Origin of the sequence: Actinosynnema sp. NPDC023587, from assembly GCF_040640215.1 — a bacterium.
Classification (GTDB): domain Bacteria; phylum Actinomycetota; class Actinomycetes; order Mycobacteriales; family Pseudonocardiaceae; genus Actinosynnema.
In genome coordinates this window covers 1,305-227,793 of record NZ_JBFABG010000012.1, presented here as the reverse complement: position 1 = coordinate 227,793, position 226,489 = coordinate 1,305, and the positions used below count along the sequence as shown (strand labels likewise).

The 226,489-nt window shown below is 73.3% G+C and carries 216 protein-coding genes, 6 pseudogenes and 1 riboswitch; of the genes and pseudogenes, 92 read left to right on the top strand and 130 right to left on the bottom strand.

Annotated features, from left to right (window positions below; translation table 11 throughout):
• Window positions 1-241: 241 nt before the first annotated feature.
• The gene (locus tag AB0G01_RS27800; RefSeq protein WP_360951048.1) at window positions 242-2,155 is read right to left on the bottom strand and encodes a gamma-glutamyltransferase family protein; all 1,914 of its coding nucleotides are present in this window, start codon (window positions 2,153-2,155) and stop codon (window positions 242-244) included.
• A 300-nt stretch (window positions 2,156-2,455) separates the two neighbouring features.
• Between AB0G01_RS27800 and AB0G01_RS27795 the strand changes: the two genes are divergently transcribed.
• Window positions 2,456-4,447 (top strand): primosomal protein N', encoded by a 1,992-nt coding sequence (locus AB0G01_RS27795; protein ID WP_360951045.1) that lies wholly within the window; start codon window positions 2,456-2,458, stop codon window positions 4,445-4,447.
• 246 nt (window positions 4,448-4,693) lie between these two features.
• Here the strand turns inward: AB0G01_RS27795 and metK are convergent, their stop codons facing one another.
• The 12 genes from metK to pyrR all read right to left on the bottom strand — a co-directional run bounded on the left by metK (window position 4,694) and on the right by pyrR (window position 17,328).
• Window positions 4,694-5,908 (bottom strand): methionine adenosyltransferase, encoded by a 1,215-nt coding sequence (metK, locus tag AB0G01_RS27790; protein WP_360951042.1) that lies wholly within the window; start codon window positions 5,906-5,908, stop codon window positions 4,694-4,696.
• 57 nt (window positions 5,909-5,965) lie between these two features.
• Window positions 5,966-7,198: a bifunctional phosphopantothenoylcysteine decarboxylase/phosphopantothenate--cysteine ligase CoaBC gene (coaBC, locus tag AB0G01_RS27785; protein ID WP_360951039.1), complete on the bottom strand. Its 1,233-nt coding sequence runs from the start codon at window positions 7,196-7,198 to the stop codon at window positions 5,966-5,968.
• On the bottom strand, window positions 7,195-7,473 hold the full coding sequence (gene rpoZ, locus AB0G01_RS27780; protein ID WP_015103666.1) for a DNA-directed RNA polymerase subunit omega: 279 nt from the start codon (window positions 7,471-7,473) through the stop codon (window positions 7,195-7,197). The genes coaBC and rpoZ overlap by 4 nt, the downstream gene beginning before the upstream one ends.
• Before the next feature lie 58 nt (window positions 7,474-7,531).
• Window positions 7,532-8,134, bottom strand: a complete 603-nt coding sequence (gene gmk / locus AB0G01_RS27775; RefSeq protein ID WP_360951036.1) for a guanylate kinase — start codon at window positions 8,132-8,134, stop codon at window positions 7,532-7,534.
• Window positions 8,131-8,448 carry an integration host factor, actinobacterial type gene (gene mihF / locus AB0G01_RS27770; protein ID WP_033427832.1) on the bottom strand — a complete coding sequence of 106 codons (318 nt, stop codon included), beginning with the start codon at window positions 8,446-8,448 and terminating at the stop codon, window positions 8,131-8,133. The genes gmk and mihF overlap by 4 nt, the downstream gene beginning before the upstream one ends.
• Before the next feature lie 300 nt (window positions 8,449-8,748).
• Entirely contained in the window at window positions 8,749-9,567 is an 819-nt protein-coding gene (pyrF, locus tag AB0G01_RS27765; RefSeq protein ID WP_360951033.1) for an orotidine-5'-phosphate decarboxylase, read from the bottom strand.
• Window positions 9,564-12,866: a carbamoyl-phosphate synthase large subunit gene (carB, locus tag AB0G01_RS27760; protein WP_360951030.1), complete on the bottom strand. Its 3,303-nt coding sequence runs from the start codon at window positions 12,864-12,866 to the stop codon at window positions 9,564-9,566. The genes pyrF and carB overlap by 4 nt, the downstream gene beginning before the upstream one ends.
• Window positions 12,866-14,035 (bottom strand): glutamine-hydrolyzing carbamoyl-phosphate synthase small subunit, encoded by a 1,170-nt coding sequence (carA, locus tag AB0G01_RS27755; protein ID WP_360951026.1) that lies wholly within the window; start codon window positions 14,033-14,035, stop codon window positions 12,866-12,868. Before carA ends, carB begins: the two co-directional genes overlap by 1 nt.
• Window positions 14,032-14,517 carry a transporter gene (locus AB0G01_RS27750; RefSeq protein WP_360951023.1) on the bottom strand — a complete coding sequence of 162 codons (486 nt, stop codon included), beginning with the start codon at window positions 14,515-14,517 and terminating at the stop codon, window positions 14,032-14,034. The genes carA and AB0G01_RS27750 overlap by 4 nt, the downstream gene beginning before the upstream one ends.
• A complete protein-coding gene (locus AB0G01_RS27745; RefSeq protein ID WP_360951020.1) occupies window positions 14,514-15,803 on the bottom strand; it encodes a dihydroorotase in 1,290 nt (429 codons plus the stop codon). Before AB0G01_RS27745 ends, AB0G01_RS27750 begins: the two co-directional genes overlap by 4 nt.
• Window positions 15,800-16,759, bottom strand: a complete 960-nt coding sequence (locus AB0G01_RS27740; protein WP_360951017.1) for an aspartate carbamoyltransferase catalytic subunit — start codon at window positions 16,757-16,759, stop codon at window positions 15,800-15,802. Before AB0G01_RS27740 ends, AB0G01_RS27745 begins: the two co-directional genes overlap by 4 nt.
• The gene (gene pyrR / locus AB0G01_RS27735; RefSeq protein ID WP_360951014.1) at window positions 16,756-17,328 is read right to left on the bottom strand and encodes a bifunctional pyr operon transcriptional regulator/uracil phosphoribosyltransferase PyrR; all 573 of its coding nucleotides are present in this window, start codon (window positions 17,326-17,328) and stop codon (window positions 16,756-16,758) included. The genes AB0G01_RS27740 and pyrR overlap by 4 nt, the downstream gene beginning before the upstream one ends.
• 258 nt (window positions 17,329-17,586) lie before the next feature.
• Here pyrR and AB0G01_RS27730 point away from each other — a divergent pair, with 258 nt between their 5' ends.
• On the top strand, window positions 17,587-18,075 hold the full coding sequence (locus tag AB0G01_RS27730) for a transcriptional regulator (RefSeq protein ID WP_015103676.1): 489 nt from the start codon (window positions 17,587-17,589) through the stop codon (window positions 18,073-18,075).
• A 124-nt stretch (window positions 18,076-18,199) separates the two neighbouring features.
• Here the strand turns inward: AB0G01_RS27730 and nusB are convergent, their stop codons facing one another.
• The 11 genes from nusB to AB0G01_RS27675 form a co-directional block, all read right to left on the bottom strand.
• Entirely contained in the window at window positions 18,200-18,619 is a 420-nt protein-coding gene (nusB, locus tag AB0G01_RS27725; protein ID WP_360951011.1) for a transcription antitermination factor NusB, read from the bottom strand.
• A 1-nt stretch (window position 18,620) separates the two neighbouring features.
• Complete coding sequence (gene efp / locus AB0G01_RS27720) at window positions 18,621-19,184, bottom strand: elongation factor P (RefSeq protein WP_360951008.1); 564 nt, start codon at window positions 19,182-19,184, stop codon at window positions 18,621-18,623.
• A gap of 33 nt (window positions 19,185-19,217) precedes the next feature.
• Window positions 19,218-20,303, bottom strand: coding sequence for a Xaa-Pro peptidase family protein (locus AB0G01_RS27715; RefSeq protein WP_360951005.1), 1,086 nt, complete (start codon window positions 20,301-20,303; stop codon window positions 19,218-19,220).
• A gap of 139 nt (window positions 20,304-20,442) precedes the next feature.
• Window positions 20,443-21,927, bottom strand: a complete 1,485-nt coding sequence (locus AB0G01_RS27710; protein ID WP_360951002.1) for a beta-xylosidase — start codon at window positions 21,925-21,927, stop codon at window positions 20,443-20,445.
• A 222-nt stretch (window positions 21,928-22,149) separates the two neighbouring features.
• Window positions 22,150-22,578, bottom strand: a complete 429-nt coding sequence (gene aroQ / locus AB0G01_RS27705; protein ID WP_360950999.1) for a type II 3-dehydroquinate dehydratase — start codon at window positions 22,576-22,578, stop codon at window positions 22,150-22,152.
• On the bottom strand, window positions 22,575-23,681 hold the full coding sequence (gene aroB / locus AB0G01_RS27700) for a 3-dehydroquinate synthase (protein WP_360950996.1): 1,107 nt from the start codon (window positions 23,679-23,681) through the stop codon (window positions 22,575-22,577). Before aroB ends, aroQ begins: the two co-directional genes overlap by 4 nt.
• Before the next feature lie 469 nt (window positions 23,682-24,150).
• Complete coding sequence (locus AB0G01_RS27695) at window positions 24,151-24,663, bottom strand: shikimate kinase (RefSeq protein WP_360950993.1); 513 nt, start codon at window positions 24,661-24,663, stop codon at window positions 24,151-24,153.
• Window positions 24,660-25,859 (bottom strand): chorismate synthase, encoded by a 1,200-nt coding sequence (gene aroC / locus AB0G01_RS27690; RefSeq protein ID WP_360950990.1) that lies wholly within the window; start codon window positions 25,857-25,859, stop codon window positions 24,660-24,662. Before aroC ends, AB0G01_RS27695 begins: the two co-directional genes overlap by 4 nt.
• Window positions 25,860-25,880: 21 nt before the next feature.
• Entirely contained in the window at window positions 25,881-26,453 is a 573-nt protein-coding gene (locus tag AB0G01_RS27685; protein ID WP_360950987.1) for an A24 family peptidase, read from the bottom strand.
• Between the two features lie 113 nt (window positions 26,454-26,566).
• Window positions 26,567-27,022 (bottom strand): PTS glucose transporter subunit IIA, encoded by a 456-nt coding sequence (locus tag AB0G01_RS27680; RefSeq protein WP_360950984.1) that lies wholly within the window; start codon window positions 27,020-27,022, stop codon window positions 26,567-26,569.
• Window positions 27,019-27,255, bottom strand: coding sequence for a PTS glucose/sucrose transporter subunit IIB (locus AB0G01_RS27675; protein WP_360950981.1), 237 nt, complete (start codon window positions 27,253-27,255; stop codon window positions 27,019-27,021). Before AB0G01_RS27675 ends, AB0G01_RS27680 begins: the two co-directional genes overlap by 4 nt.
• A 164-nt stretch (window positions 27,256-27,419) precedes the next feature.
• On the opposite strand from AB0G01_RS27675, the gene AB0G01_RS27670 reads away from it, so the two are divergent.
• Genes AB0G01_RS27670 through AB0G01_RS27660 form a run of 3 tightly spaced genes read left to right on the top strand, consistent with a single transcriptional unit; the run spans window position 27,420 to window position 29,788 of the window.
• Entirely contained in the window at window positions 27,420-28,187 is a 768-nt protein-coding gene (locus AB0G01_RS27670) for a GntR family transcriptional regulator (protein ID WP_360950978.1), read from the top strand.
• Complete coding sequence (locus tag AB0G01_RS27665) at window positions 28,184-29,488, top strand: PTS transporter subunit EIIC (protein ID WP_360950975.1); 1,305 nt, start codon at window positions 28,184-28,186, stop codon at window positions 29,486-29,488. Before AB0G01_RS27670 ends, AB0G01_RS27665 begins: the two co-directional genes overlap by 4 nt.
• A gap of 30 nt (window positions 29,489-29,518) precedes the next feature.
• On the top strand, window positions 29,519-29,788 hold the full coding sequence (locus AB0G01_RS27660) for an HPr family phosphocarrier protein (protein WP_360950972.1): 270 nt from the start codon (window positions 29,519-29,521) through the stop codon (window positions 29,786-29,788).
• 142 nt (window positions 29,789-29,930) lie between these two features.
• Here the strand turns inward: AB0G01_RS27660 and AB0G01_RS27655 are convergent, their stop codons facing one another.
• Genes AB0G01_RS27655 through AB0G01_RS27630 form a run of 6 tightly spaced genes read right to left on the bottom strand, consistent with a single transcriptional unit; the run spans window position 29,931 to window position 35,975 of the window.
• On the bottom strand, window positions 29,931-30,875 hold the full coding sequence (locus AB0G01_RS27655; protein ID WP_360950969.1) for a shikimate dehydrogenase: 945 nt from the start codon (window positions 30,873-30,875) through the stop codon (window positions 29,931-29,933).
• A gap of 2 nt (window positions 30,876-30,877) precedes the next feature.
• Entirely contained in the window at window positions 30,878-32,092 is a 1,215-nt protein-coding gene (mltG, locus tag AB0G01_RS27650; RefSeq protein WP_360950966.1) for an endolytic transglycosylase MltG, read from the bottom strand.
• Complete coding sequence (gene ruvX, locus AB0G01_RS27645; protein ID WP_360950963.1) at window positions 32,089-32,604, bottom strand: Holliday junction resolvase RuvX; 516 nt, start codon at window positions 32,602-32,604, stop codon at window positions 32,089-32,091. The genes mltG and ruvX overlap by 4 nt, the downstream gene beginning before the upstream one ends.
• Window positions 32,591-35,263, bottom strand: a complete 2,673-nt coding sequence (gene alaS / locus AB0G01_RS27640; protein ID WP_360950960.1) for an alanine--tRNA ligase — start codon at window positions 35,261-35,263, stop codon at window positions 32,591-32,593. The genes ruvX and alaS overlap by 14 nt, the downstream gene beginning before the upstream one ends.
• Before the next feature lie 56 nt (window positions 35,264-35,319).
• Complete coding sequence (locus tag AB0G01_RS27635) at window positions 35,320-35,586, bottom strand: hypothetical protein (protein WP_360950957.1); 267 nt, start codon at window positions 35,584-35,586, stop codon at window positions 35,320-35,322.
• Window positions 35,583-35,975, bottom strand: coding sequence for a DUF948 domain-containing protein (locus AB0G01_RS27630; RefSeq protein ID WP_360950954.1), 393 nt, complete (start codon window positions 35,973-35,975; stop codon window positions 35,583-35,585). The genes AB0G01_RS27635 and AB0G01_RS27630 overlap by 4 nt, the downstream gene beginning before the upstream one ends.
• Window positions 35,976-36,175: 200 nt before the next feature.
• Here AB0G01_RS27630 and AB0G01_RS27625 point away from each other — a divergent pair, with 200 nt between their 5' ends.
• The 3 genes from AB0G01_RS27625 to AB0G01_RS27615 are packed head-to-tail and all read left to right on the top strand — an operon-like array spanning window position 36,176 to window position 38,437.
• On the top strand, window positions 36,176-36,310 hold the full coding sequence (locus AB0G01_RS27625; RefSeq protein WP_360950951.1) for a hypothetical protein: 135 nt from the start codon (window positions 36,176-36,178) through the stop codon (window positions 36,308-36,310).
• On the top strand, window positions 36,307-37,488 hold the full coding sequence (locus tag AB0G01_RS27620) for a cupin domain-containing protein (RefSeq protein WP_360950948.1): 1,182 nt from the start codon (window positions 36,307-36,309) through the stop codon (window positions 37,486-37,488). Before AB0G01_RS27625 ends, AB0G01_RS27620 begins: the two co-directional genes overlap by 4 nt.
• Before the next feature lie 16 nt (window positions 37,489-37,504).
• A complete protein-coding gene (locus tag AB0G01_RS27615; RefSeq protein WP_360950945.1) occupies window positions 37,505-38,437 on the top strand; it encodes a sucrase ferredoxin in 933 nt (310 codons plus the stop codon).
• A 63-nt stretch (window positions 38,438-38,500) separates the two neighbouring features.
• Here AB0G01_RS27615 and AB0G01_RS27610 read toward each other — a convergent pair whose 3' ends face one another.
• Both AB0G01_RS27610 and AB0G01_RS27605 read right to left on the bottom strand, forming a co-directional pair.
• Window positions 38,501-39,229 carry a methyltransferase domain-containing protein gene (locus tag AB0G01_RS27610; protein WP_360950942.1) on the bottom strand — a complete coding sequence of 243 codons (729 nt, stop codon included), beginning with the start codon at window positions 39,227-39,229 and terminating at the stop codon, window positions 38,501-38,503.
• Between the two features lie 44 nt (window positions 39,230-39,273).
• Window positions 39,274-40,620 (bottom strand): replication-associated recombination protein A, encoded by a 1,347-nt coding sequence (locus AB0G01_RS27605; RefSeq protein WP_360950939.1) that lies wholly within the window; start codon window positions 40,618-40,620, stop codon window positions 39,274-39,276.
• A gap of 89 nt (window positions 40,621-40,709) precedes the next feature.
• Between AB0G01_RS27605 and AB0G01_RS27600 the strand changes: the two genes are divergently transcribed.
• The 4 genes from AB0G01_RS27600 to AB0G01_RS27585 are packed head-to-tail and all read left to right on the top strand — an operon-like array spanning window position 40,710 to window position 43,003.
• Window positions 40,710-41,456: a type VII secretion target gene (locus tag AB0G01_RS27600; protein ID WP_360950936.1), complete on the top strand. Its 747-nt coding sequence runs from the start codon at window positions 40,710-40,712 to the stop codon at window positions 41,454-41,456.
• A gap of 10 nt (window positions 41,457-41,466) precedes the next feature.
• Window positions 41,467-42,471, top strand: a complete 1,005-nt coding sequence (locus tag AB0G01_RS27595; RefSeq protein ID WP_360950933.1) for a CHAP domain-containing protein — start codon at window positions 41,467-41,469, stop codon at window positions 42,469-42,471.
• Window positions 42,468-42,740, top strand: coding sequence for a YbaB/EbfC family DNA-binding protein (locus AB0G01_RS27590; RefSeq protein ID WP_360950930.1), 273 nt, complete (start codon window positions 42,468-42,470; stop codon window positions 42,738-42,740). The genes AB0G01_RS27595 and AB0G01_RS27590 overlap by 4 nt, the downstream gene beginning before the upstream one ends.
• Complete coding sequence (locus tag AB0G01_RS27585) at window positions 42,728-43,003, top strand: hypothetical protein (RefSeq protein WP_360950927.1); 276 nt, start codon at window positions 42,728-42,730, stop codon at window positions 43,001-43,003. Before AB0G01_RS27590 ends, AB0G01_RS27585 begins: the two co-directional genes overlap by 13 nt.
• Window positions 43,004-43,043: 40 nt before the next feature.
• On the opposite strand, the gene AB0G01_RS27580 is transcribed toward AB0G01_RS27585, so the two are convergent.
• Window positions 43,044-43,802, bottom strand: a complete 759-nt coding sequence (locus AB0G01_RS27580) for an ESX secretion-associated protein EspG (RefSeq protein WP_360950925.1) — start codon at window positions 43,800-43,802, stop codon at window positions 43,044-43,046.
• A 63-nt stretch (window positions 43,803-43,865) separates the two neighbouring features.
• Here AB0G01_RS27580 and AB0G01_RS27575 point away from each other — a divergent pair, with 63 nt between their 5' ends.
• The gene (locus AB0G01_RS27575) at window positions 43,866-44,615 is read left to right on the top strand and encodes an AraC family transcriptional regulator (protein WP_360950922.1); all 750 of its coding nucleotides are present in this window, start codon (window positions 43,866-43,868) and stop codon (window positions 44,613-44,615) included.
• On the opposite strand, the gene AB0G01_RS27570 is transcribed toward AB0G01_RS27575, so the two are convergent.
• The 5 genes from AB0G01_RS27570 to AB0G01_RS27550 are packed head-to-tail and all read right to left on the bottom strand — an operon-like array spanning window position 44,542 to window position 47,683.
• Window positions 44,542-45,075, bottom strand: coding sequence for a hypothetical protein (locus tag AB0G01_RS27570; RefSeq protein WP_360950919.1), 534 nt, complete (start codon window positions 45,073-45,075; stop codon window positions 44,542-44,544). The two genes, AB0G01_RS27575 and AB0G01_RS27570, sit on opposite strands and share 74 nt — an antisense overlap.
• 29 nt (window positions 45,076-45,104) lie before the next feature.
• Window positions 45,105-45,740, bottom strand: coding sequence for a hypothetical protein (locus AB0G01_RS27565; protein WP_360950916.1), 636 nt, complete (start codon window positions 45,738-45,740; stop codon window positions 45,105-45,107).
• Window positions 45,733-45,996: a hypothetical protein gene (locus AB0G01_RS27560; protein WP_360950913.1), complete on the bottom strand. Its 264-nt coding sequence runs from the start codon at window positions 45,994-45,996 to the stop codon at window positions 45,733-45,735. The genes AB0G01_RS27565 and AB0G01_RS27560 overlap by 8 nt, the downstream gene beginning before the upstream one ends.
• A complete protein-coding gene (locus AB0G01_RS27555) occupies window positions 45,993-47,234 on the bottom strand; it encodes a PPE domain-containing protein (RefSeq protein WP_360950910.1) in 1,242 nt (413 codons plus the stop codon). Before AB0G01_RS27555 ends, AB0G01_RS27560 begins: the two co-directional genes overlap by 4 nt.
• Window positions 47,231-47,683 carry a hypothetical protein gene (locus tag AB0G01_RS27550; RefSeq protein ID WP_360950907.1) on the bottom strand — a complete coding sequence of 151 codons (453 nt, stop codon included), beginning with the start codon at window positions 47,681-47,683 and terminating at the stop codon, window positions 47,231-47,233. The genes AB0G01_RS27555 and AB0G01_RS27550 overlap by 4 nt, the downstream gene beginning before the upstream one ends.
• Window positions 47,684-47,809: 126 nt before the next feature.
• Here AB0G01_RS27550 and AB0G01_RS27545 point away from each other — a divergent pair, with 126 nt between their 5' ends.
• Window positions 47,810-48,427, top strand: a complete 618-nt coding sequence (locus tag AB0G01_RS27545) for a uridine kinase (protein WP_360950904.1) — start codon at window positions 47,810-47,812, stop codon at window positions 48,425-48,427.
• Between the two features lie 92 nt (window positions 48,428-48,519).
• Here AB0G01_RS27545 and AB0G01_RS27540 read toward each other — a convergent pair whose 3' ends face one another.
• The 4 genes and pseudogenes from AB0G01_RS27540 to AB0G01_RS27525 all read right to left on the bottom strand — a co-directional run bounded on the left by AB0G01_RS27540 (window position 48,520) and on the right by AB0G01_RS27525 (window position 50,923).
• Window positions 48,520-49,302: an ABC transporter ATP-binding protein gene (locus tag AB0G01_RS27540; RefSeq protein ID WP_360951075.1), complete on the bottom strand. Its 783-nt coding sequence runs from the start codon at window positions 49,300-49,302 to the stop codon at window positions 48,520-48,522.
• A 45-nt stretch (window positions 49,303-49,347) separates the two neighbouring features.
• Window positions 49,348-49,980, bottom strand: a pseudogene (gene cbiQ, locus AB0G01_RS27535) (cobalt ECF transporter T component CbiQ); the annotation flags it as partial.
• On the bottom strand, window positions 49,977-50,261 hold the full coding sequence (locus tag AB0G01_RS27530) for a PDGLE domain-containing protein (RefSeq protein WP_360950901.1): 285 nt from the start codon (window positions 50,259-50,261) through the stop codon (window positions 49,977-49,979). The pseudogene cbiQ and the gene AB0G01_RS27530, both read right to left, overlap by 4 nt.
• Window positions 50,258-50,923, bottom strand: coding sequence for an energy-coupling factor ABC transporter permease (locus tag AB0G01_RS27525; RefSeq protein ID WP_360950898.1), 666 nt, complete (start codon window positions 50,921-50,923; stop codon window positions 50,258-50,260). The genes AB0G01_RS27530 and AB0G01_RS27525 overlap by 4 nt, the downstream gene beginning before the upstream one ends.
• Before the next feature lie 913 nt (window positions 50,924-51,836).
• Here AB0G01_RS27525 and AB0G01_RS27520 point away from each other — a divergent pair.
• From AB0G01_RS27520 to AB0G01_RS27495, 6 genes are all read left to right on the top strand, one after another.
• Window positions 51,837-54,311: a DUF3516 domain-containing protein gene (locus tag AB0G01_RS27520; protein ID WP_360950895.1), complete on the top strand. Its 2,475-nt coding sequence runs from the start codon at window positions 51,837-51,839 to the stop codon at window positions 54,309-54,311.
• A gap of 76 nt (window positions 54,312-54,387) precedes the next feature.
• Window positions 54,388-57,354: a BTAD domain-containing putative transcriptional regulator gene (locus AB0G01_RS27515; RefSeq protein WP_360950892.1), complete on the top strand. Its 2,967-nt coding sequence runs from the start codon at window positions 54,388-54,390 to the stop codon at window positions 57,352-57,354.
• 207 nt (window positions 57,355-57,561) lie between these two features.
• Window positions 57,562-58,401 (top strand): LytTR family DNA-binding domain-containing protein, encoded by an 840-nt coding sequence (locus AB0G01_RS27510; protein WP_360950889.1) that lies wholly within the window; start codon window positions 57,562-57,564, stop codon window positions 58,399-58,401.
• A gap of 35 nt (window positions 58,402-58,436) precedes the next feature.
• On the top strand, window positions 58,437-58,784 hold the full coding sequence (locus AB0G01_RS27505) for a DUF485 domain-containing protein (RefSeq protein ID WP_360950886.1): 348 nt from the start codon (window positions 58,437-58,439) through the stop codon (window positions 58,782-58,784).
• A complete protein-coding gene (locus AB0G01_RS27500) occupies window positions 58,781-60,490 on the top strand; it encodes a cation acetate symporter (RefSeq protein ID WP_360950883.1) in 1,710 nt (569 codons plus the stop codon). Before AB0G01_RS27505 ends, AB0G01_RS27500 begins: the two co-directional genes overlap by 4 nt.
• A 5-nt stretch (window positions 60,491-60,495) precedes the next feature.
• Window positions 60,496-61,659, top strand: coding sequence for a histidine kinase (locus AB0G01_RS27495; protein ID WP_360951072.1), 1,164 nt, complete (start codon window positions 60,496-60,498; stop codon window positions 61,657-61,659).
• A gap of 133 nt (window positions 61,660-61,792) precedes the next feature.
• On the opposite strand, the pseudogene AB0G01_RS27490 reads toward AB0G01_RS27495, so the two are convergent.
• Window positions 61,793-62,056: pseudogene (locus AB0G01_RS27490) on the bottom strand (transposase); the annotation flags it as partial.
• 425 nt (window positions 62,057-62,481) lie between these two features.
• On the opposite strand from AB0G01_RS27490, the gene AB0G01_RS27485 reads away from it, so the two are divergent.
• Genes AB0G01_RS27485 through AB0G01_RS27475 form a run of 3 tightly spaced genes read left to right on the top strand, consistent with a single transcriptional unit; the run spans window position 62,482 to window position 65,469 of the window.
• A complete protein-coding gene (locus AB0G01_RS27485; protein WP_360950880.1) occupies window positions 62,482-63,321 on the top strand; it encodes a metallophosphoesterase in 840 nt (279 codons plus the stop codon).
• Window positions 63,318-63,980, top strand: a complete 663-nt coding sequence (locus tag AB0G01_RS27480) for a 4'-phosphopantetheinyl transferase superfamily protein (protein WP_360950877.1) — start codon at window positions 63,318-63,320, stop codon at window positions 63,978-63,980. Before AB0G01_RS27485 ends, AB0G01_RS27480 begins: the two co-directional genes overlap by 4 nt.
• A 10-nt stretch (window positions 63,981-63,990) precedes the next feature.
• The gene (locus AB0G01_RS27475; RefSeq protein WP_360950874.1) at window positions 63,991-65,469 is read left to right on the top strand and encodes a glutamate--cysteine ligase; all 1,479 of its coding nucleotides are present in this window, start codon (window positions 63,991-63,993) and stop codon (window positions 65,467-65,469) included.
• 65 nt (window positions 65,470-65,534) lie between these two features.
• On the opposite strand, the gene AB0G01_RS27470 is transcribed toward AB0G01_RS27475, so the two are convergent.
• Window positions 65,535-65,885, bottom strand: a complete 351-nt coding sequence (locus AB0G01_RS27470; protein WP_360950871.1) for a hypothetical protein — start codon at window positions 65,883-65,885, stop codon at window positions 65,535-65,537.
• Window positions 65,886-66,046: 161 nt separating this feature from the next.
• Here AB0G01_RS27470 and AB0G01_RS27465 point away from each other — a divergent pair, with 161 nt between their 5' ends.
• The gene (locus AB0G01_RS27465) at window positions 66,047-66,754 is read left to right on the top strand and encodes a DUF998 domain-containing protein (RefSeq protein ID WP_360950868.1); all 708 of its coding nucleotides are present in this window, start codon (window positions 66,047-66,049) and stop codon (window positions 66,752-66,754) included.
• 163 nt (window positions 66,755-66,917) lie between these two features.
• The gene (locus AB0G01_RS27460; protein ID WP_360950865.1) at window positions 66,918-67,325 is read left to right on the top strand and encodes a hypothetical protein; all 408 of its coding nucleotides are present in this window, start codon (window positions 66,918-66,920) and stop codon (window positions 67,323-67,325) included.
• Window positions 67,326-67,344: 19 nt separating this feature from the next.
• Here the strand turns inward: AB0G01_RS27460 and idi are convergent, their stop codons facing one another.
• Genes idi through AB0G01_RS27440 form a run of 4 tightly spaced genes read right to left on the bottom strand, consistent with a single transcriptional unit; the run spans window position 67,345 to window position 71,195 of the window.
• Complete coding sequence (idi, locus tag AB0G01_RS27455) at window positions 67,345-67,920, bottom strand: isopentenyl-diphosphate Delta-isomerase (protein WP_360950863.1); 576 nt, start codon at window positions 67,918-67,920, stop codon at window positions 67,345-67,347.
• A 28-nt stretch (window positions 67,921-67,948) separates the two neighbouring features.
• Complete coding sequence (locus AB0G01_RS27450; protein WP_360950860.1) at window positions 67,949-69,301, bottom strand: fatty acid--CoA ligase family protein; 1,353 nt, start codon at window positions 69,299-69,301, stop codon at window positions 67,949-67,951.
• A 3-nt stretch (window positions 69,302-69,304) separates the two neighbouring features.
• Complete coding sequence (locus AB0G01_RS27445; protein WP_360950857.1) at window positions 69,305-70,378, bottom strand: 3-dehydroquinate synthase II; 1,074 nt, start codon at window positions 70,376-70,378, stop codon at window positions 69,305-69,307.
• A 25-nt stretch (window positions 70,379-70,403) separates the two neighbouring features.
• Window positions 70,404-71,195, bottom strand: a complete 792-nt coding sequence (locus AB0G01_RS27440) for a 2-amino-3,7-dideoxy-D-threo-hept-6-ulosonate synthase (RefSeq protein ID WP_360950854.1) — start codon at window positions 71,193-71,195, stop codon at window positions 70,404-70,406.
• A 230-nt stretch (window positions 71,196-71,425) separates the two neighbouring features.
• Here AB0G01_RS27440 and AB0G01_RS27435 point away from each other — a divergent pair, with 230 nt between their 5' ends.
• The gene (locus tag AB0G01_RS27435) at window positions 71,426-72,373 is read left to right on the top strand and encodes a LysR family transcriptional regulator (protein ID WP_360950851.1); all 948 of its coding nucleotides are present in this window, start codon (window positions 71,426-71,428) and stop codon (window positions 72,371-72,373) included.
• Between the two features lie 89 nt (window positions 72,374-72,462).
• On the top strand, window positions 72,463-72,957 hold the full coding sequence (locus AB0G01_RS27430) for an AAA family ATPase (protein WP_360950848.1): 495 nt from the start codon (window positions 72,463-72,465) through the stop codon (window positions 72,955-72,957).
• Window positions 72,958-72,974: 17 nt separating this feature from the next.
• Here the strand turns inward: AB0G01_RS27430 and AB0G01_RS27425 are convergent, their stop codons facing one another.
• The 4 genes from AB0G01_RS27425 to AB0G01_RS27410 form a co-directional block, all read right to left on the bottom strand.
• Window positions 72,975-73,340: a cupin domain-containing protein gene (locus AB0G01_RS27425; protein ID WP_360950845.1), complete on the bottom strand. Its 366-nt coding sequence runs from the start codon at window positions 73,338-73,340 to the stop codon at window positions 72,975-72,977.
• Between the two features lie 154 nt (window positions 73,341-73,494).
• Window positions 73,495-75,558: a tetratricopeptide repeat protein gene (locus tag AB0G01_RS27420; RefSeq protein ID WP_360950842.1), complete on the bottom strand. Its 2,064-nt coding sequence runs from the start codon at window positions 75,556-75,558 to the stop codon at window positions 73,495-73,497.
• A gap of 211 nt (window positions 75,559-75,769) precedes the next feature.
• Window positions 75,770-76,267 carry a hypothetical protein gene (locus AB0G01_RS27415; RefSeq protein ID WP_360950839.1) on the bottom strand — a complete coding sequence of 166 codons (498 nt, stop codon included), beginning with the start codon at window positions 76,265-76,267 and terminating at the stop codon, window positions 75,770-75,772.
• Window positions 76,264-77,478: a hypothetical protein gene (locus AB0G01_RS27410; protein ID WP_360950836.1), complete on the bottom strand. Its 1,215-nt coding sequence runs from the start codon at window positions 77,476-77,478 to the stop codon at window positions 76,264-76,266. The genes AB0G01_RS27415 and AB0G01_RS27410 overlap by 4 nt, the downstream gene beginning before the upstream one ends.
• Window positions 77,479-77,553: 75 nt before the next feature.
• On the opposite strand from AB0G01_RS27410, the gene AB0G01_RS27405 reads away from it, so the two are divergent.
• The 3 genes from AB0G01_RS27405 to AB0G01_RS27395 all read left to right on the top strand — a co-directional run bounded on the left by AB0G01_RS27405 (window position 77,554) and on the right by AB0G01_RS27395 (window position 82,523).
• Window positions 77,554-78,960, top strand: coding sequence for an SDR family NAD(P)-dependent oxidoreductase (locus tag AB0G01_RS27405; RefSeq protein WP_360950833.1), 1,407 nt, complete (start codon window positions 77,554-77,556; stop codon window positions 78,958-78,960).
• A gap of 333 nt (window positions 78,961-79,293) precedes the next feature.
• The gene (locus AB0G01_RS27400) at window positions 79,294-80,232 is read left to right on the top strand and encodes a hypothetical protein (protein WP_360950830.1); all 939 of its coding nucleotides are present in this window, start codon (window positions 79,294-79,296) and stop codon (window positions 80,230-80,232) included.
• Window positions 80,229-82,523, top strand: coding sequence for a hypothetical protein (locus tag AB0G01_RS27395; protein ID WP_360950827.1), 2,295 nt, complete (start codon window positions 80,229-80,231; stop codon window positions 82,521-82,523). Before AB0G01_RS27400 ends, AB0G01_RS27395 begins: the two co-directional genes overlap by 4 nt.
• A 399-nt stretch (window positions 82,524-82,922) precedes the next feature.
• Here the strand turns inward: AB0G01_RS27395 and AB0G01_RS27390 are convergent, their stop codons facing one another.
• Genes AB0G01_RS27390 through fxsA form a run of 4 tightly spaced genes read right to left on the bottom strand, consistent with a single transcriptional unit; the run spans window position 82,923 to window position 89,147 of the window.
• Window positions 82,923-84,212: a hypothetical protein gene (locus AB0G01_RS27390; protein ID WP_360950824.1), complete on the bottom strand. Its 1,290-nt coding sequence runs from the start codon at window positions 84,210-84,212 to the stop codon at window positions 82,923-82,925.
• Between the two features lie 31 nt (window positions 84,213-84,243).
• On the bottom strand, window positions 84,244-85,206 hold the full coding sequence (locus AB0G01_RS27385) for a hypothetical protein (protein ID WP_360950821.1): 963 nt from the start codon (window positions 85,204-85,206) through the stop codon (window positions 84,244-84,246).
• A gap of 19 nt (window positions 85,207-85,225) precedes the next feature.
• On the bottom strand, window positions 85,226-88,921 hold the full coding sequence (gene fxsT / locus AB0G01_RS27380) for an FxSxx-COOH system tetratricopeptide repeat protein (protein WP_360950818.1): 3,696 nt from the start codon (window positions 88,919-88,921) through the stop codon (window positions 85,226-85,228).
• Between the two features lie 58 nt (window positions 88,922-88,979).
• Window positions 88,980-89,147: an FxSxx-COOH cyclophane-containing RiPP peptide gene (fxsA, locus tag AB0G01_RS27375; protein ID WP_184695825.1), complete on the bottom strand. Its 168-nt coding sequence runs from the start codon at window positions 89,145-89,147 to the stop codon at window positions 88,980-88,982.
• Window positions 89,148-89,308: 161 nt separating this feature from the next.
• On the opposite strand from fxsA, the gene AB0G01_RS27370 reads away from it, so the two are divergent.
• The 5 genes from AB0G01_RS27370 to AB0G01_RS27350 all read left to right on the top strand — a co-directional run bounded on the left by AB0G01_RS27370 (window position 89,309) and on the right by AB0G01_RS27350 (window position 97,261).
• Window positions 89,309-90,430, top strand: coding sequence for an FxsB family cyclophane-forming radical SAM/SPASM peptide maturase (locus AB0G01_RS27370; RefSeq protein WP_360950813.1), 1,122 nt, complete (start codon window positions 89,309-89,311; stop codon window positions 90,428-90,430).
• A complete protein-coding gene (locus AB0G01_RS27365) occupies window positions 90,427-91,563 on the top strand; it encodes an HEXXH motif-containing putative peptide modification protein (RefSeq protein ID WP_360950810.1) in 1,137 nt (378 codons plus the stop codon). Before AB0G01_RS27370 ends, AB0G01_RS27365 begins: the two co-directional genes overlap by 4 nt.
• A gap of 100 nt (window positions 91,564-91,663) precedes the next feature.
• Window positions 91,664-95,188 (top strand): TM0106 family RecB-like putative nuclease, encoded by a 3,525-nt coding sequence (locus AB0G01_RS27360; protein WP_360950808.1) that lies wholly within the window; start codon window positions 91,664-91,666, stop codon window positions 95,186-95,188.
• A gap of 54 nt (window positions 95,189-95,242) precedes the next feature.
• Window positions 95,243-95,788 carry a snapalysin family zinc-dependent metalloprotease gene (locus AB0G01_RS27355; RefSeq protein ID WP_360950805.1) on the top strand — a complete coding sequence of 182 codons (546 nt, stop codon included), beginning with the start codon at window positions 95,243-95,245 and terminating at the stop codon, window positions 95,786-95,788.
• A gap of 825 nt (window positions 95,789-96,613) precedes the next feature.
• The gene (locus tag AB0G01_RS27350) at window positions 96,614-97,261 is read left to right on the top strand and encodes a hypothetical protein (protein WP_360950802.1); all 648 of its coding nucleotides are present in this window, start codon (window positions 96,614-96,616) and stop codon (window positions 97,259-97,261) included.
• 73 nt (window positions 97,262-97,334) lie between these two features.
• Here AB0G01_RS27350 and AB0G01_RS27345 read toward each other — a convergent pair whose 3' ends face one another.
• Window positions 97,335-98,399 carry an alkene reductase gene (locus tag AB0G01_RS27345; RefSeq protein ID WP_360950799.1) on the bottom strand — a complete coding sequence of 355 codons (1,065 nt, stop codon included), beginning with the start codon at window positions 98,397-98,399 and terminating at the stop codon, window positions 97,335-97,337.
• Between the two features lie 106 nt (window positions 98,400-98,505).
• On the opposite strand from AB0G01_RS27345, the gene AB0G01_RS27340 reads away from it, so the two are divergent.
• Entirely contained in the window at window positions 98,506-98,778 is a 273-nt protein-coding gene (locus tag AB0G01_RS27340) for a hypothetical protein (RefSeq protein WP_360950796.1), read from the top strand.
• On the opposite strand, the gene AB0G01_RS27335 is transcribed toward AB0G01_RS27340, so the two are convergent.
• Entirely contained in the window at window positions 98,779-99,291 is a 513-nt protein-coding gene (locus AB0G01_RS27335; protein ID WP_360950793.1) for an enoyl-CoA hydratase/isomerase family protein, read from the bottom strand.
• 76 nt (window positions 99,292-99,367) lie between these two features.
• On the opposite strand from AB0G01_RS27335, the gene AB0G01_RS27330 reads away from it, so the two are divergent.
• The 5 genes from AB0G01_RS27330 (at window position 99,368) to AB0G01_RS27310 (ending at window position 107,108) form a co-directional block, all read left to right on the top strand.
• Window positions 99,368-99,928 carry a hypothetical protein gene (locus AB0G01_RS27330; RefSeq protein WP_360950790.1) on the top strand — a complete coding sequence of 187 codons (561 nt, stop codon included), beginning with the start codon at window positions 99,368-99,370 and terminating at the stop codon, window positions 99,926-99,928.
• A gap of 299 nt (window positions 99,929-100,227) precedes the next feature.
• Window positions 100,228-103,113 carry a type 2 lanthipeptide synthetase LanM family protein gene (locus AB0G01_RS27325; RefSeq protein WP_360950787.1) on the top strand — a complete coding sequence of 962 codons (2,886 nt, stop codon included), beginning with the start codon at window positions 100,228-100,230 and terminating at the stop codon, window positions 103,111-103,113.
• Window positions 103,110-103,319 (top strand): hypothetical protein, encoded by a 210-nt coding sequence (locus tag AB0G01_RS27320; protein WP_360950784.1) that lies wholly within the window; start codon window positions 103,110-103,112, stop codon window positions 103,317-103,319. The genes AB0G01_RS27325 and AB0G01_RS27320 overlap by 4 nt, the downstream gene beginning before the upstream one ends.
• A 104-nt stretch (window positions 103,320-103,423) precedes the next feature.
• Complete coding sequence (locus AB0G01_RS27315; RefSeq protein WP_360950781.1) at window positions 103,424-106,345, top strand: AAA family ATPase; 2,922 nt, start codon at window positions 103,424-103,426, stop codon at window positions 106,343-106,345.
• A 61-nt stretch (window positions 106,346-106,406) separates the two neighbouring features.
• Window positions 106,407-107,108, top strand: a complete 702-nt coding sequence (locus AB0G01_RS27310) for a peptidylprolyl isomerase (protein ID WP_360951069.1) — start codon at window positions 106,407-106,409, stop codon at window positions 107,106-107,108.
• A gap of 99 nt (window positions 107,109-107,207) precedes the next feature.
• Here the strand turns inward: AB0G01_RS27310 and AB0G01_RS27305 are convergent, their stop codons facing one another.
• The gene (locus AB0G01_RS27305; protein WP_360950778.1) at window positions 107,208-107,930 is read right to left on the bottom strand and encodes a hypothetical protein; all 723 of its coding nucleotides are present in this window, start codon (window positions 107,928-107,930) and stop codon (window positions 107,208-107,210) included.
• Window positions 107,931-108,027: 97 nt separating this feature from the next.
• Here AB0G01_RS27305 and AB0G01_RS27300 point away from each other — a divergent pair, with 97 nt between their 5' ends.
• Entirely contained in the window at window positions 108,028-108,681 is a 654-nt protein-coding gene (locus tag AB0G01_RS27300) for an MOSC domain-containing protein (RefSeq protein WP_360950775.1), read from the top strand.
• Window positions 108,682-108,731: 50 nt separating this feature from the next.
• On the opposite strand, the gene AB0G01_RS27295 is transcribed toward AB0G01_RS27300, so the two are convergent.
• Together AB0G01_RS27295 and paaZ are read right to left on the bottom strand one after the other, a co-directional pair.
• Complete coding sequence (locus AB0G01_RS27295) at window positions 108,732-109,571, bottom strand: aldo/keto reductase (protein ID WP_360950773.1); 840 nt, start codon at window positions 109,569-109,571, stop codon at window positions 108,732-108,734.
• Window positions 109,572-109,672: 101 nt separating this feature from the next.
• Window positions 109,673-111,700, bottom strand: a complete 2,028-nt coding sequence (gene paaZ / locus AB0G01_RS27290; protein WP_360950770.1) for a phenylacetic acid degradation bifunctional protein PaaZ — start codon at window positions 111,698-111,700, stop codon at window positions 109,673-109,675.
• A 254-nt stretch (window positions 111,701-111,954) separates the two neighbouring features.
• On the opposite strand from paaZ, the gene AB0G01_RS27285 reads away from it, so the two are divergent.
• Window positions 111,955-112,947 (top strand): LLM class flavin-dependent oxidoreductase, encoded by a 993-nt coding sequence (locus tag AB0G01_RS27285; RefSeq protein ID WP_360950767.1) that lies wholly within the window; start codon window positions 111,955-111,957, stop codon window positions 112,945-112,947.
• Window positions 112,948-112,992: 45 nt separating this feature from the next.
• On the opposite strand, the gene AB0G01_RS27280 is transcribed toward AB0G01_RS27285, so the two are convergent.
• Window positions 112,993-113,892 carry a PAC2 family protein gene (locus tag AB0G01_RS27280; protein ID WP_360950764.1) on the bottom strand — a complete coding sequence of 300 codons (900 nt, stop codon included), beginning with the start codon at window positions 113,890-113,892 and terminating at the stop codon, window positions 112,993-112,995.
• Between the two features lie 289 nt (window positions 113,893-114,181).
• Between AB0G01_RS27280 and AB0G01_RS27275 the strand changes: the two genes are divergently transcribed.
• Window positions 114,182-116,113 (top strand): ABC transporter ATP-binding protein, encoded by a 1,932-nt coding sequence (locus tag AB0G01_RS27275; RefSeq protein WP_360951066.1) that lies wholly within the window; start codon window positions 114,182-114,184, stop codon window positions 116,111-116,113.
• 43 nt (window positions 116,114-116,156) lie between these two features.
• Here the strand turns inward: AB0G01_RS27275 and AB0G01_RS27270 are convergent, their stop codons facing one another.
• The 7 genes from AB0G01_RS27270 to AB0G01_RS27240 form a co-directional block, all read right to left on the bottom strand.
• The gene (locus AB0G01_RS27270) at window positions 116,157-116,828 is read right to left on the bottom strand and encodes a hypothetical protein (RefSeq protein WP_360950761.1); all 672 of its coding nucleotides are present in this window, start codon (window positions 116,826-116,828) and stop codon (window positions 116,157-116,159) included.
• A gap of 260 nt (window positions 116,829-117,088) precedes the next feature.
• Complete coding sequence (locus AB0G01_RS27265; RefSeq protein ID WP_360950758.1) at window positions 117,089-117,559, bottom strand: hemerythrin domain-containing protein; 471 nt, start codon at window positions 117,557-117,559, stop codon at window positions 117,089-117,091.
• An 8-nt stretch (window positions 117,560-117,567) separates the two neighbouring features.
• Window positions 117,568-118,062, bottom strand: a complete 495-nt coding sequence (locus AB0G01_RS27260; protein ID WP_360950755.1) for an SRPBCC family protein — start codon at window positions 118,060-118,062, stop codon at window positions 117,568-117,570.
• Window positions 118,059-118,409, bottom strand: coding sequence for a metalloregulator ArsR/SmtB family transcription factor (locus tag AB0G01_RS27255; protein WP_360950752.1), 351 nt, complete (start codon window positions 118,407-118,409; stop codon window positions 118,059-118,061). Before AB0G01_RS27255 ends, AB0G01_RS27260 begins: the two co-directional genes overlap by 4 nt.
• Window positions 118,410-118,431: 22 nt before the next feature.
• Entirely contained in the window at window positions 118,432-119,520 is a 1,089-nt protein-coding gene (locus AB0G01_RS27250) for a M20 family metallopeptidase (protein ID WP_360950749.1), read from the bottom strand.
• 78 nt (window positions 119,521-119,598) lie between these two features.
• Complete coding sequence (locus AB0G01_RS27245; protein WP_360950746.1) at window positions 119,599-120,069, bottom strand: NUDIX domain-containing protein; 471 nt, start codon at window positions 120,067-120,069, stop codon at window positions 119,599-119,601.
• A gap of 51 nt (window positions 120,070-120,120) precedes the next feature.
• Window positions 120,121-120,789, bottom strand: a complete 669-nt coding sequence (locus AB0G01_RS27240) for a fibronectin type III domain-containing protein (protein WP_360950743.1) — start codon at window positions 120,787-120,789, stop codon at window positions 120,121-120,123.
• A 134-nt stretch (window positions 120,790-120,923) separates the two neighbouring features.
• On the opposite strand from AB0G01_RS27240, the gene AB0G01_RS27235 reads away from it, so the two are divergent.
• The 3 genes from AB0G01_RS27235 (at window position 120,924) to AB0G01_RS27225 (ending at window position 123,179) form a co-directional block, all read left to right on the top strand.
• Window positions 120,924-121,466: a hypothetical protein gene (locus AB0G01_RS27235; protein WP_360950740.1), complete on the top strand. Its 543-nt coding sequence runs from the start codon at window positions 120,924-120,926 to the stop codon at window positions 121,464-121,466.
• 180 nt (window positions 121,467-121,646) lie between these two features.
• On the top strand, window positions 121,647-122,249 hold the full coding sequence (locus AB0G01_RS27230) for a DUF4230 domain-containing protein (RefSeq protein WP_360950737.1): 603 nt from the start codon (window positions 121,647-121,649) through the stop codon (window positions 122,247-122,249).
• A 27-nt stretch (window positions 122,250-122,276) separates the two neighbouring features.
• Window positions 122,277-123,179, top strand: coding sequence for an RluA family pseudouridine synthase (locus AB0G01_RS27225; RefSeq protein WP_360950734.1), 903 nt, complete (start codon window positions 122,277-122,279; stop codon window positions 123,177-123,179).
• 96 nt (window positions 123,180-123,275) lie between these two features.
• Here the strand turns inward: AB0G01_RS27225 and AB0G01_RS27220 are convergent, their stop codons facing one another.
• The 7 genes from AB0G01_RS27220 to AB0G01_RS27190 form a co-directional block, all read right to left on the bottom strand.
• Window positions 123,276-123,854: a DUF305 domain-containing protein gene (locus tag AB0G01_RS27220; RefSeq protein WP_360950731.1), complete on the bottom strand. Its 579-nt coding sequence runs from the start codon at window positions 123,852-123,854 to the stop codon at window positions 123,276-123,278.
• Between the two features lie 133 nt (window positions 123,855-123,987).
• Window positions 123,988-124,767 (bottom strand): lytic polysaccharide monooxygenase, encoded by a 780-nt coding sequence (locus AB0G01_RS27215; RefSeq protein ID WP_360950728.1) that lies wholly within the window; start codon window positions 124,765-124,767, stop codon window positions 123,988-123,990.
• Window positions 124,768-125,322: 555 nt separating this feature from the next.
• Window positions 125,323-126,414: a glycoside hydrolase family 19 protein gene (locus AB0G01_RS27210; protein WP_360950725.1), complete on the bottom strand. Its 1,092-nt coding sequence runs from the start codon at window positions 126,412-126,414 to the stop codon at window positions 125,323-125,325.
• Between the two features lie 348 nt (window positions 126,415-126,762).
• Complete coding sequence (locus AB0G01_RS27205; protein WP_360950722.1) at window positions 126,763-127,608, bottom strand: alpha/beta hydrolase; 846 nt, start codon at window positions 127,606-127,608, stop codon at window positions 126,763-126,765.
• Window positions 127,605-128,474 (bottom strand): LLM class flavin-dependent oxidoreductase, encoded by an 870-nt coding sequence (locus AB0G01_RS27200; RefSeq protein ID WP_360950719.1) that lies wholly within the window; start codon window positions 128,472-128,474, stop codon window positions 127,605-127,607. The genes AB0G01_RS27205 and AB0G01_RS27200 overlap by 4 nt, the downstream gene beginning before the upstream one ends.
• Window positions 128,471-129,418 (bottom strand): zinc-binding dehydrogenase, encoded by a 948-nt coding sequence (locus AB0G01_RS27195; RefSeq protein ID WP_360951063.1) that lies wholly within the window; start codon window positions 129,416-129,418, stop codon window positions 128,471-128,473. The genes AB0G01_RS27200 and AB0G01_RS27195 overlap by 4 nt, the downstream gene beginning before the upstream one ends.
• A gap of 142 nt (window positions 129,419-129,560) precedes the next feature.
• Entirely contained in the window at window positions 129,561-130,268 is a 708-nt protein-coding gene (locus AB0G01_RS27190) for an SDR family oxidoreductase (protein WP_360950716.1), read from the bottom strand.
• Between the two features lie 126 nt (window positions 130,269-130,394).
• Here AB0G01_RS27190 and AB0G01_RS27185 point away from each other — a divergent pair, with 126 nt between their 5' ends.
• On the top strand, window positions 130,395-131,372 hold the full coding sequence (locus AB0G01_RS27185) for a serine hydrolase (RefSeq protein ID WP_360950713.1): 978 nt from the start codon (window positions 130,395-130,397) through the stop codon (window positions 131,370-131,372).
• A 268-nt stretch (window positions 131,373-131,640) separates the two neighbouring features.
• Entirely contained in the window at window positions 131,641-133,062 is a 1,422-nt protein-coding gene (locus AB0G01_RS27180; protein WP_360950710.1) for a Dyp-type peroxidase, read from the top strand.
• A 139-nt stretch (window positions 133,063-133,201) separates the two neighbouring features.
• Here AB0G01_RS27180 and AB0G01_RS27175 read toward each other — a convergent pair whose 3' ends face one another.
• Window positions 133,202-135,820, bottom strand: coding sequence for a hypothetical protein (locus tag AB0G01_RS27175; protein WP_360950707.1), 2,619 nt, complete (start codon window positions 135,818-135,820; stop codon window positions 133,202-133,204).
• Window positions 135,821-136,147: 327 nt separating this feature from the next.
• Between AB0G01_RS27175 and AB0G01_RS27170 the strand changes: the two genes are divergently transcribed.
• The 9 genes from AB0G01_RS27170 to AB0G01_RS27130 all read left to right on the top strand — a co-directional run bounded on the left by AB0G01_RS27170 (window position 136,148) and on the right by AB0G01_RS27130 (window position 144,921).
• Window positions 136,148-137,206: a LacI family DNA-binding transcriptional regulator gene (locus AB0G01_RS27170; protein ID WP_360950704.1), complete on the top strand. Its 1,059-nt coding sequence runs from the start codon at window positions 136,148-136,150 to the stop codon at window positions 137,204-137,206.
• Between the two features lie 135 nt (window positions 137,207-137,341).
• Window positions 137,342-138,670 carry a hemolysin family protein gene (locus AB0G01_RS27165; protein WP_360950701.1) on the top strand — a complete coding sequence of 443 codons (1,329 nt, stop codon included), beginning with the start codon at window positions 137,342-137,344 and terminating at the stop codon, window positions 138,668-138,670.
• On the top strand, window positions 138,667-139,701 hold the full coding sequence (locus tag AB0G01_RS27160; RefSeq protein WP_360950698.1) for a hemolysin family protein: 1,035 nt from the start codon (window positions 138,667-138,669) through the stop codon (window positions 139,699-139,701). Before AB0G01_RS27165 ends, AB0G01_RS27160 begins: the two co-directional genes overlap by 4 nt.
• Before the next feature lie 113 nt (window positions 139,702-139,814).
• The gene (locus AB0G01_RS27155) at window positions 139,815-140,312 is read left to right on the top strand and encodes a hypothetical protein (RefSeq protein ID WP_360950695.1); all 498 of its coding nucleotides are present in this window, start codon (window positions 139,815-139,817) and stop codon (window positions 140,310-140,312) included.
• Between the two features lie 49 nt (window positions 140,313-140,361).
• Window positions 140,362-141,225: a DUF4097 family beta strand repeat-containing protein gene (locus AB0G01_RS27150; protein ID WP_360950692.1), complete on the top strand. Its 864-nt coding sequence runs from the start codon at window positions 140,362-140,364 to the stop codon at window positions 141,223-141,225.
• Window positions 141,222-142,415 (top strand): cytochrome P450, encoded by a 1,194-nt coding sequence (locus tag AB0G01_RS27145; RefSeq protein WP_360950689.1) that lies wholly within the window; start codon window positions 141,222-141,224, stop codon window positions 142,413-142,415. The genes AB0G01_RS27150 and AB0G01_RS27145 overlap by 4 nt, the downstream gene beginning before the upstream one ends.
• Window positions 142,416-142,547: 132 nt before the next feature.
• Entirely contained in the window at window positions 142,548-143,486 is a 939-nt protein-coding gene (locus tag AB0G01_RS27140) for an ATP-binding cassette domain-containing protein (protein WP_360950686.1), read from the top strand.
• Window positions 143,483-144,253, top strand: a complete 771-nt coding sequence (locus AB0G01_RS27135) for an ABC transporter permease (protein WP_360950683.1) — start codon at window positions 143,483-143,485, stop codon at window positions 144,251-144,253. Before AB0G01_RS27140 ends, AB0G01_RS27135 begins: the two co-directional genes overlap by 4 nt.
• 407 nt (window positions 144,254-144,660) lie before the next feature.
• On the top strand, window positions 144,661-144,921 hold the full coding sequence (locus tag AB0G01_RS27130) for a hypothetical protein (protein ID WP_360950680.1): 261 nt from the start codon (window positions 144,661-144,663) through the stop codon (window positions 144,919-144,921).
• 57 nt (window positions 144,922-144,978) lie between these two features.
• Here the strand turns inward: AB0G01_RS27130 and AB0G01_RS27125 are convergent, their stop codons facing one another.
• On the bottom strand, window positions 144,979-146,235 hold the full coding sequence (locus AB0G01_RS27125) for an MFS transporter (protein ID WP_360950677.1): 1,257 nt from the start codon (window positions 146,233-146,235) through the stop codon (window positions 144,979-144,981).
• A 108-nt stretch (window positions 146,236-146,343) separates the two neighbouring features.
• Here AB0G01_RS27125 and AB0G01_RS27120 point away from each other — a divergent pair, with 108 nt between their 5' ends.
• From AB0G01_RS27120 to AB0G01_RS27110, 3 genes are all read left to right on the top strand, one after another.
• Window positions 146,344-147,258: a DUF5937 family protein gene (locus AB0G01_RS27120; RefSeq protein WP_360950674.1), complete on the top strand. Its 915-nt coding sequence runs from the start codon at window positions 146,344-146,346 to the stop codon at window positions 147,256-147,258.
• Window positions 147,259-147,264: 6 nt separating this feature from the next.
• Window positions 147,265-148,137, top strand: coding sequence for a 3-methyladenine DNA glycosylase (locus AB0G01_RS27115; protein WP_360950671.1), 873 nt, complete (start codon window positions 147,265-147,267; stop codon window positions 148,135-148,137).
• 94 nt (window positions 148,138-148,231) lie between these two features.
• Window positions 148,232-150,010: a substrate-binding domain-containing protein gene (locus tag AB0G01_RS27110; protein ID WP_360950668.1), complete on the top strand. Its 1,779-nt coding sequence runs from the start codon at window positions 148,232-148,234 to the stop codon at window positions 150,008-150,010.
• Between the two features lie 82 nt (window positions 150,011-150,092).
• Here the strand turns inward: AB0G01_RS27110 and AB0G01_RS27105 are convergent, their stop codons facing one another.
• The gene (locus tag AB0G01_RS27105) at window positions 150,093-151,058 is read right to left on the bottom strand and encodes a WYL domain-containing protein (protein WP_360950665.1); all 966 of its coding nucleotides are present in this window, start codon (window positions 151,056-151,058) and stop codon (window positions 150,093-150,095) included.
• Window positions 151,059-151,120: 62 nt separating this feature from the next.
• On the opposite strand from AB0G01_RS27105, the gene AB0G01_RS27100 reads away from it, so the two are divergent.
• On the top strand, window positions 151,121-151,525 hold the full coding sequence (locus AB0G01_RS27100) for a DUF3224 domain-containing protein (protein WP_360950662.1): 405 nt from the start codon (window positions 151,121-151,123) through the stop codon (window positions 151,523-151,525).
• 764 nt (window positions 151,526-152,289) lie between these two features.
• On the opposite strand, the gene gcvP is transcribed toward AB0G01_RS27100, so the two are convergent.
• The 8 genes from gcvP to AB0G01_RS27060 form a co-directional block, all read right to left on the bottom strand.
• On the bottom strand, window positions 152,290-155,178 hold the full coding sequence (gene gcvP / locus AB0G01_RS27095; protein WP_360950659.1) for an aminomethyl-transferring glycine dehydrogenase: 2,889 nt from the start codon (window positions 155,176-155,178) through the stop codon (window positions 152,290-152,292).
• Between the two features lie 154 nt (window positions 155,179-155,332).
• Window positions 155,333-155,423, bottom strand: a riboswitch (glycine riboswitch).
• 63 nt (window positions 155,424-155,486) lie between these two features.
• Window positions 155,487-156,053: a MerR family transcriptional regulator gene (locus tag AB0G01_RS27090; RefSeq protein WP_360950656.1), complete on the bottom strand. Its 567-nt coding sequence runs from the start codon at window positions 156,051-156,053 to the stop codon at window positions 155,487-155,489.
• A 603-nt stretch (window positions 156,054-156,656) separates the two neighbouring features.
• Window positions 156,657-157,130: a bifunctional nuclease family protein gene (locus AB0G01_RS27085; RefSeq protein WP_033427967.1), complete on the bottom strand. Its 474-nt coding sequence runs from the start codon at window positions 157,128-157,130 to the stop codon at window positions 156,657-156,659.
• A 143-nt stretch (window positions 157,131-157,273) separates the two neighbouring features.
• Window positions 157,274-157,999: a MerR family transcriptional regulator gene (locus tag AB0G01_RS27080; RefSeq protein ID WP_360950652.1), complete on the bottom strand. Its 726-nt coding sequence runs from the start codon at window positions 157,997-157,999 to the stop codon at window positions 157,274-157,276.
• Window positions 157,996-158,460, bottom strand: coding sequence for a glycogen accumulation regulator GarA (garA, locus tag AB0G01_RS27075; RefSeq protein ID WP_360950649.1), 465 nt, complete (start codon window positions 158,458-158,460; stop codon window positions 157,996-157,998). The genes AB0G01_RS27080 and garA overlap by 4 nt, the downstream gene beginning before the upstream one ends.
• A 113-nt stretch (window positions 158,461-158,573) precedes the next feature.
• Window positions 158,574-158,975 carry a glycine cleavage system protein GcvH gene (gene gcvH / locus AB0G01_RS27070; protein WP_360950646.1) on the bottom strand — a complete coding sequence of 134 codons (402 nt, stop codon included), beginning with the start codon at window positions 158,973-158,975 and terminating at the stop codon, window positions 158,574-158,576.
• A complete protein-coding gene (locus AB0G01_RS27065; RefSeq protein ID WP_360950643.1) occupies window positions 158,972-159,601 on the bottom strand; it encodes a CDP-alcohol phosphatidyltransferase family protein in 630 nt (209 codons plus the stop codon). The genes gcvH and AB0G01_RS27065 overlap by 4 nt, the downstream gene beginning before the upstream one ends.
• A 179-nt stretch (window positions 159,602-159,780) precedes the next feature.
• Window positions 159,781-160,017, bottom strand: a complete 237-nt coding sequence (locus AB0G01_RS27060; protein WP_360950640.1) for a hypothetical protein — start codon at window positions 160,015-160,017, stop codon at window positions 159,781-159,783.
• A gap of 435 nt (window positions 160,018-160,452) precedes the next feature.
• On the opposite strand from AB0G01_RS27060, the gene AB0G01_RS27055 reads away from it, so the two are divergent.
• Entirely contained in the window at window positions 160,453-160,884 is a 432-nt protein-coding gene (locus AB0G01_RS27055) for an STAS domain-containing protein (RefSeq protein WP_360950637.1), read from the top strand.
• Here the strand turns inward: AB0G01_RS27055 and AB0G01_RS27050 are convergent.
• Window positions 160,817-161,629: an ATP-binding protein gene (locus AB0G01_RS27050; protein ID WP_360950634.1), complete on the bottom strand. Its 813-nt coding sequence runs from the start codon at window positions 161,627-161,629 to the stop codon at window positions 160,817-160,819. The genes AB0G01_RS27055 and AB0G01_RS27050 overlap by 68 nt on opposite strands.
• Before the next feature lie 125 nt (window positions 161,630-161,754).
• Between AB0G01_RS27050 and AB0G01_RS27045 the strand changes: the two genes are divergently transcribed.
• Both AB0G01_RS27045 and AB0G01_RS27040 read left to right on the top strand, forming a co-directional pair.
• A complete protein-coding gene (locus AB0G01_RS27045) occupies window positions 161,755-162,180 on the top strand; it encodes an ATP-binding protein (protein ID WP_360950631.1) in 426 nt (141 codons plus the stop codon).
• Window positions 162,177-162,965 (top strand): SigB/SigF/SigG family RNA polymerase sigma factor, encoded by a 789-nt coding sequence (locus AB0G01_RS27040; protein WP_360950628.1) that lies wholly within the window; start codon window positions 162,177-162,179, stop codon window positions 162,963-162,965. Before AB0G01_RS27045 ends, AB0G01_RS27040 begins: the two co-directional genes overlap by 4 nt.
• A 191-nt stretch (window positions 162,966-163,156) precedes the next feature.
• On the opposite strand, the gene AB0G01_RS27035 is transcribed toward AB0G01_RS27040, so the two are convergent.
• From AB0G01_RS27035 to AB0G01_RS27015, 5 genes and pseudogenes are all read right to left on the bottom strand, one after another.
• Window positions 163,157-163,468: a WhiB family transcriptional regulator gene (locus AB0G01_RS27035; RefSeq protein WP_360950625.1), complete on the bottom strand. Its 312-nt coding sequence runs from the start codon at window positions 163,466-163,468 to the stop codon at window positions 163,157-163,159.
• Between the two features lie 139 nt (window positions 163,469-163,607).
• Window positions 163,608-163,853, bottom strand: a pseudogene (locus tag AB0G01_RS27030) (thiamine pyrophosphate-binding protein); the annotation flags it as partial.
• Window positions 163,854-163,868: 15 nt separating this feature from the next.
• The gene (locus AB0G01_RS27025; RefSeq protein ID WP_360950622.1) at window positions 163,869-164,525 is read right to left on the bottom strand and encodes a M50 family metallopeptidase; all 657 of its coding nucleotides are present in this window, start codon (window positions 164,523-164,525) and stop codon (window positions 163,869-163,871) included.
• 145 nt (window positions 164,526-164,670) lie between these two features.
• A complete protein-coding gene (locus AB0G01_RS27020; RefSeq protein ID WP_360950619.1) occupies window positions 164,671-165,369 on the bottom strand; it encodes a DUF4383 domain-containing protein in 699 nt (232 codons plus the stop codon).
• A 439-nt stretch (window positions 165,370-165,808) separates the two neighbouring features.
• Window positions 165,809-166,369 (bottom strand): class I SAM-dependent methyltransferase, encoded by a 561-nt coding sequence (locus AB0G01_RS27015; RefSeq protein ID WP_360950616.1) that lies wholly within the window; start codon window positions 166,367-166,369, stop codon window positions 165,809-165,811.
• A 210-nt stretch (window positions 166,370-166,579) separates the two neighbouring features.
• On the opposite strand from AB0G01_RS27015, the gene AB0G01_RS27010 reads away from it, so the two are divergent.
• The 5 genes from AB0G01_RS27010 (at window position 166,580) to AB0G01_RS26990 (ending at window position 170,212) form a co-directional block, all read left to right on the top strand.
• The gene (locus AB0G01_RS27010) at window positions 166,580-167,548 is read left to right on the top strand and encodes a zinc-binding dehydrogenase (RefSeq protein WP_360950613.1); all 969 of its coding nucleotides are present in this window, start codon (window positions 166,580-166,582) and stop codon (window positions 167,546-167,548) included.
• Window positions 167,549-167,720: 172 nt separating this feature from the next.
• The gene (locus tag AB0G01_RS27005; RefSeq protein ID WP_360950610.1) at window positions 167,721-168,722 is read left to right on the top strand and encodes a LacI family DNA-binding transcriptional regulator; all 1,002 of its coding nucleotides are present in this window, start codon (window positions 167,721-167,723) and stop codon (window positions 168,720-168,722) included.
• A 124-nt stretch (window positions 168,723-168,846) separates the two neighbouring features.
• Entirely contained in the window at window positions 168,847-169,161 is a 315-nt protein-coding gene (locus tag AB0G01_RS27000; protein WP_360950607.1) for a helix-turn-helix transcriptional regulator, read from the top strand.
• On the top strand, window positions 169,158-169,622 hold the full coding sequence (locus tag AB0G01_RS26995; protein ID WP_360950604.1) for a hypothetical protein: 465 nt from the start codon (window positions 169,158-169,160) through the stop codon (window positions 169,620-169,622). Before AB0G01_RS27000 ends, AB0G01_RS26995 begins: the two co-directional genes overlap by 4 nt.
• On the top strand, window positions 169,619-170,212 hold the full coding sequence (locus AB0G01_RS26990; protein ID WP_360950601.1) for a hypothetical protein: 594 nt from the start codon (window positions 169,619-169,621) through the stop codon (window positions 170,210-170,212). The genes AB0G01_RS26995 and AB0G01_RS26990 overlap by 4 nt, the downstream gene beginning before the upstream one ends.
• 51 nt (window positions 170,213-170,263) lie before the next feature.
• Here the strand turns inward: AB0G01_RS26990 and AB0G01_RS26985 are convergent, their stop codons facing one another.
• Window positions 170,264-170,902, bottom strand: a complete 639-nt coding sequence (locus AB0G01_RS26985) for a TetR/AcrR family transcriptional regulator (protein WP_360950599.1) — start codon at window positions 170,900-170,902, stop codon at window positions 170,264-170,266.
• 165 nt (window positions 170,903-171,067) lie between these two features.
• On the opposite strand from AB0G01_RS26985, the gene AB0G01_RS26980 reads away from it, so the two are divergent.
• On the top strand, window positions 171,068-172,057 hold the full coding sequence (locus AB0G01_RS26980; protein ID WP_360950596.1) for a PHP domain-containing protein: 990 nt from the start codon (window positions 171,068-171,070) through the stop codon (window positions 172,055-172,057).
• Here the strand turns inward: AB0G01_RS26980 and AB0G01_RS26975 are convergent.
• On the bottom strand, window positions 172,041-173,045 hold the full coding sequence (locus tag AB0G01_RS26975; protein ID WP_360950593.1) for a radical SAM protein: 1,005 nt from the start codon (window positions 173,043-173,045) through the stop codon (window positions 172,041-172,043). The two genes, AB0G01_RS26980 and AB0G01_RS26975, sit on opposite strands and share 17 nt — an antisense overlap.
• 368 nt (window positions 173,046-173,413) lie before the next feature.
• Here AB0G01_RS26975 and AB0G01_RS26970 point away from each other — a divergent pair.
• Window positions 173,414-173,825: pseudogene (locus AB0G01_RS26970) on the top strand (response regulator transcription factor); the annotation flags it as partial.
• A gap of 1 nt (window position 173,826) precedes the next feature.
• On the top strand, window positions 173,827-174,450 hold the full coding sequence (locus AB0G01_RS26965; protein WP_360950590.1) for a response regulator transcription factor: 624 nt from the start codon (window positions 173,827-173,829) through the stop codon (window positions 174,448-174,450).
• A 143-nt stretch (window positions 174,451-174,593) separates the two neighbouring features.
• Here the strand turns inward: AB0G01_RS26965 and AB0G01_RS26960 are convergent.
• Both AB0G01_RS26960 and AB0G01_RS26955 read right to left on the bottom strand, forming a co-directional pair.
• Window positions 174,594-174,866, bottom strand: a pseudogene (locus AB0G01_RS26960) (phage tail sheath family protein); the annotation flags it as partial.
• Between the two features lie 252 nt (window positions 174,867-175,118).
• Window positions 175,119-175,220: pseudogene (locus AB0G01_RS26955) on the bottom strand (DUF4255 domain-containing protein); the annotation flags it as partial.
• Window positions 175,221-175,498: 278 nt separating this feature from the next.
• On the opposite strand from AB0G01_RS26955, the gene AB0G01_RS26950 reads away from it, so the two are divergent.
• The 4 genes from AB0G01_RS26950 to AB0G01_RS26935 all read left to right on the top strand — a co-directional run bounded on the left by AB0G01_RS26950 (window position 175,499) and on the right by AB0G01_RS26935 (window position 178,170).
• The gene (locus AB0G01_RS26950) at window positions 175,499-176,341 is read left to right on the top strand and encodes an NPCBM/NEW2 domain-containing protein (RefSeq protein WP_360950587.1); all 843 of its coding nucleotides are present in this window, start codon (window positions 175,499-175,501) and stop codon (window positions 176,339-176,341) included.
• Window positions 176,342-176,510: 169 nt separating this feature from the next.
• Window positions 176,511-177,044, top strand: a complete 534-nt coding sequence (locus AB0G01_RS26945; RefSeq protein ID WP_360950584.1) for a hypothetical protein — start codon at window positions 176,511-176,513, stop codon at window positions 177,042-177,044.
• A 44-nt stretch (window positions 177,045-177,088) separates the two neighbouring features.
• Window positions 177,089-177,433, top strand: a complete 345-nt coding sequence (locus AB0G01_RS26940) for an ATP-binding protein (RefSeq protein WP_360950581.1) — start codon at window positions 177,089-177,091, stop codon at window positions 177,431-177,433.
• The gene (locus AB0G01_RS26935; RefSeq protein WP_360950578.1) at window positions 177,430-178,170 is read left to right on the top strand and encodes a SigB/SigF/SigG family RNA polymerase sigma factor; all 741 of its coding nucleotides are present in this window, start codon (window positions 177,430-177,432) and stop codon (window positions 178,168-178,170) included. The genes AB0G01_RS26940 and AB0G01_RS26935 overlap by 4 nt, the downstream gene beginning before the upstream one ends.
• 87 nt (window positions 178,171-178,257) lie before the next feature.
• Here the strand turns inward: AB0G01_RS26935 and AB0G01_RS26930 are convergent, their stop codons facing one another.
• Window positions 178,258-179,121: a LysR family transcriptional regulator gene (locus AB0G01_RS26930; RefSeq protein ID WP_360950575.1), complete on the bottom strand. Its 864-nt coding sequence runs from the start codon at window positions 179,119-179,121 to the stop codon at window positions 178,258-178,260.
• Between the two features lie 69 nt (window positions 179,122-179,190).
• Between AB0G01_RS26930 and AB0G01_RS26925 the strand changes: the two genes are divergently transcribed.
• The 4 genes from AB0G01_RS26925 (at window position 179,191) to AB0G01_RS26910 (ending at window position 182,235) form a co-directional block, all read left to right on the top strand.
• Entirely contained in the window at window positions 179,191-179,979 is a 789-nt protein-coding gene (locus tag AB0G01_RS26925) for an SDR family NAD(P)-dependent oxidoreductase (RefSeq protein WP_360950572.1), read from the top strand.
• Window positions 179,980-180,226: 247 nt separating this feature from the next.
• Window positions 180,227-180,595 carry a hypothetical protein gene (locus AB0G01_RS26920; RefSeq protein ID WP_360950569.1) on the top strand — a complete coding sequence of 123 codons (369 nt, stop codon included), beginning with the start codon at window positions 180,227-180,229 and terminating at the stop codon, window positions 180,593-180,595.
• Between the two features lie 67 nt (window positions 180,596-180,662).
• Window positions 180,663-181,580 carry a hypothetical protein gene (locus tag AB0G01_RS26915; protein ID WP_360950566.1) on the top strand — a complete coding sequence of 306 codons (918 nt, stop codon included), beginning with the start codon at window positions 180,663-180,665 and terminating at the stop codon, window positions 181,578-181,580.
• A gap of 298 nt (window positions 181,581-181,878) precedes the next feature.
• Window positions 181,879-182,235: an STAS domain-containing protein gene (locus AB0G01_RS26910; RefSeq protein ID WP_360950563.1), complete on the top strand. Its 357-nt coding sequence runs from the start codon at window positions 181,879-181,881 to the stop codon at window positions 182,233-182,235.
• 126 nt (window positions 182,236-182,361) lie between these two features.
• On the opposite strand, the gene AB0G01_RS26905 is transcribed toward AB0G01_RS26910, so the two are convergent.
• From AB0G01_RS26905 to AB0G01_RS26895, 3 genes are all read right to left on the bottom strand, one after another.
• Entirely contained in the window at window positions 182,362-182,790 is a 429-nt protein-coding gene (locus AB0G01_RS26905; protein ID WP_360951060.1) for a nucleoside deaminase, read from the bottom strand.
• Window positions 182,791-182,843: 53 nt separating this feature from the next.
• The gene (locus tag AB0G01_RS26900) at window positions 182,844-183,623 is read right to left on the bottom strand and encodes a GNAT family N-acetyltransferase (protein ID WP_360950560.1); all 780 of its coding nucleotides are present in this window, start codon (window positions 183,621-183,623) and stop codon (window positions 182,844-182,846) included.
• A gap of 174 nt (window positions 183,624-183,797) precedes the next feature.
• Complete coding sequence (locus AB0G01_RS26895; protein WP_360950557.1) at window positions 183,798-186,410, bottom strand: CHAT domain-containing protein; 2,613 nt, start codon at window positions 186,408-186,410, stop codon at window positions 183,798-183,800.
• 77 nt (window positions 186,411-186,487) lie between these two features.
• Between AB0G01_RS26895 and AB0G01_RS26890 the strand changes: the two genes are divergently transcribed.
• The 5 genes from AB0G01_RS26890 to AB0G01_RS26870 all read left to right on the top strand — a co-directional run bounded on the left by AB0G01_RS26890 (window position 186,488) and on the right by AB0G01_RS26870 (window position 191,873).
• The gene (locus AB0G01_RS26890) at window positions 186,488-187,690 is read left to right on the top strand and encodes a S8 family serine peptidase (protein WP_360950554.1); all 1,203 of its coding nucleotides are present in this window, start codon (window positions 186,488-186,490) and stop codon (window positions 187,688-187,690) included.
• A gap of 72 nt (window positions 187,691-187,762) precedes the next feature.
• Window positions 187,763-188,398 (top strand): sigma-70 family RNA polymerase sigma factor, encoded by a 636-nt coding sequence (locus AB0G01_RS26885; RefSeq protein WP_360950551.1) that lies wholly within the window; start codon window positions 187,763-187,765, stop codon window positions 188,396-188,398.
• A complete protein-coding gene (locus tag AB0G01_RS26880) occupies window positions 188,370-188,828 on the top strand; it encodes a hypothetical protein (RefSeq protein WP_360950548.1) in 459 nt (152 codons plus the stop codon). Before AB0G01_RS26885 ends, AB0G01_RS26880 begins: the two co-directional genes overlap by 29 nt.
• Window positions 188,829-189,020: 192 nt before the next feature.
• A complete protein-coding gene (locus AB0G01_RS26875) occupies window positions 189,021-189,824 on the top strand; it encodes an SAM-dependent methyltransferase (protein ID WP_360950545.1) in 804 nt (267 codons plus the stop codon).
• A 42-nt stretch (window positions 189,825-189,866) separates the two neighbouring features.
• A complete protein-coding gene (locus AB0G01_RS26870; protein ID WP_360950542.1) occupies window positions 189,867-191,873 on the top strand; it encodes a diguanylate cyclase in 2,007 nt (668 codons plus the stop codon).
• A gap of 215 nt (window positions 191,874-192,088) precedes the next feature.
• Here AB0G01_RS26870 and AB0G01_RS26865 read toward each other — a convergent pair whose 3' ends face one another.
• The 4 genes from AB0G01_RS26865 to AB0G01_RS26850 all read right to left on the bottom strand — a co-directional run bounded on the left by AB0G01_RS26865 (window position 192,089) and on the right by AB0G01_RS26850 (window position 197,530).
• Window positions 192,089-192,679, bottom strand: coding sequence for an ATP/GTP-binding protein (locus AB0G01_RS26865; protein WP_360950539.1), 591 nt, complete (start codon window positions 192,677-192,679; stop codon window positions 192,089-192,091).
• Window positions 192,680-192,707: 28 nt separating this feature from the next.
• Window positions 192,708-193,130 (bottom strand): roadblock/LC7 domain-containing protein, encoded by a 423-nt coding sequence (locus AB0G01_RS26860; protein WP_360950536.1) that lies wholly within the window; start codon window positions 193,128-193,130, stop codon window positions 192,708-192,710.
• Window positions 193,127-196,183 (bottom strand): nitrate- and nitrite sensing domain-containing protein, encoded by a 3,057-nt coding sequence (locus AB0G01_RS26855; protein ID WP_360950533.1) that lies wholly within the window; start codon window positions 196,181-196,183, stop codon window positions 193,127-193,129. The genes AB0G01_RS26860 and AB0G01_RS26855 overlap by 4 nt, the downstream gene beginning before the upstream one ends.
• A 321-nt stretch (window positions 196,184-196,504) precedes the next feature.
• Window positions 196,505-197,530, bottom strand: a complete 1,026-nt coding sequence (locus AB0G01_RS26850; RefSeq protein ID WP_360950529.1) for an ABC transporter substrate-binding protein — start codon at window positions 197,528-197,530, stop codon at window positions 196,505-196,507.
• A 187-nt stretch (window positions 197,531-197,717) separates the two neighbouring features.
• Here AB0G01_RS26850 and AB0G01_RS26845 point away from each other — a divergent pair, with 187 nt between their 5' ends.
• Window positions 197,718-198,920: a 4-hydroxybenzoate 3-monooxygenase gene (locus AB0G01_RS26845; RefSeq protein WP_360950523.1), complete on the top strand. Its 1,203-nt coding sequence runs from the start codon at window positions 197,718-197,720 to the stop codon at window positions 198,918-198,920.
• An 85-nt stretch (window positions 198,921-199,005) separates the two neighbouring features.
• Here the strand turns inward: AB0G01_RS26845 and AB0G01_RS26840 are convergent, their stop codons facing one another.
• The 11 genes from AB0G01_RS26840 to ald all read right to left on the bottom strand — a co-directional run bounded on the left by AB0G01_RS26840 (window position 199,006) and on the right by ald (window position 207,872).
• Complete coding sequence (locus AB0G01_RS26840) at window positions 199,006-199,890, bottom strand: ABC transporter ATP-binding protein (RefSeq protein ID WP_360950520.1); 885 nt, start codon at window positions 199,888-199,890, stop codon at window positions 199,006-199,008.
• 1 nt (window position 199,891) lies between these two features.
• Window positions 199,892-200,689, bottom strand: coding sequence for an ABC transporter permease (locus AB0G01_RS26835; protein ID WP_360950517.1), 798 nt, complete (start codon window positions 200,687-200,689; stop codon window positions 199,892-199,894).
• Window positions 200,686-201,456 carry an ABC transporter permease subunit gene (locus AB0G01_RS26830; protein WP_360950514.1) on the bottom strand — a complete coding sequence of 257 codons (771 nt, stop codon included), beginning with the start codon at window positions 201,454-201,456 and terminating at the stop codon, window positions 200,686-200,688. Before AB0G01_RS26830 ends, AB0G01_RS26835 begins: the two co-directional genes overlap by 4 nt.
• 402 nt (window positions 201,457-201,858) lie before the next feature.
• Window positions 201,859-202,599 carry a pseudouridine synthase gene (locus tag AB0G01_RS26825; RefSeq protein ID WP_360950511.1) on the bottom strand — a complete coding sequence of 247 codons (741 nt, stop codon included), beginning with the start codon at window positions 202,597-202,599 and terminating at the stop codon, window positions 201,859-201,861.
• On the bottom strand, window positions 202,592-203,350 hold the full coding sequence (gene scpB, locus AB0G01_RS26820) for an SMC-Scp complex subunit ScpB (protein ID WP_360950508.1): 759 nt from the start codon (window positions 203,348-203,350) through the stop codon (window positions 202,592-202,594). The genes AB0G01_RS26825 and scpB overlap by 8 nt, the downstream gene beginning before the upstream one ends.
• Window positions 203,347-204,111, bottom strand: coding sequence for a segregation/condensation protein A (locus AB0G01_RS26815; protein WP_360951057.1), 765 nt, complete (start codon window positions 204,109-204,111; stop codon window positions 203,347-203,349). The genes scpB and AB0G01_RS26815 overlap by 4 nt, the downstream gene beginning before the upstream one ends.
• An 80-nt stretch (window positions 204,112-204,191) precedes the next feature.
• Window positions 204,192-204,350, bottom strand: a complete 159-nt coding sequence (locus AB0G01_RS26810) for a hypothetical protein (RefSeq protein WP_360950505.1) — start codon at window positions 204,348-204,350, stop codon at window positions 204,192-204,194.
• Entirely contained in the window at window positions 204,347-205,171 is an 825-nt protein-coding gene (locus tag AB0G01_RS26805; RefSeq protein WP_360951054.1) for an AAA family ATPase, read from the bottom strand. The genes AB0G01_RS26810 and AB0G01_RS26805 overlap by 4 nt, the downstream gene beginning before the upstream one ends.
• A gap of 241 nt (window positions 205,172-205,412) precedes the next feature.
• Window positions 205,413-205,733, bottom strand: a complete 321-nt coding sequence (locus AB0G01_RS26800) for a metalloregulator ArsR/SmtB family transcription factor (RefSeq protein ID WP_360950502.1) — start codon at window positions 205,731-205,733, stop codon at window positions 205,413-205,415.
• Between the two features lie 136 nt (window positions 205,734-205,869).
• The gene (gene xerD, locus AB0G01_RS26795) at window positions 205,870-206,766 is read right to left on the bottom strand and encodes a site-specific tyrosine recombinase XerD (RefSeq protein ID WP_360950499.1); all 897 of its coding nucleotides are present in this window, start codon (window positions 206,764-206,766) and stop codon (window positions 205,870-205,872) included.
• A complete protein-coding gene (ald, locus tag AB0G01_RS26790) occupies window positions 206,763-207,872 on the bottom strand; it encodes an alanine dehydrogenase (protein WP_360950496.1) in 1,110 nt (369 codons plus the stop codon). The genes xerD and ald overlap by 4 nt, the downstream gene beginning before the upstream one ends.
• A gap of 68 nt (window positions 207,873-207,940) precedes the next feature.
• Here ald and AB0G01_RS26785 point away from each other — a divergent pair, with 68 nt between their 5' ends.
• On the top strand, window positions 207,941-208,531 hold the full coding sequence (locus AB0G01_RS26785) for a DUF1707 domain-containing protein (RefSeq protein WP_360950493.1): 591 nt from the start codon (window positions 207,941-207,943) through the stop codon (window positions 208,529-208,531).
• A 37-nt stretch (window positions 208,532-208,568) separates the two neighbouring features.
• Here the strand turns inward: AB0G01_RS26785 and AB0G01_RS26780 are convergent, their stop codons facing one another.
• The 3 genes from AB0G01_RS26780 to AB0G01_RS26770 form a co-directional block, all read right to left on the bottom strand.
• Window positions 208,569-208,940 carry a DUF2752 domain-containing protein gene (locus AB0G01_RS26780; protein ID WP_360950490.1) on the bottom strand — a complete coding sequence of 124 codons (372 nt, stop codon included), beginning with the start codon at window positions 208,938-208,940 and terminating at the stop codon, window positions 208,569-208,571.
• A gap of 400 nt (window positions 208,941-209,340) precedes the next feature.
• Window positions 209,341-209,955: an NUDIX hydrolase gene (locus tag AB0G01_RS26775; protein WP_360950487.1), complete on the bottom strand. Its 615-nt coding sequence runs from the start codon at window positions 209,953-209,955 to the stop codon at window positions 209,341-209,343.
• Window positions 209,952-211,643 (bottom strand): CTP synthase, encoded by a 1,692-nt coding sequence (locus tag AB0G01_RS26770; RefSeq protein WP_360950484.1) that lies wholly within the window; start codon window positions 211,641-211,643, stop codon window positions 209,952-209,954. The genes AB0G01_RS26775 and AB0G01_RS26770 overlap by 4 nt, the downstream gene beginning before the upstream one ends.
• Window positions 211,644-211,928: 285 nt before the next feature.
• Between AB0G01_RS26770 and AB0G01_RS26765 the strand changes: the two genes are divergently transcribed.
• The 3 genes from AB0G01_RS26765 (at window position 211,929) to AB0G01_RS26755 (ending at window position 215,298) form a co-directional block, all read left to right on the top strand.
• Entirely contained in the window at window positions 211,929-212,369 is a 441-nt protein-coding gene (locus AB0G01_RS26765) for a helix-turn-helix transcriptional regulator (RefSeq protein WP_360950481.1), read from the top strand.
• A gap of 10 nt (window positions 212,370-212,379) precedes the next feature.
• Entirely contained in the window at window positions 212,380-212,790 is a 411-nt protein-coding gene (locus tag AB0G01_RS26760) for a VOC family protein (protein WP_360950478.1), read from the top strand.
• Window positions 212,791-212,910: 120 nt separating this feature from the next.
• Window positions 212,911-215,298 carry an excinuclease ABC subunit UvrA gene (locus tag AB0G01_RS26755; RefSeq protein WP_360950475.1) on the top strand — a complete coding sequence of 796 codons (2,388 nt, stop codon included), beginning with the start codon at window positions 212,911-212,913 and terminating at the stop codon, window positions 215,296-215,298.
• Window positions 215,299-215,980: 682 nt separating this feature from the next.
• Here AB0G01_RS26755 and AB0G01_RS26750 read toward each other — a convergent pair.
• From AB0G01_RS26750 to AB0G01_RS26700, 11 genes are all read right to left on the bottom strand, one after another.
• On the bottom strand, window positions 215,981-216,919 hold the full coding sequence (locus AB0G01_RS26750) for a copper transporter (RefSeq protein ID WP_360950472.1): 939 nt from the start codon (window positions 216,917-216,919) through the stop codon (window positions 215,981-215,983).
• Window positions 216,916-218,100 (bottom strand): putative cytokinetic ring protein SteA, encoded by a 1,185-nt coding sequence (steA, locus tag AB0G01_RS26745; protein WP_360950469.1) that lies wholly within the window; start codon window positions 218,098-218,100, stop codon window positions 216,916-216,918. Before steA ends, AB0G01_RS26750 begins: the two co-directional genes overlap by 4 nt.
• A gap of 198 nt (window positions 218,101-218,298) precedes the next feature.
• Window positions 218,299-218,829, bottom strand: coding sequence for a hypothetical protein (locus tag AB0G01_RS26740; protein WP_360950466.1), 531 nt, complete (start codon window positions 218,827-218,829; stop codon window positions 218,299-218,301).
• A complete protein-coding gene (locus AB0G01_RS26735; RefSeq protein WP_360950464.1) occupies window positions 218,826-219,503 on the bottom strand; it encodes a hypothetical protein in 678 nt (225 codons plus the stop codon). Before AB0G01_RS26735 ends, AB0G01_RS26740 begins: the two co-directional genes overlap by 4 nt.
• A complete protein-coding gene (locus AB0G01_RS26730; RefSeq protein WP_360950461.1) occupies window positions 219,500-220,153 on the bottom strand; it encodes a hypothetical protein in 654 nt (217 codons plus the stop codon). The genes AB0G01_RS26735 and AB0G01_RS26730 overlap by 4 nt, the downstream gene beginning before the upstream one ends.
• Window positions 220,150-221,928 carry a DNA repair protein RecN gene (recN, locus tag AB0G01_RS26725; protein ID WP_360950458.1) on the bottom strand — a complete coding sequence of 593 codons (1,779 nt, stop codon included), beginning with the start codon at window positions 221,926-221,928 and terminating at the stop codon, window positions 220,150-220,152. Before recN ends, AB0G01_RS26730 begins: the two co-directional genes overlap by 4 nt.
• Window positions 221,929-221,997: 69 nt before the next feature.
• Complete coding sequence (locus tag AB0G01_RS26720) at window positions 221,998-222,879, bottom strand: NAD kinase (RefSeq protein WP_360951051.1); 882 nt, start codon at window positions 222,877-222,879, stop codon at window positions 221,998-222,000.
• Between the two features lie 89 nt (window positions 222,880-222,968).
• Window positions 222,969-223,775, bottom strand: a complete 807-nt coding sequence (locus tag AB0G01_RS26715; protein WP_360950455.1) for a TlyA family RNA methyltransferase — start codon at window positions 223,773-223,775, stop codon at window positions 222,969-222,971.
• 4 nt (window positions 223,776-223,779) lie between these two features.
• Window positions 223,780-223,953, bottom strand: a complete 174-nt coding sequence (locus tag AB0G01_RS26710) for a hypothetical protein (protein WP_360950452.1) — start codon at window positions 223,951-223,953, stop codon at window positions 223,780-223,782.
• Between the two features lie 4 nt (window positions 223,954-223,957).
• Window positions 223,958-224,743 carry an HAD-IIA family hydrolase gene (locus AB0G01_RS26705; RefSeq protein WP_360950449.1) on the bottom strand — a complete coding sequence of 262 codons (786 nt, stop codon included), beginning with the start codon at window positions 224,741-224,743 and terminating at the stop codon, window positions 223,958-223,960.
• Between the two features lie 126 nt (window positions 224,744-224,869).
• Window positions 224,870-225,487: a hypothetical protein gene (locus AB0G01_RS26700; RefSeq protein ID WP_360950446.1), complete on the bottom strand. Its 618-nt coding sequence runs from the start codon at window positions 225,485-225,487 to the stop codon at window positions 224,870-224,872.
• Between AB0G01_RS26700 and AB0G01_RS26695 the strand changes: the two genes are divergently transcribed.
• On the top strand, window positions 225,431-226,489 hold a 1,059-nt coding region (locus AB0G01_RS26695), incomplete at its 3' end, for a hypothetical protein (RefSeq protein WP_360950443.1). The two genes, AB0G01_RS26700 and AB0G01_RS26695, sit on opposite strands and share 57 nt — an antisense overlap.

The following is a 226,489-nucleotide window of genomic DNA, read 5'->3' as shown; positions in this document are numbered from 1 at the left end:
ACTACAACACCCGACGAGCCCACAGCGCCCTCGGCGGCCAGCCACCCATCACCCGACTGACCACCTAAGTGTCAACAACGTCACGAGTCAGTACAGCTAGCGCCTGTTCCAGGTGTGGCCAGGTGTTGATGACGGCGGCCGTCCGCCGTGGGAGCCGGTGGCCTCACCTCTGGCACCCGCACCTCCGGCACCCGCACCTCCGGCACCCGCACCTCTGGCACCCGCACCTCTGGCACCCGCGCTAGCCCGGCCGGACGGCACGGGCCGCGCCGCCACCCCTGCGGGTGGTCTCGGCGGCGGCCCGCCACCGGCCGTCCGGGAGGCGTTCGACGGCGGTCACCGCGCCGATCTCGGCGGTGGAGGTGAAGCGGTGGCCCAGCGCGCGCAGGTCGGCGGCCTCGGGCGCGGCCAGGAACGCCGCCTCGGCCTGGGTGTCCGCCGCGTTGCGCTGGGACGCGCGCGGCGCGGCGATCGCCCGGACGAGCGGCAGGCCGCGGTCCAACCGCCGGGTGAGCACCTGGAGGACCGTGGTGATGATGCTCGCGCCGCCCGGCGAGCCCAGGGCCAGCACGGGCGTGCCGTGGTGCAGCACGATCGTGGGCGACATCGACGAGCGCGGGCGCTTGCCGGGACCGGGCAGGTTGGGGTCCGGGACGCCGGGCGTGACCGGGGCGAAGGAGAAGTCGGTCAACTCGTTGTTGAGCAGGAACCCCCGACCGGGCACGACGATGCCGCTGCCGCCCTCCTGCTCGATGGTCAGCGTGTGCGCGACGACGTTGCCCCACTTGTCGGCGACGGTGAGGTGGGTGGTGTCGGTGCCCTCGTACGGGGTGGCGGCCGGATCGCCGGTGGTGCGGCACGGGCCCGGGTGGCGCGGGTCGCCCGGCGCGACCGGGCCGGGCAGGGCGCGGGTCGGGGAGATCAGGCAGGCGCGGGAGTCGGCGAACTCCTGGGACAGCAGCGCGCGGGTCGGCACGTCGGCGAAGGCCGGGTCGCCCACCCAGCGGTCGCGGTCGGCGAACGACAGCCTGGACGCCTCCAGGAACCGGTGCAGGTACTGGACCTCCGACTCGTCGGCTAGCTCGGCAGGACCGGTTGGGTCGGCCGGGTTCGCGGGGTCGGCCGGGTTCGCGGGGTCGGCCGGGTTCGCGGGGTCGGCCGGGTTGGCGGGGTCGGCGGTGCCTGCGGGGGCGGCGGATTCCAGGATGTTCAGCGCCTCGCCCACGGCGATGCCGCCGGCGGACGGCGGGGCCATGCCGTGGACGTCGAGGTCGCGGTAGCGGGCGCGGCTCGGTTCGCGTTGCGGGACCCGGTAGTCGTCCAGGTCGGCCAAGGTGAGATCACCCGGGCGGACCTGGCGGGTCGCGGCCGGGTCCACGGGCGGGTGGGCGACGGCGTCGACCACGTCGCGGGCGATCGCGCCCCGGTAGAGCGCGGCGACGCCGTCGCGGCGCAGCTCCCGGTAGGTGTCGGCGAGGTCGGGGTTGCGGAACGTGCTGCCGATCGCGGGGACCGGGAGGTAGAGCTCCCGGGTGGAGGTGATGTCGGCGAACCGGTCGGCGTTCTCGGTGACCTGGCGGTGGAAGGTGGCGTCCACCGGGAAGCCGCGCCGGGCCAGGTCCTCGGCCGGTTTCAGCGCGTCGCCCAGGGAGAGCGTGCCCCAGCGCTGGAGGGCGCGCTGCCAGGTGCGCGGGGTGCCGGGGACGCCGACGGACAGGCCGCTGGTCACCGCCTCGGCGAACGGGATCGGCCGGCCGTCCTCCAGGAACAGGTCGGGGCCGGCCGAGGCGGGGGCCGTCTCGCGGCCGTCGAGGGTGGACACGCGGCGGGTCCGGGCGTCGTAGAAGACCAGGAAACCGCCGCCGCCGATGCTCGCCGAGAACGGGTCGGTGACGCCGAGCGCCGCCGCGACCGCGACCGCCGCGTCCACCGCGTTGCCGCCGCGCCGCAGGACGTCGACGCCGATCTGCGAGGCGTCCGGGTCGACGCTCGACACGACGCCACCGGAGCCCACCGCCTCGGGGACGCGCGGCGGTGCCGCGTGCCGGTCGGGAGCCCGCTGGTCCGCCCGGTGCGCCGGGCGCGCCTGGGCGGGGACGAGCGGGGCGACGAGCAGGAGCGATGCCAGGGCGCTGACGACCGTCGAGCGGAGCATCGTTCCCTTCTACTCCTGACCGGGCGTGCCGGTGAACCCCGCGAGGGCGAATCCCACCCGGTAGACGGGGTCGGTGACCCGCCGGCCGACACCGGACGACGCCCGACGACACCGACGACACCGACGACACCGGCCGATCACCATCACCCGAAAGTGATCTTGCGCAACTAGAACACCTGTTCGAAGATAGAGCCATGCCGCCACCACCGCCACCGCCCCGATCGCGCCCCGCCCTCCGCTCGCCCGCTCGGCCCCACCACCCCGACACCCCCCGGGAGGCACTCTGGTAGACCTCAGCCCATGGCAGGCAGGACGAGCACCAGGCGCGGGGAACGCGTACCCGCCGCCGAGCTGCCCGTCGCCCGGATCTGCGTCGACGTGCCGCTCCCGCACCTCGACCGGCTGTTCGACTACCAGGTCTCGACCGAACAGGACGCGGACGCGGTGCCCGGCTGCCGGGTCCGCGTGCGGTTCGCCGGTCAACTGGTCGACGGCTACCTGATCGAACGGGCCGAGGAGTCCGGCTACGGCAGCAAGCTGAGCTTCCTCGACCGGGTGATCTCGCCGGAGCCGGTGCTGGCCCCGGAGGTCGCGGAGCTGGCGCGCGCGGTGGCCGACCGGTACGCGGGTTCGCTGATCGACGTGCTGCGGATGGCGATCCCACCCCGGCACGCGCGAGTCGAGGCGAAGCCGTCCCCGGAGCCGGTGCCGCTCCCGGCCGCGCCGACGGTCGAGGGCTGGTCGCGGTACCCGTTCGGGCCGAACCTGCTGGACGCGCTGCTGGCGGGGCGGCCGGCGCGGGCGGTGTGGCAGGCGCTGCCGGCCGAGGACTGGCCCGCGCGGCTGGCCGAGGTGGCGACGGCCGTGGTGAGCACCGGGCGGGGTGCGCTGGTCGTGGTGCCGGACCACCGCGACCTGGCGCGGCTGCACGCGGCGTGCGCGGCGTTGGCGGGGCCGGACGCGGTGGTGACGCTGTCGTCCGACCTGGGGCCGTCCGAGCGGTACAAGCGGTGGCTGGCGGTGCGGCGGGGTGCGGTGCGGCTGGTCCTGGGCACGCGCGGGGCGGCGCTCGCGCCCGTGCACGACCTGGGGCTGGTGGCGGTGTGGGACGACGGCGACGACCTGCACGCCGAGCCCCGGATGCCGTACCCGAACGTGCGGGACGTGCTGGTGCAGCGCTCGCACCTGACCGGGGCGTCGCTGCTGGTCGGCGGCTTCGCGCGGACGGCGGAAGCCCAACTGCTGGTGGACAGCGGGTGGGCGCACGAGGTGGTGGCGAGCCGGGACACGCTGCGGGCCGTCGCGCCCCGGGTCGCGGCGGTGGGCGACAACGCGTGGCAGGACGTGAAGGACCCGGCGGCGCGGTCGGCGCGGTTGCCGTCCATCGCGTTCGACGCGGCGCGGTCGGCGTTCGCCGAGGACGCCCCGGTGCTGATCCAGGTGCCGCGCCGGGGGTACGTGCCGTCGCTGGCGTGCGGCACGTGCCGTGCGCCGGCCCGGTGCCGGCGGTGCGCGGGGCCGCTGGCCCTGCCCGGCGGGGCGGACGAGGGGATGCCCAAACCCGCGTACTGCCGGTGGTGCGGGGCGACGGAGGCGGCTTTCCGCTGCCCGGCGTGCGGTTCGCGGAGGTTGCGCGGCCAGGTCATCGGCGCTCGTCGGACCGCCGAGGAGCTGGGTCGGGCGTTCAGCGACATCCCGGTGCGCACGTCGGGGGCGGACGAGGTGCTGTCGACCGTGCCGGCCGGGCGCGCGCTGGTGGTCGCGACCCCGGGAGCCGAGCCGACCGCCGAGGGCGGTTACGGCGCGGTCCTGCTGCTCGACGGCTGGGCCCTGCTGGGCCGGGCCGACCTGCGGGCGACCGAGGAGACCCTCCGGCGCTGGATGACCGCCGCCGCCCTGACCCGACCGGCGGGCAAGGTGGTGGTGGTCGCCGATTCCAGCCTTCCGCCCGTCCAGGCGCTGGTGCGCTGGGACCCGGTGTGGCACGCGAGGCAGGAACTGGCGGGCCGCACGGAGCTGGGCTTCCCCCCGGCCGTCCGGATGGCCACCGTCGACGGAACCCCGGACGCCGTGGCCGGCGCTCTGCGAGACCTGGTCCTGCCCCCGTCCGGCGAGATCCTCGGGCCGGTCCCGCTCTCCGACGACGGACAACGGGAACGGGCCCTGATCCGCGTTCCCCGGACCGACGGCAAACCCCTGGCCGAGGCCCTGACCGCCCTCCAGGCCACGCGCAGCGCGCGCAAGGACCCGGACCCGATCAAGGTCAAGCTCGACCCGCTCGAAGTCCTCTGACCAAGTCCGTCCCGGCGAGCTCCGCAACCCTCGAACCAACGGCTCCGCAGCTCGCCGGACCGGCAGACTCCTCCGAACCGGCGGAACTCGCCGGACCGGCGCGGGCAGAGGCGCGAGAGGGTGGGGGTGCCAGAGGGTCGAGGCGCGGCGTCACCGCGTCGGGTCGGGCTGCGCGGACGGCAGTGCGTCACGCGTCGCTGTCGGCCCGGTCCACGGGGTCGCGCGGGCCGGGCGTCCGGTCAGTTCTCAGGCACCGGCGGCGGCGCGCAGGGCGTCCGCGCGGTCGGTGTTCTCCCACGGCAGCTCGACGTCGGTGCGACCGAAGTGGCCGTACGCGGCGGTCGGGGCGTAGATCGGGCGGAGCAGGTCGAGGTCGCGGATGATCGCGGCGGGTCGGAGGTCGAAGACTTCGCCGATGGCGAGCTGGATCTTGCTCGGGTCGACCGTCTCGGTGCCGAAGGTCTCCACGAACAGGCCCACCGGGGCGGCCTTGCCGATCGCGTAGGCCACCTGCACCTCGATGCGCGTGGCCAGACCCGCCGCCACCGCGTTCTTCGCCACCCAGCGCATCGCGTACGCCGCGGACCGGTCCACCTTCGACGGGTCCTTGCCGGAGAACGCGCCGCCGCCGTGCCGGGCCATGCCGCCGTAGGTGTCGACGATGATCTTGCGGCCGGTCAGGCCCGCGTCGCCCATCGGGCCGCCGATGACGAACCGGCCGGTCGGGTTGACCAGGAGGCGCACGTTCGCGGTGTCCAGGCCGAGCCCGTCGATCTCGGGCGCGACCACGTGCTCGCGGATGTCGACGCCGAGCAGCTTCTCCAGGTCGATGCCGTCCGCGTGCTGCGTGGACACCACCACGGTGTCCAGCCGCACCGGCTGGTCGCCCGCGTACTCGATGGTGACCTGGGTCTTGCCGTCCGGGCGCAGGTAGGGGACGGTGCCGTCCTTGCGCACGCCGGTCAGCCGCCGGGACAGCCGGTGGGCGAGCGCGATCGGCAGCGGCATCAGCTCCGGCGTGTCGGTGCACGCGTAGCCGAACATCAAGCCCTGGTCGCCCGCGCCCTGCTTGTCGATGTCGTCGTCGGCACCGTCGACCCGCTGTTCGTAGGCGGTGTCGACGCCCTGCGCGATGTCGGCGGACTGCGCGCCGATCGCCACGTTCACGCCGCAGGAGCGACCGTCGAAGCCCTTGGCCGACGAGTCGTAGCCGATCTCCAGGATCTTCTCGCGGACGATGGACGGGATGTCCGCGTAGGTCTCGGTGGTGACCTCGCCCGCCACGTGCACCTGACCCGTGGTGATCAAGGTCTCCACGGCCACGCGCGAACGGGGGTCCTTGGCCAGCAACGCGTCCAGGATGGAGTCGCTGATCGCGTCGCAGATCTTGTCCGGGTGCCCCTCCGTCACCGACTCACTGGTGAACAGCCTGCTGCTGTGCTGGCTCACGGCACTCCCCATTCGACGTGTTCCCCCTGCGATCGGTCCCCAGCTTACTGAGGGTCCCCACCCGGATGGTCATACCCGGGCGGACGGGACAACCGCATCCCACACTGCGGACGCCAGGCGCGCCTTCGACCCGTGCGGCAGGGTCGTCTCGGCACCGGACGCGGACAGCAGCCAACCTGCGTTGTCCTCGACCTCGAAGGCCTTGCCGTCGCCGACCGCGTTCACCACGAGCCAGTCGCAGCCCTTGCGACGGAGCTTCGCCCGTCCGTAGTCGAGCACGTCACCCCCGCCGTCCCCGGTCTCGGCGGCGAAGCCGACGACGACCTGCCCGTCCCGACGCGCGGCGACCAGTTCGACCAGGATGTCCGGGTTGCGCGTGAGCCGCACCGGGTCCGGGTCGCGGTCGGACTTCTTGATCTTGTGCTCGGCCAGGTCGACCGGCCGGAAGTCGGCCACGGCGGCGGCCATCACCACGACGTCGGCGTCCTTGGCCACCCAGTGCACCGCATCGCGCAGCTCGGCGGTGCTGCCCACCCGCTCGACCTCGACGCCCGCGGGCGGGGCCAGGTCGGCGGTGTGCGCGGCGACCAGGGTGACCCGCGCGCCGCGCTGGGCGGCCACCCGGGCGAGGGCGAAGCCCTGCCGGCCGGAGGAGCGGTTGCCCAGGAAGCGCACCGGGTCGAGGGCCTCGCGGGTGCCGCCGGCGGAGATGGCGACGTGCAGGCCCTCCATGTCGCGGGGCAGCGCGTCCGGGCGCTCCAGCAGCAGCCGGGACAGCTCGACGATCTCGGCCGGGTCGGGCAGCCGGCCCTTGCCGGTGTCCTTGCCGGTCAGCCGGCCGCTGGCGGGCTCGGCCACGACCACGCCGCGCGAGCGCAGCAGCGCCACGTTGGCCCGCGTCGCCGGGTGCTCCCACATCTCGGTGTGCATGGCCGGGACGAGCAGGACCGGGCAGCGCGCGGTCAGCAGGGCGTTGGTGAGCAGGTCGTCGGCGAGCCCGTGCGCGGCCTTGGCCAGCAGGTTCGCCGTGGCGGGCGCGACCACGACCAGGTCGGCCTCCTGTCCGAGCCGCACGTGCTGCACGGACGGGACGTCCGAGAACACGCCGGTGTGCACCGGCTGCCCGGACAGGGCCTCGAAGGTGGCCGCGCCGACGAAGTTCAGTGCGCTCTCGGTGGGGACGACCCGCACCGCGTGGCCGGACTCGGTGAGCCGGCGGAGCACCTCGCACGCCTTGTAGGCGGCGATACCGCCGCCCACCCCCAGCAGGACGCGGGGGCGGGCGTCGACCGCCTCGGTCACTCGCCCTCGGTGTGCTCAAGGAGACCCGCGTGGATCTCCCGGAGCGCGATGGACAGCGGCTTCTCGCGCGGGCCCGGCTCGACCAGCGGGCCGACGTACTCCAGCAGGCCCTCGCCGAGCTGGGCGTAGTAGTCGTTGATCTGCCGCGCCCGCTTGGCCGCGTAGATCACCAGCGCGTACTTCGAGCTGACCTGCTCCAGCAGGTCGTCGATCGGCGGGTTGGTGATGCCCTCCGGAGAACCCGACAGGGGGCCCAGCTCGGTGTGCGTGGTCACTCGTCAACGCTCCTGCGGTTTGGTGTGTCCAGGGGTCGTCCTGCGCCGGCGGGGCGCGCTAGCGCGCGACGGGCGGCGGGCCGACCACCAAGTCTAGCAAGCGGGTGGCGGCCGACCGAACGTCGGCGTTCACCACGACCTCGTCGAACTCGGGTTCGGCCGCGAGCTCCTCGCGGGCGATCTCCAGCCGGCGGGCCACGACGGCGGGGTCCTCGGTGCCCCGGCCGGTCAACCGGCCGACCAGGTCCTCCCAGGACGGCGGCGCGAGCATCACCAGCCGCGCCTCCGGCATCGACGCCCGGACCTGCCGGGCCCCCTGGAGCTCGATCTCCAGCAGGGCCGGCCGGCCGGCCGCGAGCGCCCGTTCCACGGGCTCCCGGGGGGTGCCGTAGCAGTTGCCGGCGAACTCGGCGTGCTCCAGGAGCTCGCCGTTGTCGACCATCTTGCGGAATTCCGGCGGGTCCACGAAGTGGTAGTGCACCCCGTCGACCTCGCCCGGCCTCGGCTTCCTGGTGGTCACCGAGACGCTGAAGTGCAGGTCGGGCCCCATCCGGCGGAGCTCGGCCAGCACGCTGGACTTGCCCACGCCCGAGGGCCCGGAAAGTACGGTGAGGCGGGACCGGGCGCACGCGCCCGGTCCCGCCCCGGTGCCATCACTCACTCGCCGCTGAACTCGGTGAGCAGCGCCTTGCGCTGCCGCTCACCCAGGCCGCGCAGCCGACGGCTCGGAGCGATCTCAAGGCGCTCCATGATCTGCTGCGCGCGAACCTTGCCGACGCCCGGAAGCGCCTCAAGCAGCGCGGACACCTTCATCTTGCCAAGGACCTCGTCGCTCTCAGCGGCCTTCAGCACGTCCGTCAAGGTCGTGCCGCCACGCTTGAGGCGCTCCTTGAGCTCAGCCCGAGCGCGACGAGCGGCAGCAGCCTTCTCCAGCGCTGCGGCCCGCTGCTCCTCGGTAAGCTGGGGAAGGGCCACGATTTCCTCCGTGGTGTGGGAATTTCAATTCTGGATCGGTGCCGCGACCGTACCGAGCGCAATTGCCTGGGTACAACGTGGGTCCCAGTCAGGTGAAACTTTCAGCGCCTGGTGGTTGCGGCGGGTGGTAGTAGTACCAACACCCGCCGGCCGTCCCGTCACCGCCACCGGTAACGCCTTGCGCACGACCCGTGTGGTATGCGCTCGATGGGGTTTGGTCCCGCCGGTCGCCAGGACCGTACCAGGCACCGTTTACGCAGGTGAGCGGACCACGTAAAGCGTGTCGTGATTTGTCCGCGATCACCGTCTCAGGGAGTCCCCCACCGCCCTTGCCGCAGACCGCAAAGTTGCGGCTCCGGGGCCGTGCCGGAGCACGTCCCGGGAGCTCGCCGGGAGCACCCCGGGCAGCTCCTCGCCGAACACCCGGCGCAGGTCCGCGACGGTCGCGCCCTGGGCCCCGAAACCGGGGGCCAGGACCGGTCCGCGCAGGTCGGAGAGGTCGACGCCGAGTTCGCCCACGGTCGCGCCGACGACCAGCCCGACGTCCCCGAGGGGGTCCGCACCGGCGTTGCGGCGGGCCGCGGCGTCGATGACGGACTGGGCCACGGACCGACCTCCCGGACCGGTCGCGCGCTGCACCGCGGGACCCTCGGGATTGGAGGTCAGAGCCAGCACGAACACGCCGCGCCCGCTCGCGCGCGCCGCGTCGAACGCCGGGTCGAGCGACCCGAAGCCCAGGTACGGCGACACCGTCACCGCGTCGCCGGCCAGCGGCGAGCCATCGGTCAGGTACGCCTGGGCGTAGGCGGCCATGGTGGACCCGATGTCGCCGCGCTTGGCGTCCACCAGTACCAGCGTGCCGGTGCCCCGCAGGTCCGCCACGACCCGCTCCAGCACCGCGACACCCCGCGACCCATACGCCTCGAAGAAGGCCGCCTGGGGCTTCACCAGGGCCACGTGGCCCCCGAACGCCTCCACGCAGGTCAGCGCGAACCGCTCCAGGCCCGACGCGTCGCGCGGCAGGCCCCAGGCGTCCAGCAGGCCCGGGTGGGGGTCGATGCCGACGCACAGGGGGCCGTGCTCGGCGACGGCCCCGGCCAGCCGCTCCCCGAACCTCACGCCTCACCCCGCAGGGCCGCCTGGAGCGCCTGGAGGGGCCGTACGCCGATGTCACCGCGGATGGCGGCCTCGATGCCGTGCACCGCCGCCGCCGCGCCCTGGATGGTCGTGACGCACGGGATGTCCTTCGCCACGGCCGCCGTGCGGATCTCGTAGCCGTCCACGCGGGGCCCGTGGTTGCCGTAGGGCGTGTTGATGATCATGTCGACGTTCCCGGCCAGGATGGCGTCCACGATGTTGTCGTCGCCCTCGAAGTGCTTGCGGACCACCGTGCAGGGGACGCCGTTGCGGCGCAGCACCTCGGCGGTGCCGGCCGTGGCGAGCACCTCGAAGCCCAGGTCGGCGAGCCGCTTGATCGGGAAGATCATGGCCCGCTTGTCCCGGTTGGCGACCGACACGAAGACCCGGCCCGAGGTGGGCAGCGAGCCGTAGGAGGCGGTCTGGGATTTGGCGTAGGCCATGCCGAACGACACGTCGATGCCCATCACCTCGCCGGTCGACTTCATCTCCGGCCCGAGCAGCGAGTCCACGCCCTTGCCCTCCGGCGTGCGGAACCGGTGGAACGGCAGCACGGCTTCCTTGACCGCGACCGGGGCGTGCGGCGGCAGCTTCGCGCCGTCGCCGGTGGCCGGGAGGATGCCCTCCGCGCGCAGCTCGGCGATGCTCGTGCCGAGCATGACCCGCGCGGCGGCCTTGGCGAGCGGCACGGCGGTCGCCTTGGACACGAACGGCACGGTCCGCGACGCGCGCGGGTTGGCCTCCAGCACGTACAGGACGTCGTCCTTGAGCGCGTACTGGACGTTGAGCAGGCCGCGCACGCCGATGCCCTCGGCGATGGCCCGGGTGGAGCGCCGCACGTTGTCCACGTCGGTCTCGCCCAGGGTGATCGGGGGCAGCGCGCACGCCGAGTCGCCGGAGTGCACGCCGGCCTCCTCGATGTGCTCCATCACGCCGCCGATGAACACCTCCTCGCCGTCGAACAGGGCGTCGACGTCGATCTCGATGGCGTCGTCGAGGAACCGGTCGACCAGCACCGGGTGCTCCGGGCTGACCTCGGTGGCGCGGGCGATGTACCCGGCCAGCGTCTCCTCGTCGTAGACGATCTCCATGCCGCGCCCGCCCAGCACGTAGGAGGGGCGCACCAGCACCGGGTAGCCGATCTCGTCGGCGATCGCCTTGGCCTGCGCGAACGACGTGGCGGTGCCGTACTTGGGCGCGGGCAGGCCCGCGTCGGTGAGCACCTGGCCGAACGCGCCGCGGTCCTCGGCGAGGTGGATGGCGTGCGGCGGGGTGCCCACGACCGGGACGCCCGCGTCCGAGAGCCGCTGCGCCAGGCCCAGCGGCGTCTGCCCGCCGAGTTGCACGATCACGCCCACGACCGTGCCGGAGCGCTGCTCGGAGTGGAACACCTCCAGCACGTCCTCGAACGTCAGCGGCTCGAAGTACAGGCGGTCGGAGGTGTCGTAGTCGGTGGACACGGTCTCCGGGTTGCAGTTGACCATCACCGTCTCGTACCCGGCCGCGCGCAGCGCCATGGCCGCGTGCACGCACGAGTAGTCGAACTCGATGCCCTGCCCGATCCGGTTCGGGCCGGAGCCCAGGATCAGCACCTTGGGCTTCTCGCGCTGCTCGGCGACCTCGGTCTCCGCGTCGGGGTCGAGCTCGTAGGCCGAGTAGTGGTAGGGCGTCTTGGCCGCGAACTCGGCGGCGCAGGTGTCGACGGTCTTGAACACCGGCCGCACGCCCAGCCGGTGCCGCAGCCTCCGCACGCCGTCCTCGCCGGCGAGCTCGGAGCGCAGCGCGGCGACCTGCCGGTCGGACAGCCCGGCCCGCTTGGCCTTGCGCAGCAGGCGTTCGTCCAGCACCGGGGCGTCCTCGATCTCCCGGCCCAGGTCGACCAGCCAGGAGATCTGCTCGACGAACCACGGGTCGATGCCCGACGCCTCGTGCACCTGCTCGATCGTCGCGCCCAGGCGCAGCGCCCGGTCCACGGTGTACAGCCGCCCGTCGTGACCCGCGCGCAGGGCGTCCAGAGTGGACTCCAGCGTCGTGTCGTCGGGGTCGGGGGTGGTCCAGAAGCCGGCGGCCTTGGTCTCCATCGAGCGCAGCGCCTTGCCCAGCGCCTCCACGAAGCTGCGGCCGATCGACATCGCCTCGCCGACCGACTTCATGGTCGTGGTCAGCGTCCGGTCCGCGCCGGGGAACTTCTCGAACGCGAACCGGGGCACCTTCACCACGACGTAGTCCAGCGCCGGTTCGAAACTGGCCGGGGTCTCGCCGGTGATGTCGTTGCGGATTTCGTCCAGGGTGTAGCCGATGGCGAGTTTCGCGGCGATCTTGGCGATCGGGAAGCCGGTCGCTTTCGACGCCAGCGCGGAGGAGCGGGAAACGCGCGGGTTCATCTCGATCACGACCATCCGCCCGGTTTCCGGGTCGATCGCGAACTGGATGTTGCACCCGCCGGTGTCCACGCCGACCTCGCGGATGACCGCGATGCCGACGTCGCGCATGTGCTGGTACTCGCGGTCGGTCAGCGTCATCGCGGGCGCGACGGTCACCGAGTCGCCGGTGTGCACGCCCATCGGGTCGATGTTCTCGATGGAGCACACCACGACCACGTTGTCGTTGCGGTCGCGCATGAGCTCCAGCTCGTACTCCTTCCAGCCGAGCACGCTCTCCTCGATCAGCACCTCGGTGACCGGGGACTCGGCGAGCCCGGAGGCGGCCAGCCGCTCCAGCTCCGCCGGGGTGTGCGCCATGCCGGAACCCAGGCCGCCCATGGTGAACGACGGCCGGATCACCACCGGCAGGCCCAGGTCGGCGACCGTGGCGCGGACGTCGTCCATGGTGCGGCACACGGCGCTGCGCGGGACCTCGGCACCGATCTTGCGCACCAGGTCCTTGAAGATCTGCCGGTCCTCGCCGCGCTGGATGGCGTCGATGTCCGCGCCGATCAGCTCGACGTCGTACTTCTCCAGCACGCCCCGCTCGTGCAGCGCGATGGCGGTGTTCAGGGCGGTCTGCCCGCCCAGGGTGGCCAGGATCGCGTCCGGGCGCTCGGCGGCGATCACCTTCTCCACGAACTCCGGCGTGATCGGCTCGACGTAGGTGGCGTCGGCGAACTCCGGGTCGGTCATGATGGTGGCCGGGTTGGAGTTGACCAGGCTGACCCGCAGGCCCTCGTCGCGCAGCACGCGGCACGCCTGGGTGCCCGAGTAGTCGAACTCGCAGGCCTGGCCGATGACGATCGGCCCGGAGCCGATCACCAGCACGTGCTTGAGATCAGTCCTCTTCGGCATCAGCGGCCCTCGCCCATCGTCTGTCCCCCGGCGGAGCCGGACATGAGATTGCAGAATTCGTCGAACAGCGGGGCGGCGTCGTGCGGTCCGGCCGCCGCCTCCGGGTGGTACTGCACGCTGAACGCGGGCACCTCCAGGGCGCGCACGCCCTCCACGGTGCCGTCGTTCGGGCAGTAGTGGCTCAACTGCACGCGGCCGAAGTCGGAGCCGAACTCCTGGCCGGGCTCCCCCTCCAGCGCGAAGCCGTGGTTCTGCGAGGTGATGGCCACCCGCCCGGTCGCGACGTCGATGACCGGGATGTTGATGCCCCGGTGGCCGTAGCGCATCTTGTAGGTCTCGCGGCCCAGCGCGCGGCCCAGGATCTGGTTGCCGAAGCAGATGCCGAACAGCGGGATGCGCTTCGACAGGACCTCGCGGGTCAGCCCCACGGCGTGCGCCTGGGTGGCCGGGTCGCCGGGTCCGTTGGACAGGAAGACGCCGTCCGGCGCGATCGCCTCGATGTCGGCGAAGGTCGAGTGCAGCGGCAGGACGTGCACCTCGACGCCGCGCGCGGCCATCATCCGCGGGGTGTTGGACTTGATGCCCAGGTCCAGCGCGGCGACCCGGAACCGGCGCTCGCCGATCGCGTCGACCACGTACTTCCGCGCCGTGGTCACGTCGCCGGCCAGGTCCGCGCCGGTCATGCCGGGCGCGGTGCGCACCCGCTCCAGCATCTCCCCGTCGTCGCCCAGGTCGTCGCCGGAGAACACGCCGGCGCGCATCGCGCCCCGCTCGCGCAGGTGGCGGGTGAGCATCCGGGTGTCGATGCCGGCGATGCCGACCACGCCCTGGCGGACCAGCTCCTCGTCCAGTCCCCGGGTGGAGCGCCAGTTGGACGGCACCCGCGCCGGGTCGCGGACGACGTAGCCCGCCACCCAGATCCGGGACGACTCGTCGTCCTCGTCGTTCCAGCCGGTGTTGCCGATCTGCGGCGCGGTCTGCACCACGATCTGGCGGTGGTAGGACGGGTCGGTGAGGGTCTCCTGGTACCCGGTCATGCCGGTGGCGAAGACCGCCTCGCCGAGGCTCGCGCCGACCGCGCCGTAGGACTCGCCGCGGAAGACGCGGCCGTCCTCCAGCACGAGGGCCGCACCGGTCGTCGTGGAGTTGTTCTTGGCGGAGTTGTTCACGCACGGCCTCCCAGCGCCTGCACCCACTGCTCGTACACGTCCTTGTCGTCGCCCCGGAACCCGGTGTCGAAGGTCTGGCCCGCGAGCTGCCAGCGCACCACCAGCAGGCCGTCGGCGGTCATCACCTTGCCCGCCAGGCCGCGCGCGGTGCGGGCGTCCACCACGTCGGCCAGCGGAATCCACATGGCGGTCGCGCCGGTCCGCTCGACCAGCACGCCGGTGTCGGTCAGCTTGAGGACCGCCTCGGCGCGGTGGCCGATGTCGCCGACCGCGACCCGGTCCTGCCAGTCGTCGCCGATCGTGGTGCCGATGTAGACACCGGTGGTCTCCAGCTTCGCGGCACCGGTCTCGGCGGGCGGCTGCGGGAACTCCGGCAGCGCCTCGGTCTGCCGCCGGGCGCGGGCCCGCCAGCCGTGCCACATGCCGTACACGGCGAGGGCGAAGACGGCGAACACCGCCAGGGACAGCAGCACGCGGGTCATGCGGGAATCCTTCCGCTGGTCGCGGTCACGCGCCCGCGCAGCAGCGTGGCGACGACCCGGCCGGGCAGCTCCATGCCCTCGAACGGGGTGTTGGCCGCGATGCTCGCGAAATCCGCGCCGCGCACCGTCCAGGTGGCGTCCGGGTCGACCAGGACGAGGTTCGCGGGCTCGCCCACCTCGACCGGGCGGCCGTGGTCGGGCAGGCCGGCGATCTCCGCGGGGCGCTCGCTCATCACCCGGGCGACCCCGCGCCAGGTCAGCAAGCCGGTCTCGACCATCGTCGCGACCACGACGGACAACGCGGTCTGGAGGCCCAGCATGCCGGGCCGGGCCGCCGCCCACTCGCAGTCCTTGTCCTGCACGGCGTGCGGGGCGTGGTCGGTGGCGACGCAGTCGATGACGCCGTCCGCGAGCGCCCGGCGCAGCTTCTCGACGTCGGCGGCGGTGCGCAGCGGCGGGTTGACCTTGTTGACCGGGTCGTAGGTCTCCAGCCGGTCGTCGGTCAGCAGCAGGTGGTGCGGCGTGACCTCGGCGGTGACGTCCGTGCCCCGGGCCTTGGCCCAGGCCAGCACGTCGGCGGTGCCGGCGGTGGAGACGTGGCAGACGTGCAGCCGGGCGTCCACCTGCCGGGCGAGCAGGCAGTCGCGGGCGACGATCGCCTCCTCGGCGGCGGCGGGCCAGCCCTGGAGGCCCAGCCGCGCGGCGTGCGCGCCCTCGTGGGCCTGCGCGCCGGCGGTCAGCCGGGGCTCCTCGGCGTGCTGCGCGACCACCACGTCCAGCGCCTTGGAGTACTCCAGGGCGCGGCGCATGATCAGCGGGTCGTGCACGCAGTGGCCGTCGTCGGAGAACACCCGGACACCGGCCTTGGCCATGGTGCCGAGCTCGGCGAGCTGCTCGCCCCGGAGGCCGACGGTGACCGCGCCCACCGGGTGCACGTCGACCAGGCCGACCTCGCGACCGCGCCGGGCCACGTGCTCGACCACGACGGCGTTGTCCGCGACCGGGTCGGTGTTGGCCATGGCGAAGACCGCGGTGTAGCCGCCGAGCGCGGCGGCGGCGGAGCCGGTCTCGATGGTCTCGGTGTCCTCGCGGCCGGGCTCGCGCAGGTGGGTGTGCAGGTCCACGAAACCGGGCAGCAGGACCGCGCCACCGCCCTCCACGACCTCGGTGTCGTCGTCGGGTCCGGGGACGACACCGATGGCGGCGATCACGCCGTCGCGGACCAGCACGTCGACCGGGTCGCCTTCGCCGTAGGGCCGCACTCCCCTGATGATCAAGGGGTTCACGCGTTCTCCTCCTCGTGGGCAAGCAGGTGGTAGAGGACGGCCATGCGCACGTGCACGCCGTTGCGCACCTGGTCGGTGATGGCGGCGCGGGGCGAGTCGGCGACCGCGCTCGCGATCTCCATGCCGCGCAGCATCGGACCGGGGTGCAGCACCACGGCGTGCTCGGGGAGCAGGGCCAGACGTCGTTCGTTGAGCCCGTAGGCGATCGAGTACTCGCGGGCGGACGGGAAGAAGTGCCCGTTGCCCCCGGTGCCGGCGGTCCCGCTGTACATGCGTTCGGCCTGGACGCGCAGCAGCATCACCGCGTCCTGGCCGGGCAGCTCGGCGTCCAGCTCGTGCGAGACGGTGACCGGCCAGCCCGCCACGCCGGCGGGCAGCAGCGTCGGCGGGGCCACCAGGGTGACCTCCGCGCCGAGCGCGGTCAGCAGGTGCACGTTCGACCTGGCCACGCGGCTGTGCAGCACGTCGCCGACGATCGCGATCCGGCGGTCCCGCAGGTCGCCGAGGCGCTCCCGCAGGGTGGCCGCGTCCAGCAGGGCCTGGGTGGGGTGCTCGTGCATCCCGTCGCCCGCGTTCACCACGGACGTGCCGGTGTGCCTGAGCCAGCCGGCCAACTGGTGGGCCGCGCCGGAGGCGGGGTGCCGGATGACGACGCAGTCCGCGCCGGCGGCGGCCAGGGTGAGCGCGGTGTCGCGCAGGGACTCGCCCTTGCCCACGCTGGAACCGGACGACGAGACGTTCACCACGTCCGCGCTCATCCACTTGCCCGCGATCTCGAAGCTGACCCGGGTCCGGGTGGAGTTCTCGTAGAACACCGTGATCACCGTGCGACCGCGCAGGGTGGGCAGCTTGCGCACCTCGCGGCCCTCCAGCGACTGCTTGAGGCCCGCCGCCGTGTCCAGGATCGCGGTGGCGTCCGCCGGGTCGATGCCCTCGGTGGACAGCAGGTGCTTCACCGCAGCACCACCCCGTCCCGCTGGTCGAACTCCTCCAGCAGCACGTGGACCTCCTCGGAGCGGGCGGTGGGGACGTTCTTGCCGACGTAGTCCGCGCGGATCGGCAGCTCGCGGTGGCCCCGGTCGACCAGCACGGCGAGCTGCACGGCGCGCGGGCGGCCGTGGTCGCGCAGCGCGTCCAGGGCGGCCCGGATCGTGCGGCCGGAGAACAGGACGTCGTCCACCAGCACGACCAGCCGGTCGTCGATGCCGCCATCCGGGAGCGCGGTCGTCTCCAACGGACGGGTGGGGCCACGCCGCAGGTCGTCCCGGTAGAGCGTCACGTCCAGGGTGCCTGTGGGTACCGCCACACCGCTGAATTCCCGGATCTTGACCGCGAGCCTGCGGGAGAGGGGCGCACCCCGGCTCGGAATCCCCATCAGGACTACCGCGGGTGCGCTGGGTGCATCGAGGGCTGTCTTCTCGATGATCTGATGGGCCATTCGGGCGACGGTACGCGCGACGTCGCCGGCCGACAGGAGCTCTCGCTCCCCGGCCGGGTCCGTCGCGCCACGTTGACGTGGCGCCACGGTTGGACCTCCTTCCCCGCCTCGCTGGACGGGTCCTTAAAGGACGTCGGACACCCGGTTCGGACCGGGCTGACCAGCACGGTATCAGGCTTTCAGGGTCAATCTTCCGGGTGGTCCGCGTGGTCTCGGCCACCTGGACCGGCGAGATCGGCTTGACCTGGTGACCACGGAGAGCAATCATTACTCTGCGTATTGATCGAAGCCTCCCCGCGGCAGTCCCCTACCGGCTGACGGGGCGAATGAACGGAGAACCGCCACATGGGCGACTACGCCAAGGCGCTGGGGGCCAAGCTCCGCGCGATCCGCCAGCAGCAGGGCCTGTCTCTGCACGGCGTCGAGCAGAAGTCCGGCGGTCGTTGGAAGGCCGTGGTCGTCGGCTCGTACGAGCGCGGCGACCGCGCCGTGACCGTGCAGAAGCTCGCCGAGCTGGCCGACTTCTACGGTGTGCCGGTCGCGGAACTGCTGCCGGAGGGCCGCGTGCCCTCCGGAGCCGAGCCCGCGACGAAGATCGTCATCAACCTGGAGCGGCTACAGCAGTTGCCGGCGGAGAAGGTCGGGCCGCTCGCGCGGTACGCGGCCACCATCCAGAGCCAGCGCGGTGACTACAACGGCAAGGTCCTGTCCATCCGGACGGAGGACCTGCGCTCCCTGGCGATCATCTACGACATGACGCCGGGCGAGCTGACCGAGCAGCTCATCGACTGGGGTGTGCTGCCCCCCGAGGCCCGACCGGCCAAGGAGGACTGAGCACGACGCGAGAGAGGGCCGCACGGCACGCCTGGGCGGCCCCTCTTCCGTTCGTCCCGGTCGGGTCGGGGCGCGCGGAAGGGCCCCGCGCCGACGACGCGAGGCCCTGCCGGCAGGACGACGCCTAGAGGACGGCGCGCAACTGGTCCGCGATCACCGCGATCCGGCCCAGCACGCCGTTGACGAAGCGCGGCGAGTCGTCCGTGGAGAGCTGCTTGGCCAGCTCCACGGCCTCGTCGATGGCGACCGCGTCCGGGACGTCGGACGCCCACAGCAGCTCGTAGAGGCCCAACCGCAGCACCGCGCGGTCCACGCCCGGCATCCGCTGGAGCGTCCAGCCCTCGGCGTGCTCCGAGATCAGGTCGTCGATCCGGGGGCGGTGGCCGGTGACGCCCTCCACCAGGCTGATCGTGTAGTCGTTGATCGGCGGCACGTCCGGCGAGCCCACCCGCTCCGCGAGCAGGGTGACCGCGTCCACACCGCGCAGGTCGGCCTCGTAGAGGACGTCGACCGCCCGTTTCCGGGCCTTGCTGCGTGCGCCCACGTCAGCCGCTGACCCGGCCGAGGTACCGGCCGTCGCGGGTGTCGACCTTGATCTTCTCGCCGGTCGTGACGAACAGCGGGACCTGGATCTCCGCGCCGGTCTCCAGCGTGGCGGGCTTGGTGCCGCCGGTGCTGCGGTCGCCCTGGAGGCCCGGGTCGGTGTGCCGGATGACCAGCTCGACGCTGGTCGGCAGCTCCACGTAGAGCGCGACGCCCTCGTGCACCGCGACGACCGCCTCCTGGTTCTCCAGCAGGTAGTCCGCCGCGTCGGCCACGGTCTCGGCCGGCACGTTGAGCTGGTCGAAGGTGTCGCCGTCCATGAAGACGAAGTCGGCACCGTCCTTGTAGAGGTAGGTCATGCCGCGCTTGTCCACGGTGGCCGTCTCGACCTTGGTCCCCGCGTTGAAGGTCTTGTCCACGACCTTGCCGGACAGGACGTGCTTCAACGTGGTGCGCACGAACGCGCCACCCTTGCCCGGCTTGACGTGCTGGAACGCGGTGACGGTCCACAGTTGGCCGTCGAGGTTCAGCACCAGGCCGTTCTTCAGGTCGTTGGTGGTGGCCACGGGGTGGGCTCTCCTGTTATCTGGGTTCGGGCGTCAGAGGACCACAAGCTCTTTCGTGGTCAGGGTGAGGAGCTCCGGGGCACCTTGGCGCACCACCAGCGTGTCCTCGATGCGGACGCCGCCCTGCCCGGCCAGGTACACACCGGGCTCGACGGTGACCGCCATACCGGGCAGAAGTGTACCGGCCCCGACCTTGGACAGCGCCGGAGCCTCGTGGATCTGCAGTCCGACGCCGTGGCCGAGACCGTGCGGGAACCGGTCCCCGTAGCCCGCCTCCTCGATCACGCCGCGAGCCGCCGCGTCCACCGCGCCGGTTCCGGTGCCCGGCGCGAGCGCCCGCCGGCCGGCCGCCTGCGACGCGGCGACCAGCTCGTACAGCTCCCGCTGCCAGTCCGCGGCCCGGCCGACCACCAGGGTGCGGGTCATGTCCGAGTGGTAGCCGTCGACCAGCGCGCCGAAGTCCAGCTTCACGAAGTCGCCCGGCTGCACCACGGCGTCGGTGGGGCGGTGGTGCGGCACGGCGGAGTTCGCGCCGGCCGCCACGATGCTCTCGAAGCTCGGGCCGTCCGCGCCGTGGTCGAGCATCCGGTTCTCCAGCTCGCGGGCGATCTCCCGCTCGGTGCGCCCCGCGCGCAGGCCGCCGTGCTCGATCAGCCCGGCCAGCGCCCGGTCGGCCGCCGCGCACGCCATCCGCAGCGCCTCGACCTCCGCGTCGTCCTTGACCAGCCGCAGCTCCTCGACCAGGCCGGGCGCGCGGACCAGCTCGACCCGGCCGGCGGCCTCGGTGAGCAGGTCCAGCGCCTCGATGGTCACGTGCCCGCTCTCGTAGCCCGTGCGGCGCAGCCCCGCCTCGGCCGCCCGGGTCGTCAGCGCCACGTCGCACGGCCGGTCGACGACCCGTTCCAGGTCCGGCACCTGCCGCTCGGCCTGGATCAGGTACCGGCCGTCGGTGCAGAAGGCGGTGGCCTCGTCGGAGTCGGCGGACACCAGCAGCGCGGCGTTGGACCCGGTGAACCCGGTGAGGTAGCGGATGTTCAGCAGGTTGGTCACCAGCAGCGCGTCCAGCTCCCGGTCCCGGAGCGTGGCGCGCAGGGTGGCGCGGCGAGTCGAGTGGGACATACCCGCAGCCTAGAGGCTCGCCGACGGCCGCACAGCGGTCCCGAGGTCGGCACCGGGGCGGGCGGCGGTGCCCGGCGGGACGGACCCGACCCGGCCGGCGGACGCTGCGCGGGCCGGCGGGTGGTGCGTGGTCGACGCGCTACCGGCGCAGGTCGCCGGCCTGCTCGTAGCCGTCCCAGGTCCGCTGGTCGACGGCGGTGACCGGCGACGAGTTGAGCCTCGCCACCTCCTCGTCCGCGACCAGCCAGAGCTCGTCCTCCAGCAGCAGCGCCGTCCGGCCGTCCGGGGCGCGCAGCGCCTTCGCACCGGCCGGGACGCGGGCCGCGAGGGGCAGCTCGTCGACGATCGGCGGGCGGCGCTCCAGGACCCGGGTGGCCAGCCGGTCGGCGACCGAGCGGCGCTCGACGCGGACCACCTCGCCGCCGACGACCAGGTCCACGGTGTTCTCCGGGGACGGCACGGCGAAGCCGTCGAGCACGCGGGCCGTCGCGGCGGTCCGGCAACCGGGCGCGTGGGCCAGGTCCAGCCCGAAGTGCCCCAGGTCGGTGGGTGCGGCGGCGGCCCCGTCGACGGTCGCGCGCACCACGTCCAGCGGAATCCGGCCGCACGGGTCCTCGGGCGAGAGCGGGGCGTGGCCCTCCGGGGTGCGGACCAGGCCGGGCCCCTCGCGCCAGCGGCCCGGGATGGTGACCGGCGGGACCGGGTTGCCGGTGAAGTCGTGGTCCCAGAAGGTGATCGTGGTGCCGTGCTCGGTCTCGTGCGCGATGGCGAACGCCTTGAGGGCGTCCACGTACATCCAGTCCGCGCTGAACGCGTCCACCACCGAGCGGGTGCGCGGCCTGCGGGTGTCCGCGACCGGCTCGAACCCGCGCTCGCCGAGCGCCTCCACGTGGTTGAGGAACGTGGGGTCGCGGGCGCGCAGCACGAACTGGCCCGCGCCGTTCCAGCCGGCCGCGCGGCCGGTGGTGTCGGTGAACAGCAGGTAGAACCAGCCGTCGACGAACAGCACGGACGGCTGGCCCGCGCCGTAGGTGTTGTCCCGGGTGGTGTCGTAGGACGGGCTGACGATCGGCAGGCCGCCCGCGTCGCGGGTCCAGTGCACGCCGTCCGGGCTGGTGGCGACGCCGACCGCGTTGCCGTGGGCGTGCTCGCCGGCCGCGCCGGTGTAGTACAGGTAGTAGGTGCCGCCGACCTTGAGCACGGACGGGTCGCACACGTGCTTGCCGTCGAACCCGGTCACGCTGCCGCTGAGCACCGACTGGCCGGAACTGCCGTCCGGCGCGGTGAACGGGCCGGACGGGCTCGCGCTCTCCGCGTGCAGCAGGTCGTCCCCGGGCGGGTCGGCGTGCCGGACCTGGCTGCACCACCACATCCGGATCCGACCGCCCTCGGCCAGCACCGCCGGGCCGTAGTTGTACGGGGCCTCCGGGCCGGCCGCGACGACGCCGGGGCCCTGCCGGTTCCGGTCGGCGACCGGTCGCGGCGCGGGCGGGGCCGGCCGGTCGGGCCGGGTGCTCGTCGTGGTCGGCGGCGGGGGCGCGGCGGGCTCCGCGACGCCCGGCGCGCACGCCGTGGCGGTGGCGAGGGCGAGGAGGGTTCCGAGGAGCCTCGTCGGGCCGGCCATGGTCTCCACTTCCGGACGTCGGGTGCCTCACCGGGGAACGCACCGCGCCCGGTCCCGCTCCAGTGTAGAGATCAACTCACCCGGCCGGGTGAGATCCGGCCGAGGCACGAGCGCCTCTTCGACGCCCTCGGTGTCCTGGAGTACCCGGTGTGGTGATCCGCCCCACCCAGGCGGGGGTACTCGTCCGCGAAGAGTGCCGCCCGGTCAGGTCTTGTCGGCCGGTCAGGTCTTGTCGGCCAGCCAGCGGATCGCGAGCTGGTAGCCCCGCACGCCCAGGCCGACGATCACGCCCTCCGCGATCGCCGAGAGCAGGCTGTGGGCGCGGAACTCCTCGCGCTTGTGGACGTTCGAGATGTGCACCTCGACCAGCGGCGCGGTCAACTGCGAGCACGCGTCCCGGACCGCGATCGAGTAGTGCGTCCAGGCCGCCGCGTTGAGCACGACCGGCGTCCCGTCGTCGGCGGCCCGGTGCAGCCAGCCGAGCATCTCGCCCTCGACGTCGGTCTGCCGGACCTCGACCTCCACACCCACCTCGCGGCCGGTCGCCGCGCACAGCTCGACCAGCCCGGCGTAGGTGGTGGCCCCGTAGACGTCCGGCTCCCGGGTGCCCAGCCGACCCAGGTTGGGCCCGTTCAGGACGAGGACCTTCACAGCAGCACGCTCCCGCCGGAGGTCGGCTCGGCGGCCACCGCCGAGTACGCGGCGGCGATCAGCGACGGGTCCGGGCCCTCCAGCCGGCCGGGCTTGGCCAGGCCGTCCAGCACCACGAACCGCAGCACGCCGGAGCGGTTCTTCTTGTCCACCCGCATGCCGGCCATCAGCTCGGGCAGCGCGTCCGGGTCGTAGCGGGTCGGCAGGCCCAGCGAGTCCAGCACCCGGCGGTGGCGGTCGGCGGTCGCGTCGTCCAGCCGGCCCGCCAGCCGGGCGAGCTCGGCGGCGAACACCAGGCCCACGCTGACCGCCGCGCCGTGCCGCCAGCGGTACCGCTCGCGGCGCTCGATGGCGTGGCCGAGGGTGTGGCCGTAGTTGAGGATCTCGCGCAGGTCGGATTCGCGCAGGTCCGCCGACACCACGTCGGCCTTGACCTGGATCTTGCGCCGCACCAGCTCTTCGAGCACGTCGCCGGTCGGGTCCAGGGCGCGCTCCGGGTCGGCCTCGATCAGGTCGAGGATCACCGGGTCGGCGATGAAACCGCCCTTGACGACCTCGGCCATGCCGGCGACGAGTTCGTTGCGCGGCAAGGTCTCCAGGGTGGCCAGGTCGACCAGCACGGCGTGCGGCTCGGAGAACGTGCCGACCAGGTTCTTGCCCGCGTCGGTGTTGATCCCGGTCTTGCCGCCGACGGCGGCGTCCACCATGCCGAGCAGCGTGGTCGGCACGTGCACCAGCTTCACGCCGCGCATCCAGGTGGACGCGACGAACCCGGCGAGGTCGGTCACCGCACCGCCGCCGAGGCCGATCACCGCGTCCGAGCGGCCCAGCCCCATCTGGCCGAACACGTTCCAGCAGTACTCGGCGACCCGCAGCTCCTTGCCGTCCTCGGCGTCGGGCACCTCGACCCGGTGCGCGTCGACCCCCGCCGCCGCCAACTCCTCGCGGACCGCCTCGGCGGTCTCGCCGAGGGTGGGCGTGTGGACGATCGCCACCTTGGCCGTGCCGCGCAGCGCCTCGACCAGCTCACCGAGCAGCCCGCGTCCCACCACCACGTCGTACGGTCGCTCCGCGGCCACGCGAATCCGCACCGGCTCGCCCATCACCACTCCCCTTCGTAGGTCACCATTCGACCACGTCCGCTCCCGGCGCGGTCGGGCACCGGACACCCGCCGGCACGTCGGCCCGGTCCCCGGCCGCGCGGCACCCCCGACCGCCGGCCACCGCCCGCGTCCGGACCGGCGGGGGTGTTCGCGCCGGGTCGGGGGTGCCGGCGGCGGGGTCCGGACCGGCAGAACCGGCAGAACTCGGGAACAACACGCGGAAAGACCGCCGCGCACCCCTCGGCACCCGTTCGCGGCCCGCGCGGGTGCCCGGGAGGAAGGGCTCGACGACGTGGCCGCTCCCCCACGGCGGCACTGCGGCCGTGGGGTGCGGGTGCGGGCCGGGCGTCCGGACCGGCGGTCCGCGAGCTGCCCACCCCGGGCGCGCGCACGCCCGGGTCACCGCCGACCGGTCCCCCCACCGCGACGTGGCGGGCGAGGACGTGGGCGGCGGTCGGGTCCACCGGGGTCACCCGGCCGTCGTGCCGTGCGCGAGCACGGCGGTGACCACCTGCTCCGGGTCCAGCTCGTCGGTCGACACCTCGATCGCCGCGACCTCCCGGTACAGCGGCAGCCGGGCGTCGAGCAGCGCCTTGAACGTCGAGCGCGGGTTCACCCCGGCCAGCAGGGGCCGCGCGACGGACAGCCCGGTCCGCCGGACGCCTTCCGCCGTGCCCACGTTGAGGAACACCACGGTGTGGCCGGCGAGCCGTTCCCGCGTCACCGCGGAAAGCACCGCGCCGCCGCCCAGCGCCAGCACGCCGTCGTGCTCGGCCAGGCCGACCGCGACCGCCGCCTCCTCCAGCGCCCGGAACGCCGGCTCGCCGTCGGTGGTGAAGATGTCCGAAATGGACTTCCCGGCGGTGGCGACGACGTCCTCGTCGGTGTCCCGGAAGGTCACCCCGAGCCGCTCGGCGAGCCGCTGCCCGACCGTCGTCTTGCCCGCTCCGGGCGGGCCGAGGACGACGTAGCGCGGGCTCACCGCCCGTCCCAGCGGGCTTCCAGCGCCGCCAGGTAGGACGCGACGTTGCGCCGGGTCTCCGCGATCGAGTCGCCGCCGAACTTCTCCAGCGCCGTCTCGGCGAGCACCAGGGCCACCACGGACTCCAGCACGACACCGGCGCGCGGCACCGCGCACACGTCCGAGCGCTGGTGGATCGCCACGGCCGGCTCGCCGGTCCGCACGTCCACAGTGGACAGGGCGCGCGGCACGGTCGAGATGGGCTTCATGGCCACCCGCACGCGCACCGGCTCGCCGTTGGTGATGCCGCCCTCCAGGCCGCCGGCCCGGTTGGAGCGGCGCGTCACGCCCTTGGGCCCGGGGCCCCGGTCGATCTCGTCGTGCGCCTGGCTGCCCCACCGCTCGGCGGTGGTGAAGCCGTCGCCGACCTCCACGCCCTTCATCGCCTGCACGCCCATCAGCGCGCCCGCGAGCCGCGCGTCCAGCCGGCGGTCCCAGTGCACGTGGGACCCGATACCGGGCGGCAGGCCGTAGACGATGACCTCGATCACGCCGCCGACCGTGTCGCCGGCCTCCTTCACCGCCTCCACCTCGGCCACCATCGCCTCGGTGCCGCGCGGGTCGAAGGCGCGCACCGGGCTGGCGTCGACCGCGGCCAGGTCGCCCGGACCGGGGACCGCCGCGTCGGCGGGCGTCCGCGCCCCGCCGATCGACACCACGTGGCTGACCACGTCGGCGTCGAAGACCTGCTTGAGGAAGTGCCGCGCCACGGTGCCCAGCGCGGTGCGGGCGGCGGTCTCCCGCGCACTGGCCCGCTCCAGCACCGGGCGCGCCTCGTCGAACCCGAACTTCTGCATCCCGGGCAGGTCGGCGTGACCGGGCCGGGGCCGGGTCAGCGCCTCGTTGCGGCCGGTCGGCTTGAGCTCGGAGGGGTCGACGGGATCGGCGGACATCACCTTCTCCCACTTGGGCCACTCGGTGTTGCCGATCCGGACGGCGATCGGGCCGCCCTGGGTGAGCCCGTGGCGCACGCCGCCGAGGATCTCGACCTCGTCGGCCTCGAAGCCCATCCGGGGACTACGCCCGAACCCGAGCCGTCGGCGTTCCAATTGGACGGTCAGGTCGGCAGTGGTGACCTCCACCCCGGCGACCATGCCTTCCAGCACGGCAACCAGGGCCGGTCCGTGGGACTCCCCAGCGGTGATCCAGCGCAGCACGCGCCGAATCCTTCCACAGGCTCACCAGGGCCCCCACACGGACGTGAGCCAGGTCGCCCCCGTCAGGCCCGGTCCGTGCGGCAACCCGCAACGCGATCGGCGCAGCGCGCCGACCAGCGTGATCGCGCTCGCCACCCCGGCCGCCACCGGCAGGGCGAGCCACGACACCGCGCCGAGCACCGCGCCCAGCGCCCCGGCCAGCTTCACGTCACCGCCGCCGAGCGCCGACGGCCGCCACCGGTGCACCGCCCAGTGGACGCCGAAGAACAGCAGACATCCGATGACCGATCGACCCAGGTCCGCCCCCGCGAACCACAGCACCAGCGCGAGCACCGGGTAGGCGGGCAGCGTCAGCGCATCGGGCAGCCGCCGGTGGCGGTAGTCCGTCACGGCGAAGAGCACCACCAGCCACGAAAGGAGCAGCGGGACGGGCAGCCAGCGGCCGGGCACGTCCGCCGCCGCCACCGTCGTCGCCCACAGCGCGGCGGTGGGCAAGGCGCACCACAGCCATCCGACGTCCGCACCACGGGGGAGAACGCGCAGCAGCCGGGCACCCAGGGTTCCGGCGACGAGACCGGACAGCGGGAGGAGCACGGACCCACCGTGGCCGGTGGGCCGCCGGGAACGCAAGAACGGGCCCGACCGGGAGGTCCTCCCGGTCGGACCCGTTCGCGGGCGGCGCTGCCCGGCGGGTCGGGGACCGGTGCTCAGCGCTGCCAGGAGAACAGCGCGTCGCCGGCCGCCACCGGACCGGGCCCGGCCAGGTCCAGCAGCGCCTCGGCCGCCGCGTCGAGCGCGACGACCGGGCAGATCGGGGCGAACCCGGCAGCCTCCACCTCGGCCGGGTCCCAGGTCACGACCGGCTGCCCGGCCCGCACCACCTCGTCCTTGACCACGTGCAGGGTGAAGCCCTCGCCCTTGCGCTTCACGGTGTCGATGCCGAGGTGCACCAGCACCGCGGCACCGTCCTCGGTGGCGACCACGAACGCGTGCGGGTGCAGCGTCACCACCCTGCCGTCCACCGGCGACACCACCTCGGCCGTCACCCGGTCGGGTTCCACGGCGATGCCGGGTCCCACCATGGCCTGCGCGAAGACCGGGTCGGGCACCTCGGACAGCGCCACCACCCGGCCGCTGACCGGGCTCGTCACGCGCAACGTCACAGCAGGTCCTCGATGTCGCTCGCGATGGTGTCGGCCTCCGGGCCGACCACGACCTGGATGACGTTGCCCGACCGCATCACGCCGTGCGCACCGGCGGACTTGAGCAGTTTCTCGTCCACCAGGGTGCCATCGGTCAGCTCGCAGCGCAGGCGTGTGATGCAGGGCTCGATCTCCACGATGTTGTCCGCTCCACCGAGCCCGGCAAGGATCTTCTCCGCCTTGTCGTCAGCCACTTCAAGTCCTCTCTCGACACCTGGGGTGAGGGTGCCACCGCTCGGGCACGGTCCCGTAACGGCGGTTGACACCCGCTTGCGGCGCGGAGCATCCTCCCCGCACCAACTGGTCTAGACCGGAAAGTACCAATCACCCTTGGCCGGCGCGAGTACGGGGAGGTGTCATGAACCGCAACGAGATCGTGGACGGGCCCAAGCCCAAGCACGCCCAGCTCAGGGACATCCTGCGGCGCATGGCGGAGCAGGAACTCCCCCCGGGTTCGCCCATCCCGTCCGAGCGCGACCTGGCGCGGCAGTACCGGGTGTCCCGCATCACGGTGCGCGCGGCCGTCGGGCAGCTCGTCGCCGAGGGCCTGTTGACCAGGGCCAAGGGAAGGGGCACCTTCACCGCGCGCCGTCGGATGGAGGTCCAGCTCTACCTGGAGTCCTTCACCGACGACATGCGGCGGCGCGGCCTCACCCCCACGACCGAGGTGCACCGGTGCGCCGACGAGGTGCCGCCGACGGGCGCGGCGACCGCGCTCGGCCTGCCACCGCACGAACCGGCGTGCCACCTCGTCCGCCTGCGCCTGGCGGACGGCGTGCCGCTGGCCGTGGAGCGCGGTTGGTACCACCCCAGGATCGTGCCCGGACTGCACCGGCACGAGCTGACCGGCTCGCTCTACTCGATCCTGGCCGACGCGTACGGCGTCCAGCTCGACCACGCGCGGCAGACCGCCTGGGCCGAAGGCGCGGACCCGGAAACCGCGCGGCTGCTGGGCATCAGGACCGGCAGCCCGCTCCTCGTCTTCCGACGGGTCACCAGCTCCGCTGGGCGACCCGTGGAGGACATGACGTCCTGGTACCGGGGCGATCTCTACCAGGTGACCATGCAATTGGACCGGACCGTCCCGGATTCCGGCCATTTCTCCGCCAAGGGAGGTAACCCATGAGCGCCAGCGCCCCACAGGCGGTCGGCGGTCGTGACATCAAGGGACTCGCCACGTTGCAGCGGTTCGGTCGCAGCCTCATGCTGCCGATCGCCGCTCTTCCGGTGGCCGGTCTCCTGGCCCGGTTGGGCCAGCCCGACCTGCTCGGCAAGGACGGCTTGGGTTGGGACAAGGTCGCGGCGGTCATCGGCAACGCCGGCGACTCGATCCTGAGCAACCTGCCGCTGCTGTTCGCGGTCGGCATCGCGATCGGCTTCGCCCGCCGGGGTGACGGTTCGACCGCCCTCGCGGCGGTCGTCGGCTACGTCGTGATGCAGGGCGTGTTCAAGGCGATGTCGCCGCTGGTCCTCGACCAGCCGACCGACCCCGCCGCGAAGGCCGTGCTGATCGACTACCGGGTCCTCGGCGGTATCGTCGTCGGCCTGGTCACCGCCGTGCTCTGGCAGAAGTACCACCGCATCAAGCTGCCGCCGTACCTGGCGTTCTTCGGCGGTCGCCGGTTCGTGCCGATCCTGGTCGCGACCGTCATGCTCGTGATCGCGGTCCTGCTCGGCCTGATCTACCCGTGGTTCAACAGCGGCATCACCGCCCTCGGCGAGGCCGTGACCGGCAGCACGGTGATCGGCGCGGGCCTGTTCGGCCTCATCAACCGCCTGCTCATCCCGCTCGGCCTGCACCACATCATCAACAACGTGGTGTGGTTCCAGTTCGGCGAGTACACCGACGCCGCCGGCAAGGTCGTGCACGGCGACATCCCGCGCTTCCTGGCCCAGGACCCGAGCGCCGGCACGTTCCAGACCGGCTTCTTCCCGATCATGATGTTCGCGCTGCCCGCCGCCGCCCTGGCGATCGTGCACACCGCGCGCCCGGCGCAGAAGAAGATCATCGCCGGCATCATGGGTTCCGCCGCGCTGACCGCGTTCATCACCGGTGTCACCGAGCCGCTCGAATTCGCGTTCATGTTCGTCGCGTGGCCGCTGTACATCATCCACGCGATCCTCACCGGCACCTCGCTGGCGATCACCAACGCGCTGGGCATCCACGACGGCTTCTCGTTCTCCGCCGGTGCCATCGACCTGGCGCTCAACTGGGGCATCGCGACCAAGCCGTGGCTGCTGGTCATCATCGGCCTGGTGTACGCGGTGATCTACTACTTCGTGTTCCGCTTCGTCATCGCCAAGTGGAACCTGCGGACGCCGGGTCGCGACGACGACGAGGACCCCGAGGCGGACGCCAGCGTCGTCGAGACCGGCGGCGCGGACACCACCAGGGAAGGCCGGGGCCGGGGCGCTTCGACGTCCTGACACCCGACAGCACACACGAGAGGACGGATCATGCCTGAGCGACGGGTCACCGTGGCGAGCAAGGTCGGACTGCACGCGCGCCCTGCCGCACTGCTGGCGAAGGCGGCTGCCGGTCAACCGGTCAAGGTCACCATCCGCAAGGGGGACGGCGAACCGGTGGAGGCGGGCAGCGTGCTGGGGCTGATGACCCTCGGCGCGATGCACGGGGACGAGGTCGTGCTGGCGGCGGAGGGCGACGGCGCGGACGACGCGCTGGAGGCCATCGCGTCCCTGATCGCCACGGACCTCGACGAAGGCTGATCCGACCGACGACGGGAGGCCCTGCGCGCACCTCGGTGCGCGCAGGGCCTCCCGCGTTTTTCACCCGAACGTGTGCATTTCGCGCGGCGGACGCGCGACACCACCGCGAACCCGCCGAGATCGGCGCGGCGCGTCCGGCAGTTCAGTCGCCCAGGGGTAGCGGCAGGACGTGGTCGGTCGCGGCGCGCAGCGCGGTCCGCATCGCCGCGCGCGGCGCGGGCTGCCCGGTGAACTGCTCGCTCTGGCCGAAAGCCTGGTGCAGCAACATGTCCAGCCCGGTCGCCAACGCCCGGCCGCGCTTCTCCACCGCGTGCGCCAGCGGCGTGGGCCACGGGTGGTAGATGACGTCCAGCACGCACGGCGACTCGGCCAGCGCGTGCGCGACCGGCTCGGTCGCGGCCGGCGGCACGGTGCTCACCAGCACGTCCGAGGACGCCGCCAGCGCGGCGAAATCGGTGCTGTCCCAGGACGACACGGACAACGACACCCCGGCGCGCGCCGCGCACGCCCGAGCCTCCACGGCCCGTGCGGGCGACCGCACCACCAGCGAAACCTCGGTCACGCCGACCGAGGCCAGCGCGACCAGCGCCGCCGTGGCGGTGCCGCCCGCGCCCAGCAGGACCGCGCGCGACCCGCCGGTGAACCCGCAGGCCGCGCGCAACGCGCCCAGCACGCCGTCCACGTCGGTGCAGTCCGCGCGCCAGCCGCCGGCCTCCGGGACCAGCGTGTTCGCCGCGCCGACCAGGGTCGCGCGGGGCGTCGCGGACGACGCCGCGGCCAGCGCCGCGCGCTTGCCCGGCATGGTCACCGACAACCCGGCCCACGAGGCGTCCAGACCGCGCACCAACGCCGGCACGCCGGCCTCGTCGCACTCCACGCGGGTGTAGGACCAGTCCAGCCCCAGCGCCCGGAACGCCGCGTCGTGCAGCACCGGGGACAGCGAGTGGGCCACCGGCGAGCCGATCACCGCGGCCCGGCGGTGCGCGCCGCCCGTCGTGTCCTGACCCGTCGTGCCCCGACCCGTCGTGCCCTGACCCGTCGTGCCCCGACCCGTCGTGCCCTGACCCGTCGTGCCCTGACCGGTCATGATCAGAAGACGCCTTCCGCCCGCGCCTTGGCCGCGAGCCGGTCGTGCTCGTCCAGGTTGTCCGAGAAGCACGTCGTGCCGTCCTTCTGGCACTTCACGAAGTACTGCCACGGCCCCTGCTCGGGGTTGATCGCGGCGGCGATGGCCTCGCGGCTGGGCGAGCCGATCGGCGTCGGCGTCAGGCCGTTGACCTGGTAGGTGTTGTACGGGCCGGAGCGGTCGCGGTCCTCGTCGCTGGTGGTCACGATCGGCCGCTCCAGCTTGTAGTTGACCGTCGAGTCGAACTGGAGCGGCTGGTCGACCGACAGGCGCTTGTAGATGACCCGGGAGATCTTCCCGAAGTCCTTCTCCAGCCCCTCCTTCTCGATCAGCGACGCGACGACCAGCACCTCGTAGGGCCGGAAACCGGTGGTCCGGGTGCCGCCGGGGATGCCGTAGCCCTGGAGCCGGGCGTTCGAGGTCTCGATCACGCTCTTGAGCAGCTCCGGGGCCGACGCACCGGGCTTGAGGTGGTACAGGCCCCGGGTGATCAGGCCCTCCAGCCGGTTCTCCTTGGGCACGCGGGCGACGTCCGCCAGCGCCCAGTCGGGGATGCCCAGGGCGGCGGGGTCCGCGTTGTCCGCGGCCTCGCGCAGCTCCTGCGCGGTGACGCACTTCTTCACGCCGCCCAGCTCCGCGCACGAGGCGTCGGCCAGCATGGACAGGATGCCCTTGGTGACCGACTTGCCGTCCGGCGTGGTGATGTCGTGCAGGACGTTGCCGCCCTTGACCTCCAGCGGCACGACCTTGGCCTTCGGGTCGGTCATCCGCTCGACCGCGGACCTGCCCGACATCTTGGTCTTCATCAGGTAGAAGCCGGGCTGGATGGCGGTGACCCGGGCGTCCTCGCGGCCCGCCTCGGTGAACGCCCGGGGGCTGGCCACGACGCCCTGCGCCTTCAGCGTGGTGGCGATCGCGGAGACCAGGTCGCCGTCCTTGACCTCGACCACGACGTCGGTCTCCCCCGTGCCGGGGAAGTCGTCGAAGGACCCGATGCCGCTGAGCACCTGGTAGCCGTAGTACGCGCCGAAACCGCCGCCGGCCAGCACCAGCGCCACCACGACCCACAGGATCGTCCGCTTGCGCTTGTGCTTCGTCCGCGCCGCGGCCTTCGCGCCGCGAGGGCGTTCGTCGCGCTGCACGTCCGGCTCGCTGAACAACCCGAGGTCGTCGCTCACGTGCGGTCCTTAGCTCCGGGGGCCTGCTCCTCGTCGGCGGAACGGGCCACGTTTCGCGCCCGTGCGTCCAGCCAGGACTGAAGGATCTCGACCGCGGCAGCCTGGTCCACGACAGCACGTTGCTTCTTGCCTCGCACCCCCCGTTCGGCCAGCACGCGACTCGCCGTGACGGTGGTCAGCCGCTCGTCCTGCAAGCGCACCGGCACCGGCGCGACGCGCTCGGCCAACGCCGCAGCGTACGCGGTCGCCGTCTCCGCTGCCGGCCCGTGTCGCCCGGCCAGGGTGCGGGGCAGGCCGACCACGACCTCCACGACGTCGTGCTCGGCGACGAGTCCGGCCAGTTCCGCGAGGTCCCGCCCGGTCTTCCCGTCGCGGGCCAGGGTAACCAGCGGGGTCGCCAGGAAGGCACCGGGGTCGCTCAGGGCGACGCCGACCCGCACCGCTCCGACGTCGACGCCCAGCCTCCGACCGAGGCCGGGATCGTCGACGCCGGGACGGTCAGTGCTGCTCAACGGCGCGGTCCACCTCGGCGCGCACGGCGGCCAGGGCCTGCGCGACCCCGGCGGGGTCGGTGCCGCCGCCCTGGGCCAGGTCCGGCTTGCCGCCGCCCCGACCGCCCACGGCGGGAGCGAACGCGGGCACCAGCTTGCCGGCGGCCAGCCCCAGCGCGCGGGCGGCGCTCGTGGTGGCCACGACGAAGCTCACCTTGTCGCCGTCCGGGGCGAACAGCGCGACCACACCGGGCTTCTCGCCCAGCCGGTTGCGCACCTCGCCGGCCAGCGCGCGCACGTCGCCGGCGGCGATCCCGCCGGGCAGCTCCACCGCGACCACGGCCACGCCCCGCACGTCCAGCGCCTGCTCGGCCAGCGACCCGGCGGAGGACAGGAGCTGGGCGGAACGGACCCGCTCCAGCTCCTTCTCGGCCACCCGCAGCCGCTCGACCAGGGCTTCCACCCGGGCCGGCACCTCGGCGTCGGGCACCTTCAGCAGCGCGGCCACGTTCTGCACCAGGGCCCGCTCCCGGGCCAGGTACTGGAACGCCTCGATGCCGACGAAGGCCTCCAGCCGGCGCACGCCCGAGCCCACCGACGACTCGCCGATGACGGTGATCGGGCCGATCTGGGACGAGTGCTCGACGTGCGTGCCACCGCACAGCTCGCGCGACCACTCGCCGCCGATCTCGACCACCCGGACGGTGTCGTCGTAGGTCTCGCCGAACAGGGCGACCGCGCCCATCTCCTGGGCACCGCCCATGTCGGTGTAGACCACGCTCACCGGCAGGTCGCGGCGCACGGCCAGGTTGGAGACCTCTTCGATCTCGCTGCGCGTGACGTCGGACAGGCCGCCGGTCCAGGCGAAGTCCAGCCGCAGGTAGCCGGGCTTGTTGTAGGAGCCGCTCTGGAGCGCCGACGGGCCGAGCACCTGGCGCAGGGCGGCGTGCACGACGTGCGTACCCGAATGGCCCTGCCGCGCGCCGACCCGCCACTCCGGGTCGACCCGGGCTTCGACCCGCTCGCCCTCGGCGATCTCGCCGGAGAGCACGCGCACCTGGTGCACCCAGAGCTTGCGGGCCACCTTCTGGACGTCCACGACCTCCAGTTCGGCGCTGCCGGACACGATGGTGCCGGCGTCGCTCTCCTGGCCGCCGGACTCGGCGTAGAGCGGCGTGCGGTCGAGGACGACCTCGACGATCTCGCCCTCGCGGGCCGAGCGCACCCGCTTGCCCTCGCGCACGATGCCGCGCACCGCGGCCTCGGAGGCGAGCTCCTGGTAGCCGGTGAACTCGGTGGCCCCGAGCTCCAGCAGCTCCCGGTACGCGGTCTGGTCGCCGTGGCCGGTCTTCTTGCCGGCGGCGTCGGCCTTGGCGCGGGCGCGCTGCTCGGCCATCAGCTTGCGGAAGCCGTCCTCGTCCACGGTCAGGCCCGCCTCGGCGGCCATCTCCAGGGTGAGGTCGATCGGGAAGCCGTAGGTGTCGTGGAGCTGGAACGCCCGGTCGCCGGGCAGCGTGGCGCGGCCGGCGGACCTGACCTCCTCGGCGGCGGTGTCGAAGATCCGCGACCCGGCCTCCAGGGTGCGCAGGAAGGTCTCCTCCTCCGCCTTGAGCACCTGGGCGATCCGCGGGAAACCGCTGACCAGCTCCGGGTAGGTCGGGCCCATGGTGTCCCGGACCAGCTCGGCGAACTGCACCAGCACCGGCTCGTCGATGCCGAGCAGGCGGGCCGAGCGGACGATCCGGCGCAGCAGGCGGCGCAGCACGTAGCCGCGGGCCTCGTTGCCGGGCGTGACGCCGTCGCCGACGATCAGCACGCCGCTGCGGGCGTGGTCGGCGATGACCCGGAAGCGGACGTCGTCCACCGGGTCGGTGCCGTACGTGCGGCCCGACAGCTTCTCGGCCCGGCGGACCACGGGCAGCACCAGGTCGGTCTCGTAGACGTTGTCCACGCCCTGGAGCAGGAACGCGACCCGCTCGACGCCCATGCCGGTGTCGATGTTGCGGCTGGGCAGCGAGCCGATCGGCGGGTGGCCCTGCTTGGGGCTGAGCTCGCCGCGCTCGTCCTGCATGAAGACCAGGTTCCAGATCTCCAGGTACCGGTCCTCGTCGACGACCGGCCCGCCCTCCGCGCCGAAGGCCGGGCCCCGGTCGTAGTAGATCTCGGAGCACGGGCCGCCGGGACCGGGCACGCCCATGTCCCAGTAGTTGTCCAGGCCGTCCCGGCGCTGGATGCGCTCGTCGGGCAGGCCGGCGACCTTCCGCCAGAGCTCGATGGCCTCGTCGTCGTCCAGGTAGACGGTCACCCAGATGCGCTCCGGGTCGAAGCCGTAGCCGCCGTCGTCCTGGGACTTGGTGATCAGCTCCCAGGCGAGCCGGATGGCCTCTTCCTTGAAGTAGTCGCCGAACGAGAAGTTGCCCGCCATCTGGAAGAACGTGTTGTGCCGGGTCGTCTTGCCGACCTCGTCGATGTCCGGCGTGCGCACGCACTTCTGGATGCTGGTGGCGCGCCGGTACGGCGGCGGGGCCTCACCCAGGAAGTAGGGCTTGAACGGCACCATGCCGGCGTTGACGAACAGCAGGTTCGGGTCGTCCAGGATGAGCGAGGCGCTCGGCACGTAGGTGTGGCCGGCGTTCTCGAAGTGCTCGCGGAAGCGCTTGATGATCTCGTGGGTCTGCACGGGTTGTTCCTCGGGTGCGAAGGGGGTGTCCGGGCGCGATGAGGCGAACGACGCCGCTAGCGGTCGTTCGCCCCGCGCGCTCGCCGACCCGGCGTCTGGCCCGTCTGACGCTCCACGGTGTCGTGCAGCTCCTGCTCGCGCTCGGACATCCCGGCGCGGACCTCCGCGCCGAACGACCCGATCGCACCGGCCAGCTCCCGCAGGCCCTCGCCGACGTTGGCACCGATCCCGGCCGGGGTGGCGGCGTGCGCGGCCTGCCCCGCCTTGCGGGTGGCGAACACGCCGGCCGCGATGCCCAGGCCGAACCAGAACAGCCGCCTCATCGCCGACCTCGCCGGGAGTGCTTCCTGCCCGGCCGGCCCGCGTCGCGGCGGGCCCGGATGGCCTTGCCCACGCCGTAGGACAGCGCCGCGGCCTTCACCAGCGGGCCGCCCAGGGTGGCGGTGAACAGCGAGGTCAGCGCCGACACGTTGCCGGTGACCGCGCGCGCGTTGGCGGTGATGCCGTCCACCCGTTCGAGCTGGGTGTTCACGTGCGAGATCGTGGTGTTCGCGCCGGTGAAGAGCGGATCGCTGTTCTGGTGCGCCTTGCGGATGGCGATGGTGGCCTCGTCCAGCGTGCGGCCCAGCTTGATCAGCGGGATGGCCAGCAGGATCACCAGCAGCACGAACGCGCCGGCGGCGACCAGCGCGGCGATCTGCCCTGGCGACACGGATCCTCCTGAAAGCTTGCTGGGCGTTGGGGTGTCCAAGGTTACCGCGCTTCCCCCGAATGACGTCTGGTGGATCTCGATTGCGCCTGCCGGACCCCCGGAACGACTTGTGAGAATTACTCGGATGACCGATGACCTGGGCCGATTCGGTGCCGTAGCGTGATCTTCGCCCGAAGACCCCCCAGTCGAGGAGGAACGGCATGGCTCAGGAGAACGGCACGTACGAGGCCCCGGCCAGCGGCCTGCTGCTCAGCGCCGAGGCGCTGGGCGGCGCGGTCGACCGGAGCAAGGCCAGCGGTGCGCTGGACGACACCGATGGTGGCGCCGACAAGTGACCTTCCCGGTCCTGGCTGACCTCGTCGCACCGGTCGGGGTCAGCCAGTTCTTCGACGCGGTGCAGGGCCGGACCCACCAGCGGTTCCCCGGCCGCGCGGGTCGGTTCGCCGACCTGCTGCCCTGGTCGGAGGTCAACCGGGTGCTGCGGCAGTACCCGCTGGAGCACCCCCGGCTGAGGCTCGCGCAGGGGGGCGAGGTCATCCCCGCGCACGCCTACACCGAGGTGGACGAGGCGCGCGGCCCCGCGCCCCGGCTGGTGCCCGCGGCGTTCACCGAGAAGATGCGCGGCGGCGCGACGCTGGTGATGGACTCGGTCCACGAGCTGTTCGAACCCGTCGGCGAGCTGACCACGGCGCTGGAGCACGAGCTCCGGGAACGCGTCCGGGCGAACCTGTACGCGGGGTGGGGCGTCACGCACGGCTTCGACGTGCACTGGGACGACCACGACGTGATCATCGTCCAGATCTCCGGGCGCAAGCGGTGGCGCGTGCACGGGTCGACGCGGACCGCGCCGCTGCGCCGGGACGTGGAGCTGCCGTCCCCGCCGTCCTCGGACGCGGTCGACGACTTCATGATGGAGGACGGCGACGTCCTCTACGTCCCGCGCGGGCACTGGCACGACGTGTCCGCCGTGGGCTCCGAATCGCTGCACCTCACGATCGGGTTCAACCGGGCGACGGGCGTCGACCTGGTCTCCTGGCTGGCCGACCGGGTGCGGGCGGACGAGGTCTTCCGCACCGACCTGCCCCGGTTCTCCTCCCCGGCGGACCAGGAGGCGCACGCCGCCCTGCTCAGGTCCCGGGTCGCCGAGCTGATGGACGCCGGCGTGGTGGGGCGGTTCCTGGCCGACCGGGACGGGCGGGCCCCGGCGATCCCGCAGGTCGGGCTGCCGTGGACGGCGACCCCCGACCTCCTGCCGGCCGACGACGAGGCCCAGGTCCGGCTGCTGACCCCGCGCGCGGTGCTCACCGTCGGCCCCGACGCGGTGGCGTTGGCGGCGGCGGGCAAGCGCCTGGTGTTCGCCGCGGCGGCCGGACCGGTGCTGGAAGTTCTCGTGGGCAGCGCCTACCACTCGGTGAAATCACTGGTGGAAGCCGGTGCGCCGGCCCTGGACCGGGCCACGGTGCGAGCGTTGCTCGGAGAATTGGTCACACAAGGAGTGGTAGGCCCCCGGTGATCGGGTAAGCTTAGGTATGCCTAACGTAAGTTCGGGCGGACTGCCGGGGTGCGCGATCCTCACGCGCCAGTTGGGCGGCGATCCGGCCGGTACCGCGGCGCTCATGACGTCGTGGCTGCTCATCGAGCAGCCCGGCCCGTGGCCCGCCGACGCGTTGGAGCAGACCCTGTCCTCGGTGTTCGCGCCGGGCAGGCTGGACGCCCCGCGCGCGGCGGGGCTGCGCCCGCTGCTCATCCGCCGGCCCGGCAGGCACCGGCGCGATGCCGACGCGCCCCGCACCGTCTACCTGGCCGGCGGCGTGCCCGGCAACCGGTGGCTGGAGCGGCTGGAGGTCGCCGACCTCGCCGACCTGGCCTCGCTCGACCTGGGCGCGCTGGCGGCGGGCACCCCCGGCCAGGGCGACCGCGTCGAGGGACCGTTGTTCCTGGTCTGCACGCACGGCACCAAGGACATGTGCTGCGCGGTGCTCGGCCGCCCGCTCGCGGGCGTGCTGGGCGAGAACCACCCCGGGCTGGCGTGGGAGGTCAGCCACGTCGGCGGCGACCGCTGGGCGGGCAACCTGCTGGTGGTGCCGGACGGCTTCCTGCACGGCCAGCTCGACCCGGGCGAGGCGGCGCTGGTGGCCAAGGCCGCGCTGATCGGCCAGGTGCAGCCCGACCAGATGCGCGGGCGCACGTCGGCGGCCAGCCCGTGGGTCCAGTACGCGGAGGTCGCGGTGCGCAAGCGCTTCGACCACCTGCGCGGCCTGGACGCGGTGCTGGGCGTGGCCGAGCGGGCGGTGGAGACCGAGGACGGCGAGACGCGCGTGGTGACCGTGCAGGGCCTGGACCAGCTCTACGAGGTCACCGTGCGTCGCAACCCCGCCGGTCCGGCCCGGAACAGCCGCTGCTCCGGGATGATCGCGCCGCCCGCGTACACCAGTTCGATCAAGACGCTCGCCACGGCCTGACGCGCGTCCCCCGGGGCGGTGCCGTCCCGCCCGGTATCCCCGGCCGGACGGGACGACAGGTCCCTACCGGCGGACCAGCGTGAGGTAGGCGAACCCCAGGCTGGCGCGGTAGCCCTTGAGCCAGCCGTCGCGGTGGTCGTCGACGACCCGCGCGACCTCGGCGGCCTCGGGGTGGTCCGGGTTGGCCGACAGCCAGCGCTCCCGGCCCGCGCACCAGCGCGACTCGAACGAGTCCCACTCGTCGCGGGTGGCCGTGGCCAGGTTGAGCAGCCGGTAGCCCGATTCCAGCGCCTGGTCCACCAGCCCGTCCAGCGCGGAGAACTCCGCGCGCGGGAAGATGTCGAGGGCGCGGGCGTTCGGCTCGCCCTCCCAGAAGCCGTCGCCGAGCAGCAGCCGGCCGCCGGGCTTGAGGCGGGCGCGCATGGCCTCCAGCGCCCCCCGCGTGCCGCCCCAGGCGTGGGAGGCCCCGATCGACACGACGACGTCCGCCGGTTCGGCCGCCCACGCGGTGACGTCGGCGCGCTCCAGCCGCACCCGCCCGCCCAAGCCGCGCGCGGCGATGTTCGCGGTGCCGCGGTCGATCGCGTACTCGTCGTCGTCCACGCCGAGCCCGGTCGCGCCCGGCGCGTGCGAGATCGTCCGCAGCAGCAGTTCGGCCCAGCCGCAGCCGTAGTCCACGACGGTCGAGCCCTCCAGCGGGCCGAGCGTGGCGATCAGGTCGTAGGACTTGCTGTCCGACAGCGGCGAGTTGAAGTCGAGGTACGCATGGCCGTTGGCCGGAGCGGCAGTCACGGCGCACACCGTTGCAGATGCCGGCGCGATCGGCACCGGATTTTCTACTCCTGGCCGCGCACGACCCGGCGCAGCCGGGGCAGCCGCTCGGCGATGTAGCGCTCCGCGCCGCGACCGGTCGGCTCGTAGTAGTCGCGGCCGACCAGGTCGTCCGGCGCGTACTGCTGGGTGAGCACGCCGTCGGGCACGTCGTGCGGGTAGCGGTAGCCGCGCGCGTTGCCCAGCTTTTCCGCGCCCGCGTAGTGGCCGTCGCGCAGGTGTGCCGGCACCGCGCCGATCGAGCCCTTGCGCACGTCGGCCACGGCCGCGCCGATCGCCGTGGTCACCGCGTTCGACTTGGGCGCGGTGGCCAGGTGCACGGTCGCGTGCGCCAGGGTCAGCGCGCACTCGGGCAGCCCGACCAACTGCACGGCCTGCGCGGCGGCCACCGCGGTCTGCAACGCGGTCGGGTCGGCCATGCCCACGTCCTCGCTGGCGTGGATCACCAGCCGCCGCGCGATGAAGCGCGGGTCTTCCCCCGCCTCGATCATCCGGGCCAGGTAGTGCAGCGCCGCGTCCACGTCCGAACCCCGGATGGACTTGATGAACGCGCTGGTCACGTCGTAGTGCTGGTCGCCCTGCCGGTCGTAGCGGACGGCCGCGCGGTCGACGGTGGCCTCCAGCGTGGCCAGGTCCAGCCCGCCGCCGGCCGGCACCGCGTCGGCGGCGGCCTCCAGCGCGGTCAGGGCGCGCCGCGCGTCCCCGCCGGCCAGCCGGACCAGGTGGTCCTCGGCGTCCGGCGCGACGGTGATCGCGCCGGCCAGGCCGCGCTCGTCGGCGACCGCGCGGCGGACCAGCGCGCGCACGTCGTCGTCGCCGAGCGGGCGGAGCTGGAGCACCAGCGACCGGGACAGCAGCGGCGAGACGACGGAGAAGAACGGGTTCTCGGTGGTGGCCGCCACCAGCAGCACGATCCGGTCCTCGACCGCGCCGAGCAGGGCGTCCTGCTGGGTCTTGGAGAAGCGGTGCACCTCGTCGATGAACAGCACGGTCGACTCGCCGGACCGGACCAGCCGGCGGCGGGCCTCGTCGATGACCGCGCGGACCTCCTTCACGCCCGCGCTGAGCGCGCTCAGCGCGGCGAACCGGCGGCCGGTGGCCTGCGACACCAGCGTGGCCAGGGTCGTCTTGCCGGTGCCGGGCGGGCCGTAGAGCATGATCGACGCCGGCGAGGAGCCCTCCACGAGCCGGCGCAGCGGCGCGCCGGGGGCCAGCAGGTGGCCCTGGCCGACCACCTCGTCCAGCGTGCGCGGGCGCATCCGCACGGCCAGCGGTGCGTTGGCCGCGATCCGCTCCGCGCGTTCCTCCTCGGGCACGCCGAACAAGCCCTCGTCGAACATCCTTTCGTTCACCTGTTCGACTGTAGTCGCCCTGTGCACTCCCGCTGTCCGAGCGTGCAACGCCGGTTCCCCCGCCGGCCCGCGCGGGCCAGGGTTGGCCCATGAGCAGGCTGAGTCCGGAGCAGATCGCCCGGCACGCGCACGACGCGGGGTTCCGGGGCGAGGACCTGACGATCGCGGTGGCGGTCGCGCTGGCCGAGTCCGGTGGCGACCCGCGCGCCCACAACCCGAGGCCGCCGGACGACTCGTACGGGCTGTGGCAGATCAACATGCTGGGGGCGCTGGGCCCGGCCCGACGGCGCGAGCTGGGGCTGGCGTCGGACCGCGAGCTGTTCGACCCGCGCGAGAACGCCAAGGCGGCCAACCGGATCTCCGGTGACGGGCGGTCGTGGACGCCGTGGTCGACCTACACCAGCGGCGCGTACCGCGAGCACCTGGACGAGGCCCGGCGCGGTGTGAAGGCGTTGAACCGCAACGGTTCCGGCGGCGGCGGTCGCGGTGGGTCGGGCAGCGGCGGGTCGGGCAGCGGCGGGTCGGGCGGCAAGGGCGGGTACTCGGTGGACGTCGGGGTGCTGCGCGACTACGCGCGGCGCACCCAGAACACCGCCGACGACCTGACCGCGCTGGGCCGGCGGCACGTCCGCGAGGTCCGCGAGATCGCCGAGGACAGCTTCGGCGCGGTGGGCAGGCAGTCCGGCTTCACCGCCGCCCTCGACGGCTTCGGCGCGGCGCTGCGCAAGCAGGTCAAGGGCGTCGCGCACAACACCGACGCGCTGGCCGCGTCCGCCGCCAAGTCCGCCCGCGCCTACCGGGACCAGGACGACGACGTCGCCCGGTCGCTGAACTGAGAGGTCCGCAGTGGACACGAGAGCCGCCGCGCGGCACTTCGCGGAGAGCATGATCGGCCACCGCAACGCCCTGGCGGGCAAGGCCGAGGACGCCGTCAAGGTCCAGTACGCGCTGCACCAGACCGCGACCGGTCTCGCCGAGCAGCACCAGGACCACGTCAAGGCGTCCAACACCGTGCTGGAGCACTGGCGGGGCACCCAGTCCGAGGGTTTCGAGAAGCGCTCGGGCCGGCTCGGGCGGCAGCTCCGGGTGACCGCCGAGGCCGCGCGCGACGCCGAGAAGGTCGTGGCCGGGGTGAGCGCCGCGCTGACCACCGGGCACACCAGGGCGCGGCAGGCCGTGGACGAGTACCTGGAGCGGGCCACCGGCCTGCTGGACGCGGGCGTCGCGGTGGGCACGCGGGCGGCGCTGCTCAAGGCCGTCGCCGCCGCCGCCGACCTGGAACCCGGCTACACCAAGGAGACCGCCGCCGCGCTCCGGCGGGCGCGGGACGAGATGGAGGACGCGGCCCGCCGGTTGCGCGCCCTGGAGAAGGACGTCGAGCACGACGGCGTGGCCGACGCGCGGGCGCACACCAGGCCCGCGAAGGCGAAGGAGCGCGGGCGGGCCCGCACGATCGTCTCCGCCGCCCGGCGCGAACTGGGCCGGCGGGAGAGCCCGCCGGGCAGCAACCGCAACCCCTACGGCCCGACCGACGCGTGGTGCTCGTCGTTCGCGACGGCCATGTGGCGCAAGTCGGGCGTGGACATCCCGCTGCTGCCGTTCACCGGCGACGTCTTCCGCTGGGGGCAGCGCAACGGCAAGGCGTACACGAAACTCGGCGACGTGCGCCCCGGCGACGTGCTGCTGTTCGGCACGGGACCGCAGAGCACCGCGACCAGCAAGCACATCGGGATCGTGGAGAAGGTGTCCGGCGGCACGGTGACCCTGATCGAGGGCAACTCCGGCGACGCCGTGCGGCGCAACACCCACCAGCTCAGCTCGACCAAGTTCTACGGCGGGGTGCACCCGTGATCACCGCGCACGCGCACGACCCGGACCGGGGTGTCGCGGTGGAGGTGGGGCCCGGCGGCGCGCTGCGCGACCTGACCCTGGACACCCGCGCCCTGCGCCTGGGCCCGGACCTCGCCCGCACCGTCCTGGACCTGGTCGACGCGGCCACCGCGAAGGCCGCCGCGCGGGCCGCCGGCGCGCTGGGCGACCTGGCCGCGCTGGGGCTCGCCGTGCCCGCCCGGCAGGCCGAGGCGGTCGAGGACACCACACCGACGACGTGGAGGGTCTGATGCTGGGCGAGCGGCTGGACGCGATCCGCGCGACGGCGTCCGGCGACGGCGTGGTGGTGACCGTGGACCTGCACGGCAAACCGGTGGGACTGGAGTTCGCCCGGGAGGCGTTCACGCGGACGCCGTCGGCGCTGGCCGAGACCGTCCGCCGGCTCGCGGACGAGGCGGCGGCCGACGCGCTGGCGCAGGGCCGGGCCGCACTGGCCGGCGTCCTGCCCGCCGACCTGCTCGACAACGTCCGGCCACCGCACCCGGCCGGGTGAGGCGGCTCCCGCCGGGGAGCCGGGTCGCCGGCGGTCCGGGCTACGCCACGCCCGCGAGCAGCTCGGACAGCCGGCGGGCGAGCGACGCGCCGTCCGCCGGGGAGACCGACACCCACGGTTCGCCGGCCACCTGCTCGGCGGCCATCGCGTACCGGCCGGCGGTGGTGTCGGTCCAGCTCAGGATCGCGGACCGGCCACCGGGTCCGGTGCAGGCGACCTGGCCGGCGGCGACCCGGCCGGACTCGGCCAGGGTCCTGATCGCGCGGGTGGCCCGGCCGGTCACGCCGCCGGCGGCCAGCGCGCGTTCCAGCCCGTCGTGCCCGGAGTCCGCGTAGCCCCGCATCGCGGCGGCGAACACCGCGCGCGGCAACCGCACCTGCTCGCCGGGCCCCGGCGCGCTGTCCCCGATCACCCAGGACATCGCGGCGACCAGGTCGGTGATCGGCTCCAGCGCGACCTCCCGGTCGTTGAGCACCGCCAGCACGCCGCGCGGACCCCGCACGGCCGCCAGCACCCGCCACGGCCGGGGCCGGAACACCAGGGCGTCCACGGACAGCGTGCTGCCGGTCAGGTAGCCGAAGAGGTCCTCCAGCACGGGCGCGGGACCGCCGTCCTCGGCCAGGCCCGCCGCCTCCAGCGCGCGGAACACGTCGACGCCCAGGTCGTCGCGCTCGGCGGCGGTCCCGCCGTGCGAGTCGACCTCCAGCGGGTACGGCGGGTCGCCCACCCCCAGGTCTTCCCACAGCAGGTCGAATTCCAGGTGGGACAGGACGACCGCGGTCGTCGAACGACGTGCCATGGCGGCCGAAGATAGCGGGTGGGGTGGTCCGGGTCCGACGGGACCGGCCCTACCCTGGCCGGCGTGGACCTCGCCAACGGGATGCTCACCGTGCGCGCGTCGGGTGCGGCGGCGGCCCGCGCGGCGCTCAGCGGCACGTCGGGCACTCCCGAGCACATCCAGTTGCTGATGGGCTGCGCGGTGCCGCGCGGCCTGCCGACCAGCGGCGCGGAGCTCCGGTTTCCCGACTGCTCGCTGCACGTGGTGCCGGACGTGGTGCTGCTGACCGTCGCCGAGGCGAAGCTGACCGTCGGCTTCACCGAGCTCAAACCGCTGATGTTCCAACCGGTCCCGGTGGCGGCGGCGTTGCGCTCGGTGTTCTCCGGGGCGATCGCGCACGTCCTGGCCGCCGCGCACCTGCTGGACCCGCGCGGGTTGTCGCACCACCTGCTCGGACTGGCCGAACTGGTGCTGCGCAGCGCCCTGAAGGCCGAGCTGGACCGGGTGGACGCGCTCGCCGCGCGCCGCCGGGAGGCGCTGGACTACATGCGCGACCACCTGGCCGACCCGGCCCTGGGCGCGGACGCCGTGGCGGGCGCGCTGCACATCTCCCGCCGCCGCCTCTACCAGCTCTTCGACGACGGGCAGGGCGTGTCCGAGCGGATCCGGGGGCTGCGGGTGGACCGGGCGAAGGCGCTGCTGGCCGACCCGGCCAAGGCCGCGCGGGGCATCGGCGAGATCGCGAAGGACTGCGGTTTCGTCAGCGCGGCGCACTTCTCCCGGACGTTCCGCCAGGTGGTCGGCCGGACGCCGAGCGAGTTCCGGGGTCGGTGAACTCGACCCCGGACACGAACCGCCCGGCCAGGCCGGCGACGTCCAGCCAGCCCCGCCCGGTGGTCGAGTGCAGGGTGAACACCGCGACCCTCGGGTGCACCGGGTCGGTCACCACGACCTGGAGCTGCGCGCCCGTGCCGGTCACCGGGACGCGTTCCACGATCACCACCGGGTAGCCGGTGGCGGTCACGCCCTTGGTCACGTCGCGGATGGCCGGGCCGTCGAGCCGCACGCCCAGCGCGGGGTCGACCGGCCGGTCCACCGGGACCACGCAGGCCAGCAGCAGCGCCGGGTCGGCGTCCGGGTGCTCGACCACGGCGAGCAGGCCGCTGCCCTGCCGGTGCGCCATCTCCGCGGCCTGGGTCGCGGAGACCTCCAGGCCGGGGTCGTGGGTGCCCTTGATCCGCCGCAGCACCGCCAGCAGTTCCGCCGCGGTGCGGTCGGGGGAGCCGAGTGCCACCGGGGTCACCCCCGGCACGGGAGCGAGTCTCACCCGAGGCCCGCCGCGAACGCCTCGGCCGCGCCGCGCCCGGCGGCCGGTCCGGGTGGCCCGAGCAGCACCGAGGCCAGTTCGGCGGTGAGCGCGGAGAAGTCGGCGAGGGTGTCCGCGAGCGCCGTGGACGGCTCCTCGGAGCGCAGCCGCTCGGCCACCCGCCGCGCCTCGGCGCGGTGGTCGCGGGCCAGCAGGCGGGCTTCCTCCAGCACGTCGTCGAGCTGCCGGGCGATCCGGTCGTGCCGGGCCACGGCCACCGCGTGCGCCTCGGCGTGCGCGGGCGTGAACGTCGCCAGCGCGCCGGCGTGGTCGACCTCGTCGGCGGCGTCGGCGAGGTCCCGGCGCAGCACCAGGGCCCGCCGGTCCAGGTCCTCGGCCCGGCGCTGGTTGCCCAGCAGGGTGGTGGCCCAGGCGTCGAGCACCTCCGCAGCGGCCCGCATCGCGCGCCGCACCGCCGTCAACTCCGACACCACCGCCTCCAACCGGGTCGCGAACCCCTCAGCCGCCGCTCCTTCCCAGCCCACCGGGACACCGGGCACGGGCACGTCGAACGCGCAGCGCGCGACGGCCGCCGCGACGGCCTCCGCGCTGCCCGGCGCGGGGTCGAACCCGAGGCCCCGGTAGTCAGCCATGGTCGAGCTCGTCCGCCCGCCGGTAGGTCTCGCCGGTCGCCCGCACGTCGTCGGCGAGCGCCCCGGGGTCCAGCCCCCGCACGGTGTCCGCCCACTGCCCGAACAGCCCGGAGACCGTCTCGGCGATCCCCTCCGGGCCCAGGTCGCCCACCGGCTCGGTCAGCCCGGCCAGCGCGGCGCGCAGGTCGTCCCCGGTGTCGGCGAGCCGGTGCGCGTACCCGGCCAGCTCGTCGGGGTCGACCCGGTAACCGCTCATTCGCCGAGCACCGGCGGGAACGCGGGCGGCAGGTCGTCCAGCAGGTCGAGGCCGGTGTCGTAGCGGTTGCGGTGCTCGCCGTCCTCTTCCCGGTTGCCGGGCGCGACCGGCGGGACCACGCCGTACCCGCCCTGCCCGCCCGCCGTGACCGGCACCACGCCGCCGCGCGCCGCCGCGCCACCGGGCACCGCGCCGATCACGCCCGACGAGCCGCCCGGACCGACCGGGCCGAACCCGGTGCCGTAACCGCCGGACCCGGGGCCGAACCCGCTGTGCCCACCGGGTGAGCCGGCCGCGTAGCCGCCGGGGACGGCCGACCCCCCGGGCAGGCCCGGGATGCCGAAGCCGGCGGGTCCACCGGCCGCCGCGACCCCGGTGGTGTCCGCCGGGCGCGGATCGGCCTGCTGCCCGGGGTGCGGGCCGGGCTCGGGGTCCGGCTGGAGGTGGGGTTGCGGCTGGGGCTGGGGCTGGGGGTGTGTCGGCAGGATCGGCGGCACCGGGCGGACGGGGTCGGTCCGCTCCGGCCCGACGGTCCAGGGGCGGTGGTCGGGCTCGACCTTGGTGCCCGCAGGGGCGTCGTCGAACAGCGGCAGGCGGTCGTGCTCCTCGCGGCTGGCCTGCTCGTAGGCGTCCATCACGCGCACGGCGTCGGCCTTGGCCGCCTGCTGCTCCTTCTTGGACGGCAGGTGGTCGTCCAGTAGCTGGTCCACCAGGTACGCGCCCTGCGGACCGCTCAGGGTGGTCACGTCGTAGCCGTCGCGGAACCACCTCTCGGCGTCCGGGTGCACGGGCACCGGCATCCGCCGGGCCGCCTCGTCCACGGCGTGCGTGTACCCGTCCAGGCCGCCGCCGACCTGGTAGGCGCGCTGGGACGCCTCGGTGGCCCACTGCGTCAGGCGCGACACCGACCCGGCCGCGACCGCGGAGGACGGGCCGTGCCAGGACTCCACCAGCTTCCCGACCAGCTTCTGGACGTCCTCGGTGGCCTCGCCCAGCTCCCGGGCCAGCACCTGCCAGTCGTGCGTGCGCTGCCCCATCCGCCCCAGGTCGGCGGACTTGACCATGTCCCACAGCTCGCGGTGCGAGTACACGTCCCAGTTGATCTTGCCGAACTTCTCCGGCCGCCGGTTGGCCTTCTTGCGGTCGGAGACCTTGCGGGCCGCCTCGCGCTGCTTGCGCGTGGGCGGGTGGTCGTCGGAGTGGAACCGGTGCCGCCGTTCGTTCCGGTGCTCGCTCACAGCCGCCTCATCGCCTCGGCCGCCGCCTCGTCCTCGGCGCGGTGGGTGGCACCGACCTGGCGCAGCGCGGTGCGCAGCGCGCCCAGTTCGTCCAGGTAGGAGCGCAACGACGACTGCACGCCGCCGTCCTGCCCGCCGCCGCGCAGACCGAACGCCCGGCGCATGTGCAGCGCGACGGGGCCCTTGCCGTCGCCGAGGTCGTCGGAGAGCCGATCGGACCGGTGCAGGTGCTCCCAGAGGGCGTCGTGCAGCGCGTCGAGCCGGTTCAGGGCGCTGTCCAGCTCGTCGAAGTCCAGGGCGATGCGGTCGCCGTCCTGGGCCACGATCGGGGTCGCGCCGGCCGTGGTGGGCGCGTCGACCCGGGGCGGCGGCGCGGGTCGGACCCGCTGCTCGTGTGCGAGCTCGTCGCGCAACCGCTTGGCGTCCTGGACGCCGTGCACCCTCACCATGACGCACATCGTGACGGGCGCGGGGCGCGACGACCAGACCGGGTGCACAACCGGAGCAGGGCGGGTGCACGGACGGACAAACACGAGGTCGCGTCAGGTGCGCGGGGCGTGCGAGAATCGTCTTCCGTGCCGTCATCCGCCGTTCACGCACGTGTCGTCCTGCTCGCCGGTCCGTCCGGTTCGGGCAAGTCCACCCTCGCCGCCCACCTGGGGTGGCCGGTGCTGCGCCTGGACGACTTCTACCGCGAGGGCGACGACCCGCTGCTGCCGCGCGACGAGGCCGGCCGCCCGGACTGGGACGCCGAGCGGTCGTGGAACACGCCCGACGCGCTGCGCGCGGTGGTCGAGCTGGCCACGACGGGGCGGGTGGAGGCCCCGGTGTACGCGCTCGGCGAGGATCGGCGGACCGGGTGCCACGTGGTGGAGGCGGGCGGGCCGTTCATCGCCGAGGGGCTCTTCGCCGACCGGCTGGTGACCGGGTGCCGGGAGGCCGGCGTGCTGCTGGACGCGATCGTGCTGTCCCCCAACGCGGTCGTCACGTCCGTGCGGAGGTTCGCCCGGGACGTGGCCGAGGCGCGCAAGCCCGTCCTGCTCCTGGCCCGGCGCGGACTGCGGCTGCTGCGCGAACAACCGGCCCTGGTGCGCCGCTGCACGGCGGCCGGGATGCGCCGCCTGACACCCCACGAGGCCCGCGCAGAACTGGCCAACCACGTCACCCCGATCACCAGCCCGGCCGACCGCTGACCAGCCCCACCGACCAGCCCCACCGACCAGTCCCACCTGCCAGCCCGCTACCCCGCCTGCCGTCCCAGCGGGTCGATCCGGCCGCTCCCCGGTCATTCGAGGCGGAAGCCGAAGGGGAGTTCCAGGCGGTGCCGCCTGAGCAGCTCGGTGTCGGCGAGGAGGTCGCGCGTCGGGCCGTCCGCCACCACCACTCCCCCGTCGACCAGCACGCTGCGCGGGCAGAGCTGCCACGCGTACGGCAGGTCGTGGGTGACCATCAGCATCGTGCGGTCGAGGCCGAGCAGCACCTCCGCGAGTTCCCGGCGGGCCACCGGCTCCAGGTTCGCGGACGGCTCGTCCAGCACCAGGATCTCCGGGTCGCACGCCAGCACGGTCGCCAGCGCCACCCGCCGCCGCTGCCCGCCGGACAGGTGCAGCGGCGAGCGGTCGGCGACGTCCCCCATGCCCACCGCGTCCAGCGCCCGCGCCACCCGCTCGTCGAGCTCGTCGCCGCGCAGCCCGAAGTTCGCCGGCCCGAAGGCCACGTCCTGCCGGGCCGTGGGCAGGAAGAGCTGGTCGTCGGGGTCCTGGAACACCACGCCGACGCGCCGCCGGATCTCCCGCAGGTGCTCCTTGACGACCGGGAGCCCGGCCACCTCGATGCGCCCCCGACCGCCGCCCAGCACGCCGTTGAGGTGCAGCACGAGGGTCGTCTTGCCCGCGCCGTTCGGGCCGAGCAGCGCGACCCGTTCGCCGGGCTCCACCCGCAGGTCCACGCCGAACAGCGCCTGGTGGCCGTCCGGGTAGGCGAAGGCCAGCCGCTCCACGAGCAGCGCGGGCGCGGTCGGGTTCGCGCGCACCGGTTCCACCGCCGCAGTCCCCCGCCCGTCCGACATCCGCCCGTCCGACATCCGCCCGTCCGGCATCCGCCCTGTCCAGCCGCGCGACACCATAGCCAGGTGGACGCGCTCGCCGCGCTCGTAGGAGCGGATGAACAGGCTGCCGACACCGCGTGCGGTCGCGCCCACCTGCCACAGGAACCGGGGGTCGTCGCCGCGCGAGATGCGGGCCACGCGCATCCGCCGCGCTTCCGCCACGACCACGTCGGCGTAGCGGAGCATCAGGGTCGCGATAGTGACCAGGACGCCGGGCAGCCGGAGGCGTTGCAGGCCCAGCAGCAGCTCGTGCGGCGCGGTGGTCGCGGCGAGGGTGAGCGAGACGAGGACGCCGAGGGTGCCCTTGGCGAGGATGTTCCAGCCCGCCAGAGCGCCCTCGACCGAGACGGGCACGCCGAGGACGGCGGTGGTCGGCCCGTGCCCGGTGAACGGCAGGGCGAGCGCGAGGACCACGAACGGCAGCTCGACCAGCGCCCGCGAGGCGAACCACGTCGGCGGGATCCGGGCGACGAACCACACGGCCGTGATCGCGAGCAGGTGCACGCCGAACGCCCAGAACGCCTCGCGCGGTGTGGCCACCACGCACAGCACGGCGACCACCGCGACGACGATCTTCACCTGCGGGGGCAGCCGGTGGACCGGGGAATCCCCGGCCCGGTGCAGGACGCCCGCACTCACCCCCGGGCGCTCTTCTTCCGCAGCAGCCAGAACAGCCCGCCCGCGACGAGGAGCGTCAGGACGACACCGATCACGCCCGCCGGCCCGGTGAGCCGGTCGTCACCGCCCACGGTGTAGTCGGCGAGCGGCCCGTCCGCCAGCGGGTGGTCCCGGGCGTGCTCGGCGATGCCGTGCCGCTCGGTGACGTGGTCGAGGCCGTCCGGGTCGGAGTCGGCGAAGTAGGAGACGGCTCCCGCGAGCACCAGGCTCACCACGGCGAACCAGAGGAAGAAGCGCTTCATGCCTTGAGCTCCAGCTTCTGCGGCGCGCCGCGCACCAGGTGCACGAGATCGGGCCGCGCCGCCGCGACCGCCGTGACGGTGGCCGCCGTGATCACCCCTTCACCGACGCCGATCAGGACGTGCACCCCGAGGACCGCCGCCGCGACCGTGCCGAACGCCACCCCGCCCGCGCCGCCGACGGCGTACTCCAGGACGAAGCCGAACGACGCGAGCACGGTGTTGACCAGGGCGGACAGGAAGGCGACCAGCGCGAGGCCGCCCTTGCCGCGCCGGGCGAGCGGCCGGAGCGCGACGGCGGTGAGGTAGCCGACGGCGGTGCCGATGAGGGCCATGTTGGTGATGTTCGCGCCGAGCGCGGTGATGCCGCCGTCGGCGAAGAAGAGGGACTGCACGACGAGGACGATCGTCACGCAGAGCGCCCCCACCCACGGTCCGACCAGGATGGCGGCCAGCGCGCCGCCGAGCAGGTGACCGCTCACCCCGGGGAGGACGGGGAAGTTGAGCATCTGGGTGGCGAACACGAACGCCGCCACCAGCCCGGCCATGGGTGCCGTGCGGTCGTCGAGGTCGCCGCGAGCCTTGGCCAACGCCACCCCGACGCCGATGACGGCGACGGCGACGAAGGCCAGCGACGTCGGCACGTCGAGCAGTCCGTCGCTCATGTGCATAGCTACCGGTTCTGACACGGGCCACACGGTAGGTGCCGTCAGCGGCCTGTGGCCAGCACTGTGCAACAACGCATAAGGTGGCCCTGCGGAAATCCGGCGGACGACGAGTTATCCGACCCCTCGGAGCACCTGATCCGCCGGTCCGTACAAGATTCACCAAAAGCGGTGAACCACCCTCTGACCAGGCACTATCCGGACCGCCCATTCGTTGCCGAATAAAAAGAAGGCCCGGCTCCCCGGCACGCTCCGGTATCCCAACCCGCCCCAAGCCCCCACCACCCGACTCCACCCCCGACCCCTCTGCCCCCGCCCCGACCCTCTCTGTCCCACCCCCTGCCCCCGCCCTCTCTGGTCCCGCCTCTCGCCCTGAACTCCGGCCCTCCGGCCGCCTCGGGCGCGATCGGCCATGGACGCGGCCCGGGAGAGAGGCGGTGCGTGCGGAGCGAGCGGTCGGGGCGGGAAGCGACCGGCGATGGGCACGCCGTGCGGGACAGGCCCGGTGTGCGGGGGCGCGCCCAGCGTGCGGGACGTGTCCGCTGACGGCGGCTCGCCGGGCACTGTGCTCGCAGCCTCAGCCTCAGCCTCAGCCGGTGTCGATGGCGATGGCGGTGGCGGTGGCGGTGGCGGTGGCGGTGGCGAGTAGCCAATGCCGAGCGGGTGAGCCAAAGCCGGGCGTGGGCGGGCGGCGCGGCGGGCGTGGGCGGCGGGCGTGGGCGGCGGGAGGGCTGAGGCGGACCCGGGGCGGGTGGTGGGTAGGGGCGGACCGGGGCTGGTGGTGGGCAGGGGCGGGTGGTGGGCTGTTTCGGGTTGTGCGGTGGGGTGGGGAGGGTGGTCGGCGCGGGTGGCGGACTGGTCGCGTACCGGACCGCGACGGGGTCGGTGTGGGACCCCCTATGATCTGCCTGCGATGACTCTTACCGACCTGCTGCCGCCCTCCGCCGACCCCGACCTCCTCTACGAGACCTTCGCCGAGTGGGCGCACGGGCGCGGGCTGGAGCTCTACCCCGCGCAGCAGGAGGCGTTGATCGAGGTCGTCTCCGGCTCGAACGTCATCCTCAGCACGCCGACCGGTTCGGGCAAGAGCCTGGTCGCCATCGGCGCGCACTTCGCGGCTCTCGCCGAGGGCAAGAAGACCTACTACACCGCTCCCATCAAGGCTTTGGTGTCCGAGAAGTTCTTCGCCCTCATCGACACCTTCGGCCCCGCGAACGTCGGCATGATGACCGGCGACGCGAGCGTCAACGAGACCGCCCCGATCATCTGCTGCACGGCCGAGATCCTGGCCAACATCGCCCTGCGCGACGGTGCCGACGCCGACGTCGGCCAGGTGGTCATGGACGAGTTCCACTTCTACTCCGAGCCCGATCGCGGCTGGGCGTGGCAGGTCCCGCTCATCGAGCTGCCCAGGGCGCAGTTCCTGCTGATGTCGGCCACCCTCGGTGACGTCTCCTTCTTCGAGAAGGACCTCACCCGCCGCACCGGCCGGCCGACCACGACCGTCCGGTCCGTCGAACGCCCGGTGCCGCTGAACTTCCAGTACGTCACCACCCCGCTGCACGAGACGATCGAAGAGCTCCTGCACGGCCGGGAAGCGCCGATCTACGTGGTGCACTTCACCCAGGCGTCGGCCCTCGAACGCGCCCAGTCGTTGATGAGCGTCAACGTCGCCACCCGCGCCGAAAAAGACGCCATCGCCACGATGATCGGCCGGTTCCGCTTCACCTCCGGGTTCGGCAAGACGCTGTCCCGGCTGGTCCGCCACGGCATCGGCGTGCACCACGCGGGCATGCTGCCCAAGTACCGCCGGCTGGTGGAGCAGCTCGCGCAGGCCGGCCTGCTGAAGGTCATCTGCGGCACGGACACGCTCGGCGTCGGCATCAACGTGCCGATCCGCACGGTCGTGTTCACCGCGCTCTCCAAGTACGACGGCACCCGCACCCGCCACCTCAAGGCCCGCGAGTTCCACCAGATCGCCGGGCGCGCGGGCCGCGCCGGGTACGACACCATCGGCACGGTCGTGGTCCAGGCCCCCGATCACGTGGTGGAGAACGAGAAGGCGCTCGCCAAGGCCGGGGACGACCCGAAGAAGCGCCGCAAGGTGGTGCGCAAGAAGGCCCCGGACGGGTTCGTCTCGTGGAGCGACCAGACGTTCGAGCGCCTCAGGAACGCCGAGCCGGAACCGCTCACGTCGAGCTTCTCGGTCAGCCACGCCATGCTGCTCAACGTGATCGGCCGCCCCGGTGACACGTTCGCGGCGATGCGCCACCTGCTGGAGGACAACCACGAGGACCGGCCCGCGCAGCGCAGGCACATCCTGCGCGCGATCTCCATGTACCGCGCGCTGCTGGCGGCGGGCATCGTGGAGCGGGACGGGCCGCACATCCGGTTGACCGTCGACCTCCAGTTCAACTTCGCGCTCAACCAGCCGCTGTCCCCGTTCGCGCTGGCCGCGATCGAGCTGCTCGACCGCGAGGCCCCCGACTACCCGCTGGACGTGCTGTCGATCATCGAGTCCACCCTGGACGACCCGCGCCAGGTCCTGTCGGCGCAGGAGCACAAGGCGCGCGGCGAGGCGATCGGCGCGATGAAGGCCGAGGGCATCGAGTACGACCAGCGGATGGAGCTGCTGGAGGCGGTGACCTACCCGAAGCCGCTGGCCGAGCTGCTCGAAGGGGCGTTCACCACCTACCGGCGCGGGCACCCGTGGGTCGCCGACCACCACCTGTCGCCGAAGTCCGTGGTGCGCGACATGTTCGAGCGGGCCATGACCTTCACCGAGTACGTCTCCTTCTACCAGCTCGCCCGCTCCGAGGGCCTGGTGCTGCGCTACCTCGCCGACGCCTACAAGGCGTTGCGGCAGACCGTTCCCCCGGACGCGAAGACCGAGGAGCTCAACGACCTCCAGGAGTGGTTGGGCGAACTGGTCCGCCAGGTGGACTCCAGCCTGCTGGACGAGTGGGAGAAGCTGCGCAACCCCGGCGCGGACGCCGTCGTCGACGACGCGCCGCCCGCGGTCACCCGCAACCTGCGCGCGTTCCGGGTGCTGGTGCGCAACGCGCTGTTCCGCCGCGTCGAGCTGGCCGCCCGCCGCGACTACTACGAGCTCGGTCAGCTCGACGGTGATTCGGGCTTCACCGCGGACGTGTGGCAGGACGCGCTGGAGCCCTACTTCGAGGAGCACGACGCGATCGGGATCGGTCCGGACGCGCGCGGTCCGGCGCTGCTGCTGATCACCGAGGAGCCGGACCGCTGGGTGGTGCGGCAGGTGTTCGACGACCCGGCCGGGGACCACGACTGGGGGTTCATCGCGGAGGTGGACCTGGCCGCGTCGGACGAGCACGGCACGGCCGCGTTGCGGATCACCGAAGCGGGCGCGCTGTGAATCTTCGGTCCATCCGGTGGTACTCCGGCCGGGAACGGCGTACCAGCATGTCAACGTCGGGAGGGAGCGGAGGCTGTTGACCCTGTCGCAGGACGAGTTCGGCGTGCTCGGGCCGCTGGTGGTCCGCCGGGAGGGCAGGATCGTCCCGATCACCGCCGCCAAGCACCGGATCGTCCTGGCGACCTTGCTCCTGGGCGCGAACCGCTCGGTGCCGGCGGCCGACCTCATCCGCCGCGTGTGGGGTGAGACGCCTCCCGACCGGGCCGCGCAGACCCTCCCCGTGTACGTGATGCGGCTGCGCCGGGCGCTGGGCGACCCCCAGTTGATCCGCACCACCCCCACCGGCTACCGGATCGACCTGCCGCACGAAGCGCTGGACCTGCACCGGTTCGCCGACCTGGCGGAGGAGGGCGCGGCGCGGGCGGCGGAAGAGGACTTCGCCGGCGCGTGCGCGGTGTACGAGCTGGCGCTGGGCCACTGGCGGGGTGCGCCGCTGGCGGACGTGCCCTCGGAGTCGTTGCACGAGACCGAGGCGTCGAACCTCGCGGAGCGCAGGCTCCGGGTGACCTCCGAGCTGATCGACGTCAAGCTGCGGCTGGGCCGGTGCGACGAGGTGATCGCCGACCTGCGCCGGCTGACCGCGCAGCACCCGCTGCGGGAGCAGTTCTGGTCCCAGTTGATGGTGGCGCTGTACCGGGCGGACCGGCAGGCGGACGCGCTGGACGCCTACCGGCAGGCCGGCACGGCGCTGGCGCGGGAGCTGGGCGTGGACCCCAGCGACGGGCTGCGCTCGGTGCACCACGCGATCCTGACCGGGGACCCGGCGCTGCACCAGCCGGCCGCGAGCGCGTGGGCCCCGGTGTCGCAGTTGCCCGCGCCGGTGGGGAACTACGTGGGCCGCAGCGCGGAGCTGGCGCGGGTGACGGCGTTGTTGTCCCGGGCGGCGGCGGTGGTGGTGGTGTGCGGGCCGCCGGGGGTGGGCAAGACGGCGTTCGCGACGTCGGTGGGGCACGCGGTGCGCGACCGCTTCCCGGACGGCCAGTTGTACGCGAACCTGCGCGGGCACTCGACGTCGCCGCCGCTGTCCACCTCGGCGGTGCTGGCGCGGTTCCTGCGGGCGATGGGCGTGCGCGCGGACCACATCCCGGTGGACGAGGACGACCTGGTGCGCGGCTACCGGGCCCGGTTGCGCGGTCGTCGGGTGCTGATCACGTTGGACAACGCCGCGTCGGTGGAGCAGGTGTTGCCGCTGCTGCCGGACGAGCCGGGCTGTTCGGTGGTCATCACGAGTCGCAACGAGCTGCGCGATCCGTTGCGCGCCACGCCGGTCCGGTTGGACGTGCTGCGCGGTGACGAGGCGTGGAAGTTGTTGGCCCGGTCGTTGGGGCCGGAGGCGGCGATGGCGCAGTTCGACGCGATCGCCGAGCTGGCGCGGCTGTGCGGGTACCTGCCGCTGGCGTTGCGGATCGCGCTGGGCAACCTGGTGGGCCTGCCGCACGCGGACATCGCGTCCTATGTGGACGAACTGCGCGGCGGTGACCGGTTGACCGCGCTGGCGGTGGACAACGACGACACGGCGGCGGTGCGGCGGGCCTTCGACCTGTCCTACGCGGCGCTGCGGCCGGCCGCCGCCCGGTTGTTCCGGCTGGTCGGCCTGTCGCCCGGCCCGGACCTCAGCGCGCTCGGCGCGGCGGCGCTGCTGGACGCGCCGGTGTCGGAGACCCTCGGGCTGTTGGAGGAGTTGGCGTCGGCGCACCTGGTGCAGCGGGTGGGCGCGGACCGGTTCGCGGTGCACGACCTGCTGCGCGTCTACGCGGCGGACCGGGCGGCGGCGGCCGGCGAGGACCAGGAGTCGGCGCGGCGACGGCTGTTCGGGTGGTACTTGCGCACGGCGGCCGAGGTGGGCAGCGTGCTGTACCCGGAGCTGCGCCCGCCGTGCGCGCCGCCGGTGGTCACGGCGATGACCGCGGACGCGGCGCGGGCGTGGCTGACCGAGGAGCGGCCGAGCGTGCTGGCGGCGACCGAGCACTGCGCGTCGGCCGGGCCGCTGTCGCTGTCGTGGCAGTTGATCGACGCGGTGAGCGGGTACTTCGGCACGCACGGGCACCACGTGGAGTTCGTGCGGGCGATCGGGGCGGCGCTGGGCGCGGCCCGCCGGGCCGGCGACGCGGACGCCGAGACGTCGATGCTGGTGTGGCTGGCGGCCGAGCACCGCAACCTGGGCAACCTGCGCGCCGCGCGGCGGTACCTGCGGGAGGCGTCGCCGTCGGGCCGGACGCTATGGCTGCACGCGGGTCTGGACGGCGTGGTGAACCTGGAGCTGGGCGAGTTCGCGGCGGCCTCGGACGCGTTCTCCCGGATGATGGACCTGACCGCCGTGCTGCCGTCGGTCCCGCACGTCCGGGTGGGGGGTCTGGCCGGGCTGGGCGCGCTGCACCTGATGCGCGGCGACTACGCGCGGGCCGGCGCGCACCTGCGGGAGGGCCTGGAACTGGCCCGCGCGGCCGAGGGCGTGAACATGGTGGCGACCTGCGCGGCGCTGCTGGGCCGCTGCCACACCGCGATGGGCGACCACCCGAGGGCGGTGGCGCTGCTGCGGCAGGCGCTGGCGGACTGGTACCGGACCGGCGCGCGGCACGCCCGCGCGGACGGGATGGCGCACCTGGCGACCGCCCTGTGCCTGGCCGGCGAGCACCCCGAAGCGCTGCGCACCGCGCAGCGGTCGCTGGCGCTGGTGCAGGAGCTGGGCGGCAGCCCCCGGATCGAGTGCGAGGTGCACAACGCGCTCGGCCTGGTGCTGCGCCACCTGGACAAGCCGGCGCGGGCGGTGGCCGCGCACCTGCGCGCGCTGGAGCTGGCCACGGCCTGCGACTACCGGTACGGGGTGGCGGCGGCGCACCTGCACCTGGTGCGGGCCCTGGCGGCCGACGGCCGGCGCGCGGAGGCGACGCGGCACGCCCGGGTCGGCCACGAGCTGGCCACGCGCTGCGGTTTCCACGGCCTCGCGGCGACGAGCGGCGACCTGCTCGCCGAGCTGGACTGACGCCGATGGCGGCGGTGGCTGTGGTGGCGGTGGCGTGGCGGTGGCGGTGGCGGTGGAACGCCGGGCCGCAGGGGCGTTCCCGGGACCGGAGGTGACGCTCGGTGACCTGAGGCCCGCTCGCCGGTCATTGCCCCGGGCCGCCCCGAGGGGCGAGGATGACCGGCCAATGGTCTAATCGCCGACGCCGACGACCCGCATTGGATTCCCATGACGTCTGGACTGCCGTGCCCGGTCTGCGAGGGGCCGGAACGCCGCGGGGCGCTGGAGCGCAGGCTCCGGGTGCTCGCGGTGGACGACGAGGCACCCGCCCTGGACGACCTGGTGTACCTGTTGAGGTCCGATCCGAGGGTGGCGCACGTCGAGGGCGTCACGGACGCGACCAAGGCGTTGCGGACGCTGCACCGGGCGACGGACGCGGGCCAGTCGGTGGACGCGGTCTTCCTCGACATCCGGATGCCCGGCCTGGACGGGCTGGACCTGGCGCGGGTGCTGTCGCGGTTCGCGCAGCCGCCGCCGATCGTGTTCGTCACCGCCCACCAGGAGCCGGCGGTCGAGGCGTTCGAGCTCAAGGCGCTGGACTACCTGCTCAAACCGGTCCGGCCGGAACGGCTGGCCGAGTCCGTGCACCGGATCGTGCACGAGGTGCTGGACGCCAAGGTCGCGGAACCGCCCGCGCCCGCGCCGGCCGAGAAGACCCCGGACGTCGGGGACGAGGTGATCCCGGTGGAGCTGGGCGGGATCACCCGGTTCATCCGGCTCGCGGACATCAGGTACGTGGAGGCGCACGGCGATTACGCCCGCCTGCACACGGCGACGGGCAGCGGGCTGGTGCGGGCCGCGTTGAACGGCCTGGAGCAGCGCTGGCGGTCGGCCGGGTTCGTGCGGGTGCACCGCAGCCACCTGGTGTCGCTGGGCCACATCGACGAACTGCGGCTGGAGGACGGGCACCTGAGCGTGAACATCGGCGGCGCGGTCCTGCCGGTCAGCCGGCGGCACGCCCGGCACCTGCGCCAACTGCTGGTCCGCCGCAACCGGCAGTCGTCGTGACCTCCCCGCGCCGGCCGCCGACGCAGCGCGTGGTGGTGACCAGTCCGCGGACCCGGGCCCCGCGCGCGCCCCGGCCGTACCCGGCGTCGCGGGAGATCGACGAGCAGAGCGAGCTGGGCGCGGTCTACATGCGGTCGCTCATCCGCACCCAGCGGCGGCTCGGGCTGCTGCTGTGCGCGGTGGTGTGCGGAAGCGTCGCCGCGCTGCCGCTGGTGTTCGCGCTCGCGCCGTCGGTGGCCGCGCAGCGGCTGTTCGGGCTGCCGCTGCCGTGGCTGCTGCTGGGCGGTCTGGTGTTCCCGGTGTTCGTCCTGGCGGGCTGGTTCTACGTGCGGCAGGCCGAGCGCGGCGAGCGGGAGTTCGCCGAGCTGGTGGAGCGTTCGTGAGCAGTACCTACGGCATCGTCGCGGTCCTGGTGGTGGCGGTCGGGACGGTGCTGGTGGGCACGTACGGGCTGCGGGTGTCGCGGACCACCTCGGACTTCTTCGTCGCGTCGCGGACCGTGTCGCCGTGGTGGAACGCCTCGGCGATCGGTGGCGAGTACCTGTCGGCGGCGTCCTTCGTCGGCATCGCCGGGCTGATCTTCGCGCACGGCCCGGACATGCTGTGGTTCCCGGTCGGCTACACGGCGGGCTACCTGGTGCTGCTGGCGCTGGTCGCGGCCCCGCTGCGGCGCAGCGGGGCGTACACGCTGCCGGACTTCGCCGAGGCCCGGTTCGGGTCGGCGGCGGTGCGCGCGGTGGCGAGCGTGCTGGCGCTGGGCATCGGGTGGCTCTACCTGTTGCCGCAGTTGCAGGGCGCGGGCCTGACGCTGCACACGCTGACCGGCGCGCCGGACTGGGTGGGCGCGCTGCTCGTGGCGGTGGTGGTGACCGCGAACGTCATCTCGGGCGGGATGCGCAGCATCACGTTCGTGCAGGCGTTCCAGTACTGGCTCAAGCTGACCGCGATCGCCGTGCCGGTGGTGTTCCTGGTGATGGCGTGGCAGGCGCACGGCGCGCGCGACCTGACCGGGCCCGAACTGCCCGTCTTCCCGCGCGAGACCGCGGTGTCCTTCGACACCGACACGTCGGTGCACGTCGACGAACCGGTGGTGTTCCGGGGCGCGGGCGCGGTCGACGGCCGGCGCGTGGAGGGCTCGGCGGTGCTGCCCGAGGGCGAGCACTCCGTCGCGGCCGGCTCGCGGCTGGTCTTCCCGGAGGGCGCGGCGGTGCCCCGGGTGTCGACGATCCCGTTCAACACCAACGAAACGTGGGCGTTGCCGCTGCGCGGCGGCGAGAGCTTCCCGCTGTACGCGGTGTACTCGCTGATCATCGCGACGTTCCTGGGCACCATGGGCCTGCCGCACGTGATCGTCCGGTTCTACACCAACCCGAACGGCCGCGCGGCCCGCCGCACGACGCTGATCGTGCTGGGGCTGCTGGGGATCTTCTACCTGATGCCGCCGATCTACGGCGCGCTCGGCCGGCTGTACGCGCCCGAGTTGCTGATGACCGGCGACACCGACGCCGTGGTGCTGGTGCTGCCCAGCCGGATGGTCGACGGATTGGGCGGCCAGTTGCTGGGCGCGCTGGTGGCGGGCGGGGCGTTCGCCGCGTTCCTGTCCACGTCGTCGGGGTTGATGGTGTCGCTGGCGGGTGTGCTGAGCCGGGACGTGCTGCGGCTGCGGACCGTGCGCGGGTTCCGGGTGTCGACGGTGCTGGCGGTGCTGGTGCCGCTCGGGATGACGTTGCTGGTGGGCAGGGTGCCGGTGGCGGACATGGTGGGGCTGGCGTTCGCGGTGGCGGCGTCGTCGCTGTGCCCGTTGCTGGTGCTGGGGATCTGGAGCACCCGGGTCAGCACGGTCGGCGCGGTCGCCGGGATGCTCGCGGGCGGGGTGCCGGCGCTGGTGGCGGGCCTGGTGACGATCAGCGCGGGCGGCGGCAACGTGTTCCTGGCCCGGCCCGCCGCGTGGACCGTGCCGCTCGGTTTCGTCGTGATGTACGTGGTGTCGCTGCTGACTCCGCGCCGGGTGCCGCCGGGGGTGAACCACGTCATGGTGCGCCTGCACGCGCCGGAGAACCTGGGTCTGCGCAGTCAGGACCGGTTGTGACGGCGATGTGGACGGCGGGTGCGATCCTGCTCGCCGGGCTCGCCGTGGTGATCACCCTGTGGTGGACTTCCCGCACCCGCAACGACTTCCTCACCCAGGAGCAGCGCATCACGTTCGAGACGCTGCACACCGCGTGGTCCGCCGCGCCGCCGTTGCGCGCGGGGCTGGTGCCGGAGGCGGCGAAGAAGTCCGCGAAGCACCTGCGGACGCTGCTCGGCACGCCGGCGCTGGCGCTGATCGACGACACCGAGGTCCTGGCCTGGGAGGGCGGCGGCGACCACCACGCGACCGACGCGGTGGGGTTGGCCGCCGAGGTGTTCGCCACCGGGCGGACGCGGGCGTTCGACATCGCGTGCGACGAGCCGGATTGCCCGGTGCACACGGCCGTGCTCGCGCCGTTGACCGTGGAGGGCCGCGTGGTCGGCGTGCTGGCCGCGTACAGCCGGGAACCGTCGGCGGGTCTGGCGCGGGCGACCAACGAGGTGGCCCGGTGGGCGTCCGGGCAGTTGGAGCTGGCCGAGCTGGACCGGTCGCGGACGCGGCTGGTGGAGGCCGAGGTGCGGGCGCTGCGGGCCCAGATCTCGCCGCACTTCATCTACAACTCGTTGTCCGCCATCGCTTCCTACGTGCGGACGAACCCGGAGCGGGCGCGGACGCTGCTGCTGGACTTCGCGGACTTCACGCGGTACTCGTTCCGCCGGGCCGGTGACTTCACGACGTTGTCGGAGGAGCTGCGGTCGATCGACCAGTACCTGGCGCTGGAACGCGCCCGGTTCGGCGAGCGGCTCAAGGTGACGTTGCAGATCGCGCCGGAGGTGCTGCCGGTGACCGTGCCGTTCCTGTGCCTGCAACCGCTGGTGGAGAACGCGGTGCGGCACGGGATGGAGGGCAAGGTCGGGCCGGGCCACATCACGATCCTGGCGGCGGACGCGGGCGAGGAAGCGCACATCACCATCGAGGACGACGGCATCGGCATGGACCCGGAGGCGCTGCGCCGCACGCTGGCGGGCCAGGTCGGCGCGACGGCCGGCATCGGGCTCGGCAACGTGGACGAGCGGTTGCGGCGGTGCTACGGCGACGACTACGGCCTGGTCGTGGAGACCGCGGAGGGCCTCGGCACGAAGATCAGCGTCCGGGTGCCGAAGTACCAGCCGGGCGTGCACGCGTAGCCGGGCGGCCTCGACCAGGGGCAGCCGGACCGGGCGGGCGGCTCTAGCCCGCCGCGCGCGCGCCGCGCCGCTCGGCCGCGTCCAGCACCAGGCGCAGCCACTCCGCGTCCGTCGCCGAGCTCTCCGCCGCCACCCGCCGCAGCCGCAGCCACAGGCCCGCGTCGGTCCACTCCTGGAAGCGCCGGTGCACGGTCGGCACGGTCACGCCGAAGGTCGCCGGCAGGTGCCGCCACGCGCACCCGCTGGTCAGCACGAACACGATCGCCGTGAAGACCGCCCGGTCCGACACCCGGCTCCGGCCGCCGCCCTGGCGGCGCACCTTCGCGGGCGGGATCAGGGGCTCCACCACCGCCCACAGGGCGGCCGGCACCAGGCGGTTGGCCAGGTGCTCGATCACGTCCGCGTGCGGCGGCCTGGGCGGCGATTCCGGGGCCCGGCGCACCCACGACTCCTGGCGCTGGGCGTCGCCGCGCTGGCGGGCGCGCAGCAGGGTCGCCAGCGCCGCCTCGTCCCGCCGGGGTGTCACCGCCGGGTAGGGGTGCTGTTGGACCTGTCGGGCGATCTCCGCGCCCACCGTGCGGCCGAACGGCTGCGCGGGTCGTGCGTAGTTGCTCATCGGGTCCTCCGCCAGGGGACTGTCGTGATGCCCATCACGCTAGGAAGCCGGAAGCTCACGGGTAACCACGTTCCCGCCGAACGGAGCGGGCAAGCGTCGCGCGGCCCCCTCGAAGCCGCTCAACGGCACCCCTGGCGCGACGAACGGGCGAGCGGTCGTTTCGGAACGCGCTCTCGACGCGGGCCGCGCCCGGTTACCCTCGGACCGTGACGCCGCGCCTGCTTGCCACCAGCGACCTGCACGTGACCTATCAGCAGAACCGCGACTTCGTCTCGGCCATCCGCCCGCACTCCCCCGACGACTGGCTGATCGTGGCCGGGGACGTCGCGGAGAAGTTCGCCGACGTCGAGTGGGCGCTGGGTGCGCTGCGCAAGCGCTTCCGCAAGGTGGTGTGGTCACCGGGCAACCACGAGCTGTGGACGGTGAAGGACGACCCGGCCCAGTCGCGGGGCGAGGTGCGCTACAAGCAGCTCGTCGAGCTGTGCCGGAGCCTCGACGTGCTCACCCCGGAGGACGAGTACGCGGTGTTCGAGGGCGCGGGCGGCCCGGTCGCGGTGGCCCCGCTGTTCACCCTCTACGACTACACGTTCCGCCCGGTCGGCACGACGGACAAGACGTCCGCGCTGACCGCCGCGCAGGACGCCGGCGTGGTGTGCACCGACGAGTACTTCCTGCACTTCGACCCCTACCCCAGCCGTGAGGCGTGGTGCGCCGCGCGGCTGGAGGAGTCCGAGCGCCGACTACGCTCGGTGGACGAGTCGCTGCGCACCGTGCTCATCAACCACTGGCCCCTGGTCCGCGACCCCACCTTCGTGCTGCGGTACCCCGAATTCGCGTTGTGGTGCGGCACCGAGCACACCGCCGACTGGCACCTGAAGTACCGGGCGGCCGTGATGGTCTACGGCCACCTGCACATCCCGCGCACCATCCGCAAGGACGGCGTGCGGTTCGACGAGGTGTCGCTGGGCTACCCGCGCGAGTGGCAGCCCCGGGGCTGGACGCGGGCACCGTTGCTGGACGTGCTGAGGGAGGACGACGCCCGGTGATCACCGACATCGTGCCGGACCAGGTCGTGGCGGTGGACACGTTCGAGGACCACGAGGCGGAGCTCTTCCCCGAGGAGGAGGAGCTGATCGCCAAGTCCGTCGACAAGCGCCGCCGCGAGTTCACCACCGGGCGGCACCTCGCGCGCACCGCGCTCGGCCGGCTGGGCATCCCGCCCGCGCCGCTGCTGCCCGGTCCGCGCCGGGAGCCGTCGTGGCCGGCGGGCGTGGTGGGCAGCATCACGCACTGCAAGGGCTACCGCGCGGCGGCGGTGGGGCGTTCCGCCGCGATGTGGACGATCGGCATCGACGCCGAGCCGAACGAGCCGACGCCGGACGGCGTGCTGGAGGCGATCGCGCTGCCGCCGGAGCTGGCCATGGTGCGGGGGCTGCGCGCGGCCGGGGACGCGGTGTGCTGGGACCGGCTGCTGTTCAGCGCCAAGGAGACGGTCTACAAGGCGTGGTTCCCGCTGGCGCGCACGTGGCTGGGGTTCGAGGATGCGGAGGTGACCGTGGACCCGGACGACGGGACGTTCACCGCGCGCATCCTGATCGAGGCCCCGGTGGTGGACGGGGTGCCGCTGGACGGGTTCACGGGTCGCTGGTTGGCGCGGGAGGGGTTTGTGGTGACCGCTATCGCGGTACCTGCCTTGACGACCTAGGAGGAGCTGCATGGGCGACGAGGTGGCGCGGCACGAGTTCACCCGCGAGGACCGCACCCGGTACCGCACGAAGGTGCGCCGGTGCCTGGACGTGTTCGCCCGGATGCTGAGCGGGTCGCGGTTCGAGTTCGAGCGCCCGATGGCCGGGCTGGAGATCGAGCTCAACCTGGTGGACGACGCGGGCGACCCGGCGATGCGCAACGCCGAGGCGCTGGCGGCCATCGCCGACGAGGACTTCGTCACCGAGCTCGGCCAGTGGAACCTGGAGATCAACGTCGCTCCCCGGCCGCTGGCGGAGGGCGGGATCAGCGAGTTCGAGTCGGTGGTGCGCACCTCGTTGAACGAGGCCGAGCGCAAGGCCCGCGAGGTCGGCTCGCACATGGTGATGATCGGCATCCTGCCGACGTTGCAGGCCCGGCACATGGGGCTGGAGGCGCTGTCCGGCAGCCCGCGGTACGCCCTGCTCAACGAGCAGGTGCTGGCCGCGCGCGGGGAGGACCTCCAGATCTCCATCGGCGGGGTGGAGAAGCTCCGGATGACCGCGGACTCGGTCATCCCCGAGGGGGCCTGCACCTCGACCCAGTTCCACCTCCAGGTGTCGCCGGAGCAGTTCGCGCCCTACTGGAACGCGGCGCAGGCCATCGCCGGGGTGCAGGTGGCGGTGGGCGCGAACTCGCCGTTCCTGCTGGGCAAGGAGCTGTGGCGGGAGACCCGAATCCCGCTGTTCCAGCAGGCCACCGACACCCGCAGCGACGAGCTGAAGGAGCAGGGCGTCCGGCCCCGGGTGTGGTTCGGCGAGCGGTGGATCACCTCGATCTTCGACCTGTTCGAGGAGAACGTCCGGTACTTCCCGGCGCTGCTGCCGATCTGCGACGAGGAGGACCCGGTGCAGGTGCTGGAGCGCGGCGACACGCCCGCGCTCGGCGAACTCCGGCTGCACAACGGGACCATCTACCGCTGGAACCGGCCGGTGTACGACGTGGTGCGCGACCAGCCGCACCTGCGGGTGGAGAACCGGGTGCTGCCCGCCGGGCCGACCGTGCTGGACACCCTGGCGAACGGGGCGTTCTACTACGGCCTGGTGCGGATGCTGGCCGAGGAGGAGCGCCCGCTGTGGTCGCAGATGTCGTTCAGCGCGGCCGAGGAGAACTTCACCTCGGGCGCGCGGCAGGGCATCGACGCGCAGGTGTACTGGCCGGGCCTGGGCACGGTGCCGGTGGCGGAACTGGTGCTGCGCCGGCTGCTCCCGCTGGCGCACGAGGGCCTGGTGAAGTTGCGGGTCGAGCAGGCCGAGCGGGACCGGCTGCTGGGCGTGATCGAGCAGCGCTGCCTGAGCGGCGTGAACGGGGCGACCTGGCAGGCCCGCACGTTCCACCGGCACTACGACCACTCCTCGCTGGACCGGCCGGAGGCGTTGCGGCGGATGCTGCGGACCTACCGGGACCTGATGCACAGCAACGAACCCGTGCACACCTGGCCGGTGGGGTAGGTCGTTCGGCGATCGGGCGGGTGGGTCGGGGCGGCGGGGCGGGGCGGGGCGGGCGTGGCGGCGGCTCAGCGGGCCTGGACGGGGATTCTGGGCTCGGCGAAGGCCTTCCACGCGGCGACGAGCTCGGGCAGCAGGACGTGCCACGGCAGCACCGCCAGCACCTCGTGCCGGGCGAGCAGGACCAGCCGGCCCTCCTCGCCCGCGTCCAGCCAGACGGCCTGGAACCCGGCCACCCGCTCCGGCGCGCCCGCCACGACCTCGGCCGCCACCCTCGGCAGGTCGGCGACGGCCACCCGGCGGACGGCGGCCGTGGCGTCGCCCAGCACCTCGTACCCGCGAGACAGCACCTGGACGGCCTCGGTCAGCCGTAACTCCCCGAGGCCCGCGCGGACCTGCACCGTCATCGACTCGTACACGGCGGACAGACTATGCGCGGCACGGCCGGACGCTGAGGACACGCGATTCACCTTCCCAATGGACCAGGCCCGCCTCGGCTATCGACGCAGCTCGAACAGCTCTGACCTGTCGGTTCCCTGAACAGCGGAACTCCAACCCCCCGCCGTCCGTTTCGACCGTTGTGCCCACCACCCGAGCCGACTCCCCGCCCGGCGTCCCGACCCGCTCCCCCGCCCGCCTGCTCGCGACCGGCGGGGTGGTCGCCGTGCTGCTGACCGTGGTCATGGTCGGCGCGCTCGACGCGCACCGCCTGGTGACGACGTCGGCCGGGCTGCGCCGCACCATCTCCGAGTACGCGCTCGGTCCGACGCGCTGGGTGTTCGACACCGCCGTGCTGCTGCTCGCGGCCGGGTCGGCGGCGATCCTGGCCGTGCTGGTGCGCCGGGGCGTCGCGCGCCGGGCGTCGGCGGGCTCGCTGGCGCTCCTGGCGTGGTCGGCCGGACTGGCGCTGGTCGTGGTGTTCCCCAAGCACGACTGGTCGGTGGGCCCCAGCGCGAGCGGCACGGTCCACCGGGTGGCCAGCCTGGTCGCGTTCCTCAGCCTGCCGGTCGCGGCGACGCTGCTCGCCCGGCCGTGGCGGCGGCACGCGGTGTGGGGCGGGTACGCCCGGCGGGCGTTCCGGCTCGGGCTGCTGTCCGCGCTGGCCTTCACCCCGATCCTGTACGCGGTGCTGGTGAACGTCGTGGTGGGCACGCCGTGGTGGCGGGTGGTACCGCTCGGGTACGTCGAGCGGCTGCTGGTCGTGGTCGAAGTGGTCGCCGTGCTGGTGATCGGGTGGTGGGCGGTCGCGGTGGCCCGGTCCCCCGCACCGGCCGGCACGTCCCGGTGACGCCTTCCGCGCTCACCGGTCCGCGATCCCGCTCCTACCGTCCACTGTGGATCAGCCCGTGCCACGTCCGGGGTCGCGTGAGCCGCCTGGGTCGACCCCGGCGGCTCACGCGATGTGGTGGCGGGTGCGCTCCGGGGCGCGGTCGCGCCTCTAGGGTGGACTCATGGCTTCTTGGGGCGATCTCGCCGCGTACGTCCACGACACCTACGACGTCATCTCCGAGCAGGAGGACGAGCTGCGCATCCTGTTCAACTTCGAGCAGTTCGACGAGGACGACGAGCGCACCCAGGTGATCATCCTGGTGCGCGAGGTGCTCGACAGCCTGCACGAGTGGGTGCAGATCGCGTCCCCGATCGGGCTGGCGGCGAACGTCGACCTGCGCGCGCTGCTGGAGGAGGTCGGCAACTCGACCATCGCGTGCGGGGCGGCGATCATGGGCGAGCACGTCGTGCTGCGCCACTCGCTGCCGCTGGTCGACCTCGACATCCACGAGTTCACCGACCCGCTGGCGCTGCTCGCGGGCACCGCCGACCAGCTCGAAGAGCGTTTTTTCGGCGGCGACAACTACTGACCGCGCGGAGGTCCGCCGGTCAGGGGCGCGCGGCCGGCGGCAGGTCGTCGACCGAGCCGACCGGCCACGCCCACGGGTCCTCGCCCAGGGCCGCCAGCTCCTCCACCTGCCGCACGCACCACGGCGAGATCGGCCGCGCCCCGGCCAGCACGGCGGGCGCGAACTCCGACCACGCCACCCACTCGAAGTCGTCCACCTCGTCCGGGTTCGGCGTCGGGTCGTGGTCGAGCGCGCCCCGGAACACCGGGCACATCTCGTTCTCCACCACGCCGTTGTCCATCACCGCCCGGTACCGGAACCGGGGCAGCACCAGGTCCAGCCGCACGTCCGCGAGGCCCAGCTCGTCGGCCAGCCGCCGGGACACCGCGGTCGCCGCGTCCTCGCCCGGCGCGGGGTGGCCGCAGCACGTGTTGGTCCACACCCCGGGCCACGTCCGCTTGTGCAGCGCCCGCCTGGTCAGCAGCAACCGCCCGTCCGGGGAGAACAGGTAGCTGGAGAACGCCAGGTGCAGCGGGGTCTCCGCGTGGTGCACGTGCGACTTGTCGGCGACGCCGATACCCGTTCCCGACTCGTCCAGCAACACGACTTGTTCCACGCGGATCACCCTGCCACACCGGCCGCCGTCAGCGCGCGGCGGCGAGCACCTGCGCGTTGCGCACCAGCTTCCCGCCCGACGTCCTCGGCAGCACGGGCAGCACGTGGACGCGCCGGGGCGACTTGAACTCCGCGAGCCGCTCCCGGCACCAGAGCACCAACTCGGCCTCGGTCAGCGCGGAGCTGCCGGTGCTCACGTAGGCCGCGACCTCCCCGTCGAACACCGCGATCGACTCGGTGACCAGCGGGTGCGCCCGCAGGACCGCTTCGACCTCGGTCAGGTCGACGTTGCTGCCCCGCACCACGACCAGCGAATCGCCGCGACCCAGCAGGACCAGGTTGCCGTGCGGGTCGAACCGGCCCCGGTCGCCGGTGCGGAGCCAGCCGTCCGCGTACCGCCGCACGCCGTCGTCGCGCAGGTAGGGCGACTCGTCCAGGGCCACCTCCACCAGGCCGTCGCGCACCCGCAGCGTGGTGTCCCCCAGCGGCCGGCCGACGGACGGGCGGGACGCGCCGACGACGTCCACGGTCAGCGCGCCGGTCTCGGTGGTGCCGAAGCACTCGCCCACCGCGATCCCGTAGGCGCGGGTGAAGCCGTCGGCCACCTCCGGCGGCATCGGTTCGGCCCCGGCGAACGCCGCCCGCACGGTGCGCAGCGCGGCCCGGTCCGGGGCCGCGACCAGCCGCGCGAAGTGCACCGGCACGCCGGTGACGAAGTCGACCTCGTGCGCGGCGGCGGCGCGCAGGACGTCCTGGGCCGAGTCGCCGGCCGGGAACACCAGGTGCACGCCCTCGGCCAGCGCGTGCAGCAGCCCGCCGACCAGGCCGAAGCTGGCCGACGTGCTGTTGAGCAGGAGCATCCGCTCGCCGCGCCGGACCATGCCCTCGGCCGAGGCGAAGCCCAGCACCTCGCGGATGATCGACTCGGTGGAGCGGCCGATGACCTTCGGGGTGCCGGTCGAGCCCGAGCTGAACTGCACCAGCCGGTGCCGGGTCGAGGCGGGCACGCCGTCCGGGCGGCGGTCGGTGACCAGCTCGTGGCGTTCCCGGAACCCGCGACCGGGCCGGCCGGGTGAGCGCACCACGAACTGCGGCCGGGCCAGCGCGTACTCCACCGCGCGCTCGGCCGGGGTGAACCGGGGGTCGAGCGAGACCACCCGCGCGCCCAGCGTCCACAGCGCCAGCACCACTTCGAGCCGGGTGAAGCTCGGTGGCACCTGCACGGCCACGGTGCTGCCCTCGCCGATCCCCGCCGCCGCGAACAGCCCCGCCTCGGCGGCCACGGAGGCGCGCAGCCGGCCGTGCGTGACGGTGTGCTGGTGGCTGAGCACGGGCACGTCGTCGCCGTAGCGGCGCAGCAGGTCGGACACGTACTCGCGCATCGGTCAGGTCTCCTTGCAGAACTCGCCGATGGGGATGCCCACGTGCCGCTGCTCGGTCGCGACGTACCCGAGCAGTTCGTCACCGCGACGCAGCTCGGTGACGTTGCGGACCTTGCCGCCGGGACCGAGCACGCGCACGTGCCAGTCGTCCTGGACGGTGAGGCTGACCGCCACGCCCTCCGGCGAGTGCGCGGTGATGGTGAGGATCGGGCGGGACTCCAGCTTCGCGCGGCCCACGGTGAGCTTGCGGGTCCGGCCCTCGGCGTTCACCGCCAGCACGGTGCTGCCGGTGCGCAGCTCGGACAGGTAGTTGGTGCGGTTGTCCGGGCCGAGGACGTAGGAGTGCAGCGCGCCCGCGTTGACCCGGAACGGCCTGGTCGGCATGTAGGGCAGGGGGTGGGTTTCGCTGCAACACAGGATGAAGCCCGAGGAGAACGAGCCGACCAGGATGCCCTCGTCCTCCTCGAAGTGCGAGCAGGTGTCCACGCACACCCGGTCGCCCAGGCCGTTGTGCTCGATGCCGTCGACGACGAGCGTGGTCAGCGCCAGCGGCGGCGACGTGACCTCCAGCAGGCGGGCCAGGGTGAACACGTCGGTCGCGTCGCGCGGGGCGAGCAGCACGCCGTCCGAGCCGTGCTCCAGCACGTCCAGGACGATCGCCGCCTCCTCCAGGTCGGCGACGGCGGTGACCAGGCGGCCGGGCGCGCCGTCCGCGGCGGCGATGACGATCTCCAGCGGGATCTTCGTCGGGTCGGCGAACTCCACGACGGTGTGCTCCAGCCGCACCGCCGCCGCGCACGCCAGCTTCAGCGTGCGGTCGTCGCGGACGTGCACGAACGCGGCGGATGCGGTCAGCCGGTCCAGCCGGTCCTGGTCGTCCACCACCACCGCGACCAGGTGGGGGCTGTCCACGGCCTCCGGTGCGACCAGCACCCGGGCGATCGTCGGCGGCAGGGTGTCCAGCAGGGCGGGGTCGTCGGACACGATCCCGGCGAGCCGGGCGTGCACGGCGGCGTCGACCACGGCTTCGCGGTGCGCCTCGGGAACGGTTCGCAGGTCGATCCAGGCGAATTTCAACGCCAGACTCCAATGGGGGAACGGGTCAGGACGCGGCACCGGTCATGGCGGGCACCAGGCCGGCGTGGTGGTCGGCGTGGATCACCGACGCGAGCTCGGCGACCAGCGCCATCGGGGCCGGCGAGGTGAACACGCGGCGGCCGACGGCCAGGCCCGCGCACCCCGTCGCCATCGTGGCGCGGGCGTGGTCGACCAGGCTGCCGCCGCCGGTCGGACCGCCCGCGACGAGGACCGGGATCGGGCAGCTCGCCACGACGTCGGCCATCCGCTCCACGGGCAGCGCCGCGGTGGTCTTGACCAGGTCCGCGCCGAGGTCGACGGCGATGTTGACCACGTGCGCGAGCAGCACCGGGTCGGTGGGGTCGCCGATGCGCGGTCCGCGCGGGTAGATCATCGCGATCAGCGGCACGTTCCACGAGTCGCACGCGTTCGCGATCACGCCGAAGTCGACCAGTTGGCGCTCTTCGGTGTCGGAGCCGATGTTGACGTGGACGCTGACCGCGTCCGCGCCCAGCCGCAACGCCTCCTCCACCTCGCCGACGAGCACCTTGGCGTTGGCGTCGGCCGCGTGCGGGGTGCCCGCGCTCAGGTGCACGACCAGCGCGCAACTGCCGAGCAAGTGCGGATCTATCATGCGCACCCGTCCTTTGTGGACGATGATGGCATCCGCGCCGCCGACGACCACCGACCTGATCAGGTCGTGCCACCGGTCGCGCGGTACGACGGGGCCGTCGGACACGCTGTGGTCCAGCGGGACGAAGAGGTACCTGTCGTCACGTGGCCGGGAAAGCCGTCGCAACCGCAACGCTTTCCTCATGTCGCCCACACCTCCGCTCACCTCGTCGGGACTGGTCTTCTCCGGTGCAGACCATGGAGCAGCGTGGGCTAGACCGAGACTCGCGGGGAGGTGGCAGGTGGCGATAACTCGGCAGTTATGCACCTCTTGGAGCAACGGGGTACGACGTGTCCGCGACGCAGCGTCAACCCCTCGCACTCGCACGGTCGGTGTGTGAGGTCATCCGTTTGCCCTAGGCTGCGGAAGTGCACATGGAGCTCAGACATCTCCACGTTGTGCTGACCGTGGCCGAAGCGGGCAGCATCAGCCGGGCCGCTTCCTCGCTCAAGATCGCGCAGGCCGGGCTGACCGCGCAGCTGCGCCGGATCGAGCGCGGCTTCGGCGGTCCGCTGTTCGTCCGCCGCAGCGACGGGGTGGAACCGACCGAGCTGGGCAGGCACGTCGTCCAGCGGTCCCGTGACCTGGTGGAACGATTCGACGACCTGCTCAGCACCGCGCGCACGATCGCCGCCGGGAGCGGCGGCCTGGGAATCCGGTTGGGCGGCGTGACGGGGTCGCTGACGCCGCTGCTGGTTCGCGTGGTGCGGGAGCTGCTGCCCGACCAGCCGCAGACCACGCACATCGAGCGAAGCTGCGACGCGGTGCTGGAACTGGTGCGTTCCGGGAAGCTCGACGTGGCGCTGGTCGTCGAGTTCCCGCGGAGTCCACTGCGGATTCCCGAAGAGGTCGCCTGCCGCCCGGTGGTGACCGAGCCGATGCTGGTGGGAATCCCGACCGGGCACCGGTTGTCCGCCCGCGCCGAGATCCGCCTGTCGGAACTGGCCGATGAGGACTGGGCCGTGCCCGAGGAGAACTACGGCGGCGGGAAGCTGAACCTGCACCTGGCCTGCGAGGCGGCCGGGTTCACCCCCCGGTGCGTGCACTTCGGCGTCGATCCGGCGGCGGCGGCGGAACTGGTGCGCTCGGCCCAGACCGTGGCGTGCTTCTTCCCCACCTGCCAGGACCTGCCCGGCGTCGTGCTCAAGCCGATCGTGGACAACCCCGTCTACCGCCGCGTAACGCTGGTGTGGCAACGGGACCGGGCCGCCGCCGCGTACGTCGACGACATCCACGCCGCGCTCTTGCAGGCCTACCAGGAACGGTTCTGGGGCCGCGCGCCGAAACTGGCCGCCACGGGTTTCACCGCGGCGGCTAGCTGACCGAGGTCCGCACCCTCGCGCAGGGCGTCACCGGCCACGCGTCCGGTCATCGGCCCTGCCCAGCGCCCGGTGCCACCAGGATGGGTGAGGTGGCGGTGGTCCTGGTGACGGGCATGTCGGGTGCCGGCAAGTCGACCACGCTGAACGCGTTGCGCCGGCGGGGTTACCGGGTGGTGGACACCGACCACGGGGACTGGACCGAGGTCGTCCCCGGCCTCGACGGCGGCGAGGAGCCGCAGTGGCGCGAAGACCTGGTCGACGTGCTCATCTCCGAGCACGAGCGCTCGGGCCGACCGCTGGTCATCGCCGGCACCGTGTGGAACCAACGCCGGTTCCACCCGCGATTCGACGACATCGTCCTGCTCAGCGCACCCGTGGAGGTGCTGCTGGAACGCGTGGCCCACCGGGACACCGACGACTTCGGGAAAACCGCCGGAGAACGTGACCGGATCGGCGCGGACACGGCCCAGGTCGAGCCGGTGCTCCGCGCATCGGCCACTGTGGAGCCGGACACCCGGGAACCGCTCTCAGCGGTGGTCGACCGACTGGCGGCCCTCGCGGGGCCGGTGCCGCCGCACCGCTGACGCGTCCGCGATCGCGCTCACACCCCGTCCTCGTCCCGGACCGCGAACCGCTCGGCCATCTCCACGTCCCACCACGCCGCGAAGAAGGAGAAGTCGCCGTCCGACCGGTTCACCACGCGGTGCTCCTCGTGGGGCCGGAAGTGCACGACGTCCCCGGCCGAGAACGGCACCACGCCGTCGGCCGTCACGATCTCCGCGAACCCCGACACGGCCACCCAGATCTCGTGCTCCCGGTGCCCGTGCGTGGAGGACGACGCCCCCGGGCGCACCACGCACCACGACCCGTCGAACGGCGCGTTCACCACCGGCCACGGCATCAGCCTCCGCGCCACCAACCCGTGGTCGCGCACCAGTTCAGCCGGGTCCAACCTGCGGATCTCCACCGCGCCCACCCGTTCCGTACGGACGATCCCACGCGCTCCCCAGCGCCGACCGCGCCCGAAACGTGCCGCACAGTACGACCGCGCCGCGCCGTCCGGCAAGCGCTTACCACTGTTCAGCCCAACGACTTTCCCTATCCGCGTCCCACCACCGGTCCTACCCGGCCGCCGCCCCACCGGCCTTCAGGCAGTAGTCCAGGCGCAACCGCGCATCCGCGTCGTCGACCACGGCCAGCACCGACCGGTAGTCCGCCGCCGCGTCCCCGAAGCGCCCCACCCTCTCGAACACCACGGCCCGGTTGAAGCGCACCTCCGGCAGGTCGGCCAACCCCACCGCCCGGTCGAAGTCCGCCAACGCCCCGTCGAAGTCCCCGGTCTCGAACCGCACCTGGCCGCGCAGCGCCCACCCCGGCGCGAAGGCCGGGTCGACCCGCAACGCCGCGCTCACCACGTCCGAAGCCCGCCGGGGATTCCCGCCCTCCGCCAGCAACCGCCCCTGCACGCACATCAGGTGGACGTTCTGGTCGGACAACGCCAAGCCGGCCCGGACGTCGTCCCAGGCCCCGTGCGAGTCGCCCACCTCGCACCGCAACGACGCCCGGTTCACCAGCGCCGGCACGTGACCGGGGTCCAGCTCCAGCACGTAGTCGAAGGCCGCGAGCGCCCGCCGCACGTCCCCGAGCTCCAGCCACGCGTCGGCCAGGTTGTAGTGCACCTCGGGGAACGGCGGCGACAGCGGCACCACCCGCTCGAAGGCCGCCACCGCCTCCTCGTTGCGCCCCAACCGCCGCAGCAGCACGCCCCGGTGGAAGTGGTGCTCGAAGAACCCGGGATCGACCAGCGCGTTGGCCGAGTGCTCGGCCAGGGCCTCCTCGACCCGCCCCGCCATCCCCAGCAGCAGGCCCCGGTTGAGCCGCAGCACCGACCGCAGCAACGGGTGCTCGGCGGCCCCGAATGCCCGGTCCAGCGCCACCCGGCCCTCCTCGATCAGCCGCAACGCCTCCTCGACCCGGCCCTCGCGCATCTCCACCAGCGCCAACCCGTTGCGCGCGAACACCGAGTGGAAGACGCGCTCCCCCGGATCGTCCAGCTCCGCCGCCAGCGCCACGGCCCGGTCCATGAACGCCCGCGCCCGCCCCAGGTCCCGCCGCTCCTCCGGCAGGTGCCGGACGTGCAGCATCGCCATCCCGTAGGCCAGCCGGAGCCGCTGCGGCAGGCCGTCCACCTGCCGGGCGGACTCGTAGACGACCGCCGCCTCCTCCGCCCGGCCCGCGACGGCCAACGACGCGCCGGCGGCCTCGGTGAACTGCCACCAGTCACCGGTGAACGGGTCCACCAGCTCCCGTCCCAGCAGGGCCAGCGACGCAGCGGCGTGGTACAGCCCGACTTTCCGGCAGTGGCCCAGCGCGTGCCGGACGGCCTGGACGCCCGCTTCGGGTCTGCTGCCGCGCACGGCGTGGAACGGAATCGCGCCCAGGGCCAGCGACTGCTCCCCCAACGCGTACAACTCGGCGCAGCGCTCGTCGTGCCGTCGTGCCCGCTCCTCGTCGGGCAGCGACGAGTAGACCTCGACCGCCGCCGGGTCGTCGGTGGTCCCGTCGCTGAGCACGAAGTCCCCGACGGGAGCGGTCTCCACCACGCAGTCGACCCGCCGCGCGAACGCCGGCAGCACCTCCGCCAACGACACCGCGACCTCGCCGGGCGGGTCCGCCACCGGTTCCAGACCGGTCCCGACCACCAGGGTGAGCTGCGGGATGTCCTGCCGCCGCAGCAACACCGCGAGCAGCTCGCGGTCGGTCGGGTCGGCGTGGTGCACGTTGTCCACGAACAACGTGCGCGGCGCGTCACCGAGCGACGCCAGGTAGGACCGCAGGAAGTCCGCGATGCCGTTGGCGATGTTGCGGGTGTGCAGCCGCGAGTAGTACCGGGTGCGCTGCTCGTCGCCGACCGTCCACTCCAGGGTGGCCCAGGCGGTCGGCACGGACACCGCCAGCTCCGGCGCGGCGGTGGCCAGTTCGGTGTTGTGCCGGGCGGCGAGTTCGGGACACCGCGCGAACGCGTCGTGCGCCAGGGCCCGCAGCAGGGTGCCGCCGGCGGTGTACGGGCCGCGCAGCCCGCGGTGCGCGTCGACGTCGGCCAGCGCGGGCGGCAGCTCCAGCCCGGCGCGCAGCCGGGCGCGGTCGACCGCGCGGCGGCCCCGGAGCCAGAGGTGGTCGGCCATCCGTCAGCTCGCCAAGGCCGGGACCAGGCACGCGGCGGCGGCCAGCGGGACAGGTCCGGGCAGACGAATCCGGATCTTCTTCATCTTCGGTGGCACGGGAACCTCCACGGAAAACGGCGCGGAGTGCCCGACTTTAGTGGGGGAATACGAAAAAGGGCAGGTTCCGGTCCGCCAATCCATAAGAGCGGGCAATAGCACCAGCAGAACCGAGCTAGTCCGAATGCCGCAGCACGCTTTCCACTTCGGTGCGGAATACGCGCACGCCGTCTTCGCCCCGAGGTGCGCCGTGGGCCTGGAGCAGGTGCAACAGGGCAACGCCGTCGGCCGATCTCCGGGCCTGGGCGCGGAACGCGAACGCCGCTTGGTACACCGTGACCGCCGTCGCCGACGCCGACGCGACCGTGGCCAGGAAGCCCCACAGCGCGCGCCGCCCCGGGTCGGCCACCGCGACCGCTCCCAGCGCGGCGGCTGCGGTGAACAGCAGGACGACCAGGCCGGTGGTCCACCGGAGCGCCGACGCGTAGCGGTTCCGCGCCTGCTCGAAGCCCGCGAGCCGCTCACCGACCCGGTGCCTCAGGTAGGCCCGCAGGAACTGCTCCCGGTGGTCGTCCACGGGCACGGTCCCGGCCTCGCGGGCCCCACCCGTGCCGCCGGGCTCGCGGGCCCCACCCGTGCCGCCGGGCTCGCGGGACTGGTCGGTCCCGGTCACGCCCGCCCCACCGGTTCGTGACGGTGGCGCGCCACCTCGGTCGCCAGGTCCCGCGAGCGCTCCTCGCGCTCCACCTCGTCACCGGCCGGCGGCGCGGCCAGGTGGTCGAAGTACAACGCGCGCAAACGCTCGGCCCGCACCCGCGCTCCGGGGTCCTCCCCGCCCCGCCCGAGCACCGCCGCCACCGCCGCGCCCGCACCCGCCACGGCCAGCAGCACGCCGGGCCACGGCTCGTCCCGCAGCCAGCCCTGCAACGCCCCGAGCACCGTGGCCGCGAACCCCGCCCCGATGGCCAGCGCCACCAGCAACCGCGCCCGCGCCCGCTCCCGCAGCGCCGCCACCTCCTGCTCGTGCAGGACCGGGGCGACGACCTGGTTGGCCTCGTGGATCGCGTCCGCCAGCAGCGGGTAGTCCAGCACGTACCCGGGATCGACCACCGGCACCGGCGCGGGTGGCCGGAACCGCGCGCGAGGCCACACCGCCGGCGGCGGCGCGGTGGCGTGCAGCGCGTCCCCGGGCCTGCCCGCGAACACCCGGTGCAGCACCGCGACCACCCGGTCCGGTCCCTCGGCCAGGTGCACCACGGCCACCCGGCCACTGCGCACCAGCACCTCCAGGTCGCCCCCGACCCGCCCGTCGGCGATCGCGTCGGCCAGCCCGCCGGTGCCCGCGAGCACGAGCAGCGGCCGGTCCCGCCCGAGGTGGTCGACCAGCGCGGCGCGCGCCGCGTCCTCGCCGCCGACCAGGAACGCGAGCGCGGGACGTCGGGTGCCCGCCACCGCCTCGACGGTCCGGAGCAGCGCGGGCACCTCCTCGCCCCACCGCGAGCCGGGCACCAGCACGGCCGTGTCGTGGTTGCCGTTGAGCCGCACCTCGCTCCCGGCGGGTTCGGCGTCCACCGCGACCTTCCCCGACGGCGCGACGCCCACCAGGCGGGGCCGCCGGCCGGGCACCGCCTCGGCGGCCAGGCCCACCAGGTGGGTGATCCCGGTGTCCGCGCCCGCCGTCAGCACGATCGCGTCGCGATGCGCGGCGGCGGTGAGCACGGCTCTGAGCACCGGCAGCACGGCGGCGGCCAGTTCGGCCGTTGGCGCGTCGACCGGGCCGAGCACGGCGAGCACAGGACGGGCGCGGGACAGGCCCAGCGCCCGCGCTCGGACGTCCGCGTCGGGGTGGGCCAACCGGCGCACTCGCGGACCCGCGTGGGACATGCGGGGCACCCTAGCGCCGGCTCACGCGAATTTCACCCATCCGGGGGACCAATTTTCGCCAGGTAGGATTTTGCCGTGTCCATCGATCCCGCCGAGATGGCGATCGTCCTGAAGGTGCTCGCCCAGGTGGAGGAACTGCCGACCGAGCACCCGGACGTGGTGGCCGTCCGCCGGGCCACCTCCAGCATCTACAAGACGGTGCGCAAGCGCCGCAAGGCCGCCCGCCGCGAGTCCGTGACCACGGCCGACCGGGCGGTGACCGAGGCGACCGCCACCGGCTCGCCGACCCGCATCGACGACGAGACGCGCGGCGTCCTGCTCCAGGAGCCCGAGCCCGGCGCGCTCGCGGGCACGCTGCTGCGCGCGCGTTCCTGCTACACGTGCAAGCAGCGGTACGTCGAGGTGGACGCCTTCTACCACCAGCTCTGCCCCGCGTGCGCGGAGCTCAACCGGGGCAAGCGGGACGCGCGCACCGACCTGTCCGGCAAGCGTGCGCTGCTGACCGGTGGCCGGGCCAAGATCGGCATGTACATCGCGCTGCGGCTGCTCCGCGACGGCGCGCACACCACCATCACCACCCGGTTCCCGCACGACGCCGTGCGCCGCTTCGCGTCGATGCCCGACAGCGGGGACTGGCTGCACCGGCTGCGCGTGGTCGGCATCGACCTGCGCGACCCCGGCCAGGTGGTGCGGCTGGCCGACGCGGTCGCCGCCGCCGGCCCGCTGGACATCCTGATCAACAACGCCGCGCAGACCGTGCGCCGGTCGTCCGACGCGTACGCGCCGCTGGTGGCCGCCGAGAGCGCGCCGCTGCCGTCGGGTCCCCTGCCCGAGCTGATCACCTTCGGGCCCGGCGTCGCCGCCCACCCGATCGCGCTCACCGGGGCGCTGACCGGGGCGCTGACCGGGGCGCTCACCATGCCGGCGGTCACCGCCCTGGCGCTGACCGCCGGGTCGGAGCTGATCGACGCGGGCGGGCTGGTGCCCGACGTGGCCGCGGTAAATAGCTGGGTGCAGCGGGTGAACGAGGTCGACCCGGTCGAGCTGCTGGAGGTGCAGCTCTGCAACAGCACCGCGCCCTTCATCCTGATCTCCCGGCTGCGGCCGGCCATGGCCGCGTCGGCCGCCCGCCGCAAGTACGTGGTGAACGTCTCGGCGATGGAGGGCCAGTTCAGCCGCGCCTACAAGGGTCCCGGCCACCCGCACACCAACATGGCCAAGGCCGCGCTGAACATGCTGACCAGGACCAGCGCCGAGGAGCTGCTGGAGGCCGACGGCATCCTGATGACCGCCGTCGACACCGGCTGGATCACCGACGAGCGCCCGCACCCGACGAAGGTGCGGTTGGCCGCCGAGGGTTTCCACGCGCCCCTGGACCTGGTCGACGGGGCCGCCCGGGTGTACGACCCGATCGTGCGCGGCGAGCTCGGCGAGGACCTGCGCGGCTGCTTCCTGAAGGACTACGCGCCGGCCGCCTGGTGACCCGTCGCCGCCATTCACATCCGTGATTCCGCGTGATGCGGAAAGGAGCAACAGGCGTCCGCCATCCGGGTACGGCGGTTAACGAATCCGGCCTCGTGTGCGACTCTCCGTCGGTAGGCTGGAGCGGTCGTGAGCGGGGGTGGCCATGGATCGCGGGCGGGCGGATCGCACCGCCATCCGACCGTGCGGCTCCGCACCCGCGCCTTTCCGGAGTCGCGAGTCCCCCCACTTATCGCACGTTCGGGTGATGCCCGAACGCCACTGCGGTGACGCAGCGCGCACCACAGCGCCCGCTTTGCCGAGCACTCCGGCGCGGCCGGCGGTGGGTGACGGATGACCGTCCCGCGCCGCCCCCTCAACCCGTTCCCGCTGCCCGGCTGGGAGAGCACGCCGATGCGACCGCTGCGGCCGTGGGAGCGCAAGGCGCACCGCGACTACTACGTGGACGTGGACGGCGCGGAGAGCGCCTTCCAGGAGTTCCAGCAGGAGGTCGGCGACCTGACCGGCGTGCTGGAGGACGGCCGGCTGGTGCTGGTCACCGGGGACTCCGGCTGCGGCAAGACCGCGCTGATCAACCGGTGCGCCGACTGGACCGTGCTGGAGCTGGGCGAACGCGGCCTGCGCGGGATCGTGGTCGACCTGACCGGGAGCCTGCCGGAGGACGAGGAGCTGTCCATCCACGAGCGCACCGCGCAGGTGTGCGACCAGCTCTTCGACAAGCTGGTCGACCACGGCGCGATGGGCCTGCCGTCGGCGGAGGCGCTGCGCGGCGACCGGGACAACCCGCAGCGGATCTTCCCCCGGCTCGGCCGGGCGCTCGACGAGGACGTGGTGCTGCTCGTGCTCCTGCCGTCGCCGAACGAACTGCTGGACGAGGTCATCCGGTACGCGCGCCAGTTGCGCAGCCCGCGCGTGCTGTTCTTCGCCGAGTCGGCGTTCTTCGGGGCGGACGAGATCGCCGAACTGGTCCGCCGGCTGGAGACGTGGGTCCCGCCGATCACCCTGCTGGTCGGGAAGCTGGAGGACGGCGATCCGGAGCGGTTCGCCGACGACCGGCTGCTCCGGCACACCGCAGCGGGGACCTACCCGCGATTGAGCGACCAGGCGGCCGAGCTGCTCAGCAGGATTTGTCAATCCGTCGCGATGCTGCAACGGATCTTGCACGGCACGTACGAGCGGAAACTCGAAGCCGGCCTAAGCTACACCGAAGGCGACCAGGTGACGGTGGACGACATCCGGGCGTACCTCAACGGACTGGGGATGCAGCCATGAACGGCAGCGACGAACTCCCGCACCTGCGGAAGAACCCCTTCTCGCCGATGGCGGTCGCGCTGATCATCGACCACGCCGAGGACGACTTCGACGAGGTCGACGTCACCATCCCCACCGACGCGGCCCGCCAGGCCGCGGCGCACCTGGACGGGTACCTGCGGGGCGAGCCGGGATCGGGTTCCGTGCTGGCGGTGCTGGGCGACTACGGCACCGGCAAGACCCACCTCGCCGTCCGGTTGGTGCGCTACGCGCGCAAGGTGCTCGACGACCCGTCGCGCGCGCTGTACCTGGAGGCGACCGCGGAGAGCTTCGTCGAGCTGTACCGGCGGTTCATGCAGCGGCTCGGGCGGGACGGCGTGCGCGCGCAGGTCAGCGACTACTACGCGGACATCGTCGCGGAGTCCTTGCAGAGCACCGGTTTGACCGCGGACACGCTGGAGTGGCTCGGCAGTCGCAGCCTGGAGCCGCAGGAGGTCGTGGAGCGGCTGGGGCTGATGGAGAGCGCGCTCCTGCGGACCGTCCAGGACAAGTTGCGGCAGGTGACGAACAACAAGGACTTCGGCACCGCGCTGACGTTGTTGCTGCGGCCCGGTTTCGAGCACGCGGTGTGGTCGTGGCTGCTGGGTGGCGCGCCGGACCAGGTGCTGGTCGAGCGCGGCATCACCGAGCCGATCGACACCGAGGTCGCGGCGCTGGAGGCGATGGGCGTGTTCGCCCTGCTGTTCGGCGGGCGGCGACGGCGGTTCGTGCTGGCCTTGGACGAGCTGGACAAGATCTTCTCCGCCGACAGCCGGCCGCGCGCGCGGACCATGGCGGCGTTCCAGACCATGTTGCAGGTCTTCGCGAAAGCCGGTGCCTGCCTGGTGCTGTGCGGTCTGCCGGAGTTCAAGGCGGTGCTGTCCCCGGCCGTGCGGCAGCGCATCCCGTACACGGTGACCATGTCCGGGCTCGGGCACGCGCAGGTGCGCGACTTCGTCCTGCGCGCCCAGGAGGCGGTGACGGGTGTCGCGGCGCTCGCCCCGTTCACCCCGGAGACCGTGCGGTACCTGCGCGACGTGGCCGGCGGCAACACCCGCAACGTGGTCCGCCTGTGCCACCGGGTGTTCCGGCTCGTGGACGACCGCGCGAACGCGACCGGCGACCCGGACGTGGCAGCGACCGACGAGATGGTGCGGCAGGCCGCGCGCGACCTGTTCGGCGCGTTGAGCGCGGACGACCTGGACGGCTCGGTGCGGCGGTTGCTGGACGCGAACGGGTGGGAGTACCGGCGCGACCACCTGCTCGGACCGGGTGAGGAGTCCCTGGCGGACTTCTGGATCACCTTCCCGGACCGCGACGGCGGGTGCGCGGTGCTGGTCACCGAGTCCCTCTTGGACAACGCCGACGTGACCACGGTGATCCGGCGGGTGTCGGCGGTGCGCGAGGCGGAAGCCGACGCGGAAGTCGTGCTGCTGGTCAACGGCATGATGGCGGACGGCGTGGCGATCCAGTTGCGCGAGCCGCTGGGGCGGGAGCCGCTGGTCTACTCGGAACGGACCTTCGCCGACGACTTCAAGGCGCTGGTCGGCGCGACGAGCGCCATGCTCACCGGCGAGACCGCGCAGGACCCGGTGGGCGCGCTGCACCAGCGGATGGACCGGTTGTCGCGGCAGCAGTCGAGCATCTACGGGTTCATCGAGCAGTTGGCCGAGCACGTGGACGGCGTGCGCACGTCGTCCGACCGGCAGTTCTCGGCGATCGGCAGGCAGTTGGCGCTGCTGGTCGGCTCGGCTCCGGCGCGGGAAGCGGCCGACCACCGGCTGCCCGGCGAGGTCGAGCGGCTCTTCCGGGGCGCGGCGGACGCGCTGGAGGGGTTGGTCCAGGTCGACCTGATGTTGAGCGAGGCGTTCGACTTCGCGCCGCCGGTGACGCAGGAAGCCGTGCACCGGAGGCTGCGGACGCCGGAGTTCACCGACGCGGCGACCAAGGCCGTGTTCATCCAGAAGGCGGTGCTGGCGTTCCGGGGCGCGGTCGCGGACTGGTACCGGTCGGAGGGCGAGTCCGACGCGACCGTCTCGGCCGAGGCCGAGGACCGGTTGGAGCAGTTGTGCGGGATCTACGACGACATCGTCGAGTTCCTGCCGCTGTTCGACCTCGACCCGTTGTTCAGCCTGCCGCCGTGGAGCGGGCGCGCGGGAGGACTGGTGGCGGACGTGAACCAGATCACCCGGCGGAACCAGGTGCACGACGCATTGCGCAACTTGAGCCCGCGCGTGCGGCGGGCCGTGCTGCGGGCCTCACACGCCGGCTGACGTTCCCGGTTCCCCGTCGTGGGTGAGAGCGCTCTCGCGACGATCTTTCAGGGAGGCTGCCTGAAGGTTTCTAGGCAGCGGTTCTTTCAGGGAGGCTGCCTAAAGGTTCCGGGGCAGCGTTTCTTTCAGGAAGAGTGCCTGAAAGTTTCGCGCGAGCACGGCGGCACCTGGGCAGGCGGGCGATAGGGGCTGAGCGGGAACGGCCGGACCGGTCCGAGCGACACGGGCGCGGGCGAGCGGGACCAGGCGGCTGGGCGGGGCTGGGCGGGGCCGGGCGGCCGGGCGGGGCGGGGCGGGGCGGGGCGAAGCTGGTCGGAGCAACACGGGCGGGGCCAGGCGAAGCCGGGCGGCCGGACGGCCGGACGGCCGGACGGGGTGGGCGGGGTGGGCGGGGCCGGGTTATTGGGCTTGCTCAAGCCGTCCGAACGCCGCCGGGACCGACGCTGTCCTGCCGCCGGGTCGGAACTCCGACACCTTGCCGAGGTCCTCTCGCCCGGAACCGGAACCGGAGTCAGGACCTGGGTCATCGCCCATGCCGGTACGCGCGCCGCCGGCTTCGGACGTGTCGGCCTCATGCACTCCGGTCTCGTGCACTCCGGTCTCAAGCACGTCGGCCTCGTGCACGTCGGTGTCGGACACCGGCGGTTGGAAGTGGTCGTACGCGCCGTTCGCCAGCGCGTGCACCAGGTTCACCACCACCACCGCCGGGGCGACCACCGCGATCGCCCCCGTGAAGTTCGGTTCCAGCAGCAGCGCCAGGATGATCGCCGTCAACCCGTTCTGCTGCCCCAGGCACAGGCGCACCCGGTCGTCACGCCACCGGCGCGCGGAGGTCAGCACCCCCGCCACGGCCGCCTGCGCCAGGTACGCCGCCAGCCCCAGCACCGCCCCGACCGCCGCCAACCGCCACGAGAACGCCGAGGCCAGCACCAACCCGACGGCCACCGTGGCGGCGTAGAGCCCGATCTCGGCCAGCCCGTCCACCCAGCGCCCGAAGTCCGGCCGGAAGAACAGCCCGATCAACGCCAGCGCCAGCAGCAACGAGAACTGCACCGCGACGAAGCCCACCGCCAGCACCACGAGCACCAGCAGCGCCCGCACCACCGCCCGACGGGCCCTCCCGCCACCGCTCCCGACCCGCCGGCGCGCGAACCGCCACACCAGCCACGCCCCGCCGGCCAGGGCCAGGTTCAGCGCGAAGTTGAGCGTGAACGCCCCGAACCCGCCGACCGCGCCGCCGCGCAGCGCGAACGACGTGAGGTACACCGTCAGCAGCATCGTGATCGGGTCGTCGAACGACGCCCACGCCGACAGCAGCGCCTTCGCCGACGCCGACATCCGCGACTTGGCCCGCACCGCCGCGACCGACAGCGGGTCGATCTGGGCCACCGCCACGGCCAGGACGAGGTGCCACGGCTCGCGGTACACCAGGTACACCACGCCGAAGATCAGCACGACCTTCGCCAGCACGCCGAGGGTGACCGCGAGGACCACCGTGCGGAACTCCCGGCGGAATTCGGCGATGTCGATACCACTGGTGCTCGCGTACAACCCGAAGCCGAGCAGCGCGGTGATGAAGAAACCGTAAGCCGTGGATTCCTCGACTTCCCGGAGGCCGAGCGCCAGGGCGAAAACCCAGCCCACGCCGAGTGCGGCCAGGAGCGCGACCGAACGGACAGCGGGCGTCACGATTTCACCGTAGGCACTCGTCACACCGCCATCAAGACCCGGATGGAGTGAGCAGTCGCGCCAGGGCGGACATCCGGCCGTCCGCTTCGCCGACCCGCGATTGGGCGATCGTCACGCCGGCCGCGTACTCCCCCGGACCGAGCCGGTAGTAGTACACCGCGCCCATCTCCACGTCGAACACCGCGCGCAGCAGCAGCCCGCCGACGACCGGGCGCACGGCCCGGTTCAGCCTCGTCGCCAGGTCGCCCAGCTCGCGCAGGAACCCGAGGTAGAACCGCCGCCGCGCGTCGACCGTGATCTCCTTGAAGAACGGGCCCAGCGACGGGTCCGCCAGGTGGTCGGCCATGGCCAGCACCTCGCCGCCCGCGACGTGCGCCACCACCTGGAGGTCTCGCGCGCGGGCCGCCGACGCGCACGCCGACGCCGCGCCGTCCCCGACCGACACGTGCGGCTCCCGCTCCTCCGCGCCGGGCAGCGGCACGGGCTCGCCGAAGGTCTCCCAGCCGCCGGGGTTGAGCGATCCCAGGCTCAGCTCGGACCGCAGCGCGGTCGCCAGCCCGGCCACCGCCCGGTCCGCCTCGTCGACCGCCGGGTGGCCGAACAGCGGGCCGGTACCGCCGTGGTCGAGCACCAGGCCGACGACGTGCTCCGCCGGCACCACCGAGTCGCAGAACAGCGCGCCCTCCTCGGTGTGCAGCACGGTCCGGATCAACCGCCCGGTGCGCACCTCCCGCAACGACCGGTCCAGCGCGTTCGCCTGGAACGTCAGGTGCCGGCCGAGCCGCTTGAGCTCCTCGCGCCGGGTGCCGCCGGGCAGCGCGCCGGGTGCGGGCGGCGGGTCGGCCAGCGCGTCCACGCCGAAGTCGAACACGCCGCTGCTGTAGTGCGCGAGGTAGTGCAGGGCGGGGCTCTTCACCACGGCCGCGCGGCAGGCGTGCCGGGTGGTGTCGAACTCGGGGCCGAGGTGGTCGGCCGCCTCCTCGTACAGCTCCACGCTGCTCCCTCCTGCGCGCTCAGGTGTGCGGGATGTCGACATCGCACTCCCGCCAGTCCTGCTCGGCCGGGTGCGCGGCGAGGCGCAGGTTGTGCGCCGCGGCGGCGGTGTGCGGGTGGTCGGGGCCCAGGAACTCGACGCAGTCGGCGTGCGCCTCGGCGATGAGCCGGGCCGCCTCGTCGACGTCGCCGGCCGCCGACCGGACCCGGGCCTCGTCCACCGCCGCCGCCAGCGTCCACGGGTGCGTGTCGCCGAGCCGGGTGCGCAGCGCCTCCGCCGCCGCCGACACGTTCGCCACCGCGCCGGCGTGGTCGTCCGCCGCGCGCAGCGCCAACCCCAGCCCCAGCCGGCACAGGGCGAGGAACGGGTGGTGCTCGCGGACGCCCTCCAGGCCCTGGAAGCCCGCCAGCGCGGACAGCGCCAGCTCCACCGCCAGCTCGGGTTCGCCGCCGATCCGCCGGTGGTCGGCGGCGAAGCTCAGCGCGCACCCCAGGGTGTACGGGTGGTCGGGGCCGATCACCTCGCGGTAGTCCCGCAGCGCCTTGCCGGTGCGCTCCTTGGCCGCCCTGGTGCGCCCGGCCAGCCGCAGCGCGATGGCGTAGTTCCAGTGCACGCCGATCTGCGTCTGGTTGAGCTCCGGGCGCAGGCTCTGCAACTTCTGCGACGCGACCAGCAGCGCGTCCAGCGCCTCCGGGTAGCGGCCGAGCTCGCGCTGGTAGAGGCCGATCTGGGCGAGCGTGGCCCAGGTGAACTCGTCGCGTTCGCCGAACAGCCGCCTGCGCCGGGCGAAGTTGTCCTCCTCCAGCGCCAGCGCGCCCGCCGGGTCGCCGGACAGGAACGTCGACGACGCCAGGTTGTTGGCCGCGCGCCGGGTGTCCGGGTGGTCCTCGCCGAGCACCTCGCGCAGGCCGGTCCAGGTGGCCTGGTCCTCCGCCAGCGCCTCGGTGAACAGGCCGAGGCCGCGCAGGTCACCGCCGCGACCGCGCGCGGTGATCAGCGGTTGCGGGTGGGACAGGTCGAGCGCGCGGCGCTGGCGGCTCAGCGCGAGGTCGTCCAGCCGCAGCGCCTCGGCCGGTTCGCCGAGCACCCGGTGGACGTTGGCCAGTTGCGCGGCCAGGCGGTTGCGCAGCGGGTCGTCCGCGCCGAACCGGGCGGTCCACGACTCCAGCAGCTCGCGGCCCGGTTCCAGGGCCGCCCGCCGCACGCCCGAACCGCCGTCGGTGAACAGGAACCGCACCTGGTTGACCAGCCAGCGGCGGACGGCCGGGTCGTCGCCGCGCAGCGCGCCGGACGGGAACACGTGGTGCTGGAGCTCCTGGAACCGGGGCCGCCGGGTGGGCGACTTGTCCTCCACCTCGGTCGGCGCGAACGCGGCGAGCGCGGTCAGCACGTCGGCCTGGCGGGCGTTCCGCTCGGCGGCGGGCATCCCGGCGCGCAGCGCCCGCTGCACGACCCGGTGCAGCCGCAGCGAGTACTGGTCGCCCCAGTCGATCCGGAACAGGCCGTGCCGCGCGCCGGCCCACAGCACCCGGTCGACCTCGCCGGCGTCCAGCGCGATCGGCTCGGCGTCCCCGCCGCCGACCGCGACCAGCCGGTCCAGGAACGCGGGCGAGCGGACCAGGCCGAGGTCGACGCCCTGCGGCGAGAGGAACGCGCACAGCCGGGCGAGCAGCACGGCGACGCGGCCGATCCCGTTCTCCCGCAACGATCCGGTGACCACGTCGACCACCCGGGCGACGCTGTCCGCTCCGGATCGGGCGAGCCGGTCGAAGAACGTCCGCACGGCCCACCCGGCGGCGTCGGCGGCGGTCGACCCGGCACCCGCCTCGGCGCGCGCGGTCTCGGCGAGCCACGACCCGGCCAGGTCCAGCGCCAGCGGCAGGTGCCGGACCTCGTCGGCGACCCGCCGGGCGTCGGCCAGGCCCAGCCGGGGCACCCGGGCGAGCAGCAGCGCGACGCTGTCGGCGGCGACCATCGGCACCAGCTCGACCGCCGGCGCGCCGGCGGCGTTGGAGGTGATCAGCACGTGGCCGGTCGTGCCGGGCGGCAGCAGGTCGGCGATCGCGTCCAGGTCGTCGGCGTTGTCGTAGACCAGCAGGAACCGGGCGTAGGTCGGGTCGTTGGCCAGCCGGTCCAGCGCGGACAGCGTGCCGAAGTCGGTGGAGCCGGGCAGCCGCAGCCGGACGGCGAGGTCGGCCAGGCCCATCTGCGCGGACTGCCGGTCCTGCGCGGCCAGCCACCACACCGCGTCGTAGTCCGCGGAGAACCGGTAGGCGTACTCCAGCGCCAGTTCGCTCTTGCCGACGCCGGGTTCGCCGTTGAGGGTGACGACCACGCGCTCCTCGCCGGCGTCGGTGAACTCGTCGCGCAGCGCCTCGACGTCCTCGTCCCGCCCGACGAAGCCGGGGTGGCGCGGCGGCAGCCGGAACACCGCCGGGTGCGAGCCGGGGACGCGCATCGGCGCGTCGTGCGCGGTGCCGGGCCGGTCGATCAGGCCGAAGTGGGCGAGCAGCTTGGCGCTCAGCGCGTCGGGCGGGTTCGCGTGCACGGACAGGCCGGGCCGGTCCCGGTCCTCTTCGGCGAGTAGCAGCCGCAGCGCGCCGGCGGGCGCGCCCGCGTCGTCGTGGTGCGGCGAGACCAGCACGACCACGCCGTCCGCGGGCCGGACCTCGGCGTGGCCCACGACCTGCGCGCCGGCGCGCTCCAACTGGCCGCGCACCCAGTCCGCCCAGGCCCGGTCGCGCGGCGCGTGGGCGATGGCCACCCGGTCGGCGTCGGCCTCGGAGGTCAGCCCGAACACCCGGCGGTAGCGGGCCCGCAGCACGGCCGGGACGGGCGGGCACGCGGTGACCGCGCCGCCGCTGACCGCCGCCGCGAGCCGGCCGTACTGGGCTTCCAGGCCGCCACCGCCGCCGGGCTCCTCGGCGAGGATCGCCAGCAGCGGGTCGAACGCGTCGAACGGCCGGTACGGGATCTCCACCGTGCCCCCGTCCGGGACCCGCTTGGCCTGCCCGGCCAGGAGTTCCGCGAACGCGGCGTGGATCTGCGAGCGGATGCGCCGGGCGCGGGACTGCTCGGCGTCGTCGAACAGGGTCGCGACGGGCACCACGTCGATCCGCAGCGGGGCGCGCTTGCGGACCTGCCCGGCGAGGTCGGCGGCGTCGGCGATGGCGCGCGGGCGCGGCCGGAAGCACACCACGACCAGTTCGCACAGCGTGGCGACCAGGGTCAGCGACTCCTCGGCCATGCCGGTGGGCGCGTCGATCAGCACCTGGTCGTAGTCGGACTCGGCGAGCCGGGCGCGCAGGTCGGCGATCGCGCCCGCGTCGCCGTGGTGCGACTCGGGGCGCGGCCGGCCGGCGGCGTCGGTCGGCATCGGCGCGACCACGTCGATGTGGCCGGTCGCGTCCGGCAGCGGCTGCGCGAACCGCTCCACCACCGGCGACAGGACCTCCTCGCGGGACGGGTCGGCGTGGTAGGCGGCGAGCAGCGCGCGGCTCACCGCGTCCGGCAAACCCTGGCGGGACACCAGGAACGGCTCCAGGTACTCGCGCACCCTCGGCACCTCGGAGCCCCAGTCCACGACCAGGACCCGCTGCCCGGCGGCGGCCAGCACCCAGGCGAGGTTCGCCACCGCGCTGGTGCGGCCGGTGCCGCCGGTGGCCGACAGGAACGCCGTCACCCCGGTGTGGCCCTGGCCCGCGCTGCTGCTCATCGGCTCTCCAGATCGGCGGTGGGGTGCGGAATCCGCTCGGCGGGCGACGCCCGGCGGGCTACAGCGAACTCTCGAACGCGGCGAACCGGTTGGGCATCTCGGCGTTCTCGGCGAGGATGCGGTGCAGCGCGGCGCGCAGGGCGGTGTCGGGCAACTCGGCCAGCCGGGCCAGGTCGATCCCGGTGACGTCGAGGAGTTCGGACTCCAGGACGGGTTCCTCAGCCATCTCCCACAACCCCCTCACCGCAAAGCTGCGGGTTTGTCCGCAGTGCGTTGATCCCATCCTAGTGCGCGGCAACGGGGAATGCGGCGAATCCTCCGATTGGCGGAAGTAGCGGCCGGTCCGATGTGTTTGGTTTGTTCGGGGGCCGATGGATCGGGGGGTGCATGGCGGCACGACCGTTCCGGCAGTTCGTGGTGAAGGTGCACAGCCGCTGCAACCTCGCCTGCGACTACTGCTACGTCTACGAACTCGCGGACACCGGGTGGCGGGCCCGACCGCGCGCGATGTCGCCGGACGTGGTCGAGCACACCGCCGAACGGGTGGCGCGGCACGTGCGCGCGCACGCGTTGTCCGACGTGGAAATCGTGCTGCACGGTGGAGAACCGCTGTTGTTCGGCCCCGCGCGGATCGAATCGCTGGTGCGCCGGTTCCGGGCGGTGGTGCCCGCGCGGGTGCGGTTCTCCGCGCAGACCAACGGAACCCTGCTCGACCGTCCGGTGCTGGAGCTGCTCCGGGTGCTGGACGTGCGGGTCGGGGTGAGCGTGGACGGCGACCCGGCGGCGCACGACCGGCGGCGCGTCCACCCGGACGGGACCGGCAGCTTCGCGGCCGTCGCGGCGGGGCTGCGCCTGCTGACCGACGAGTTCCGCCCCCTCTTCGGCGGGCTGCTGTGCGTGGTGGACGTGACCGCCGACCCGGTCCGGACCTACGAGGCGTTGCGCGTTTTCGACCCGCCGGTGGTGGATTTCCTGCTCCCGCACGGGAATTGGTCCGCGCCTCCGCCCGGCCGGTTCGCCGGCGATCCCGCGACGCCTTACGCGGAGTGGCTCATCGCGTTGTTCGAACACTGGTACCCCGCCCCGAAAACGCGCGTCCGGCTGTTCGAGGAGCTGTTGAACGTCGTGCTGGGCGGTCGATCCGGCGTCGAGGGCGTGGGGGTGACGCCGAGCGCCCAGGTCGTCGTGGAAACCGACGGCGCGATTTCGGTGTCGGACATCCTGGCGTCCTCCTCGCCGGACGCCGCGACCACCGGTCTGCACGTGCTGCGCGACGATTTCGACCGGGCGCTCTCGGCTCCGGAGGTGGTGGCGGACCGGGCCGGTCGGGCGGCGCTGTCGGCCACGTGCCGGTCGTGCGACGTGGTGGCGGCGTGCGGCGGCGGGCTGCGCGCGCACCGGTTCGCCGACGACGGTTTCGACCACCCGTCGGTGTACTGCCCGGACCTGTACCGGCTGGTCGCCCACGTCCGCGACCGCGTCGCGGCGGACCTGGCGGCCCCGGCGTGACCGTGCGCCCGTGGCGGCTGTCGGCCGCCGACTTCGCCGCGCTGTCCCGGGGCGAGGGCGGTCCCGGCGCGGTGCGCGCGCTGCGGCTGGCCCGGCGCAGCCGGACGTCCCTGCTGGTCCGGATGATCGCGACCGAGCCGGCGGCGCGCCCGGCGTACCGGCTGCTGGTGGCCGCCGACCGGGCCTCGCCGGACGCGGTCGCGCGGGTGCTCGACCACCCGTCGGTCGGCGCGTGGGCCACCCGGACCGCGCTGGCGCTGCGGCGCGGCGAGCCCGCGCGGCCGGAAGAGCTGGCGTTCACCGCCGCCTCGGCGGCGATCCGGGCGGGCGTCCCGCCGGACGTGGACTTCCCGGACGTCCCGGTGTTCGCCCTGCCGTCGCTCGGCGTCGCGGACCCGCGCACGCTGGAGTTCGACCCCCTGCCCGAGGTGGCGCTGGGTCCGCACGTGGTGCAGTTGGACGTGTGGGCGGGCGGCGGCGCACCGCCGGGGCTGGCCGTGGCGGCGGACGTGGACGTGGCCCGGTGGCGGCCCGCGCTGGCGGCGGCCTGGGACCTGCTCGCCGCCGACCACCCGGCGATGGCGGCGGAACTGGCCGGGCTGGTGGGCGTGCTGACGCCGATGCCGCCGTCCCCGACCGGGACCAGCAGCGCGACCGCCGCCGACGCGTTCGGCTGCGTGTTCCTGTCGCTCGCGCCGGACCCGGAGACGCTGGCGGTGACCCTGGTGCACGAGGCCCAGCACACCAAGCTGGTGGCGCTGACGGACCTGTTCCCGCTGCTGCTGCCCGACCGCCGGGAGATCTACTACGCGCCGTGGCGGGAGGACCCCCGCCCGCTGGCGGGCCTGCTGCACGGGACGTACGCCCACCTGGGCGTGGCGGCGTTCTGGCGGGCCCGGACCGGCCTGGCGGCGCAGACCGAGTACGCCCGGTGGCGCGCCGCCGCGCTCAACACCGGCGAGACGCTCCTGGACAGCGGGAAGCTCACCCCGACCGGCCACGCGTTCGTGACCGGGGTGGTGACCGTCCTGCGCCGCTGGTGCGCCGAACCGGTCCACCCGGAGGCGTTGGCGCTCGCGACGGCCGAGGCGGTCGCGCACCGCGAGCGGTGGACCGCGCGCGCGTCCCGGTGACGGTCGGGGCGGTCCCGCGTGGAGCGTCCTCCCCGAGACCGTCGCGACTCGCCGGGGGTGGTCCCCCGGGTCGGGCCGTCGGACCGCGATACTGCCCGCCATGTTCACCGCCGACGGCCGTCTCGTGCACTCCCCGTCGGACCTGGTGGACCTGCTGGAGTGCGAGCACCGCAGCCGCCTGTCGTTGGCGCTGGCCCTGGGCGTGCCGGGCACGCCGCAGCCCGACCAGCGGCAGGACGTCCTGGCCGCCAAGCACGGCATCGCGCACGAACAGGCCGTGCTGGAGCGCTTCCGCGCGCGCCACGACGTGGTGGAGATCGCGCAGCCCGCGCCGACGCACGAAGCGCTGACCAAGGCCGCCGCCGAGACGCGGCAGGCGTTGGAGGCCGGCGCGGAGGTCGTCTACCAGGGCGTGTTCTACGCCGACGGGTTCCACGGGCGCGCCGACTTCCTGGTCCGCACCGACCGGGGTCACGAGCCGCACGACGCCAAGCTGGCCCGGCACGCGACACCGGCCGCCGTGGTGCAGTTGACCGCCTACGCGCACGCGCTGGGGTCGTTCGCGGGCCCGGAGATGCACTTGCTGCTCGGCGACGACAGCGTGCGGACGTTCCGCGTCGCGGACTTCCTGCCGGTCGTGCGCAGCCTGCGGGACCGCGTGCGCGACACCGCCGAGCCGCTCGCCCGGCTGTGGGACGACGAGCGGCCGGCCTGCTCGACCTGCCGGTTCAGCAGGCACTGCGCGTCCGGCCGGGAGCGCGACCGGGACCTGTCGCTGGTCGCGGGCATCCGCACCGACCAGCGGCGCAAGCTGGTCGCGGCCGGGCTGGGCACGATCGACGCGCTGGCCGACGCGACCCGCGAGGACCGGCCGCAGACCATGTCCGCCGCCACCTTCACCGGCCTGCGCGCCCAGGCCGCGTTGCAGGTCATCCAGGACGACTCGCGCACCTCCGACGACCCCGTCGGCAAGGTCGCCTACGAGGTGATCGCTCCGGCGGCGCTGGCCGAGCTGCCCGCGCCGAGCCCCGGTGACCTGTTCTTCGACATGGAGGGCGATCCGTTCGCGCTCAACGGCGAAGGGCTGGAGTACCTCTTCGGGGTGGTGACGCCGGAGGAGGACTTCACGCCGTTCTGGGCCCACACCCGCCCGCAGGAGAAGGCCGCGTTCGAGCGGTTCGTGGACTTCGCCACCGCGCGACTGGTGGACGTCCCCGGCGCGCACGTCTACCACTACGCGCCCTACGAGGTGAGCGCGCTCAAGCGGTTGGCGGCGCTGCACGGCACGCGGGAGGAGGCGGTCGACCACCTGTTGCGGTCGGGTTCGCTGGTGGACCTGTACGCGGTGGTGCGCAAGGCTTTGCGCGTCTCGCAGCGGTCGTACTCGATCAAGTACCTGGAGCCGCTCTACATGCCCGCCGCGCGCGACGGGGACGTCACCAACGCCGTGTCCAGCATCGAGGCGTACGAGGAGTTCCTGGCCCTCGGCGAGGTCGGGGACCCGGCACGGGCCGAGGACGTGCTCGACGGGATCGCCGCCTACAACAGGTACGACTGCGTGTCGACGCACCGGCTCTACCGGTTCCTGCTGGCGGTCCGGGAGGAGGCCGGCATCCGGCCGCACGTGGCCGAGCAGTCGTTCGTGGACGAGATCGAGGACGAACTGGCCGCGCAGCGCCGGGCCGAGCGCGCGGAGCGGGTCGCGGCGGTGGTCGACCCGCTGCTGGCGGGGCTGCCGGACAACCCGGCCGACTTCACCCCCGACGAGCGGGCGCGGGCGCTGCTCGCGGCGGCCGTCGGGTACCACCGGCGCGAGACCAACCCGGCGTGGTGGGACTTCTTCCGCCAGGTCGCCGCGCCGCTGTCGGAACTGGAGTCTGACAGCGCGTGCGCCGTGCCGGTGTCGGTGCGCGCGGAGGACTGGACGATGCCGTCCGGGCGGGTGCGCAAGGCCAAGCGCGAGGTGCGCGTGCGCTGCGACCCCGACCGGCCGCACCCGTTCACGACCGGTGACCAGGTGCGGCTGCTGTACCCGGGCACGCCGAACCGGACCCGGGACGCCGTCGTGCTCGGCGAGTCGGCCGAGGACATCGTGCTGGTGGAGAGCGTCGCGCCGGACGGCGTGGACGGCGACCGGCCGGCGGCGGTGCTGCCGGGCAGCCCGGTGCGGCCGTCGCCGAAGGACGACGCGGTCTACGAGCTGGCGCGGCTGGTGGCCGAAGCGCTGCCCGAGCTGCCCGCGCACCCCGGCGTGGACCTGGCGCGGCGCGCCGCGCCCCGGCTGCGCGGGGTGTCGCGGCTGCCCGCCGGCGGCGACGTGATCGCGGACGTGGTCGAGGCGGTGGACCGGCTGGACGGGTCGGCGCTGGCCGTGCAGGGGCCGCCGGGTGCCGGGAAGACCTACCTCGCCGGGCGGCTCATCGCGCACCTGGTGCGCGGCGGGCGCAGCGTGGGGGTGACGTCGAACAGCCACAAGGCCGTGGAGAACGTGCTGAGCGCGGCGCTGGCGGCCGGGCGGGAGCTGGGCGTGCCGATCCCGACCGCCAAACGACCCAAGGGCGCTGCGGCGAAGGACTGCGCGTGGGAGCAGCCGAAGGACAACGCGGCGCTGGTCCGGTGGCGCACCGACCAGGGCGCGGGGCACCTCGTCGGCGGGACCGCGTGGACCTTCGCCAACGCCGCGATCCGCGAGCGGCCGTTCGACGTGCTGATCGTCGACGAGGCCGGGCAGTTCGCGCTGGCCGACGCGCTGGCGGTGTCCACGTGCACGCGGAACCTGGTGCTGCTGGGCGATCCCCGGCAACTGCCGCAGGTCGTGCAGGGCACGCACCCGGCGGGCGCGGACGCGTCCGCGCTGGGGCACCTCATCGGCGACGCGGACGTGATCCCGCCGGAGCTCGGGTACTTCCTGGACCAGACGCGGCGGATGCACCCCGAGGTGTGCGGGCCGGTGTCCCGGCTGTCGTACGCGGGGTTGCTGCACGCGCACCCGTCGACGGCGGCGCGCGGGGTGGCCGGGCTGGCGTCCGGGGTGTACGTCCGGGAGGTGGAACACCGGCACAACACCACCAGTTCCGCCGAGGAGGCGGCGGCGGTCGTGGAGGTCGTGCGGTCGCTGATGGGTCGCATGTGGACGGACGACGTGAGCGCGCGACCGCTGGACGACTCCGACGTGCTGGTGGTCGCGCCGTACAACCTCCAGGTCCGGTTGGTGCGCCGGGAACTCGAACGGGCCGGGTACGAGCACGTGCGGGTCGGGACCGTGGACCGGTTCCAGGGCCAGGAGGCCCCGGTGGTGATCACCACGATGACGTCGTCGGCGGCGGTCGACCTGCCGCGCGGCCTGGACTTCCTGCTGTCCCGCAACAGGCTGAACGTCGCGCTGTCGCGCGCGCAGGGCGTGGCGGTGGTGGTGTGCTCACCGAGGTTGGTCGAGGCGGACATCCGCGGGGTCGACCAGTTGAGACTGGTGTCCGGGATGATCGGCCTCATCGGCGAGGCGCGCCCGTGGCCCGCCGACGGCACCGGCGGGACGGCGGGCGGCGGGGCGGCGGGCGGCGAGGGCGCACCGGCCGGGCCATCGACGGCATCTATGCCCAAAGGCTATGACGCCATCCGGCCATGAGCTCTTAATGTGCATAAACGCGAGAACCTTCCACCCTGCACCGAAGGAGATCGTGTGACCACCAAGTTGCTGCGCCTCGTCCTGGGGGCGCTGTTCACCTCCCTTGCACTCGTGGGAACCAGCCTGACCACGGCGGCGACGGCGGCACCCGCCGCGCCGTCGGTACTGGCCAGGACCGTCTACTACAGCGCCTCCGGCTACTCGGCGGAAGCCGACCAGGCCGCGCAGATCTGGAATTCGAAGGTGCCCAACCTGCGGCTCGTCCGCGGCGGCAGCGCCACCATCCGGATCGCCGCGACCAACGGCGGCGGCTCCCGGGCCTACCCCTGCGGGCTCGGGTGCGCCACGATCTACATCGACAACCGCGATGTCGCGGCGGGCAACTACGCGCTGCGGATCGTGGCCCACGAGATCGGGCACGGCCTGGGGCTGCCCGACACGTACAACGGCATCTGCTCATACCTGATGTCGGGCGGCAGCGCGGGCACGTCCTGCCGCAACGTCAACCCGAACGCCCAGGAGGCGAACCGGGTGAACCAGCTCTTCGCGGGTCGCGCCGTCGCGGCCGTGGGCACCCCCGAGGTCTACGCGCGGGGCTGAGCGGTTCGACGTGCGACGGGGTGTGGTGGCGGAACGCACTCCCCACCACCACACCCGCCCCGACCGCTTCCGGATCCGACGGCCGACGCCCGGCGGCCGGGGTCGTCGGACCGGATGACGGGGACGGGGCATGAAGAACGACGGTGCCGGACGGGCCTCCCGCCCGTCCGGCACTGCCGTGTCCTGCCCGACTCCAGGGTCGGAAAGCCGGGTGCCCGTGCCGACGGCGGTCGTCCCCCGCGACGTCCCCCGGCACGGTCGGGTGCGGGAACGAGGTGAAGTTCTGGAACACGAACCCGATTTCGATCACGGCGTTCGGCAGGATCGACCGCATCGCCTGCGGTAGCACGATCTTGCGGAGCCGGCGAGCCTTCGGGATGCCCAGCGCGAACCCGATCGCGGTGGGACAGCGGGACGAGGACGGCCACGACGCCGACCCACCGCCACGGGTACCACCGTGAGCCGGGAAAAGTCGCCGGGCGCGCGCGGGCGTGGTTGTGCGGACACGCTCAGGGCGGGGTCCTTCGGGAAGCCCGCCGAGCACGACGGCCCCGTGCCTGGGGGCGGGGAGCGCGCGGCGGGTGGGCGCGAGCGGGGGGAGAGGCGGGCGGGAGACCTCTTGGCGGGTGCGAGGCACCCGAATGGCCCCCCGCCGTTCGGCCCAACCGACCTACTGGCACAATCGCGCCGGAGAGTGCTCGACCAGTTACAGATCGGCACCAGCCCGCTGTCACGCAGTCTGCGACCTGGCCTTTTGGTCGGGCGCGAGCGTTCCTCCGGCCAGCGTGACGATCTCTCACATACCCGCACCCCAGGAGTTACCACATGCAGCTCGCACGGACCGTCGCCGCGGTTCTCGGCGTCGCGGCGTCCATCGTGACCACCGGCCTGATCTCCGTCGTCCCCGCTTCGGCGCACACCTCCACGGTGTGGGCGAAGTGCGTGGACGAGAAGGCCGTGCTGCACGTCGACCTCAAGGCGTACAACATGAAGAGGGGCCTCAACGAGGTCACCGTCAGCCTCGACGGCGCGGAGCTGGAGTCGGCCAGGTTCGGGACCGAGTTCACGAAGCAGTACGACGGGGGCGACGCCGCCGAGCCGCACTCGTTCAAGATCGTCGTGAAGGCCGCGGACAACGACAAGTTCTCCTTCACCAAGGGCGAGGGCGGCGAGCTCGACGTCCCGGCCTGCGTGGAGAAGAAGGTCGTGACGACCACGGCCGCGCCGACGACCACCCCGGCGACGACCGCGGCGGGCACGACCACCCCGCCCGCTCCCCCGGTCGAGACCACGACGCCGGTCGCCGCCGCCGCGCCGGTCACGACCACGTCCGTGGCCGTGGCCGCCGCGTCCGCCGAGGGCGGGCTGGCGAACACCGGCGCGAGCATCGCGATCCCGCTGGTGATCGGCCTGGTCCTGCTGGGCGGCGGCGTCGCCCTCCTGATCGTGCTGCGCCGCCGCGCGAGGGCATAGCCGACGGCTGGACGACCACGGCCCCGGCCCGCCCGCGAGGGGGGAGCCGGGGCCGTGGCGCGACCGGGGCGGGTCAGGCGGTGGCCAGCGCCGGGTAGTCGGTGTAGCCGCGCTCGTCGCCGCCGTAGAACGTGGCGCGGTCCGGCTCGTTGAACGGGCCGCCGGCCGCCAGCCGCGCGGGCAGGTCCGGGTTGGCCAGGAACAGGGTGCCGAAGGCGATCGCGTCGGCGGTGCCGTCGGCGACCAGGTCCAGTTCGGCCGGCCCGGTCACCCGGCCGGGGGTGAGCGGGTTGAGGATCAGCGCGGAGCTGAAGCGCTTGCGCAGTTCCAGGGTCAGCTCGCGGTCGTGCTCCAGGACGTGCAGGTAGGCCAGGCCGAGCGGGTCGAGCGCGTCGACCAGCGCCGGGTACAGGTCGCGGTGGTCGTGCTCGGCGATGTCGTTGTAGGAGTTGCCCGGGGAGACGCGCAGGCCCACCCGGTGCGCGCCGATGGCGTCGGCGACGGCCGTCACGGCGGCGATCGCGAACCTGGTGCGGGCGGTGGGCGAGCCGCCCCAGTGGTCGGTGCGCAGGTTGGTGTTCGGTGCCAGGAACTGGTGGATGAGGTAGCCGTTCGCGCCGTGCAGCTCGACGCCGTCGAAACCCGCCGCCACGGCGTTGCGCGCGGCTTCGGCGAAGTCCTCGACGGTGGCCTCGACGTCGGCGTGGGTCAGCTCGACCGGCGTCACGAAGTCGAGCGTCGACGTCCCGGTGAACACCTGCCCCGCCGCGCGGACCGGGGACGCGCCCACCGGGTGCAGGTCAGCGGGCAGCAGGCTCGGGTGGCCGATGCGACCGGTGTGCATGACCTGGGCGAAGATCCGGCCGCCGTGGGCGTGCACGGCGTCGGTGACCGCCCGCCACGCCTCGACCTGCCCGGTGGAGTGCAGCCCCGGGGTGTCCGGGTAGCCCTGGCCGACCGGGGACGGCTGGACGCCCTCGGTGATGATCAGCCCGGCGGACGCGCGCTGCGCGTAGTACTTGACCATCGCCGCCGTCGGGACCGTGCCCCGGGCGCGGTTCCTGGTCATCGGGGCCATCACCACGCGGTTGGCCAGGCGGGTGCCGGCGAGGTCCAGCGGGTCGAAGGCGGTCGTCATCTCGGTCCTCCGGCAAGTCCGACAAATCACCTGTTCGAGCAGGGGTGCACCTGGTCGAACAGGTACATGATCGCGGGTGTTCCCTTGGTGATCACGATCACTCCCGGTGCGGCCGTACGACCGGGTCGTGGCCGGTCAGACGGCGAAACCGACGAGCATTCACCTTCCGACGACCGCGCGGTGCGCGCCGATCAGCCACGCCGTCTTCCGCGTCGCGCGGCGGCCGGAGCGGGCCGGGTTCGTGCGCCGGGTGCCCGACCCGACCGGCCGGCGGACCACCCTCGTGGAGCCGACCGCCGCGAGCGAGGTGCCGCGACACCGGGTGCGCCGGACCCGGGAGGAGCTGGAGGAGGGGTCCGTCCCGGCGCACGGCGGCTGATCACGGCCCTGCCGGGCACCCGCCGACGGGGACGGCCGCGCACCGGCGGGCCAGCTCGACGGCCGCCGTGAGCACCGCGCCGACCGGGACGACCTGGTCGACCAGACCGGTGCGCAGCGCTTCCGCCGCCGGGACCCGGCGGGCGCACAGCACGCCGGTGCCGGCCAGCGAGACCAGCTCCGCGCCCTCGGCCAGCACGCGGTGGTCGCACGCCGCCGCCAGGTCCGCCACGTCGCCGAACGCGCTGCCGCCGATCGCCGCCACGACGGGAACCGGGAGGGCACCCAGCGCGTCCCGGAGGTCGTGCAGCCTTCCCAGGTGGGCGCGCCGCACGGCGGGCGCGACGCGGACCAGGGCCTTGAGGTCGGAGGTCGGGGCGCACGCGCGCGGACCGCCGTGCAGGACGAGGGCGGTGACGTCGGCCAGGGCACGCACCCCGGCCAGCACGTCCCCCAACGGCTGATCCAACCGGATGACGGCGACGTCACCGGGCGGCTCGACTGTGACGGGCATCAGGTAGCCCATCGTGGCCGACGATTCGCCCGGTTGTCATGCCGCTGACCACTATCGGGTGAACATGAGGTACAAAATGGCAGTGCAACGGTTCGTGTTCGCGGTGGTGGCGCTGACGCTGGCGACGGCGGGGTGCGCGACGCCGGTCGCGGGCAGGCCGGTGGCCGGCCCGGTCCCGACCACGTCCTCCTCCCCCGAGGTCGTGCGGTGGATGAACAACTTCTGCGGCGTCGCCAACTACCTGGTCGCGTCCGGCGGGGTGCGGTTCGACCAGCCGCCCAGCGACCCGGCGGCGGCCAAGAAGGCGATCAGCGACGTGCTGGGGCGCGTGGTGGACGTGCTCGACGTCGCCGTGCACGACCTCGATGAGCTGACCCCCGCACCGGTGACGGCCGCCGACGCCGCCGTCGAGGTGATCGTGGAGCCGCTGGGCAGGGCGCGGGATAAGTTCGTGTCCGCCAAGTCCACGGTGGACGGTGCCGCGGAGATGACCACCGACGTGTTCTCCACCGTCATGCAGAACATGACCGAGGCGGTCTCGGTGATGAACGAGGCCGTGGAGAAGATGTCCGTCGTGTCGCTGCCCGACGAGTTCACCGAGGCGGGCCGCCAGGCCGAGAACTGCCGGAAGAGGTAGACCCGCCGCAACGGCCGCACGCCGCCCGCGACCGGGTCCGCCTCGGACCGGTCGGGCGCGCGGGCCGCCACCAGCGGTGCCCGGCTCGCGCGGCACCGGAGGCACCCGGGGTACCGGAAGCACCGGGGGCACCGTCCGGAACCGATCCCCGGACCGCCCTGCCCGGGTCCCGGCCGGGGGTCGGGCACCCCCGCGTCCACCCCCGGCCACCTGCGGTTTCCGCAACTCGGCGGTGTGCCCGCAAATCTGGGGGCACACCCCCCATGTGCGGGGTCCCGGCACGTGACACGTTGTGCCACGTGATCCCGACCGCGGTAGACCGGCTCCCCGCCTCCTGGTGGCACAGCGGAGTGCGCGGCGGGTCCCGGGAACTGGTCGCCCCGCGAGGGCGGCCGGCATGGGCCGCGTTCGTGGAACGCGCCACCGCGACCGCGGCCCATGCACATTTCCCCGGCGGCGACTGGGACGAGGCCTTCGCGTTCGCGCTGCGACCCCTGGTGCACGCCGCGCGGGCGCAGGACGCCCGGCTGGACGACGACTTCGGCCGCCGGCTCGGCCTGCGGCTGGGCCGGATGGCGGCCCGCGCGCTGGTGCTGGAGCTGAACCTGGAGCGGCTGGCGCACCGGTTGGGCGGCGACACCCCGCAGGAGCGGTTCGCGCACTTCGTGGAGCACCTGGACCTCGCCGACCTGGTCGCCAAGTACCCGGTGCTGGCCCGGCTGCTCGGCCAGGCCTGCCTGCACGCCGTCGCCGCGCACCGCGAGCTGCTGGACCGGTTCGCCGCCGATCGCGGCGCGATCGTGCGGACGCTGCTGGAGGGCCGCGACCCCGGTCGGGTGGCGCAGGTCGAGACCGGGCGGGGCGACGCGCACCAGCGCGGCCGGTCGGTGGCCGTGCTGACCTTCGAGGACGGCCGGCGGGTGGTCTACAAGCCGCGTCCGGTGGCGCTGCACGCCCGGTTCGGCGAGCTGCTGGCGTGGTTCGACGGGCACACCGGGCTGGGGCTGCGGGTGCCGCGCGCGGTGGCCCGGGAGACGCACGGCTGGCTGGAGTTCGTGGACCACGCGCCGTGCGCGGACGTGACCGAGGTGGGCCGGTTCTACCACCGGCTGGGCGCGCTGATCGCCCTGCTGTACGCGGTGGACGGCACGGACATGCACTACGAGAACCTGATCGCGGCGGGCGACCAGCCGGTGCTGGTGGACGTGGAGACGCTCTTCCACCCGACGGTGGGCATCCCGGCCGACCCGGCGGTGCGGGCGCTGGCCCGGTCGGTGCACCGGACGGCCGTGCTGCCGCGCGTGCTGCTCGGCGAGCACGGCGCGCTGGACATCGGCGGCATGGGCGGCGACCACGGCGAGGTGTTCCCGGCGGACGGGGTGGCGTGGCTGAACCCCGGCACGGACCGGATGCGCCTGGTCCGCCGGCCCGCGCCGATGCCGCCCGCGCGCAACCGGCCGACCGTGGCGGGCGTGGAGGCGGAACCCGCCGACTACCAGGGCGCGCTGCTGGCCGGGTTCCGCACCGGCTACGACGCGCTGTTCGACCACCGGGGCGAGCTGCTCGGCGCGACCGGGCTGCTGGCCGGGTTCGCCGACCTGCCGGTGCGGTTCGTGCCCCGGATGACGCAGCTCTACGCGACCCTGCTGGACGAGTCGACGCACCCGGACGCGCTGCGCGGCGCGCCGGACCGCGACCTCGCGCTGGACGTGCTGTGGGACGAGTCGGCCGAGGACGCGCTGCGCGCCCTGGTGCCGCACGAGCTGACCGACCTGTGGGCGGGCGACGTGCCGCTGTTCACCACGCGGCCGGGCAGCCGGGACGTGTGGTCGGCCGGCGGCGAGCGGCTGCCGGACCTGCTGCCGCTGTCCGGCCTGGACGCCGTGGCGCGCAAGGTCGCCGCGCTGGACGAGGTGGACCGGCACGACCAGCAGTGGTTGATCAGCGCCGCGCTGGCCACCCGGCCCCGGCCGGTGGACCACCGCTCGGGCGCGGGCGTCCCCGCGCCGCTGGAGGCGGGCATCCCGGACCCGCAGCGGCTGCTGGTGGCCGCGTGCGGGATCGCCGACGAGGTGCTGGCGCGGGCCACCGCCGACGGCGGCCGGGTCAACTGGGTGGGCCTGGAGCTGGTGGACGACCGGCACTGGGCGGTCTCCGCGATGGGCGCGGGCCTGTCCAACGGGTACACCGGGGTGGCGCTGTTCCTGGCGCAGTTGGGCGCGTTGACCGGGGCCGAGCGCTACACGGCGTTCGCCCGGGACGCGATCGCGCCGGTGCCGGGGCTGCTGCGGTCGTTCGCGGCGGACACCGAGCTGGCGACGGCGGTGGGCAGCGGCGCGTTCCACGGGCTGGGCGGGATCTGCTACGCGTTGGCGCGCCTGGCGAACCTGCTCCAGGACGACAGGATCACCGGCTGGCTGACCGAGGCCCTGGCGGTCGCCGAGGCGGTGGAGGCGGTCGGCGAGGACCCGGCGAACATCGTGGAGGGCTGGGCGGGCGGGCTGGCCGCGATGCTGGCCGTGCACGCCGAGACCGGGTTGCCGGCGGCCGAGCGGCTGGCCCGCCGCTACGCCGCCCGGCTGCTCGCGGCCAACCCCGGCGGCGACGGCTTCGCGCGCGGCCGGGCGGGCATCGGCTGGGCCATGCTGCGCTACGCGCGGACCGCACGCGACCAGCGGCACGGCGTGGCGGGGCGGGCGAACCTGCGCGCGGACCACGCGCTGCGGCAACGGCTCCTGGACGTGGGCGAGGCGGACCACAGCTGGTGCTCCGGCCTGTCCGGGGCGGTCCTCGCGCACGCCGCGCACCCCGACCAGCCGGTCGACACCTACACCCTGCACCTGGACCGGTGCCTCAACGCCCTGGCGGTGCACGAGCCGCTGCGCGACCTGAGCCTGTGCCACGGGGAGCTCGGTGTGCTGGAATCACTGGCGGTGCTGGCCGAACGCGGGCACGATCTGGCCACGGCCATGCTGACCCGGCGCGCCGGACTCGTCCTCGGCGCGCTGGACCAGTACGGGGCGCACTGCGGAACGCCGGGCGGTGTGCCGTCGGCCGGTCTGCTCACCGGTCTGTCCGGCATCGGGTACGGACTGCTCCGCCTCGGCTTCCCGGGGCGCGCGCCGTCCGTGCTCCTGCTCGAAACCCCTGCCGATCCCTACCCTCGCAAGGAGAACCCCCGATGAGCAACGCCAACCACGACGAGGTCACGACCTGGCACGACGACCAGGACGGCGACCACCCCGCCGGGGAGATGGCGCTGTCCCGCAAGTCCAAGACCGGTGCCCGTGCGCGGGCGCTGGCCGGCCTGACCCTCGCCGTCGGTGCCTACGTGGTGGTCGCCGCCGGCCTGGCCGACAGCACGTCGGTGAGCGCGCCGGTCAGCGCCTGACACCCGCCGGACGGGATCCGGCGCGACCGGACCGCCAACGGCCGGACTGCCCGCCCGCACTGGGGGTGCGGGCAGTCCGGCGCGGGCTTGACTAAGGTCGGGCCATGCAGACGCGCGCGCCGGTCGTGGTCGGCCGCGACGCCGAACTCCGGGTGTTGACCCAGGCGCTGACCGACGCCGCCACCCGGCGGGGGCGTGCCGTGTTCCTGGTCGGCGAGGCCGGGATCGGCAAGACCCGGTTGGCCCGGGTGACCGCGGGTGGCGCGTTCGACCGGGGGATGCGGGTGCTGCGCGGTCGCGGCTCGACCATCGGACCGATGGTGCCGTTCCGCCCGCTGGCCGAGGCGCTGATGTCGCTGCTGCGCGCCGGCGACGGCCCGGACCTGCGCGAGCTGGGCCCCTACCGGCCGGTGCTCGGCAGGCTGGTGCCCGAGTGGGGCGGCGAACCGCACGCGGGCCACTCGATCGTGGTGCTCGCCGAAGCGGTGCTGCGGCTGCTGGCCGTGGTCGGCCGGGTCCACCCGTGCCTGCTGGTGCTGGAGGACCTGCACGACTCGGACGCCGAGACGCTCGCGGTCATCGACTACCTGGTGGACAACCTGGACCAGGTGCCGGCGGCGCTGCTGATCACCACCCGCGCCGATCCCGGCCCCACGCTGGACGTGGTGCGGCTGGCCGCGCAGCGGGACGCGGGGACGCTGCTGGAGCTGCGCCCGCTGGACGAGGACCAGGTGCGGCGGATGGTGGCGTCCTGCCTGGAGGTGGACGCGGCCGAGGTGCCCGACGAGGTGGCCGAGCGGCTGTGGTCGGACAGCGCGGGCAACCCGTTCGTCGTCGAGGAGATGTTGCACGGCCTGGTCAGCGGCGGGCTGCTGGTGCGCGGGCCGGGCGGCTGGCAGGTGTTGGGCGAGCTGCGGATCAACGTGCCGACCGCGCTGGTCCGGTCGATCGCGCACCGCACCGACCGGCTGGGGCCGCAGGGCCGCGAGCTGCTGTCCGTGGCGGCCGTGCTGGGCCACCGGTTCCCGCTGTCGGTGCTGCGCGCGGTGACCGGCATGGACGACCACAGCCTGCTCACCCACCTGCACGCGGGTGTCGCGGCGCAGCTCGTGACGCCGGACGAGCCGGTGCCCGACTGGTACGCCTTCCGCCACCCGCTGACCGCCGAGGCGCTGCTCGCGCAGCTCACCCCGACGCACCGGGCGGACGTCGCCCGGCGCACCGCCGACGCGGTCCAGACCCTGCACCCCGGGCTGCCCGGCGAGTGGTGCCCGCTGGTGGCCTCGCTGCGGCTGGACGCGGGCCAGAACGCGGAGGCGGGCGCGCTGCTCGCCGAGGCCGGGCGGCGGGCGCTGGCGGACGGCGCGGCGGGCTCCGCGGTGCGGCTGCTGGACCACGCGCACCGGCTGCCGCTGGGCCGGGTGGACGTGGGGCTGCGCGCGGACGTGCTGGCGTCGCTGCTGCCCGCGCTGGGCGAGGCGGGCCAGTTCGAGCGGGCGTTCGCGCTCCAGGACGCGGTGGCCGAGCTCAGCGCCGCCGGTCTGGACCGGGTGCGCCGCGCCGAGCTGCACACCGGTCTGGCGAAGGTGGCGTGGTTGGCGGGCCGGGAGGCGGACGGCATGGTGCAGGTGGCCGCCGCGCGCGCCCTGCTCGGCCCGGACGCCGACGACGCGCACGCGGCCCGGATCGACTCGGTGGCCGCGTTCCTCACCCTCAACGCGCAGAGCCCGGACCGGATCGCGGCTGCCGAGGTGCTGGCCCGCCGCGCCGCCGAGGCCGCCCGGCGCGCGTCGCTGCCCGAGGTGGGCTGCGAGGCGTGGCAGCTCCTGGGCATCCTGGCCCGGGAACGGGACCTGGGCGAGGCGACCGACCACTTCACCCGGGCCCGCAAGCTGGCCGAGGAGCACCGGTTGCCGATCCAGCGCATCTACGCGGTGGTCCGGCTGGCGGGCCTGGACTGGCTGGCCGACGGTTCGGCCGCGGAACTGGTGGAGGTCCGCGAGGAGGCGTTGCGGGTGGGCGCGATCACGGTGGCGTACAACGTGGACGCGATCCTCGGGCTGGACCTGGTGCTGCGCGGCCAGTACGAGTCGGCGCGCGAGCGGCTGGCCCGCTGCGGCGAGGGGACCCGCCGCCTCCAGTTGAAGTCGATGACGCTCTACGTGCTGATGGCGCAGGCCACCGCCGCCGCGCACCAGGGCCGGCGGTCCGAACTGGACACCGCGCTGGCGGAGTTCCACGAGCTGGGCGGCACCGGCACCCAGGAGCGCCCGCTGTGCTTCGGCCTGGCGCGGGCGTTCTGCGCGCTGCTGGAGGAGGACCGCGACCTCGCCGCGCAGGACGTGGCGCGGGCGATCGCCTACGAGGCCGAGACGCCGACCACGTTCCACCTGTCCGGGACGCACGGCCTGCGGCTGCTGCTGGGCGTGCTGTCCGGTGGACTGGACCACTCGGCGTACCGGGAGATCACCCGCTCGGCGGCGGCCGGGATGCGGTGGAACCGGGTGTTCGGCCAGTTCGCGCTGGCGGTGCTGCTGGGCCGGGAGGGGCGCGAGGCCGAGGCCGCCTCGGCGGTGCGCGCGGCCCGGGAGGCGGCCTCGATCTACCCGCTGGCCCGGCACCTGGGGCTGCGCCTGGTCGCCGAGGCGGCGGTCGCGGACGGCTGGGGCGAGCCGGTGGCGTGGCTGCGCGGCGCGGAGGAGTACTTCCACCAGAACGGCGGGCCGGCCGTGGCCAGCGCGTGCCGGGGGCTGCTGCGGCAGGTGGGGGCGTCCGTGCCGCAGCGCCGGACCGGGTCGGACCAGGTGCCCCGGGAGCTGCGGACGCTGGGCGTGACGGTGCGGGAGTTCGAAGTGTTCCGGCTGCTGGCGGGCCGGCTGGGCAACAAGGCGATCGCGACCAGGCTGCACATCTCGCCGCGCACCGTGGAGAAACACGTGGCCAGCCTGATCACCAAGACCGCCCGGCGCGACCGGGAGTCGCTCAGCGCGTTCGCCGCCGACCTGGGACCCTCCGACCGGCCCTAGCCGGGGCGTGGGCCGGGGCACTAGGAACTCCTCCGTGAGGATCCTCTTGGCACTGGTGCTGATGGTGGTCACGGGTGGTGTCGTCGGCGTCGGCGGCGTGGCCCGTGCGTCCGAAGAGCCGTACCGCGACCCCGACGTGACGCGGGGCCCGTGCGCGTACACCAAGACCCCGGACGACCCGGCGGCCCGGCCGGTGACGCTGCCGCCGGACCCCCGGCGCACGCCGGACCGGGGCCAGGTCGACGTGCTGCTCAAGACCAACCGGGGCGAGGTACCCCTGGTGCTGGACCGCGCGCAGGCACCCTGCACCGTCCAGAGCTTCCTGCACCTGGTGGCGAAGAGGTTCTACGACGACACCACGTGCCACCGGCTGACCGCGTACCCGACGCTCAAGGTGTTGCAGTGCGGCGACCCGACCGGGACCGGTGAGCGCGGCCCCGGCTACAGGTTCAAGGACGAGCTGCCGACGACCCTGCCGCCCGCGCCGAACGACCCGACCGGCGAGCGGCGGATCTACCCGCGCGGCACCCTGGCGATGGCCAACGCCGGTCCGGACACCAACGGCAGCCAGTTCTTCCTGGTGACGTCGGACAGCACGCTGCGGCCGAACTACACGGTCTTCGGCCGGATCAAGGCGGAGGGCCTGCGCACCCTGGACCGGGTGGCGGCGGCGGGCATCAAGCCCACCCCGGAGGACCCGGCCCCGCTCGACGGCAGCCCGGTCCAGCCGGTGGACATCAAGCGCGCCAAGAAGGGCTGCTGACCCGGTGGTGCGGCGGGCGTCGCGCGGTGCCGCGACGCCCGCCGGCCACCCCGGTCTGGCGGGTGGGCGACGCGGTCCGGTCGCGACACGACGTCGCGCTCACCGCACGGGCGCGACGATCCTGATGTCGGAGTTCCAGCCGGTGAACCGGTGCTGCGTGCGCTGGAAGACCTTGTCCTCCAGCGTCTTCAACGTCTCCTCGACCCGCACCGGCAGCCCGCCCGGCCCGACCCAGACCACCGCCGTGGCGGTGAACCCGGACTCGTAGGCGGCCAGCAACTGGGACCGGTGGGTCACGTCGGAGGTCTGGTCGGCCTGCGACCGCAGGTCGACCAGCATCGTGTAGCGGTGGGTCGCGACGCCGTCGAGCGACTCGTCCCCGGTCTCCACCACCAGCGAGCCGCGCAGCCCGGCGACCACCGAGCGCGGGTCCACCTCGTCCGCCACGCCGGCCACGGACACCCCGGACTTGACGCCGGCGCGGTCCGCGCGCCCGAGGCGCGTCCACGAGCCGCCGCCGGCCCGCAGGTACCCGGCCTCGGGGAGCACCACGACCTCCACGTTGTCCTCGCGCAGCGTGACCAGCCGGGCGTCGCGCGAGCGGACCAGCCCGCCCTCGGTGCGCACCCGGCGACCGGATATCGCGGTCTCCGCGTCGAACCGCACCGAGTACTGGCCGTCCACCCTCGACACCAGCGACGCGACCAGCGACGCGGCACCCTCGGCGGGCGGTTCCAAGGTCGGTGCCGGCAGCGCCGTCCGGGTCGCGCACCCCGCCGCCAACGCGACGCCCAGCAGCAACGGGACCACGGACCAGCGCATGATTTCCCCCACGAAACGATGAACAGGGCCCATCTTCGCGCACCTCCGCGACCCGAGGGGTGCGAACCCGCAAACTACCTGGGCTACCGTTCGGCCCATGCCCCACGTGCTTTCGGTGAACATCGGCGAGCGCGCCGACTTCGACCCCGCGGTGATCGGACACACCGGTCACGACAAGCGCCCGGTGCCCGGCCCGGTCCGGGTCACCGCGCCGGGCGGGCCGGGCAGCGGCCTGGCCGGCGACCACATCTCCGACGAGCGCAGCCACGGCGGTCCGGACCAGGCGGTGTACGCCTACGCCCGGGAGGACCTGGACGCGTGGTCGGCCGAGCTGGGCCGCGACCTGCCTGCCGGGGTGTTCGGGGAGAACCTGACCACGGTGGGCGTGGACCCGAACTCCGCGCTGGTCGGCGAGCTGTGGCGGATCGGCGGGACGCTGCTCCAGGTGACCGACCCGCGCATCCCGTGCCGCACCTTCGCCGGCGTGATGGACGTGCGCGGCTGGATCAGGACGTTCACCGAGCGCGCGTTGTGCGGCACGTACTTCCGGGTGCTGGAGCCCGGCGCGATCGCCGCGGGCGACGAGATCGTGGTGGTCGAACGGCCCGACCACGACGTGACGATCCAGGTCGTGTTCCGGGCGCTGACCCTGGAACCGGAGCTGCTGCCCCGGCTCGCCGACGTGGCACCGGTGCTGACCGCGAACACGCGGGGCAAGGTGGAGCGCCGGCTGGCGGCCAGCACGCGCTGATCCAGGCGTGGACTCCGGGCGGCGGCCCGGAGTCCACCCCGCGACGCGGCTCAGCCCAGCGCGGACAGCCGCTCGAACTCCGCGTCGGTCAGCTCGATCGAGCGGGCCGCGGTGTTCTCCTCCAGGTGCGCGAGCGAGGACGTGCCGGGGATCGGCACCACGACCGGCGAGCGGCGCAGCAGCCAGGCCAGCGCGAGCTGCGCGGGCGTGGCCCCGTGCTCCTTGGCCGCCGTGTCGAGCACGCCGCCGGGGCGGGCGAGCTCACCGGTGGCGACCGGGTACCACGGGATGAACGCGATGCCGTGCTCGGTGGCGTAGTCGAGCACCGCCTCGTGCCGCCGGTCGGCCAGGTTGTACAGGTTCTGCACGCTGGCGATCGGCACGACCTCCCGGGCCGCCCGCACCTGGTCGACGTCCACTTCGGACAGTCCGACGTGCCGGATCTTGCCCTCGTCCCGGAGTTCCTTGAGCACGCCGACCTGGTCCTCCAGCGGCACCTCGGGGTCGACCCGGTGGAGCTGGTAGAGGTCGACCCGCTCGACGCCGAGCCGGCGCAGGCTGGTTTCCAGGGCCTGGCGCAGGTAGGCCGGCTTGCCCAGGGTGTGCCACTCACCGGGACCGGTCCGCACCAGGCCGGCCTTGGTCGCGACGACCACGTTCCCGGGGTAGGGGTGCAGCGCCTCCCGGATCAGCTCCTCGTTGAGGTGCGGGCCGTACGAGTCGGCCGTGTCGATGAAGTCGATCCCGAGCTCGACGGCCCGCCGCAGCACGGCGAGCGCGTTGTCCCGGTCGGCCGGGGGACCCCAGATGCCCTCGCCGGTCAGCCGCATCGCGCCGTAGCCGAGCCGGTGGACGGTCAGGTCTCCACCCAGCGAAAAGGTCTCGGACACCTCAGGTGCTCCTCTGTCATCGGGTATGCGGACGTCCCCCACCGGCCCAACCCCGCGCGGTGCGCGCGTTGTTCCCGATCGGGGGCGGCTCCCGCCGGTTCCTAGCGGGTCTTCGCCACCAGGGTCAGCACGTCGTACTTGGCCACCGACTCGCCCTTCTGGTTCACCAGGTCCGCGTCCCAGCGCACCTCGCCGTACGCCTGGTCCTCGCGCGGGGTGATCTGCTTGGCGGTCAACGTCACCGTGAGCTCGTCGCCCGGGAAGGTCGGCGTGAGGAACCGCAGGTTGTCCAGGCCGTAGTTGGCCAGCACCGGGCCCGGCTCGGGCGAGACGAACAGCCCGGCGGCGAAGGACACGACCAGGTAGCCGTGCGCGACCCGGCCGCCGAAGAACGGGTTGGCGGCGGCGGCTTCCTCGTCCGTGTGCGCGTAGAACGTGTCGCCGGTGAAGGACGCGAAGTGCTCGACGTCCGCCAGCGTCACCACCCGGGGACCGGCCACCACCGCGTCGCCGATCTTCAGCTCCGCCAACGACTTGCGGAACGGGTGCTCGGCGGACTCGGTGCGCTCGGCACCGGCCGTCCACTGCCCGGTCACGGCGGTCAGCACGCGCGGGCTGCCCTGCACGGCGGTGCGCTGGAGGTGGTGCAGCACGCCCCGGATGCCGCCCATCTCCTCGCCACCGCCCGCGCGGCCCGGCCCGCCGTGCACCAGGGACGGCAGCGGCGACCCGTGCCCGGTGGACTCCTCGGCGTCCTCGCGGTCCAGCACCAGCAGCCGGCCGTGCCACGGGGCCACCCCGAGCACCACCTCGCGCACGAACGACGTGTCGAAGCTCACCACCGACCCGACCAGGCTGCCCGCTCCCCGGGCGGCCAGTTCCACCGCGTGGGCGGCCCCGGAGTAGGGCAGCAGCGTGGCCACCGGGCCGAACGCCTCGACCTCGTGGGGCTGGGGCAGGTCCGGGTCGGCCTTGAGCAGCACCGGCGACAGGAACGCGCCGCGCTCGGCGTCGGCGTCCACCACCTCGACGGTGTCCGGTGACCCGTAGACCACCTCGCCGGCCGCCAGCAGCGCCTTGAGCGACCGCCGCACCTCCTCGCGCTGCTCCAGCCCGGCCAGCGCGCCCATCCGCACGGTCTCGTTGGCCGGGTTGCCGATGACGACCCGGGCCAGCCGGTCGCGGGTCGCCTCGGCGACGTCGTCGAGCAGCTCGGCGGGTACCAGCGCGCGCCGGATCGCGGTGCACTTCTGGCCGGCCTTGGTGGTCATCTCGCTGACGAGCTGCGTGACGAACAGGTCGAACTCGGGCGTGCCGGGGGTGGCGTCCGGGCCCAGGATCGAGCAGTTCAGCGAGTCCGCCTCGGCGTTGAACCGCACCGACGACCGCACCACGGCGGGGTGGGTGCGCAGCAGCCGGGCGGTGGACGCGGAGCCGGTGAAGCCGACCAGGTCCTGGGCGGTGAGGTGGTCCAGCAGGTCGCCCGCGCCGCCCGAGACGAGCTGCACCGAGCCTTCCGGCAGCAGGCCGGAGGCCAGCACGAGCTCCACCAGCTTCTCGGTGAGGTACGCGGTCTGCGAGGCGGGTTTGATCAGCGTCGGGACGCCGGCGACGAACGCGGGCGCGAACTTCTCCAGCGGACCCCACAGGGGGAAGTTGAAGGCGTTGATCTGCACCGCGACCCCGCGCAGCGGCGTGCCGACGTGCCGGCCGACGAACGTCCCGCCCCGGCTGAGCGGCTCCAGCGCGCCGTCGACGTAGACCGTGTCGTTGGGCAGTTCGCGCCTGGCCTTGCTCGCGTAGGTGAACAGCACGCCGATGCCGCCGTCGACGTCGATCAGCGAGTCGGTCCTGGTCGCGCCGGAGCGGGCCGACAGCGCGTACAGCTCCTCGCGGTGTTCCCGCAGGTAGGAGGCGAGGGCCTTGAGCAGCGCGCCGCGCTGGTGGAAGGTCAGCTCGCGCAGCGCCGGGCCGCCGACGCGGCGGCCGTGGTCCAGCGCCGCCGCCATGTCGACGCCCGCCGACGAGATGCGGGCGATCTCCTCGCCGGTCACCGCGTCGTGCAGCGGCGCGCCCTCCTCGGACGACGTGTGCCAGCGACCGGACACGTAGCTGCGCAGCATGGCCATCGGTGGTCGACCTCCTCGTCGGGTGCCGGTGGGTGTCCCGGCTCACCGGACAGTAAAGCCCCCTCGCTTCGATCGCGTCGTGATTCGAGCCGGACGGGCAACTCCGGGCAGGGCGGCGGACGGCCGGCCGCGACCACGGGCACGCACGACCGGATGTCCGTTGAGGACGGTTGCCCGCGAGCGGTGGGGCGTGGCCGTCGGCACGGCTCGGCGGTGATCGGAATCCCCGTCGGCGACCGGGCGTTGCACGAGGTGTGAAGCTCTCCGTCCTGGACCGGTCCCGCACCCGCGCGGGCGGCACGCACGCGCAGGCCCTGCGGGACACCGTGGAGTTCGCCCGCCAGGCGGAAGCGCTGGGCTACCACCGGTTCTGGGTGTCCGAGCACCACGGCGTGCCCGGTGTCGCCGGGTCCGCGCCGACCGTGCTGGCCGCCGCTGCCGCCGCCCGGACCTCGCGGATCCGGATCGGCACCGGCGGGGTGATGCTGCCCAACCACCGGCCGCTGGTCGTGGCCGAGCAGTTCGGCGTGCTGGAGTCGCTGTTTCCCGGTCGGATCGACATGGGGCTGGGCCGGTCGGTCGGTTTCACCGAGCCGGTGCGCCGGGCCCTGGGCCACGACCGGCGCGACGCGGCCGGGTTCGGCGAGCGGTTGGACGAGCTGCTGTCCTACTTCACCGGCGGTGCCGCCGTGTCCGGCTACCCCGCGACCGGGCTGCGCGTGCCGCCGTTCGTGCTGGCGACCGGCGCGGGCGCGGAGGTCGCGGCGTCCCGAGGGCTGCCGCTGGTGATCGCGGCGGTCCGGGGCGAGGGCGCGATGGTCGAGGCGATCGACGGCTACCGCGCCCGGTTCCGGCCGTCCCGCTGGGCCGAGGAGCCCCACGTGGTGGTGTCGACGGCGGTGGCGGTGGCGGACACGGCCGAGGACGCCCGGCGGTTGCTGCTGCCCGAGGCGTGGTCGATGGCGTACTCGCGGACCCGGGGCGAGTTCCCCGCGCTGCGCCCGCCGGCGGAGGTGCTCGCCCTGACGATGACCGACCGGGAGCGCCGGTACTTCGACGAGGCACTGCGGGGCACCATCGCCGGCACACCCGCCGAGGCCGCCGAGGAGCTCGCCGGACTGGTCCGGCGGACCGGGGCCGCCGAGGTCCTGCTCACCACCAGCACCTACGACCGGGACGCGCTGCTCACGTCCTACCGCCTGCTCGCCGAGGCGTGCGCGCCCCGAGGGGCGGGTCACCGGGCCTGAGCGGGCCCGGGTCGGGGCCACCGGACCCGACCCGGGCGGGGGTGCTCAGCGGTCGCGCTGCTGCTCGGCCAGGAAGCGCTCGAACTCCGCGCCCAGCTCGTCCGCGCTGGGCAGCGGCTCGTCCGCGTTGAGCAGCAGGTTGTCCGAGGCCTCGGCGAACGCGTCGTACTGGCGCTCCAGCGCCTCCACGACCTGCGCCACCTCGTCCGACTCGGCGACCTGGCGGGCGATCTCGGCGTCCGTGCGGCGCGCGGCCTCGTGCAGCGCGGCGGTCGGCACGACCAGCCCGGCGGCCTTGGTCAGCGACTCCAGCAGACCCAGCCCGGCGGCCGGGTAGGAGCCCTGCGCGAGGTAGTGCGGCACGTAGGCGGCGAAGCCCATCGCGTCGTGGCCGGCCTCGCCCAGGCGCAGTTCCAGCAGCGCGGAGAGGTTGCCCGGCACCTGGACCCGGCTGAACGGCGACTTCTCGACGACCAGCTCGGGCCGCGTGGCGTGCGAGATGACGGACAGCTTGCGGGTGTGCGGGACGCCCATCGGGATGCCGTGGAAGCCGATCGCGAGCCGCACGCCCCAGCGCTCCACCAGGATGCGCACGGCCGCCACCACCGCTTCCCAGCGGCGGTCCGGCTCGGGGCCGGTCATCAGCAGGAACGGCGTGCCGACCGAGTCGTGCAGCAGGCGCACCACCAGCTCGGGGGCGTCGTAGCCTTCCCACCGGTCGGTGGCGTAGGTCATCGTGGGCCGCCGGGCGCGGTAGTCGATCAGGTCGTCGACGTCGAACCGGGCCACCACCCGGTTCTCGTGGGACTCCAGCAGGTGGTCGACCACCGCGGAACCCGCCGCGCCCGCGTCCATGAAGCCGTCGAAGTGGTGCAACAGCACCGCTCCGCCCAGGTCCGGGACGTCGGAGTCGACCTCGACAAGATCCTCCGGGTCCAGCGCCACCTCGTGCCTCCTCAGCTAGTCCTCTGCCCGTACAACGCCGCGCGGGCGCTGATCCATTCCCCGATCCCGCCGGCGTCCACGGCGGGACCGGGCCCGGGAGAGTGTCGTCCAGCACGTCTCCCTCCGCGTGACCACGGGTACGAACCTCTCTTAACGTCTGAAACACCGCATATCGGGCATCGATTCGACGTGGTCCCGCTCCCCTGGGGTCCGTCATGATCGAACTGCTTGACTTCGAGCAAAGTCGAGGTTTTACGTTTCCCCCATGGACATGGAAGTCACGGCCTGGATGTCGCTCTACCACGTGACCAACGCGCACGACGACCGGCGGCCGTTCTCCAAGGCCACGCTCAAGCGCATCTGGGGCTTCGCCCGCCACCGGCGCGGCCGGCTCGCCCAGTACCTCGCGCTCAGCGTGGTGGTCGCGGTCCTCGCCGTCGTCACGCCCGTCCTGGCCGGCCGGATCGTGGACGCCATCGTGCACGGCTCCGCGCTCGACGTCGTGCTGGGGCTGAGCGGGGTGATCGCCGGGATCGCGGTCCTGGAAGCGGCACTCGGGCTGGTCGCCCGGTGGTTGTCCGCGAGCATCGGCGAAGACCTGATCCTCGACCTGCGCACGACCGTCTTCGACCACGTCCAGCGGATGCCGATCGCCTTCTTCACCCGCACCCGCACCGGCGCGCTGGTGAGCCGGCTCAACAACGACGTCATCGGCGCGCAGCGCGCGTTCAGCGACACGCTCTCCAGCGTCGCCGGGAACGTGGTCACCCTCGTGCTCACCCTCGTGGTGATGATCGGCCTCTCCTGGCAGATCACGCTCCTCGCCCTGGTCCTGCTCCCGGTGTTCGTGCTGCCCGCCCGCCGCATGGGCTCCCGCCTCGCCCGGCTGGAGCGCGAAGCGGCCAACCACAACGCGACGATGAGCACCCAGATGACCGAGCGGTTCTCGGCACCGGGTGCCACCCTGGTCAAGCTGTTCGGCCGGCCGGCCCGGGAATCGGCCGAGTTCGCGAGCCGCGCCCGGCGCGTCCGGGACATCGGGGTGCGCTCGGCGATGGTGCAGGCGGTGTTCCTGACCGCGCTCACCCTGGTCTCGGCGCTGGCGCTCTCGCTGGTCTACGGCCTGGGCGGGTTCTACGCGCTCAGGGACGAGCTCGACGCGGGCTCGGTGGTCGCGCTGGCGCTGCTGCTCACCCGGCTCTACGCGCCGCTGACGGCGTTGGCGAGCGCCCGGGTCGAGGTGATGAGCGCGCTGGTGAGCTTCGAGCGGGTGTTCGAGGTGCTCGACCTCAAGCCGTTGATCGCCGACCGGCCCGACCCCGCGACGGTCCCGGACGGCGCGGTGTCGGTGGAGTTCCGGAACGTGTCCTTCGCCTACCCGTCGGCGGACAAGGTGTCCCTCGCGTCGCTGGAGGAGGTCGCCGTGCTGGACACGCGCGGCGGGGTGCGGGTGCTCGACGACGTCTCGTTCCGGGCGGCACCCGGTCAGGTGGTCGCCCTGGTCGGGTCGTCCGGCGCGGGCAAGTCCACCATCGCCTCGCTGATCCCCCGGCTCTACGACGTGGACGGCGGCTCGGTGGCGCTGTCCGGTGTGGACGTCCGGGACCTGTCCGCGCAGGAGATCCGCGACACGCTCGGCATGGTCACCCAGGACGGTCACCTCTTCCACGAGTCGATCCGCGCGAACCTCCTGCTCGCGCGGCCGGAATCGTCGGACGACGACCTGTGGGACGTGCTGCGCCGCGCCCGGCTCGCGGACCTGGTCGAGTCGCTGCCCGACGGCCTGGACACGGTGGTCGGCGAACGGGGCTACCGGCTCTCCGGCGGCGAGCGCCAGCGGCTGACCATCGCGCGGCTGCTGCTGGCCAGGCCGCGCGTGGTGATCCTGGACGAGGCCACCGCCCACCTGGACTCCACGTCGGAGGCGGCCGTCCAGGCGGCCCTGGCGGAAGCGCTGGACGGCCGCACGGCGGTGGTGATCGCGCACCGGCTGTCGACCATCCGGTCGGCCGACCTGATCCTGGTCGTGGAGGACGGCCGGATCGTGGAGCGGGGCAGGCACGCCGACCTCCTGGCGGCGGGCGGCCGGTACGAGGAGCTGTACCGGACGCAGTTCGCGGAGGAGACCTCGCCCGCGAGCGGTACCCGCTCACGCCCCGACGTGGACGACGGAGCGCTCACGACCTCCGCCGCGAGCGTCGACCCGACGAGGGCGGGGTGACCGGACGTCCGAGGTGATCGGCGGTGACGTCGTGCCGGCGCGCTCAGGCGGACGGCGCGCTGGTCGGGAAGCCGATCCGGTGGACGTCGTCCGCGATGGCGGCGAGGGTGGTGGCGGGGTTGAGTGCGGCCACGACCTCGCTCGTCAGCGGACGCCCGGCGTAGAGGTGGCGCACCGCCTCAAGGTCGACCGGCTGCTGGTAGTAGTCCCGCGCCCAGTCCTGGAACGCTTCCGGGCTGCCATCGACGAGCAGGTCGAACAACCAGTCCGCCCCGTCCTCGGCGTCACCGGGAAAGTCGATGTCACCGTGCCGCCACTTGTCGTCACCCGGCTCGCGCCACAGGCAGACCGTCACGCACGACGTGCCCTCGTCGGTGAACGCGGGTTCATCGACCTGCGCCCGGAACACCTCCGGCACGGAGTCGGTCACGCCGGGCCACGGCTCGCCGTCGTCGGTGGCGTACGGACTCATCGGCGACTCGTGGTCGAACCCGCGCACGTACGCGCCGGCGGCGGTGAACACGATGGAGTACTCGTTGCCACCACCGTCCTTCATGGAGGCCAGCTCCTCGCCGGGTGCCCACGCGGGATCGTAGGAGTGGTGGCGGTCACCGTTGTCCGGGTCGAGCACTGCGTCCAGCACCGCGAGAACGCGACACAGGTCGCGCAGTTCGGGAATCGCGGGCAGCTTGTCCGCGATGTCGTAGGCGGTCATGCGGACAGTCAAGCGCACGGGATCAGCCGGGAACGCGAAGCCCCCGCGCGTGCAGGCGGGGAGCGCTTCCGGGGCCGGCCGCGAACCGGGCGCGGAGGGTCGCGAGCACCTCGGGCGTGAAGGACTTCGCGTGCCACCCCTCAACCGCATGAGGCGGACGCCCGTCCCCGCCGTCGGGGTCGGGGACGGGGTGTCCCTCGGCCTCGCGGCGGGTCGGGCGCAGTGGGCCGCCGGGAGTGGTGCCCGCCGGTCGGCGGACCTCAGTCGTCCAGCCGGGTGGTCGCGGCGAGCGCGGCGGCGTCCTCGGGTCCGGCGGACGTCGTCAAGTCGTCCAGCACCGCGACGATCTTCCTCTCCTCGTAGGTGAAGTGGGTCTCCAACAACGCCGACAACGTCTCCACCTCGGACCGGACGGTGGCCGGGTCGGGGTCGGCGAGGACGTCCGCGAGCCGGGTCAGGGCGTCGGCGACGATCCGGTGGTCGGCGACGAGTTCGGCGAGCACCGGGGCGAGTTCCGGGTGGTGCGCGGCGAGGACGGGGAAGCCGGTGTCGTCCTCGGCGGTGTGGTGGCGGGTGACCGCGCCGCAGAAGGCCGCGCAGTGCGCGCGCAGGTCCGCGGTGCGGTCGCCGGCCAACACGGCGTCGAGGTTGTCGCGCAGGTCCTCCAGCCGTTCGCGCAGCTCGACGTGCACCAGGACCAACTGGTTGCCGAACGCGACGACGCGGGACACGTCGGGCACTACGCGGCCAGACCGTCGAAGTAGGGCTTCATGGCGGGGTAGTACGAGTCGAAGTCCGGCAGCGGCTCGCCGGTCCGGGAGGCGACGAGCATGTCGAGGTAGTACTCCCAGCCGGGGCCGATGTCGCCGACGCCCTCGGCGGTGTCCAGGTGGTGCACCAGCTTCAGCTCGGTCACACCGTCCACTTCGGACAGCAACAGCTCCAGCCGCCACACGCCGTGGTCGTCGACGGTGGTCACGGCGAGCCGCATCGGCGGTTCGCACGCCTCGATGACCGCGTCCGTCCAGGGCTGCTCCTCCTCGTAGGCCATCTGGATCCGGATGGTCCGGCCCGGGGCGGCGTCGCCCTCCCAGGGACCGAACCAGCGGGCGGTGCGGGAGGGCTCGGTGACGCTGGCCCAGACGTCCTCGGCGTGCGCCCGGAACGTGCGGGTCAGCACCAGGTCGTGGCCGTCACCGACCTGGAACAGCCGGCCGGTGGGTGGGGTGGTCATGCGGTGTTCTCCTCTCGCCGGTCCGCGCGGCGGTCGCGGCGCGTCCGGTAGACCTCGGTTTCCAGTGCGTCGAGGCGGTGCTCCCAGCCGGCCGGCCGCAGGAACGGGGCCAGCCAGCCGGCCAGCCCCTCCAGCGGGCCCGGGTCGAGCAGGTAGAACCGCTGCCTGCCCACGACCTCGTCGCGCACCAGACCGCACTCCCGGAGCACCCGCAGGTGCCGGCTCACGGCGGGGCGGCTGATCTCGAACCGGCTCGCGATCTCACCGGCGGGCAGCCGGGACCCGCGCAGCAGGACCAGGATCTCCCGCCGCACGGGGTCCGCGATCGCCGCGGCCACCTCGTCCACACCCGGAAGCGTAACTGATGTGTTACGCGTCTGGCAACGACCGCAGGTAGGCGCTCAGCGCCCGGTAGTACGGCTCCACCGTGTCCAGGTCCGCGTACTCGTCCGGCCCGTGCTGCCCGTCCCCGCCCACGCCGAAGATCACCGCGTCGACCCCGCGCTGGAAGAAGAACCGGGAATCGGCCGCGCCGTGCTTGCGCAGGAGGTCCCCCGAGTACCCCTGCGCGCGGGCGGCGGCCCGGAGCGCCACCACGTCCGCGCTGCCCGGGTCGGCGTGGTGCGGCGGCTCGACGGCGCGCACCGCCACCGGCAGCCCGCACAGCGCCGAGAGGTGCCGCGCGACCTCGTCGGCGTCCCGGCGCGCGAAGTCGGCGTCCTCGGCCGGGAATCGGATGTCCAGCCACGCGGAGGCGTCCGCCGGGACCTGGTTCAGCGCGGTGTTCGACGTCTCCACGCGCGCCACGTTGACGGTGGTCCGCCACACCTCGGAGGTGGCCACCGGGTACGCGTCGAGCACCGCGCCCACCGCGCGCAGCAGCGTGACCAGCGCGTTGTCCCCCAGCCACGGGTACGCGCCGTGCGCGGCCCGCCCCACCACGTCGATCCGGGCGTCGACCAGGCCCTTGGACTCGGTGACCAGGCGCAGCCCGCTGTGCTCGCCGATCACCGCGAACCGCGTCGAGACGCCCTGGTCGAGCTGGTGCCGGGTGCCGTCGCGCCCGCCCACCTCCTCGTCGGTGACCAGTTGCAACCCCACCGGGAACGGCGTCGGCACGTCCCGGAACACCAGCGCCAGCACCAGCGCGGACAGCTTCATGTCCTGCGCGCCGCGCGCGTAGAGCCGCGAGCCCTCGCGGCGCGGCTCGAACTGCCCGGCCGCGCCGGGCACGACGTCGAGGTGGGCGTTGAACAGCACCCGGAACTCCGGGCGGTGCGCGCCCCGGTACACCAGCGCGCTGGGCTTGCCGCCCGACTCGAACCGCTCGACCGTGCAGCCCGGCCCGACCACCGCCAGCACGAAGTCCAGGGCTCTCGCCAGTTCGGCGGGCCGGTCGGCGGTGGAGGGGATGCGCAGCAGGCCGTCCGCCAGGGTCAGGAACTCGTCCGAATCCACCGTGCCATCCTGCCGCAGCACCGGCCGGAGCAGGCGCTCTTCCCGGCCGAACCGCACCTGTCGGACCGGGGACGGCCGCTACGCCCGGCGGTCGAACGCGAGGTGGGTCGGTCCACCGCGACCGGAGAGGTGCGGAAGGATTTCCGGCGGCGTGAAACCGTGGTCCGGCAGCGCAGCGAGCGGCACCCAGCCGAAGCTCTGCTCCTCGTGGAGGATCTGCCCGACGACGTCGGGCGGCAGACCGGCGGGCCACCCGAGCCTGAAGTAGAAGCAGACCTCGTGGTGCAGCACGCCGTCGTCGTCGTAGACGCACTCGGCGACGAGCGCGAGTTCGCCGGCCTCGAAGGACACGCCGAGTTCTTCGACGAGTTCGCGGTGCACGGCCTCGGTCGCGGACTCGCCGAAGCGGACCTTGCCCCCCGGCGGGAAACAACCCTCGACCACGTCGGCGTAGCAGACCAGCAGTTGTCCGTCGTGCACCACGAGGCCGGCCGCGCGCAGCTTGTAGCTGTTCCCGGCGGTCTTCCAGGCGATGTCCGGAGCCGTCACGGACTCCCCCTCTCCGGCGGGTCGACCACCTCGTCCCGGGCGGGCGGCAGTCTAGTGCGCCACAGCGGTCACGGGGCCGTGGTAGTACGCGCGGACCCGGTAGCCCACGTGCTTCTCGGTCGGCGGGGTGATCAGCCCGAACGACGTGACGTCCGCGTCCAGCGCGGCCACCACCGAGAACTCCGCCGCGCCCGCCGGCCTGACCTCGACCAGGCAGCCCTCCTCGTCGCCGGCCCGGTCGGTCCAGGTGAACAGGATTCCGTTGGCGTGCTCGACCTCCGCCCGCAGCCCGGTGGGCGTCGCCGCCGCCGAGCGCACGGGGTGCGTGCCGGACGGGGACCGGCGCGGCTCGGCCCACTCGTGGAGGTCGCCCTCGGGCACCTCGTCCCCCGGCGGCGGCACGACGTCCACCGCGGTGGACACCGGCCCGAAGTAGGAGCGGACCCGGTAGTACGACCAGGTTCCCGAGATCGGGCGGGGGTGCTCGTAGGAGTCGTCGCCCGGCTGGGCGTGGCTCAGCGCGGTGTAGTCCCCGCCGGGTTCGGCGTGCTCCACGATCTGGCCGGCCGCGCCCGGCTCCGGGTGCCAACCCAGGTGCACGTCGGTCGGCGAGGTGAGGACCGCGCGCAGTCCACCGGGTTCCGGGGCCGAGCAGGCGGCCAGGAGCACCAGGGGGACGAGGAGCCCGGTCGTGGGCAGTGCCGCGACCGGCCTGGACATGCGTGCCTCCCCGGCTCCGCGCGACGCGGACAGCGGTGCCCGAGACGGTGGCGCAGGTCACTGCAAGGGGCGGGGCCGAACCCGACAAGCCGCTCGGGCGGTCCGGTCGGTCCCGGTACGGCAGAGTGGAGGGCATGGACCTGACACCGCGCGCGATCCTCGGCCTGGCCCGGACCACCGCCGAGACCGCCCTCTCCGTGCCCGGACGGGTGATCGGCCTGCTGGTAGCCGTGGAGGACGTGGTGCGGCGCGCCGACGCGCTGGTCGGCCGCACCGAGCGGGTGCTGGACAAGACCGAACACCTGGTCGACCGGGCGGGCGCGGTGACGGCGGTCGCGGAGGCGGTGACCGACGACGCCGGTCGCACCGCCCGCACGTCGCGCGAGCTGATGGACACCTACGCGCCGCTCGCCCACCGCGCCCACCCGCTGGCGCAGCGGTTCGTGGAAGAGCTGTCGCCGCACGAGGTGGACGCCGCGATCGAGCTCGTGGACCAGTTGCCGGTGCTGACCAAGCACCTGATCGACGACGTCCTGCCGATCATGTCCACTTTGGACAAGGTGGGGCCGGACATCCACCAGTTGCTGGAGGTCACCAACGACGTGCGGCAGGCGATCCTGGGCATCCCGGGGTTCGCGTTCCTGCGCAAGCGCGGCGAGGAGAAGGAAGACGACTGAGCGCTCTTCCGCGCGGGCACGCGCACGGGCGTGGTGGCCACGCCCGCCGCCCGGCGGTGAACCGCGCCCGGCCGGGCACCGGCGGTCGCCTCCCGCACCACTCCCCCGGAGCGACCCGGTAGGCCGCTCGTACGATCCCGGCCCCGGTTCCGCGAACGCCGGACCGGGTACCCGGTCGGCATGAAGTGGCGAATGGTGGTGGCGGTTGCGGGCGTGGTCGCGGTGGCGGCGCTGGTCGCGGCGTTGCTCGTGGTGCCCCGGTTCGGCACGGACACCATCGACCGGAGCCAACCGGCGGTCCTCCAGTCGCTGCGGGACCTGAGCCAGTTCCACGCCGCCGTGGGCGAGTACCAGGTGGTGCTCGACATCGAGCGCGACGTCCAGTTCGTGCCCGGCGTGCTGGCCGGTCAGCGCACGCTCTTCGTCGCGGCCGGCTCGGTGAACGCCTACGTGGAGTTCGGGCAGCTCGCCGACGGCGCCCTCACCGTCTCCCAGGACGGCGGGTCGGTCGAGGTGGACCTCCCGAAGCCGGTGCTGGACAAGCCGAACCTGCACCAGGACCGGTGCTACGTGTTCGCCCAGGAGCGCGGCCTGGTGGACCGCCTCGCCGCGATCGTCGAGGCACCGGACCAGCAGCCGTTCTACGTGGCCGCCGAGCAGAAGCTCTCCGACGCCGCACGGGACTCCGGTCTGGCGACGCGCGCCGAGGAGAGCACCCGCCGGATGCTCACCGGGATGCTCGGCGGCCTCGGCTACCAGGTCCGGTTCGCCGACGCCGACTGACCCGGGGTCCCGTAGGCTCACCGCCTGATGAGACGCAGACTCCGGCCGCCGCTGCCGCAGCGCCACGGCCTGGACCCGGCACGCCTCCGGCTGCCCGACGAGGGCCCGTGGACGACGATCCGCGACCACCTGGTGGACCGGCTGCCCAGGGTCGCGCCGGAGCGGGTGGACACCCTGCTGGCCGAGGGCCGGGTCTACGACCTGGCCGGTCCGGTCGTCCCGGACGCGCCCTACGCGCCCGGCACGTCGGTGTGGTTCCACCGCGACCTGCCGGACGAGACGCCGGTCCCGTTCGACATCGGGGTCGTGCACCGGGACGACGCGCTGCTGGTCGTGGACAAGCCCCACTTCCTGGCCACGATCCCGCGCGGCAGCCACGTGGTGGAGACCGCGCTGGTCCGGCTGCGGCGGGACCTGGGCCTGCCGGACCTGGTCCCGGCGCACCGGCTGGACCGGGTCACCGCCGGACTGGTGATGTTCGTGGTGGACCCGCGCCTGCGCGGCAGGTACCAGACGATGTTCCGGGATCGCGTGGTGCACAAGGTGTACGAGGCGATCGCGCCCCACGACCCGGGATTGGCGCTGCCCCGCGTGGTGCGCAGCCGGATCGTGAAGGTGAAGGGGGTCATCACCGCGCAGGAGGTCGACGGTCCGCCGAACGCGGAGACCCTCGTGGAACTGCTGGAGCACCGCGCCGGCTGGGGCCGCTACCGGCTCACCCCGACCACCGGCCGCACCCACCAGCTACGCCTGCACCTGGCGGGCCTGGGGATTCCGATCCGCCACGACGACTTCTACCCGGTGCTGCGCGACAAGCCGCTGGACGACTTCACGAACCCGTTGCAGTTGCTGGCGAAGGAGCTGTCCTTCACCGACCCGGTCACCGGGGTCGAACGCCGGTTCACCAGCGGGCTGGCCCTGGGGTTCTGAGCGCGACCGGGAACCGGACGCGGGTTGCCCGGCGGCGCGGCGCGACCGGCCGGACAACCCGAAAGCCCGGCCGGCACGACCCGCCGGGTGGCGGTGCTACTCCACGTACCCGAGCATCTGCGAGATCTGACCGGTGCGGGAGTGGAAGATGCGCTCCGCCAGGGCTTTCGCCTGGGGGTTCACGCCGCCTTCCCGCTCCAGCTTGGCCATCTCGACCGCGTTGTGCTGGTGGGCGATCAGCAGGTTCAGGAACGCCTTCTCGAACTCGCCGGACGGCATCGTGGTCAACGCCGCGATCGACTCCGGGCTCGTCGAGTGGTCGCCGCCGTGTCCCGCGTGCAACTGCGGGTTGTCACCGGCGGACTCGGGCTGGTTCCAGTCTTGCAGCCACTTCAGCATGGAGTCCACTTCGGAAAGCTGAGTGACCTCGATCGCCGAGGTGAGGGTCTTGACTTCCGACCGCACGGGCTTGTCGTGGGCCAGTTTCACGAGCTCCAGACCGGTGCGGTGGTGCGGCACGGCCATCTGGAGGAACATCACGTCGACCGGGTTGAACTCGTTGGTCTCCACCACGGTGGACACCGGTCCGGTGGGCGCGGCCACCGTGTCGGTGCCGCCGAGTCCGCAGCCGGCGAGCAGCAGCAGGCCGGCCAGCACGGCTGTGAGGCGTCGCAAGGTCGTCCTCCTTGTCAGCACCGGACCGGCACCGGATCAGCGCCGGCCCGGCGCTCGATCAGCACTGGGGTTCAGCACCGGAAAGGCCCGCCCGCGCCTGAACAGGTCAGCGCGGACGGGCTCCTCGGACTGCTTACAGGCGCTGCCAGAGCGAAGCCGTGTTCGGCGGCTCCCAGCCGGACAGCGAGGTGTGACCCTGGATGCAGCGGTAAGACGAACCGCCGTAGGTCACCTGCGAGCCCACCGCGTACGAGACACCGGTCGCCCACGTACCGCTCGCGGGCGGGGTCGTGGTCGTCGGTCGCGTGGTGGTCGTGGTCGGCCGCGTGGTGGTCGTCGTCGGCCGCGTGGTGGTCGTGGTCGGCGTGGTGGTGGTGGTCGGGTTCGGACCACCGGCACCGACCTGGAGGTCGACGCAGGAGTAGAACGCCATCGGGGTGTCCGCGACGTTCCACACTGCCAACAGCTTGATGCGGCCGGTGCGGCCACCCAGGTTCACGTTGTGCGTGACGGTCGACCCCGGCTGACGTCCACCGTCGTTGACCTCGGCGATCTTGCTGCCGCCGATGAAGTACTGCCACGTGCTCGTGGCGTGGCGCGCGGTGATCGTCCACGTGAAGGTCATGCTGTTGCCGACCGTCGTGGCGGGCCACGCCTTGCTGTCATCGCTGAGCGGTGCCCACCGGCTGTCGCCGGCGTGGCAGTTCTGCTGGCCCTTCTGGCCTTCGACGCTCTGCGGCTCGTACACGACGGCACCGCAGTTCGACACACGGCCCTGCGCGCACATCGCCTGCCGGCTGGGCGGCGAAGAGATGTAGCCGTGCGCGCTGGCGGTGCCTGCTGACACCACAACGATGAACGGGGCGATGCCCACGCCGGCGAGTACCGCCGCCAGCTTCCGTTTCATGCTCATTGTCCAGCTCCTTCGGAGGAAATCCCCAGGGGGACTTCCAGGGCAGGGTCCAAATCCGCGGCGGCCGGATTACTCCGGGTGACTGCCCGCAGGTGAGCGGTCACTCGGTGATGTGGTCTAGACCATAATCGTGAACGTCAACCGGGTCAAGGATGTGAACCGATCGGTCCAGTGGCCTGCGGCCCCTGGCGCAACCGCGCGGTGCGGCGGAACCGGTCGCCACCGAGGCGACGACCGTGATCAGCGTGGTCACCGCGCATCCGGTGATACCCGCTGACGCGCACGCCCAACCCCCGACTTCCGACGCGCTCCGGGCGCGAAGAGTGCCTGCCGTCGGTGAAAACGGGGTGGCGTACCGCCTTTCAGTCGTACGAACTGGACCGAAAGGGCTAAAACTGTGGCATAACAGGTACTACACCGTTTCGCGGACGGATCGCGGACAGGGCCCGCGATCCGGTCGACGACATCGCCGACGGCGAGTCCGCCTCGCCCGGGAAGCGGGGCCCGCCGGGATCGGCGGGGCCCCTCCCCGTTAACAGTTGTCGTGCGGCGCGTTCAGCAGGACAGGTTGTTGCCCGGCGTGACGCCGAGGATGCCCGCGAACCGCTGGTAGGCGTTCACCCGGCTCTGGACCTGCGCCGGGTTGCGGCCGTCGCACTCCAGGGAACCGTTGATGCTGCGGATCGTCTGACCGAAGCCGTGCCCGTTGACCATCGCGTTGTGCGGGGTCATCGTGCCGGGCCCGTTCTGGGTGTTCCAGTACCAGAGGCCGGTCTGCCAGGCGACCGACGCGTCGGTCTGCACCAGCGACGGGTTGGTCAGCAGCGGCAGGCCCAGCGCGTCACCCGCCGCCTTGTAGTTGAAGTTCCAACTGAGCTGGATCGGACCGCGACCGTAGTACGCCGCCTGCCCCGCAGGGCAGCCGTACGACTGGCTCGTGTCGCAGTAGTGCGGGTAGTTCGCCTGGTTCTGCTCCACGATGTGCACCAGGCCACCGGTCTCGTGGTTGACGTTCGCGAGGAACGCCGCGGCCTCCTGCCGCTTCACCGTGTCGCTGCCGGTGTTCGCGAAGCCCGGGTACGCCTTCAGCGCCGCGGTGAGGCCGCTGTAGGTGTAGAACGAGTTCCGGCTCGGGAACATCTGGTTGAACTGCGCCTCGGTGACCACGAACCCGCCCGGGAGCGGCGGGGTGGACGTCGTGGTCGTGGTCGGCGGGGTGGTGGTGTTGCCGCACCCGGTGTGCGGGTTCCAGTACCAGGTGGAGACGAGCGGGTCGTAGCCCGGGTTGTCGTGCTCGGCGACGTAGTGCTTGCCGTCGGTGTACCGCACGATGCTGCCTGCGGCATAGAACTGGCCCTGTACCCACGCGGGGTAGGAGCAGGACGTGGGCGGAGTGGTCGTGGTGGGCGGGGTGGTGGTGGTCCCGCCGCAGGTCCCCTGGTCGGCCCAGACCGACACCGAACCCGGCTTCTCGTTCTGGGTCCACCACTTCGCCGACCAGTTCCGACCGTTGTGGGAGGCGGTCTGCCCACCGGTGTAGGCGGTGGACGCGTTCCACGCGGTCGCACAGGCGGCGGCGGTGGCCGTGGTCGTGGCCACCGCGACGGTCAGTGCCGCCCCGACCACGATGGTGGCGATGGCCGCCACTACGCGGATTCTCGACACGTGATCTCTTCTTCCGTTCGAGCGCCCTCGGACGTGACGTGGCACACTCAACCTGATTGGTCTATACCAGTCAAGGGTGCGGTGCCAGTTCACCGCACGTGCCGCGGCCCGTGGCCCGAGGTCGGCGCAGGACGAGTAGGGCCAGGTCAGCCCGACCTGGCGGGTGGCGATGCCACCTACTCCGAGACATACGCACGCGTGCCGCGAACGGTTCAGCCCAACCGGGAACGACCGGCGGCGCGGAGGGGCGCGGGCCGGCCGCCACGAGCGACTCCCCTGCTTCCCGCGCCCCCTCGGGCAGTTCGGTCGCCGCCGATCACCGACCGGTGATCACGCCGTGTGCTCGACCAGGCGGTCGGTGAACAGACCCCACACCCCGGCCGGCAGTTCGTGCCCGGTGTCCGGCAGCACCAGCAGCGACGCCCCCGGGATCTCCGCCGCCAGCGCCCGCGCGTGCGCCACCGGGAACAGCGGGTCGACGTCGCCGTGCACCACGAGCGTCGGCGCGGCCACCTCGCCCAGGCGCGGACGCCAGTCCTCGCCGCCGGTGGTGTGCAGGTGGTTGCCGCACGACGCGATGTTCGGCGAGCGGTCGAACACCCGGCCGGCCCGCGCGCGTTCGGCGTCCTCGTCCACCGGGCGCGGACCGCGGAACGGCCCGTTCGCCGCCACCAGGTACGCCACCACCGAGTCGCGCGACGACCAGTCCGGCTCCGGCGTGCCGCCCGCCGCGAAGTGCGCCGCGAGCGCCGGGGTGACGCCCGGCAGGTCGGCCGACTCCGGACCGGCGGGGCTGGTCGCGAACAGGGTCAGGGTGGCCACCCGGTCCGCGTGGTCGAGCGCGAGGAGCTGGGCGATGGCCCCGCCCATCGACATCCCGACGACGTGCGCGCGGTCCACGCCGAACGCGTCCAGCACGCCCACCGCGTCCTCGACCAGCTCCGGGAACGAGTAGCCCGGCTCGCCGGGCGGGTAGGCCACCGACCGGCCGGTGTCCCGGTGGTCGTAGCGGATCACGTACCGGCCGCGCGCGGCCAGCCCCGCGCAGAAACCCCCCTCCCAGCCGTCCATCGAACTGGTCGCCCCCGCGATCAGCAGCACGGCCGGGTCGTCGGCCGAACCGAAGGTCTCCGCGCACAGCTCCACACCGTTGACTTGCCGTAGTTGTCCGGTCACCCCGCCACGCTAGCCGCCGCGACGAGCTCGGCCTGGCGGAACCGGTCCTCGGTGAACGGCATCGCGACGATCCGGTCCGCGCCCGCCTCGGCCAGCGCGGCGAACCGCTCGGCGGCCCGCGCGGGCGAACCGGTGACGACCACCTCGCGGGCGGCCTCCTCGGACACGCCGTAGTCGGTCATCCCCTTGATCCGCCGCTCGACCAGCGCCGCCGGCACGTCGCCCAGCGCCACGCTCACGCCGACCGTCACGCCCGGCCGGGGCCGGCCGAACTCCTCGGCCAGCTCGGTCAACCGGGCGACACCGGCCGCGATCCCGGCGCGCGGCACGAACGCCGGGTACCAGTGGTCGCCGTAGCGCGCGGCGCGGCGCAGCGCGGCCGGGCCGCCGCCGCCGACCAGCACCGGCGGCATCGTCGCGCCGGGCGACAGCACGACCTGGCTGCCGTGCAGGCCGACCGGCGTGCCCCGGACCAGACCCGGCAGCACGTCGAGCACGGCGTCGGTGCGCTTGCCGCGCTGCGCGAAAGGCACGTCCACCGCCCGCCACGCGGCTTCGCCGTGCGCCTCGCCGCCGCTGCCGACGCCGAGCAGCACCCGGTCGCCGGAGAGGTGTTGCAGGGTGGCGATCTGCTTGGCGGTCCACGCGGGTTGGCGCAGGGCCACCACCATCACGCCGAAGCCGAGCCGGATGCGGCTGGTCACGGCGGCGGCGGTGGCCAGCACGAGGGTGCTGTCCAGGAACGGGGTGAGGGGGATCAGGTGGTCGCCGTGCCACAGCGATTCCAGGCCGAGGCCCTCGGCGTGCTGGGCGTGGGCGATGACGTCGTGGCCGAAGCCGGGCAGCGTGATGCCGATGTCCGTCACCGCACCTCCAGCAGCGTCTTGCCGACGGTGGACCGGGCTTCGATGGCGGCGTGCGCGGCGGCGGCGTCGGCGAGCGGGAAGCGCCGGCCGATCACCGGGCGGACCGCGCGTCGTGCGGCGAGGCCCAGCACCTCCCGCACGAGTTCCCGCACCAGTTGCGGCGCGGGCCGGTCGCCGGGCACCAGCGCGACACCGCGCGCGGCGGCGCGGTCGGGGTCGACGGCGGCCCACTCGCCGCTGGCCGAGCCGTAGCTCGACATCCGGCCACCGGGCCGGAGCAGCTCGAACGCGGCCCGCCCGAGCGGTCCGCCGACGCCGTCGAACACCACGTCGACCGGCCCGGCCCGGCGCGCCCAGTCCGGGCGCAGGTAGTCGACCGCGTCGTCCGCGCCCAGGGCGCGGACGACATCCCGCTTGTCCGGGCCGCCCGACGCGCCGACGACGGCCGCGCCCGCCGCACCGGCCAACTGCACCAGCAGCGTGCCGACACCGCCCGCCGCCGCGAGCACCAGCACCCGCTGCCCGGCCACCGGACCGACCGCCCGGAGGTTGAGCAGCGCGGTGCGGCCGTCGGCCAGCAACGCGACCGCCGTGTCCAGCGGCACGCCGTCCGGCACGGCGAAGACGCCCGACGCGTCCACCGCGACGCGTTCCGCGTAGCCGCCCGATCCGCCGGTCGAGGTCACCACGCGCTGCCCCACCAGGCCGGCGTCCGCACCCGGACCGACCTCGGTCACCACGCCGCCCACCCCGTTGCCGAGGATGCCCGGCGGCTCGATCCCGAACGGTCCGCGACCGGTGGCGCGGTACTGCGTCTCGACGAACGTGATGTTCGCGTACGCGACCGCCACCAGCACCTGCCCCGGGCCCGCCACCGGTTCCGGGGCCTCCCCCGCGACCAGCACCTCAGGCCCGCCGAACTCCGTCAACCACACCGCGCGCACGCAGTCCCCCTGCCACTCGTCCACCGCTCCACCGACTTCGCCGGCGTCGCGACCAGCCTGTTCCCTCGACCTTGGTCGAGGTCAAGCGCGGTCGGCAGGACGGGTGGCGGACCTGGCCGGCGGGCCGGGGCAGCCGCGCGGCTCAGCGGTAGGCGTCCTGCCCCACCGGCCGCACCAGGATCTCGTTGACGTCGACGGTGGCGGGTTGGGACACCGCGTAGAGCACGGCCCGCGCCACGTCCTCGGGGGCGAGCTTCGGATCGGCCCGCCGCGACTCCGGGATGCCACCGGTGTCGGTCAGCCCCGGCTGCACCAGCGTGACCCGCACGCCCGTGCCGACGCACTCCGCGCGGATCGCCTGCGACAGGCCGGTGACCGCCCACTTCGTCGCCGCGTACAGGTTGCCCGGCCGCACCCCGCGCCCGGCCGCCGAGCCGGTCAGCACCAGGTGCCCGCCGGACCGGATCAGCGCGGGCAGCGCGGCGCGCGCGGTGAACGCCGGACCGCACACGTTGGTCAGCACCATGTCGCTCCACTCCGACGGCGGCGCGCCCTTCGAGGACGTGAAGGAGGTCACGACGCTGGAGCCCGCGTTGGCGAACACCACGTCCAACCGGCCCCACTCCTCCTCGACCCGGCCGACCAGCGCGGCGAGCTGCTCCCACACCCGCACGTCGCAGGACGTCACCCACACCCGGTCCGGTCCGCCCAGCCCGGCGGCCTCCACCGCCAGCTCGTCGACGTCCCGCGCGGTCAACACCAGTCGATACCCCGCCTCGGCGGCGAGTCGCGCGGTGGCCAGGCCGATGCCGCGAGACGCCCCCGTGATGAGGAATACCCCTTCGCCCATGACCGCAGGCTACTGCTGGTTGGATCAACGCACCGCCCTGCACCGGTCGGCGGCGATCGCGGACCCGGGTGGCGGCGTGGTCCGGTCGACAGCCACCGGGACCGGGCACACGGACATCAACCGCAGGTGGACACCACCGGCACCGGGCAGGCGCAGGAGAGCGATGTGGAGTGGGGGGCGTTGATCCCGACGACAGCGGACCGGGCACGGCGCAGGATCGCGCGCGAGTACCGGCGGGAGACCCGGCGCGCGGGCGGCACCTGGTCGTCCCTCATCGGCGTGGCGGACCCGGACGGCGTGCTCGGGACCGCCGTCGAGGACGACGCCGACCGGGTGGTCGAGGCGTACAGCGTGAACAAGGTCGCGGTCGCCGTCGCCGTGCTGGACCAGGTCGATCGCGGCCTGCTCACGCTCGACCGGCGGGTGGAGGTCACCGAGGAGATCGTCATCCGGGCCGCCGACGGCATCTTCGGCCTGGACGGCGCGTACCCGTCGTCGGTGACCGTGGGGCACGCGCTGGCCGCGCTGCTGACCGTCTCGGACAACACGGCGGTGCGGCTGTCCGGGCTGGTCTGCCCGGCGGTGGAGGTGAACCGGATTCTGCGCGACAAGGGTTTCGCGCACACCCGGGTCGTGCCGGCGGCCGACCCGGACCGGTTCTTCCTCGGCACGACCACGCCGCGCGAGACGTTCACGCTGTTGCGGAAGCTGGTCGACGGCGAACTCCTGTCGGCCGCGTCCACCACGCACCTGCTGACCGTACTGCGGTCGCCGATCTCGTTCACCGACGGAATCCGGCTGGGGCTGACGTCGGCCGAGCGGCTGAACGTGGCGACCAAGGCCGGCTGGTGCGAGGACGGCCGCAACGAGGCCGGGATCGTGTTCGGCGCGGCGGGCGAGCCGGTGATCACGTACGCGCTGTTCGCCTCCGGCCGGTTCACCGGCGACCAGGCCGTCACCGCCGACGACTACAGCGCCACCCACCCGGCGCTGCGGGCGCGCGCGGCGCTGGGCCGCACCCTGTACGACTCGGCGCTGCGCATCGCCGCGTCCCGGCCACGCGGCTACCGGGCGCGGCCGGGACGCGCGTACAACGGCGGCTGACGTGGTCCCCGCGAGCCGACGAACGGCGTGGCTCGCGGGGTCCGACCGGGTGAAACCCACCCGCCCGCGCCGGCGCACGACGAGGTGACCGTGACTCCCCCGCGCTCCTCCTACCAGCGGTTTCCGCCCGTGTCGCGGTGGTGGACGCCCGGGTGGGCGGCGAGACCGAGGGCCTACCCTCCGAACGGGCACCGCACGCCCGTGTATCCACGGGGATTCTGCGTCGTCTTGTCAGTACACGACGATTCGGGGGAACGGGGTCTCGGACATGTCCGAGCTGCTGCACCTGCACGCCGAGCAGCGCGGCCTGCGGCCACCGCTGCGCGGCTCGCGGGAGATCCAGGGCAACGTCCTGGCCGCCTTCAACAAGGACCACCAGCAGTTCCGGTTCGTGCGGTTCACCGACGCGAAACTGGGCCGGACGTGGCTGGCCGCCATGCTGGGGCACATCTCGGTGACCGCCGACGTGGAGGACTTCAACGAGGCGTTCTCGCTGGGCCGCGCACTGTTCGGCGCGGACCCGAAGACGCTCCAGGCGACGTGGACGAACCTGTCGCTGACCCCCGCCGGCCTGCTCAAGCTCGCGATCAACCCCACGGCGGTCGAGGAGGACCTCCGCGACCGCGATCCCGAGCTGTGGCAGGGCGCGGAGGCTCGGGCGGACGTCACCGGCGACGACCCGGAAGAGTGGCGGTTCGGGCGCGAGGGGCAGCGGATCCACGCGGTGATCACGCTCGCCTCCGACACCGGGGAGCGGCTCCGGGCCGTGGACACCCTGCTGGACCTGCTGGACGACCTGCTCGGCGTGGTCCGGGTGCACCAGGAGCACGGCGCGACGCTGCCCGGCGCGCGGCGCGGCCACGAGCACTTCGGTTACAAGGACGGCATCTCGCAGCCCGGCGTGCGCGACTTCCACGAGGAGGACCGCCACCGCCCCGGCCACCGGCTGGGGCACGCCGGCGCGCTGCTGGTGAACGCGGGCGAGTTCGTGTTCGGCTACGACACCGAGCGCGGTGACGAGAGCCGCAAGACCGCGAGCTGGCTGCGGGACGGGTCTATCCAGGTGATCCGCAGGCTGACCCAGGACGTGGCCGGGTGGAACCGGGCGGTCGGGCGGCACGCGGCCGACACCGGCACCACGCCCGCGGAGCTGGGCGCGCTGCTGATCGGCCGGCACCAGGACGGCCGCCCGCTGGCCGGGCCGCGGGACGACGCGCTGGGCCTGGGCCCGGACCGCAACGACTTCGACTACGCCCGCGACCCGCGCGGCGCGCTGACCCCGTGCCCGGCGCACATCCGCAAGACCAACCCGAGGTCGTTCACGTTCCGGGACGCGCGGCAGCGCCGCATCCTGCGCCGGGGCATCCCGTTCGGCCCGCCGCACGAGGAGAACCCGCGCGCGGAGCGCGGCCTGGTGTTCGTGGCGCACTGCACGTCGATCCGCGAGCAGTTCGAGTTCCAGCAACGGGTGTGGGCGGGGAACCCGGACTTCGCGGGCGGCGAGGACGGTTCCCCGACGGGGACGGACCCGGTGATCGGCGGCGCGGGAGAGGCCCGCGTCGAGACTTCCGACGTGTGCGCGACCTTGACGTTCCAGAGGTTCGTCCGCACGACGGGCGCGCTGTACGCCCTCGTCCCGTCCATCAGCACGCTGCGCCTGCTGGCGGCCGGATGGGAACTGCCCCGCTAGGGGCGCGGAGGGGGCCGGTCGTGGCCGCCGTCCACGACCGGCCCCCACTCCCGCGCCACCGGAGCGGGTACCCACGTCGTCGACGCCTGGTCCCCGCCGGCCCGACGTGTCGGGTCGGCGGGGACCAGGCGTCGGGCGGTCAGGAGCCGGCGATCAGAACGGTTTCCGGGGTCGCGGCGGGGGTGTACTGCTCGGGCACCAGCGCCTCGCTCGTGGTGAGCGGGATCGGGTGGTCCAGGTACCGCGTGGTCTTCGCGGCGGTCCAGGCCCCCGTCCGGCCGACGCCCCCCACGATGCCGGTCGTCGCGCCGCCGCCGAGCAGCACCGAGAAGATGCCGCGCAGCGGGAAGTCCCCGTAGGCCGGGGCGCTCCAGTCGAACGGCTGCCGCGTGAACAGGGCGCTGACCGGCTTGCCGGTGTACGGGGCGGGGAACGTGGCCGGCAGCGCGAAGTCCCTGACCGCCGGGTTGACGTTGGCCACGTCGTCGCCGATCTCCGGGTGCCCGAACAGGTAGCTGCCGCCGGTGCCCCACGCGTCGTCGCTGATCGGCGTGCCGACCGCGTCGGTCGTGGCGGGCAGCCGGCTGGCCGGGATCTGCCAGGGCATGACCGGCTGCTTCAGGCGTTCGCCCACCGCCGCGCAGAACTGGTAGTAGCGGACCCACTCACGCGGCCCGTAGCAGTAGCCGTTGCGGTACGCGCGCTCGGTGAGGTCGTCGGCCTCGTAGCGGTCGATCGCGTGGAAGTCGGCGGCGTGGTCGCGGTCGAACGTCCCGGCCGCCAGCGTGTAATCGGCTGTGCTGCGGGCTTGTTCGGTCACGTCACCGTCGAGGTAGACCCAGTTCGACGCGCCCACGCCCCACAGGTTGCTCACCCAGCCGAACGACACCGCGGTACCCGCCACGGCGCGGGTCAGCCAGTTGACGCTGCGCACGTAGCCGTTGATGTCCTCGGTGATGCTCTCGGGGATGTCGAGCTGCGCCGGCAGCCAGCCCTTCGCCACCGCGTGGCGGATCGCGTCCTCCAGTGGCTTGCGCACGGGCACCGTCCCCTTCGGGAGGCTCCCCGTCGTGGGCAGGTTCTCCTGCTGGCAGGCACCGAGGAAGTCGGGGTTGACGACGAAGGCCGCGGCCACCGGGTGGGCCGGATCGGCTTTGTCGCGGGCGATGGACAGCGCCAGGATGTAGTTGCCGTAGCTGTGCATGTGCCGGTCGGCGTCGAGGAGGATCGCCTGGGTGTCGCCGAGCGAGAGGTTGCAGGTGTAGGAGATCATCACCGGCAGCACGTGGTGGCCGCCGCCGACGGCCTTCTCGATGTCGCGCGCGGTGTCGATGGTCCGCCTGGTCGCGGTGTCGTCGTCGAGGAAGCGGTCGTCGTCGCCCGCGCCGTCGACGCCGGCGTACTTGAAGATCGACGACGCCCGCGCCGCCGCGAAGTCGGCGACGTTGCCCGGCGTGAGGTCCGCGCACGCGCCGAAGGACAGGAACGCCGGGAAGCCGGGCACGAGCAGGTGGGCACCGGTGGTGATGCCGATCTTCAGCGGGGTGGTCGGGGAGGCGTCGAACTCGGTCACCTCCGACTTCACCGGGTAGACGGTGCCGTTGTCGAGGAAGTTCTCCACCGCGACCGCGTACCGGCCCGGCTTGAGCACGTGGGGAAACTCGACCGGGCCGGTCGCGACGGCCAGGCGCGCCGCGTAGGTGATGCCGGTGCCGATGAAGCGGACCAGGAACTCGCGGGACAGCGCCGCCTCGGCCGTCACCACGACCTGCTGCGGGATGAACCCCGTCGTGTCGACCGGCTTGTGCGTGACGGACGACGAGTCGACGTGCGCCTTGGCGACCGGCACCCCGAGAGTGAAGTCCTGCGGCTTGAACGTGTACTCGACGTTGTTGACCGTGATCGTCGACAGGCGGACCTCGACGTCGAGCCCCGGTGGCAGGCCGCGCACGGGCGTCGTCCGACCGACCTGGGTGGTGAACTCCTTGAGCACGGCACCGCCGTCCTTGTCGACGACCCGCACGGGGAGCGCTTCCGTGCCGAGCTCGGCCTCAAGATCGCGCGAGATCGTCACGTCGAGCGCGCCGTGCCTCACGACCGGGCCGAACCCCACCGACAGCGACTGGGTCTGCCCGGGGGCGACCGTGACGGACGTGGTCGACAGGACGACCGGCGCGGCGACGGTCTCGCCCTCGGTCGCGACCGGCTTCGCGCTCACCGCGTAGGTGCCGGCCGGCAGCAGCGCGACGTCCCGCGTCGTGCCGAACGCGAGCTCGGGGCGGATGACGACCTCGCCCTGGGTGAAGCCCACCTCGACCGGGACGCCGGCGAGCACCTCGTCGGGACACGCCGCGACCGCCACCTCCGCCGTGCCGCTGAGCACGGGCTCCTCGTCGGCGTACAGCAGGAACGAGTCGAGGTACTTCGTCGCGGCCTCGCCCCGGAGGTCGCCCGCCACGCCGATCTTGATCCCGACAGCCTGGCCGGGCTGGTACGGCGGCTGCACCGGGACGACCTTGATCGTGACGTCGTACAGCGCGTCCCCGATCTTCTTGTTGACGATGTCGAGCGTCGCCTCGACCCAGGGGGTCACGTTGACGTTGTCCTTGCCGGCGGGCGCGGGCGACTTGAAGTTCAGGAGGAGGAACTCGTCCGCGACCGGCGGTGAGCCGTCGACGTTCGTGATCCGGGAGACGTCGAAGGTGCTCCACCACTGACCGGGGCCCTCGGCGGTCACCGTTGCTACGAGTTTCGTCAAGATTCTTCTCCTCAGCGGCCAAGGCGGGTACTGCGGTGGGTGCCCGGGTCCGCGAGCAGGTCGTCCGCGACTCCGGCCCCGCCAAGGGTCCCGCGTCCCGGGGCGATCGCCGCGGACTCCGCTCGTCCTGGTGATCTTCGGACTCCGGCACCCACCGCCGCTGCCCGCTGCCGCTACAGTGCCCGCCCGCCGCCCACCCGAACACCGTGTGCGCCAGTGGATTCCCGGTCGTGGAAATCCGACCACCGCCGATCGCGCGGGCGGCTACCCTCGGTCGTCCCGGGGCGTGAGGCGGTGCCCGGGAGTGGGCTCCGGAAGGGGACGTCGGTGACCGCGCGGCAGGTGACGCTGGCGGACGTGGCGGAGCACGCGGGGGTCTCCCTGGCCACCGCGTCCCGCGTGCTCAACGGGAGCACCCGCCGGGTGAGCGAGGAGCTGCGGGAGCGGGTCGCCGGCGCGGCGCGCGGGCTGGGCTACCTGCCCAACGCCTCGGCGCAGGCCCTGGCCCGCGACAGCAGCGTGCTGGTGGGCCTGCTGGTGCCCGACATCGCGGACCCCTACTTCTCCGGCATCGCGGCCGGGGTGACCCGGGTCGCCGAGCGGGCGGGCCTGGTCGTGGTGCTCGGCACCACGGGCCGGGCCCCGGACCGCGAGGTGGAGCTGGTCACCACGCTGCGCGCGCACCGGGCGCGGGCGCTGGTGATCGCGGGCAGTCGCGGCACCGACCGGCGCGCGATCGCCCACCTGGCCCGGGAGCTGGCCGCGTTCGCCGGCCAGGGCGGGCGGGTGGCGTGCGTGTCCCAGGCCAAGCTCGGCGTGGACGCCGTGGTGCCCGCCAACCGGGGCGGCGCGCGGGCGCTGGCCCGCGCGCTGGCCGGGCTGGGCCACCGGAGCTTCGCCGTGCTGGCCGGGCCGCCCGGCCTGCTGGTGGCGCGGGACCGGCTGGCCGGGTTCCGGGCCGGGCTGGCCGACGCGGGCGTCGACCTGCCGGACGCGCACGTGGTGCACGGCGGGTTCACCCGCGACGGCGGCCACGAGGCGGCGTCCCGGCTGATCGCCGCGAAGAGCGGGGCCACCTGCGTGTTCGCCGTGAACGACGTGGTGGCGACGGGCGCGGTGGCGGCGCTGCGCGAGCACGGCGTGCGGGTACCCGAAGACGTGTCGCTGGCCGGGTTCGACGACATCCCGGCGCTGCGCGACCTCGCACCCGGCCTGAGCACGGTCCGGTTGCCCCTGGAGGAGATGGGCGAACGGGCCGCGCGGCTGGTCCTGGGCGAGGTCGGCGGCGCGCCGCGCACCGTCCGGGTGGCCGGCGAGGTGGTACTCCGCGCGAGCACGTCGTCACCCGGTGGAACCGGCCTGCGCCGACCGGCGTCGACTCCCTAAACTGGACGCCGCAGTCCGACCACCCCTTCGAGGAGTGAACTCTTCCGTGCGCGACGCGCAATCGCCTGGTCACAGTACCGAGCCGGGTGCGACACCCGGCTGTCCGCGAGTCCCGGCCCCCACGGGGGGTGCCCGGTGAGCGAGATCCTGCTCAGCCTGCTCGGCCTGGTGGCCGTCCTCGGGCTGACCGTCGGCACGTTCATCGCGGTCGCCGCCGAGTTCTCCCTCACCGCGCTGGAGCGCAGCACCGTCGAATCGCACGTCGCCACCGTGGGCGACGCGAAGGCGAAGACGGTGGAGAAGGCGCACCGGTCGTTGTCGTTCCAGCTCTCCGGCTCGCAGCTCGCCATCACCATCACGACGCTGATCACCGGCTACATCGCCGAGCCCGCGATCGCCCGGCTGGTCGCGCCCGCGCTGGCCCTGGTGGGCGTGCCGGACGCGGTGGCCGGGCCGATCTCGCTGGTCATCGCGCTGGCGCTGGCGACGGCGCTGTCCATGGTGTTCGGCGAGCTGGTGCCGAAGAACCTGGCCATCGCCAAGCCGCTGGAGACCGCGCGGGCCGTGGCGGGCATCCAGGCCGGGTTCTCGGCGGTGTTCCGCTGGCTGATCACCGGCCTGAACGGGACGGCGAACTGGCTGGTGCGCCGGCTGGGCGTGGAGCCGGCCGAGGAGCTGGCCTCCGCCCGGTCGCCGCAGGAGCTGGGCGCGCTGGTCCGCTCCAGCGCCGCGCACGGCACGATCGACGCCGGCACGGCCACGCTGCTGGACCGCTCGCTGCGGTTCGGCGACCGGACCGCCGGCGAGCTGATGACCCCGCGCGTGCGGGTCGAGTCGCTGCGCGCCGACGCCACCGTGCTCGACCTGCTGGACCGCGCGCGAGAGACCGGGTTCTCCCGGTTCCCGGTCTACACCGGCGACCTGGACGAGGTGCGCGGGATCGTGCACGTCAAGCAGGCGTTCAACGTGCCGAGGGCGCAGCGGGCGTCGACCCCGGTGTCCGCCCTGACCCGGCCGGTGCAGACGGTGCCGGACACGCTGGAGGGCGACGCCCTGCTGGACCGGCTGCGCGCGTCCGGGTTGCAGACCGCGCTGGTGGTGGACGAGTACGGCGGCACCGCCGGGCTGGTCACGCTGGAGGACCTGGTGGAGGAGATCGTCGGCGACGTCCGCGACGAGCACGACCGCCGGGAGGGTGCGCCGGTCCGGGCGCTGGGCCGGGACAGCTGGATCATGTCCGGCCTGCTGCGCGACGACGAGGTGTTCGAGGCCAGCGGGTTCCGGATGCCGACCGGCGACTTCGAGACGCTGGCCGGTCTGGTGCTGGCCCGGCTGGGCCGCATCCCGGACGTCGGCGACGAGATCCGGGTGGACGGCTGGCGGATCACCGTGCTGCTGATGGACCGGCACCGGGTGGCCGAGCTCAAGGTGAGCCGGGTCGAGCAGGCGGAGGTGGCGCGGTGAGCGTCCTGGTGATCTTCCTGCTGCTGGCGGGCAACGCGTTCTTCGTCGGCGCGGAGTTCGCGATCATCACCGCCCGCCGGGACCGGCTGGAGGGGATGGTCGAGCGGGGCAGCTCGCGGGCCCGGGTGGTGATCCGGGCGGGCCGTGAACTGCCGCTGCTGATCGCGGGCGCGCAGCTCGGCATCACGCTGTGCTCGCTGGGGTTGGGCGCGCTGGGCGAACCGGCCGTGGCGGCCCTGCTGGAGGGCCCCTTCGGGGCGCTGGGCCTGCCCGAAGCGGTGCTGCACGGCCTGGCGTTCGCGCTGGCGCTGGTGATCGTGGTCGGGCTGCACACGGTGCTGGGCGAGATGGTGCCGAAGAACCTGGCCATCGCCGGGCCGGAGCGGACCGCGCTGTGGCTGGTGCCGGTGCACTACTGGTTCTGCCGGATGGTCGCGCCGCTGCTCAACGGGTTCACCGTGGTGGCGACGGCCGTGCTGCGGCTGGTCGGCGTGACGCCGAAGGAGGAGCTGGAGTCCGCGTACACCCCCGACGAGCTGGCGCTGCTGATCGCGCAGTCCCGGCGGGAGGGGTTGCTGGAGGACTCCGAGCACCGGAGGCTGGCGCAGGCGCTGTCGTCGGCCGAGCGGACCGTGGCCGACGTGCTGGTGCCGCTGGAGCGGATCACGTCGGTGTCCGCCCGGCCGACCATGGGCGAGGTCGAGGCGGTGGTCTCGGCGACCGGGTTCTCCCGCTTCCCGGTGAGCGAGGACGGTCGGCTGATCGGGTACCTGCACGTGAAGGACGTGCTGGACCTGGCGGACGCGGACCCGGGCACGCGGGTGCCGGGCGGCCGGATCCGGGGGCTGCCGGAGGTGCGGGTGAGCGCCCGGCTGGAGGAGGCGCTGGCGGCGTTGCGGCGGGCGCAGAGCCACCTGGCGCGGGCCGTGACGGCGGACGGCGAGCTGATCGGCGTGGTGGCGCTGGAGGACCTGGTCGAGGAGTACGTAGGCACCGTCCGCGACGGCACGCACGTGCGCCGGGAGGTCTGACCGACCGGCCCTGAGCTGCCCGAACGCCATCGCGTGCCACCGTGAGCCAGATTGGCACAGATTGGCACCACCGAACCCTTGCCATGGCACCACACCACTGCCATAGTGGTGCCATGGATCTCACGCCCTTCGTCGACAACCTGCGCCGCGAGCTCGCGTCGGCCGCCGAGGCCGTCGGGACGGAAGCCGGTGCGCTGACCCAGCGCCTGACCTCGCAGATCGAGTCCGCGACCCGGCTGACCCTGCTCGAAGCGCTGTCGACGGCGGCCTCGGAGATCACCCGCGAGCTCGCGCCCGGCTCGGTCGACGTGCGCCTGCGGGGCCGTGACCCGGAGTTCGTGGTCGCCGCGCCGCCCACCGAGCCGGCGTTCCACGAGACGCCCGACGTCACCCCGCCGCCGCCCCCGCCGCCCGTCGACGAGGACGGCGCGATGACGCGCATCAACCTGCGCCTGCCCGAGCACCTCAAGCTCCGCGTGGAGGAGGCCGCCGGCCGGGCCGGGATCTCGGTCAACGCCTGGCTGGTGCGCGCCGCGTCGAGTGCCCTCGACCCGGTCTCCCGGCAGCCCTCCCACACCGTCGGCCAGCGCTACACCGGCTGGGTGCGTTAACCCTCCCACCGGCACAAACACCTTCCCGACCCACTACCAGGGGACAGCCATGCCCGTTTTCGCCACGCCCGGACCGATCACCGCCACCCTCGACCTGGTGATGGGCACGACCCGGATCACCGCCGGGGACGGCACCGACACCGTCGTCGAACTGCGTCCCGGGGACCCGACCCGCGAGGGCGACCTCCGGGCCGTCGACCAGACCCGCGTCGAGTTCGAGGACGGCCGGCTGCTGGTCAAGTCGCCGAAGTCGCGCGGCCTCTTCGCCAAGGGCGGCGCGGTCGACGTCACCATCCACCTGCCGCACGGGTCCTCCGTGCGGGGCACCACCGCGATGGGCAGCCTGTACGCGCACGGCCGGTTCGGCGAGTTCCGGTTCAAGAGCGCGGCGGGCGACGTGGAGGTCGAGCGGTCGGGGCCGACGCACCTGCGCACCGCCATGGGCAACCTGGTGGTGGGGCACGTCACCGGCGAGGCCGACGTGCTCACCGGGTCGGGCGACCTGCGCGTGGACCACATCGCCGGCAGCGCCGTCGCGCGCAACTCCAACGGCGGCATCCGGATCGGCGAGGTCACCGGCGAGCTGCGGGCGCAGAACGCCAACGGCGACGTCGTGGTGGACCGGGCGCTCGGCGACGTCACCGCGAAGACCGCCAACGGCAGCGTGCGGATCGACGAGGTGGTGCGCGGCACCGTCGTGCTGGAGACCGCCGCCGGCCGGCTGGAGGTCGGCATCCGCGAGGGGTCCGCCGCGTGGCTGGACGTCCGGACCGTGCTGGGCGCGGTGCACAACTCCCTGGAGAGCGCGTCCGGGCCCGAGGGGGGCACCGACACCGTCGAGGTGCGCGCGCGCAACGGGTTCGGCGACATCGTGGTCCGCCGGGCCACCCCGCAGCAGGAGGAACAGCGATGACCAGCGCCGCCGCCGGGTGGGACGTCCACCCCGAGCAGTTCTGGCTACGCGGTCGACGCCCCGCCGAACCGGTCGTGTTAGACGAGGAAAGAGGGGTGTGGAACGTCTACGGGTACGACGAGGCCGTCACCGCGCTCGCCGACCCGAAGACCTTCTCCTCGGCCCACGTGAACGACCTCTTCCCGGTCGACGTCCCCGCCGAGGCGAGCGCGGGCAACCTGCTCGACCTGGACCCGCCCGACCACCGCAAGCTGCGCAACCTGGTGACCAAGGGGTTCTCCGCCAAGGTGGTCGCGGGTCTGGAGCCGAGGATCGCCGCGCTCACCCACGAACTGCTCGACCGGGTCGAGGGCGACGCGCTGGAACTGGTCGACGACCTGGCCTATCCGCTGCCGGTGATCGTCATCGCGGAGCTGCTCGGCCTGCCCGCGTCCGACCGGGAGTTGTTCCGCGACTGGGTCGACGTGCTGTTCGCGCAGAACAACGAGTTCTCCACGACCGCCGACAAGGAGAAGCTGGAGGCCGACCTCGCGACCCAGCACGAGGGCCTCGCCCCGATGACGCAGTACCTGCGGGAACACGCCGCGCAACGCCGCAAGGACCCGCGCGACGACCTGATCAGCGCCTTGGTGCAGGCCGAGGTCGACGGGGAGCGCCTGACCGACACCGAGCTGGTCAACTTCACCACGGTCCTGCTGGTCGCCGGGCACATCACCACCACCATGCTGCTGGGCAACACCGCGCTGTGCCTGGACGCCCACCCCGACCAGCGGGCGCGGCTGCGCGAGGACCGCGTGGGCATCCCGACCGCGATCGAGGAGTCGCTGAGGTTCCTCACCCCGTTCACCACGATGGCCCGCGCCACCACGAGGGCCGTGGTGCTGGGCGGCCGGGAGATCCCCGCCGACCAGATGGTCCTGCTGTCCCTGGGCGCGGCCAACCGGGACCACCGCAGGTTCGCCGACGCCGACCGGTTCGACGCCCGGCGCGACCCCAACCCGCACCTCGGCTTCGGGCGCGGCATCCACTTCTGCGTCGGCGCGCCGCTGGCCCGGCTCGAAGGCCGGATCGCGATCGACATCCTGTTCGACCGGTTCCCCGCCCTGCGGGTGGACCCGGAACTGCCGCCGACGTTCCTGCCGGCCCCGATCATGACCGGTGTGCGCACGCTGCACATGCGCACCGCCTAGCACGGCGCGGGCCCTCCACGCGGCCCCTCTTCGCACCGGACTCCCCTGCACCGGACTCCCTGCACGGGACCCCTCTGCCCCGGACCTCTTCGGGCGGGCTCCCGCCTCCTCCTCACCCCCCAAGGGACACCCATGACCATCTCGGCCTCCGGGCTGCGCAAGAACTTCGGCGACCAGGTCGTGCTGGACGGCATCGACCTCGACGTCCCGGAGGGCACGGTCTTCTCGCTGCTCGGCCCGAACGGGGCGGGCAAGACCACCGCCGTGCAGATCCTGTCCACGCTGATCGGTGCCGACGCCGGCGAGGTGACCATCTGCGGGCACGACCTGCGCCACGACCCGGACGGCGTGCGCTCGGTGATCGGCGTGACCGGCCAGTTCTCCGCGATCGACGGCCTGCTGACCGGCGAGGAGAACCTGGTGCTGATGGCCGACCTGCGGCACCTGCCGCGCCGCGAGGGCCGGCGGATCGCGCGCCGGCTGCTGGCCCGGTTCGACCTGGAGGACGCGGCGACCCGGCGCGCGGCCACCTACTCCGGTGGCCAGCGGCGTCGGCTGGACCTGGCCATGACGCTGGTCGGCGACCCCCGGGTGATCTTCCTGGACGAGCCGACCACCGGTCTGGACCCGCGCAGCCGGCACGGCCTGTGGCAGATCATCCGGGAACTCGTCGCCTCGGCCGGCGTGACGATCTTCCTCACCACCCAGTACCTGGAGGAGGCCGACCAGCTCGCCGACCGGATCGCCGTGCTGGACCGCGGGGAGCTGGTCGCCCAGGGCACCTCCGACGAGCTCAAGAAGCTGGTGCCGGGCGGGCACGTGAGCCTGCGGTTCGGCGACGCCCGGTCCCTGGACGCGGCGGCCCGCGCGCTGGGTCCGGTGGGCCGCGACGACGAGGCGCTGACCTTGCAGGTGCCCGGCGACGGCGGCGTGCGGTCGTTGCGCGCCCTGCTGGACGAGCTGGACCGGGCCGCCGTCGAGCCCGACGGGCTGACCGTGCACACCCCCGATCTCGACGACGTGTTCTTCGCCCTGACCGGGCGGGCGATCCCGGAGGAGTCCGCGCGATGAGCGCACACACCCTGGCCGACTCGGCGACCATGCTGCGCCGGGACTTCACGCACCTGCGGCGCTACCCGGTGATGGCCATCAGCGGCCTGGTGATGCCGGTGTTCATGATGCTGCTGTTCGTCTACGTGTTCGGCAGCGCGATCGTGGGCTCCGTGGGCGGCGGGACCTACATCGACTACCTGGTGCCCGGCATCCTGGTGATGGCGGTCGGCGCGGGGTCGGCGGCCACCGCGGTGAACATCAACGTCGACATGACCGAGGGGGTCATCAGCCGGTTCCGGACGATGGCGATCTCGCGGGTGTCCGTGCTGACCGGGCACGTCCTGGGCAGCACGATCCGCACGGTGGTGAGCCTGGCGCTGGTCGTCGGGGTGGCGGCGCTGATCGGGTTCCGGCCGCGCGCGTCGTTCGCCGAGTGGCTGGTGGCGGTCGGCGTGCTGCTGGCGCTGACCCTGGCACTGACCTGGCTGGCCGTCGCGGGCGGCCTGGCGGCGAAGAAGCCCGAGGGCGCGAACGGGTTCTCGCTGCCGTTCCAGTTCCTGCCGTTCATCAGCAGCGCGTTCATCCCGACCGGCTCGATGGCCCCGGGGCTGGCCTGGTTCGCCGAGCACCAGCCGTTCACGCCGATCATCGAGACGCTGCGCGGCGTGCTCGCCGGGACGCCGGTCGGGGACAGCGCGTGGTGGGCGATCGGGTGGTGCGCGCTGGGCACGGCGGTCGGCTACGCGCAGGCGCGGAAGCTGTACAACCGCGATCCGGCGCGCTGACCCCCGGCGGCGCGCGCCCGTCGACGAGGACGGCCCGCGCGCGGACGTGCGGGTGTCCTGGCCGCGCCGCAAGCTGGGTGGGACGACCACCGCCCCCGGAACCACCCGGTGACGGTCCGCGGGGTCGTCTCCCGCCGCGCCGCCCCGTTGTCGGGCGGCCCGCCGGGGCGGTCACCGGGCCCGCCGAGGCGCTCGGCGGTTCGCCGGTCGCTGTGTCCTGAGGGGTGCGCAGCGGCCGGCGCGGACCCGGCCGGGCGGTGCTCGCGCCGGCGTGCCGGGCCCCGGGCCGGTGCTCGCGCCCGCCGGTGGTTCCCCGGCCGCCGCGACCTCGACCGGGTCCGTTGTGGACCTGGTCCGTCAGCGCCCCTGACCAGCCGCCGCGAGTCGCGCCGGACTACGGTGTCCCCGTGGAGCCGCGTGAGGACGAAGAGGACGACTTCGACCCCGAAGACGACGATTTCGAGGACGACGAAGAAGAGGACGAGGACGACCTCTTCGGCGTGACCTCGGAGCCGCGCACCATCTGCCACCTGTGCGGCGGGGCGGGTTTCGTCGCCCAGCCGACCTCGGCGGTCATCGGCGGCGCTCCCCGGACGGTGGACAACGGCCGCGAGTGCCCCCACTGCCACGGCGCGCGCAAGTTCCCCGGTCTCGTCCCGCCGGTCTGACGGACCACCGGGCACGCGGCGGGGCCCGACCCGACCGGGGTCCGGGCCCCGCCGCGCTCAGGCGGTCTCCCCGGTCGTCGGACGTCCGGCGGCGTCGAACTCCTCGGCCACCAGCCGGTCCGTCGCGGCCTCCTGCGCCGCGAACGACGCGGGCGAGAGGCCCAGCCACGCCACCACCAGGGCACCCACCTGGATCACGCCGGCCATCACGTACACCGCCCGCAGCCCGAGCCAGGCGGCCACCAGCCCGCCGGTCAGCGCGCCCAGCGGCGTCAGCCCCCAGGCCAGCGCCCGGTGCCCGGTCAGCACCCGGCCGAGCAGCCCGGCCGGGGTGAACCGCTGCCGGCTGGACTGCGAGCAGACGTTCCACAGCATGACGATCGCCGACTCGGCGAACAGCACCAGCGCGATGCCGGCGGCCCACGGCGGCAGCAGCGCGAGCAGCAGGTGGCAGACCACCATGCCGACCTGGGAGATCCGCATCGACCACGCGTACCCGAGCCGCGCGACGACCCGCCGCACGAAGAACGACGACGCGACCCAGCCGCCCGCCATGCAGGCCAGCAGCACGCCGTAGCCGACCGCGCCCAGCCCGAGGATCTCGTGCACGTACAGCACGAACATCGACATGTGCGCGCTCGCCGCGAAGGACCCGAGGCCGACCGCGACCGAGATCGACAGCAGCAACGGCGTGCCGACCAGGAACTTCAGCCCCTCGCCGATGTCGCGCACCGGGTGCCGGCGGGACGGGGTCACCGACCGCGCCGGGATGCCCCGGCTGACCAGCGCCGCGACCAGCGCCGCCACGAGCGCCAACCACGGCGGCAGCCCGAAGCCGAGCCCGACCAGGAAACCGGCCGTCGGCGGCACCACGAACTGCACCACGCCCTGGTCGATGACCATCAGCCTGGTGTTGGCCGCCGGGAACTCGGCGGGTCCCACCACCTCGGGCACCAGCGCCCCGGTCGCCCCGTCGCCGAGCACCCGCGCCGACGTCACCACGAACGCCAGCACCAGCAGCAGCGGCAGGTCGATCGCGTCCAGCAGGCCCGCGACCGCGAACACCAGCGCCGCGCACGCCTGCACCCCGTAGGCGAAGCCGAGCACGGTCGTGCGCCGCACCCGGTCGATCAGCACCCCGGCGAACAGCGAGAACAACAGCCACGGTGTTTGGCCCACGACGTTGACCAGGGACACCTCCCGAGGGTCCGTCGTGATCGACACCGCCACCAGCGGCAACGTCGTCAGCATCACGCCCTCGGCCACCGAACCGGACACCGTCGCGGCCTGGAGCCGCACCCACCCCCTGGACATGCGGCCACCCTGTCAAGATCCCCGCCGGACACGAACGTTTTAGCCAGGGCTCAACCCCGGGCTAGACTCGCCGGCACCCGGACGACGATCCCCCGAGGTGGGCGAGGCATGGCGCTGCGCTTCACCGTCTCGCCGCTGTGGGAGACGATCGCCGCGCTGCGCGTCCTCGCCGACCCCGGCTGCTACCCCGTGCACCAGCGCTGGATCGCCGAGGCCGAACCCCGGCTGGCCGCGCTCGGACCGGACCCGACCCTGCTCACCGCGCTGGTCGCGCGGCCGGTGATCCCGGAGTTCCTGATCCCCACGCCGGGGGTGCGGACGATCGGCATCGAGGACGAGCTGAGGTGGCTGCCCCGGGTGGCCGGCCCGGCCCGGGTGAACGCGGCCCTGCCCGACCAGCCGCGCTTCCGGCCGCTGCTGGACGACCCGGGGGCCGTGCTGACCACGATCTGCGAGCGCATCGGCCTGGTCCACGAGGCGATCATCGCGCCGGTCTGGCCGCGCCTGGAGGGCGTGTTGCAGGGCGACGTCGAGCGGCGCGGCCGGCGGATGGTGGAGGCGGGCGGCCAGGCCGTGCTCGCCGAGCTGCACCGGGACGTCGCCCACGAGGACGGGCACGTCATCGTGCGTCGCGAGCGCACCGCCGTCGGGAACCGGGACCTGGTGCTGGTCCCCTCGGCGTTCACCTGGCCGGACGTCTACCTGCGGCGCAGCCCGGTCCGGCTGGCCCTGTGCTACCCGGCGCACGGTTTCGGCTCGCTGTGGGAGCGCTCCGCCGCCGCCGCCGGCGGTGCCCTGGCCCGGCTGCTCGGGTCGACCCGCGCCCGGCTGCTGCACGAGCTGGAGCGGCCCAGCACGGTGTCCGAACTGGCGGGCCGGCTCGGGGTCACGGTCGGTGCGGTGTCGCAGCACCTGCGCGTGCTGCGGGAGACCGGCCTGGCGGTGAGCCGCCGGGAGGGGCGCGAGGTCGTGTCGCTGCGCACCGACCTCGGGCAAACCCTGGCGCTCGGGGAAGTACGGTAGGCCGCCGTGGAGGTCTTGTCCGAGTCCGAGTGGACCGAGCGCCGGGAACGGCACGCGTCCCGCGTCCGCGCGTGGACGCGCCCGCACCACGAGCGCAAGGCCCGGGGCGAGAAGCACCCGGTGCTGGACTTCCTCTTCTCCTACTACAGCCACCGGCCGGCCCGGCTGGAGCGCTGGCACCCCGGTCCGGGGGTGGTGCTCGCGGGCGACGCCGACGAGTACCTGCGGTGGTCGGCGTACCGGCGGGTCGACGGGGGCGTGGCGCTGGACGTCGAGGGGTTCGCGGCGGACCGCGCGGCCACCGTCGCGTTCACCCACCGCCTGCTCACCGCCACCGCCGCCCGCGCACCGCGCCTGGGCTGCTTCGGGCTGCACGAGTGGGCGATGGTGTACCGGACGGACCGGGTGCGGCACGAGGCGTGGCCGCTGCGGCTCGGGCACGACGGCACGGACGCCGTGGTGGAGGCGCAGAAGGTGCAGTGCAGCCACTTCGACGCGTTCCGGTTCTTCACCCCGCCGGCGCGACCGCACAACGCGGTGCAGCCGACCCGGGAGACCCAGGTCGACCTGGAGCAGCCGGGGTGTCTGCACGCCACCATGGATCTTTTCAAGTGGGCGTACAAGCTCGACCTGGCCACGCCGTCCGAGCTGGTGGCGGACTGCTTCGACCTGGCGCTGCGGGTCCGCGAGCTGGACATGCGGGCCAGCCCCTACGACCTGTCCGCGCTCGGCTACGCCCCGGTGCCCATCGAGACCCCGGAGGGCCGTGCCGAGTACGTGCGGCACCAGAGCGCTTTCGCGGCGGCGGCCACGCCGCTGCGGGCCGCGCTGATCGACATCACGCGGACCCTCCTGGCGGCATCCGTCACCTCCGCGTAACCCGTTGTGACTTCACCTGGTCCGCAGACTTCACCTGTTAGCGTGACGCCGGTCGGGGATCGCCAGACTTGGTCGACCGCTGAGAGGGAAGACGATGTCTCGACACCGCGCGTTGCGGACGAAGGTGCGGCGCGGTATCGCCACGTGGCCCGTCGCGATCGTCGGCGTGGTCGTGCTCCTGGTCCTCGGCTACCTCGCCTGGACGTGGGTGGGCGGCATCGTGGAGCAACGTGCCGCCGCCCAGGCGGGTGACTGCCGACAGGGTGAAGCGGGTCTGCGGGTCGCCGCGACGCCCAGCGTGGCCGACGCGGTGCGCGAGGCCGCCGAGTCGTGGAGCGCGGACCGACCGGTCGTCTACGACCACTGCATCCGGGTCGAGGTGCAGTCCATCGACTCCGACGTGGTGCTCCAGAGCCTCACCCAGGGCTGGGACGAGGCGAAGCTCGGCGCACGACCGCACGCGTGGGTCACCGACTCGATGCTGTGGGCCAACCGCCTCAGCGCGCAGAACCGGGCGCTGCTCGGCGCGCAGCCGGTCTCCATCGCGGCCAGCCCGGTGCTGCTGGCGCTGCCCCAGGAGGGCGCGCAGGCGGTGCAGGCCGGTGCCGGGTTCCGCTGGACGGACCTGCCCGAGGTGACGTCGGCGGCGGGCGGCTGGAGCCGGTTCGGCAAGCCCGAGTGGGGCGACTTCAAGGTCGCCATGCCCGACCCGACGGCCAACGTGGCCACCGCGATGGTGATCCAGTCCGCACTCGCGGGCGCGAGCCCCGACGGCAAGGGCCCGGTGACCACCGAGATGCTGGCGCTCGACCCGGTCAAGGCCACCCTCGGCCGGCTCACCGCGTCCAAGCCCGAGCAGACGCCCGCGACCACGTGGGGCGCGCTGTCCCAGCTCGCGGAGCGGCCGGGCGTGAACGCGGCCGGGTTCAGCGCCGTGCCGGTGTTCGAGGTCGACCTGTACCGGTACAACACCGGCAAGGACAGCGGCACCGCGCCGGCGCAGCCCCTCTTCGGGGTCGCGGCCGGCGGCCCGTCCCCGGTCGCGGACTTCCCCTTCGTGCCGCTCGCGGGCGACTGGGTGGGCGAGGCGCAGGTGCGCGCGTCCCAGTCGTTCCGGGAGTTCCTGCTGGAGGACGAGCAGCAGAAAACGCTGGCCGGCGCGGGCCTGCGGGTGGACGCCACCACCGAGCGGCCCAAGCCGTCGCCGGGGGTGCGGTGGGCGACCATGACCGACAAGCTGGTGCCCGCCGACGCGAACACCGCGCAGCAGATCTCCGCCGCGTGGGCCACCGCCGACAACGGCCAGGCGGTGACCGTGCTGGTGGACGTGTCGAAGTCGATGGAGGAGCCGGGCGGCGACGGCAAGTCGCGGATGGTGTGGGTGAAGGACGCGCTGGCCGGCCAGGTGAACCGGTCGGTGTCGGGCGCGCTGGGGCTGTGGGAGTTCTCCCGCGAGCTGGACGGCGAGAAGCCCTACCGGGAGCTGGTCGGGACCGGTCCGGTGATCGGGCAGAAGCAACGGCTGCTGGACGGCGTGGCCGGGTTGCGACCGCAGAGCGCGACCCAGCTCTACACCAGCGTGGCCGCGCTCTACGCCAAGGCCCTGGCGGACTACCAGCCGGGCAAGCGCAACCGGATCATCGTGCTGACCGACGGGGCCAACGACGGCGGGATGACCTTCGCGCAGCTCAAGACCGAGTTGGCCGGCCTCAGGCAGGACGGCAAGGACATCGCGATCAGCGTGCTGGCGATCGGGCCGGACCCCGAGCGGCAGCCGCTGGGCGAGCTCACCCGGACCAGCGGCGGGACGTTGTCAGTGGTGGACGACGGTCGCGGCGTCGACGCGGCGCTGGCCCAGTTGCTCTCCCTCTAGCGCCGCTCCCTCCAGCGCCGCCGCGCGGCCCCGGTCGGACGAGCGAGGCGCGGGCGGCTGGGAGGTTGGGCGGTTGGGCGGCTCAGGCGTACACGGCGGCCATCGCGGCGATCGTGGCCCTGACCCGGTCGCGCAGCTCGGCGGGTTCGACGACCTCCGCGTCCGCACCGAGGCGGAGGACGTCGACCAGGGCGTGGTCCAGCGACTCGACCGGCAGCCGGACCGCCGTCCACTCCCACGCCGGCTCGACCTCCGCCAACGCCCGCCCGGCCACCGGGCTCAGCAGCACGCGGGCCCGCCGCAGCCCGTCCCCGGTCAGCCGGACGGTGACCGTCATCGGGTACATCCGCTCCTCGAAGCGCACCGACCAGTCCAGCCAGAACCCGGCCAGGTCGAACCCGTCCGGTCGCGCGAAAGCCTCTTCCACGGCGTGCAGCTCCAGCACCCGCGACACCCGGTAGGTCCGCACCTCGCCGGACGCCTCCGCGACCAGGTACCAGATCCCGCCCTTGAGCACGAGCCCGAGCGGTCCCACCACCCGCTCCACCTCGGACCCCGGCCCGCCCCACCGCCGGTACCGCACCCGCACCCGCCGCTGCTCCCACACCGCGTCCGCGATCGACGCCAGGAAGGGCATCTCCTCGGCCTGCCGGAACCACCCCGACGTGTCCAGGTGGAACCGCTCGCGAATCCGCCCGGCCCGCGACCGCAGCTCCGGTGGCAGCGCGGCGAGCAGCTTGAGCTGCGCCGCCGCCACCACCGCGCCCAGCCCGAGTTCGGCCGCCGGCCCCGGCATCCCGGCCAGGAACAGCGAACCCGCCTCTTCCTCGGTGAGCCCGGTGAGCCTGGTCCGGTAGCCGGCCAGCAGCCGGTAGCCGCCCGCCGGGCCGCGGTCGGCGTACACCGGGACGCCGGCCGAGCCGAGCGCCTCCACGTCCCGGTAGACCGTGCGGACGGAGACCTCCAGCTCGTCGGCCAGTTCCCGGGCGGTCATCCGGCCGCGCGACTGGAGCAGCAGGAGCAGCGAGAGCAACCGACCGGCGCGCATGGACCCGATTGTCCCCCGGTACCTGACACGAGCTGTCAGGTAGGCCGCCCAGGATCGTCGTCATGAGCAGCGAGGCGAGCGGCACGGCCGAGATGACGAGCTGGGACGAGCACACCTGGGACGGCCGGCGCTACGACGAGGTCACCGGCCCCAAGCAGACCACGGGCGGCATGACCACGGCGTACGACGGCGATCTGGCGGGCACCGGGGAGATGCGCTTCCTGATGGCCTACCCGGACGACGCGTCGTGCCGGTCGGTCGGCTACGAGGTGGTGACCGGCACGCTGGCGGGCCGCGCGGGCACGTTCGTGCTGGAGCACGTCGGCGGCTTCCGCGACGGCGTCGCCGACGGCACGTTCACGATCGTCTCCGCCGCCGGCGACCTGGCCGGCCTGACCGGCACGGGCTCGATCCGGTGGCCCCAGGACCAGCCGGGCCGCTACACCATCGAATACCACTTCGCGTGAATTCCACCGGTCGGGACAGGGTGGTGCGAAGTCCGTAAAAGTATTGCGCGGCGGTCCGGCTTCGGGCATTCTCGGGTTACCCACCGAACAGCGAGGGAGTGCGGAGATGGCCGGCACGTGGCAGCAGGGGACGCAGCGCCGGTGCGGCGCGGCGACCGGCACCCGCCCGGCCCGGCTCCGCCCGATGCCCTGTCAGCGATGTCCGCTGATGCCGCTGAGCTGCGCGGACTCCCTGTCGTGACATAGTCCTCGTCACCGCGACAGGGAGCCGCCCCTCGGGAGACCGATCCGGGCGGCTTCGTCGTTCCCGCCTCCGGCCCACCACTCGCCGGACCGCGGAAACCGTCGGGCCGCACGGTCTCCGAATCATTTCCCGATGCGCTTCGCGCACCGGCACACGCATTTTCCGACTATTCCCGGCGGGTTTGTCCGACCTGCCCGCACCACGTCCTGGAGCGCCTCCGGATTGGACTTCCGGAGGCGCGCAGGGCACCCGACCGCCGACCACGGCGGTCACCCCCGCGCGTCGGCCCGGTGGCCGACCGGAGCCCATACCCCCGGTTCGCCTGGTTCGACCCCAGGGCGCGCGACCGGGCACGGCGCACGCCGTGCCTTCGACCCACGTCACGACGGTCGTGAGGCGGTCTGCAACACCGTCGCTTCCGGGTTCGACTCCCGGGTGGGTCTCGACCAGGCCGTTCGCGGCGCGACACGGCGCACGCCGGCAGGCGGGGTGCCTGCCGGCGTGCGCCGGAGAACGCGGGTCAGCCGCCGTAGGCGGACACCGGGGGGCAGGAGCAGACCAGGTTGCGGTCGCCCTTCGCGCCGTCGACGCGGCGGACCGGGGGCCAGATCTTCGGGGCCGCCGTGCCCGCCGGGAAGACCGCTTCCGCCCGGCTGTACGGGTGGTCCCACTCGCCGGTCACCGACGCCGCCGTGTGCGGCGCGTTGCGCAGCGGGTTGTCGTCGGCCGGCCACTCGCCCGCGCCCACCCGGTCGATCTCGCCCCTGATCGCGATCATCGCGTCGATGAACCGGTCGATCTCGGCCAGGTCCTCGGACTCGGTCGGCTCCACCATCAGCGTGCCCGCCACCGGGAAGGACATGGTCGGCGCGTGCAGCCCGTAGTCGGCCAGCCGCTTCGCCACGTCGTCCACCGTCACGCCGGTCGCCTTGGTGATCGGCCGCAGGTCCAGGATGCACTCGTGGGCCACGAAGCCGCCCTCGCCGGTGTAGAGCACCGGGAAGTGCTCGTCCAGCCGCCGGGCCACGTAGTTGGCCGCCGCGACCGCCGTCAGCGTCGCCCGGCGCAGGCCGTCGCCGCCCATCATCCGCACGTACGCCCACGAGATCGGCAGGATCGACGCCGAACCCCACGGCGCGGCGCTGATCGGGCCGACGCCGGTCGCCGGGCCGGCGGCCGGCTGGAGCGGGTGGTTGGGCAGGAACGGCGCGAGGTGCGACCGCACGCCGATCGGGCCGACGCCGGGACCGCCGCCGCCGTGCGGGATGCAGAACGTCTTGTGCAGGTTCAGGTGCGACACGTCCGAGCCGAACTTGCCGTACTGGGCCAGGCCGATCAGCGCGTTCAGGTTCGCGCCGTCCACGTACACCTGCCCGCCCGCCTCGTGCACCAGGCCGCACACCTCGCGCACGGTGTCCTCGTACACGCCGTGCGTCGACGGGTAGGTGATCATGATCGCGGCCAGGTCGTCGCGGTGCGCCTCGACGGTCTCGCGCAGGTGGCCCACGTCGACGTTGCCCTTGTCGTCGCACTTCACCACGACCACCCGCATGCCCGCCATCACGGCGGACGCGGCGTTGGTGCCGTGCGCGGAGGACGGGATCAGGCACACGTCGCGGTGCGCGTCGCCGTGGGACCGGTGGTAGGCGCGGATCGCCAGCAGGCCCGCGAACTCGCCCTGGCTGCCCGCGTTGGGTTGCAGGGACACCGCGTCGTAGCCGGTCACCTCGGCCAGCCACGACTCCAGGTCCCCGACCAGCGACAGCAGGCCCTCGGCGTCGGCGGCCGGGGCGAACGGGTGCAGCTCGGCGAACTCGGGCCAGGTGACGGCCTCCATCTCGGCCGTGGCGTTGAGCTTCATGGTGCACGAGCCGAGCGGGATCATGCTCCGGTCGAGCGCGACGTCCTTGTCCGACAGCGCCCGCAGGTAGCGCAGCAGCGCGGTTTCCGAGCGGTGCGCGTGGAACACCGGGTGGGTCAGGTAGTCGGAGGTGCGGCGCAGGGCGGCGGGGATGCCGTCGGCGGTGTCGGCGTCCAGGCCGTCCACGTCGGACACCGTCACGCCGAACGCCCGCCACACGGCGGTGAGGTCGTCACGGGTCGTCGTCTCGTCGCACGCGATCGACACCGTGTCGGCGTCCACCTGCCACAGGTTGACGCCCAGCTCGCGGGCGGCGGCGACGATCGCGGCGGCGCGGCCCTCGACGCGGCCCCGCACGGTGTCGAAGAACTCGCCGTGCACGACCTCGACCCCGCCCTCGCACAGCCCGGCGGCCAGCACGGTCGCCATCCGGTGGGCGCGGGTCGCGATCGCCCGCAGGCCCTCCGGCCCGTGGTAGACGGCGTACATGGACGCGATCACGGCGAGCAGCACCTGGGCGGTGCAGATGTTGCTGGTGGCCTTCTCGCGGCGGATGTGCTGCTCGCGGGTCTGGAGCGCCAGGCGGTAGGCGCGGTTGCCGTCGGCGTCCACCGACACGCCGACCAGCCGGCCGGGGAGCTGCCGCGCCAGTCCTTCGCGGACCGCCATGTACCCGGCGTGCGGGCCGCCGAAGCCCATCGGCACGCCGAACCGCTGGGTGGTGCCCACGACGACGTCCGCGCCGATCTCGCCGGGCGGGCGCAGCAGGGTCAGCGCCAGCAGGTCGGCCGCCACCACGGCCTGCGCGCCGGCCGCGTGGATCTCCGCGATCAGCGACTCCTGGTCGCGCACGACGCCGGACGCGCCGGGGTAGGACAGCAGCACGCCGAAGTAGTCGCCGCCCAGGCCGAGGCCCTCCAGGCCCTGCGACAGGTCGGCGGTGACGATCTCGATGCCCAGTGGCTCGGCGCGGGTCCGGATCACGGCCAGCGTCTGCGGCAGGGTGTCCTCGTCGACCACGAACTTGGCCGACGTGCTCCGGCCCGCGCGGCGGACCAGCGTCATCGCCTCGGCGGCGGCGGTGGACTCGTCCAGCATCGACGAGTTGGCCAGGTTCAGGCCGGTCAGGTCGGCCACGACGGTCTGGAAGTTCAGCAGCGCCTCCAGCCGGCCCTGCGAGATCTCCGGCTGGTACGGCGTGTAGGCGGTGTACCAGGCCGGGCTCTCCAGCACGTTGCGGCGGATCACCGGCGGGGTGGTGGTGCCGTAGTAGCCCAGGCCGATCATCTGCTTGTGCGGCTTGTTGCGGGCGGCCAGCGCGCGCAGCTCGGCCAGCGCCTCGGTCTCGGTGGCGGGCGCGGGCAGGTCCAGCACCAGGTCGCGCTCGCGGATCGACTCGGGCACCGCGCGCTGCGCCAGCTCTTCAAGGGAGCCGACGCCGATCACGTCGAGGATGCGGGCCAGCTCCGCCGGCCGGGGGCCGACGTGGCGGTCGGCGAAGGGGGTGCCGTGCTCAAGAGCGGCGAGGGGGATGCGGTCCTGCGTCATAGCTGCGCCTCCGGGGCTGCGGGCACACTTCTGCCGTTGCCCTCCCCCTCTGTCTTCCGCCCGTTCGGGCACCTGAGAGCTTCACCGCGGCCGTCGGCGGGCCGGGCTTGCACCGTCGGTGGGGTCGGTGGACCGACCCGCTTTCCAGAGGCGTCTCACCCGCGCGGTCCTTGCGCCTGAGAGGTTCCGGGGAGGATTTGCTCCTTCGGCGCCGAGACGTGCTCGGACTCTCCCGCGCGGGCTCAATCGACTACCCGCGAATGGTACCCGGACCAGCGCCGGAGCCCGTCACGGACGCGACGTGGATCTCAGCCGGTCGCCCGGGTGCGCCGGCGGCGGGACAGCTCGTCGTTCGGCGTCTCGTCCACCTCCACCCCGTCCGCGCGCTCGGCCGGGAAGTCGTGGATCGTGCCGCTGATCTCCCGCATCGCACCGCTGACCGCGATCCCGAACACGCCCTGACCGCCCTGGAGCAGGTCCACGACCTCCTCCGGCGAGGTGCACTCGTAGACCGTCGTGCCGTCGCTGAACAGCGTGATCCGGGCCAGGTCCTGCACGCCGCGACGGCGCAGGTGGTCCACCGCGACCCGGATGTTCTGCAACGAGACCCCGGTGTCCAGCAGTCGTTTGACCACCTTGAGCACCAGGATGTCCTTGAACGAGTACAGCCGCTGGCTGCCGGAGCCGTGGGCACTCCTTATGGTCGGGTTGACCAGTCCGGTGCGGGCCCAGTAGTCGAGCTGGCGGTAGGTGATGCCCGCGATCTGGCACGCCGCCGGGCCGCGGTAGCCCACGAGTTCGTCCGGCAGCGAGGAGTCCGGGAACAGCTCACCCTGTTCGCCGCACCCGGCCCGGATGGGCGCTTCCTCGACCACGCCTGCCTCCCCTCGATCCGGCCCGAAGGCCGGCAACCACCCCGTGGACCGCCGCGCCGAACCACACCGCGGCAATCCACCTGAGTTCGACGGTAAGACCGGCTAGGGGGCAGGTCAACGCGACGCGCTGAGCGTGTCTCAGCTAAACCTCAGGTTGAGGTTGAGAGAGACGCCCGTCGTAAGCCATTCGGGTGACGTTTAGTGATCGTTTAGCGGATCACCGCTGACGTTCGGTAACCCGGAGGTGTGACACCGGAGGGTGGCACGCGGAGTTGATCCACAACGCACCGCACACACCACGGGGCCGACCCCCGCTCGCGGCCGGCCGCCGGCTCCTCGTGGCGCGCACTCCGCGCACGAATCGACGCTCCGCCCACGCACCGCCCGCCACCGAGCACCCCGAGGGCACGTCCGGAGAGCCCCCAGCCCGTCCGAACCGGGCCCACGGCCACCGGAAGACCGGGCGCGGCCGGCTCGTCCTGCGGGCGCGCGACGAGACCCGGAACGCGAAAAGGCCCGGAGCGAGCGCCCGGGCCGCCCGTCCGACCCCGTGGCCGGACGCCTCTGCCTATCCCGCACACCGCCGGTGAGCGGTGGGGAACGTCAGGTGTCCGCGCCGCGGAAGTCCTCCGGCGACACCGAGTCGAGGAACTCGCGGAACTTCTCGACCTCGTCCTCCTGCTCGTCCGGGATGATCAGGCCGGCCTCGGCCAGCACCGACTCCTCGGCGTGGATCGGCACGCCGATCCGCAGCGCCAGCGCCACCGAGTCGCTCGGCCGCGCGGAGACCCGGACGTCGCCGTCGAACACCAGCTCGGCGAAGTACGTGCCCTCCTGGAGATCGGTGATCCGGACCTGTTCGAGCTGCCGGCCCAGCGCTCCGATGACATCCTTGAGCAGGTCGTGGGTCAGTGGCCGCGCGGGACGCACGCCCTGTTGTTCCAGGGCGATGGCGGTGGCTTCGACCGAGCCGATCCAGATCGGCAGGTAGCGCTCACCCTCGGTTTCGCGCAGCAGCAGGATCGGCTGGTTGGCGGGCAGTTCCACCCGCACGCCGACGACGCGCATCTCGCTCATCGGGTATCGCCTCCCTCAGCGCGCTGAAATTCTGGCGTCCCCGCTATGCCACGAGGATCCCCCACGTACGCATTCGACGCTACCCGCCAAGCGGGCCCCGTGCGCAACCACCGGGTATCCGCGATCACTATTCGGACACGGGTTCACCGAGGGGAAACACGGGTACCGGCGACATCGCGCAACCCGGCCTTCACCAGGAGTGTGTGCAGCGTTACGGAAAGCGCCGCCAGTTCGCGGAGGACTTCGTCGGCGCGCCCGCGCGCCCGGGGGTCCCGCTGCCGGTAGAGGGGTGTCACGACCTGCTCGACCAGGCCGACTTCGCGGTCCGCCGCCGCGCGGAACGACCGCAGGTGCCGGGGGTCCAGGCCGAAGCCGGCCATCGCGCGCACGGTGGTCGCGATCTGCACGGCTTCCTGGTCGTAGGACCCGCCCGCGCCGGCCCTGATCAGGCCGTGCTGCTCCAGGTCCGCCAGCAGCGCCCCGTCCAGCCCGGAGCGGGCCAGCAGGTCCTCCCGCGTCACCCGGTGCGGGGACCCGCCGGTGAACTGCTCGGCGGTGGGCGTGCCGTCCACCGCGCGCAGCACCCGACCCGGCGCGGGCGCGCTCGCGTCGGCCGCGTCCAGGTGCTCCTTGATGACCTTCAACGGCAGGTAGCGGTCGCGCTGGGCCGCCAGCACGTACCTCAACCGCTCGACATCGGTGGAGGTGAACTGGCGGTACCCCGAGGCGGTGCGTGCCGGGCGGACCAAACCCTCCGACTCCAGGAAACGGATCTTGGAGATCGTGACGTCGGGGAATTCCGATCGCAACTGCGCGAGCACCGCGCCGATGCTCAACCCCCCGCGCTGTGGCCGCCCGGCCGCCGTCACTGCGCCCCCTGACCCCCGGTGCCCGGACCGGTCAGGAACACGAGGCGGAACTTGCCGATCTGCACCTCGTCGCCGTTGGCGAGGACCGCCTGGTCGACGGGCTCGCGGTTGACGTAGGTGCCGTTGAGGCTGCCCACGTCGATCACCACGAACTCGCCGCCCTCGCGGCGGAACTCGGCGTGCCGGCGGGACACCGTCACGTCGTCGAGGAAGATGTCGCTGTCGGGGTGCCGGCCCGCGCTGGTGGTGTCCCGGTCCAGCAGGAACCTCGAACCCGCGTTCGGACCGCGCTTGACCACCAGCAGGGCGGACCCCGCGGGCAGCGCGTCGACACCGGCGACAGCCGGCTCCTGCGCGGGTGCCTCGGCACCCTCTACTTCGGCGAGGAAGTCGGCCCGGAAAACGGAGGTCCGCTCCGGCCCCTGCTCCGGCGGAACGCCTGGCCCGTCGTTCGTGCTCACCTGAGCTCTCCTCCTGCTGCTGGAAGCGTCGAGACCGCTAGAACCTATCGTGCCCGAACCCTGGTCCGAGGAGCGGCTCCCCCAGCGACCGAAGATCCGGCGGAAGATCGACCTCACCCCTGTGCCGCCAGCTCCTGGTACGCGGCGGCGTCGAGCAGGTCGTCGACCGAGGCCGGGTCGTCCAGCCGCAGCTCCACCATCCACCCCTCGCCGTAGGGATCGGAGTTGACCAGGTCGGGCTGCTGGTCCAGCGAGTCGTTGCGGGCCACGACCTCGCCCACGAGGGGCGCGTAGATGTCGGACACGCTCTTGGTGGACTCCACCTCACCGAGCGTCTGACCCGCGGCCACCTGCTCCCCGAGTTCCGGGAGCTGGACGAACACGACGTCGCCGAGCTGCTCTTGGGCGTAGTCGGTGATACCGATGCGCACGGTGTCCTCACCGGTGCGCAACACCCACTCGTGCTCCTCGGTGTACTTGAGCTCCTCGGGAATCACCGCGGTGTGCTCCTTCATGACGGTGGATCTTCGCTGCCGGATCTTCCCACGACCCGTCGGACGGGTACGACCCCCGGCGGTCGACGGAGGGCGAGCGAGAACTGGTACACGTACAACGCCCCGGACCACAAGTAGAGCGCACCGCCCCAGACCATGAACGCGTAGGCCACCGGCCGGACGACCTCGGCGGCGGTCGACGTGCCCTGGGCGAGCAGCAGCATCGGGAACGCGTAGAGCAGGTTGAAGGTCGCGCCCTTGCCGAGGTAGCTGACCTCGAACGGGCCGTAGCCCCGGTGCCGCAGCACCGGCAGGCACGCGCCCACCACGAGCTCGCGGCCGACCAGGACCGCCGCCACCCACCACGGCACGATGTCGCGGACCACGAACGCGACCAGCGTGGCCAGGATGTAGAGCCGGTCGGCGGCCGGGTCGAGCAGCGCGCCGAGCCTGCTCATCTGGTCCAGCCAGCGCGCGACCTTGCCGTCCAGCCAGTCCGACAGGCCGGCCAGCACCAGCACGACCACCGCCCAGCCGTCAGCCCGCGGACCGAGCAGCAGGTACAGGAACAGCAGCACGCCGAGCAGCCGGAGCACGCTGAGCGCGTTCGGGATGGTCAGCCACCGGTCTGCGGGGTCTCGCGGCACACCGCGCACTGTAGAGCCGGCGGTGGGGACCGGGCACGGCACGGGTGCACTCCCGGGTGGCGGACGACCCGGGTCGGTGGTGGTGCGCGGGGTGCGGTGGCCGGACCCGGACTCGGGGGAACCCGGCGTGCCGTCAGCACGGGGAGTCCGGGGGTGCGGCGGGGCGGCCCGCGAGCCGGTCAGCGGGACCGGGTGCGGCTCCAGCCCCGGCGCTGCAACTGCTCGCCGCTGAGCGCCTGCGGTCGGCCCCGGTCGTCCACGCCGACCCAGCGGGCCCGGAAACCTTCGAGCACGTAGGCGTGGCCCTTGCTCCAGACCACGCTGCACGGGGCGGTGGGCAGCGATCCCGCGCCGGAGGCGGCGCGCGCCGCCCGGCGCTTCGCGGGTTCGGACTCGGTTTCCGTGCTGGTGCTCATCGTCGATCCCTCCGTACGGGTGTCGCCCGCGACGGTCGCGGCGTTATCCCCTGTCCAGGATTGTGCGGGAACTGTGGCGTCCGCCACCCCGGATCAGGGGTCGGTCTCGCTGATCGGGCGGTTCGGTCGCCGAGTTGCGCAACTCCCTTCCCCCCAGGTGTAACCCGCGGGGCCGGTTTCGAACCGTTCACCGTGCGTCATGCGCCGTCGAACGACGTCCCGACTACACTGGAACTGATCAAGACGCCATCTGCCCGCTTGTGGTGCCCGGAACGGCTCCGTACGGTGGTTGGCGCAGCGGTTGAGCCAACAGCCGCGCCGGGGAAGCTCCGGTTTACGGGCCACAAGTGTCGCCACGCTGCATCTACGTGCTCGGCACCTGCCGCACGCCTGGGCTTCCCTCCCCAGCAGTTGGTTGGATGAAGAGGAGTCCTCGTGACGGTGCAGGATCCGAACGTCGTGTCGACGAGCGGAGCCGGGTCCACCGCGGACAGCACGCGTGCCGCTCGGGTGGTCCGCTCGGTGGACCACCCGACCGACGGTGTCACGGTCGTGTCGGTCGGTGGCGAGATCGACATGTTGACCGCGCCGGAGTTGCGCGCGGACGTGCTCGGTCGGTTGGACGGCGGGAGCACGCTGGTGCTCGACATGTCGGGGGTGAGCTTCCTCGGCTCGGCCGGGCTAGCCGTGCTGGTGGAGGCGTCGCAGCACGCTCAGCGACGGGGTACGGCCTTCCGGGTGGTCGCGGTGGAGCGGGCGGTGATCCGCCCGCTGGCCGCGACCGGGCTCGGTGAGGTGTTCAGCGTGCACGGCTCGGTGGACGAGGCGCTGGCGGCGGTTCGGGCTGGTGACCCGTCGGCGGGCTAGCGTGCGCGACCAGGTCGACGACCTGGTCCACGCCGGCCGCGACGAGCGCGGTGTGCGCGGGTCCGTCCTCGGGCGCGCGCACCACCAGCCGGTTGCCGGCGGCGGCTGCCGCCTCGGCGATCCCGCGCAGGCTGCGCACCACCCCCTCGACGCGGTTCCCGAGCCCGCGCAGGTCGACCACGACGGGCACGGAACCGCCGCGCGCGGCGGTGAGAATTCGCCGTCGCACGGCGGGTCCGTCTTGCGCGGGCACGTCGCCGAGCACGACGACCTCCACCCAGCCGGCGCGCTCGACCACCACGATCTGCTCCGCCGGCGAGGTCTGGTACGTACCCCGGGTGGTGTGCCTGGCGGCCAGCACGAGCGACACGCGCGTGCCGTCGGCCCCCCGCTCCACCAGCACCTCGTCGGTGTTCTCGCGCATGAGCAGCAGGCCGCGGCCCCGGTCGGACAGCGCGGCCGGCGGCACCCGCCAGACGCCGTCGTCGGCCACCACCACCCGCACCCGGCCGTCCGGCCGGGCGTCGGCGGTGACCCGGACCCGACCCGGCTCGCCGGGCGGGTAGGCGTGCTCCACGGCGTTGCTCATCGCCTCGTTGACCGCGATGACCAGGTCGTACCGGTCGTCGTCGGGCACGGCGAGGTCGAGCAGCCACGCATCGAGCCGGACACGGACCTCCGCGAGCCGCGTGGCGACGGCGGGGAACTCCACCCCCCAGTGGCGGTCCGCGAGTCTTTCGCTCAAAAGGCCTCCCAGTGACGCAACAGCAAGTCTTCCCAGTCCGGGCGGGCGTTACACGTGTGAAGGCCGATTCAATCGGGTACCGATAGCTTCAGCACCATCGAAACAGAACGGACGATGAGGTGAGCGTGTCGCACACGGAGCCGCAGGGCGGCGAGTCGGATGACCCCTTGGCCGGGGTGGAGTTGCGGATGGCCGCCGACCCCACGCAGCTGTCGATCGTCCGTGCGGTGGCGGCCGACATCGCCATGCGCCAGGACTTCGACCTGGATTCGATCGAGGACCTGAAGCTGGCGGTGGACGAGGCGTGCTCCACGCTGATCTCGCTGGCCGCGCCGAGCGCCGTGCTCAGCGCCAGGTTCCTGGTGGCCGGCGGGGCGGTGCAGGTGTTCGCCACGGTCGGCTCGAAGCGGTCCGCGCCGCCGGACCGGGACAGCTTCGGCTGGCGGGTGCTCAGCGCCCTGGTGGACTCCGTCACGACCTGGGTGGCCCCCCGGTCGGACGCCTACGAGGTGCACATCGACCTGGTCAAGCGGTCGCAGGGGACGGCGTGACGGCGTCCGAAAACGGGGGCACGACACGTTCGCAGGGGGACTACGACCACCTGGCTCCGCTGTTCGTCCGGCTCGCCGCGACGGAGAAGGGCCAGCCGGAGCGCGAACGGCTGCGCGACGAGCTGGTCACCGAGCACCTGCCGGTGGCCAAGCACATCGCGCGGCGCTTCGGCCACCGCGGCGAGCCCTACGACGACCTGGTGCAGGTGGCCACGGTCGGGCTGATCAACGCCGTGGACCGGTTCGACCCGGAGCGCGGGAGCGACTTCCTGTCGTTCGCGGTGCCGACGATCATGGGCGAGGTGCGGAAGTACTTCCGCGACTCCAGTTGGTCGGTCCGGATGCCCCGGCGGCTCAAGGAGCTGCACCTGGCGATCAACGCCGGGTCGTCGCGGCTGTCGCAGCAGCTCGGCCGCGCGCCGACGCCCTCGGAGCTGGCCGAGCACCTGGGGCTGTCCCGCGACGAGATCCACGAGGGTCTGGCGGCGGGCAACGCGTACCACAGCGCGTCCCTGGACGACCTGCTCGTGGCCGACGACAGCTCCATCTCGCTGGGCAGCACGCTCGGCGAGGAGGACCCGGAGCTGGAGGCGATCGAGCAGCGGGAGGCGTTGCACCCGCTGCTGGAGAAGCTGCCCGAGCGGGAGCGCAAGATCGTGGTCATGCGGTTCTTCGGCAACATGACGCAGACCCAGATCGCGCAGAAGGTCGGGATCTCGCAGATGCACGTGTCACGGCTGTTGGCCAAGACGCTGCGCCAACTCCGCGACGGTCTCAGCGAGTAGGCGGTCTTCGCACGGGCGCGGGGCCGGTCGGGTGTCCGACCGGCCCCGCGCCGTTCGCACGTCCTGGTGCGCGTCGCGGGCCGGCGGGAGTCAGGGGGTCGGCGGGAATCAGGGTGCCGAGGGGTCGGTAGGTCTTCCGGCCGTGCGCGGAGGACGCCCACCCGGGCAGGGGGTGTCCGGGCGGGCGCGACTCAGGCAGCGGTGTGCTGGCGCTCGGTGGTGCGGCGGCGGTGCGCCGCGATGATGCGGCGGCGCTCGTCCTCGCCCATGCCGCCCCACACGCCGTAGGGCTCCTGGGCGGCCAGCGCGTGCCGGCGGCACTCCAGCAGCACGGGGCAGCGCCCGCAGAGCTCCTTGGCGCGGTCCTCGCGTGCCGTGCGGGCCGAGCCGCGCTCGTTGTCCGGGTGGAAGAAGACCGCGCTGTCACGGCCTCGGCAGAGCCCCTCCTTCTGCCAGTCCCAGACGTCGGTGACTGGCTTCGGCAGGCGCGCAGTGCTGGTCATGACGGACGTACCCCCTGCTGGAGTCGTTTCAGGTGCGATCAAGACGTACCCCGGCAGGCGGGGAGGACAAACGTGTCCTCCCCGATCGGATTATCCCTTGTCCTGGTGCGCCCGCAGCCCGTCCGGGGTCCCGTCCCCGCGCCACCACCGGGACGCGGTCGAGCTTCGCGTCGTACAGGCCGTTGGGCAGGTGGATCGCGCCCGGACCGGACGTGGCCAGGCACACCTCGACCCGCCCGCTGACCTTGGCGTAGCCGACTGCGGCGAGCGCGGACATCTCCTCGTGCCGTGACTGCACGAACCGCAGCCGGTTGTCCGCCCGCCCGAAGGCGGCCACGTGGTCGGCAACGAGCACGGCTCCTCCTCCCGGCAGGCACCCGCACACCGGGTACCCGGGGAGTTACAGCGGTAACAACATCCGGCCGCCGAGCAGCAGCGCGCCGATCGTCACGACGGCGAAGACCAGCACCCAGACCAGGCCCGGCACGCGGGTGATCCGGGCGAGCTGGTCGGCGTCGGACTCGGGGGCGCGGCCCCGCATCCGGCGGCTCTGCAACTCCCCCACCGGCCGCACCCCGCCCAGCAGCAGGAACCACGCGACGAACAGCGCGAACGCGGCCTGCCACTCGGCGGTGGCGTACCAGGAGACGGCGAACATCACCGCGCCGGTGGCCACCACCGACAGCACGCCGAACAGGTTGCGGATCATGACCAGCATGGCCGCGAGCAGGCCGACGGTGGCCCACAGCAGCGGCCGGACGTGGTCGGCGGTGACCAGGGCCGCCGCGCCGAGACCGAGCAGCGACGGGGTGACGTACCCGGCTAGGTACATCAGCACCACGGCGAGCCCGGTGGGCCTGCCGCTCGACACGGTCACCCCGGAGGTGTCCGAGTTCAGCTTGATGCCCTCCAGCCGGCGGCCGGTGAGCAGCGCGACCAGGGCGTGACCACCCTCGTGCGCGATGGTGATCGTGTTGCGGCTCAACCGCCAGATACCCGGACTGGCCACCAGGACCAGGGCGAGCACGGCGGGTGCCCACTGCGCGAATGTCGACATCACCGCCCAGGATGCCAGGCCGGGCCGGGCGGACCCGCGCCGCGCCGGCGGACCCGGTGCGGGAACCCCTCGGTACCGCCGCCCCCCGGACGCGCGAAACCGGGGCACCATCCACAGTGGACGGCACCCCGGCGGCGGTGGTGGGTCAGCGGTAGTGCCGGGCCTTGTGCTGCTCGGCGACCGCCGGGTCGATCGGCTGGGCCTGGCGCGGGGACACCGTCGGGTCGACGGCTTCGATGCGCTGGTCGTGCGGTCGCTGGTCGTGCGGGCGGAGGTCCTCCCGCTCGACGCGCTGGTCGCGGTGGAGTTCCTCCCGGTCGCGCTGGGCCGGCATCTCCGAGTCGCGGATGCTCTCGTCGCGCTCCGCGACGGGCTCGACCACGGGCTCCTCCGGCGTCACGATCTTCCGACGCGCGGGCAGCACCGCGATCAGCAGGCCGACCGCCGCGATGCCGAGGTGCAGCCAGTTGTCGTTCACGTTGAGCGCCAACGGGTTCCCGATGCGCTCGACCGGGTTCGCCGACACCACGTCGACCAGCATCAGGCCCCAGATCAGGACCAGGCCGTAGGCGAGGAACACGATCCAGCCGTACAGCCTGGACAGTCCCGAGCCCGTGGCCATCAACAGGCCGAGCACACCGAACGCCAGGTGGACGACGTTGTGCAGCGGGTTGACGGCGAAGCCGAGCAGCATCGAGTGCTGCTCGCCCGCGAAGTCGCCGAACCCGGTGCGCATGAAGCCGGCCACGCCGATGACGAGGAATGCGAGGCCGAGCAGACCTGCCAGCACCTGGGCGGGCTGGAGGCCAGCGACCCTGACGCGACCGACGGTCGAGTTGGTCATCACGCCCTCCCATGAGGACACGAGAGCCCGCCTGCCGGGCTCCGGACCACCTTCGGCTACCCGATCGTCACGCACCGCAAACCAGGGGCGGGGATCGGGCGCACGGACCCGGTCCCCCGATCGACAGGAGCCACTGACCCCGCCGTGCCGGAGTCGTCCCGACCCACCCCATGAAGGCCGGGACGTCGGGGAGCGCGATATCACGCGCAGATCACCGTGACGAACAGCGCGGTGCTGCCGGCACCGGCCGCGAACTCGTTTCCACGAGCCGGGCCCGGCGGCCTGGGCGCAGGTCGACGAGGGGGTCGGGCGCATCACCGGGCCTGGCGCGTCGCCGCGCCGGTCCATTCGGAATCAGTGCCGTCCACGACCTCCCCCTTTCCGGTGTCGGGTCCTACCATCCCGCCCGGACCTCGTTGGCGTCAAAGGAATATCGCCCTCATCGGGCTTTGGCCCACACCAGCGAGTACCGCCAGTACAGGTGCCGCCGGACGCGTGCGCCGGGCACCAGCCGGGCCGCGCCGGCCTTGACCTCGTCGACGCCCATGAACCAGTCCCGGACGGGCGCGCTGCCCACCGGGTCGTCGCGCACGACGCGCTGCGCGAGGTTGAGCGGCGTGGAGGCGAGGCTGAGCGCCCAGTCCCACAGGGTCTTCTCCTTCGCCAGACCCAGCACCGCGAGCACGCCACCGGGCGCGACGGCGTCCCGCAACCGCGTCAGGCCGGCGTCGAACGGCAGGTGGTGCAGCACGGCCAGGCACGAGACGAAGTCGTACGGCCCGCCGAGGTCGTCGGTGAGCACGTCGGCGCGCCGGAAGTCCACGCCCGGCGCGGACCCGTCGACGGCCCGGTCCACCGCCGTGACGGCCAGCCCCCGGGCGGCGAGCCGGCGGGCGAACGCCCCGTGCCCGCAGCCCACGTCCAGCGCGGTCCGCGCGCCCGGCGGCACGTGGTCCAGCAGGAAGGAGTGGTAGTGCGCGTTCTGGTCGAAGTGGTTCACACCCGGCAGGACGCGCGACCCGCCCCACGCGTTGGCCCGGCGGCCGGCGGGCCGCTCCGACGCGGGTCGGGCACCATCCCGCCGGTGTCCTGGGCGAGGGGTCCGCCCGCCGCTCCCCGGCTCGGCGCACCCGGCGGCGGAATTCCGGTTGACCTCCACTTCGGTCGAGCTCTTACGGTAGTTCGACAACCTACGAATGGGGGCCACCCGATGCGCGCCATCCGACAGCACGAGTTCGGTCCGGCCGAGAACCTCCGCGTGGAGGAGGTGCCGGACCCGCGCCCCGGGGCCGGGCAGGTCTTGGTGGGCGTGCGCGCCGCCGGCGTGCACCTGCTGGACGCGTCGATCCGCAAGGGCGAGAAAGCCGGTCCGTTCCCACCGCCCGAGCTGCCCATGACGCCGGGCCGCGAGGTGGCGGGCGTGGTGACCGGGCTGGGCGAGGGGGCCGACCCGTCGTGGCTGGGCAAGCGGGTGGTCGCGCACCTGGGCATGGCCAGCGGCGGGTACGCCGAGCTCGCGGCGGTCGACGTCACGTCGCTGCACGAGGTGCCCGCGCACGTCTCCGACGACGCGGCCGTCGCCATGATCGGCACCGGGCGGACGGCGCTGGGCATCCTGCGGATCGCGCGGCTGACCCGGGACGACGTCGTCCTGGTGCCGGCGGCGGCGGGCGGCCTCGGCGCGTTGTTCGTGCAGGAGGCCAAGGCCGTGGGCGCGCGGGTGGTGGGCGCGGCGAGCACGGCGAAGCTGGACGTCGTCCGGGAGCTCGACGCCGATCTGGTCGTCGACTACACCAGGACCGGGTGGGCCGACGAGGTGCGCGCCGAGGTCGGCGAGGTGAGCGTGGTGCTCGACGGCGTCGGCGGCGCGGTGGGCCGGCAGGCGTTCGAGCTGCTGGGGCTCGCCGGTCGGATCGTCATGTTCGGCTGGTCGTCGGGCGAGCAGACCCGGATCGAGACGCTCGACCTGTACCGGGCCGGGCTCACCGCGACGGTCGCCCTCGGCCCTCGGCTGCTCAAGGGGACGACCCTGCGGGAGCTGGAGACGATCTCGCTGGCCGCGCTCGCCGAGGGCCGGCTCACGCCCCGCACCACCACGTTCCCGCTGGCGGACGTGGCGAAGGCCCACGACGCCCTGGAGAACCGGGCCACCACGGGCAAGGTGGTGCTCACCGTGTGACGACCGGCGGGTTCGCCGTCGTCCGGCGGCACCGCCCGCCCGCGAGCGCGCCGCCGCGTCGTCGGGGGTCGGATCGCGTGGTCGCCCGTACTCGGATGGAAGCGTTTTCAGCGGCGTCCCGGTCCGCTTCACTGGACCGGGACCGGCCTCGAACGCCCTTCGGAGGTAGCGCGTGGCGATCACCATCCGCGACGTGGCGCGACGCGCGCAGGTGTCCGTGGCCACCGTGTCCCGCGCCCTGACCACGCCGGGCCTGGTCCGCGCGGAGACCCGGTCCCGGGTGCTGGCGGCGGCGCGCGAGCTGGGGTACCGGCCGAACCGGGCCGCGCGCGGGCTGATCACCGGCCGGACCGGCAACATCGGGATCGTGCTGCCGGATCTGGCCGACCCCTTCTTCACCGGAGTCCTGAAGGCGGCGCAGGCGCGCGCCGCGCAGGCCGACTACGCCGTGTTCGTGGCGGCCGGCGACGACCCGGCGGCCGAGGTCGGGCTGGTGCACGCCATGGCCAAGCAGGTGGACGGGGTGCTGGTCTGCACGTCGGGGCTGACCGGCGCGCAGGTCGCGGAGGTGACGCGGGCGACCTCGCTGGTGCTGCTGGACCGCGACCTGCCGGGCGTGCCGGCGACGTTGATGGACGGCGCGGGCGGCGTCGGGCAGGTGGTGGACCACCTGGTCGCGCTGGGCCACCGGCGGATCGCGTACCTGGACGGTCCGGGCACGTCGTGGCCGGGCACGTCGTGGTCGGGTGCGGAACGCCGCCGGGGGCTGGCGGCGGCGCGTGCGCGGCACGGCGTGGACGTGGTCGGGCTGGGGCCGTTCGCGCCGCGCTTCGCGGGCGGCGCGCGGGCGGCGGACCTGGCGCTGACCGCCGGGGTCACCGCGATCATGGCCTACGACGACGTCATGGCGTCGGGTGTGCTGGCCCGGCTGCGCGACCGGGGCGTGCCGGTGCCCGGCGACGTGAGCGTGACGGGGTTCGACGACCTGCCGCACGCGTCGTTGTGCTCGCCGCCGCTGACCACGGTGGCGATGCCGCTGGGCCCGGCCGGGCGGACGGCGGTGGCGATGCTGCTGGCCGGGCTGGACGCGCGAACCGGTGAACCGCCGCGCGTGGTGCTGCCCACCCGGCTGGTCGTCCGCGCCACCACCGCCCCGCCGCCCGGCACGGGGTGACCGCGCGGACCCGCCCTCCCGGTCGGAATTCCACCTCACCGCGACTCTGCGTACCGGATCGATTGCGCAGTGCCATGACCCTAGGTAGAGTTAAACCATGGTTGCGGCGCGGAAGGGACCCAGGATGACCTTGCCCACCCAGCTCGTGCTGGGTGTGCTGCTGGAGGACCCCACGCTGGAGCGGTACGGGCTGGAGATCTGCCAGGTGGCCGAGCTGCCCAGCGGGACCGTGCACCCGATCCTCGCCCGGCTGGAGCAGTGCGGGTGGCTGGAGAGCCACTGGGAGGACGCCGACCCCCACGAGCGGGGCCGCCCGCGCCGCCGGTACTACCGGCTCGACCCGGGCAGCATCGCGGTGGCCAGGGCCGCCGTCGCGCGGGCCCGGGGAGCGGTGCCGCGCCTGGGCCTGCTGCGCCCCCACGCGGCAGGTGGCACATGACCAGACGGGATCGCCTGGCGCGCATCCGGTTGCTGGCGCACGACCTGGAGGTCGTGCTGGACGGCAAGCTGGACCGGATCCTGGACCGCCACCTCGCCCACCACCTCGCGCTGGAGCTGCGCCGGGCGCTGGAGCGCGACGGGGACGCGCGGCTGCGCGAGGTCTACCGGCGGGTGCTGTGGCTGGAGTTCGCGGTGGAGCGGAACTACCTCGCCACCGCGAGCTTCGAACCCATGGTCGCCGCCGCCCGGATCATCCGGCTGGAGCTGGAACCCCGGCGGGACAGCAGGTTGCTGGACCTGGCGGTGGCCGTGCTGCCGCTCCGCCACCAGGCCCGCTACCACGAGGAGTTCCGGGCCGAGCTCGCCGACCTGCCGCCGGCCCGGCGCATCCCGCACGCGGTGCGGCTGCTGAGCCGGTCCTGGATGCTGCGCCGCGCGTTGCAGGGGGAGACCCGATGACCGTCGAACTGCCCCGCCCCTGGCGGTGGTTCCGCCACCCGCCCGGACCGGAGTACCGGTCCATCCTGGTGGTCGACATCGCGGGCTTCGGGCGGTGGTCCAACCCGCACCAGATCGTGGCGCGGGACGTGCTGACCACCGCCGTGCGCGACGGGTTCCGCGCGGCGGGCGTGCGGCAGGCCGACCTGGGCCGGCAGGACCGGGGCGACGGCATGGCGGTGCTGATCCCGGCCCACGTGTCCAAAGTGGACATCCTGGACCCGGTCATCCCGGAGTTGATCTCCCGGCTGCGCCGGCACAACGCGACCGCGGTGCCGCGCATCCGGATCAGGCTCAGCCTGCACGCGGGCGAGGTGCACCGGGACGCGCACGGCTGGGTGGGCAGCGACCTGAACACCGCGTGCCGCCTGGTCGACGCCGAGCCGGTGCGCGCCGGGCTCCTCGGCGACGCGGTGCTGGTCGTGTCGGACGTGCTCTACCGGAGCGTGGTGCGGCACGGCTACCGCCGGGTCGACCCGGCCGCGTTCAGCCGGGTCGAGGTCGCGGAGAAGGAGGTCCGGGAACCCGCGTGGGTCGCGCAGGTCTCCTGACCGGCCACGGTCTTCGACCGTCCTCTGTGGACTCGGCGGGTGTTTCGTCGCTCACGGGGAGTCCCCGTAGACCGACCGCAGCCAGACGAACGCGAGCACGTCGACCAGTTCGCGGTCCTTCTTCGCCGAACGGCGGGCGGCCGTTCGGTTCAGGAAAGCCTGCTCGTTCATGGACATCAGCACCGCCGCGAGCGATCGCGCGTCCGGACCGCCCACCGCGACCCCGGCGTCCCGCTCGATCGTGATCTGCTCGGCCGTGGCGTCGACGAACCGCCGCGCCACCCCGGTCCAGAACTCGTGCACCCGGGGATCGGTGTCGCGGGCGCGGACGGCGGCGCGCAGCACCGGGCCGTGCGCCCGCCACACCGCGAGGGTCGCGCCGAGCGCCCGCCGGATGGCGGCCTCCGGGGGTTCGCTCCCCCGCCGCAGCCAGGACGACGCCGCCTCGTAGAGCGCGTCCAGCACGCGGGCGGACAGGGCGTGCAGCACGGCTTCCCGGGACGAGAAGTGGAAGTAGAACGTGGACCGCGAGATGCCCGCGCCGGCGGCCAGTTCGTCCACCGCGATGTCGTCCAGCGAGCGGTTCTGAAGCAGCCGTTCGGCGGTGTCCAGGATGGCCCGCGACGTGAGATCGCCTTTGCTGGGCCGACGTCGTGACCCGAGGGACCCGACCGGTGACCGTGGGGACATGGCGGACATGCTGGCTCCACCGCCCCGCGCACCGCAACCCTTCGCGACGAACCGGTGCCGACTCGCAAGGCGGCGTCCCGAGTGGACCGGCGCAAAGCCCACTAACACCCCCGGCGACGACCCGACCGGCGCGCGTCCGGCGCGCCGGCGGGGTAGACAGGACGGGTGGATCCCCTCTGGGCACTGCGACAGGTGGCGTTCCGGTTGGAGCGCGCGGGCGAACCCACCTACCGGGTACGGGCGTTCCGCCGGGCGGCGGAAGTGCTGGCGGCGCTGCCGCCCGGCGACCTGGCCGCGCGGGTGGCGAACGGCACGCTGACCGACCTCGACGGCATCGGCAAGTCGACCGCGGGCGTCGTCCTGGACGCCGTGGCGGGCCGCGAACCCGCGTACCTGGCCCGGTTCCACGCCCCGGTGGTCGGCGGTCAGGCGCTGCGCGCGCGGCTGAAAGGCGACTGCCACACGCATTCCGACTGGTCCGACGGGGGCAGCCCGATCCGCGAGATGGCCGAGGCCGCGCGCGACCTCGGGCACGAGTGGATGGCGCTCACCGACCACTCGCCGCGCCTGAGGGTGGCCAACGGGCTGTCCGCCGACCGGCTGCGCGAGCAGTTGGCGGTGGTGGCCGACCTCAACACCGAGCTCGCGCCGTTCCTGCTGCTGACCGGGATCGAGGTGGACATCCTCGCGGACGGTTCGCTGGACCAGGACCCGGATCTGCTGGCACGGCTGGACGTCGTGGTGGCGAGCGCGCACTCCAAGCTGCGGATGCCGGCGGCGGAGATGACCGAGCGGCTGCTGACCGCCGTGGCGAACCCGCACGTCGACGTGCTGGGCCACTGCACCGGCCGGCTGGTGGTGGGCAAGGGCCGCCCGGAGTCGGATTTCGACGCCGAGGCGGTGTTCGACGCCTGCCGGGACCACGGCACCGCCGTGGAGATCAACTCCCGGCCGGAGCGGCGGGACCCGCCGACCAGGCTGCTGCGGCTCGCGCTGGCGATGGGGTGCGAGTTCGCCATCGACAGCGACGCGCACGCGCCCGGCCAGCTCGACTGGCTGTCCTACGGCTGCGAGCGGGCCGAGGAGTGCGGCGTGCCGCCGGAGAGGGTGATCAACACCCGCAGCGCGGCGGAACTGCTCAGTTCTCCGCGTTAGCGGTGCGGGCGGCGCGCGAGGCCCGCACCAGGTGTCCGTACCAGGGGATCAGCGGACCGGTGCGGCCGTCCACCAGGCGCTGCCAGGTCGACCGGCACAGGTCCTGGAACGGCGCGGCGTCCCAGTCGCCGGCGAGCTCGGCCAGCGATCGGTCGTGCACGTTGCCCAGCCCGTAGCGGCGGTCGAAGCCGTAGGAGACCGGCACGGCCGCGCCGTTGGCCTCGATCACCAGCGGGGTCAGCCAGCGGCCCAGCGGCACCCGCCGGGGCACCGGTGCGGCCATGAACGCCTCGGGCCGCCGGGCCAGCACGGTCCGCGGCACGGCGTCGAGCTGCACGGCCAGGCCGTGCTCCTCGGCGATGCGCCCCAGCTCGACGGCCGCGTAGGCGAGTTCCACCGCGTCCGGCCGCTCCCCCGCCATCCGCCGGCTCGCCGCGCCCTCGGGCTCCAGCGGGTGCACCTGGAGCAGCAGCGCGCCGGACCGGGACGCGGCCAGCGCCACCTCGCCGAGCTGGGTGGCGTTGCCCTGGGTGAGGGTGGTGATGACGCCGACCGGGATGCCCGCCTCGGTGAGCCGCCGGATGCCGGCCAGCGCCTTGTCGAAGGAGCCCGCCCGGTCCCGGATGCGGTCGTGGGTCGCCTGGTCGCCGTCCAGCGACACGGCCACCAGGTCGACGAGTCCGCGCACCAGCCCGATCCGGCGCTGGGTGAGCGCGACCGCGTTCGTCGTGACGGTGGTTCGCATTCCGGCGTCCCGGGCGGCCCGTAACAACGCGGGCAGCTCCGGGTAGAGGAACGGTTCACCGCCCGACACGCTGAGCACGTCGTAGCCCAGCCCGGCCGCGTCGCCGACCACGGCGGCCAGCACGCCGATGGGCACGGCCTCGGCCACGTCGGGCCCTGAGCTGGAGTAGCAGTGCAGGCATCGCAGGTTGCAGAGCCTGGTCGGGTGAACTTGGAGGACCGCTCTGCCGGCCGTATGCCGCATTCCACCCTCCCGTGGTGCCTGATATCCGTATGGAGCAGGCACGCGGACTGGTGATACGTCATCGCGTTACCGACCACGCGGAGCATTCCCCCCAACGTGGGAACCTGCTGGTGTGCGTGAAACGACGGCCGGCGGATCTGCGATTTTCTCCACTAGGTGGTGAAGGCCGAGCGCCGCCGGACGGGGAGGGGACGTGCACCGCAGGTTCGCAGTGCCCGCCGAACCGGCCGACGACCAACGTGGTCCGGCTGTGGTGCGCGGACGGCCTGCACGTGGAGGTGGTGGACGACGGCTGCGGCGGTGGGGGGCTGGACTCGATCCGGGAACGCGCGCGAGGTCGGCGGGCAGTGGATGACGTGGCGCACGACCCGGCTGTCCGGGTGCTCGTGCTGACCATGTTCGACGACGACGATTCGGTGTTCGCGGCGATGCGCGCGGGCGCGCTGGGGTACCTGCTCAAGGCGTCCCGGCCGCAGCAGGTCGTGTGGGCGGTGCGCGCCGTCGCGGGGGGCGAGGTGCTGCGGCTGATGACGGACGGGCCGGGGCAACGCGGTGATCGCCCGCTCCCTGGTGCTCAGCCCCAAGACGGTGCGCAACCACGTGGCGAACATCCTGCGCAAGCTGCACGTCGCCGACCGCGCGCAGGCGGTGTCCCGGGCCGAGCGGGCCGGTCCGGGCCAGGAGTCGGGACAAGTCGGGACACCGGGGCCGTGGTGCCGGGGCACCTCGGATCGGGACGATCGGCCACGCGGGGACAACGGTCGCGGAGGCGGGAGCTGACATGAACGGTGAGCAGATCGCGGTGGCGCTGCACGCGGCGGACTCGATCACCCGGGCCGGGGTGACCGCAGCGCTGCGGTCCCGGCCGGAGATCCGCCTGGTCGAGCCGGACGACCCCGCGCCGGTCGCGCTGGTGGTGCTGGAGAAGCTGGACGGCCCGGCGCGGCGGCTGCTGCGCGGGCTCCAGGTGCCGGGCAGCCCGGACATCGTGCTGGTGGCGGGCGACATCGCCGATCCCGAGCTGCTCGACATCGTCGGCAGCGGGGTGTCGGCGGTGATCCGGCGCTCCGACGCCACGCCGGACACGTTGGTGCGCCTGGTGAAGGCCACCGCCGCCGGTGAGGGCGCACTGCCGCCGGACCTGCTCGGTCGGCTGCTGGACCGGGTGTCCCGGTTGCAGCGCACCGCACCCAACCCCAACGGCTGGACCATGGCCGGCATGTCCGACCGGGAGACCGAGGTGCTCCGGCTGATCGCGGACGGCTTCGAGACCAAGGAGATCGCCGAGAAGCTGTGCTACTCGCAGCGGACCGTCAAGAGCGTCCTGCACGACATCACCAACCGGTTCCAGTTGCGCAACCGCGCCCACGCCGTGGCGTTCGCGTTGCGCGAAGGGCTGATCTGACCCTGGGTGCGGCTCACCGCACCCGTCCCGAGAACGACACCGAAGGCGTGCAGTTCCCCTTCTCCGCAGGGTTTCGGCCGTTCACCGCGAACACGACCTTCTCCCCCGGCTTGAACCACAGCGGTTGCACGTAGTGCCGGTCCGGTCAGCACGTTGTCCTTGGTGCGCTTGGTCGACACGTGGCGCGTTTCGACCACCTTGCCGTTCTGCTTGACCAGCAGGGTGATGCCGTTGCCGTCGGCGCGCTCGCCGCCTATGCGGACCACGTAGCAGTTGTCGCCACCGTATCGCCGAACGCCTGCGTGTACTGGGCCCAGTCGGACACCAGGGTCGGCGTGGTGAAGGGTCCGCGCGGCGAACCCCACGAAGGCGGCGACGGCGGTGCCCACGCCCTCGATGGGCCGTGCACCGGCGATTCGCCCTCCACGACGGCGCTCGCGCCCGCGTTGCCGACCGCGCGTTGCAGCCGCCCGGACGCCGCCCCGGTGGTCGGCGGCGCGAACGGGTCGCGCCGGGACGCCGGCAGGGCCTCGTCGGCCAGGTGCAGCCCCCGGAACGGGTCGTCGGGGTTCGGGTCGGTCCGGCGGCGGCAAGTGGCGCGTGACCACCTCGCCGTCGTCGTACTCGTCGAGCAGGCCGCGCCGGCGGCGGAGCACGTCCTCGCGGATGTCGTAGAGGTAGACGTCCACGGTGGGCGCGTCGAACGCGACCTCGACGTCCGTGCCGCGCAGGGCGTCGTCCCGGACCAGCCGGCGCAGTGCCTCGTCCACCTCGTGGATCACGCCTCCACCCCGGGGTCCGGACAGGGGGCCGGGGCAGCGGCGCTGCGGCGGACCCGGGGCACCCCCGGCTGCCCGCGAGGGCAGTTCACCGACCCAACCATTTCATTCGCAATTACCGCACCACTCCGCGCGCACGAGGGTGCGGACTTCCGCTTTTCTACCTATTGAGCACCCCCGGATCGGTGCTACTGTGCGCGCCGACCGGGATGTCGGCGGGAACTCGCGAACCGCACCCGTACGGGTGCCGCAGAAAGGATTCGTGGCCAATGGAAGGTCGGCACCAACGGGCGCGCACCACGACGGACGACCCCGAAAGTGAGCCGACTCCCCCGCGGCCGATCATCGCAGTGGCCCGCTGGTCCGGCGCGGCGACGAGCCTCACCGGCACCCTGGTCGCCGTCCTCACCTTTCCGACGCTATTGCTGAAAATCATCGGCGCGATTGTCTGCGGGTTGATCGGGGTGACCATCCTGACCACCTCGCGGGCCCGGGACAGACCCGCGCCGCGCGGCCTGCTGTCGTTGACGTCGGCCAGCGTCGCGGCGTTGGCGCTGGTGATCACGTTCGGCAGGCAGGCCGCACCGGTCGAGCCGGTGCCCCCGCAGGCCGCGCCCAACCTGAGCACCACGACCGCGGTGGACCCGGTCGGTTCGACGAAATCGGCCTCCCCGGTATCCCGTGGAGCCGTTTCCCTGACCACTCTGGGACCGGTCGAGAACGACCCGGCGGAAAACCTCTGGACACCCGGTCCGGTCCGCTTCCGGGGTGTGCCGCACGACCACGCGATATCGGCCACCGGCGCGTGGTGCGGTTCGAATCAGATCGAATATCCGCTGGACGGCCGCTTCGCGCGTTTCACGGCGTTCGTCGGTGTCGTCGACGAATCGGCCGAGACGAAACCACTGGATTTCTACGCGTTGACCGACGGGAATCGCGTGGTGGACCTCGCGGCGGTGTCGGACAAAGCGCCGCAATTGGTGGACATCCCGGTCACCGGGGTCAAACGCCTGGTGATCGGCGTCAAGCCGCCGGCCGGCGACCCCAGCAACTGCCCCGGCCCGGAACGCGTCGGCGCGTGGGCCGATCCGCTGCTGACGCCGGGCGAGTAGGCCCGCCTGGCGACGCGGTGCCGCCCTCACCCGGCCCGAGCTGCGGCCCGGTGACAACGGGATCGAGCACGTCCAGCTCGGCGGTGGTGCCCGCTGCCGGGTCAAGTTCGACTTCGTCGCAGGTGAACACGCCGGGGCCGTGATGTCGATCCAGGTAGCACCGCCTGTCATGGCCACAGTGATCGTGACCGTCTGCTTGGCGTTCGTCGGCTACCTCGTGACCTACCTGAACGGGTTGCGCCTGGCCCAGAGACAGGCCCGGCTCACCTTCTCGGCGAAGTACGCCCGCCCGGACGGCCGCGACCCCTTCCGCCACGACACGCCTCCCGACGACCGTGAACTCGCGGAGTGGCGCATCCGGGCCGCAACCGTCTTCATCCCCACCATCCAGGCCATGCGTGACGTGGTGGTCACCAAGGCGGACCTGCTCATCGACGAGGAGATGCCCCCGGCCTCGGCCACGTACCCGGCCTCGAACCCCGTCGAACGGGAGACCGACCGCCCCATCGGGCACAAGATCCGGATGCGGCACGGCGGCGCTCACCCCGCCCCCGCACCAGCCCGACAACCAGGGCCGAACACCGACAGCAACACCGACGAGCAAGTCCGAACACCGACCGGTCGGAGTGGACGGGACACGGTCGCTCCGGCCGTTCGCCGCTTTCACGATTCCGGGTCCCGGTCCAGGGTGGACGGGGTGTAACGAGGTCATGGCCCGGGTATGCGCCTCGCATGGACCGCGCGGACGTGGAATTGAGACTGGCGGCACGACCCGCGCACCTGTCCACGATCCGCGCGGTCGCGAAGGCCGTCGCGCGCCCGCTGCCCGAACTCGCGGTCGACCTGGTCATCGCCGTGGACGAGGCGTGCGGGACGTTGATCGCGAAGGCGTGCCGGCCCGCGCTGCTGGTGTGCCGGTTCGTCCGGGACGGCAATTCCGTTCGGTTTCGCGCACAGGTCCGCTCATCGGCCGTCACCGTCCCCGACCACCGCTCGTTGTACTGGCGGGTCGTCAGTTCGGTGACCGACACGGTGGCCACCTGGGTGGACGGAGACGGCCTGTTGCACGTCGAGTTGAGGTGCCGGGCATGAACGCGGTCGACTACCAACCGCTGTTCGTGGAACTGGCGGCGGTACAACGCGATGACGCGCGTTACGCGCGCCTGCGCGACCACCTGGTCACCGAGCACCTGCCCCTGGCCTGGCACATCGCCGACCGGTTCGCCGAACGCGGGGAGAACGCGGACGACCTGAGGCAGGTCGCCGCCCTGGGGCTGATCCACGCCGTCGACCGGTTCGACGCCGCGCGCGGGATCGACTTCCTGGCCTTCGCGGTGCCCACGATCACCGGCGAGGTGCGGCGCTACCTGCGTGACCAGGGCTGGGCGGTGCGGGTGCCGCGCCGGCTCCAGGAGCTGTGCCAGTCGATCGACACCGCACGGGTCGAGCTGGCCCGCCGCACCGGCCGCTCCCCCAAGCCGACCGAGGTCGCCCGGCACCTGGGGATCGGCGTGGACGAGGTGTACGAGGGCCTGCACGCGACCTCCGCGCACCACCTGCTGTCGCTGGAGGAGTTGACCGGCGGCGAGCTGACCGGCGACGGGCTGGTGTTCGACGACCCGGCGTTGGAGGTGGTCGAGTTGCAACACGCGCTGGACCCGATGCTGCGCGGCCTGCCCCGGCGCGAGCGGCGGATCGTGGTGCTGCGGTTCTTCCGGAACATGACGCAGAGTCAGATCGCCGATTTGGTGGGCGTGTCCCAGATGCACGTGTCCCGGCTCTTGAGCCGCTCTCTGGCCCGGTTGCGCAGCCTGCTCGACGACGTGTGACCGAGTCCACACCGGAGCCGGTCCGGCCGTGATGCCGGGGTGGGGCCGCACCCGGGCAGCCGGGGCGCGGTGCGGCGCACCACCGGCTCACCCCTCCAACGCTGTTTGGACGAACCGGGCGATCCACGGTGATCGGCTGCCCGCCGGCCAGAGGACCAGGGTCCGGTACGGTGCCGCGTCGGGTACCGGGCGGTACGTCACGTCGGGCCGGACGTTCAGCGCGGCCAGCGAGGCGGGCACCAACGCCACGGCCTGGCCGAGGGCGACCACGTCCAACAGGTGGGCGCTGTCCCGCACGACCGGACCGTCGGCCGGGCGACCCGGGTTGCCCAGCCAGTAGTCGCGGTCGACAGCCCGTGGGCCGCTCCACCGGGGCGCGGGCTCGGCGAGCAGGTCGGCGGTGCCGAGGACCTCGCGCCCGGCCAACTCGTGTCCCACCGCGAGCGCGGCGACGCGCGGTTCGGTCGCCACGACCTCGACGTCGAGGTCGTGGCCGTCGACGCAGGCGGCGATGGCCAGGTCCGCGCGCCCGTCCCGGACCATGTCGGCCTGCTCGCCGAACCCGCTCAGGACCACCTGGACCTCCGGTGCGCCCGGATCGGCCCGGAACCGCTCGCGGACCCGCAGCAGCAACCGCGTGGCCACCCCTGGTTTGGCGGTGACCACGAGTCCGCGACCGGGAAGGCCGGCGTGCCGCGTCCGGCGCACTGCGGCGTCGAGGGCACCGAGGACGGCGGCGGCCTCCTCGAACAGGACTTCGCCGGCCCGGGTCAGCGCCAGCCGGTGTCCGGTGCGATCGAAGAGGTCGACACCGAGCCGACGCTCCAGCAGGCGCACGGCCCGGGACAGCGGCGGCTGCGCGATGCCGAGCCGCTCGGCCGCGCGGGTGATGTTCAGGCTCTCGGCGACAGCGCGGAAGTAGCGCAATTCGCGGATCTCCGGCTCCGGCATACCGCCAGGGTATGGGTGGGTACCGAATCGGTCGTTCTCTTCCGGTGCGGCGTCGGCTGGAGTGGTGGCGTGAACGAGAACGAAGTAGCACTGGTCACCGGCGGCAACAAGGGCATCGGCCGGGAGGTGGTCCGCCAACTGGCCGGACGGGGCTTCACCGTCTACCTCGGTGCCCGCGACCCGGAACGTGGCCGCTCGGCCGTCGAGGAGCTGACGAGCGCGCCGGTTGGCCGGGACGCCGACTTCGGCGGGCGGCGCACCGGGTTGGACATCCGGTCCGTGCGGCTCGACGTCAGCGACGCGGCATCGGTGCGGGCGGCCGTCGAGACGATCGAGACCGCGACCGGGCGGTTGGACGTGCTGGTCAACAACGCCGGGATCATGGTCGAGTGGGATGTCCGGACCGCCGACGTCACGGCCGCGCAATTCCGCGAGGTGTACGAGGTCAACGTCTTCGGCGTCGTCACGGTGACATCGGCGTGCGTGCCGCTGCTCCGCCGTTCCCGCAACCCGCGAATCGTCAACGTGTCCAGCGGGCTCGGGTCGCTCACCCTGCTGAGCGACCCGGACAGCCCTCTCCCGGCTCAGGGCTTCCTCGCGTACAGCTCGTCCAAGGCGGCGCTCAACGCCGTGACCCTGATCTACGCCAACGCCCTCCGCGCCGATGGCATCAAGGTCAACGCCGCCGGTCCGGGCCTGGTGCCGACCGATCAGAACGCCCCGGCGACCTTCCCCCGCGGCGACCGCACCACAGCCGATGGCGCGGCCGTCCCGGTCCTTCTCTCGACGATCTCCGCCGATGGTCCCACCGGCGTCTTTCGCGGGCCGAATTCCGTGGACGACGTCATCCCGTGGTGAGCACCCGACGAATCCCCCAGGGCATTCAGGACTCGTCACCCGCCCGGAAGGGTGAATTCGCCGCGACCGGAATAAGACCCTCCGCGCCACCGCGCACATCCGGCCGCCCGAAGTATTCTTTACCCATCGGCGACAGACGACCCGATCGAATGACATCGGAGCCCATCGCAGCGCACACCGCGACCAACGACACGGATCAGCAACAACTCGTGACTTCCTACCGAAGCCGGAAAGCGGGGTGGTCGCCGTGGCGGACCTGTCCTGGCCGCAGCGCACGGCGCTGGTGCTCGGCGCGCTGCTCGTGGTGTGGGGGGTGGTCGACTTCACCGCCGGCCGCGCTCCCCTGGGGTGGTTGCACGTGATCGCGGGTGCGGCGGTCGTCGTGGCCGCGTTCCGGGCGCGGGCGGTCCGGCTCGTGGGCACGTTGACGGGACTGGTGTTCCTGGTGGTGTTCGCCTACGGGATCGGCGACTCGGGCGGGCCGCTGGACGCCGGGCTCCCGGGCAACGCCGCGCACCTGCTGCTCGGCTTCGCCTCGGTGGGGATCGCGGAGGGCTGCGTGTGGTCCGAGCAGCGCTCCCGCCGCCGGGCGCGGCGGGCCGAACGGCGGTCGTAGCCCGCCACGCGGTTGTCCCGGACGGGGGACGGGTACCTCTTGGGTGACGCCGAACGGGAGGACCGCGATGCAGGAGTGGCAGGGGGTGGTGGGGGTCGACGGGCCGTTCGCCTCGGTCTACCTCGACATGAGCGATCACGTGGAGCTGCGGTGGCGTGCCGCCCGCGACCAGTTGGAGGGGTCCGGTGCGGGTGCCGAGCTGCTGGAACTCCTCGACGGGGCGCTCGTGACCGGCACACCGCCCGGGATGACCGGGCGCGCGCTGGTCGTCGGGGACGGGCGGGTGCTGGTCGACGTGTTCCTGCCGGTGCCGCCGACCGGGTACCTGGCGCGGTTCGGGAAGCTGCCCTACCTGCTGCCGATGGTGGACCTGTCCGAACCGCTGCTGCCCCACGTGGTCGTGGACCTGGGCGCGCACGGCGCGGAGCTGCGCGGGGTGGCCCGGACCGGGCGGCCGGTGGCCGTGGCGTCGGTGGGCGCGCGGCGGGCCGACCGGCCGTGGGAGCCGGCCGAGCTGGCGGACGTGGCGTCCGAGGCCACCGCGCTGGTGGACCTGCTGAACGCGCCCCTGCTGGTGCTGGCGGGCCCGTTGTCCGCGCGGCGCTCGCTGCGGGTCGCGCTGCCCGAGCAGTACCGGCACCTGGTGGTCGAGGTGGACGGAGCACCGGACCTGGCCGTCGAGGTGCTGGCCGGGAGGGCCGACCAGGACGGGCGGCGGGCCGTGGTGCAGCGGTTCCGGGACGAGACGGCGCGGATGACCGGGCGGGCCGTGCACGGCGTGCAGGCCGCGCAGGCGGCGCTGGCGGCCGGCACGGTCGGCACGCTGCTGCTCAGCGAGCCGCTCGTGGGGTCGCTCGACGCCGAGGGCGGGCGGGCGGACGAGGTGCTGCCGCTGCTGGCCGCGTCGTCCGGGGCCGAGGTCGTGCTGGTCGGCGAGACCGTGCGGCTGCACGAGGACGTCGGGGCGCTGCTGCGCGGCGAGTGAACCCGCCCCGAAAATTCACCGTGAAGTTTGGGTTGAAGTCCACGTGGGCTGGGTACAGACGCGCCATGGCGCTGCTGTGGACCTCGGGCGTGGAGCGGGAGCTCCTGTCCGCCGCCCCGGTACCCGCACGCCCGTGTCCACCCGCCGGGGACGCACGCCCGAGGGGCGTCGCGCACCGGTGGCGTGGACCTGTACCTCGTGGGCGTGACGCGGAGAACAGTCCCCCCGCGGGTGCGCGCTCGGGAATACCGTGGACCACGCGCCGCACCGGCGGTGCGCGATGAGAGAGGAGACGGGCGTGCCAGAACCCTCGGCAGCACTCGCGTCCGTACAGGTGGACCAGTCGGACGGGGTGGTGGTGCTGCGCGTGTCCGGTGAGCTGGACGCGAGCAGCGCGGACGAACTGGCCAGGCCGCTGGCGAGCGCCCTGGTGACCGGGGTGCGGAGCGTGGTGGTCGACCTGACGCAAGTCCGGTTCCTCGGCTCTGCTGGTCTGGAGGCGCTGGTCACCGGCAGCAAGCGCGCGGAAGGACTCGGGGTGCCCCTGGTGCTGGTGGCCTCCGGTCGCGCGGTGCTGCGACCGATCGAGGCGACCGGGCTGACGGCGGTCTTCACCGTGGTGGGGACCGTGGAAGAGGCCCTCGGGCGGAACTGAGTCCGCTCCGGACAGCGGGGCGGCGGGTGGAGCGCGACTCCAGCCGCCGCCCCGTCGTGTTCCCGCGCCGTTCCCCGTCGGGTGTTCCGGGGCGGAGCGGTCCGCGCGGGTCAGTTCTGGCGAGGGTCAGTCCTGGCCGATGTCCTCGTACCACAGCTCCGGGCGGGCCGCGATGAACTCGGTCATCAGGCCCGTGCAGGTCGGGTCGTCCAGGAGGGTGATCTCCACGCCGTGCCCGGCCAGCCAGTCGTGGCCGCCGTGGAACGTGCGTGCCTCGCCGATCACCACGCGCGGGATGCGGAACTGGCGGACCAGGCCGGCGCAGTACCAGCACGGCGACAGCGTGGTGACCATGGTGGTGTCGCGGTAGGTGCGGCGGCGGCCGGCGGCCCGGAACGCGGCGGTCTCGGCGTGGGTGGACGCGTCACCGTCCTGGACCCGCCGGTTGTGGCCGCGACCGAGCAGCGCGCCGTGCGCGTCGAACAGCGCGGCCCCGATCGGGATGCCGCCCTCGGCCAGCCCGGACCGGGCTTCCTCCACCGCCACCGCGAGCATGTCCTGTGCGTCCACCCGCCCAACCTAACCCCGGCCGCACGGGCGGGAGCGGGTCACCGCCTGATCGCGTGCTCGGTGAAGTGGCCGACCGCGCGGAACCCGAGGCGGCCGTAGACGGGTTCGCCGTCCGCCGACGCCTGGAGGACCGCGATCCGGTGGCCCAGGGCGCGCGCGGTGTGCAGGGCGGCGAGGGTGATCGCGCCGCCGTGCCCCCGGCGGCGGTGCGCGGCGAGCGTGCAGATGTTGTAGACCCCGGCCACGCCGGCGTGCGGGAACACCTCGGCCGAGCAGACCGGGACGCCGTCCGCGTAGCCGACCAGGTAGCGCGCCGGACCCGCCAGGGCGCTCGCGGCGGTCGCGGCGTAGTACTCGCGGACGGTCGCGGCGGGCGGGGTCCAGTTCGCGGCCAGGACGGCGGCGTAGTCGGCCAGGCCGCCGCGCGTGGTCACCGGGCGGACGTCGAGGCCGGCGGGCTGCCGGACGTGGTCCAGCGGGGCCCACATCGCGGTTTCCCGCTCGGCCGGCGGGAACCCGGCGGCGGTGAGCCGGTCGGACAGGTCCGCCGGGGTCGACGCGGGGCCCACCCACCAGGAGAACGGGCGGTCGGGCAGGCCCGCGATCGTCTCGGCGATCCGCCGGTCGGCGGTGTCGGGGGTGCAGCGGGCGGCGGCGATGACGTTGAACGTGTCGTCGGCCAGGCCGCTGTCCGCGACCAGCAGGTCACCCGTCCCGGTGACGGTCGCGCCCGGCAGGCCGCGGTGCAGGTGGCACGCGTGCTCGGCGAGGTTCTGCTCCATCCGGAGGAGGAGGTCGTCCGCGGTGTCCGGGTCCACCGGCCCATCCCAGCACGCGGTACCGCGGACCGGCCGACCACCCGCCAGGTCGGCCCGGACGGCAAAGTCGGTTCAGGCAACCGAGTCGGTTCAGGCAACCGAGTCGGTTCAGGCGGCCGAGTCGGTCGGCCCGGTTCCTCGACCCGACGCGGTCATGGGGACCGGCCCGTCGGGCTACGCGCCGAAGCAGAGGAATCCCACGCTGGCCGCGAACTCGGCGTCACCGCCGTCCGCGTGGGCCCGCTGCGCACCCGCCAAGGCCACCGCCGGTTCCTGGCCCAGCCCCAACCGCCGGTGCAGGTCGACCATCAGCGGCGTGGTCACCTCGGCCGGTACCGGCACCACCGGTGCGACCAGGGTCCGGGTGCCCAGGCCGAGCAGCGCCGCGGTGAAGCCCATCAGCTCGTCACCGGGCCGCACCGCCGACAGGCCCGAGTCGCACGCCGACAGCACCACCCGCGCCGGCGGGGTGCGCAGGCGCTCCAGGTCGTAGACCGTCAGCGGGCCGTCCGCCAGCTCCAGCGCCGAGAACAGCGGGTTGTCCGCGCGGAACGAGCCGTGCGCGGCCACGTGCGCCAGCGGCGCGCCGTCCATCGCCGCCGCCACCGCGTCCACCGTCGCCGCGCCGCCGACCAACACCGACGCGTCACCCGCGAACGGCCTGATGGCCGCGATCTCGGTCGGCGCGGCGGGCAGGCGCGGCCCGGCCGCGAGCACCGACCGGTCGTGCGGCACCCGCGACGACGACGCCGCGCGCTGCCACACCGTCGCGGACGGCACGACGGTCACCGACCGGCCCCGGCACCCCGGCAGCGCCGACCACGGCAGGCCGCCGAGCCGGCCGGTGGGCGCGAGCACCAGCGGGCGCTCGTCCAGCCTGCGCCGCAACGGCAGCAGCAGCCGGCGCTCCAACAGGGACGCCGCGTGCTCCGCGCCCGCGCGCACCGCCGTGCGGTCCACGTGCTCGGGCAGCGTCACCAGCCGGTGCAGCGCGAAGCGCAGCAACCGGATCTCCCGCACCGCGCCATCCAGCGGCCCCAACCGGTGCAGGCTCGCCCGGCCGCCCGCCACCACCACGGCCAGCAGCGCGCCTTCGAAGTCGATGTACTCCACCAGCGCCGCGTCGCCCAGCGCCCACGCCAGGTCGCGCACCGCCGGCACCCGGTCGACCGCTCCCCCGCCGCTGGTCTGCCGGGTCAGCTCGCGCACCCGCTGCTCGCCGCGCAACTGCCGCTGCCGCAACGTCGCCGTGGGCTTGCCGGCCAGCAGCGCCAGGTCGATGTCGGAGGTCACCGCCCGCAGCTCGGCCAGCGCGTCGGCCAGCCCGGAGTCCTCCGGCGGGCGCGCGGGCGTCATCCGCATCGCCCCGGCCCGCCAGCTCTCCGCCCAGCTCAGCACCCGCCCGGCGTGCCCGCTCGCGACCGCCGCGCGCAGCCCCTCCAGCGCCAGCGCCTTGCCCTGCGCGCCGCTCAACGCGCGCAGTTCCGCCGCGCCCAGCGACACCCGGTACTCGTCGAGCAGCCCCAGTCCGCGCCGCAACGCGCTCTGCGCCCCGCGCGCGTTGCCCGCCAGGTCCCGCCGCAGCGCCTCGGCGTACCAGCCCTGCACGCGGTGCGCCGCCGGGCCGCCGCGCCGGGCCGCGCCGGCCGTGGTGAGCTCGACCAGCGCCCGCCGCTCGTCGCCGAGCTCGCGGGCGATCAGCGCGGCGTCCACCCGCGCCTCCAGGCCGGCCATCCGCCAGCCCAGCTCGTCCAGCCGGGACGCCACCCGGGTCATCGCGGTGCACAGCCCCCGCGACCGCTCGCCGCTGAGGTACGCGGCGCGCAGCTCCACGTGCCGCGCGCCGACCTCCCACACCTCGCGCTTCTCCCGGCGGAAACCCTTGCGCGCCAACACCGCCATCCGCACGGCCAGGTCGAGCTCGCCCTCCATCAGGGCGATCCGCGCCCGGTAGAACAACGCCTCGGACCGGGCCAGCACCAGGCTCTTGTCCAACTCCGACAGCGCCCGGTCGGCCGCCGCCCGCGCCTCCTCCAGCAGCGGCACCGACACCAGCAGCTCCAGCCGGTTGATCAGCAGCGCCGGGCGCGGCACCTCCAGCCGCCGGTACTCGCGCTCGGCCTCGGCGAACATGGTCAGCGCGCGCGGCACGTCGCCGGCGCGGGACGCCGAGATGCCCGCGTTCCACCGGACGTCCGCGACCGCCAGCTCCTGGTCCAGGTCCCGGTAGAGCACGGCGGCCCGGTCGAAGTCCTCGTCGGCCGCCCGCAGGCCGCCGGTGTAGGCGCGCAGCAGGCCCCGGTTGTTGCGGGCGCGGGCCTCGCCCAGCTTGTCGCCGTCGCGGCGGGCCGCCTCGATCGCCCAGTTGTACTCGCGCCGCGCCTCGTCGTACCGGCACAGGTAGTGCAGCACCAGGCCGCGCTGCATCCGCGCGTAGTCGGCGTCCACGCCGCGCAGCTCGGGCAGCGCCGCGTTGATCGTGCGCAGCGCCTCGGCGTGCCGCCCGGTGTTGGACAGCACGAACGCGAGGCTCACCCGCGCCAGCGCGGCGAGCCGGCCCGAACCCGCGTGCTCGGCGATCCGGACCGCCCGCCTCAGGTGCCGCAGAGCGCCCGCGAACTCGTGCAGCTCGCGCAGCGACAGGCCGATCGCGCGCTCGGCGGTGGAGGCCTCGCGCGCGTCGCCCGCCGCCCGCGCCGCCCGCAGCGCCGAACGGCCCATCTCTATCGCCGCGTGCGGATCCCGTTGCCGGGCTTCCAGCGCTGCGGCGGCGGAAGTCCCGGCCACGAACCACACTTTATTACCAAGAACGCTGTGGTAGCTTGATCAAGCTCAGCACCCGTCTACGCTGCTGTGAGGCCGTGGTGTCCGAATCGTCGAACCGCCCAGAGCTGTACGCGAGAGCGTTCGAGCAGGCGATCAAAGAGCACAAGAACCTGCGTGTGCACGCCGAGCGCGGCCGGGAATTCCTCTTCGTGGCGCGTGAGTTGTTGACCATTCCCGAGGACGTGACGAGGGTCGGTCGGAAGCTCGCCCAGAACGGGATCGCGAACGAGCGCGGCCGGGATTTCGCGGGCGTGGCCCGACTGGTGCTGCCGCGCAACCCCGACGACGTCCCGGCCATCGTCCGGCTGCTGCGCGACCCGCGCCAGTGGCCCGGCGAGCGGGTCCCGTTCGTGCAGCCGCACCACGCGGTGGTCGGCCACGGCGGCAACATGCACGGCCACCCGGGGCAGCCGCCGCACGTGGCCGGCCCGATCCCCGACCCGCCGGCGGGCTCGGGGGGCAGGGGCAAGGGCGTCGTCGTCGGCATCCTGGACACCGGCATCGCCGGGAGCGCGGCCACCGACCACCCGCTGTGGCTGGGTGGCGCGTACCTGCCCAGGGCCGACGAGGTCGACGCCGCGTACTCCGGCGGCGACGTGTTCGCGCTGGAGGGCGGGCACGGGACGTTCGTCGCGGGTGTGGTGCGGCAGGCCGCACCGGGCGTGCGGTTCGACCCGGAGAAGGCTCTGGACCCGTCCGGGCTGGGCACCGAGGAGGACTTCGCGCGGGCGCTGGGCTCCTTCGACGAGCGGGTGCAGATCGTCAACATCTCGCTGGGCTGCTTCACCCAGGACGACGTGGCCTCCGAGCCGATCCGCCGGGCGCTGGCGACGCTGCCGAAGACGACCGTGGTGGTCGCCTCGGCGGGCAACCAGGGCACCAACCGGCCGAGCTGGCCCGGCGCGCTGCCCGGCGTGGTCGGGGTGGCGGCGCTGGCCCAGGAGCGGGACGGCTCGCGCGCGCCGGCGTGCTACTCGAACTTCGGCCACTGGGTGGACGCGTGCGCGGTCGGCAACCGCACCAGCACCTACCTCAAGGGCAGGTGGGCGCTGCCCGGGGACCCGGTGGTGGACGTCTACGACCGGTTCGCCTACTGGCTGGGCACGTCGTTCGCCGCGCCGCACGTGTCCGGGCGGATCGCCGAGACCATGACCACGCACGGCCTGTCCGCCGAGGCCGCCCGCGACAAGCTGCTCACCGGACCGGCGTTCTTCCCCAACTACGGGGTTCTCGTGGACTAGGCGTATCTGGCGAGGACGCCCGCGCTCCGTAGTGTGTGGAAGCAACGAGGAGACCCGAGCCCAGGAGGGGCCGTGACCCCTGCATCTCCCATCGCCGCGCTGGTCGGTGCGGCGGCGCAGGGCGACCAACGGGCCTGGAACGAGATCGTGGACCGCTACACGCCGCTGGTGCTGTCGGTGATCTACAAGCACCGGTTGCGCCCGGCGGACGCGGCGGACGTGAACCAGACGCTGTGGCTGCGCCTCGTCGAGCAGATCGGCAAGCTGCGCGAGCCCGAAGCGCTGCCGGGCTGGATCTCCACCACCACCCGCAACGAGTGCCTGCGGATGCTGCGCATCCAGCAGCGCACCCAGCCGTACGACCCGCTGTCCGACGACGAGCCGGCCAGCCCGGTCGACGCGGTGGCGGACCTGGACGAGGAGATGGAGGCCGCGCAGCGCCGGCAGGCGTTGCGCGACGGCTTCCGGACGCTGACCGCGCAGTGCCGGGAGCTGCTGGCCAAGCTCATGGCCGACCCGCCGCCCAGCTACGCCGCGGTGAGCGAGGAGCTGGCGATGCCGGTCGGCAGCATCGGGCCGACCCGCATCCGGTGCCTGGAGAAGCTGCGCCGGACCCCCGAGGTGCTGCGGCACCTCGATCCCAGGCCGGTTCGCGGCGGTGTCGGAGGAGGTGTGCCCGGTGAGCGTTCCGGGGTGGGAAAGCGATGAGGTCCTGCTGAGGGACCTCGCCGAAGCGCTGGCCGAGGCGCGCGCCGTGCCCGCCGAGTTCGCCGAGGCGGCGCGGGCCGCGTTCGCGTGGCGCGACGTCGACGCCGAACTGATGCTGCTGACCAGCTACGACTCGATCCTGGACGCCGAACTGGCGGGCCGGGCGCGAGCCGCGCTGACCGCTCGGCAGTTGGTGTTCGACGCCGAGGGCATCTCCGTGCAGGTGGAGGTGACCGAGGTCGGCGTGGCCGGGCAGGTGCTGCCCGCGCGGACGGCCCGGGTCTCGCTGCTCACCGCGACCGGTCCGGTGGAGGACGCCGAACTGGACGAACTGGGGTGCTTCCTGCTCGGACCGCCCCCGGCGGGTCCGGTCCGGTTCCGCATCGAGACCGGCGGCACGACCGTCATGACCGACTGGGTCTGCGTCTAGCCCCGTCGCGATGCCTGCCCGTCGCGACGGGGCCCTTTCACGTCCGCTCCCGCCGATTCCATATTCCACCATCAGGCGAATTCCACGTCGGCCGGCCTTCACGGGCGGGTGATGCGGCTCCGCTTCCCGGCCGGGCGGCCCGGACCACCAGTACGGTGGTCGAAATTCTCTCCTCGGTGCGGAGGCGTGGTGGTGACCGATCGGGTGCGGTGGGCTCCGGCCTCGGTCGACGTCGGCACGCCCAGTTCCGCCCGCGTCTACGACTACCTGCTCGGCGGCGGGCACAACTTCGCCGCCGACCGGACGATGGCCGAGCGGCTCGCGGGCGTGCTGCCGGTGCGCGACATGGCCCGGCTCAACCGCTCCTACCTGCGGCGCGTGGTGGTGACGCTGGTGGAGGCGGGCATCACCCAGTTCCTCGACCTGGGTTCGGGCATCCCGACCGTGGGCAACGTGCACGAGGTGGCGCAGGACGCGAACCCGGAGTGCCGCGCGCTCTACGTGGACGTCGAACCGGTCGCCGTGACGCACGCCGAGCTGCTGCTGGCCGACAACCCGCGCGCGGCGGCGGTCCTGGCGGACCTGCGCGACCCCGACGCGGTGTTCGACGCGCCGCAGACCCGGCTGCTCGACTTCGACCGCCCGGTGGGGGTGCTCGCGATGAGCGTGCTGCACTTCGTGCCGGACTCCGACGACCCGTGGGGCGTGCTGGCGCGCTACCGGGACCGGCTCGCGCCGGGCAGCTACCTCGCGCTGTCGCACTTCACCTCGGACCTGATGCCGCGCGCGGCGGCGGCGGGCGCGGACCTCTTCGGGCAGGCGTCCGACCAGGTCACCCCGCGGTCCCGCGCGGCGGTGCTGGCCCTGATGGCGGGCTTCGACCTCGTCGAGCCCGGCCTGGTGCACACCCCCGAGTGGCGGCCGGAGGTGCCCGAGGACGTCCCGGAGGACCTGGGTCGCGCGAGCATGTACGCGGTGGTCGGCCGCAAGCCTTGACGTGGAGCCGGTCGGGTACGCAAGATTTGCGCACCTGATCTTATGCGACACCTCTCCGCGACGACCGATTCCGCACCGGGCGGGCAAGCCTCGGGAGCACCTCCCGAGGCCGGTGCCGCGCGCGCCGACGCGGTCGAGCGCTGGACCGGGGAACTCCTGGCCCGCACGACCGCGCCGCGCTCCCGCGCGAAGCTCCGCCGGCAGCTGGCCGAGCGCTGGGACGCGCTGGCGGCGCTGGTGGCCGCGCCCGGGTTCCAACCGGACGCGGCGACCGAGGTCGGCGAGTGGCTGGTGGCGACCGGGTTCACCGACCCGGCCGGGATCGGGTGCACGGTCGAGGTGGTGGGCGCGGCGTTCGCGGGGGCGGACCCGGTGCGGGTGGCCCGGGTGCTCGGCGCGATCGCCGCCGGGTACGCGAAGTCGGTGTGCGAGCGGGTGTCCGCCGAGCTGGAGGAGGACCGCGCGGCGCTGGCCGACACCCTGGAGCGGACCCGGCGGGACCTGCACGACAGCGAGGCCCGGTTCCGGCAGGTGTTCACCTCCTCCGACGCGGGCATCGCGATCTTCGACCTGTCCGGCGCGCTGCTGGAGGCGAACCCGGCGCTGACCCGGATGCTGGGCCACGCCGAGGACCGGCCGGGCGGTTCCGCCCACCCGGCGCTGGACCCGGCGGCGCTGTTCCCGCCGGGCGAGCTGGCCGCGCTGCGCTCCGCGTGGACGTCGGCGGGTGACGCGGACACCCGCGTCGAGCAGCAGTTCACCGGCCCGCAGGGCGATCCGGTGTGGGCGAACGTGGCGCTGTCCGTGGCGCGGGACGCGGCGGGGCGGCCGAAGTACCACGTCGCGGTGATCGAGGACGTCACCGAGCAGCGGATGCTGCGCGACTACCTGCGCCACCAGGCGTTGCACGACGTGCTGACCGGCCTGCCGAACCGGCAGAGCTTCCTGCCGAGGCTGGAGCGGGCGCTGGGCCGGCCGGGCTCGATCACGTTGTGCTACCTGGACGTGGACAGCGTGGCCATCGTCAACGACGGCATCGGCTACGAGGCCGGTGACGAGATGCTCCGCGTGGTGGCGCGGCGGTTGACCGCCGTGGTGGCCGGCGAGGACGCGACGGTCGCCCGGATCGGCGGCGACGAGTTCGTGGTGCTGATCGAGGACGGGCCGGGCACGCCGAGCATCTCCGCGCTGGCCGAGGCGATCGACCGGGAGCTGTCCGAGCCGGTCTACCTGTCCGGGCACGGCGTCGGCGTCACGGCGGGAATGGGTTTCGTGCGCACGTCGGCGCGCGACGGCGACGTGATGGCGCTGCTGCGCCAGGCGCACTCGACGCTGCGGCGCGCGGAGAGCGGCGGCAAGGGCCAGTGGGGCATCTACGACGCCGGCCAGGACGCCCGCGACCGGGGCAGGCTGGCGCTGATCGCGACCATGCCGGGCGCGCTGGAGAACGGCGAGATCGCCATCGACTACCGGCCGGTGGAGCGGGTCGCGGACGGCGGGCGGGTCGCCGTGGCGGCGCGGTTGCGCTGGGACGAACCGGAGTTCGGGGTCGTCGGCCACGAGGAGTGCCTGGACTTCGCGGACACGCTGGGGTTGAGCGGCCACTTAGGCGAGTGGCTGCTGGACGAGGCGTGCGCGTTCGCCGCGGTCGAGGGCGTGCCGGTGGTGGTGCGGCTGTCGGTCGACCAGTCGCGGGACCCGGACCTGGCGGCGGTGGTCGGGGACGCGCTGCGGACCTCCGGGCTGGACGCGGCGGCGCTGTGGGTGAGCCTGGACTCGGGCGGTCTGGCGGGCGGGCTGGACGTGGTGGAGGACAACCTGACCACGTTGTCGGACATGGGCGTCCGGCGGCTGCTGCACGGTTTCGACTGCGGGCTGCGGGAAGTGTCCCTGGTGGAGCGCCACCGGCTGCACGGCGTGGAGCTGGACGTGCCGCCGGGCGAGCCGCTGGCCCGGGAGGCGTTGGCGCTGCTGGTACCGCTGCTGCGGTCCACCGGCGCGCTGGTGGTCGGCGACGTCCCGGGAGCGGACCTCGCCGTGCGGTGGTGACCCGCGCTCCCGCGACTTCCCCGCCCCGGTGACCGGTGATCACCGCCCGGTGGTGATGATCTCCCGACTGTCCTCCGCGAACGCCGAGCGGTCCCCCTCAGCCGTAGCGGCCGGGCATCGCGTAGGCGGGGCCGAGGCCGCACCGGCTGCCGGGGTCCCGGACGCACCTCGGCGGGGTCGCGGGATCTCTCCCGCGACCCCGCCGAGGGGACGTGTCAGGCGAAGGTCGGCAGTCGCATCGCGTGCTGCACCAACGTGATCAGCGTCTGCTTGGTCGACTGCCGGTTGCGCGCGTCGCACGGCACGATCGGCACCGCCTGGTCGATGGTCAGCGCTTCCCGGATGTCCTCGATCCGGTGGTGCAGCAGGCCGTCGAAGCAGTTCACGCCGACCACGTACGGCAGCTCGCGGTCCTCGAAGAAGTCGATCGAGGCGAACGCGTCGGAGAGCCGCCGGGTGTCGACCAGCACGACCGCGCCGATCGCACCGCGCACCAGGTCGTCCCACATGAACCAGAAGCGGTGCTGCCCGGGTGTGCCGAACAGGTACAGGATGAGGTCCTGGTCCAGCGAGACCCGGCCGAAGTCCATGGCCACGGTGGTGGTCATCTTGTTCGGCGTGCTGGACAGGTCGTCGACCCCGACGCTGGCCTCGGTCATCACCGCCTCGGTGGTCAGCGGCACGATCTCCGACACCGAGCCGACGAACGTGGTCTTGCCGACGCCGAACCCGCCGGCGACCACGATCTTGGTCGACGTGACCGTCGGGCTCGGTGTGCCCGGCCCACCGGGAGCGCCACCGCTCATGTTGCTTCCGCTTTCCCTAGAAGAGGATCTAGCCACGCATCGCGACGTGCAGTTGGGACCGGATCTCCGGGGTGAGCTGCACGCCCACCCGCTCGACCAGTCGGGTCATGGCGTAGCCGATGAGGCCGATGTCGCAGTTGGGGGCGGCCAGCACGGCCAGGCACGAGCCGTCGCTGATCGACATCAGGAACAGGTAGCCCCGTTCCATCTCCACCACGGTCTGCTTCACGTCGCCCGCCTCGAAGCAGCGCGCCGCGCCGAGGTTGAGGCTGACCAGACCGGACGCCACGGCCGCGAGCTGCTCCGCGCGGTCGGTGGGGAGCCGTTCCGAGGACGCGAGCAACAGGCCGTCCGCGGAGACCACGATCGCGTGCGCCACGCCCGCGACGCGGCTCACGAAGTCGTCGACCAGCCAACTGAAGTTGTCCAGTTCCTCGGCTGCGGTGGTCACGTCTGCTCCTTGCCTTGGTTGCCGGGGGTGTCTCCGTCGTCGAACGGCGCGCCCTCCCAGGGCATCCCGTTCTCGTCGGCGGACTCGCGTCCCAGTTGGACGCCGCGCTGGTAGGTGGCGAACCGCTGGCGCAACCGGTCGGCGGAACGGCGCGGGGGTGCGGCGGTGGCCACGCCGGAGGCGGCCGGGCTCCCGTTGGCGGCCGGCGAACCGGGACGCTGCGGCGGTGCGCTGAGGGAACCGGGCATCAGGCGGGCGTTGGGCACCCGCTTCGGCAGCCCGGCGGTGGTGGTGTCGTCCACATCGGACTTGAGCACGTTGCCGGCGGCGGCCCAGCCGTCGTCGGCCGGACCCCAGCCGGCGGGGGTGGCGGCGGGCACCGGGGACGGCGCGGGCGCGCGCTTGGGCAGCCCGGCGGCGGTGGGCCGCGGGCTGACCCGCTCCACCTTCTCCGGCTGCTCGACCCGGTCCGCCCGCTCCGGCCGCTCGGCGTCGCCGATCAGGTCCGCGCGGTCGGTGTACAGGGTGGGCTCGGCCGACGGCTCCGGTCCGACCAGGTCGACCCGGTCGGCGAACATCGTCCGCTCGGCGGGCGACTCCGGTGGCACCTCGTCGGTGAGCTCGCCGTGCACCGCCGCCTCCGCTCCCTCGCCGCCCTGGAACCAGCGTGACAGCACGTCCTCGTAGATCGGCAGCCGCTGAGTGGACGCGTCGTCTTCCTCCACCACGATCGGCGGCGCTGCGACCGTGCCGGGGTAGGAGTAGTCGATCGCGCCTTGGACGGGCGGCACGGTCTCCCCGACGGTGGCGGTGAACAGGTCCGCCGCCGGGGTCTGCTCGACCTCGAAGAAGTTCGGGCCCTCGTCCTCCGGGGCGGTCACGACCTGCGGGTACGGCGCGGACTCGGCGGGAGCCGGGAACGGCGCGGGCGTCGCGTCCGGACCGGCGAACGACGCGGGGGCCTGGTCGGGCGTCCACTTCGGCACACCGGCCAGCACGCCGACCCCGCTGCCCTCCAGCTCCGGCGAGGCCGGGCGCTGCGGGAGCGCCGGCGCGGCGGGGCGGGCGGCCGGCTGCTCGGCACCTCGGTGCAGCAGGGACATGGGCAGCACGACCTGGGCGGTCACACCACCCTCTATGTCGTCGTTGTTGGTCAGCGTCACCCGGATCTCGTGCCGCTTGGCGAGCTGGCCGACCACGTACAGGCCCATCTCGCGGGCCACCGACACGTCGACCTCGGGCGGGTCGGCGAGCTTGACGTTGGCGTCGATGATGTCCTGCTCCTGCATGCCGACACCGCGGTCGTGGATGCGGATGGACACCTCGCCGCGCCGGGTCTCGATGGCCCGCACGGTCACCTTGGTGGTGGGCTTGGAGAACGCGGTCGCGTTGTCCAGCAGCTCGGCGATGAGGTGCGCGAGGTCGTTGACCACGCGGCCCTGCACCTTGAGCTCCGGCGCGGGGGCGACCTGCACGCGGGCGTACTTCTCCACCTCGGACACGGCCGCGCCGAGCACCTCGGAGATCGGCACCGGCCGGGTGACCCGGCGGTTGACCGTGGTGCCGGAGAGCACCAGCAGGTTCTCGCTGTTGCGGCGCATCTGGGTGGCCAGGTGGTCCAGCTCGAACAGGCTGGCGAGCTGGTCGGGGTCCTGCTCGTCCTGCTCCAGCCGGTCGATGACGGTGATCTGCCGCTCGACCAGCGCCTGGGAGCGGCGCGAGAGGTTGATGAACATGTCGTTGACGTTCGCGCGCAGCGCCACCTGCTCGACCGCGAGGCGGACGGCTTCGCGCTGCACGGCGTCGAACGCCCGCGCGACCTGCCCCACCTCCTCAGTGGTGTGGATCGGCACCGGCACCAGCGACTCCTCGGCGGCGCGGGCCGGGTCGCGGTGCGTCCGGATGCGCTGGATCGCCTCCGGCAGGCGGTTGCGGGCGACGTCCATCGCGGACCGGCGCAGCACGCGCAGCGGCGTGAGCATCGACCGGGCGACGAAGGCCATCAGGGCGAACGCGAGCAGCAGCGCCACGGCGACCAGCGCCGCGTCCCGCCAGGCGCTGCCGCGGGCCTCGTCGATGAGCGCCACGGACGCCTGGTCGGCCTGCTTCTCGATGTCCTGCGCGGTCGTCCGGTAGAGGGCGGCGGTCTCCTCGCCGACCCGCGTCACCTCCGCGTCGGAGATGGACACCTCGCCGGACTCCTCCTGCTGCACCAGCGCGAGCTGCACCAGCCGGCTGCGGGCGTCCACGGACGCGCCGGACACGGTGTCGGAGAACCGCTGGCGGTTCTCCTGGCTCGCGGTGTTGGCGAAGTCGGTCAGCGCCGCGTCCAACCGGGACTGGGCCGCGCGCAGGGCGTTGACCTGGCCCGGCGCGAACTCGCCGCGCTTCGCGGTGGACAGCAGGATGGCGTTCTGCAGGAAGAGCTGCTCTTTCGCGGTGTACAGCGCGAGGTTCGCACCGGAGAGCGGGGTGATCCGCTCGTCGCTGACGCTGCTCGCCGTGGCGCGGTGCACCTGGGCGAGGGAGCTGAGCACCTGGCCGTAGGCGCTGGACACCGAGATGTCGGGGTACTTCGTGGTCAGCGTGGTGTTGCGCAGCGCGGACAGGCCGTCCAGCGACTGGAGCGACTTGTCGAACGAGCCGCGCACGGTGTCGTCGATGCCCGAGGTGGACGCGGCGACGTCGCGGTACTTGTTGACCTCCTGGTCCACCCTCGCGGAGCGGGCCACGAGTTCGGCGCTGTTGTCCGCACGGCCGCCCGCGACGAACCACACCGCGGCGTCGCGTTCGAGCTGGAGCGCGTCGGACACGGCGGCGGCCTGGGCGGAGAGCTGGAGCTCGCGCTGCACCTTGCCGAACAGCTCGACCTCGTCGAGCTGGGTGCCGAGCCGCAGGCCCGCGAGGGCGAGCGTGCTCAGCGCGGGCACCAGGAGCACCACGGCGAGCTTGCTGCGCAGCCTCCAGTTGCGCAGACGCCACCGGGAGACCTCTCCGTCGGCGGGCGCGGTGGTGCCCGTGCTCGGACCCGATTCGGGTGGAACGGCATCCACCGTCTCGTCGGGTTCAATCCGCTCCGGTTCACTCCCGGAGGCGTGGTCGTCGTGACCGCGCACCGTCAGCACACTCCCCAGCCCCCCAGCCAGTTAACGACACGTCCTTGCAAACCCGGTGGATCTTGGTCGAAAATCCCCGGAAGTCATACCGCCGTTCGGACGAGGACGCCGGTATTTTGCAAATCAACCATTGTCCCGCACCGCCCGGCGCAGCGGGCTAAACACCCGCTAACCCGCATCACACCTTTTTCACGTGTAGGGCCTGAACGATAAACACCACCGCGGGGGAGCCCGTCACCGGGTTCCCCCGCGACGGGGTCAGCTACCCGACGCCTCCACCAGCATGGGCTTGACGTCGAAGTCCTTCTCCAGCAGGCCGTAGGTCCTCATCAGCGTCGCCACCCGTTGCAGGCGGGTCGCGTCGAGCGTGGTGGGGAACTCACCGAAGTGCACCAGGCTCGCGGTTTCCTTGTCGACCTTGGCGTACTCGACCAGCAGCGGCTCGACCGTGGGGCGGTCGGCCGCGTCGCGCTGGCCCTTGGTCATCGCGCGCTGGAACGCGGCGACGGTGTTGGGGTTCTCCTTGGCGAACTTGCCGGTCGTGCCGTAGCCCGCGACCGGGATGCCGTCCGTCGGGCCGGACGCGGCGTCGAGCACCGTGATCGCGCCGATCGCGCGCTGCGCCTTGCTGATGAACGGCTCCACCATGAACGCGGCGTCGACGGTCTTGTTCTGGACCGCCGCCTGCATGTCCGGGAAGGCGAACTCCTTGAAGGTCACCGACTTGGGGTCGACGTCGTTGGCCTCCAGGGTCGCCTTCGCGGTCAGCTCGGCGATGTTCCGGAACGTGTTGATCGCGATCGTCTTGCCGGCCAGGTCCTTCGGCGACTTGATGGCCGAGTCCGGGCCGGTCAGGATCAGGAACATCTCGGGCTTGGCCTGGTAGCCGTCGTTGATCAGCTTCAGGCCGTCCACGCCCTTGGCCATCTCCTTGGCCTCGGCGGCGAAGAACGAGACCCAGTTGCCGAAGGTGACGTCCAGCTCGCCGTTCACCAGGGCCGGGATCGCCGCGGCACCACCCTGGACCGTGACCGGCTCCACTTCCAGGCCCTCGTCCTTGAAGTAGCCCTTCTTGATCGCGACGTGCACCGAGGCGACGTCGAGGATCGGCAGCAGACCAAGCTTGATCTTGGCCTTCTCGACCTTGCCCGGAGCGGCGTTGCCGTCCGCCGGCTGGTCCGAGGAACCGCCGAGCAGACCACAGCCGGAGACCACGGCGAGCATCGCGAGTGCGGACAGACCGCCGATGATCCTTCTTGCCGAGAGGCCGACTCTACGAGTCATGGGGGGCATCTCCTGTTGGAGTGGCGACATTGCGGGGGCAGGATGCACGGGCGACGTGTGGTCGGTGCAGAACCACTCAAAGTGACTCCGGTGGTTCGGCAAGACCCCAGTCGACCGACTCTCGAAGGCTGATCCACTACCTTCGGTGAGCATCTTTGCACAGGCTGTCCAGAGGTTGGGGTACGCGGTGAGCGATCTTGATGGGGAATGGGCCGTACAGAGCAACCGCCGTCCGGTGGGGATCGTGGGCGCGGGACCGGCCGGACTGACCTTGGGGAACCTGCTCCAGCAGGCCGGAATCCCCTGCGTGGTGCTGGAACGGGGCACCCGCGAGCACGTCGAGACGCGTCCGCGCGCGGGGGTCATCGAGCACCGGGCGGTCCGGATGCTGGACCGGCACGGGCTGGCCGACCGGCTGCTGCGCGAAGCGGACCGGCACGGGGCCTGCGAGTTCCGGGTCGGCGGGCGGGCCTACGAAGTGGACTACTCGTCGCTCTACGACGGACAGACCCACTACGTCTACCCGCAGCAGGAAGTCGTCAAGGACCTGGTGGGCGCGTACGTGGCCGGTGGCGGCGACGTCCGGTTCAGCGTCACCGACGTCGAGCTGCACGACATCGAGAGCCGGGCACCGGCGCTGACCTGGACCTCCGCCGACGGCCGCGCCGAGCGGCTGGAGTGCTCCTTCATCGCCGGCGCGGACGGCTTCCACGGCGTGACCCGGCGCAGCATCCCGGCCGGTGCCCTCCAGGAGTTCTCCCACCAGCACGGCATCGAGTGGTTGTCGATCCTGGCCGAGGCCCCGCCGTCCACCCACAAGGTCATCTACGCGCTGCACCCCGACGGTTTCGCCGGCCACATGCTCCGCAGTTCGACGGTTTCCCGCTACTACCTCCAGGTCCCGGTCGACGACACCGTGGACAACTGGTCGGACGAACGGGTCTGGAGCGAGTTGCACAAGCGCTTCGCGCTGCACGACTCCGACTGGTCGTTGACCGAGGGCCGCATCGTCGAGAAGCGGATACTGGACATGCGCAGCCACGTGGTCGAACCGATGAACCACGGGAATCTCTACCTGCTCGGCGACGCCGCCCACATCATCACGCCCGTGGGCGCGAAGGGGATGAACCTCGCCCTGCACGACGCCGAGGTGCTGGCAGCCGCCCTGACCGGCTACCACCGGACCGGGGACGGGAAAGGGCTGGCGGAGTACTCGGACACCTGCCTGCGCCGGGTGTGGCGGGCCCAGGAGTTCTCGCAGTGGATGGTCTTCATGCTCCACCGGTCACCGGAACCGTTCCTCAGCCGATTGGGCCAGGCCAGGCTCGAACACCTCATCGGTTCCGGTTCGTCCGCCGGGTATTTCGCCCAAAACTACGTCGGCCCCTGAATACCGTTGCCGCACCTCGCGGCGGAGCACCGGAAAGGCGGGCGATTCCCGGGGAATCGCCCGCCCGCGGCGGGCGGGGAACGGGTCAGGAGGACGACGCGCGGTCCTGCGCCTCGGTGCGGGAGACCTCGGCGCGTTCCGCTTCCGCCCATTTCGCGGCGGACTGCTCGTCGGCCTTCCGGCGCGCCCGCACCTCCCCGGAGCTCTTCCCGACGTTGAGCAGCCGCGCCACCTCGGCGCGCAGCGCCACGAAGGCGTCGGACTCGCGCGTGGTGATCTGGTCGCGCGGCGCGGGCAACCGCACCGGCAGGTCCGCCACCACGGACGCGGGCGACCCGGACAGCACCAGGATGCGGTCCCCCAGGTACACGCTCTCGTCGATGTCGTGGGTGACCACCAGGACCGTCGTGTCGTGCTCGGCCTTCACCTTCAGCAGCAGGTCTTCCAGCTCGAACCGGGTCTGCGCGTCCACCGACGCGAAGGGCTCGTCCATCAGCAGCAGGGCGGGCCGGTAGGCCAGCGCCCGCGCGATCGCGACCCGCTGCTGCATGCCGCCGGAGAGCTGCCACGGGTACTTGCGGTGCGCCTTGGACAGTCCCACCCACTCCAGCGCCTCGGCGGCCCGTGCCCGGCGCGCGGCGCGCCCCAGCGAGCGCTTGAGCGGGAACTCCACGTTCTTCTGCACCGACAGCCACGGGAACAGCGAGCGGCTGTAGTCCTGGAACACCACGGCCAGGTCGTCGGGCACGCCGAGCACGGCGTTGCCGTGCAACGAGATCTCGCCCTTGGTCGGCCGGATCAGGCCGGAGATGGTGCGCAGCAGCGTGGACTTGCCGCAGCCGGACGGGCCGACCACGCAGACCAGCTCACCCGGCCCCACGGTGAACGAGAGGTCGGCGATGGCGGTGTGGGCACCGTCCTTCGCCTGGTAGGTATGGCCGAGATCGGCCACGGACAACATCGCGGTCATGTCAAGCCTCCACCGTCGCGGGGGTGCGCTCCCGCTTCGGCTGCCACGACAGGGCGCGGCGCTCGAAGGCGAGGAGCACGGTGTTGAGGGCGTAGCCGAGGACTCCCAGGAGGACGATCCCGGCCCACATGTCGGGGAAGTCGAACTCCCGCTGGGCGACGAGGAGTTGCGACCCGATCCCGTTGTCGGTACCGACCAGTTCCGAGACGACCATGAGCACCAGCGACAGCGACAGGCTGACCCGGAGCCCGGCGAAGATCTTCGGTGCGGCGGCCGGCAGGACGACACCGAGGACCCACTGGGCCTTCGGGATCCGGAACACCGCGGAGGTCTCGGACTTGGTCGCGTCGACGGAGCGCGCGCCGTCGACGCTGTTGAGCAGGATCGGCCACAGCACGCCGAACACGATCGTGGCGAGCTGCATCTGCGTGCCGACGCTGAAGACCAGCAGGAACACCGGCACCAGCGCGGGAGGGGGGATGGAGCGCAGGAACGTCAACAACGGCCCGGCGTACTGCATGGCCGTCGCGGAACGGCCGAGCGCCACGCCGAGCGAGATCCCGATCAGGGCGGCGATGCCCCACCCGGCCGACAGCCTGCCGAGGCTCGGGAGCACATGCTCGAACACCGTGTCGGTGAGGAACAGGTGGTTCGCGGGACCCGACAGCCACAGCGCCCACGCCGACTCGGCGATCTCGGTGGGACGCGGGAAGAACGGGTCGTCGGCGGCCAGGGTCAGCAGTTCCCAGACCACGACGAGGCCCGCGAACACCGCCCAGCGCTGGAAGAACCGGATCACGGCCGACCTCCGGTGACCGAGCTCCACGCGACCCAGCGGCGTTGCGCGCGCTCCAGGCCCTCGTTGACCGCGAACCCGATCACGCCCGCGACCACGGTCCCGGCGAGGACCAGGTCCATGCGGCCCGCGCCGCTGCGCGCGTTCATGATGAACTGCCCGAGCCCGCCGCCGGAGCCACCCGCCAGCAGTTCCACGCTGACCAGCACGACCAGGCAGGTCGTCGCGGCCAGCCGGATTCCGGTGAGGACGAACGGCAGGGAGCTGGGCAGCGCCACGGCGAACAGCACCCGCACCCGGCCGGTGCCGAACACCCGGGCCGTCTCCACGAGCAGGGGGTCCAGCTCGTCGAGCGCGTAGATCGTGTTGAACAGGATGGGCCACACCGCCGCGTACACGGCGAGCGTGATCTTCATCTCCGGCCCGATGCCGAGCACCAGGATGGCCAGCGGGATCAGCGCCACGGACGGGATCGGCCGCAGGAACTCCACCACCGCGCGGGTCGCGTGCCGCACCGCGGGGACGCTGCCCAGCACCAGTCCCAAGGGGACGGCGATGCCGGTGGACAGTCCTACCGCGATCAGCAGCGCCAACACGGTCGCGACCACGTCCCGTAAGAACGCCTGCTCGCCCAGCAGCCCGGCTAACTCGACCCCCACCACGGAGGCGGGCGGCAGGTACTCCGCGGGAACCAGCCGTGACCGGCCGAACAGCTCCCAGATGACGAGGAACCCGGCCACACCGAGCAGTCCTCGGGTGAGCGCACGCACGCGCAACGCCTACTTCCAGTTGATCAACCTCAGCCGAACGCAGGCTCAATCTAGAGAGTCGGCACCCGCCGCGACAATGCGTGCACGAGAAATTACTGTCACGAATGTTCACCGGTCCCGGCCCCGGCGGGCGACGGTCGCCGGGGCCGCGCGGCGGGTCGCCGAGGGTCGCAGCGGGCTGAACGGCAGGTCGGGGAAGTGCGCGCGCGCCACCCGGCCGCGGTCAGGCGGGGTGGGCGGTGGCCCGGATCGGCGGTGGGCGGCGGTGGTCCAGCGGGCGTCCTGCCGGCACTGGACAACGCCGGATGCCGTACCCGGGAAGGTGACCCGGCAGAGGCGGTCGGGCGGGGATGGCCGGTCGGGGGGCGGGGGCGTCCGGTCGCACCGGACGCCCCCGGCGGATCAGAGCCCGACGGCCTTGTAGAGGGAGCCGACTTCCTGGCGGTTGAGCACCCGCATCGAGCCGGGGCGCTGGTTGCCCAGCAGCACCTCGCCCACCGCCGTCCGCACCAGGTGGTCCACCGGGTGACCGACCGCTTCGAGCAGCCGGCGCACGATGTGCTTGCGGCCCTCGTGGATTACGACCTGCACCAGCGCCCGGCCGGGCGCGGAGGAGACCAGCTTGAACGAGTCGACCTTGATCGGCCCGTCCTCCAGCTCGATGCCCGCCCGCAACCGCTTGCCGACGTCCTTCGCGACCGGGCCCGGCACCTCGGCCAGGTAGGTCTTGGACACGCCGTAGGACGGGTGCATCAGGCGGTGCGCCAGGTCGCCGTCGTTGGTCAGCAGCAGCAGGCCTTCGGTGTCCGCGTCCAGCCGGCCGACGTGGAAGAGCCGCTCCTTGCGGTTGGCCAGGTAGTCGCCGACGCACGGGCGGTGCGTCTCGTCGTGCATCGTGGACAGCACGCCGCGCGGCTTGTTCAGCACCAGCGTGACCACGTCGTCCTTGAGCACCACGCGCACGCCGTCGACGTGCACCACCGCCGTCTCCGGGTCGATCCGGCGGCCCTGCTCGCGGACCACCTCGCCGTCGACCTGGACGCGGCCCAGGTCGATCAACTCCTCGGCCACACGTCGAGAGGCGATACCCGCCTTGGCGAGCACCTTCTGGAGCCGAATCCCTTCGGGTCCCTGGTCAGACATCGTCGATCGCATCCACTTCGGGCAACAGGGGGGCGATCGGCGGCAGGTCGTCCAGTGACGACAGCCCCAACCGCTCCAGGAACAGTTCGGTCGTGCGGTACAGGAGACCACCGGTGTCGGCGTCGGTACCCGTCTCGGCGATGAGCCCGCGCGCGACCAGCGTGCGGATCACCCCGTCGACGTTCACCCCGCGCACCGCCGCGATCCGCGCCCGGGTCACGGGCTGCCGGTAGGCGATGACGGCGAGGGTCTCCAGGGCGGCTCGGGTGAGCTTGGCCCGCTGCCCGTCGAGCAGCAGCTTCTCCACGAACGGCGCGAAGCGGTCCCGCGTGTAGAACCGCCAGCCGTCGCCGATTCTACGCAGGTCGATACCGCTGCGCCGCTCGGTGTACCGGGCGGCGAGCGCGTGCAGCGCCTTCGTGACGCGCCTCACGGGCTGCTCGAACACGCCGGCGAGCTGCTTCTCGTCGATCGGGGAGTCCACGACGAGCAGCACGGATTCCAGCGCGCCCTCGAACTCCCGGTCGTCGGTGAGGTCGGGCAGGCCCTCCACCGGCTCGGGTCCCGCCTCGTCCGCCGCGTCGGCGGCCACCGGCGCGGGGAACAAGCCGTCGTCCACCGCCCGGTCGACCGCGGCCCGCTCGGCTGCCCGGCCGGCGGCGGCGAGGTCGGCGGCGGTCCGGTCGGCGGCGGTCCGGTCGGCGGACGGCTCGGCGGCCGTCCGCCCGGCTGTGGTTCCCGGCTCGGTCACCCGTACTCCTCGTCCTCGTCCCGGGCCTGCGCCCCGGCGTCCTCGACCTCGCCGCCGACCCACGTGATCCGCAGCTCGCCCAGCGGGTCGGGCTGGTCGAACGCCAGCGCCTTCTCCCGGTACAGCTCCAGCAGCGCGAGGAACCGGGCCACGACCTCCATCGTCTCGGTGCACCCGGCCACCACCTCGGCGAAGGTCATGGTCCCGCGCTCGGCGAGCAGCGCGCGCAGCAGCCCGGCGTGCTCGCGCACCGAGACCCGGTGCTGGTGGACGTGGTCGGTGGAGATCGTGCGGACCGGCCGGGGCCGGAACACGGCGGCCGCGATCTCGGCGAACCGCCGGGCGTCCACCCCGAGCATCACCTCGGGCAACAGCCCCTCGTACCGCTCCTCCAGCGCCACCGAGCGGGGGTAGCGCCGGTACGCGCCCTGCTCCAGCTCCCCGAACAGCGCCGCGACCTGCTTGTACGCCCGGTACTGCAACAGCCGCGCGAAGAGCAGGTCCCGCGCCTCCAGCAGCGCCAGGTCGTCCTCGTCCTCCACGTCGCCGGCGGGCAGCAGCCGGGCCGCCTTGAGGTCGAGCAGGGTGGCCGCGATGACCAGGAACTCGGTCGTCTCGTCGAGGTCCCAGCCGTCGCCCAGCGCCCGGATGTAGACGATGAAGTCGTCGGTGACCTGGTGCAACGCCACCTCGGTGACGTCCAGGGTGTGCTGCGAGATGAGCTGGAGCAGCAGGTCGAACGGACCCTCGAAGTTCGTCAGCTTGACCTTGAAGCGCCCGTCCGCGACGGGCTCGTCGGCGGGTGGTCGGGCAGGGGTCCCGGCGACTGGTCGACCGCCGGTCACCGCTCGCGCAACCCGCGGACCAGCAGCGAGTCCCCGCCGTGCGCCGGCGTGAGCAGCTCCTCGTCCGACGGCCGCGCGGGCCCGGCGTCGAAGGCCGGCGGGCCGGTGCGGCGGACCAGCTCGGCCGCGCCCGGCAGCGAGGGGCGACGGGTCACCGGGCGATCACCTCGCGCGCCAGTGCGCGGTAGGCCTTCGCGCCCGCCGAGCGGGGTGCCCACCGGGTGATCGGCTCGCCGGCGACGGTCGTCTCCGGGAACCGGACGGTGCGGTTGATCACCGTGTCGAACACGACCTCGCCGAACGCCTCGACCACCCGCGCCATCACCTCGCGGGAGTGCAGGGTGCGCGGGTCGTACATGGTGGCGAGGATGCCGGTGATCTCCAGCTTGGGGTTCAACCGCTCCCTGACCTTCTCGATGGTGTCTATCAGCAGGGCCACGCCGCGCAGGCTGAAGAATTCGCACTCCAGCGGGATGAGGACGCCGTCCGCCGCCGCCAGCGCGTTGACCGTGAGCAGCCCGAGCGAGGGCTGGCAGTCGACCAGCACGTAGTCGTAGTGCTCGATGACCGGCCGCAGGGTGCGCACCAGGGTGTGCTCGCGCCCCACCTCGGACACGAGCTGGATCTCCGCCGCCGACAGGTCGATGTTGCTGGGCAGCAGGTCCATGCCCTCGACGGTGGTCTGCATGATCACGTCGCGGACCGTCACGTTGCGTTCCATGATCACGTTGTAGATGGTCTGGTCGAGCTGGTGCGGGTGCACGCCCAGGCCCACCGACAGCGCGCCCTGCGGGTCGAAGTCCACCAGCAGCACGCGCCGGCCGTACTCGGTCAGCGCCGCGCCCAGGTTGATCGTGGACGTGGTCTTGCCGACCCCGCCCTTCTGGTTGCAGACGGCCAGGATCTTCGCCGGGCCGTGGTGGGCGATCAGGGGCGGCTCGGCCACCAACCGCAGCGGTCGTCCGGTGGGGCCCATCTCGCCCGCCGACTGCTCGGTGGCTTCCTCGTCGTTCGGTGCGGCGTGCGGGGCGAGGCTCAGTTCGACCGACGCCCTCGGCACACCGGACGGTGGTGCGGGCGGCGGAGATCCGCCCCACGGGCCCGTGTGTTCCGGTGTCGACATCGCCTTCCCGATTCCTAGTCCTCTGCCTGGGCGCAGCCTAGGCACACCGCCGGACCCCGGCAACGCGCCTCGCCGCACCGCGGGCGAGCAGTTCTCAACGGACGGCGGCGCTGCGATCAGCGGCCCTGAGCACCACGTCGAGCAGCCCCGGGAACAGCGCGTCGAGGTCGTCGCGGCGCAGCGAGACCCACCGCTGGTTGCCGCACGCCCTGGTCCGGGTGAGACCCGCCTCGCGCAGCACCCGCAGGTGCTGGGACAGCGTCGACTTGGCGACGTCCACCGCGAGCGCGCCGCAGCAGCGCTCACCGTCGGCGTCGACCTGGAGGACGACGGCCAGCCGGGTGGGGTCGCTCAGCGCGTGCAGCACCGCGCACAGCCCGATGTCGGTGGGCTCCGGCTCGTCGATGTTCGGCACCGGCACGGCTCCTCCAGCTTGTCGCGTCCGGGGTGGGGTGGTGTCGTAGGTGGTCGGCCGCAGGATGTCACCCCCCGTGAACGTCACCCGAAAGGCTGACGTCCAAGTGGGTTGCCCCACAGTACCCGTGGGAGCCTCACGTTCCTCCGGTCGCTCGGGGGTGGGCGGTCGCGTAGACCTCGCGCAGCGTGTTGACCGTGACCAGGGTGTAGACCTGGGTGGTGGTCACCGAGGCGTGGCCCAGCAGTTCCTGCACCACCCGCACGTCCGCGCCGCCTTCGAGCAGGTGGGTGGCGAACGAGTGCCGCAGGGTGTGCGGCGAGACCTCGGCGGTGATGCCCGCCCGTTCCGCCGCCGTCTTGAGCACCTGCCACGCCGTCTGCCGGGACAGCCGGCCGCCCCGGGCGTTGAGGAACAGCGCGGGCGTGCCGCGCTTCACCAGGGTCGGGCGGGCCCGCACCAGGTAGGACTCCAGCGCGGCCAGCGCCGGGCGGCCCACCGGCACCAACCGCTGCTTGCCGCCCTTGCCGTCGAGCAGCACGGTCCGCTCGGTGGTGTCCACGTCGTCCACGTCCAGGCCCACCACCTCGGAGATCCGCGCGCCGCTGGAGTACAGCAGTTCCAGCAGGGCGCGGTCGCGCAGCGTGCCGGGCACGTCCAGCAGCCGCAGCACGTCGTCCACCGGCAGCGCCTTGGGCAGCCGCCGTGGCGGGGTGGGCGGGCGCACGGCGCGCGCCGGGTCGTCCGGCACCAGACCTTCGAGGTGGGCGAACCTGTGCAGCCCGCGCACCGCGACCAGGGTGCGCGCGGCCGACGACTCGGCCAGCCCGGCCTCGCGCAGGCCCGCCAGGAAGTCGCCCACCAGCGCCTCGGTCACGCCGGCGAGCCGCTCCACGCCGTGGGCGTCCAGGTGCCCGGCGTACCGGCGCAGGTCGCGGGTGTAGGAGTCGAGCGTGTTGCGGGACGTGCCGCGCTCCACCGCCAGGTGGTTCAGGAACGCCGTGATCGCGTCCCGCGCGGTGGGCTCGCTCACAGTTGCGCCAGCGGCACGTGCGGCAGGTTGTGCGCCCTGGCCACCTCGGCCCGCACGATCGTGCCGCGCACCGCGTTCACGCCCCTGGCCAGTGCCGGGTCGTCCGCCACGGCCCGCCGAAAACCCTTGTCCGCCAATGCGATCACATAGGGCAGTGTGACGTTCGCGAGCGCCCACGTCGAGGTGTGCGGCACCGCGCCGGGCATGTTGGCGACGCAGTAGAACAGCGAGCCGTGCACCGGGAACGTCGGGTCGTCGTGCGTGGTGGGGCGCGAGTCGGCGAAGCAGCCGCCCTGGTCGATCGCGAGGTCCACCAGCACCGAACCGGGCCGCATGGTCGACACCAGGTGGTTGTCCACCAGGCGCGGTGCCCGCGCGCCGGGCACCAGCACCGCGCCGATCACCAGGTCGGCCCACCGGCACGCCTTCTCGACCTCGTAGGCGTTGCTCGCCACGGTCCGCAGGCTCCCCCGGTAGGCGACGTCGAGCTGCCGCAGCCGGTCGACGTCGGTGTCCAGCACGACCACGTCGGCCCGGAGCCCGAGCGCGATCGCGGCGGCGTTGCGCCCGGCCACCCCCGCGCCGAGCACCGCGACCTTGCCCGCCGGGACGCCCGGGACGCCGCCGAGCAGCACGCCGCGCCCGCCCTCGTTGCGCTCCAGGCAGTGCGCGCCGACCTGGGCGGCCATCCGCCCGGCGACCTCGCTCATCGGGGCGAGCAGCGGCAGCGAGCCGTCGGCGAGCTGCACGGTCTCGTAGGCGATGGCGTCGATGCCGGACGTGACGACCGCGCGGGTGCACCCGGCGTCCGCGGCCAGGTGCAGGTAGGTGAACAAGACCTGGCCGGGCCGCATCCGGTGGTACTCCTCGGCGACCGGCTCCTTGACCTTGAGGACCAGCTCGGCCGAACCCCACACGTCGTCCGCGCCGGGCACGACGTGCGCGCCGGCGGCGGCGTACTCGACGTCCGGGATGGAACTCCCCCGCCCCGCACCGGCCTCCACCAGCACCCGGTGGCCGCGCCGGGCGAGCTCGACCACGCCCGCCGGGGTGATCGCGACCCGGTGTTCCTGGTTCTTCAGCTCCCGAGGGATTCCGACCAGCACCAGGTCAGCGTAGGTCGACCGGCGGGTTCCGGCTGAACGGCGCGGCGCGGGCTGTTAGCGTTCGAGGTGTGTCGGAACCCCACCAGGTGCGCATCGGCAACCAGCAGCGCGAAGCGGCCATCAGCGCGCTCAACGACCACTTCGCGGCGGGCCGCCTGGAGATCGGCGAGTACGAGCAGCGGGTCGGCTACGCGACGTCCGCCGAGACCGCCGCCGAGCTCATGGCCCTGTTCCACGACCTGCCGCAGCCGCACCCCCAGTTGCAGCCCCCGCCGCAGACCTACTACGCACCACCGACCGACTACGCCACCCCGCCGCCCGGGTACACCGCGCCCGGGTTCGCGAACCCGGGGTACGCGGCTCCGGGGTACGGGGCCCCGGACCCCGGCTACGGCGTGCCGCCGGGCTTCGCCCCGAACGCGCCGTTCGGCATCGACCCGCTGACCGGGCAACCGCTGTCGGACAAGTCGCGCATCGCGGCCGGCGTGCTGCAACTGGTGCTGCCGTTCGGCATCGGGCGGTTCTACATCGGCGACACCGGGATCGGCGTCGCACAACTGCTGACCTGCGGCGGGTGCGGGATCTGGTCGTTGATCGACGGAATCATCCTGCTGGTCAACGGCGGCACCGACGGCCAGGGCCGCAAGCTGCGCGACTAGCGCCGAGATTCACGCGACCGGGTTCACCCGAGCGGGTTCACCCGACCAGGTTGCGGACGAGCATCCAGACCACCGCGAGCGCCACCACCGGCACCCCCACCTCGGAGGGCAGTGGTGGCGTTCGCTCGTCGCGGCGCGCGGAGCGGAACCAGCGCACCCACAGCCAGGCGAGCAGCGGGAGACCGGCCACCAGCATCACGGCGTTGAGCTGCCACGCGCCCGCGAGGTCGCCGTGCAGGAGCGCGTGCACCATCCGGGTGGACCCGCAGGCGGGGCACTGGATGCCGGTCAACGCGTAGAGCGGGCACGGCGGCCAGAACGACCCGGGCCCGTTGGGGTCGAAGAACAGCAACCCCACCCCGGCACCCACGGCCGCCACCGCGACCGCGACCGGACCCCGAACACCCATGCCCCCAGTGTCCCGCACGCCCCCACCCGACCCGCCACAGCCGCCGACTCGCCGCAGGCAACACACCGCAGCCAACACGCCACAGCCGCCGACTCGCCCGCACGAGCGAGTCGCGGCCCTCCACTCGGCGAGTCGCACACCGAACTCGCCGATCCCGGCAAGTCGCACTCCGGAACTCGCCGACCCCCGCGAGTCGCGCCGAGACTCGCCGGCGTGGCCGATTCCCGCGCCGAGACTCGGCAGGTCGGGCGAGTCGTGCGTTCAGCCTCCGACAGACCCGGCGTTCGCCGCCCGCGAAGCTCCTCGCGGGCGGCGAACCGACCACCGTCTCAGCCCGACCACCGTCTCAGCCCGACCACCAACTCAGCCCGACCACCGACTCAGCACCGGCACCTCACCCTCAACGGTCTCGGGCGGCGAACCTCGTCGGGCGGTCCTCGAACGGCGCGTCGGCCGGCCGGCCCTGCGCCCGCCCCGCCAGCACGGCCTGCGCCGCGAGCACGCCCGCGACCGCCGCGCCGTTCACGATCTCGCCGGCCAGCGCCATCGCCACCGCGTCGTCCAGCGGGACCCGCCGCACCTCCAGGTCCGCCTCCTCCTCGCCCATCAGCTCCCGATCGACGTCGGACAGCCCCCGGGCGAGGAACACCCGCACCACCTCGTCGGTGAACCCCGGCGACGCGGCCACGTCGACCAGCGTCACCCACTCCGCCGCCGCGAGCCCGACCTCTTCCATCAGCTCCCGCCGGGCCGCCTCCACGGGCTGTTCCCCGGGCGAGTCCAGCAACCCGGCCGGCAGCTCCCAGAGCCGCTTGCCCAGCGGGTGCCGGTACTGGTGGATCAACGTCACCAGGCCGTCCTCGTCCACCGCCGCCACCGCGACCGCGCCGAGGTGCTCGACGACCTCGCGCGACGCGGTGTCGCCGTCCGGCATGACGACCTCGTCGACCCGCAGGCCGACGACCCGACCGATGTGCACGTCCCGCGTGGACACGGTCGCGAACTCGTGCCTCACTTCGCCACCCCCGCCGTCTCGGGCAGCGGCAGCCGGTCGGCGAGCCGGTAGTCCAGCGCCGCCTTCACGAACGCGGCGAACAGCGGGTGCGGCTTGGTCGGCCGGCTCTTGAGCTCCGGGTGCGCCTGGGTCGCCACGAAGAACGGGTGCACGTCCTCGGGCAGCTCGACGAACTCGACCAGCCGCCCGTCCGGCGAGGTCCCGGAGAACACCAGCCCGGCCTTGCCCAGCTCGTCCCGGAAGGCGTTGTTCACCTCGTAGCGGTGGCGGTGCCGTTCGGACACCTCGGCCGTGCCGTACGCGCGCGCCACCTGCGAGCCGGGCACGAGCTTCGCCGGGTACGCGCCGAGCCGCATCGTGCCGCCCATGTCGCGCTGCCCGGAGACCACGTCCTGCTGGTCGGCCATCGTGCTGATCACCGGCGACCCGGACTCGTCGAACTCGGCCGAGTTGGCGTCGGTGATGCCCGCGAGGTTGCGCGCCGCCTCGATCACCAGGCACTGCAACCCCAGGCACAGCCCCAACAACGGGATGCCCCGGGTGCGCGCGTAGGTGATCGCGCCGATCTTGCCCTCGATGCCGCGCACCCCGAACCCGCCGGGGATCAGCACGCCGTCGAGACCGGCCAGCGCGTGCGCCGCGCCGGACGGCGTCTGGCACTCGTCGGACGGCACCCAGACGACCTCGACCTTGGCGCGGTGGGCGAACCCGCCGGCGCGCAGCGCCTCGGTCACCGACAGGTACGCGTCCGGCAGGTCGACGTACTTGCCGACCAGCCCGATCCGCACCCGCTCGGACGGGTTGTGCACCCGCTGCAACAGGTCGCCCCACACCGTCCAGTCGACGTCGCGGAACGGCAGGTCGAGCCGGCGCACCACGTAGGCGTCGAGCCCTTCGCCGTGCAGCACCTTGGGGATGTCGTAGATCGACGACGCGTCGACCGCGGCGACCACGGCCTCCGTGTCGACGTCGCACATCAGGCCGATCTTGCGCTTGAGCGCGTCCGGGATCTCCCGGTCCGCGCGGCACACGATGGCGTCGGGCTGGATGCCGATGTTGCGCAGCGCGGCCACCGAGTGCTGGGTGGGCTTGGTCTTGAGCTCACCGGACGGCGCGAGGTACGGGACCAGCGACACGTGCAGGAAGAACACGTTGTCGCGGCCCACGTCGTGCCGGACCTGGCGGGCGGCTTCGAGGAACGGCAGCGACTCGATGTCGCCCACCGTTCCGCCGACCTCGGTGATGACGACGTCGGGCACGACCCCGTCCGCGTCGGGCTCGGCCATGGCCCTGATCCGCCGCTTGATCTCGTCGGTGATGTGCGGGATCACCTGGACCGTGTCACCGAGGTACTCGCCGCGCCGCTCCTTGGCGATCACCTCGGAGTACACCTGGCCGGTGGTGACGTTCGCGTCCCCCGAGAGGTCCCGGGCGAGGAACCGCTCGTAGTGGCCGATGTCGAGGTCGGTCTCCGCACCGTCGTCGGTGACGAACACCTCGCCGTGCTGGAAGGGGTTCATGGTGCCGGGGTCCACGTTGAGGTACGGGTCCAGCTTCTGCATGGTCACCCGCAGGCCCCGGGCGGTCAGCAACTGGCCGAGGCTCGACGCGGTGAGTCCCTTGCCCAGGGAGGAGGCCACGCCCCCGGTGACGAAAACGTGCTTGGTCGTACGTGCCTGAAGCACCAAGGAGGCTCCCCGTGGTCTGAATGTTCCGCAGGGCAACCGGCCCTGTCCACGGGCCCTAACGCTAACACGCCACCGGTCACCGAGCGCGCTGGTGGTCCCTTGAACCATCACTCAGATGGCCTAGCCCCGTTCGGACTCGTCCGACACCCTCCCCCCGGTCCGAACAGGCCGCAGCGGACCGGTCGCGGGGCGTGTCCGACCGCGTGCGGGACCGCGTGGCACGAGACCCGGAGGTCCTCCACGCACCCCCTCCCACCAGGCCCGTGGTGTGGCACGATCGCGCACGTGGCGAGCAAAACACCCGCGGATCACCTGCGCGATCTCGCGCGGCTGCGGCGCGTCCGCGACCGGATCGACCGCGAGTACGCGCAGCCGCTGGACGTCGAAGCGCTCGCCCGTGGCGCGCACATGTCCGCCGGACACCTCAGCCGCGAATTCCGCAGTGCCTACGGCGAGTCGCCTTACGGCTACCTCATGACCCGGCGGATCGAACGCGCGATGACCCTGCTGCGGCGCGGTGACCTCAGCGTCACCGAGGTCTGCTTCGCCGTCGGCTGCTCGTCGCTGGGCACCTTCAGCACCCGCTTCACCGAACTGGTCGGCGTGCCGCCCAGCACCTACCGGAGCCAGGCCGCGCGGGCGACCGACGGGATGCCGGCGTGCGTGGCGAAGCAGGTGACCCGACCGGTCAGGAATCGAGAAGCACGGCCCCCGGCCCCGACCTAGGGTTGCCGCCATGGACATCACCATCCACCAGGCATTCCTCCCCCACAACGACGCCGGCGAGTCCCTCGCCTTCTACCGCGACGCCCTCGGCTTCGAGGTCCGCGACGACGTCGAGTACGGCGGGCTGCACTGGCTCACGGTCGGCCCGCCCGGCCAGCCCGGCACGTCCCTCGTGCTGCATCCGCCGGCCGCCGACCCCGGCATCACCGCCGAGGAGCGCCGCACCGTCGCCGAGATGATGGCCAAGGGCACCTTCGCCGCCATCAACCTGGCCACCGAGAACCTCGACGACACGTTCGCGCGGCTCCAGTCCGGCGACGCCGAGGTCGTCCAGGAACCGACCGACCAGCCGTACGGCGTCCGCGACTGCGCGTTCCGCGACCCCGCCGGCAACCTGGTCCGGATCCAGGAGCTGCGCTGAACCCAGGAGCTGCGCTGAACGCGGTGGCCGCGCGCCGCCGCCGCTGAGCACAGGCCCCGGCCCCGGTTCCCGGAGGACCGGCACCGCGACCCCGCCCGACCGGATGGAGACCCGACGAGCATGGCCCGGAAGACGAACCCCCAGCCGGCCGAACCGCACGAGGCCGACAGCCACGACCTGATCCGCGTGCACGGCGCGCGCGTGAACAACCTCAAGGACATCAGCGTCGAGCTCCCCAAGCGCAGGCTGACGGTGTTCACCGGCGTCTCCGGCTCCGGCAAGAGCTCACTGGTGTTCAGCACGATCGCCGCGGAGTCCCAGCGGATGATCAACGAGACCTACAGCGCGTTCGTGCAGGGCTTCATGCCGACCCTGGCCCGCCCCGAGGTCGACGTGCTCGACGGGCTCACCACCGCGATCGTCGTCGACCAGCAGCGGATGGGCGGCGACCCGCGCTCCACGGTCGGCACCGCCACCGACAGCAACGCCATGCTGCGCATCCTGTTCAGCCGGATCGGCAAGCCCCACCTCGGCTCGCCCCAGGCGTTCTCCTTCAACGTCGCCTCGATCAGCGGAGCCGGCGCGGTCACCGTCGAGCGCGGCGGCCGGACCACGAAGGAACGGCGCAGCTTCAGCGTCACCGGCGGCATGTGCCCGCGCTGCGAGGGCCGGGGGTCGGTGTCGGACATCGACCTCACCCAGCTCTACGACGACTCCAAGTCGCTCGCCGAGGGCGCGTTCACCATCCCCGGGTGGAAGTCCGACAGCTTCTGGACGGTGCGGGTCTACGCCGAGTCCGGTTTCGTCGACCCGGACAAGCCGATCCGCGAGTACACCAAGAAGGAGCTCGACGACTTCCTGCACAAGGACGCGGTCAAGGTGAAGGTCGACGGGGTGAACCTCACCTACGAGGGGTTGATCCCGAAGATCCAGAAGTCGTTCCTGGCCAAGGACAAGGAGTCGATGCAGCCCCACATCCGGGCGTTCGTGGAACGGGCGGTCACCTTCACCACGTGCCCCGGGTGCGACGGCACCCGGCTCAGCGAAGGGGCCCGGTCGTCGAAGATCGCCGGGATCAACATCGCCGAGGCGTGCGCGATGCAGATCAGCGACCTGGCCGAGTGGGTTCGCGGCCTGGCCGAACCGTCGGTCGCGCCGCTGCTCACGACGTTGCGGCACACGCTGGAATCGTTCGTGGAGATCGGTCTGGGCTACCTGTCGCTGGACCGGTCGTCCGGCACGCTGTCCGGCGGCGAGGCGCAGCGCGTCAAGATGATCCGCCACCTCGGGTCGTCGCTCACCGACGTGACGTACGTGTTCGACGAGCCCACCACCGGCCTGCACCCGCACGACATCGAGCGGATGAACAACCTGCTGCTGCGGTTGCGGAACAAGGGCAACACGGTGCTGGTGGTGGAGCACAAGCCGGAGACGATCGCGATCGCCGACCACGTGGTCGACCTGGGACCGGGAGCCGGTGCCGGCGGCGGCGCGGTCTGCTTCGAGGGCACCGTCGAGGGCCTGAAGGCGTCCGACACGGTCACCGGCCGGCACTTCGACGACCGGGCGTCGGTCAAGGACGAGGTCCGCACGTCCACCGACGTGCTCAAGATCCGTGGCGCGTCGACGCACAACCTGCGCGACGTCGACGTCGACGTCCCGCTGGGGGTGCTGGTCGTGGTGACCGGCGTGGCGGGTTCCGGGAAGAGCTCGCTGGTGCACGGGTCGATCCCGGCGGGCGAGGGGGTGGTCTCGGTGGACCAAGGTGCGATCCGAGGCTCGCGCCGCAGCAACCCGGCGACCTACACGGGCCTGCTGGACCCGATCCGCAAGGCGTTCGCGAAGGCCAACGGCGTGAAGCCGGCGCTGTTCAGCGCGAACTCGGAAGGGGCCTGCCCGCACTGCAACGGCGCGGGGGTCGTCTACACGGACCTGGGGATGATGGCGGGCGTCGCGACGACGTGCGAGGAGTGCGAGGGCAAGCGGTTCGAGGCGTCGGTGCTGGACCACCACTTCGGCGGGCGCGACATCAGCGAGGTGCTGGCGATGTCGGTGACCGAGGCCGAGGAGTTCTTCGGCACCGGCGAAACCCGAACCCCGGCCGCGCACGCGATCCTGGGCAGGCTGGCCGATGTCGGACTCGGCTACCTGAGCCTGGGCCAGCCGCTCACCACCCTGTCCGGCGGCGAGCGGCAGCGCCTGAAACTCGCCACCCACATGGCCGAGAAGGGCGGGATCTACGTGCTGGACGAGCCGACCGCCGGCCTCCACCTGGCGGACGTGGAACAACTGCTGGCCCTGCTCGACCGCCTGGTGGACTCGGGCAAGTCGGTCATCGTCGTGGAACACCACCAGGCGGTCATGGCACACGCCGACTGGATCATCGACCTGGGCCCGGGAGCAGGCCACGACGGAGGCCGAATCGTCTTCGAAGGAACCCCGGCCGACCTGGTGGCAACCCGCTCCACCCTCACCGGCCAACACCTGGCCGCCTACGTAGGTGCCTGACCCTCACACTCCTGCCTCACACTCCTGACCCTCACTCCTGACCCACTCCCCTCACCACCTCCTCGCCCACCCCTCCCCCGCCCGTACACCCGATCCCCAGATCATTCGGTTGCCGGCCACTCGACAACCCGGTCACTCGACGGCCCAGTCACTCGGCGGCCCGTAGGTCGTCCGGCCCGCCGACGGCTGGCCAGCAGATCGGAGATCGCCTGCCTGACGGCCGGCTACCTGGTCGGGGATGGAGCGGGCGGGAGGTTCATCGGAGGGGAGCGGTGCCACAGGCCACCGGCGACAGGCCACGGGCCACGGGCCACGGGCGACAGGCGGCGGTAGTGGTCATGATCGCGGCCGAACCGCCTCCTGCCTGTCCGAGGCAGAGCCCCCGCCTGCCCGAGGCAGAGCGGAGTCCAGCAGAGCGGAGTCCGGTTGAGACGGAGTCTGGCAGAGCGGAGTCCGGTCGGGGTGGAGTCCGGTCGAGACGGAGTTCCAAGGGTGTGCGGGGGTTGGGGGCTACGACAGGATTGGGCAGTATCGGGCGGGGCAGGCGTCGGATGCCGCAGGGCGCGTCCGTTTATTTACGGCAACGAACAGGCCGCTCACTTGGTGCCGAATTTCCAGGCCCATCACCGAATGGTGTGATGTTTGTACGTGTCACACCATTCCCGCCTCCACCATTCCCACCCTACCCCGCTGCCCCCGGTGCCGGGGCTTCCGCATTCCCCGCCACGCCATACCTCCCGGACTTCCCCTCCAACTGTTCCCGCAATGCCAGCACCGCCACGACCCGCCCGGCGGCGGTGTCGATGTTGTCCACCGTCGACAGGACCGACGTCGCCGCCGTGTCCGCTCGGACCACGCCCACCGCGCCGGTGCCGTCTGCCGAACCCTCGCCGCCGACCAGTACCGCGCCCGCGCCCGAGCGGTCGAGTTGGGTCGCGAACCTGGCCACCGTCGCGGCACGGTCACCGGCCGAGTCGCCGGCCACCGCACCGCCGGTCAACACGACGGCCAGTTGTGCCGGGCGCAATCCCTGGCCCTGCTTCACGAAACCGGCCGACGACAGGCCGGCCAGCGCCGCCGTGGTCTCGTCCGGCGTCGCCTGCGGCTGGTTGGTGTCCTTGTTCAGCAGCAGCAGCGCCCCCAGCAACCCGCCCGCCCGCGTCCCCGGGTCGCCGCCGGTCGGCAACTGGGTCCCGGCGGGCTGGAGGCGGGCCACCAGGTCGCGCAACTGGTCGGCCTTCTTCGGATCGGCGAACGCATCCGTCAACTGCAATTCACCGGTCATCGTCGCCCCGGCCGACCGCAGCAATTCCACCACCGCGTCGCGCTCATCCGGCTCGGCGTCCCCGGTGGTCACCAGAACCACCGTCCGATCCGCCAACAGACCTTTCACCGCCAACGGCCCGATCGACGTCGCGAACCGGTCCGCGTCGGCGAGTTTCGCGTTCAGGCCGTTCTGCGAAGCCTGCAAATCCGCGACTTCCTCGCCCAACGAAGAATTGTCGTCGGTCAACCCCGACAGCAGCCGGCTGCTGATCGCGGTCGAGCCCAGGACCACTCCCACGGCCAACGCCAGGAACACGGCGGTGATCGAGACGATGTGGTAGCGCATCGAGATCATGAGAACAACCCCTTGAACCAGTCGACGGCGGACCAGAAACCGTCCACCGCCACGTCGACGTACGCCTGCCCCACCCCGGACACCGCCAGCGCCGCCACCATGGCCACCACGGCGGCGAGCACCAGCAGCAACATCACCCCCAACGACACCCGGCTCCGGTGCAGCGCGGCGACCGCCTCGCCGTCCACCAGCTTGCTGCCGAGCTTCAACCTGGTCAGGAACGTCGACGGGTTCGACCCCGAGTGCCCCCGGTCCAGGAATTCGCGCAACCCCGCGCGCAGCCCGACGGTCACCACGAGCGACGCGCCGTGCGCCTCGGCCAGCAGCAGCGCCAGGTCTTCGGCGTTGCCGGTCGCGGGGAAGGTCACCGCACCGATCCCCAGGTCCTGGATGCGCTCCAGACCGGGCGCGTGGCCGTCGGTCTGCGCGGGCACCACGACCTCCGCGCCGGCCTTCAGCGTCGCGGTGCCGATGCCGTCCGGGTCGCCGACGATGATGTCCGGCTTGTACCCGGCGTCGTGCAGGGTGTCCGCGCCCGCGTCGACGCCGACCAGCACCGGCCGGTACTCGCGGATGTACCGGCGCAGCTTCCGGAGCTCGTCGGCGTGCCGGGAGCCGCCCGCGACGATCAGCACCTGCCGGCCGCGCACGGGGACGAACACCTCGGGCACGCCGACGCCGTCGAGGATCAGGGCGCGCTCGCGGCGCAGGAACTCGATGGTGTTGGCGGAGAACGCTTCCAGTTGCGCGGCCATCCCGGCCTTCGCCTCGATCATCGAGTCGGCGACCGACTCGGCGTTCTGCTCGACGCCGCGCGCCACCTCCTTGTCGCCCACGTAGATCGCACCGTCGTGCAGCCGCAGCTTGGTGCCGTCCTTGAGCTCCCGCAGCACCCCGGTGCCCACGCCGTCGATCAGCGGGACGCCCGCCTCCACGAGCAGTTCGGGCCCGAGGTTGGGGAACCGGCCGGAGATGGACGGCGACGCGTTGACCACGCCCACGACCTCGGCGCTGAGGAGCGCCTCGGCTGTGCGGCGGTCGATGTCGACGTGGTCCAGCACGGCGACGTCGCCGGGGCTGAGCCGTCGCAGCAGGTCACCAGACCGACGATCGACCCGCGCGACGCCGGTGACACCTGGCAGTTCGTGGTTCGTGCGGCTGAGCAACCCGGAGAGCTTCATTGCCCGATGGTGACTCACCACGCCGCCGGTTCCGGGCTAACACGCCGTGCGGTCGGGGCAGGTCAATCAGGTCATTGATCCACAGTGGACGGACTACCCCCGGTAGGGTGGTTTTCTTCGCCCGTACGAACGACCGTCGATCGTGGCGCGTGTCTATCGGCCGCTCTCGGGACCTGGGTGGCGGGCGGCGGCGCACCGTCATCGGGACTGTCGGGGCGGGTCCTCGGGCGGGTGTTCGGGCGGGGACGAGGTGCGTGCGGGCCAGTCTTGGACGAGCACCGTGCCGACCAGGAGCACCAGGCACGCGGCGGCCAACGTCCACAGGCCCGGACCGATCACCCAGTGGAACCTCGGCGACGGCTCCCGGCCGCCACCGAACAGCGTGGTCACCGTGGTGTACGCGGACCACGTGGTGGCCCCGGCCAAACCGACCGCGAGAGCCGCCGCCAGACGACCGGCGATCGCGAGCCGCGAGGAGCGGAACTGGGCCACGGCGGCGAATGCGACCAACACACCGGCCACGACGAGCGCGTACCCCCACCGGGGGCTGGACCGGCCGCTGGACGGGGTGCGCTCGGACTGGAACACGACGCTCCACGAGGTGACCGCGAACCCGCCGGAGCCGGGGGCGTGGGGCCGGTCCAGCCGGTACAGCTCCAGCGCCGAGCCGCCGAGCACCAGCGCCGCACCGACGGCCAGCACCACCGCGCCCAGCGCCTTCCGCGTCACGGACCGGTTCGCCCTCCCGGCTCGCCCGCCTCAGGACCGGCCCCCGCCGGGCGGGTGACGGTCTCGGTCGGCCGGGTGCCGGTGTCCGCCGGGCGGGTGCCGGTGTCCACGTACGACGAGACGGGCAACTCGGCGACGGGGATGCCGAACGGCGGCGTGTCGTCGTCGTTGCCGTCGAGCTGGTACACCACGGGACCTTCGGGGCGGGGTGCGCGCGGCGGCCACTCCTGCACGAGGAACGCGCCCACCACGGCCACCACGCTCGCCACCGACAGCACGACGATCCCGAGTCCGATCGTCACGTGGATGGCCAGGACGGCACCGTCGGACTTCGTCGACCAGAGCGCGAACACGAGTTGCGCGACTGCCCACGTGCTGCCCAGCAGCAGTACCGAGCCGACGAGGGCGGCCAGCCGGCCCCACCGCGCGCCGGCACGCAGTGCGCCGAGCACCACCAGCAACGCGCCGACGACCATCGGCACGCCGAAGAGCGTCTTCCCGCCGAGCACCTCTTGACCGTTCTCGCGCCGCACGCCCCACGAAGACTGCTCAAGCTTCATCGGCAGCGTCTCGCCGAAGTCGAACACCTGCTCGTACAGCGGCAGGAACGTGCCCACGATCGCCAACGTGGCGGCGATCAGCAGCGCCGCCACGCCCAGGACGCGCCGGGTCACGTCGTCCGCTCCGGCGAAGCCGCACCGGGATCGGGACCCGCAGGCGGGGCCGCCTGGCCGAGGTGGTTCTCGGGCAGCACCGGCACCGAGATGCCGAACGGCGGTGTGTCGGTGTCGGCGTCCACGTCGTCGTCCAGCCGGTGCACGATCACGCCCCCGGGAGCCGGAGTCCGGACCGGGGGCCGGGCGTGCAGGTACACCGTAGCCACGATCGCCACGACGCACGCCGCCACCAGCAGCCACATCCCCGCGCCGTACTCGTAGGTGATGGTGAGCCGCTCGTCCTGCGAGTTCGGTGACAGCCTCGCCGAGACGGTCATGAACGTGGTCCACACCGACCCGATCAGCAGCGCCGTCGCGGCGACCGCCGTGTACCGGCCGGCCAACCGCTGGTGCGCGGGCAGGTGGACCAGGGCCGCGGCGAGCACCAGCAGGACGGCCGCGATCACGATCGGCACGCCGATCTGGGCCTGCGGCCCGATGCCGTCCATCGTGGCCGGCGCGGTGTCGGTGCCCCAGCCGGTGGTGACAAGCCCGAACCGGTCACCGCCCCGGGACGTCCCGATCCAGCTCAGCGGCAGGAACGTCGCCGACACCGAGGTCGCGGCGGCGATGGCCGCGAGGAGGACTCCCAGCGCCCTCCGGCTCACTTCTTCTTCTTTCGCCGCACCACCGGAGCGCTGACCTTGTCCGCCTTCGCGGCGGCCAGCAGCTCCTCGGCGTGCGCGCGGCCGGTGTCGGTGGAATCCATGCCCGCCAGCATCCGCGCGAGTTCGACCACGCGCTGCGACTCGTCGAGCACCCGCACGCCGGACCGGGTGAGTATCCCGTCGGCGGTCTTGTCCACCACCAGGTGCCGGTCGGCGAAGGCGGCGACCTGCGGCAGGTGGGTGACCACGATGACCTGGTGGCTGCGCGCCAACCTGGCCAGCCGCCGCCCGACCTCGACCGCCGCCCGACCGCCGACACCGGCGTCGACCTCGTCGAACACCAGCGTGGGCACCGGGTCGGAGTGCGAGAGCACGACCTCCAGCGCGAGCATCACCCGGGACAGCTCACCGCCGGACGCGCCCTTGTGCACGGGCAGCGCGGGCGCGCCGGGGTGCGCGATGAGCCGGAGCTCCACGTCGTCCACGCCGGACGCGCCGGCGTGCAGCGTCCGGCCGCCGACCGTGATCGACTGCGGGTCACCCGCTTCGGCGGCCCTCGGCCGGACCACGACCTCGATGTTCGCGTGCGGCATGGCCAGCCCGGTCAGCTCCTCGGACACCGCCTTGCCCAGCTCCGCGGCGGCGGTCGTGCGCTCGGCGGTGATCTGCTCGGCGTAGCCCGCGAGCTCGACGGCCAGCGCGTCACGGCGGGCGGCCAGCGCCGCCAGCGCCTCGTCCGAGGTGTCCAGCCCGGCCAGCCGGGACGCCGCGTCGGCGGCCCACGCGATCACGCCGTCCACGTCGGCGGCGTACTTGCGGGTCAACGCCTTCAGCTCGGCCTGCCGCGCCAGCACGTGCTCCAGCCGCGCCGGGTCCGCGTCCAGGTGCTCCAGGTAGGACGCGATCTCCGCGCCCACGTCGGTCAGCAGCGTTTCCGCTTCGACCAGCCGGGGTTCCAGCTCGCGCAGCTTCGGGTCCTCCGACGACCCCAGCCGGCGGCGGGCCTCGCCGATCAGGCCGAGCGCGCCGGGCGTGTCCGGGTCGCCGTCCGGCGAACCCGCCACCGCGTACTGCGCGCCGGAGGCGGTTTCGCGCAACTGGTCCGCGTCGGCCAGCCGGCGCGCCTCGTCGAGCAGCTCGACGTCCTCGCCGGCCCTCGGGTCGACGGCGGTGATCTCGGTCAGTCCGTGCCGCAGCAGCTCGGCCTCGCGCGCCAGCTCGCGCGCCCGGGCGGTGCGCTCGGTGTGCTCGGCGGCGACCTTCAGCCACTCGTCGCGGATCTTCTGGTACTTGCGCAGCGGCGCGCCCACGTCGTCACCCGCGAAGCGGTCCAGCACCGCGCGCTGCTCGGTCGGCCGCAGCAGCCTGAGCTGGTCGTTCTGCCCGTGCACGGCGAGGAGCTGCTCGGCCAGCTCGGCCAGCACGCCGACCGGCACGGACCGGCCGCCCAGGTGGGCGCGGGACCGGCCGTCGGAACCGACGGTGCGGATGGCGATGACGCTGCCGTCGTCGTCGGGTTCGCCGCCGACCTCTTCGGCGACCTTCGCGGCCGGGCTGCCGGCGGGGGCGTGGAACCGCCCCTCGACCACCGCCTTGTCCGCGCCGGTGCGCACGCGGGACGCCTCCGCACGGCCGCCACCGAGCAGGTGGAGGCCCGTGACGACCATGGTTTTGCCAGCACCGGTCTCACCCGTCACGACGGTGAAGCCCGCAGCGAGTTCAAGGGTGGCCTCGTCGATCACACCGAGGCCCTGGATGCGCATCTCGGCCAACACAGCGCGCACACTACTGGGCGCGCGGCCCTGCTGGTGCGTTCGGGTGGGAGTGTCGGGCGAACACGTGTTCTATTCGGCGAGCGGACCCCGCCACCCCTGCACGGGCAGCGAGAACTTCTCCACCAGCCGGTCGGTGAACGGCCCCTCGCGCAGCCGGACCAGCCGCAACGGCGTCGCGCCGCCCCTGACCTCGACCCGCGCGCCCGCCGGCAGCACCACCGTCCGCCGCCCGTCCGCGCACAGCACCGCCGGGTGCCCGCCCGGGTCGATCTCCAGCGCGACCACCGACGTCGGCGACACCACCAGCGGCCGGGCGAACAGCGCGTGCGCGTTCGACGGCACCACCAGCAGCGCGTGCACGTCCGGCCACACCACCGGCCCGCCAGCGGAGAACGCGTACGCGGTGGACCCGGTCGGGGTCGCCACCAGCACGCCGTCGCAGCCGAACGCGGACACCGGCCGGCCGTCGACCTCCACCACGACGTCCAGGATGCGTTCCCGCGAGCTCTTCTCGACGCTCGCCTCGTTGAGCGCCCACGTGCCCGCCAGCACCTCGCCGTCCACGGACGCGGTGATGTCCACCGTCATCCGCTCCTCGACCTCGTAGGTGCGCTCGATGACGTGGTTGATCGCCTCGAACAGCGCGTCGGAGTCGGCCTCGGCGAGGAACCCGACCCGGCCCAGGTTCACCCCGAGCACCGGGACGCCCGCCGCGCGCGCCAGTTCCGCCGCGCGCAGCAGCGTGCCGTCACCGCCGAGCACGAACACCAGCTCGGTGCCCTCGGCGGCGGCGTCGTCGGCGGTCACGACCTGGGCGTAGCACGACGGGTCGAGCTCGGCCGCCTCGTCCTTGAGCACCCGCAGCCGCACCCCGGCCGCCGCGAACCGCTGCGCCACCTCCTGCGCGACCAGCACGTTGCTCGGCCGGCCGGTGTGCACGACGAGCAGGATCTCCCGGTCCCCGCTCCGCCCGGCCACGGTCGCCCCGCCGGCGGCCGGCGCGGCACCGCTCACGCCGGTCCCTGCCGGCTCGGCCCCGGTCATCGGGGGCCTTCCGCGACGGCGGTGCGCACGAGCGCACCGGCGGCCACCACGTCCAAGGGCTCGCCCCGGCGCAGCCAGGCGAAGAACTCGACGTTGCCGGACGGGCCGGGAAGCGGACTCGCGGTCACGCCGTGCAGCCGCAGCCCGATCGCCGCCGCAGCGGCCACCACCTCCAGCACGGCCTCGCCGCGCAGCTCCGGATCGCGCACGACACCGCCCGAACCCAACCGCTCCTTGCCGACCTCGAACTGCGGTTTCACCATCGGGAGCAGGTCACCTCCCTCGTCGAGGCACGCGGCCAGCGCGGGCAGCACCAGCCTCAACGAGATGAACGAGAGATCGGCCACCACCAGGTCGACCGGACCGCCGATGTCCTCGGGCGTCAGCGCCCGCACGTTGGTCTTGTCCTTCACCACGACCCGGTCGTCCGTGCGCAACCGCCAGTCCAGCAGACCCCGGCCCACGTCGGCCGCGACCACCTGGCGCGCGCCGGCTCGCAGCAGCACGTCGGTGAAACCGCCGGTGGACGCGCCCGCGTCCAGGCAGCGCCGGCCCCCGACGGTGATGTCGGGGAACGCGGCCAGCGCGCCGACCAGCTTGTGCGCGCCGCGCGACGCCCAGTTCGGGTCGTCGGTCTCGCGCACCACCAGCGCGGTGTCCAGTTCGACGGCGGTCGCGGGTTTCGTCGCGACCGTGCCCCGGATGGTCACCCGCCCGTCGGTGACGAGTTGGCTCGCGTGCTCCCGTGACCGGGCCAGCCCGCGACGAACCAGTTCGGCGTCCAGCCGAGCCCTGCGCGGCACCGGATCAGACCTTGTCGATGCCGGCCAGCGCGGCCGTCAAGGCGGTGTGCGCGGCGTCGAACCGGGCCACGTGCTCGGCCACGTCGAGCCGCTCCAGCCCGTCCAGCGCGGCGAGCGCGGCGTCGATGCCGTCCACCGGATCACGCGGCGGTCCGGGGAGGGGAACTTCGAAGTTCACCGTTTCACGGTAGCCGATCGAGGACCGACAGGTCCGCCGCTACGTAGGTGGGCCGAAGGCGCGCCGGCAACTTCGCGGCCTCGGCTTCGGTCGACACCCCGGTGAGGACGAGCAGCGAGTCCAGTCCGGCGTTCACCGCGCCGAGGATGTCGGTGTCCAGCCGGTCGCCGACGACCAGCGGGCGCTGCGCGCCGAGCGACTTCGCGGCCTGCTCCAGCAGCGGGGTCGCGGGCTTGCCGGCCACCAGCGGTTCGGCCCCGGTCGCGGTGGTGAGCGCGGCGACCAGCGAACCGTTGCCCGGCAGCAGACCGCGTTCGGTCGGCAGGGTCGCGTCGACGTTGCAGGCCACCCACCGCGCGCCCGCCCGGATCGCCAGCGCGGCCTCGGCGAGCTCGCGCCAGCCGAGGTCCTGGGACAGCCCCTGCACCACGGCGGCCACGCCCTCGGCGACGCGCACGGGCGTGAACCCGCAGCGGCGCACCTCGTCGGCGAGCGCGTCGGTGCCCAGCACGAGGACGGCCGAACCTTCGGGGACCAGGTCGGGCAGCATCGAGGCCGCCGCCTGCGCGCTGGTGCTCACCTCGTCCAGGGCGGCCTCGAAACCGATCTCGGTCAGGTGGTCGGCGACGTCCTGCGGCGACCGCGAGGCGTTGTTGGTGACGAACCGGATGCCGATCCCCCGGGCGCGGGCGGCGGCCACCGCCTCCACCGCGCCGGGCACGGCGTCCCGGCCCCGGTAGACCGTGCCGTCGAGGTCCAGCAGCAGCGCGTCGTAGCGGTCGAGTAGCACGGGTCCCCCGTCGTTCGGACATCCGGACACGACAGTGGCCCGCCCGCGATCGGACGGGCCACTGTCCCGGTCAATCCTGCCCCACCGGCTACACCGGGGCCGAGCCCCGGGACCGGTCTTGGGAAGTCAGTCCTGGGGGCTGAGGTCGAACGCCCGCTCGGCGGCGTCGGTCTCGTTGTCGTCGTCGGCCTGGGCGGCGTTGAGGAACCACTTCACGGCTTCCTCGGTGCGACCGGCCGCCGCGAGGTTGTCGGCGTAGGCGTAGAACAGCCGGGCGCTCCACGGGTCGCGCCGCTTCGGGTCCAGGTCGTCCCCCTGGAGGGCGACGACGGACGCGTCGAGCTGCCCCATGTCCCGACGAGCGCCGGCCGCGACGATCCGCAGCTCCACCGCGTCGTCGGGGTCCAGCGCGACCCCCTGCGCCTCGCGGGCGAGCTCGATGGCCCGCTCGGGACGGCCCAGGGCGCGCTCGCAGTCGGCCATGACGGCGAGGTGCCCCGCGCCGTGCGTCATGCGGCGGGCCGCACGCAGCTCGGACAGGGCCTCCGCCCACTCACCGGCGTAGTAGGCGGTGAGCCCGGCCGCTTCCCGCACCACACCGACCCGTGCGGCCTTGGTGCGCGCGTAGCGAGCGTGCTCCAGGGCGAGTTCGGGCTCGCTGTCGATCAAAAGCCCGGCTGCGGCGAGGTGCCGTCCGACGATCTCGGCGAGCCCCTTGGGCAGACCGCGCAACTCCTGCTTCACGGCGGGGTCGAGGATGGAGATGTCCGCGTCCTCGGGCACCTCCGGCGCACGAGCCCGGGTGTACTCCCCGACCTCGTCCGGCCGCTGCCCCGAGTCCTCGCGGTCTTCACGGTCCGCGCGGTTGTCGCCATCCCGATCCACCGCGTCGACATCGTCGACGTCAGGGACGTCGTCCGAGTCGTCGTCGAGCTCGTCGGACGCGTCATCGACGTCGTCCTGCTGCTCGTCGTCCTGCTCGTCGTTGTCGTCGTCGCTGTCGTCCCGAACTGCATCCGAGACGTCATCCGAGTCGTCGTCTCGAACGGCAACCGCGTCCTGGTCGGTGGCGTCGGCGGCGGCGTCCTGGTCGGACGAGTTCACCGACTCCAGGACAGCAGGGGTGCCGGAACCGACGGCGTCAACGGACTTGCCATTGACCGCGACCGTGCCCTCGGCGAGTGCGGCCGACTCGACGGCCGCGTCGCTGCCGGCCTCGCCGGTCTGCGAAACCCGGTCCTGGAACCTCGCGGCCCGGTCACGGCTCCGCTCGTCGCGCTTGACGTCCTTGCGGTCGTCGCGGCGATCGTCACGCCGGTCATCTCGACGGGGCCCGCCACGGTCGTCACGACGCGGGTAACCACCGCGATCGTCACGCGGACGGGAGTCACGCCGATCGCCACCAGTGCGGTTGTCACGCGGCGGGTAGCCACCACGGTCATCGCGGGGCTTGTACTCGCGACGCTCGCCGCCACGGTCATCGCGCGGCTTGTATTCACGGCGCTCGCCGCCACGGTCGTCACGCGGCTTGTACTCGCGACGCTCACTGCTGCGGTCATCACGCGGCTTGTACTCGCGACGCTCGCCACCGCGATCATCGCGCGGCTTGTATTCGCGGCGTTCGCTGGTGCGGTTGTCGCGGGGCTGGTAGCCGCCACGGTCGTCACGCGGCTTGTACTCGCGACGCTCACTGCTGCGGTCATCACGCGGCTTGTACTCGCGACGCTCGCCACCGCGATCATCGCT

Excerpts from the sequence above, each read along its gene's own strand:
- AB0G01_RS27010 (WP_360950613.1), top strand. The coding sequence starts at position 166,580 with ATGCGCGCCATCCGACAGCACGAGTTCGGTCCGGCCGAGAACCTCCGC.
- AB0G01_RS27660 (WP_360950972.1), top strand. The coding sequence starts at position 29,519 with ATGCCTGAGCGACGGGTCACCGTGGCGAGCAAGGTCGGACTGCACGCG.
- AB0G01_RS27305 (WP_360950778.1), bottom strand. The coding sequence starts at position 107,930 with ATGCGCTGGTCCGTGGTCCCGTTGCTGCTGGGCGTCGCGTTGGCGGCG.
- AB0G01_RS27085 (WP_033427967.1), bottom strand. The coding sequence starts at position 157,130 with ATGAGCGAGATGCGCGTCGTCGGCGTGCGGGTGGAACTGCCCGCCAAC.
- AB0G01_RS27615 (WP_360950945.1), top strand. The coding sequence starts at position 37,505 with ATGCCTAACGTAAGTTCGGGCGGACTGCCGGGGTGCGCGATCCTCACG.
- AB0G01_RS27670 (WP_360950978.1), top strand. The coding sequence starts at position 27,420 with ATGAACCGCAACGAGATCGTGGACGGGCCCAAGCCCAAGCACGCCCAG.
- AB0G01_RS27435 (WP_360950851.1), top strand. The coding sequence starts at position 71,426 with ATGGAGCTCAGACATCTCCACGTTGTGCTGACCGTGGCCGAAGCGGGC.
- AB0G01_RS27110 (WP_360950668.1), top strand. The coding sequence starts at position 148,232 with ATGTCTCGACACCGCGCGTTGCGGACGAAGGTGCGGCGCGGTATCGCC.
- AB0G01_RS27345 (WP_360950799.1), bottom strand. The coding sequence starts at position 98,399 with ATGACGACCGCCTTCGACCCGCTGGACCTCGCCGGCACCCGCCTGGCC.
- AB0G01_RS26930 (WP_360950575.1), bottom strand. The coding sequence starts at position 179,121 with ATGCCGGAGCCGGAGATCCGCGAATTGCGCTACTTCCGCGCTGTCGCC.
- AB0G01_RS27460 (WP_360950865.1), top strand. The coding sequence starts at position 66,918 with ATGGCTTCTTGGGGCGATCTCGCCGCGTACGTCCACGACACCTACGAC.
- AB0G01_RS27360 (WP_360950808.1), top strand. The coding sequence starts at position 91,664 with ATGTTCACCGCCGACGGCCGTCTCGTGCACTCCCCGTCGGACCTGGTG.
- AB0G01_RS27125 (WP_360950677.1), bottom strand. The coding sequence starts at position 146,235 with ATGTCCAGGGGGTGGGTGCGGCTCCAGGCCGCGACGGTGTCCGGTTCG.
- AB0G01_RS27320 (WP_360950784.1), top strand. The coding sequence starts at position 103,110 with ATGAGCAACGCCAACCACGACGAGGTCACGACCTGGCACGACGACCAG.
- AB0G01_RS27190 (WP_360950716.1), bottom strand. The coding sequence starts at position 130,268 with ATGGGCGAAGGGGTATTCCTCATCACGGGGGCGTCTCGCGGCATCGGC.
- AB0G01_RS27300 (WP_360950775.1), top strand. The coding sequence starts at position 108,028 with ATGCCCCACGTGCTTTCGGTGAACATCGGCGAGCGCGCCGACTTCGAC.
- AB0G01_RS27225 (WP_360950734.1), top strand. The coding sequence starts at position 122,277 with ATGAGACGCAGACTCCGGCCGCCGCTGCCGCAGCGCCACGGCCTGGAC.
- AB0G01_RS26805 (WP_360951054.1), bottom strand. The coding sequence starts at position 205,171 with ATGGGCCCCACCGGACGACCGCTGCGGTTGGTGGCCGAGCCGCCCCTG.
- AB0G01_RS26850 (WP_360950529.1), bottom strand. The coding sequence starts at position 197,530 with ATGACTCGTAGAGTCGGCCTCTCGGCAAGAAGGATCATCGGCGGTCTG.
- AB0G01_RS27795 (WP_360951045.1), top strand. The coding sequence starts at position 2,456 with ATGGCAGGCAGGACGAGCACCAGGCGCGGGGAACGCGTACCCGCCGCC.
- AB0G01_RS27410 (WP_360950836.1), bottom strand. The coding sequence starts at position 77,478 with ATGTCCCACGCGGGTCCGCGAGTGCGCCGGTTGGCCCACCCCGACGCG.
- AB0G01_RS27655 (WP_360950969.1), bottom strand. The coding sequence starts at position 30,875 with ATGACCGGTCAGGGCACGACGGGTCAGGGCACGACGGGTCGGGGCACG.
- AB0G01_RS26755 (WP_360950475.1), top strand. The coding sequence starts at position 212,911 with ATGGCCCGGAAGACGAACCCCCAGCCGGCCGAACCGCACGAGGCCGAC.
- AB0G01_RS26825 (WP_360950511.1), bottom strand. The coding sequence starts at position 202,599 with ATGTCTGACCAGGGACCCGAAGGGATTCGGCTCCAGAAGGTGCTCGCC.
- AB0G01_RS27120 (WP_360950674.1), top strand. The coding sequence starts at position 146,344 with ATGGCGCTGCGCTTCACCGTCTCGCCGCTGTGGGAGACGATCGCCGCG.
- AB0G01_RS26870 (WP_360950542.1), top strand. The coding sequence starts at position 189,867 with ATGCGACACCTCTCCGCGACGACCGATTCCGCACCGGGCGGGCAAGCC.
- AB0G01_RS26760 (WP_360950478.1), top strand. The coding sequence starts at position 212,380 with ATGGACATCACCATCCACCAGGCATTCCTCCCCCACAACGACGCCGGC.
- AB0G01_RS27140 (WP_360950686.1), top strand. The coding sequence starts at position 142,548 with ATGACCATCTCGGCCTCCGGGCTGCGCAAGAACTTCGGCGACCAGGTC.
- AB0G01_RS27240 (WP_360950743.1), bottom strand. The coding sequence starts at position 120,789 with ATGTCCAGGCCGGTCGCGGCACTGCCCACGACCGGGCTCCTCGTCCCC.
- AB0G01_RS27715 (WP_360951005.1), bottom strand. The coding sequence starts at position 20,303 with ATGTCCCACTCGACTCGCCGCGCCACCCTGCGCGCCACGCTCCGGGAC.
- aroB (WP_360950996.1), bottom strand. The coding sequence starts at position 23,681 with ATGGGCGAGCCGGTGCGGATTCGCGTGGCCGCGGAGCGACCGTACGAC.
- AB0G01_RS27270 (WP_360950761.1), bottom strand. The coding sequence starts at position 116,828 with ATGACCGCCTACGACATCGCGGACAAGCTGCCCGCGATTCCCGAACTG.
- steA (WP_360950469.1), bottom strand. The coding sequence starts at position 218,100 with ATGAAGCTCTCCGGGTTGCTCAGCCGCACGAACCACGAACTGCCAGGT.
- AB0G01_RS27475 (WP_360950874.1), top strand. The coding sequence starts at position 63,991 with ATGGGCGACGAGGTGGCGCGGCACGAGTTCACCCGCGAGGACCGCACC.
- AB0G01_RS27155 (WP_360950695.1), top strand. The coding sequence starts at position 139,815 with ATGGATCTCACGCCCTTCGTCGACAACCTGCGCCGCGAGCTCGCGTCG.
- AB0G01_RS26975 (WP_360950593.1), bottom strand. The coding sequence starts at position 173,045 with ATGCGGCATACGGCCGGCAGAGCGGTCCTCCAAGTTCACCCGACCAGG.
- AB0G01_RS27710 (WP_360951002.1), bottom strand. The coding sequence starts at position 21,927 with ATGGCCGGCCCGACGAGGCTCCTCGGAACCCTCCTCGCCCTCGCCACC.
- AB0G01_RS26950 (WP_360950587.1), top strand. The coding sequence starts at position 175,499 with ATGGAAGGTCGGCACCAACGGGCGCGCACCACGACGGACGACCCCGAA.
- paaZ (WP_360950770.1), bottom strand. The coding sequence starts at position 111,700 with ATGGCCATGCTGCGCAGCTACGTGTCCGGTCGCTGGCACACGTCGTCC.
- AB0G01_RS27025 (WP_360950622.1), bottom strand. The coding sequence starts at position 164,525 with ATGTCGACATTCGCGCAGTGGGCACCCGCCGTGCTCGCCCTGGTCCTG.
- AB0G01_RS26865 (WP_360950539.1), bottom strand. The coding sequence starts at position 192,679 with ATGAGCGGTGGCGCTCCCGGTGGGCCGGGCACACCGAGCCCGACGGTC.
- AB0G01_RS27600 (WP_360950936.1), top strand. The coding sequence starts at position 40,710 with ATGAGCAGGCTGAGTCCGGAGCAGATCGCCCGGCACGCGCACGACGCG.
- AB0G01_RS27560 (WP_360950913.1), bottom strand. The coding sequence starts at position 45,996 with ATGAGCGGTTACCGGGTCGACCCCGACGAGCTGGCCGGGTACGCGCAC.
- AB0G01_RS27400 (WP_360950830.1), top strand. The coding sequence starts at position 79,294 with ATGACCGTCCCGCGCCGCCCCCTCAACCCGTTCCCGCTGCCCGGCTGG.
- AB0G01_RS27540 (WP_360951075.1), bottom strand. The coding sequence starts at position 49,302 with ATGTCGGACGGGCGGGGGACTGCGGCGGTGGAACCGGTGCGCGCGAAC.
- AB0G01_RS27000 (WP_360950607.1), top strand. The coding sequence starts at position 168,847 with ATGACCTTGCCCACCCAGCTCGTGCTGGGTGTGCTGCTGGAGGACCCC.
- AB0G01_RS26905 (WP_360951060.1), bottom strand. The coding sequence starts at position 182,790 with ATGCTCGCGGTGGCGGTGGAGGAAGCCCGGTCCGGGCTGGCCGAGGGC.
- AB0G01_RS26915 (WP_360950566.1), top strand. The coding sequence starts at position 180,663 with ATGCAGGAGTGGCAGGGGGTGGTGGGGGTCGACGGGCCGTTCGCCTCG.
- AB0G01_RS26965 (WP_360950590.1), top strand. The coding sequence starts at position 173,827 with ATGAACGGTGAGCAGATCGCGGTGGCGCTGCACGCGGCGGACTCGATC.
- AB0G01_RS27105 (WP_360950665.1), bottom strand. The coding sequence starts at position 151,058 with ATGCGCGCCGGTCGGTTGCTCTCGCTGCTCCTGCTGCTCCAGTCGCGC.
- AB0G01_RS27730 (WP_015103676.1), top strand. The coding sequence starts at position 17,587 with ATGGGCGACTACGCCAAGGCGCTGGGGGCCAAGCTCCGCGCGATCCGC.
- AB0G01_RS27550 (WP_360950907.1), bottom strand. The coding sequence starts at position 47,683 with ATGGTGAGGGTGCACGGCGTCCAGGACGCCAAGCGGTTGCGCGACGAG.
- AB0G01_RS27530 (WP_360950901.1), bottom strand. The coding sequence starts at position 50,261 with ATGAAGCGCTTCTTCCTCTGGTTCGCCGTGGTGAGCCTGGTGCTCGCG.
- gcvP (WP_360950659.1), bottom strand. The coding sequence starts at position 155,178 with ATGACGCAGGACCGCATCCCCCTCGCCGCTCTTGAGCACGGCACCCCC.
- AB0G01_RS27180 (WP_360950710.1), top strand. The coding sequence starts at position 131,641 with ATGTCCGAGCTGCTGCACCTGCACGCCGAGCAGCGCGGCCTGCGGCCA.
- AB0G01_RS27230 (WP_360950737.1), top strand. The coding sequence starts at position 121,647 with ATGAAGTGGCGAATGGTGGTGGCGGTTGCGGGCGTGGTCGCGGTGGCG.
- AB0G01_RS27235 (WP_360950740.1), top strand. The coding sequence starts at position 120,924 with ATGGACCTGACACCGCGCGCGATCCTCGGCCTGGCCCGGACCACCGCC.
- AB0G01_RS27135 (WP_360950683.1), top strand. The coding sequence starts at position 143,483 with ATGAGCGCACACACCCTGGCCGACTCGGCGACCATGCTGCGCCGGGAC.
- AB0G01_RS27525 (WP_360950898.1), bottom strand. The coding sequence starts at position 50,923 with ATGAGCGACGGACTGCTCGACGTGCCGACGTCGCTGGCCTTCGTCGCC.
- AB0G01_RS27275 (WP_360951066.1), top strand. The coding sequence starts at position 114,182 with ATGTCGCTCTACCACGTGACCAACGCGCACGACGACCGGCGGCCGTTC.
- AB0G01_RS26935 (WP_360950578.1), top strand. The coding sequence starts at position 177,430 with ATGAACGCGGTCGACTACCAACCGCTGTTCGTGGAACTGGCGGCGGTA.
- AB0G01_RS27350 (WP_360950802.1), top strand. The coding sequence starts at position 96,614 with ATGCAGCTCGCACGGACCGTCGCCGCGGTTCTCGGCGTCGCGGCGTCC.
- gcvH (WP_360950646.1), bottom strand. The coding sequence starts at position 158,975 with ATGAAGGAGCACACCGCGGTGATTCCCGAGGAGCTCAAGTACACCGAG.
- AB0G01_RS27625 (WP_360950951.1), top strand. The coding sequence starts at position 36,176 with ATGGCTCAGGAGAACGGCACGTACGAGGCCCCGGCCAGCGGCCTGCTG.
- AB0G01_RS27150 (WP_360950692.1), top strand. The coding sequence starts at position 140,362 with ATGCCCGTTTTCGCCACGCCCGGACCGATCACCGCCACCCTCGACCTG.
- AB0G01_RS27335 (WP_360950793.1), bottom strand. The coding sequence starts at position 99,291 with ATGCCCGTCACAGTCGAGCCGCCCGGTGACGTCGCCGTCATCCGGTTG.
- AB0G01_RS27060 (WP_360950640.1), bottom strand. The coding sequence starts at position 160,017 with ATGAGCACCAGCACGGAAACCGAGTCCGAACCCGCGAAGCGCCGGGCG.
- AB0G01_RS27035 (WP_360950625.1), bottom strand. The coding sequence starts at position 163,468 with ATGACCAGCACTGCGCGCCTGCCGAAGCCAGTCACCGACGTCTGGGAC.
- AB0G01_RS27215 (WP_360950728.1), bottom strand. The coding sequence starts at position 124,767 with ATGAGCATGAAACGGAAGCTGGCGGCGGTACTCGCCGGCGTGGGCATC.
- metK (WP_360951042.1), bottom strand. The coding sequence starts at position 5,908 with ATGGGGAGTGCCGTGAGCCAGCACAGCAGCAGGCTGTTCACCAGTGAG.
- AB0G01_RS27580 (WP_360950925.1), bottom strand. The coding sequence starts at position 43,802 with ATGGCACGTCGTTCGACGACCGCGGTCGTCCTGTCCCACCTGGAATTC.
- AB0G01_RS27395 (WP_360950827.1), top strand. The coding sequence starts at position 80,229 with ATGAACGGCAGCGACGAACTCCCGCACCTGCGGAAGAACCCCTTCTCG.
- AB0G01_RS27440 (WP_360950854.1), bottom strand. The coding sequence starts at position 71,195 with ATGAGGAAAGCGTTGCGGTTGCGACGGCTTTCCCGGCCACGTGACGAC.
- AB0G01_RS27310 (WP_360951069.1), top strand. The coding sequence starts at position 106,407 with ATGGTGGTCACGGGTGGTGTCGTCGGCGTCGGCGGCGTGGCCCGTGCG.
- AB0G01_RS27750 (WP_360951023.1), bottom strand. The coding sequence starts at position 14,517 with ATGACCCGCGTGCTGCTGTCCCTGGCGGTGTTCGCCGTCTTCGCCCTC.
- AB0G01_RS26780 (WP_360950490.1), bottom strand. The coding sequence starts at position 208,940 with ATGGGTGTTCGGGGTCCGGTCGCGGTCGCGGTGGCGGCCGTGGGTGCC.
- AB0G01_RS26840 (WP_360950520.1), bottom strand. The coding sequence starts at position 199,890 with ATGACCGCGATGTTGTCCGTGGCCGATCTCGGCCATACCTACCAGGCG.
- AB0G01_RS27800 (WP_360951048.1), bottom strand. The coding sequence starts at position 2,155 with ATGCTCCGCTCGACGGTCGTCAGCGCCCTGGCATCGCTCCTGCTCGTC.
- AB0G01_RS26990 (WP_360950601.1), top strand. The coding sequence starts at position 169,619 with ATGACCGTCGAACTGCCCCGCCCCTGGCGGTGGTTCCGCCACCCGCCC.
- AB0G01_RS26985 (WP_360950599.1), bottom strand. The coding sequence starts at position 170,902 with ATGTCCCCACGGTCACCGGTCGGGTCCCTCGGGTCACGACGTCGGCCC.
- AB0G01_RS27260 (WP_360950755.1), bottom strand. The coding sequence starts at position 118,062 with ATGACCACCCCACCCACCGGCCGGCTGTTCCAGGTCGGTGACGGCCAC.
- AB0G01_RS27370 (WP_360950813.1), top strand. The coding sequence starts at position 89,309 with ATGGCGGCACGACCGTTCCGGCAGTTCGTGGTGAAGGTGCACAGCCGC.
- AB0G01_RS27420 (WP_360950842.1), bottom strand. The coding sequence starts at position 75,558 with ATGGCCGACCACCTCTGGCTCCGGGGCCGCCGCGCGGTCGACCGCGCC.
- AB0G01_RS27635 (WP_360950957.1), bottom strand. The coding sequence starts at position 35,586 with ATGAGGCGGCTGTTCTGGTTCGGCCTGGGCATCGCGGCCGGCGTGTTC.
- fxsA (WP_184695825.1), bottom strand. The coding sequence starts at position 89,147 with ATGGCTGAGGAACCCGTCCTGGAGTCCGAACTCCTCGACGTCACCGGG.
- AB0G01_RS27510 (WP_360950889.1), top strand. The coding sequence starts at position 57,562 with ATGACGTCTGGACTGCCGTGCCCGGTCTGCGAGGGGCCGGAACGCCGC.
- AB0G01_RS27450 (WP_360950860.1), bottom strand. The coding sequence starts at position 69,301 with ATGCGCGAGTACGTGTCCGACCTGCTGCGCCGCTACGGCGACGACGTG.
- AB0G01_RS27315 (WP_360950781.1), top strand. The coding sequence starts at position 103,424 with ATGCAGACGCGCGCGCCGGTCGTGGTCGGCCGCGACGCCGAACTCCGG.
- carB (WP_360951030.1), bottom strand. The coding sequence starts at position 12,866 with ATGCCGAAGAGGACTGATCTCAAGCACGTGCTGGTGATCGGCTCCGGG.
- AB0G01_RS27520 (WP_360950895.1), top strand. The coding sequence starts at position 51,837 with ATGACTCTTACCGACCTGCTGCCGCCCTCCGCCGACCCCGACCTCCTC.
- AB0G01_RS27330 (WP_360950790.1), top strand. The coding sequence starts at position 99,368 with ATGGCAGTGCAACGGTTCGTGTTCGCGGTGGTGGCGCTGACGCTGGCG.
- AB0G01_RS27665 (WP_360950975.1), top strand. The coding sequence starts at position 28,184 with ATGAGCGCCAGCGCCCCACAGGCGGTCGGCGGTCGTGACATCAAGGGA.
- AB0G01_RS26945 (WP_360950584.1), top strand. The coding sequence starts at position 176,511 with ATGGCCACAGTGATCGTGACCGTCTGCTTGGCGTTCGTCGGCTACCTC.
- AB0G01_RS27565 (WP_360950916.1), bottom strand. The coding sequence starts at position 45,740 with ATGGCTGACTACCGGGGCCTCGGGTTCGACCCCGCGCCGGGCAGCGCG.
- AB0G01_RS27495 (WP_360951072.1), top strand. The coding sequence starts at position 60,496 with ATGTGGACGGCGGGTGCGATCCTGCTCGCCGGGCTCGCCGTGGTGATC.
- AB0G01_RS27020 (WP_360950619.1), bottom strand. The coding sequence starts at position 165,369 with ATGACCAACTCGACCGTCGGTCGCGTCAGGGTCGCTGGCCTCCAGCCC.
- fxsT (WP_360950818.1), bottom strand. The coding sequence starts at position 88,921 with ATGAGCAGCAGCGCGGGCCAGGGCCACACCGGGGTGACGGCGTTCCTG.
- AB0G01_RS26995 (WP_360950604.1), top strand. The coding sequence starts at position 169,158 with ATGACCAGACGGGATCGCCTGGCGCGCATCCGGTTGCTGGCGCACGAC.
- AB0G01_RS27100 (WP_360950662.1), top strand. The coding sequence starts at position 151,121 with ATGAGCAGCGAGGCGAGCGGCACGGCCGAGATGACGAGCTGGGACGAG.
- AB0G01_RS27145 (WP_360950689.1), top strand. The coding sequence starts at position 141,222 with ATGACCAGCGCCGCCGCCGGGTGGGACGTCCACCCCGAGCAGTTCTGG.
- AB0G01_RS26750 (WP_360950472.1), bottom strand. The coding sequence starts at position 216,919 with ATGATCTCGATGCGCTACCACATCGTCTCGATCACCGCCGTGTTCCTG.